Source organism: Acinetobacter suaedae (assembly GCF_008630915.1).
In the GTDB taxonomy this organism is placed as follows: Bacteria; Pseudomonadota; Gammaproteobacteria; order Pseudomonadales; family Moraxellaceae; genus Acinetobacter; species Acinetobacter suaedae.
Genome location: NZ_CP043909.1, coordinates 288358 through 519043, shown reverse-complemented (window position 1 = coordinate 519043; position 230686 = coordinate 288358). Strand labels below are relative to the sequence as shown.

Below are 230686 nucleotides of genomic sequence, written 5' to 3'. Positions count from 1 at the left end.
ATACCCCCATATTCTTCACCAAAGCCTAAGCCCAATAATCCAATCTCAGCAGCTTTCTTATAAAGCTCTCGAGGAAACGTTTCAGCCTCATCCCATTCATTAACAAATGGTGCCATTTCTTTTTGCACGAATCGACGCACATTGTCCGCAAAAGCTTGGTGTTGTTCATTATAGTAGATCGGATTAAGTTGCATTTTCTGCTTCCTGGCTTGAATAGTTCTGAATCGATTAGAGTATTTATAAGCGCTTTACCTTATCAAAAAAGAAAAAACCAAGCAAGCGCTTGGCAAAATGCGCATCAATTTTATCCGTCATGATTTATTAAAAACGTTGATATATTTATTCAAAATAAGAGCCCAATTCTATAAGTAAGTATTTGAGCTCTATTGTTGCAATTATGCTTGATCGTAGTTTTTAGGATTTTGCATGAGTAAAATAGCAAATGGACGAGTAGATCGAAATGCCTCCAAAACAATCACAAAAATTGAAGTAAGAGGAATTGCTAGAATCGCTCCTGCGACTCCCCACAATGAAGACCACAATGACAAGGAGAGCAATACAACAAACGGAGATAAATTAATTTGTTTACCAATCATACGCGGTTCCAAAAAATTACCTACGAACATTTGCGCAACCGTTAACAGGATCGTAACCAGAATAGTTAATTGCAGCGAACCAGTTTGAGCCAATGTCATTAGGACAGGGAAAATTACACCAAATAAAGAACCAACATATGGAATATAGTTAAACAAACCAATAATTAAAGCCCAAAATAATGCATATTCCACACCACAAGCCCAAAGGATGACAAAACAAATCGTTGCTAAAATCAAATTAATAAGTGTCTTAACAACAAGGTATTCACTAATTTTTTTATTGATATCCGCAATCAATAACCGTGTTTGTTCAGTTTTACCATCTGGAAATGCAATCATTAATTTTTTAACGAACTGATCTCGCTCATTCAATAAAAATAAGGCATATACAATGATGACAAAAAACATGCCTGTCAGCGCACTAAATGAAGTAAGCGTCGAAGTAATTAGACTTTGAAGATTAATCTGACTCATCAGCATTTCTCTAAAGATTTGCCAATCAGGACTATTACTCCACCCTAAATATGCATTTACATGCAAAAAAACTTGTTCAATATTCGCCTCATAGATTGGCATCTTTGCCAAAATTTTCTGTCCAGTTGTAATTACTAAACTAATAAGCTGAACCATAACCACGATAAAACTAATTAATACCAATATCCTTCTAAACCACTCTGGCGTAGATTTCAAAACGGGAAACTTCACAAGCCAATGGCTTAATGTGATAAGGATATACATCGCTATCGTCGCAACAAGGATAGGTAATAGAAAACCCTGTCCAACTTTCAACAACCATCCAAAGAGAATTAAAAACAATAAAATATAAACCAATGTCTGTAAGCTAGATTGCCAAGAACCAAGATTATGATTTTGCATATTCACATCACGTTTTATCTTTTCACCCAATAGTTATACCGTAATTTTCCCCAATTTATTTTTTATAGTGCATAAAAAAACACCCCCAGCCATTAGGTTGGGGGTGTTTGAATTTAAAAGCTGGCGATGACTTACTCTCACATGGCAAGTGCCACACTACCATCAGCGCGAAGAGGTTTCACTTCTGAGTTCGGGAAGGGATCAGGTGGTTCACTCTTGCTATTGTCGCCAGCAAACTGTTTTGGCTTTGGGTGGTCTTACTTTTAAACTTATTATTAAGTTCATGCCACTTAGTACCGAAAGAGTTATTAACGGATTAGTAGAACATAAAGCATAGCTTTATGTCTTGCGCTCGGGCAAAGATTATTAATCTTTGCTTATCCTCGCTCATGAGTCTGTATTGTAACTAGTTTTAACACTAAATCAAGTTATGTATTGAATTTATCTTGAATACAACAACTGTTTGGGTGTTGTATAGTCAAGCCTCACGAGCAATTAGTATTGGTCAGCTTCACACGTCACCGTGCTTCCACACCCAACCTATCAACGTCCTAGTCTCGAACGGCTCTTTAGAGGAATAAATTCCTAGGGAAATCTTATCTTGAGGTAGGCTTCCCGCTTAGATGCTTTCAGCGGTTATCCCTTCCGAACATAGCTACCCGGCGATGCGACTGGCGTCACAACCGGTACACCAGAGGTTCGTCCACTCTGGTCCTCTCGTACTAGGAGCAGATCCTCTCAAATTTCCAGCGCCCACGGTAGATAGGGACCGAACTGTCTCACGACGTTCTAAACCCAGCTCGCGTACCTCTTTAAATGGCGAACAGCCATACCCTTGGGACCTGCTTCAGCCCCAGGATGAGATGAGCCGACATCGAGGTGCCAAACACCGCCGTCGATATGAACTCTTGGGCGGTATCAGCCTGTTATCCCCAGAGTACCTTTTATCCGTTGAGCGATGGCCCTTCCATACAGAACCACCGGATCACTAAGACCTACTTTCGTACCTGCTCGACTTGTGGGTCTCGCAGTTAAGCGCGCTTTTGCCTTTATACTCTACGCGTGATTTCCGACCACGCTGAGCGCACCTTCGTACTCCTCCGTTACTCTTTAGGAGGAGACCGCCCCAGTCAAACTACCCACCAGACATGGTCCTCGTCCCGGATTACGGGACAGAGTTAGAACCTCAACATTACCAGGGTGGTATTTCAAGGACGGCTCCATTGGAACTAGCGTTCCAACTTCAAAGCCTCCCACCTATCCTACACAAGTAAGGTCAAAGTTCAATGTCAAGCTGCAGTAAAGGTTCACGGGGTCTTTCCGTCTAGCCGCGGGTACACTGCATCTTCACAGCGATTTCGATTTCACTGAGCCTCTGCTGGAGACAGCGCCGCCATCATTATGCCATTCGTGCAGGTCGGAACTTACCCGACAAGGAATTTCGCTACCTTAGGACCGTTATAGTTACGGCCGCCGTTTACTGGGGCTTCGATCAAGAGCTTCGCTTACGCTAACCCCATCAATTAACCTTCCAGCACCGGGCAGGCATCACACCCTATACGTCCACTTTCGTGTTTGCAGAGTGCTATGTTTTTAATAAACAGTTGCAGCGGCCTGGTTTCTGTGGCTGCCAATAGCTCAGGGAGCAAGTCCCATCACCGTCAGCAGCGTACCTTCTCCCGAAGTTACGGTACCATTTTGCCTAGTTCCTTCAGCAGAGTTCTCTCAAGCGCTTTGGTCTACTCGACCTGACCACCTGTGTCGGTTTCGGGTACGATTCCTGTGTAACTGAAGCTTAGAGACTTTTCCTGGAAGCATGGTATCAGCCACTTCACTGTACAAGTACAGCTTGCTATCAGTTCTCAGCATAGAGTACCCCGGATTTGCCTAAGATACATGCCTACAACCTTCCACCTGGACAACCAACGCCAGGCTGACTTAACCTTCTCCGTCCTCTCATCGCATTACACAGAAGTATTGGAATATTAACCAATTTCCCATCGACTACGCCTCTCGGCCTCGCCTTAGGGGTCGACTCACCCAGCCCCGATTAACGTTGGACTGGAACCCTTGGTCTTTCAGCGAACGGGTTTTTCACCCGTTTTGTCGTTACTCACGTCAGCATTCGCACTTCTGATACCTCCAGCATACTTCTCAATACACCTTCATCGGCTTACAGAACGCTCCCCTACCACTTGACTAAAAGTCAAATCCGCAGCTTCGGCACATAGTTTTAGCCCCGTTACATCTTCCGCGCAGGCCGACTCGACTAGTGAGCTATTACGCTTTCTTTAAAGGGTGGCTGCTTCTAAGCCAACCTCCTAGCTGTCTATGCCTTCCCACATCGTTTCCCACTTAACTATGATTTTGGGGCCTTAGCTGGCGGTCTGGATTGTTTTCCTCTTGACTACGGACGTTAGCACCCGCAGTCTGTCTCCCGGATAGTACTCATCGGTATTCGGAGTTTGCATCGGTTTGGTAAGTCGGGATGACCCCCTAGCCGAAACAGTGCTCTACCCCCAATGGTATTCGTCCGAGGCGCTACCTAAATAGCTTTCGGGGAGAACCAGCTATCACCAGGCTTGATTAGCCTTTCACCCCTATCCACAAGTCATCCCCTGGCTTTTCAACGACAGTGGGTTCGGTCCTCCAGTTAGTGTTACCCAACCTTCAACCTGCTCATGGATAGATCGCCTGGTTTCGGGTCTATACCCAGCAACTATACGCCCTATTAAGACTCGATTTCTCTACGGCTCCCCTATGCGGTTAACCTCGCTACTGAATATAAGTCGCTGACCCATTATACAAAAGGTACGCAGTCACACCACGAAGGTGCTCCCACTGCTTGTATGCATGCGGTTTCAGGATCTATTTCACTCCCCTCACAGGGGTTCTTTTCGCCTTTCCCTCACGGTACTGGTTCACTATCGGTCAGTCAGGAGTATTTAGCCTTGGAGGATGGTCCCCCCATATTCAGACAAGGTTTCACGTGCCTCGCCCTACTCGTCATCATTGTGTGTGCCCTTTCGTGTACGGGAATATCACCCTCTACGTTCGCACTTCCCAGAGCGTTCCACTAGAACACACACAACTTAATGGGCTGATCCCCGTTCGCTCGCCGCTACTAAGGGAATCTCAATTGATTTCTTTTCCTAAGGGTACTGAGATGTTTCACTTCCCCTCGTTCGCTTCAATAACCTATGTATTCAGTTATTGATACCCGCCTTTTAGCGGGTGGGTTCCCCCATTCAGATATCTCCGGATCAAAGGATATTTGCCGCCTCCCCGGAGCTTTTCGCAGGCTATCACGTCTTTCATCGCCTCTGACTGCCAAGGCATCCACCACATGCACTTAATTACTTGACTATACAACCCCAAACAGTCGTTAACACATACAAGTGAGTGTTATCGTTGCAAACTTAATTGCTACTGGTTTGTTGTCTGTGAACTTAATCACCATACAGCTTCAATCTAAATTCATATACCAAAACGCTTGATTCAGTGTTTTTGCTAGTTCTCAATTTCATTCTTTCGAATGAATTGAGTGAACAATTTATTTCAGACTCAATTCTACTAATCTGTTAATGATTAACTACAGCCTCGTCAGCTTGCAGTAAACTGTGATAAATCACAGAAGTTAATAAGCGTTTAACTTACTAAGTTCTGTAATCTTTAGCTCGTACTTCGTAAAGTACGTGGTGGAGACTAGGAGAGTCGAACTCCTGACCTCCTGCGTGCAAAGCAGGCGCTCTACCAACTAAGCTAAGTCCCCAGCTTACAATCATCATGAACGATATATCTTTTTATCTAGCAGCTTGTGATTATTCATCACTTCGTCAGTAGTGGTGGGTCTGACAAGACTTGAACTTGTGACCCCACGCTTATCAAGCGTGTGCTCTAACCAACTGAGCTACAGACCCTCAGATACATCTTCGAAGAACAACTTGTTGTGGATTCTTACCAGTCACCAATCTTTCGTTAAGGAGGTGATCCAGCCGCAGGTTCCCCTACGGCTACCTTGTTACGACTTCACCCCAGTCATCGGCCACACCGTGGTAACCGCCCTCTTTGCAGTTAGGCTAGCTACTTCTGGTGCAACAAACTCCCATGGTGTGACGGGCGGTGTGTACAAGGCCCGGGAACGTATTCACCGCGGCATTCTGATCCGCGATTACTAGCGATTCCGACTTCATGGAGTCGAGTTGCAGACTCCAATCCGGACTACGATCGGCTTTTTGAGATTAGCATCCTATCGCTAGGTAGCAACCCTTTGTACCGACCATTGTAGCACGTGTGTAGCCCTGGCCGTAAGGGCCATGATGACTTGACGTCGTCCCCGCCTTCCTCCAGTTTGTCACTGGCAGTATCCTTAAAGTTCCCATCCGAAATGCTGGCAAGTAAGGAAAAGGGTTGCGCTCGTTGCGGGACTTAACCCAACATCTCACGACACGAGCTGACGACAGCCATGCAGCACCTGTATCTAGATTCCCGAAGGCACCAATCCATCTCTGGAAAGTTTCTAGTATGTCAAGGCCAGGTAAGGTTCTTCGCGTTGCATCGAATTAAACCACATGCTCCACCGCTTGTGCGGGCCCCCGTCAATTCATTTGAGTTTTAGTCTTGCGACCGTACTCCCCAGGCGGTCTACTTATCGCGTTAGCTGCGCCACTAAAGCCTCAAAGGCCCCAACGGCTAGTAGACATCGTTTACGGCATGGACTACCAGGGTATCTAATCCTGTTTGCTCCCCATGCTTTCGTACCTCAGCGTCAGTATTAGGCCAGATGGCTGCCTTCGCCATCGGTATTCCTCCAGATCTCTACGCATTTCACCGCTACACCTGGAATTCTACCATCCTCTCCCATACTCTAGCCATCCAGTATCGAATGCAATTCCCAAGTTAAGCTCGGGGATTTCACATTTGACTTAAATGGCCGCCTACGCACGCTTTACGCCCAGTAAATCCGATTAACGCTCGCACCCTCTGTATTACCGCGGCTGCTGGCACAGAGTTAGCCGGTGCTTATTCTGCGAGTAACGTCCACTTATCCAAGATATTAGCTTGGTAAGCCTCCTCCTCGCTTAAAGTGCTTTACAACCATAAGGCCTTCTTCACACACGCGGCATGGCTGGATCAGGGTTCCCCCCATTGTCCAATATTCCCCACTGCTGCCTCCCGTAGGAGTCTGGGCCGTGTCTCAGTCCCAGTGTGGCGGATCATCCTCTCAGACCCGCTACAGATCGTCGCCTTGGTAGGCCTTTACCCCACCAACTAGCTAATCCGACTTAGGCTCATCTATTAGCGCAAGGTCCGAAGATCCCCTGCTTTCTCCCGTAGGACGTATGCGGTATTAGCATTCCTTTCGGAATGTTGTCCCCCACTAATAGGCAGATTCCTAAGCATTACTCACCCGTCCGCCGCTAGGTCCAGTACCGAAGCACCTTCCCCCGCTCGACTTGCATGTGTTAAGCCTGCCGCCAGCGTTCAATCTGAGCCATGATCAAACTCTTCAGTTAAAATCATTTGCACCTTAGTTAAGACAAGGTGCCAATTCTGGCTCATCAATTACTGACTTAATATTCGCTCAAATAAACTTCGAGAAATTTAAACCAATTAATCAATGAAAATATATTCGATCGATCAACCAGTAAAAATCCACACAAGTTGTTCTTCTATTCTCTTAATGATCTTCTCGATGATTCGTCATCATCAAGCTAGGTCGGCTATATTACTCTAAATTTCTTTAAAGTCAACTGGTAATTTAGATATTTTATCAACTTATCAACCACACCAAGAATCTAACCACTTCAAGCCAAATCCTTGTTTATCAACAAGTTTTTATCCGCATCACCGCCGATGGATGTGCATTCTACAGCATTCACATAACAACACAACCCCTTTTCTTTCTTTTTATTCCTAAGTGAACGTTTTTTGAACGCAACAGTTACTTTTAATGCTTTTTCTTTGTCTTTAAGAGCTATTTTTAAACAATTAAGTAAAGTAGAATATGTTTCTTGCTTCACATTTTTTGGCATTTTTGATTGAAAAGACGGTATATTTTTAGGATAACTCAATATTTATGGCTAATAGGATTGATTTCTATAAGCCCGTTTAGCTATGCCATTTCGAGCCATAGCTTTTATGAATTAACATTATCTATATTAAGCTATACTAAATGGCCCAATACCACACGCCCCACAATTTGCGTTTTAGATAACAATGAAGCAGCATCCCAATTTCAAACAAATATCCGCCAACTTTCATACGATTACCAAGTACAAGCTATAAGTACAAAAGATTTTGTAAAAACAGATTGCCATGTTGTATATTTTTCTACAGCAACACCTCAACAACAACAGAGTCTTATTCAGGCCCATCCTTCTCGTTCGTTGCTTTCTTTAAGTACAAATAACCCTGCATGCGAGATTGGAAGTATTTTTTGTTTATATAGTCGTCAGACCTTTTCTTCCTTCAAAGTGAATTTGGATGCTTTAAGTGCTTCCAAAGTTCATATTGATCCACGTGTTCTACTCTTAGCTAAAAATACGGAGTGATCAACGTGATTTCAAGTTTATATCAGTCAACTTCATTACATGCTCTCTTCCGTAAGTCTCAATTTACAATCTTTGCGATTACTTTTGTTATTTGCTCATTTACTTTTGCTACGATTTCAATGTTCACCATGGAAACTTATGCAAAACAGAATCTTCAATTATTAAGCCAAACGGTTCTGGAAAGAATTCAACCTGCTGTTGTTTTTAAAGATAAAGGAACAATTGATCAAATTCTTTCAGATTACACGACAAGCCATGCGATTCGTAGTATTCATGTATATAACGCTCAGAAACAGCTACTCGCTGAAAGCAGCAAAACTATTGAACACACCTCTTTTTTGCAAGATCTACTCGATAATTGGTTTTTACACGATCCCGTTCAGTTAACCGTTATTCATAATAAAAAACAGGTTGGTGAATTAGTACTCTACGGTAGCTCTGAAAATATTTTGCATTTTCTTAAAACCATTATTATTGGTCTAGCAATTTCAATGTTTTTTATCGTGATTGCACTATTATGGTCAATCAATCTAACTTACCGTCAAATCATGCAAGCGATAAAGCCACTTACTCATATTGCACAGCTAGTGAGTGATCAAAAAGCATATAATTTGCGGTTCCCCAATAATCGTATCCGTGAATTCCAAAATTTAAACACGGTCTTTAATGAACTACTTGAAGAAATCCAGATTTGGCATACTCATCTTCAAAAAGAAAATCATCAATTATCATTTCAAGCCCATCACGATCAGTTGACAGGTCTGCCTAACCGTCATTACTTCTATGAAGAGCTGAACAATATTTTTGAAAATCCTCAGTATAGGCACAATTCTGCATTATTATTTCTAGATAATAACAAGTTTAAAGCGATTAATGATCAATATGGACATTTAGCTGGAGATGCTGTTTTAACTGAAATGGCATCCCGCTTAAAGCAGTCTGTTCGCCATGAAGATTTTATTGCACGTTTAGGTGGGGATGAATTTGCAATCATTCTCCATGCAATTCATCATGCCGATCATCTCGAACCAATTGCAAATGTGATACTTGAGAGTTGCAAAGCACCATTAGATTTTAATGGCCAATCTATTCAGTTCAGTTTTAGCCTAGGAATAGCCTTATCCCAATTTGCTGAAAACCCAGAAGATTTGGTCATGCAAGCAGACCAAGCCATGTATAAAGCTAAAAATTTAAACCCTCATTGGTTTCTTTATAAACCAGAAATTTAGGATATGTTATGCGCGCGCACACACTTAAAATTTCATTTATTGCGTTACTCTGCCTAACATTGGCTGGATGTTTGAGTTTTGGTCCATTGAAATACCGTCAGGTGAAAATGCTAAAACAAGAAGGCTTTGTTTTAACTGACGAAGGTTGGAGTTTAGGTCTCCCTGAACGCTTACTCTTTGATTTTAATAAATCAGATATCAAACAAGAGCATGCAAATGAGATTGCTCGTCTTGCCAAGCAACTCAATAAATATGATTTACAAAAACTCAAAATTGTAGGACATACCGATGATGTCGGCAATCCAGAATACAATCAAAAGCTTTCTGAAGAACGTGCTCAAAGCGTTTCTATGATTTTTCTCAATCAGGGCTTTAAACAGAATAATTTAACAGTCATTGGTCGTGGCTCAAGCCAACCATATCTACCTAATACTTCTGAGGAAAACCGAGCGAGCAATCGTCGTGTAGCCGTGATCATTATCCCTTAATTTCTAGATCACTCTTTCCCCAAAAAGCCAACTCATAGTCAGTTGGCTTTTTATTTTTAGATGAGTTCGATAATATCGATAGTGGGTGGCACTCTAAATCGAAAAGGCACCCCAACCATCCCTGTCCCGACTGTTACAAAGACATCAGCATGCTCATGCGAATAAAAACCTTTTTTATGTCCTAAAATTGAAACCTTTTTCATAATATAGTTGGTTACCCAAGGTAGCTCAATTTGACCGCCATGCGTATGTCCAGACAGCATCAATGGACGCATAGGTAATTCGGGCACCATATCAACAGTATCAGGGTTATGAGATAAAATTAACCAGGGTTTATCTTGGGGCAGATCAGGCAAAAAGCGCATATTGGCTTTACCAGCCCACAGATCACCAATACCAATAAGACGAAATTCGTCAAAATCAACAATTTTACCTTCGATATCTATCACATCGTTTTGCGCCAGTGCTTCACTTAAAAGCCCTTGAATAGGTGGTCCTGGATATTGTTCATCATGATTTCCAGGAACAGAATAAACAGGAGCCTTAATTTTCTTTAGGACCTCAAGTTCATAAATAAGTCGATTTTCTGGTTCATAGGTCCAATCCCCAGCAACGACAACCAAATCAGGTTGCTGCTGATTTAACTTTTTAACAATACTTTTAAGTTGTCGCTCATGCCCTGAGAATAATCCAACATGCAAATCTGCAACCAATGCCACTTTAATGGGACGCACAAATTCCCGTGCAGGATTCAAACGATATTGATGCTGTTTGACATGAACTTGGTGTGGTTCAATGAAACGTGCATAAACTAAAAAGCTACTCAAAAGAAAAACAAAAATAGCTTGATGAATATTGTAATATCCTGACCACCCTGCATATAGGCTAAAAAACCACAAAGGTACAAGTAAATAAGAGAGATAAAAAGCAAGTAAATGTACAAAAGCTTTAAATGGATGAATCGTTTCTGTACGTGATTGATGGACCCACGCCTCAATAAATGCCCAGAGTGCTAAAATCGCAAAAACAAGATAAAAACCAAAAATTATAGGATCTGAATTCGACATTAAAGCCCTCTTTCAATTTACACAGGGACATAGGTTGCATCTTATATTTATCTTTTTCGATGAAATGGTATACTCAACCCATCCTTTAATCAGTAACGATTATGACGCAATTTTCTCATTTAAATGGCAAACATACAAAGATAAGTACAAGTACTTACAATAAAAACATGCTTGCATTTTCTTGTGCAATTGCATTGACCATAAGTGGATGTAGCACTTTACCTCAACATAAAACACCACCAACACCATCAATAAGTGTTGCTGTTGAGCATGCAGAAACATCTCTAGCTCAAGTTATCCAACCTCTGCAAGCTCAACATCCCGAACTCACAGGTTTTCATGTTTTATTTGAACCATTAGAAGCCTTATCTGCACGTCTAAGCCTGATCGATAAGGCCGAAAAGAGCTTAGATCTACAATATTACATCTGGGATAATGACAAAGTTGGCGCACTTGCTTTACATGCACTGATACGTGCAGCAGATCGTGGGGTGAAAGTAAGATTATTAATCGATGATAACAATGCAAAAAAAACTGAAGGGATTTTCTTGGCTTTAGCCCAACACCCCAATATTGAAGTCAAATTATTCAACCCCTATCGTTTTCGTAAATATCGTGCCATCGATATGGTGCTCGACTTAAAACGCATCAATCGACGCATGCATAACAAAAGTTTTATTGCAGATCACCAAGTTGCATTGATTGGTGGACGTAATATGACAAATCAATATTATAACATCAGCGAAAATTTCCAGTTTTCCGATGTCGATGTTATGTTATTTGGTACAGCGGTAAATGATATTGCCGCATCCTTTGATGACTATTGGAATCACGAATATGCCTACGATGTTAGAGACATCGTCAAGCAGCGATCACATCGCCTTAGCTATGCTAGTTTGAAACAACAATTAGATGAACATTATCAACTTGCGACTGTACAGAACTACCTAGATATTACCAATCACTCCCAAACCATCAATGGTTTAATGAATCAACAAATTTCACTCGATTGGGTCAAAGCAGAAGTCGTCAAAGACTCTCCAGATAAAATCAAAGCTAAAGCAAAAAAAGAAGAACACTTAAACTTTCAGCTCATTAACCATCTTGAACAACCTGAGAAAAATATTGATTTAATCTCTGCTTATTTTGTTCCAGAGAAGAAAGGTACCAAGATTTTAACGGATTTGGCTCAGGATGGCATCGAAGTCAGAGTTCTTACCAACTCATTCAAAGCCAATGACGTCGCTGTTGTACATGCATTTTATGGTAAATATCGCCAAGAGTTACTCGAAAATGGAGTGCAACTCTATGAGTTTTTACCTGCAATAGACAAAAGCGACCTAGATAAACGAACTGAAGAACTGGCAAAAAAAGCAAAAGTGAGTCTTAAGGGTTTAAGCCGCTCTAGCCTACATGCCAAACTGATGGCTTTAGATGAAAAACAAGTTTTTATTGGCTCTTTTAATTTTGATCCACGCTCAGCATATTTAAATACTGAAATCGGAGTTCTCCTCAATAGTCCACCGCTTGCTCAAGCAGTACATACCACCATGGATCAAAATCTAACAAAGTTTGCATACAAATTAGTTCTGGATGCAAATAAAAAAATTACGTGGCAGCGTCAAACACCTCAAGGTCCAATCATTTATAGAAAAGAACCTAAAATGAAATGGTGGCAAAGAGCCGGAATAAAAATGATCTCATGGCTTCCTATTGAAGGTTTTATGTAAGATCATCATCCGGCAATACTTTTAGAACTTTGCGGTGCAGCTTCTTCAAACCTTCTCGCATCTGTAAATCTACTTCTTTAGTGAGACTATCAACGGTATGACCTTCAACGGGGATTGCTGGCAAAGTCAATAAATGTGCTGTAACTCTTGGCATTTCTAATACACGTTGTACATGCTCCACAAAAGTCATCGTACCAATAAATGGGGCCACCATATCAAGCTCACCATGTTGATTAACATAGCAAATAACACAAATTTGCACGGGTTTTTGAGCCTCTATCGCAGCACCCAATAAGCGACCATGCACTTTTTTAACCTTGCGACCATCTGTAGTTGTTGCTTCAGGAAAGAATAAAACAGGAATATCTTGTTTTAAAAAGTCTGCAATTTGCTCTCGAATACGCAGTGAATCACCTGACCCTCGTTTTATAAATAAGGTTCCACCGCCTTTAGCTAAACTTCCAAGTATCGGCCACTTTTCAACCTCAGCCTTGGCTAAAAAGAAAATTCTCGCTCCCGAACCAAGTACCGCAACATCTAACCATGAAATATGATTACTCACCCAAAGTGAAGGCTCTCTCGGTATACTGCCATGCACTTGTACATCTAAGTTAAAGACCTCACACAATCTTCGACAAAAATATTGGACATATCGGGTATTAATTGGATTATTTGGATCTTTATACAAACCATGTCGATAGATCAAATAAAAACCTTCACCAACGGTCTCTAAGCCTGCTGCTAATTTTCGACTATATAAACTAAATTTGGAGAGTAAACTTAATGGTGCATTACTTCTTGCTGTTGATACTTCTTGAGTCATAAAATCATTAAAACCATCAGGTCAGTAAATCACTGAACATGTATACATTGAATTAATCAAGTTATATCACGCTCATATCCTCTTATAAAAGTTTGTGTCATAACAAAAACCGAATGTAAGCATAATATTTTTCAATTTTAAATGGTTTTATAGATCAAATATAATTTAAAAATCGAATTTTCAAATTAAAAGGTGAACAGATGAAACCTCAAGCAACAGCATCTACACCTCAAACGGCGATCTCATATGGATATGCCTTGAGAATGTTTATTGGTTGGTCAATCTTATATTTCGGAACATTGGTAGGGTTTATAGAGCTTTTACGCAGCAATATTATATAAATCCCAACAGTCTCTGCCCTTTGCTTTCAGTTTGTTCTAGAATAAGACTTTAAGACCAAGGATTTATAAACAGCGTGGAAAATTTTGAACAGCATCAAAGTGGTGAACGAGCAATTTTGGTCAGTGTTTCCGTTCAGCTTCTTGATGATCTTGATGCTGAAGAATTCCGATTACTCGCTCAATCTGCTGGTGCCAAAGTCTTAGAACATATTTTAGTTCAACGCCATAAGCCAGATCCAAAATTTTTTATTGGCTCAGGTAAAGTTGATGAAATTGCAGAAGCCGTCAAAGAGTTTGAAGCAGAATTGGTGATCTTTGATCATTCATTATCTCCTGCTCAAGAACGCAACTTGGAAAAAATCCTTAAATGTCGAGTCATCGACCGTACTGGCTTGATTTTAGACATTTTTGCTTTACGAGCTCGCACGCATGAAGGTAAATTACAAGTTGAATTGGCTCAACTTAAACATTTATCTACTCGCTTGATTCGTGGTTTTACAGGTAACTTAGAACAGCAAAAAGGTGGGATTGGCCTACGCGGCCCTGGTGAATCACAACTCGAAACAGATCGCCGACTCATTCGGGTCCGAATTACCCAACTCAAAGACAAACTCATTAAAGTACAACAAACCCGTTTACAAGGTCGTGCTGCACGACAAAAAGCGGCTATCCCAACAATCTCTTTAGTCGGTTATACCAATGCAGGAAAATCAACATTATTTAATATTCTAGCAAAAAGTGATGTTTACGCTGCTGACCAACTCTTTGCTACACTTGACCCAACCTTACGTCGTCTTGATTGGGATGGTATCGGTACAGTTGTACTGGCAGACACTGTAGGATTTGTACGTAATCTACAACATGATTTAGTTGAATCTTTTAAAGCAACTTTAGAAGAGACACTAGAAGCGACATTACTATTGCATGTTATCGACAGTAGTAGCCCCAATATGCTTGAACAAATTGAAGCAGTGGAATCTGTTTTAAAAGAAATAGGAGCTGATGCACCTATTTTACATGTCTACAATAAAATCGACCTGAGCGGTGATACTGCTAAAATTATTTATAAAACACCTGAACTTCCAGATCGCGTTTATCTATCTGCACATTCAGGACAAGGATTGGATTTACTCAGTCAAGCAGTACAACAATGTCTGATGGGACAGTTACAACAATTTGATTTAGTCCTCAAACCTGCTTACGGTAAACTACGCACACAACTTTACACTTTGAACGTTATTCAATCTGAACATTATGATGATGAGGGTGACTTACATTTATCTATATGCATCGCCCCTCAAAAGCTAGAACAACTGATTAAACAAGCACGCTTACCATTAGACGAAATTGTTGGAGAAAAGGCATCCTTATTTCATCGAGTTTTAGAAGAGTTTGAATCTAAACAAGAATGAGTCACGCAATCCTTGGCTCCAATTCAAGTGTAATAACAGTATCAATCTTCATCGCTATCAACATGGGTAAGAAAGAACATGAAAGAAATTGATTGGACAGCTTGGTTTTACACAATTCTATTGATTGTTGTATTTCGTGAGGGGGCTGTCGCGATCACAACCTTTTTCAACCATCCCGAACTTGGAAATTTAGTGGGGCTCATTAGCCTACTCACTATCTTATTAATTTGGAGAAGGTTCCGCAAAATTTCTAATCGCCTAATTGATACCAACAATAAAATCATGAAAGAAAGCTCTTTTGCATTTCTACCGATTTGCGCTGGTTCATTAATCATGCTGGTTCATTTAGGTAAAGAAATTCCTGTATTTTTATTTATTCTTACCCTGAGTACTTTATTGCCATTATGGATTTACGCCAAAATGGCGAAACGTTGGTTATAGGAGTTCGTATATGTTTATGGTTATTTACGGATTCGTAATCACCTTGGTTAGTTATTTGATTGCTAAGCCTCTTAATAAGAAAATGCCTCAAATTCCACTAATTGTATTTGCTATGTTTATTGTCATTGGATTACTAGCAATCTTGGGTGTTCCATATGAACAGTATATGGATAATGTGAACGGGGTATTTAATCATTTACTTGGTTATGTCACAGTTGCCCTCGCAATTCCTTTGGCAGCAATGCGTTATGATGATTTACCAATCAAATCCATGATTGGAATTTTAGGCTTTGCCAGCATCAGTGCTGTAGCCCTACCTATGAGCCTTGCCTATTTGCTACATATGTCTGAACCTACAATCATGGCTTTTGCTACACGAGCAGTCACTACTCCAATTGCCTTAAACATTGCAACTTTACTCCATGCACCATTAATGATGGTTACCCTAATCGTGATTTTATCTGGCGTTATTGGAGCAGCTTTTTCACCTTGGATCTTAAAACATATTCACGATGAACGTGCTTCAGGTTTAGCATTGGGGCTTGCCGCCCATGCGATTGGTACAGCACAAGCATGGCAACGAGGTCCAGTTGCAGGACGTTATGCAGCATTTGGGATGGCGGTGAATGGTGTATTTACAGCCATTTGGTTACCTACATTTATTTTATCTCTATCCTAATTTTTGTCACAAATCTCATATTAATATTGAACTAGTTATTACAAATCAACCATAATAGAACACTTGAACATTAAATGGATTTTTGATCATGGGGAAAAAATTAATAAGTGTTTTATTCTTATCAACAATCAGCAGTTTTGCCTCTGCAGTTGATATCACGGGGCTCTGGCAAAGTATTGATGACAAGACGGGGGCGCCAAAAGCGTTAGTTGAAATTCGCCAAGAATCGAATGGCAGCTATACAGGGAAAATCGTTAAGATTACTCCCCGCACAGGTTATACACCAAAAGAAATCTGTGTTGATTGCCCACCACCATATACCAATAAACCAATTCTAGGCTTAGATGTGGTGACAGATTTAAAGTATAGTGAAGGTCTCAACTATACCAATGGTCGAATTTTAGATCCCAATACAGGTAAAATTTACAGCATGCGGGCTAAACTAAGTGCAAATGGCAAACGCTTACATTTACGAGGCTATCTAGGTGTATCAGCATTGGGCCGTAACCAAATCTGGATTCGCGCAGACTAAAATCCGATTAAAATAATCTATTAAAAAGCAAAAAGCCCTATGACATGATAGGGCTTTTTCACTATAACACTTTTAGATTATCTTGCTTGTAACTTTGCATAATCCAAAAGAACATTTGCCGCTTCAGTTACAAAAGCCTCTTCTTCTGGCAAAGGTGGACGTTGATGTGCCTTCATTTTAGCGCGAGCTTCAATTAAAGCATCAATAGAGGCTTGATAACTTTCCCAATTTGCATACGGTTTTTGACCTGATGCTATACGTCTCTGGTTTTCAGCTTCTAAAGTCTGTTTCTCTAAGTCAATCAATTCTGCACGGCGTTGGTTAATATCCAATACGACCTGCTTCTGATCAGAGGTTTTCTGTGCAATAGCCTTTCTCGCCTCTAGATATTTAAACTGCTCATCCAAAGCAACGCGCTCAGCAGAAAATTGAGATAATTTAGCAACATAAGGTTGAACAGAACCCTCACGTTTGAATGGTGCTGTTGGAATCGTATCCCACTTCAACGCATTCTTCGCTTTACGTTCACCAAACTCCTCGTTATAAATATCGACAAGTTTAATATCAGGAATTACACCCTTATTCTGGGTACTTCCACCCGTAATACGATAGAATTTACGCTGTGTTAGCGTGGCTTGCCCATAAGCTAACGAATCCAACTGAACTTGCGCAGTCCCTTTCCCTGTCGTAGTACTACCGATTACGATACCACGCTCATAATCTTGAATTGCAGCAGAGTAAATCTCACTCGCCGATGCTGATGCTAAATTCACAAGAACAGCCAATGGCCCTGCATAAATTTGTGCGCCACCATCGGTATCCTCAAATACATTGACATTACCATTACCATCCCGGATTTGAACCACAGGACCAGATTTGATGACTTGTCCCAGCATTCGTGCAACTTCTTCTAAAGAACCACCTGGATCATTTCGCAAATCAACCAAGATTCCTTCTACCTTTTTCGCTTTCAGTGCCTCTAAAGCTTTAGCCGTATCAACGGAAACAGAGCGATACTCAGCTCCAGCACGGCGTGAACGATAATCAAAATAGAAGGATGGAATTTCGATCACGCCAAAAGTATGCTTCTTCCCATCACGGGTAATCTCTATGGTACGTGAGCGAACGCCTGCATCTTCTTCCTGAATAACATCACGGGTTAAAGTGACATTACGTGCTTGACTCATCGGAGCACCAGGTCCAAGTAAACGTACAACCACTTTGGTTCCTCGCTTACCTCGAATCAAGCCAACGATTTCAGAGCTTGGCCAACCGATGACATCCACCATTTTCTCGCCGTCTTGCGCAACGCCAATAATGCGATCACCTGATTTAACTTGTCCAGACTTACTTGCAGGACCACCCTCGACGATCGTTTCAATCCGAGTGTAATCTTCATTGCCACGCTCTGGGCGAATCGAAACGCCAATCCCTTCTAAGCGTAAAGTCGTTTGGCGATTTAACTCCATTGCATCAATTGGTGGATAATAATTACTATGTGGATCGTAAGTCGCCAACATCGCATTTAAAGTTTTTTCTAAGACATCATCACTTTTTAGACGTGCCATACGCTCTAACTGACGCGTATAACGCTTGGTCAGCGTCTGAACAGGTGTAAGATCTTCAGGTCCTGTAAGGTCTTGTCCATTTGCAAGTGATGGATTTTCTTTTAATGCCTTTTGCTTGGCTAACTCTTCTTCTTTACTAATAGTTAAGTTAATTAACTGAGATACCAGCATTTTACGCCAATGCGCTTGTTGCTCAGCAGTGGTCTGGAAGTAAGGAGCTTTCTCTCGCTTTAGATCCAAGTAAACATCTTTTTGATGTAAATTTTGCGGCTTTTTCAACTCAGCCAACATAAACTCATAAAACTGTTTCAAACGCTCACGATACTGTGCGTGAATTTCAAATGGTCCAGTTAAATTCCCAGCTTTGAGTGAACTACCAAAATTTGAACCATATTTATTCTTATACGCTTCAACTTCACCACTCAAAAAAAGCGAATGATCAGGATCAAGACTATCTAAATACATATCCAAAACACGGTTGGAAGTCGATGCATCTAAGCGCATGTTAAGGTAGTGTTGGCGATCAACCAATGTTGCTAACTGACGTGCAACCAATGCTTGTTCTTGTGTAGGTTTAATCACCGTTGAGACAGCAGATGCTTCTGTTGCCGCAAATGCCTCATTAATTGTATGAGAGAAAAACAAACCACCAGTCGCAATTGCAACTGCACACGCTATCATTTGAAGTTTCATAAAATTTGGGTACTTCCTTGGATATGGCAATTATTACACGCCGATAGAGCAATTAAGAACATATTTCATCCGACACTTTATCAGCCTGCATACTTATCAGGCGCTATAAATAACCTCACAATAAGTATTTATCATCAATATCATGTAGTTTTATCATAATCTGTACTGACAAAATGTAGCAAATCATTGCACAATTTTGCTATCGTTTTTTTCATCATTTTTTTAATCAAAATTCAAACGGAATACATATGATTGGCGCTTTGATGCTAGATATTGCTGGCACAGAACTTACTCAAGAAGATATTGAACTATTACAAGCCCCGCAAGTCGGCGGCATGATTTTATTTGCACGAAATATTGAATCACCTCAACAAGTTCGCGCCCTAACCGATCATATGCGCCAAGTACGCCCTGATATTCTGATTGCCGTAGACCAAGAAGGCGGTCGGGTACAACGCTTGAGACAAGGTTTTACCTTATTACCGGCAATGGGAAGACTCGGTGAACACTATTTGGAAAACCCACAACAAGCGATTGAATTAGCAGAACAATGTGGTTGGCTGATGGCAACCGAAGTTTTAGCTGTTGGTATTGATTTCAGCTTTGCACCTGTTTTAGATCTGAATGATGTCAGTGATGTGATTGGTGATCGTGGTTTCTCTAAAAATATGCAAGATATTGTGCCTCTTGCCGACGCTTTTATGCGCGGAATGAAAAAAGCAGGTATGGCCACCACAGGCAAACACTTCCCCGGACATGGTTCGGTAAAAGCAGATTCGCATGTCGCCGCTGCCATTGATAGCCGTTCATATCAAGAAATTTATGACAAAGATATGCAAAGCTTTATCAAACTCATGCCTCAACTTGATGCTTTGATGCCTGCTCATGTGATCTATGATCAAGTCGATCCAAACCCTGCTGGATTCTCTCCTTTTTGGTTACAAACGATTCTACGTCAAGAGCTTAAATTTGACGGCGTACTGTTCTCTGATGATCTAAGTATGCAAGCTGCATGTGTTGCTGGTGGTGCCGATGCACGTATTCAAGCGGCATTAAGTGCAGGTTGTGATATGGGCTTAGTTTGCAATGATCGTAATGCCGCCTGCACAGCTTTGGATGGAATCCAAGAATTGGCGTTACCGAATCAACAACGATTAGAACGTATGCGCGGTAAAATCCCGAATATCCAGGTGGGTACAACCTTAACTTTAGACGACGAAAACTGGCAAAACGTCAGAAAAGTCATTGAAGAATTTAAGAATTCGTTCTAACTTTACAGAGTCATTGATAAATCTTTATTGCATAAGATTTTCTCAACAATTAGATACTCGGTAAGGTCATCCGCAACCTAAGCAAGTCAAAGCGACTAAAGCTTTGACTTAGTGCAAGACAAGCGAAGTGCGTAGTCTATACTCAAGCATAGCTTTCGCCTTGCGGTGCGACAAAGATTATTAATCTTTGCTATTCGCACCTCAGGTTTTACGGATGACAGATGGTTTTACCTACTTTTCCCGAAAGAAAAGTAGGTCGAGCCGAAGGCTGATAACTAAAATAAGATGAGAACACAGCATGACTCTGCTATGAAAATTACGGCATAAAAAATATCAAAGATAAATTTATGGAAAAATAGAGTCTAGGACAGATGACACAACAACTTTCAAAACACCGCCATATTTCATTTACTGCACACTATACGGGGTATATTTGGTATCAGATGGGGATTTCGCATCCCGCTCTTGCAACCGCAAAAGGTAAGACATTAGCCGCTCTAGTGCATCCAATTGAAAGCTGGGCCGAAAAATATGTCGGCGGCAGCATGCGAACAACCCTCAAGCAACGCCACACCATGCTAGATGCCCATTTAGAGCAACTTATCCACCAACATTCAGACTTACAAGTACTTGAAATTGCTTGCGGCTTATCACCTCGTGGATGGTGGTTTAGGCAACATTATCCAAACATTCATTATCGCGAACTCGATCTCCCCGATATGGCAGCAACAAAGCAAGCAGCATTACAACAGATCGAAGAAAATGTCGAAGAGGTTTTATCGGTAGACTTATTTACAGAGGCATTTGCAGCTGCCTTTGCTGTGTTTGATTCTAAACGCCCGCTAGTGATTATTAGTGAAGGTTTAATTAACTATTTTGATAAGCCATTATTACAACAATTGATCCAATCTATTGCAACTTACGGTGAAGGTTTTACAGCACTTCATTATCTTACCGATCTTTATCCAGAGCCAACGCAAAACAAACTTGCAACAATTATTTGGAACAGCAGCCGCTTGCTTAAATGGATGTCCCGTAGCGCCTTTAGTTTTCATTTTCAAACACCAACAGAAGTTGAACAATTTTTCCATGAAGCTGGTTTTAAACACGTTACGGTCTTACAACCTAAACAATTCTTCGAGCAAAAGCCGCTGAAAAATAAGCAACAGCATTTAGGCGATCTCGTCTGGACCATTCAAGCCAGTAAGTAATAACCCCAATAAAAAAGAGAAGTGGTCATAAATCGCCTACTTCCCTTTCATCTACTAAAAAAATGAAGTTACTGCTGTTTTTGACGTTGAATATAGCGTGTTAAACGATCAGCTATGTCAAAGTTGCCATGTTTAAACAAAATACGTAACCCTTGCGCTGTTGCATCAAAAGTTAAACATTCAATTTTAAATTCGCCTTCTTCATCAACCAAATGCAATGCTAAATCACGCGGATGTTGGCTAACAAAATTAAGCTGCTCTAAATCATCAAGTTTTAAATACACACCAAAGAAAGTGATATCAACAACTTTAACCAAAACTTCAGTATCTAAATGACGATGTGTTAGTTTAGTTTCTGGTTGCAAGACAGGAATACGTTCTTCACCACGACGTTCGATTTGTTTCATTTCCTCACGTGTCATGGTAATAATGCCATCAAGGTCATCGATGGATTCACCTTTCAAGAATGAAGTAAACAAATTCATTGTTTCTTTACGGCGTTGTAATTGTGGCACATGATCTGCGTTAGCAATCAAAGCAAACTGCATATCTTGGCATTGAAGTGCAAAGTCCGCATTTTCATGAGGTAAAGTAAAACTATCGTACTGCCCTGCTGCAACCAATGTTTTACATTGCGGTACAGGTACATCACTTAGACGAAGCAAACGATTGCAATTGATCTCGTAACGTTCACGCTCTGTTGCACTAAACTCAGCCATCTGTCTAAAAAACAAACGCTTTGCCGTCGGTGACATACGTGTTTTGTCCAGTTTGGCATGATTAACCAAATACAAGATAACAGCTTGCCCAAACTCCTCCATGCGATTCTCACGCATAAGATGCAATGACTCTTCGAGTAGCATACGCCAACTTTTACGCGTCTTTTGCATCACCCCCATCAACACCATACGATCAATCAGTTCTGGGCGTTGATGTGCAAATGAGGAAGCAACGACGGATCCCAAAGACATTCCCATCATAGAAACTTTATTAATTCCAACGATGTCGAGCCATTGACCAAGCATTTTGGATAGATCTGGTAACTCTAAAATACCAGCGGATTCCCCCGTATCAACATTACGAATTTGTTGATTTGCGCCCATGGATGGTAAATCGATTAAAATAACAGGACCACTCTCAAAAAGTTGCTCAACACAATATTTATAAGAGTTAAAATTTTGAAATGCGCCCCCGACAATTACAATCGGCGTGTTATAGATCGTTTTAGGATCTGCAATCGCCATATATTCAATTTTCCAACCATCTATCCACGTCGTACGTGCTGGTTGCTTAAAACTGTTTTTATTGTAGATGTCGAAAAAACCAAACCCTGTGTAGGTGTGATTTATATCCGAGTCCATTTGGATAATGGAATTCATGTCCTTCCTCCATCCTTGTTTATTTTTTTGATGCAAGAACCTCATTGTTAGCGATTTATACTTGCAGGTTAACAAATTTATAAAATTTGTATTACATATATCCTATACTTTTTCATTCTATACAAATGCACGTTTTATACGCAATCGTTTCCTTAACCACTTATCTTGTTTAATCCAATAATCTTTTGCAAAATATGTAATCTCAACTTTATATTCAATATCCCTATCGCATTAAAATAAAAAAATTTGCGTCAATTAACATTTTTAATTTTTTTGAATTGTCAGTTCCACCTATTCATTGTTCTGCATTTGACTGTTACTATCATTATCAGTACAGGCAATCCTTAAAATGCTATGCAAGATTCTATTGAAAACTATATGCAACAAGTGGGTATCCAAGCGCGCCAAGCTTCTCGTGTTTTAATGAGTGCATCAACTCATCTTAAAAACCATGCTTTATCTGCGATTTATACAGCGCTGGAAAATAACCAAGCACAAATTCTAGCAGCCAATCAAATTGATATGCAAAATGGTCGTCAAAAACAATTAGACACTGCTTTGCTAGATCGCTTAGAGCTTACGCCCGCACGTTTTAAAGGAATGCTTCAGGGGTTAAAAGATGTCATCGCCCTGATTGACCCTATTGGAGAGATTACCGACCTCGCTTATCGTCCATCAGGTATTCAGTTGGGTAAAATGCGTGTTCCATTGGGTGTCATTGGCATGATCTACGAATCTAGACCCAACGTGACACTAGAGGCAGCTTCTTTGGCTTTAAAGTCTGGTAATGCCATTATTTTACGTGGGGGTTCAGAAGCAATTGAATCAAATAAAGCGATTGCAACCGCGATTCAACATGGCTTGCAAATTTCAGGTTTGCCAGAACATGCCGTACAAGTGATTGATACGCCAGACCGTTCAGCAGTCGGCCATCTGATTACTATGACTGAATATGTTGATGTGATTGTACCACGTGGCGGAAAAAGCCTGATCGAACGCATTAGCCAAGAAGCACGTATTCCTGTCATTAAGCATTTAGATGGTAACTGTCATGTGTTTGTTGAAGCCCAAGCAGATTTGCAAAAAGCACTTCCAATTGCATTAAATGCAAAAACCCATCGCTATGGTGTATGTAATGCAATGGAAACGCTTTTGGTCGATGAGGCAATTGCAGAAGAGTTTTTACCGCATATTGCCGAATTATACGCCGAGAAACAGGTTGAATTACGTGGCTGTCCAGAGACACAACGTATCTTAGGTGTGTCAGTTAAAACCGCCACAGAAGAAGATTGGTATACCGAATATTTAGGGCCGATCCTTGCTGTAAAAGTGGTTACAGGCATGGATGAAGCAATCGAACATATCAACAAATATGGCTCTCATCATACAGATGCCATCATTACGGAAAACTTTAGTCTAGCGCGAGAGTTCTTAGCGCGTGTTGACTCAAGCTCTGTAATGATCAACGCATCAACTCGTTTTGCAGATGGTTTTGAATATGGCCTAGGTGCTGAGATCGGTATTTCTACCGATAAAATTCATGCCCGCGGTCCTGTCGGCCTTGAGGGATTAACCTCTCAGAAATGGATCGTCTTTGGTGATGGTCAAATCCGTCAATAATTAAAACTCATCTAGTTAAACCAAGACACGATAAAGTTCATTCATTTGATCTTTATCGTGTTTTTATATATTTTCATACAAAAAAACAGTGAAAACCAACAGATTAATCAAAAGTATTTCTTATTTACAAACTATACTGAAAAATATTAATTCCGTTGATTTATAAAAAGTTGTATAGGCTAAAGTCTATTTTGCCAATGCAACACCTCATGTTAAAACATTGCGCTTGTTTTTACTGTTCTTCGATGATCGTAAACTCAAAATGCTTATCATAAAATTTAAAATTGGTTAGGTGTGCAAACGTGGCTATATCTGTTTTAGTAATTAATTGTGGTTCTTCATCTATCAAATACGCCCTGATCTCAGAACGTCGTGAAGATCGTATTTATGGTTTGGCAGAGAATTTAGGCGCGGCCGATGCACGGATTAAAGGCATTACCATCGGTGGTGAACCACTCGAACTATCCATTCCCTATGCAGATCACGCCAAAGCCCTTGAAACACTCTTAGCTCGATTAGCAAATTATAATCCTCAAGCGATCGGACATCGAGTGGTACATGGTGGAACCATGACACATGCTGAACGTTTAACACAAGACACCATTGATCGTATTCGTCATGCGGTTCCTCTAGCACCACTACATAATCCAGCCAATTTGATTGGTATTGAAGCCACCTTAGCGCTATTTCCACATTTACCTCAAGTCGCTGTCTTTGATACTGCTTTTCATCAAACTATGCCTGAACGTGCTTATCGTTATGCACTACCACAATTTTTATACTCAGATTATCAAGTTCGCCGTTACGGCTTCCATGGTACGAGTCATGCCTATGTTTCAGAGCGAGCAAGTGAATTAGCCGGTCAAAAAGATCAAGGTGGATGGCTCAGTGCACATCTTGGTAATGGTAGCTCAACGTGTGCAATTTGGAATGGTGAAAGTATTGATACTTCTATGGGGATGACACCGCTAGAAGGTGTCGTTATGGGCACCCGAAGTGGGGATGTTGATCCAAGCCTCCCTTTGTTCTTATCCAATAATCTAGGATGGGATATTCAGAAAATCGACAATATGTTGAATAAAGAAAGCGGCTTACTGGGTTTATCTGGTCTTTCTAATGATATGCGAACCCTAGTTGAAGCCTCAGAAAATGGGCATGAAGGTGCAACTCTCGCAATCGAAGTCTTCTGCTATCGTCTCGCTAAATCTTTATCAGCTTTAAGTTGTGGGCTCCCTAGTTTAGATGGTTTAATTTTTACAGGTGGTATTGGTGAGAACGCTGCCAATATTCGTGAGAAAACCGTAGCCTATCTACCACACTTTGGTTTGCAATTTAGTGTAGAAAAAAATAATAGCTTAGCACGTGGTACCGAAGGTCGGATTGATCATGGTACAGGTCCACAAATCTGGGTCATCCCAACCGATGAAGAAGGAAGGATTGCCAAAGAAACGCGCCAAGTGCTTGGACAACTTAATTAACCAATAAATCGAATTTTAAGGTCATTATGAATACAATTTTACTTATTCCAACTGGTGAAGGTGTAGGTTTAACCTCAGCCTGTCTTGGTATGATTTATGCGCTGGACTGTAAAGGTATTAATGCAGGATTTTTAAAACCCTTCTCTCAAATTGCTGAAGCAACTGTTGATCGCACCACAACCTTATATCACCATTTATTTCAGCATCATGCTGTAGAACCGATGACCTATGACCGATTAACACAGTTGATTGCGCTCGGTGAAACAGATGAATTGCTTGAAGAAGCGGTGGCTTTACATCGCCAAATCGCGGCGCATCATGATGTGATCATTGTTGAAGGGCTTGTTCCAAATGGCCAAGACCATTTTGTGAGTGAAATCAATGCTGCCTTAGCACAAGCTTTAGATGCTCAAGTGGTTTTGGTCAGTACCGCAGACTTGTCAGATCCTCGCAAAACCGCCGAACGAATAGATGCACATCTTAGACAATTTGGTGGCGCTGCTTCAGCACGTACGACTGGCATTCTATTTATGCGAACCAAAGGTTTGCCTGAAAGTACGGCTCAAATCCCTGTCACACTCGATCCAAGCTTACGCTTAGGTGAAAAGATAGATCGTTATGCAGTAGAGTTACAACGCTATAACCGCCATATCGGAACCGAGGCCCTACCTATTATTGGCTTAGTGCCTTTTAGTAATATTTTGAGCGTTCCGCGAAGTTTAGACATTGCCCCGATTGTTAATGGAACGTGGTTACATCAAGGTGAAGCCAAACATCGACGTATATTACATACCAGTTTAATTGCATCTAATATTGAATCTGAACTTCACAAATTTGTACCAGGTGAACTAATTATTGGTGCATCTCAGCGCGCTGATATTTTACTTGCTGCCAGTCTTGCCAGCAGTAATGGAACACCATTGGCAGGATTAGTTCTCACAGAACCGTCCCCACCCGCAGCAAATGTGCTTGAGTTTTGCCAAAGTGCAATCAAACAAGGTTTACCAGTCTTACACACACCTCTCACAACCTTAGAAGCATTGAAGAAACTCAGTCGTTTTGGTAATGAAATTCCAATCGATGATACTGAACGTGCGGAACAAGTTACACGCTTTGTATCAAGCCATATTGACAGTCAATGGCTGGATCAACACACCCAAAACAATTTACACCCGCGCCTATCTCCTTCAGCATTCCGTTATGAGTTAGTCCAAAAATCTATTACTGCTAAAAAATGCATTGTGCTACCTGAAGGTGACGAACCTCGCACCGTACAAGCGGCTGTGATTTGTCAGAATCGTGGTATCGCACAATGTATCTTATTGGCAAAACCCGAATCTGTTGCAGAAGTTGCGAAAGCACGTGGTATTCAACTACCAAGCGATTTAAAAATCATTGATCCTGACACTATCCGTGATCGCTACATCGATCCAATGGTTGAACTACGCAAAGGTAAGTTAGATGCCTTACAAGCCAAAGCACAACTTCAAGATACCGTTGTTCTTGGTACGATGATGTTAGCCTTAGATGAAGTGGATGGCTTAGTTTCTGGTGCGATTCATACGACAGCCAACACAGTCCGCCCAGCCTTCCAATTAATTAAGACTGCGCCTAATTATTCGTTAGTTTCATCTGTGTTCTTTATGCTGTTACCAGATGAAGTCTATGTGTATGGTGATTGTGCAATCAATCCAGATCCGAATGCAGAACAATTGGCCGAGATTGCCATTCAATCTGCTGATTCTGCAAAAGCGTTTGGTCTCGACCCTCGTATTGCGATGATCAGCTATTCAACAGGAACCTCTGGCACAGGTGCGGATGTTGAAAAGGTCGCTGAAGCAACTCAAATCGCCCAACAGCGCCGTCCCGATCTCCTCATTGATGGACCTTTACAATACGATGCGGCTTCAGTAGAAAGTGTCGGTCGCCAAAAGGCACCTGATTCGCAAGTGGCTGGTCGTGCCAATGTATTCATATTCCCTGATTTAAATACGGGTAATACCACTTATAAAGCAGTGCAACGTGCTGCCAATGTGGTGAGTGTCGGCCCAATGCTGCAAGGTTTAAATAAACCAGTTAATGATTTATCTCGTGGTGCTTTGGTCGATGATATCGTGTTTACCATTGCGTTAACGGCGATCCAGGCAGCGCAACAATAAACCTAGCCTAGGAGTAAATAAGCTTGACGCCATACTCCTTTGGAAAAGGTTTTTATTTTGTTCAATTTTCCGCAATTCTGAATAGTATTGCTTCACGTTGTATACATCTAGCTCTTGCATGGTGGGTTCTTTCGATAACCAGTGATGCAAGAGCATTTGTAATCTTTGTTGCGATAGGCACAGCAGCAGACATCTTAGCACGGGGAATATTTGGATCACTCGGTGATACCTATGATAAACAACGACTGATTTCATTATGTTATTGGATGAGTCTAATCTCAGCAATCACCATCGCCTTGTTAGCAACGACACAGACCTATCTAGCAATTTTACTTTTTATTTGCCAAGCTTTAGGTGGTTTAGCCATTGGTATTCGTGAACCACTCCAAAGTAGTATCGTTCCATTTCAAATCAGTAAAGAACAACTTTCCAGTGCTATCCAGTGGCGATCAGCAGCGATGACAATTGTGACCTTTTGCTCACCTATATTAGGAACAGGATTAATTTCGCTCATCGGTGCACATAATACGATTTGGTTTAGCGTCGGGTTGATTCTTTTCTCAATCATTTTATTAAATTCAATAAAAATTTTAAATGTCGGCTCGAAGATAAACTCTAAGCTCAAACGTCCTAAGTGGAGCAGTGGTTTTTCTACCCTAAAACAACTCCCTCCAGAAATTAGTTTAATTAAAATTACTTTTTTTATAAATTTAGGCTTATTTCCTTTTTTCAGTGTCGCTCTACCCACTTACTTTTATCAAAATTATAGTAAGACCCCTCTACTACTTGGTATCGTTGACACATCATTTGCAATCGGCATGTTTCTAGGCGCAACAAAACTCGCAACTCTCGCCAATTCTTTGTTTGGTCGAGCAATAACCACATACTCAGGATATTTAGCGTTAAGTGTAGGTATTTTAATATTTGCGCTCATGAGCCAAGTCTTATCCGTTTTTCACATTGGCTATTTTAGTTTGATGTGTTTTAGCATGTGTGTAGCTGGCTGTGGCTTAATGGTTGCTCTAACCAATACCAGTTTTATGCGTAGCGCAGCAGTACCACATAACTTCCTAAATAGAGTCAGCGCCTCATCCACATTTGGAACAGGTATCGCAAACCCAATAGGTGTTGTTATTACAGGTATTTTTATAAGTAACTTCGGCATAAATATAACTTTGATTTTACTCAGCCTGATTCTTATCATTGCAGCAACGCTATCCTTTATGAGTACAAATCTCCGACAGGTATTATCTTTATCTGATAACGAAATTCACGGTGCTTATTCCCGAATGTATCCAAAAGCATTTTCGAAAGATATTGGTACAACCAAAATATTGAGTTAACGATATTGTATTAAACTAAATCTAAAAAATAATACCTACAAACTAAAACTGGCTTTTGTGATTAAAAATCCATCTATCTCACTAAATCGCTATTTTCAAATAAATCTTGCCAACCACACTGTATGCCCTGCACATTCAGAATCCTCTGCTATCATTTTTATCACTTCAAATCCATGTTGCTTTAATAAAAGGCGATATTCATCTGCCGATAAACTGGCATGGTACAAAGGTTCACCAAACATCTCGCCAATCGCCTCCCCATGTGCAGGCCCACTGGTAAACATTAATACGGCACCCGCCACAGCATGATCTGAAAATAACCCAAACATTTTTCTTTGATCATCATGTGTCAAATGAAAAAAACTGTCCCAAGCTAAAATCCCTTGAAACTTTTGATCTGATTGAAAAGTACGAAAATCTTGCTGTATCCAGTGCTGTTCAGGAAAATTTTGCTGAGCCATTTCAATCATGACATCCGAAGCGTCCACACCCGTTACCTCATGACCATGCTCAATCAAATATGCCGCAATTGGCTTGGCTGAACCACAGCCCAAATCTAGAATTTTGGATGGAACAGGGATTAAAGATAAAAATCGATCCAACCAAACTTTTTCATACAAATAGGTTCCACGACGTTCGGTCCATAAACGTCCATATTTCTTATAGATATCGATAATCTGATTTGCCAAATGCGCCTGCATTTTTCTCTTCCTTAAATATGGCAAGCTCATTCAGAGTTGCTTAGAAGACGTAAATATCGTTTGGATTCTTGGCATTTTGATAAAGAAAATAGCATTTCCACCAAGAATTAAGACCACCCCAATCACAGCGTTAAGCTGCCATTGATAACCTTCCCAAATTGTCGCCACAACTAAAGCCACCAATGGAAATAATAACGTACTATAAGCTGCCTTGGCCGCACCAATCCGTCCAATCAGATAGAAATAGGCAGTAAATCCAATCACTGACCCAAAAAGCGCTAAATACAATAAGGCACTCAACGCACTGAACTGCATACTCGGAAAGAAGTTGTCTTGCTTAATCCCCGAAATCAATGCCATCAAGATCGCACCATATAACATGCCATAAGCATTGGTACTAAAAATATCTAATCCATGTTTTTGATGTCGGGTACTAATCATATTGCCCAGTGAGAAACCATACGTACCCAATACACACAATCCGATCCCAATCAATGTCTGATAGTTCAATGTTGTACCAAAGACATCATGCCAAAATAATGCCAGCATACCCAAAAGTCCCATCAAAGCTGCTGGATAAAAGCGTGATGAAATCTCTTGATCAAAAAAGAATTTAGCATTGATTACATTGAAAATCATGGCCATAGAAAAGATCACTGCTTCCAACCCACTGCTAATATATTGCACAGCATAATAAAAACAGACGAAATTTAAGCCAAAAACACATAGCCCCTGTAATACACAAAACAGATGATCTTTTAATGCAAGTTTCTGTAATTTCTTGGTGAGCGCAATAAAGACAAAGAGAACAATCGCTGAAATAAAGAAACGCCAAAACACTGCAACATTTGCTGAGATTCCACTTTGTTGTTGCAAACTAATCGCAATCCATGTGGTTCCCCAAATCAACACAACCAAAGCATATAACAGCGCATTCATCTCATTTAACCAGATCATTTACATAGCTGCTATTTTGCGATGTTTCAGATCTTTTTCTCTTGCATGTTCTTGCGATGATTATCATCAAATTGCGATTATATTTACATCATCCTTACTAATGACAAACGCAATCAAAAATCGCTACACTAGTCACATATTTAAACCTTTGAGTAGAAGATGAAATATCAGATTCTAGATCAATTACAACAATATAAAGCTGAATTGCTTGACTCAGTAGAACTGGGTTCAGGTATGCAACTCGCGATGTGGCAAAACAATCAAGATCGCGTCAATGTTTGCAGCAATCACCATACACTAAGTATGTACATTCAAGGCGGATATCAAAGCTATCAAAAAACTGCTCAAGGTTGGCATAATGGTGGTGGCCCTGATCATATGTGCTTGATGCCCCAAGATTTTGAATCAACATGGGATCTTCGTGACTCACTCACTTTTGTCCATCTCTATTACACCCAACAACATTTACAACGTGTCGCAGAACAAGTTTGGGATCGTGAACCCAACCAAATTATTTTAAATCCACAGACTTTTGTTGCTGATCCACACATTGCCATGATTTACCGACATTTTTTACTCAATGGTGCATGGCAAAATCGTGAAAATCACTTACAAATGAGTACCGCAACCACACTCTTACTCAACCATTTAATTAAAAATTATAGCCACGCCCAATGGCAAGCACCGGAAGTTAAAGGGGGATTATCACCGTATGTGTTGAAACAATTATTGCAGTGGATTGATCACAATCTCCATCTCAGTTTGACACTCTCTGACTTGGCACAGCAAGCTCAACTGAGTGAGTATCATTTTGCCCATATGTTTAAGCAATCGATGCGTATGCCACCTCACCAATATGTAATGCAACGCCGCTTAGAGCAAGCACATCAAGCATTACAGCAAACCAATCTCAATTTAACCGAAATTTCTGCGCAATATGGTTTTAGTTCTAGCAGTCATTTTAGTAATCGATTTAAAAAATATTTTGGTTATTCTCCCTCTCAAATGCGCATGAAGTAAGTTCATTATTAAGTCTCTTATATTATTTGAATTTAAAAAACCAATAAGGATTAGATCATTGAGAAAGGAGTCAAATCTTTAGACCTTTAGTCAAAAGTCGTTTAAAACTCCCACAATCCGAGCTTTTTGTCATATAATTTAGCCCGCCAGCTAATCGCCCGCTCAAGAGAATTTTGATATGACAACGATCATCAAACAAGATGACTTGATTACATCAATCAAGGATGCCCTCCAGTTTATTTCTTACTATCACCCACAAGACTTCATCCAAGCGATGAGCCGTGCGTATGATCGTGAAGAGAACAAAGCTGCAAAAGATGCTATTGCACAGATCCTCATCAACTCACGTATGTGTGCTGAAGGTCACCGACCAATCTGTCAAGATACAGGGATCGTTAACGTTTTCCTTGAAGTTGGCTTAGACGTTAAATTTGATTTAACCATGAGCTTAGATGATGCAGTGAACGAAGGTGTACGCCAAGGTTACTTAGAAAATTCAAACGTACTTCGTGCTTCAGTTCTTGCTGATCCAGCTTTTGGTCGTAAAAATACCAAAGACAATACCCCTGCGGTCATTCACTACAAACTCGTACCCGGGAATAAAGTCGATATTACCGTTGCAGCAAAAGGTGGCGGTTCAGAAAATAAATCTAAACTTGCGATGCTTAACCCATCTGATTCGATCGTGGATTGGGTACTCAAAACCGTTCCAACGATGGGTGCAGGTTGGTGTCCACCGGGTATGCTCGGTATTGGTATCGGTGGTACTGCTGAAAAAGCCATGATGCTTGCGAAAGAAGCGCTCATGGAAGAAATCAACATGGACGAATTACTTCGTCGCGGTCCACAAAACAAGATGGAAGAACTCCGTATCGAGATCTTCGAAAAAGTAAATGCGTTGGGTATTGGTGCTCAAGGCCTTGGTGGTTTGACGACTGTTCTTGATATTAAAATCAAAGATTACCCATGTCATGCTGCAGGTAAGCCAGTCGGTATGATTCCAAACTGTGCTGCAACTCGTCACGCACACTTCCAGTTAGATGGTACAGGTGTTGCACACATTCAAGCGCCTAAACTTGAAGACTACCCTGCTGTGACTTGGGATTCTTCTCAATCAAAACGTGTAAACCTTGATACCATTACACAAGAAGAAATGGACTCTTGGAAACCGGGAGATACCTTACTTCTTAACGGTACCATTTATACAGGTCGTGATGCAGCACACAAGCGCATGGTCGACATGTTAAATAATGGTGAAGAACTTCCAGTCGACTTAAAAGGTAAATTTATTTACTACGTCGGTCCTGTTGATCCAGTAGGTGATGAAGTGGTTGGTCCTGCTGGCCCTACAACTGCAACACGTATGGACAAATTTACACGTCAAGTCTTAGAAGCAACCGGCTTATTCGGCATGATCGGTAAAGCGGATCGTGGTCCTGCAGCCGTTGAAGCAATCAAAGACAATAAAGCAACTTACTTGATGGCTGTTGGTGGTGCTGCTTATCTCGTTTCGAAAGCTGTACGTGAAGCGGAAGTCGTTGCATTTGCTGACCTAGGTATGGAAGCAATCTACAAATTTGTGGTTGAAGATATGCCTGTGTCCGTTGCCGTTGATGTCAATGGTACTTCTATCCACGCAACTGCTCCAAAAATCTGGCAAGCAAAAATTGGAAAAATTCCAGTGGTTGATGCTGCACAAGCTTAAGCTTCCGTGTATATCAACAAAATATAAGTAATATTCACTTTAAAGGCATTGAGGTTATCCTCAATGCCTTTTTAACTGCTTGAAATTTGATAATACGATGAAACCTCTATTACACTGCTTAAACATTAACAAGGGAGGGCTCTCAATATTATGCTTTATCAAAGATTCTTACTTCTATCCACATTTGCTATTTGTTCTAGCAGCTATGCTCAAAGTGAACCTGACTTACAGCAACAGATCAACAATTTAAAACAACAACTTGCTGCACTCGAAACCAAACTACACCAACAACAAGCCAAAGCATTAGACGAGAAAACAGAGACCACCCACACTGAGGCTAAAAAAAGTAAAGTCGAGGTCGGAGGAGCAGTTCGTGCCAATTTAGGCATCAACTCATACGAAAAAGGCAATAAAGACCGTCATGGCGATTTTGATTTCGATATGATCGCACTGAAGTTTAATGGCAATGTCGATGACATCCTGCTCGGTGCAGAACTACGTTTTTATGACTACATGACGACAGTCAAATATGCGTGGTTAGGTTATGAATTCTTACCGAATTGGGAAGTTAAAGCCGGTATTACCCCTGTCCGCTTTGGTAATCAGCCCTACAACTCTCACAGCTATTATTTCAGCCCTAATTATTATATTGGTCTAGAAGATGACTTTGATCTTGGGATCTTAATTTCACGTCAAATGAAAGATAATTGGCGACTGGATTTAGGCTTCTATAAAAATGATGAATTAGGCGGTGTTGATGGTTATGTTGATGATCGTAGTAAACGCTACTCATACGATGTAGTTGGCGTACGAACTAAAGGTGAGGATATTTATGCTGAGCCCACACAAAAAATTGGTGAATACAATACGCTTTCAGGTCGTTTAGGTTATCAATTTGATATCGGTGGGGCTATCAGTGAAATAGGTACATCGGCCCTTTATGGTGGATTACATGACAACCAAAACCGTGTCGGAAATTACCACGCATGGGCGGTTCATCTCAATAGTAATTATCAGCGCTGGAACTTCCAATTACAGCACAGCCAATATGACTACAATGTCAACAACAATGCAGATCGCATGATTGTAGGTGCGTACGGTTTTTATGATTCTATAGCAGCTCAGGCCAAGTCATTAAGTGCAAATATTGCTTATACATTACCCGTTTCTCTAGGGCCAATTTCGCAACTACAATTTTATAATGATTACGGGATGATTTACGATAAATCTGACAATAGCCGCGATACTATCATGAACACGACAGGTGTTGCGGTTTCTGCGGGTAATTTCTTTAGCTATATCGACTTTGTGAACGCAAAAAATCAACCTTTCATCGGAGGAAGCGTTGCAGGTGATAGTTCTAAAACTGAACAACGTTTTAATATTAACTTAGGTTACTATTTCTAAGCTTTAATTACCTATATGTAGAAAGGCAAAACTAGATTGCGCCTTTCTACATAGATCATCATGGCATATTACCACGTCAAAGGATTCCATAATTTAAATGGCTTCACGAGATGCACTTCTGATTTAGCATCATATTTTTCAGGTTTAAGCTCTTGTGGTTTGGAACGTACTTTCCCCGATTCTTCTTGCGCCACAAAATTATAACTAGACGATTTTAAACGGGTAAATGCGATTTCCTGACGAGCAACTTTATCAGGCGTTGGCATAAATGGACCTGAACGCACACTTCGCTCGACTTTGTTCTCTTCGTCATACTTAATAAAATAGGTCTGCCCTGCGTCCACGCTAAAATCGATGTACTTCGGTTTTTGAAAATGTAATCCAACCAAAGGACGACTCACACTTAAACGATAAGTGCCAGCAGGCAATTCAAGCCAATAATAGTGATTATGCAATAAGCTTGGAATGCGATGCCCATTGATAAACAAATTTGCAGCGGCGATCTCTTGGCGATTCCAACGTGTATCAGGACGATATAAGTAGACCACAGCAGCCTGCTCATTTTGCGGTTTAATCGGACTGAAATGCTGACCTAATTTTTGATTTACCCAACCACCCACTGTGAAACCACCAACATGGTATTGATCAAATAGACCTGGTTCTTTCTCGGTGTCAATAGATGGTAATGTCGCAGTCAGTGTCGTTGTTTTTTCTTCAACTGTCTTATGACTTTGACAGCCAGCCAACACCCCTGCACAACACAATGACAATATTAAATAACGCATGACATCCCTCAAGGCGTTTTCTTGGATTTATTTTTAACTACGCAATACTATGCGGATTTTTCAATTTTTTAAGATTAACACCTCAACGTCTAATTGCAAATAAAAAAAGCATGAAAAGCGAGGCCTTTCATGCTTTTTAGATGAATGATACCAGATCAGGATTACGCTGATTTGGAATCAATCACCTTTAAGTCTTTCTTTTCAACTGTTTCTGTACTGGTCGTTTGAGGTAAACGTTCTGTCTTAAACTTCGGCTTCGCTGTTCCATTGATCACAGCTTCATCAACAATCACTGTTCCGACATCAGTACGGCTCGGTAAATCATACATCGTTTCAAGCAGTACATTTTCCAAGATAGAACGCAGACCACGAGCACCGGTATTGCGCTCTAATGCTTTCTTCGCCACCGCTCGCAAAGCAGATTCCTCGAAGACTAAATCCACATCTTCCATCGTAAACAAGTACTGATACTGACGCGTTAACGCATTTTTCGGCTCTGTCAAAATCTGCATTAATGCTTCTTCATCGAGTTCTTCTAGCGTTGCAATCACAGGCAAACGACCAATGAACTCTGGAATCAAACCAAACTTCACAAGATCTGTCGCTTCCACCTGACGGAATAATTCAGAGACTTTTTTACTGTCATCTTTGTTCTTCACATCAGCAGTGAAACCGATTCCACCTTTTTCTTGTCGCTGTTGGACAATTTTTTCCAAACCAGAAAACGCACCACCACAAATAAATAAGATATTTGCAGTATCAATCTGAATGAATTCTTGCTGAGGATGCTTACGACCACCTTGTGGAGGAATAGAAGCAACCGTACCTTCAATCATTTTTAATAATGCTTGTTGTACGCCCTCCCCAGACACATCACGGGTAATCGATGGATTTTCAGATTTACGCGTAATCTTATCAATCTCATCGATATAAATGATGCCTTTTTGCGCTTTATCAACATCGTAATCAGCTTTCTGTAAAAGCTTTTGTACAATGTTCTCAACATCTTCCCCTACATAGCCTGCTTCAGTTAATGTAGTTGCATCAGCCATTGCAAAAGGAACATCAAGTAAACGCGCAAGAGTTTGTGCAAGTAAAGTTTTACCTGAACCTGTAGGTCCAATCAGCAAAATATTACTTTTCGCAATCTCAATCTCTTTGTGTGTATGACCTGACTGCCCTGCTTTTAAACGCTTGTAGTGGTTGTACACTGCAACAGATAAGGTTTTTTTAGCGATATCTTGTCCAATAACATACTGATCCAAGGCAGCACGTATCTCATGTGGCTTAGGCAAAGGTTTACTCGCCCAATCACCTGCTTCAACTTGTTGACTCGTTTGTACCAAGTCCAAGCAGACATCCACACACTCATTACAAATATATGCGTCCTCACCTGCAATCAGTTTCCCGACTTCAGACTGCGTTTTACCGCAAAATGAACAATGTTTTTGTCCTTGAGGATGTTCGGACATATTTACTCCAATTCTAAATCTTTAAAATTACGGACGCTTACTTAATACTTGATCAACTAAACCATATTCTTTCGCCGCTTGTGCGGTCATGAAATTATCACGATCGGTATCACGGGCAACTGTCTCATAGTCTTGTCCACTATGTTCAGCCATCAAACGATTCAAACGCTCTTTAATAAATAAAATCTCACGCGCATGGATTTCAATATCAGAAGCTTGGCCACGGAAGCCACCTAATGGTTGGTGAATCATGACACGTGCATTTTCAAGACAATAACGCTTGCCTTTTGCACCAGCATTTAACAAGAATGCACCCATAGATGCTGCTTGTCCCATACAATATGTCACAACATCAGGTTTAATAAACTGCATAGTGTCATAAATCGCCATACCTGCAGTGACTGAGCCGCCTGGTGAATTAATATAAAGGTGAATATCCTTTTCTGGATTTTCTGCCTCCAAGAACAGCATCTGCGCAACAATTAAGTTGGCCATGTTATCTTCAACTTCACCCGTTAAGAAAATAACGCGCTCACGTAATAAACGTGAAAAAATATCAAATGAACGTTCACCACGAGATGATTGCTCAACGACAACAGGAACTAAAGCATTTTCAATTGTTGGAACATACATACGTTTATTTATTCCTAAATTATTGTGACTCGGTCTATGCCAACAATATGAGGGATAATCGATGAAATTGCAAAAGGTTCACTCTGAATTATTCGATTATTTCAGCCTAATTTTGGCAATTTTTCGACAAATTAACACATTCATAACAGATACAAAGACAGATAAAAAAAGGCGCTTACGCGCCTTTCTTCAGAACTTTTGAAAGATTAACCACGACGAGCTTGTTGTTCTTTCAACAAGTCTTCATAGCTGATCGCAACATCAGTTACTTTAGCAGCTGCTAGGATGTGATCAACAACTTGATCTTCTAACACAACAGCTTCAATTTGAGCACGTTGTTGTTTGTCATTTTTGAAGTATTCAACAACCTCAGTTGGGTCTTCATAAGAAGAAGCCATATCATCGATATAAGCATCAACACGTGCTTGGTCAACTTCAAGTTTAGCATCAGCCAATACTTTGCTTACCAATACACCAAGCTTAACTGACTTCTCAGCTTGCTCTTTGAACAATTCATCAGGAAGCATGCTGCTATCAAATGCACCTGCACCTTGAGCACCAAACTGCTGAGTGAATTGTTGGATCATTTGTTGACGTTGACGGTCAATTTCTTGAGCAACCATAGAAGCTGGAACTTCGATTTCGTTAGCAGCAACAAGTGCATCAAATGCAGCTTGTTTCACTTGGTTACGAAGACCATTGCGAACTTCACGTTCCATATTCTTACGAACATCAGCTTTTAACTTGTCTAAGCCTTCTTCTTCAGTTAAACCAAAGATTTTCAAGAACTCAGCGTCAATCTCTGGAAGTTTTTGTTTTTCAACAAGCTTTACAGTGATTTTGAATTGAGCTGCTTTACCAGCCAAGTTTTCAGCCTGATAGTCTTCAGGGAAAGTTACATCAATAACTTTCTCTTCGCCTTTTTTCATACCGATGATGCCATCTTCAAAACCTGGAATCATACGACCTGAACCAAGAACAAGTTTAAAGTCTTCAGCAGTACCGCCTTCAAACTTCTCACCATCAACAGTGCCTTCAAAATCGAAAGTCACTTGCATGTCTTTTTTCGCCATGCCTTTAGTTTCAGTCCAAGAAGCACGTTGCTTTTGTAAGTTTTCAATCATGACATCAACATCTTTATCATTGATTTCTGATGACTTACGCTCAACTTCTAAGTCTGCAAAAGCTTTCACTTCTACTTCTGGATAAACTTCAACAGTTGCTTCATAAACTAAAGCATCATCTTTGTTTTCCACTTTCTCAATGTTCGGCATGCCAACAGCATTGATTTTCTCTTGTTGAATTGCTTCGAAAACAGTGTCACGGATGATGTCATTTACAACTTCTTGATAAATGCTTGCACCATATTCACGGCGAACAACATTTAAAGGCACCTTACCTGGACGGAAGCCGTTGATCTTCACAGTTTTGGCAGTGCGTTTTAAGCGAGCTTCAAATTGCTCGTTAACACGGCTCGTCGGTACAGAAACATTTAAACGACGGGCAACGCCCGAAACCGCTTCAGTCGTTACTTGCATGGCTTCCTCGATATTTAGTTAGTAGTAACAATTTTTTAAAGTGCCACATTATATGACAACTTTTCAGATATACAAAATTAGATGATAAAAAAGTCTCTTTATCTTCTTTTTTCTCTTCATTAACACTCATTTAATAAGATTCTTAAATAAAACTTAAACTAATGTTGCTTTTTGTTGTTAATGATAAGTTTTATCATTATCATTACTATGTCTGTATATCACCCACATTCTCGTGATTTTTATTTTTGTTTAGGGATATTTTTAATTATGGCAAGGTTCAATCCTCACCCTCTCTCTGCCGCTCTGCTCGCACTTGCATCAAGTACAGTATATGCCAACAACAATGAGCCAACCATCCATCAGTTATCAACAATTGTGGTCTCTGCAGCAGGTTATGAGCAAGATATTAAAAATGCACCTGCTTCTATTAGTGTCGTAACAAAAGAAGATATCGAAAAGAAAAATGCGACTAGCATTGCAGATCTACTTGCAGATATTCCTGGTATCGATATCCGCGATGGTATTGGTAAAACTTCAGGCTTAAATATTAAAATGCGTGGCTTGGACAATGAATACAGTCTGATTCTGATTGATGGTCGTCGCCAAACTACCTCTACAGACGTGACACCAAATGGTTTTGGCGAATCAGCGAATGGCTTTCTTCCCCCACTGGCTTCTATTGAACGCATTGAAGTAATTCGTGGTCCAATGGCGACACGCTATGGTTCAGAAGCAATGGGCGGTGTAATTAACATTATTACCAAGAAGATTAGCAATGAATGGAATGGCAATGTCACAGTAAGTGGCAATGTGATGGAACATGGAGGTGAAGCCGACTCCTGGAAAACCAGCTTAGTCGTCAATGGTCCTATTATTCAGGATAAACTTGGCGTACAACTACGTGGGTCTTATTTAGATCGCAAAAAGTCAGAACGTATTCCAGGCACGTCTGGTCGTGACCCACGTCCAAGTGAAGCAGATATCTATGATATCGGTGGAAAATTATCATTCAAATTCAATGATCAAAATAGCTTTTGGATAGATGGATTTCACTCAAGTCAAACTTATAAAAATGATGATAGCCGTTTAGGTACACAAGATTGGACGACCATACCGAGAGGCGCAACCGAACTTGGTGCTACAGGCTATAAAGATAAATTAGAGTTTAAACGTGATCAAATTGCTCTAGGTCATGACGGCGACTATAGTTTTGGTCAATGGGCATCCTACCTTAGTCAAACCAAAACTGAAACGATTGGGCGTACGATCCCGCATAATACTTTCCAAGGAAATGCCTCAGCAGGTCAGGATCGTACATTAAAGAATACTGATTTTGTTGCCGACTCGCATGTGGTTTTACCCATTGCTGATCATAAGCTAACTGTTGGCGCTGAATATAAAGAGGCTAAAATTGCAGATGATATAGCTGGCTTTGGCTCTACATTCAAAAAAGACTCTTTCTCTGTCTATGCTGAAGATGAATGGCGCATTCTCGAAAATCTCGGTTTCACTCTTGGTGGACGTTATGAAGATCACTCTGGTTTCGGTGGTCAATTTAGCCCACGTGCTTACCTAGTCTGGAACACAAATGACAACTTGACACTAAAAGGTGGGGTCAGCACAGGTTACAAGGCACCTTCAGCCAAAGATCTTCACAATGGTATTATCAGTATCACTGGACAAGGAACCTCTTTTAATGTGGGGTCCCCAAACTTAAAACCAGAAGAATCAACCAACTATGAGCTTGGGTTTAATTATAATAATGGCAACTTAGACCTTACTACGACAGCGTTCTTTAATAAGATTAAGAACCTGATTACAGATGGGCCAGAATTATTAAATTGTTCTTCTGCAACAAATCCAAATCAACCAGGTTGTGTGAGTTATGGTTCACATATTACCCAAAATAGCTTTAACCAAAAAATCAATGCGGATGAAGCAGAAACCAAAGGTATTGAACTTAGCCTCAAATATAGCATTATTCCAGAATGGGACATTAAAGCTGCATATACCTACATGGAATCAGAAATTACCAAAGGTAAAAACAAAGGTTCATACCTAAGTAACGTACCCAAGAATGCCTTTAATATGACCTCAACTTGGCATATCAATGATGCATTTGATTTATGGTTGCAGCATGAATACAAGTCAGATCGTAAGCGTTACGATACTGAGCAAACTACCGGCGATGCCGCTATTATTTACAATGCAACCAATAACAAACTAAAAGGCTATAATTTATTCAACTTAGGTGCTAGTTACAGCGTTAATGATCAATTACGTTTTAATGGTTCTGTCAACAACTTACTCGACAAAGACTTTAGCAGTAATGGTTCATACATAGATGCTCAGGGTAATCCTGCCTCTTATTATGACTACATGCAAATCAGCTCAAGTATGTCAGGCACCTACCTATCAGGTCGTAACTATTGGTTATCTATATCTTATGATTTCTAATTCAGTCACGTTGTAAAGATTCAGCTTCGGATAAAACCCTTTTGGGGATTTGGATGAGTTCAAAAACTCCAACACCCTCAAAAGGGTTTTAAATTTTAAAAGAAGAATTAAAAATTACCATGGCACTGATGGGAACAGCGAGCATAGATGAGATTAACCAAGATTTTATTTACCGAGATTAGCCAATATCTCGGTAAATATTTTCATTATTTTTCTATTTAGCGCAAAAATAGGAAATTATTTCTTGTTCATACAAATTAAAATGCTTTATAGATTTAGATAGACCTTTGCAGTTGCCTGTATTTTCACCTAGACTGTTTTCTATTACGTGATTAATATAGCAACACAACCTAATAACTGCGTTGAATGGTAGATGATGAAAACAAATTGCGGCTTTATCCATCCGTCTCATAAAAAACATCTCGCTGCTCTCCTGATGCTGCGCCTCGCGCGCATATAACTTTTTTGACCTAAATTTTTAGGTACTCGACACAGATTCTCTTTAAATTATTTCGAATAGACACCATATATAAAGTAGCACGTTGCATTTACGCTGAGTTTGCAACCCCTGCTATGACAAGGAGTTAGCAAAATGTTGGCAGATCCAAGTAAAAAATACCGCCGTATGTACCAACGTGTGGATTTACCAAACCGTCAATGGCCAAATAATGAAATTAACCAAGCGCCAATTTGGATGAGTACCGATCTTCGTGACGGTAACCAAGCGATTTTTGAACCGATGAATATGGAACAAAAATTAAAAATGTTCCATATGTTGGTAAAAATTGGTTTTAAACATATTGAAATTGGCTTTCCATCTGCATCACAAATCGACTTTGACTTTGCTCGCAAATTGATCGAAGGAGATTTGATCCCAGAAGATGTCTACATTGAAGTCTTAGTGCAAGCACGTGATCATTTGATTGAACGTACTTTTGAATCCTTAGTGGGCGCAAAGCGTGCAATCGTGCATATCTATAATTCAAACTCACCAACATTCCGTCAAAAAGTCTTGAATGTCGATGTCAATGGTGCGAAACAACTTGCCATCAATGCAGCCAATAAAGTCAAAGAATATGCAGCACAATATCCTGAAACTGAATGGGTATTTCAATACAGTCCTGAATGTTTCACTGCAACAGAATTAGAAGTTGCCAAGGATGTATGTGATGCAGTCACAGAAATTTGGGAAGCATCGCCAACCAATAAAGTGATTTTGAACTTACCTGCAACTGTCGAAGTGTCAACGCCAAATGTTTATGCCGATCAAATCGAATGGATGCATCGCAACTTGGCACGTCGTGATGGCGTGATCATTTCTGTTCACTGTCATAATGACCGTGGATGTGGTATCGCAGCATCTGAATTGGCGATTATGGCTGGTGCTGACCGCGTTGAAGGCTGTGTATTTGGAAATGGCGAACGTACGGGTAACGTTGACGTTGCAGCAATCGCTTTGAATATGTACACCCAAGGTGTTGCACCGAATTTGGATTTCTCGAACATCAATGAAATCATCGCTACAGTTGAAGAATGTACAGGCTTGCCTGTTCATCCTCGTCATCCATACGCAGGTGATTTAGTCTTTACTGCATTTTCTGGTTCTCACCAAGATGCAATTAAAAAAGGCTTTGAATTCCAGAAAAATGAAGAAATTTGGGATATGCCTTACTTGCCAATCGACCCGAAAGACTTGGGGCGTGACTACGATGCGGTAATTCGTGTGAATAGCCAATCAGGTAAAGGCGGTATTGCATACTTATTAGAATCGAATTACAACGTTGCCTTACCACGTCGTGTTCAGATTGAGTTTAGTCAGATCGTTCAACAACATACTGATGAAAATGGTACAGAAATCAGTGCGCATGAGATTTGGACATTGTTCGAAAAGACTTATGTGGATATCAAAAACCACCATTATCAAACTAAACACTATCAGTTGTCTGATATCAATGGCACACAAATCATTGAATTAGATATTGAAATTGAAGGCGAAATTCAACGTTTACGTGGTGAAGGTAATGGCCCAATCTCTGCAATGTTGAATGCTTTACAGTTGCCAATCGATGTTGTGAACTATGAAGAACGTAGTATTAGTTCTGGTGCAAATGCCAAAGCCCTTGCTTTAATTGAACTCCAAGTGAAAGGCACAGGCAAAAGCGCATTTGGTGCAGGCGTACATGACAACATCGTTACGTCATCAATCGAAGCCATTATTGCATGTACCAACCGATTGATTGAACAAGGTGTGTTAACAACGGATCAAGTGGTTGCCGCTGCAGTTTAACAAAAACAATCGTTTAAAAAGGATACCAGAGTTGGTATCCTTTTTATTATTGATAAAAGATTTATAGGACGAACGATTCCAGTGTCTTTTCCATCGGATTCAGTGGGTTTAGTCACACCACAAAAATTTTCATTTGAAGCACCATTAGAACTTGAGTGTGGGAGGGTATTACCTCGCTTTGATTTAATGGTTGAAACCTATGGAACACTCAACGCAGATCATTCCAATGCCATCTTAATTTGTCATGCCCTATCAGGTCACCATCATGCCGCAGGTTATCATCATGAAGATGATAAAAAAGCAGGTTGGTGGGACAGTTGTATCGGTCCTGGCAAAGCAATTGATACCAATCACTTTTTCGTAGTTGCACTGAATAATATCGGTGGTTGTAGTGGCTCTACAGGACCAATCTCACCCAATCCTGAAAATGAAAATCGTCCCTATGGCCCTGACTTCCCTCTCGTGACTGTACGAGACTGGGTAAAGACCCAAGCCATGCTTTCTGATCGTCTTGGTATTGATGTATGGTACGCTGTCATCGGCGGTTCATTGGGAGGCATGCAAGCTTTGCAATGGTCATTGGATTATCCAGATCGTTTAAAGAAATGTGCGATTATTGCGAGTGCACCAAAGCTTTCTGCTCAAAATATTGCGTTCAATGAAGTCGCACGCCAATCTATTCTGTCCGATCCAGACTTTCATCATGGACGTTATTTAGAGAATGATAGCTATCCAAAACGGGGCTTGATTTTGGCGCGAATGGTTGGTCATATCACTTACCTCTCAGAAGAAGCCATGAAACAAAAATTTGGACGAGATCTAAAATCTGGCAAGTTTATGTATGGTTTTGATGTCGAGTTCCAAGTTGAAAGCTATTTGCGTTACCAAGGTGAACAATTTAGCCGTAATTTTGATGCAAATACTTACTTGATTATGACCAAGGCTTTGGATTATTTTGACCCCTCTCGTGAGTATGAGCATTCATTGACCAAAGCAATGAGTCAACCGAAATGTCAATTTTTGGTAATTTCATTCACCACAGACTGGCGTTTTAGTCCAAGCCGTTCACAGGAATTGGTTGATGCTTTGATTGATAATCATAAACCTGTGAGTTACTTGGAAATTGATGCTGAACAGGGCCATGACTCTTTCTTGTTCCCAATTCCGCTGTATGTAAAATCCTTACGTGCATTTTTAGGTGGAGAACAACAGTTGCAATCGACATCGCAGGAGCTGAACTAATGCGTATAGATCAACGACTCGCCGAAAAATGGATTAATCCAAATTCTAGCGTGCTAGACTTAGGTTGTGGCGATGGCGAATTATTGGCTCATATGAGCAAACAGCACAATATTCGTGCTTATGGCTTAGAAATTGATCAAGAAAAGATTGCAATTGCCATCAGTCGGGGGTTAAATATTATCCAACAGGACTTAAACTTAGGTTTAAGCCGCTTTGCCGATCAATCTTTTGACTCTGTGGTGATGGCACAAGCTTTGCAAGCTGTAGATGCACCTGATGTATTACTTCGTGATATGGTGCGTGTTGGTAAGCAAGCAATTATTACTTTTCCAAATTTTGCATATTGGAAGACGCGTTCTTTTCTTGCATTAAAAGGGAAAATGCCTGTTTCGGAGGCTTTACCTTATATGTGGTATAACACTCCGAATATTCATTTATGTACATTCCGTGACTTTGAAGCCTTATGTGCTGAGAATCGGATTAAAATTATTAATCGACTTGCCGTTAATGGTGACCAACAAGGTAGTTTGCTCAGTAAGCATATGCCGAACCTATTTGGTGAAGTCGCAATTTATCGAGTGAGCGCTCTATGAAAAAGACATTAATCAGCACATTTTTATTTGGTCTGATCAGCATACAAGCGCATGCAGACTATGTTGCTCAACCGCAATCCGTTGCTGCACAAGCAGCACGATATTCAGTGATGAGTATTGGTGAATTGCAAAACGCTGCAAAAGCAGGTCAGGCTGGGGCACAGTTTTATTTAGCAACTCGTTACCAACATGGTAAGGACGTTGCAAAAGATGAGAAACAAGCGTTTGCTTTATTTAAAGCTGCCGCAGACAAAGGTATTTCCGCTGCACAGCTCAATGTTGGTCGTATGTATGCCGATGGCATTGGCACTAAAAAGGATGAAGTGTTAGCGCGCAAGTATTTTGAAAAAGCGGCAAGTAATGGTGATAACCGTGCCAGCTTTAACCTTGCTGTGATGGAAGAACAAAAGAAAAACTATATTGGCGCTTATCAATGGTATGAGCTTTCAACACGTGATGGCATGCTTGATACTAAAGTGATTAGCTTGTCAGAAGGTAAGAAAACCGCTTTGGCTGCAAACTTAACTCAAGAGCAAATCCGTACTGCACGTGACCGTGCGGATAAATGGATTCAAGCACAATAATCTTATTTAGATTTAGCGAAAATATAAAAACCGACTTGTGAGAGTCGGTTTTTTCATTATAGTTATAGCATTCATTCTTATATTAACTGTACTAAATGAGCGATATAGAAAAAGCGATATTCAAAGCAAAACTAGAATTAGAAACAATAACACCAGAAGAAATCCAAAGGTGGGCAATTGAAACACTAGAAAAAAATCCGTCTAATGATTTAGCTTTAGAAATATGCTTTCTCTCAACGCCAGAGCAAGTTGTCAGCTATTTTAAGCAATTATCCCAAACTGAAATTTATACATATCTAACAGAAACTACAATTAAACACTTATTAGTGGACTACATGTTAAAGAAGTTAAATTTAGTGAAAGTTCAAAATGATCTATTTCCATTTCTGCAAAAAATTTTGATTTTTTCCAAATTTTTAAGCATTAGCAATCTTGCCGAAATGCTTAATTTTTACGATCTTAATCTATACTCCTCCTTAGAGGGCTACGCACCTTCTGAGCCAGAGGTTGTATTTCAGGAGCTATTGGCTGATTTAGAAACCTTTTGTTCAGAGACATCAAATCAAGAATCAAGCAATAATTTTTGACTATTCTCTTTATGCAAAACACTCTAAAATTTCACTCAATCAAAGCTGATCTAAAATTCATATGTCTACTCCCTCATGGCTCACCCAAGGCAAGCTTGTACTTGCAAGCAACAACAAAGGTAAAATTGCAGAATTTGAACACCTATTTCAACAGCTCAATCTACCTATCGAGATCATTCCTCAAGGCAAACTGGATATTGAAGATGCCATCGAAGATGGTCTAAGTTTTGTTGAAAATGCGATTATCAAAGCCCGCCATGCATCTAAACTTTCAGGAAAACCAGCGATTGCGGATGACTCAGGTCTATGCGTCCCAATTTTAAGTGGTGCACCTGGGATCTATTCTGCACGATATGCCGGTGAACATGGCAATGATACAGCGAACAATGAAAAGCTTTTGGCTGATCTCATTCCCTTCCGCAAAAATGGCGAAAGCATAGAAGGTATGTTCGTGTGCGTACTTGCACTTGTGACACATGCAGAAGACCCTCTGCCGCAGATTTTCCAAGGCATATGGAAAGGTGAGATTTTAGCAGCTGCGCGTGGTGAAAATGGTTTTGGTTACGATCCACTATTTTGGCTGCCAGAACTTAATCTATCCAGTGCCGAATTAAGCAAAACAGATAAAAATAAAATCAGCCATCGTGGTCAAGCGATGCAACTTTTTAAAGCAAGTCTAAGTTAATATTTATAGAAACCTGAAGCATCTATTCAGGTTTCTCCCCCTTTTGCAAAACCATCTCCCATCCTCATTGTCTTAAAATTGCAATATAAATGTCACATCTTTGTCATGCCAACCTGTTGAGATAGAGCTAAATTTTAAGAGGAATATGATTATGGCAGGTTTATCTATTTGGCACGTGCTCATTTTTGCAATCGTGGTTATTTTACTATTCGGTACATCAAAACTAAAAAATCTGGGTAAAGATGTTGGTGGTGCCGTTAAAGATTTCAAAAAGTCGATGAAAGATGAAGACGAAACCACAGCTTCTTTAAATGAACCACGTACTATCGACGCTCAAGTAAAAAATTCTGAAAGCTCAATAAAAAGCTAAGCGAGCACCATTATGCTGAATTTGGGAATGTCCGAACTCCTAGCGTTCGGCATTATCGCCTTACTTGTATTAGGGCCTGATAAATTACCTGAAGCTGCCCGATTCGTAGGGAAATGGTACGCAAAAATTAAACGTACGGTCAGTAATGTTCAAAATGACATAGACCGCGAATTACGTCTGTCCGAACTACGAGAACAAATGCAGCAAGAAATGCAACGCATCGCAGAACTTGAACAAAAAATGCAGGCGCAGATGACAGCATTTGAACAGCAAAAGGTTTCACTTCAAGAAGATCCCCAAAAAGCTGCCACGCAAAAATGTCAGATTCAGGTGGTCTACCACTATATTTATCAACCATTGTCTATGATTTACCTTCCGAAATTTGCCCTATTGCGTGCATCAGTATCAACTTCATCATTAGAACAAACAACTTCGGTTCCAGAATTAAAGGTAGCAGTATGAATTCACCCTCTAGCTCTCAACTCCCTCAGTCTTCTTTGGGTGAGCAAGAACAAGATGTTAAGCTTGAGGAAATGCCAATCACCAAGCATTTGATGATTCTGCGACAACATTTATTTAAAATCGTCGCTGCCATTCTATTACTTTTTTTCTGTTTATTACCCTTTGCCAATCGTACTTATCAAATACTCTCTGAACCGTTACGAGCTCAGTTGCCTGTAAGTTCATCCATGATTGCAACGGATGTTACGGCAACATTTATGGCACCTTTCAAACTAAATTTCTTCGTGGCATTAATGCTGGTTATGCCTTATATCATTTATCAGATTTGGTCTTTCGCTAAACCTGCCCTATATGAAAAAGAGAAATCTTTAGCTCTCCCGATCTTAGTGAGTAGTATTTGCTTGTTTTATTTGGGTATTGCATTTGCTTATTTTATTGCTTTACCTTCAATTTTACATTTTTTCATTAGTGTCTCACCCGAAACAGTGGCACCAATGACCGATATTAATAGTTATTTGGCTTTCTGCTTAAAACTTTTCTTAGTCTTCGGTCTGACCTTTGAGATTCCAGTCGTTACCTTGTTACTGATCTTAATCGGTGTTGTCAGCACGCAAAGTTTAGTTGAAAAAAGACGATTTATTATCGTGGGATGTTTTTTCATTTCGATGTTTGTTACCCCACCTGACGCTATTTCAATGATTATGCTCGCCGTTCCAATGTGGTTATTGTTTGAACTTGGTCTCTTATTAGGCAAAGTTCTAGAAAAATCAAAAGCAACAGCTTAGACTTAAATGATCCAATTTTAGAACAGGTCTAGCACCTGTTTTTTTGACTAAACGTTTTATTATTTATTGATTTTTAATGTATTTGTCACATAACTGTCAAGGCAGCGTCACAATTAAAAACTAAGTTAAAGGCGGGAAATTTTTTATCGCACATATAAACTTAGGATGATTCCATGACACAGCCAACGCCATATCATGAAGACCAAGAACTGGATAATAACACGTCTACAAATGTTCATTTCCGTGACATTTTAGAACAACATATTAACCGCCGTAGCCTTATCACAAAAACTGCAAGCGGTGCTGTTGCACTCACCTTGGCATCAACGTTAACAGGCTGTAATGACAACGATAATAAATCGAATAACAACAATGGTGGAACTAAGCCTCCTGTTGATTCCAATAAAAAACCTGAAAAATTAGACTTCACAGCAGTTCCAAAAAATTTAGATGATATTGTCACTGTACCAGAAGGTTATGAAGCCAACGTTCTATATGCTTTAGGAGACTCAATTAATCCAACATATGCAGAATGGGATGACAACAATGTTCCATCAGGCCCAAGCTTTCAATTCCGTTCAGGTGACTGCCATGATGGCATGAGCTATTTTGGTCTCAATACTGCAACAGGTCGCTATGATGAACAGCAATCAAATGATGGTTTATTGGTTCTAAACCATGAATATATCAATCCAACGTTCTTGCATCCAAAAGGACCAAGTAAAGTCGATGGTCGTCGCCCAGAAGATGAAGTGATTCGCGAAGTAAATGCTCATGGTGTTTCGATCATTCATGTGAAGAAAGATACCAAAACTCAAAAAGTTGAATTGGTCAAAAACTCTGTTTATAACCGTCGTATCACTGGTTCAACTTTGATGGAGTTTGCAGGCCCTGCAGCAGGTCATGCATTACTTGCCACCAAGTTCTCACCATCGGGTGTACAAACCCGTGGTACACATAACAACTGTGGAAATGGCTACACGCCATGGGGAACTTACCTCACTACTGAAGAAAACTTTATTGGCTATTTTGCGCGAAGTGCGACCGATGATGCAGCACGTCGTCCTGAAGAAATTGTGGCACTGCAACGTTATGGTTTAAAACAAGGCTCTAGTACTCGCTATGGCTGGGAAACAGCAATTGGACAAGTTGAATCACAAGATCTTTATGATCGCTGGAATGCAGATGTAAAAGCAGAGCAAGCAGGGCAAGATTACCGCAATGCGCCAAATACCTTTGGTTGGATGGTTGAAATCGATCCATTTGATAGTCGTCAAGCACCTGTAAAACGTACTGCACTTGGACGTTTCGCTCATGAAGACTGTCGTACTAGTCGTGCCATTGAAGGTGAAAACTTAGCATTCTATATGGGTGATGACTCACGTGGCGAGTATATCTATAAATTTGTATCCGATGCAAAATGGGATCCAAAAGATGTAAATGGCGGTTATCGTGCAGGTGATAAATATATGAATGCAGGCAAACTTTATGTTGCCAAATTCAATGCTGACGGTACTGGTCAATGGGTAGAATTGAGCTACGGTAAAAATGGTCTGACTGACAGCAATCCTGTCTATCCTTTCAAATCACAAGCAGAAGTTGTTACATTTGCACGCTTAGCAGCAGATTCTGTTGGTGCAACAAAAATGGATCGTCCTGAATGGTGTGCAGTCAATCCTGTCAATGGCGAAGTCTATGTCACCCTCACCAATAACTCGAATCGTGGTTCAAGCTATCCAACAGATGCAGCGAACCCTCGAAATTATGAAGATCTGAAAAATAATGAAAAAGTCCAAAAAGGTAATGTGAATGGACACATCATTCGCTTCCGCGAGACTGAAGATAAAACCACAGCTGAAAGCTTCAAATGGGATATCTACTTATTTGGTGCTGAAGCAGCAATGGCATCAAACATTAACCTTTCTGGTCTAACAGATAATAATGACTTCTCATCACCAGATGGCATGTGGTTTGACCCACGCGGTGTATTGTGGATTCAAACTGACGACGGTGCATATACGGATGTTACGAACTGTATGATGCTTGCAGCATTACCAGGCCAAGTCAGCGATGGGAACAAGGCAACAACATCAAACGGAACTGAAACCATCGTTGGCGCAAAAGTGAATGATGAAAACCTGCGTCGCTTCCTCACAGGTCCAAAAGAATGTGAGATCACAGGCGTAACGATGACGCCAGACTATAAAGCGATTTTCATCAATGTACAGCACCCAGGTGAAGACTCAAAAACTTACGACGCCCCAACTAGCCATTGGCCTGCAACGCAAACCAATCCAAATAACACAACATCTCGCCCACGCTCTGCAACAGTGGTGATCACACGTAAAGATGGTGGTGCAATTGTTGGTTAATAACCGCCAAACTTAAAAGCTCACTTAAGCCATGCTATTTTCGAATAGCATGGCTTTTTTATTTCAACAAGTCCACTTTTTGCTCCACAACCTCTCCCTGTTGCTCTCCTTGTTGCGCTTTCTCTGCCCATAGCCATTGTTGCTGACTCATACGTAAAAAGTTAGAACATCGTGTTCCGTAGATTGGACTTTGAATAAATGTCGAGGACAATAAAGCCTCCATCTCGGGATTAATTCCTGTATCAGGGAGCAAATCGGGTATGACTTTACGCTCATCTTCCAAAATATCCCAAACCGCATAGTACAGCGCTGCTTCAGTCATATTCGGCTGTTGTAACATCGGTAAAAACTCTTGAGTAAAGCGTTTACGTAAATGTTTAGTTTTTTCCCAATCTTCAGACATCAAACCATTAGACACAACATAAACACCATTGGCGAGAACTTGAGGTGCTTCACCTTGATTACTCATATAAACAGCTTGTTCACGATCACCTACAAATAAGTTAAAGCCCGCGTATTCTTGTTGTTTTAACTCTAATTGCTGTGCAAAACGAATGGGGGTTAGTTCACTTTCTAAAAAGGTCTGTACCAAATGACCTCTTGAGGTTTGATATTGATTTTTATCTCGACCATTACGAAAGTTAGTTACAATCGCCCAGCGTCCAGATGCAGTTACTCCCATCCATGTCCCACCCGACTGTAAATCCTGTCCAGCAATAATGCTGCTATTTTCCCAAGTATGTAGGCGGATACTCGGGCGATGATAAAACTCATCTCGATTTGAAATTAAGCAAAGTGGCATCTCCTCAAGAACATGCCATGCAAAAGCGACAATACACATTGATTTTGTTCTCACATCTTTACACATTGAATGTACAACATTTTTCATCTCAATCCGTTAAAATCTGTTCAAAACTTAATTTCAAATTCTAAATTGAGGAACAGCAATGCTGACCTATCCAAATATAGACCCAGTTGCACTGAGCTTGGGACCAGTACAAGTGCATTGGTATGGACTTATGTACCTATTGGCATTTTTATGTGCATGGGGCCTTGCCTCTTATCGTGCTAAGCAGCGTGATGGCTGGACAGGAGACATGGTTTCAGATCTCGTTTTTTACGGTGCACTGGGTGTTGTACTTGGTGGTCGTGTGGGGTACGTCCTGTTTTACGAATTTGGAAAATTCTTAGAAAATCCACTATGGCTATTCCAAGTTTGGACAGGCGGCATGAGTTTTCATGGTGGTTTTCTTGGCGTAATGATTGCCATGTTATTTTGGTGCAAAAAATATCAAAAAACATGGTTCCAGACATTGGACTTTATTGCACCTTGCGTACCGACAGGTTTAATGTTTGGTCGTATTGGTAATTTCATTGGTGGTGAACTGTATGGTCGTCAAGTTCAAGACCCGAGTTATCCATTTGGTATGATTTTCCCAACAGACCCTTTGGGGCTGGTACGCCATCCATCACAAATCTATCAAGCATTGTGTGAAGGTTTATTACTCTTCATCATTTTATGGTGGTTTAGCTCAAAACCTCGACCACGTATGGCCGTTTCAGCAGTATTCTTAGTTGGATATGGCGTAGCACGTTTCTTTATGGAATTCTTCCGCCAACCTGATGCAGATCAAGGATTCATCTTATTTGGTTGGATGACCAAAGGACAAATTCTAAGCTTCCCAATGATCATCATTGGTCTTTGGATGATTTGGTATGCTTATCGTAAAAACATCTATGATTGGCAATTGAAAAGATAAAAATAAAAAACGGGAGCATGCGCTCCCATTTTTTTAGTTTAAATGAGCTTTTTAACCAGTTCACCTAAGCGTTTACCTTGGGCTTCACATAGGATCTTTTCCTCTTGGCTTAGACTCTGATCATGGCGTGGTCCACTAACATGGCTTGCACCATAAGGTGTTCCCCCTGTTTTGGTATTCGATAGTGCAGGAATCGAGTTTGGCAGACCTAAAATCATCATGCCATGGTGAAATAGCGGTGGTAACATCGTCAATAATGTACTTTCTTGCCCACCATGCATCGAACCTGATGAAGTAAAGACACATGCTGGTTTATTGTGTAAAGCACCATTCAGCCATAGGCTCGTCGTTTGATCCCAAAAATATTTCATCTCGCTGGCCATATTGCCAAATCGAGTGGGTGAACCCAAAGCTAAACCAGAACAATGAGTCAGATCATCTAGGCTACAATATATATCGCCATCTGTCGGTATACTCGGTTGTGCCTCTGTTACAACAGTTGCAAGATTCGGTACTGTTCGAATCCGAGCATTTACCCCTGCTGACTCGACTCCATCAGCAATTAAATGAGCCATTTGCCGAGTAGAACCATATTTGCTGTAATACAGTACAAGAACGTAAGGTTGCATCACTTTTCAAAATTTTGCTAAGTTAATAACACTATACGACATTTTTACCTTTTTGAGCTGTTGTTGATCTTGTGAACTCTCCAAGATCTTGATTAAAAATAACTAGGATACCTCCATGATCTTAAACCGTTATCTAAAAAAATTGTCTTTTTTAGAGAAAACATGGTTTCAATTTATCTTATTTGTGTTGCGTCGCTTCGAGGCTGACCGTTGCCGAGAACAAGCAGGTTCCTTGACCTATACAACGCTCTTTGCAGTTGTCCCAATGCTGACTGTATTTTTGGTCATTATTTCCTCCATCAAAGCATTAGAACCAGCACGACAACAATTACAGCAATTGATTTATAGTAATTTTTTACCTAAAAGTACCATTGCATTTGATAAAGCCTTAAGTGCCTTTACCGATAAATCGAGCAACCTAACCATTATTGGTATCTTGTTCCTATTTGTCACAACGGTATTAATGCTGTCATCGATTGAGAATGTTTTTAATCGTATTTGGCGTGTCAAAGAAACGCGTACGGGCTTGGTCGGTTTTATGCGTTATTGGACCATTATTTCTTTGGGTCCGATTTTATTAGGGAGCGCATTCGTACTCTCCTCTACAGTTGCCTCAATGAATATCTTAAGCAATAACTTCGCAGGTTATCAGCTAAACGGCGCTTTTCTTTTATGGTTAATTTCATTTTTATTAACCATTATTGGTTTTTTCATTTTGTATTGGACCATACCGAATCGCAATGTTCCCATGTACTCAGCCATGATCGCAGCATGTTTTAGTGCGACAGTGTTTGAGGTCTTAAAACGTTTCTTTGGCTGGATTATGAGCAACTTTACCAGCTATGAAATCGTTTATGGTGCTTTTGCTGCGGTTCCTATTTTTCTGCTTTGGATTTTCTTGTCATGGAATATTATTTTACTCGGTGTGGAAATCAGTTATGCACTTACCGCATTTCATTCAGGTAAGGAACAAAAACGCCATCCAATCATGATGTTATTAGATATTTTAGAGTTATTTTATAAGAAGCAACAAGTTGGAAATAGTGTAAGTGAGCATGAGCTACTTGATATCGTAGGTCGTGGTGAGCTGGGGCGTTTACCCTCATATATTCTGCAATTAGAAGCACAAAATCTGATTAAACGTACAGACAATGATGAGTATGTCTTGGTTCGCAATTTAGCACAGGTTGATTTTTGGAGTTTCTTTACCGCACTCCCATATCCGCTTCCACTACGAGATGATGTTGTCAATGTTCATGCCGATGATGAATGGATGGAAAAAATCGGACCCGCCTTGATTGAAAGCAATGATTATTTAGCGGCTAAACTTTCTATTCCGTTATCCACTATTTTTGAACAGAAGTAGCAAGAAGACCTCGTATTGAGGTCTTTTTTATTTCCTTAACCAACCTTGTAAACTCACCACCACAATCCCTGCTAACACCAGAATTGAACCGAGAATGAAGTTTGGTTCAATTCTCTCATCGAGCAACCATACTCCGAAAATGATCCCAAACAATGGGGTTAAAAAAGAGAATACGCCTAAGCGCGAAGCTAAATAATTTCTAAGCAACCAAAACCAAGCTAGAAAGCTCGCAAAAGACACCACGAGGGTATGGAATGCCAAACTGCCAATCACCAATGGGGTAAAATGAATACTTGCCTGCCCCAAAAACACAGCCAAGCCAAACAATAAAATAAAGCTACCTGCCAATTGATAGAATAAAGTCTGTGTCACCGCAGCTTGTGCCAATGAAGATAAGCGTACGGTAATTGTGGTTGCTGCCCAAGCAATACCAGCAGCCAATGCCAACAAATCGCCCCACAGCATTTGTTGCTCAATCGCAGAAACCGTCCCTGATTGCCCTCGGATAAATGTCACCACTATGCCAATAAAAGCCAGAGCAATACCACTCCATTGCAGCCAGCTTAAACGCTCAGAAGGTAACTTCCAATGCAAACCCAACGCCACAAAAATTGGTGCGGTATATAGCAATACCACTGCATGTGAAGCAGAAGTCCATTGCAATGCTTGCGCCAACAAAAAGAATTCTAAAGAGAATAAAAAGGCAACCAAAGCACCCGCTTGAAGATTTTGGCGATTGAATAATTCAGCGGCTTTATCTAAATACAATAAAGGCAATAACAAAATTGCTGCCAAGCCCGAACGTAGCGCGATTTGCATAAGAGGAGAAATATCAGGAGCTGCCATTTTTAGAATGACTTGTTGTAATCCCCAAATCATGCAGAGTCCGATCATAAGACCAGATGCTCGTGCATCTAATGTTTTACGCTCATCCATTGCCAGCTCCCAATTTTCATAATAGAAAGCCAATATAAACCTGTCAGATTTTCATGATATAGTGAAAATCTGACAATACATGTGTGTTTTCTGACAATTCTCAATCCATGAAAAAAACAGCACAAAGAATTCAGGATTTTCAAAAGATTCCTGCCATCAAAGATATTCCTGCCCCGTTATGGTTAAGAGTTCGAGATGCACCTGCCGCAACAATTTATCCTGAACATGCACATGCTTGGGGAGAATTTATTTACGCTTTTGATGGTGTTTTAGAAGTGAGTATTGAGCAAATCCATTATTTAACACCACCACCTTACGGCATTTGGTTACCGCCACATATGCAGCACAGTGGCATTAATCGAAATGATGTCACTTACAGTTCGCTGTATGTCCATGAATCTTTGTGTCAGCAGATGCCACAACAAGCGGGTATTTTACTGACTGCACCATTGGTTCCAGCGTTGCTTGAGCACATTCGTAAACACCCATTTTCAGAACAAGATCCAGAATATTTACGCTTACTACAAGTATTATTAGATGCACTCACACATGCTGAATTGGTAGGAAGTTATTTACCTACCACACAACATCCTGCCTTATCAAAAATATTAAGCCGCTTACATGCATATCCAGCGGATAATAGTACCCTGCAGCAGCTTGCGGAAATGATAAATATGACCGAAAGAACCTTGGCTCGTTATAGTCAAAAGGAGCTTGGCATGTCGTTACATGAATGGCGACAACGTCTCAAGGTGATGAAAGCGATGTCGATGCTCAATCAAGGGAAAACCATTGAAAATATTGCATTAGATTTGGGTTATGCGAGTTCTTCCGCCTTTATTTATATGTTTAAACGTTGGATGCACTTTACCCCAGATCAATTTCGAAAATTATATCAAGGCAGTTCTCTACAATAAGCCAAACCGTTTTAAATTTTCCTGCTCATAAGGTGCATCTTCAGCTGGATAACGTAAGTCCGCATGTCCTTGCTGTTTGGCCAAGGACCAAATAATGCTTTCTCCAGCAGGTAAAACCGTTGACGATAGCTGATACAGTGGATCGGTATACGCCTTGTCACTATCAATCAACTGCCATCCCTGTTGTTGAAATGCAAGAACCACGTCATCCAAAAAAGCCGCATTAATTGCATTTACATGTAATAACAGTACATGTTTTGGTGAATAACCAATTGTATCTATTGCAAGCTGATCATAATAATCGGCTCGATCTAGCAAATGATAAATGTATGCTTGCTTTAATTTCTCAAGCTGATCACTCTGATGATGCTTTTGATAAGACAAGTATTTTTGGTTATAAAACCAATCACTGGCATCAATACTCACTGCGCCCGACTGATAGTCATGCTGTTTAAGATACCCAACAACCGCATCTCTTTTTTCTTGGGTATTCCCTTCTTTCAAAAAAGGATAACGATATCTTGCAACCCAGCCCTGTAACGGTTGAAATACTTGTTCTGCTCGTCGAATTCCATCAATGTATTGTTGGCTACTGATGCTGTCTTTATTTAAGTTAAGATGAAGCTCACTATGGTTACCAATTTGATGACCTTGTTTCCCCCATTCAGCAACCAACTGTACACCTGCATAATCACCAATCTTGATTACACTCGGGTAAATAATACTTTTGATTCGATGTTGATGAAGTTGCTCTAAAATATGCTGATTAATCGTTAAGGCTTGAACATTTAAATCAGGATTTACCCCATCATCGAAACTCAACGCCAACTGCTTCGCATGAACGAAACTGGTGATCAAAAACAGTGTCAGGTATAGCCCTATTTTCATTCTATTTTTCTCATTTCTTTTCCATAAAAAAACGCTGATACCTAGATACCAGCGCCATATCACTCATTCTTATGCTTTAACAAAGGTATCCCAATCATATTCCCCAGACTGAGTAATTAATTTCATCGTAAGTTGATCATTTGGATTTAAAGCACCTACTCCAGCAGGTGTACCTGTCATAATCACATCACCTGCTTGTAAACTAAATGACAGATTAATTTCGACCAATAGCGCTCCGATATCAAACAACATATCCCGACTAAAACCATGCTGACGCTGTTCGCCATTGATCATTAAAACCAATTCTAATTCTTGTAAATCACCGATTTCATCTGCTTCAACCCAATCTGCCAATATACAAGCACCATCGAACGCTTTTGCTCGCTCCCAAGGCTGTCCTTTGTTTTTCAATTCACTTTGCAAATCACGCAAAGTTAAATCCAAACCTAACGTAATCGCACCAATTGCTTCTAATGCTTTGTTCTTATCAGTTTCTTGCGATAAAGGATGTGCAATTTGCAAACAAATTTCACATTCATAATGACACTCGCCTAAGGCCTGATTCCAAGCGACACCTTGTGCTAACGTAGCAAGGCTACTTGGTGGTTTCATAAATAAAATCGGACGATCTGGGACAGCATTCCCCAACTCTTTCGCGTGCTCAGCATAATTTCTACCCACACAAACAATTTTTGAAGGCTGCGTACTCATGAAAACTCCTTGTTGTTTTGAACCGTTATTTATTTTTACAACTATTTTTTAAAACTATTTTCAAATTTATTTTGATCTGCTTGATTGGTAAAAACACGTTTGGGTACGATCACGACTGTTTGGTTTTTAAGTTCCAACATATAAGTCAATTTGCCAATTACGAAAGATTGAACTTCACTATATTGTGCTTTTTGTTTCTTCCCTGCAGCATATAACTCAAAGTAGTCTTGATATAGGTCAATACCTTGTTCACTTTTCCCAAATTGATAGCGCACAAATTGACGTTTAAACAACAGCGGCAATAACCAAAAGCGCATGATCGCTTGCATGATCAAGAAGAAAACACCGAGTGCCACATAGTAACGACCAACTCCGGTGAAACCCAAATAAATTCCCCAAAGGATAATTGCGATACTAATTGCAGGGGTTAGAAAACGAGTAATCGGTTTTTTGCCAAAAGTGACTAAAGCAAAGCCATCTTGAGATTCTTCCAGATTAAGATAATAACGTGCGGATATGGTTGGACGCTGTTCAGACATATAACACTTCAATTCGGGTGATCATAGACAGGCATAGATATTACACCAGTTTGTCATCATTCAGACTCGTTTTACATAATAGGGCTATTTTCTCAGCAGAAAACAGTTATAAATTGTTGTGATTGGAATCACCAGAAGAAAATCAAAGGAATGTGATGTCTCGTTTTATTACCCTTTTTACAATTTTTTTGTGTTGTTCAACACAGTACAGCTTTGCTCAGATCATTACATGGTCGGATAATATTCCGAGTGCTGTACAACCATTTCAAAATCAGCCAAAAATTCTGGCAAGTTATACGCAAAATGACATTTTTATCTACGGACATCCAGCCGTAAAAACTGCTGTCCCTACCCCCAAAAATAATCCCCAGCCAACCGCAAACTTTACGACAGCTGCGATGATTGTTCCTGTGAATGCACAACAGGTTGAAAAAACACTGACCGACTTTAATCAATATGTTGGTCTTTTCCCTACACTGAAATCTGCGAAAACATTGACCAAATCAGGCAATATCACACAGATGAAGTATCGTGTTTCGATACCAACCCCCATCCCTGTTTTAAACTTTAATGAAAATGTCATCATGCAACACCAATTGGCTGAAAATAGTATTTCAACCTTGGTGATTGATGCCCCTATACCCTATGGTGTCGGTAAATTTGAATGGTTTGCTTTAGATGAAAATCGAACCTTAATCACGCTAACCCAATGGGGTGACCTAAATCAGCCTCAAGGTTTTTTAGTTAAAAAAATTCTAGCTGCGATTCCAGAAGTAAAACTTGGCATTCCCAGCAGCGGTAATGCTTTTATCTTAGAATCATTAAGGAAGCGTTTTAACGCACTCGCACCTATTGCGCTTCCTGCTGGTCAGACACCATCTCCACAACTCACACCTGCTCAACTCGCAAAAATTGCTCAACTAAGTCAAGCGGCTCAACAACCTGTAAGTTTTCTACATTACCCAACCACGATCGCTTATACACATGGTCGGGAGTCAATGCGCTTTACCACAACCTACCAGTTTTACAAGCAATCACCTCAACAACTACAAAAATGGCTTGTACCAGTGACCTATAAAGAGTTATTTCCACGTCAAATTAAAAAAGTAAGCACCACACCTATTCAAAATCAAAGCCAGGATGCAGATATTCAGGTCAATGTTGGCTTAGGAGTAATTAACATTCCTTTCGCCTTTAAATTGCAGTTTAACTACCCACAGACCACCGAAAATAACTTTCATGCCAATGGTGGAGATTTAAGATATATCAAAGGGAAAATGAATATAGATACCAGCCATCAAGGATCTTTATTTAAAATAACCACCGCGATGAAAATTGATGAAAAAGCACCATTTTTATTAAGAGCAATGCGCAGCCTTCCTTATCACGATACTTTACCAGCGGTTGGTGGGAATACCGTGTTTGTACAAAAAATACGGACCAAGCTCTGAAAGTCATAGGCACAAAAAAACCGCATTTAAGCGGTTTCTTTTTTCAAATTGGTGCGCTCAGAGAGATTCGAACTCCCGACCCCTTAGTTCGTAGCCAAGTGCTCTATCCAGCTGAGCTATGAGCGCATATTTGATGTTGGGCATTATACGTATTTTTCCTGACTTGATAAGCTATTTTTCACAATATCCTGATCAACTGGCTATAGATTGCTCTTTCTATAAGCCCCTACCTCTTTTTAAAACACTTTTCACTCTATCGACCCATCATATTTTTAGCCAAACTATATGTATTTTTAATTTAATCTTAATAAAATTATTCTTAATATTATCTTTAATAACTATATTGTACTGTCATCAACACAGCTTAAACATTATTTAATTATCATAAATAGTTTAGGTTGATTCATTAATTATATGTACAAATCCCAATAAATTTTCAATACTGCATTCTACTTTACTGATTTATATAAAATTTATTTGCATTAAAAATATGATACACATAACAATATTGACATTACAAAGTAAACCAATAAATACTATCATATAGATTATGAGACAGGAGTCACATAATTATTAAGGTAAATAAAACAAAACTCCAATAATTATAGGTATATCGACATGTTATTTAAAAATATTCTATCACCCATTACAGGCATTCTGTCTCTTGCAAGCAGCAATAGCCAAGGAACATCATCTTCTGTCAATACAGTATCGACTATAAAACATGTTCATGTCGAAGAAAGTACGACGACAAACAATAGTAATAGTGGTACTCAGACTGATGATGGTTTATTCAATGGAATTGCAGCTGGTAATGGCGATCAAAACTACGGTGTTGGTGTAGGCAATGGTGATGGTTTAAACTTCACTTACCCTTTCACAACGGCTTTTCATTCACTTGGAAATTCTTACTCATGGCTTGGTGAAGCATCACCAGTCAACTCTATTAACACTTCAACAACTTCATCCTCCGTCCATATTCAAGACAATGACACCACAGACAATAGCAATTTAGGCATCTCTGCAGGCAATGGCAGTAATGGTGGCTTCCTAAATGGTGTTGCAGCTGGCAATGGTGAACATAATTACGGAATCGGTAATGGCAATGGTGATGACGTCAATGTCACTACACCCGTCACTGTGCCATTTGAATCTTTAGGCAACTCTTTCGCTGCAATTGGTGGTGGAGATGTCAACTCAATTAACACCACCCCAACCAGCTCCACCACGGTAATTGAAGATAACGATACCATCAACAACAGTAACAGCGGCGTTGGTGCTGCAGGAAACGGTAATGGTGGCGGTCTACTCAATGGCGTGGCTGCAGGTAATGGCGAGCATAATTATGGGATTGGTAATGGTAACGGTGATGATGTAAATGTCACTGTGCCTTGGACAACGCCTGTTCAAGCCGTGGGTAATTCAATCGCTGGGATTGGCGGCGGTGACGTAAATTCAATCAACACTGCACCAACCACTTCATCCACTCATATTCAAGACAATGACACCACCAATAACAATAATAACGGAACTGGTACTGCAGGTAATGGTAATGGCGGTGGCTGGTTAAATGGTATTGGTGCTGGCAACGGTGAACAAAACTATGGGATTGGTAATGGTAACGGTGATGATGCTGATATCACTATGCCTGTCACAGCACCATTTCAAGCTTTGGGTAACTCAGTCGCAGGCATCGGTGGTGGTGACGTAAACTCAGTAAATACTGCACCAACTACAACCTCCAATGTGATCGAAGACAACGATACCATCAACAACAGTAACAATGGTGTCGGAGCTGCTGGTAATGGCAATGCTGGTGGCTTGTTAAATGGCGTGTCTGCTGGAAATGGTGAACACAATTATGGTATCGGTAATGGTAACGGTGATGACGCAAGTATTGTTGCGCCATGGACAACACCATTTCAAGTACTAGGTAATTCATTCGCAGGAATTGGCGGCGGTGAAGTAAACTCGGTCAATACAGCTCCAACCACAACCTCAAATATCGTCCAAGACAATGACACCACCAATAATAGCAATAATGGTATTGGTGCAGATGGCAGTACGGGCAATGGTATTGGTGGCTGGGGCAATGGACCAGCATCAGGTAATGGTGAACAAAACTACGGCATTGGTAACGGAAATGGCGATGATGTTGGTATTACGGTACCAGTCACAACACCATTCAACGTTCTAGGCAACTCATTTGGTGGTACAGGCGGTGGTGGTGTTTCATCGACAAATACAGCACCTACCAACACACTGAACCATGTCCAAGATAACGATACCACCAATAATAGCAATAACGGCACTGGCGTTGATGGTGCAACTGGTAACGGTATTGGTGGACTATTAAATGGTATCAGTGCAGGTAATGGGGACAAAAACTACGGTATTGGTAACGGCAATGGTACTGATGCAGACTGGACCTCACCAATTGTTACACCAGTGAATGTAATGGGGAATAATGTTTCTTGGTTTGGTAATTCAGATCCAGATCAACCAACTAACACCTCGACCAATATTGCATCTACCAACACCACCAATATTGTTGAAGACAATGATACGGTCAACAATAGTAATAGCGGCACAGGTAGTGCAGGCAATGGTCTTGGTGGTTTACTTAACGGTGCAGCATCTGGCAATGGTGAGCAAAATTATGGTATTGGCAATGGTAATGGCGATGACGTAGGTATCGTAATGCCAATCACCACTCCATTAAATGGCCTAGGAAATGATTTCTCATTCTTTGGCAACTCACACAATGCTTCAACCAATGATGCATCGACAACAACCTCAAACTATGTATTTGATAATGACACCACAGACAACAGTAACAGCGGTACAGGTGTAGGTGGTACTTCAGGTAATGGTATCGGTGGCATTCTCAATGGGATTAGTGCGGGTAATGGAGAACATAACTACGGTATTGGGAATGGAAATGGTGACGATGCGAGCGTCGTAGCACCGATCACAATGCCAATCAACGGTCTAGGCAACTCCTTTGCAGTCTTCGGTGATTCGACCAACGACTCCGTTAATAATGGCTCAACCACGACCATTAACTATATTGAAGATAATGACAGCACTGACAATAGTAACAGTGGTACAGGTGTAGGTGGCGCTTCAGGCAATGGTATTGGCGGCTTACTTAATGGTATTGGTGCCGGTAATGGCGAACAAAACTATGGTATCGGCAATGGTAATGGCGACGATGCGAGTGTGGTTATGCCAATTACTAGCCCAGTAAATGCTTTAGGTAACTCCTTCTCAATCTTCGGAAACTCAACCTCCAACTCTGTCAATGACTCATCTACGACAGCAGTCAACCACTTTGAAGATAACGACACAACCAATAATAGCAACAGCGGTACAGGCTTAGTTGGTGATGGCAGTGCTGGCAATGGTATTGGTGGCTGGGGCAACGGTGCAGCCGCAGGTAATGGTGACAAAAACTATGGTATTGGGAATGGGATTGCCAATGACGCAGCTGTAGTCGCACCAATCACAACCCCGATCAGTGCCAACGGTAATGCCTTCTCAATTTTTGGTGATGCAACCTCAAATTCCGTAAATGACTCATCAACCACAACCTCAAACTATTTCCAAGATAACGACACTATCGACAACAGTAACAGCGGCGGTGGTGTTGGTGGTTCATCTGGCAATGGCTTAGGTGGCTTACTCAATGGTATTGGCGCAGGTAATGGTGAACACAACTACGGTATTGGGAATGGGATTGCTGACGACGCTGCTGTCGTTATGCCAATTACAACACCAATCAGTGCCAACGGTAATGCTTTCTCGATCTTTGGCAACGCCACCTCTAACTCCGTTAACGACTCATCAACCACAACCTCAAACTATTTCCAAGACAATGACACCATCAATAACAGCAATAGTGGCGGTAATGGCACTGGTGATGGGTCAGGTAATGGTACTGGTGGCGGCATAGGTAACGGTATTGCTGCCGGTAATGGTGAACACAACTATGGTATCGGTAATGGTATTGCTGATGATGCAAGCATCGTTGCGCCAATTACTGTACCTATTAGTGCTAATGGTAATGCCTTCTCAATTTTTGGGAATGCAACGTCAAACTCAACCAATAACTCCTCAACCACAACCAACAACTATGTTCAAGACAATGATACAACCGACAACAGCAATGGAGGCGGTAACGGAACAGGCGGTGGTTCTGGTGGCGGCTTACTCGGTCTAGGTGGTTTGCTGAATGGCATTGGTGCCGGCAATGGTGAGCATAATTACGGTATCGGTAATGGAAATGGTGACGATGCGAGCATTGTCATGCCAATCGCAATTCCAATTAACCTCTCTGGAAATGCTGTCTCAGTCTTTGGCACTGCAACATCAAACTCAACCAATGACTCTTCAACTACAACCAACAATCATGTCGAAGATAATGACACAACTAATAACAGTAATGGCGCTGGAAACGGCTTCGGTACAGGTGCTGGCCTATTAGGTGGCTTACTCAATGGCATTGGTGCCGGCAATGGTGAACACAATTACGGTATTGGGAATGGTAACGGAGATGATGCAAGTGTCGTTGCACCAATCACAATTCCAATTAACTTCACAGGTAATGCAATTTCAGTATTAGATCTGAATAGTCTCAGTGAAGGAGACATACTTAGCCCAGTTACCAATATCGTCGGTATTATTGCTGGGGATGGTAATGGTGGTACGGGTCTCGTCGGCACAATTACAGGTATTGCTGGTGGCATTATCGGAGATCCTAGTGTAGGTGGAGGCTTACTCAACCCAATCACAAATGTCATTGGTGGTCTTACTGGTATTATTGGTGGTGGTGATGGTGGCAGTCCACTTGACCTGATCACTGGCATTATTGGCGGTATCGGTGGCATTGGCGGCGATGGTAGTCCGCTTGACCTGATCACTGGCATTATTGGTGGTATCGGTGGCATTGGCGGTGATGGTAGTCCACTTGACCTGATCACGGGCATCATTGGTGGTATCGGTGGCATTGGCGGCGATGGTAGCCCTCTTGACCTGATCACTGGCATCATTGGCGGTATCGGTGGTATTGGCGGTGATGGTAGTCCACTTGACCTGATCACTGGCATCATTGGTGGTATCGGTGGCATTGGCGGCGATGCTAGTCCACTTGACCTGATCACTGGCATCATTGGTGGTATCGGTGGCATTGGCGGTGATGGTAGCCCACTTGACCTGATCACTGGCATCATTGGTGGTATCGGTGGCATTGGCGGCGATGGTAGTCCACTTGACCTAATCACTGGCATCATTGGTGGTATCGGTGGTATTGGCGGCGATGGCAGCCCTCTTGACCTGATCACTGGCATCATTGGCGGTATCGGTGGTATTGGCGGTGATGGTAGCCCACTTGACCTGATCACTGGCATCATTGGTGGTATCGGTGGTATTGGCGGCGATGGCAGCCCTCTTGACCTGATCACTGGCATCATTGACGGTATCGGTGGTATTGGCGGTGATGGTAGCCCACTTGACCTGATCACTGGCATCATTGGTGGTATCGGTGGTGGTGATGGCGGTAGCCCTCTGGATATCTTGACAGGTATTATTGGTGGTATCGGTGGCGGTGATCTGGGTAATAATCCAATCACGGGTGTAATTCAAACAGGTATCGATATCCTTCAAGGCGTTGAGAGCCTTAAAACTGATCTCATCAATACTGGTATCAATACCGTGGCTGATGCAATCCTTGGTGTCTTCCCTCAAGGTGAACATCCGATCAGCGATCTAGCAAATCTCGGTACGCTTACCTTTGAAACTTCTCGTGATACTGTCAACGGTACACTTGAAGCAATCTCTGATCTAGCTGGTGCTGACTTTGGCGGTGCGCTTGGCAATGCAACTGGCGTGATTGGTACACTGATCAATAATGGTTCAACTGCCGCAGGTATCATCCAACACATCATCGGTGATGATCTTCTTGGTGGTGGTATCCTTGGAAGCATCGGCGGTGGTATCGGTGGCGGTGATGGCGGCTTATTAAGCCCAATTACTGGCATTATTGGTGGAATAGGTGGTGGTGATGGTGGCGTATTAGCGCCTATCACAGGTATTCTCAGTGGAGATATTGTTGGTAATCTTGCTGGCTTGCTGGCAATCAATGTTGGTGATAATTGTGGTTGCACCAGCTCAAATGGTGGCGTAGACAATATTCTAGACTCTGTTCTTGGTGCTGCGTCGTCATCTCAAATCTTCTCAGCAAGTGGATCAGCAACAAACTTCACAGACAATTTATCTATTCCTAGCTTGAACTTGTCTGAGCAGCTATTCGAAAGCACAAGCTTGTTCTAACCTTTTAAAACCATAAAAAACCGCTGATATGATCAGCGGTTTTTTTATTGTTCTAGAATTAAAACTCTGTTCAAATTAGTAAGTTTTATTAACAAAACCTGAATAAAAGCCAAAAGTAACACAGCCTCCAATCTCAAACAAAATATAAGTAATTAATATATATAAATAAAATAAAACAACTTTTAAATGAAATATTTATTTTCAAACAAATAACAAATTTAATAAATTGGAGCATTCAGCTAGGACATAAACTCAGAAGACTTTGTGAAAAACACCGCAATATTTTGATTTATAAGGCTAAATAAAGATTATTTATTATACAAATTAGCGATCAATCCAATATAGCGAGATATGAAGACCGACAAAAATAAATTCATTTATTAATTAAATACAACAACTTATGAAATATTAAACCATATTTAACAATTAAGTGCTAATTTTCACATAGATTGACAAAATTATTGAAAAGAACAACACTAAATAAGACTAATGCGATACAAATCACAAAATACACGTAATCATTAAATAATTGAGTCAAAACGCACAACTTTAAAAATATAGGTAAAATTATGCTCTTCAAAAGTCTTCTATCACCCATTAAAAGTATTACCTCCAATTTAGTTGAAAGTAATACATCATCCGCGAGCAGTTCTACTCTCGCTCCCCTTTCTCTTTCAACAATTACCAACATTCTTTCTCCAACTACGATCACGAATACCATTACAAATATTACAAGCAGTGATGTCGACAGCAACCCTTTAAATACTGTAACAAGTATTGTTGGCGGTGGTGGATTATTAAGCCCTGTTACAGGCATTATTGGCGGTATCGGTGGCGGTGATGGAGGCTTATTCAGTCCCATCACAGGTATTATTGGTGGTGGCGGTGGCTTATTAAGCCCTATCACTGGCATCATTGGTGGTATCGGTGGCGGCGACCTGGGGAACAATCCTGTTACAGGTGTAATACAGACTGGCATCGATATCCTTCAAGGTGCTGAAAGCCTTAAAACCGACCTCATCAATACTGGTATCAATACCGTGGCTGGTACAATCATCGGCGCCTTCCCTCCAGCCGAACATCCTGTCGGCGATCTGGCAAATCTTGGTACGCTTACCTTTGAAACTTCTCGTGATACCGTCAACGGGACACTTGAAGCAATCTCTGATCTAGCTGGTGCTGACTTTGGCAGCGCGCTTGGCAATGCAACTGGCGTGATTGGCACACTGATCAATAACGGCTCAACTGCTGCAAATATTATCCAGCATGTTATTGGCGAAGACTTTATTGGTGGCGGTATCATTGGTGGTATCGGTGGTATTGGCGGCGATGGTAGTCCACTTGACCTGATCACTGGCATCATCGGCGGTATCGGTGGTATTGGCGGCGATGGCAGCCCTCTTGACCTGATCACTGGCATCATTGGTGGTATCGGTGGTATTGGCGGCGATGGTAGTCCACTTGACCTAATCACTGGCATCATTGGCGGTATCGGTGGTATTGGCGGCGATGGTAGCCCACTTGACCTAATCACTGGCATCATCGGTGGTATTGGCGGCGATGGCAGCCCTCTTGATCTAATCACTGGCATCATTGGCGGTGATCTGGGTAACAATCCTGTTACGGGTGTAATTCAAACAGGTATCGACATCCTTCAAGGCGTTGAGAGCCTTAAAACAGACCTTATCAATACTGGCATCAATACTATTGCTGGTACAATCATTGGTGCCTTCCCTCCAGCCGAACATCCTGTCGGCGATCTGGCAAATCTTGGTACGCTTACTTTCGAAACTTCTCGTGATACTGTCAACGGTACACTTGAAGCAATCTCTGATCTAGCTGGTGCTGACTTTGGCGGCGCGCTTAGCAATGCAACTGGCGTGATTGGTACACTGATCAATAATGGTTCAACTGCCGCAGGTATCATCCAACACATCATCGGTGATGATCTTCTTGGTGGTGGTATCCTTGGAAGCATCGGTGGCATTGGCGGCGATGGTAGCCCACTTGACCTGATCACTGGCATCATTGGTGGTATCGGTGGCATTGGCGGCGATGGCAGCCCTCTTGACCTGATCACTGGCATTATTGGTGGTATCGGTGGCATTGGCGGTGATGGTAGTCCACTTGACCTGATCACTGGCATTATTGGTGGTATCGGTGGCATTGGCGGTGATGGTAGTCCACTTGACCTGATCACTGGCATCATTGGTGGTATCGGCGGTGGTGATGGCGGTAGCCCTCTGGATATCTTGACAGGTATTATTGGTGGTATCGGTGGCGGTGATCTGGGTAATAATCCAATCACGGGTGTAATTCAAACAGGTATCGATATCCTTCAAGGCGTTGAGAGCCTTAAAACTGATCTCATCAATACTGGTATCAATACCGTGGCTGATGCAATCCTTGGTGTCTTCCCTCAAGGTGAACATCCGATCAGCGATCTGGCAAATCTCGGTACGCTTACCTTTGAAACTTCTCGTGATACTGTCAACGGTACACTTGAAGCAATCTCTGATCTAGCTGGTGCTGACTTTGGCGGTGCGCTTGGCAATGCAACTGGCGTGATCGGTACACTGATCAATAATGGTTCAACTGCCGCAGGTATCATCCAACACATCATCGGTGATGATCTTCTTGGTGGTGGTATCCTTGGAAGCATCGGTGGTATTGGCGGTGATGGTAGCCCTCTTGACCTGATCACTGGCATCATTGGTGGTATCGGTGGCATTGGCGGTGATGGTAGCCCTCTTGACCTGATCACTGGCATCATTGGCGGTATCGGTGGCATTGGCGGTGACGGTAGTCCGCTTGATCTGATCACAGGCATCATTGGCGGTATCGGCGGTGGTGATGGCGGTAGCCCTCTGGATATCTTGACAGGTATTATTGGTGGTATCGGTGGCGGTGATCTGGGTAATAATCCAATCACGGGTGTAATTCAAACAGGTATCGATATCCTTCAAGGCGTTGAGAGCCTTAAAACGGATCTCATCAATACTGGTATCAATACCGTGGCTGATGCAATCCTTGGTGTCTTCCCTCAAGGTGAACACCCAATCAGCGATCTAGCAAATCTCGGTACGCTTACCTTTGAAACTTCTCGTGATACTGTCAACGGTACACTTGAAGCAATCTCTGATCTAGCTGGTGCTGACTTTGGCGGTGCGCTTGGCAATGCAACTGGCGTGATTGGCACACTGATCAATAATGGTTCAACTGCTGCTGATATCATCCAACACATCATCGGTGATGATCTTCTTGGTGGTGGTATCCTTGGAAGCATCGGCGGTGGTATCGGTGGCGGTGATGGCGGCTTATTAAGCCCAATCACAGGTATCCTTGGTGGGGACATCCTCGGTAATCTTGGTGGTCTACTTTCAATCAATGTTGGTGATAACTGTGGTTGCACCAGCTCGAATGGTGGCGTAGACAATATTCTAGACTCTGTTCTCGGTGCTGCGTCTTCATCTCAAATCTTCTCAGCAAGTGGATCAACAACAAACTTCACAGACAATTTATCTATTCCTAGCTTGAACTTGTCTGAGCAGCTATTCGAAAGCACAAGCTTGTTCTAACCTTTTAAAACCATATAAAACCGCTGATATGATCAGCGGTTTTTTTATTAAAGAGAACATTTTTGGTATTAACGTCTTCTTTTTCTAATCAGCCTCTATAAATCATTTAAATATTCTATATTAGCATCACTAAATTTAGACTAAAGTCTAATTACCCAGAGCAAGATAATAATATATATGAAACCTCTTATAATTAAACTAAATACCATAAAAAAACTTATAATTAAATTAAATACCTACAACAATTTAAATGCCATAAAATCACCACTGAATAAGTTCACAGGCCACGTCTTGTGTATTAAATCTATTCTTTAGCGAAGGATTGCTTAAATACTTAAACTTAGTACTTAAGTTGAGGTATTTAATTATGAAAATACAGCTTAAGGCTGATGCTCAATTAATTTATATCACTCACAGTTAAGAAATATATTTTATTTCAAGCGCATGGCCTATTTTATATTTCATTTACTCAAATGAAATGATGGTTGCTTATTCATAATTTTAAATTGTTAGGATGACATAAATGAAAGTTAATTTTTTAATTGCCAGTATATTAACGGTTATTACCAGTTCAGCAATTGCTGCCCCAAAATTCTACGGCGAGATTGATGCTAGTCTCGACTATCTACCTGAAAATAATGCATCTAAGTCAGATCGTGATGTGTGGAAAGTTAACAGTAATAGCTCATTTCTCGGTATTAAGGGTGAAGAAAAATTAACAGAACGTCTTAGCGCCATCTATCAAATTGAATGGTCATTTAATGCTGACGGCGATGGTACAGATTGGTCTCAACGTGATCGTTTTATAGGATTAAAAGATCAAAAATTAGGGACTGTAAAAATCGGTAAGAATAATTCTCCATTAAAAAAACTATCAACTGCCGTCGATAGTTTTAATAACTATGTCCGTAACACTGCAGACATTACCAGTATCATGCCTGGTGAAAATCGCATTAATAACTCCGTTGTATATGATTCACCTAAGTTTTCAATTGGAGAACAAGGAAATCTTGAATTTAGCGCATTATTAGCAACAGGCGAAGCACAAGGTATCAAGAGCAATCAAGGCGGCGTAACTGTTGATGGTGGAGGATTAGGCGATGCTTGGTCAACCTCCATCACCTATTCAGACCCAATGTTCTTAACAGCAATTGCTTATGATAAGGCTATTCCAAGTAACCTACTGGGTCGTGGCTTTCTCAATGCCTCAGATACTCATATCGATGTTGATAAAGTTTTTGCTGCAGCCAATACGCTACGATTAACAGCTCGCATCAAACCAATTGAAGCACTTGCATTAAAAGCGTTAATCCAAAAATCTGAAATCGAGGAGGCCAAAGGCAATCCTGCAAATGCAGCCAACATTGATGACTCGATTGGCTGGTTAGTCGGTGCAGAATATCGCATCCCAAACCATGACAAATGGAACCTTAAAGCACAATATAGTCAAAATACAACGAGCTTCAAGAACAATGATGCTGACTATGATGCACAGCAAATTATGGCAGGTGTAGATTATTCTTTTAATAAACAAGTCAAAGCCTATGGATATACAGGCTATGCAACATTCAAACAAGCTGATGCTAAAGACAAACAACCAGTCGTAGGCGCAGGGCTAGAATTTAAATTTTAGACAATTTAACTTTAAATAATATATTAAAAGCCAGAATACACCTTATTCTGGCTTTTTTATACCCAACCTTTCCCCAAACCACACTTATGGTTGATATAACCTAGGTCAAAATTAAAACAAAAGCATATAAACAAAATGAATAGAAATCAGTCAAAATAAATTAGAAAAAATAAATAAAATGATTTTTTATTCACCACACCCGTATACCAAAATAAAACCGCAAATAAAAAATATTTTTAATTTTATATATTTAACACAATACATTTTATAAATAAATCATCAAAGATTTTGTATTTAAAAAATGAATCATCACGTGATATAAGATAATGTTATGCTCTTTCTGTTTAATTTTATGATAAACACGTTTATCTAAAGTGATGAGAATGCAATAGCAAGCACCCAAGATTCCAAAAGAATAATGCTTGGCTTTACGCATCTAGCTTTAACCAAATTCAAGGCAAAGAAGCCTGTATAAATATGCACTATTGTTTTGCATATCAATATAATCGTTTATGGAGAAACATTTAAGATGTTAAGAGGAATTATATTAACCAGCACTTTAGTGACCTTAGGATTCGGTTTAACAGCATGTGGAAAAAATAAAGGCGAAGTTGGAGAACCCAAACGCCCTGAATGTATCGCCCCAGCAAAACCAGGCGGCGGTTTCGACCTCACATGTAAACTGGCACAAAATGCTTTCAAAGAAACCAAACTCTTAAACTCTCCTATGCGTGTAACCTATATGCCTGGTGGTGTAGGCGCTGTTGCATACAATAAAATTGTTGCCAATGATCCAGCCAATGCTAATGCGATTGTTGCCTTCTCTACAGGCTCTCTGCTCAATCTTGCCCAAGGAAAATTTGGTCAATACACGGAAAAAGATGTTCGATGGTTAGCGATTGTCGGTACAGATTATGGCGTAGTTGCTGTCAATGCAGAATCTCCATATAAAAACCTAAATGACCTAGTTGCAGCGCTCAAGAAAAACCCTAAATCAGTTAGTTTTGGCGCTGGCGGTAGTGTTGGAGGTCAGGACTGGATGCAGACAGCTATGCTTGCTAAAGCTGCAGGTGTAAATCCAAAAGAAATGACCTACATTGCCTTAGAAGGTGGTGGTGAAGCAGTGACATCTGTTCTCGGTAATCACATCCAAGTCGTTAGTGCAGGAATTGCTGAAGTCATTCCTCATGTCAAATCAGGAAAATTACGTGCGCTCGCTGTATTTTCACCTGAACGCCTACCAAATGAGTTAGCAGACATTCCGACCGCAAAAGAACAGGGTTACGATATTCAATGGCCAGTTGTGCGTGGTTATTACGTTGGTCCTAAAGTCAGTGATGAAGCTTACCAATGGTGGAAAACTTCATTTGAAAAAATGATGCAAGATCCAAAATTTGAACAATCACGTCAACAATTTGAATTACTCCCTCTCTCCATGACAGGTGAAGAATTAGATCAATTTGTGATCCAACAAACCGATCAATTGAGAGCGTTGTCAAAAGAGTTCGATCTCGTTACAAAATAACCTTTAAAACCAAAAGAGCATTTCAATCTCTGATTTAAAAAAATAACTCAGAATTGAAATGCTCCTGCAATTTTAATGCAAAAGGAATTATTTATGTCCGCAGAAAGGATTTTTTCAGGGACTTTAGGACTTGTCAGCCTAGGTTTACTATACTTAGCTTGGGGTTACGTTGCACCTATTGCATACGACCCATTAGGACCCCGCCCTTACCCTGTACTCCTATTATTACTTTTAATTTCATCTTGTTTATATCTCACCTTTAGACCTCAAAAGCTTGCTGAATTTATAGATCTAGGCTACACCCCTTCGGTCTTGAAAAAAATCGGTTTATTAATGCTGTTCTTGCTGATTTATGCCGTTACGTTTGAATTCTTAGGTTTCCCTATTGCAACAGCCATCATGTTTTTCCTTGTCGGCACCCTCTTCGGAGGAAGTGTAAAAGCATCATTAATCACTGGCATTGTTTTTGGCTGCCTCTTATATGGACTATTTGACTACATATTAGATGTACCGCTGCCATTAGGATTTTTTAGTTAATCAAGGAAGAATTCATGGACGTTTTTGAATATTTGATGTACGGCTTTCAAGTCGCATTAACTCCACAAAACCTATTTATCGCACTCATTGGCGCATTCATCGGTACCATTGTCGGATTATTACCAGGTCTCGGCCCTATTAATGGTGTTGCGTTATTACTTCCCTTTGCTTATGCCTTAGGACTCCCCCCAGAAAGCGCATTGATCTTATTGGCAGCTGTATACCTAGGATGTGAATATGGTGGACGAATTTCCGCCATTTTAATCAATGTCCCTGGAGATGCAGCAGCAATTATGTCCACCATGGATGGCTACCCACTTGCCAAACAAGGTAAAGCTGGAATTGCGCTTTCCCTCTCTGCAATGAGCTCATTTATTGGTAGTTTAATTGCAATTATCGGGATCGTCTTATTCGCACCACTTTTGGCAAAATGGGCCATTGTTTTCGGGCCAGCTGAATATTTCGTATTAATGGTATTCGCTCTCACCTGCTTAAGCGGTCTCGTTGGCGATCAACCAATCAAAACAGCTGTCGCAGCTTTAATTGGCCTACTATTTGCCACCGTTGGTGTTGATGCTGTAACTGGTGTATATCGCTTTACATTTGACTCAGTCAACCTAAGTGATGGTGTTCAGTTCACTACCATCGTAATCGGTTTTTTCAGTATCAGTGAAATCCTGATTATGTTGGAAAAAACAGCGATTGGACAAAAAGCTTTAGGACAAGGTAAGCGTAGTCTTTTCAACCTTAAAGAGTTTTTCTTTACATTAAAAACCACAATTCGTAGTTCACTCCTAGGTTTCATTGTCGGTATTCTACCGGGCGCGGGTGCAACAATTGCCAGTGCAATGTCATATACCAGTGAACGAAAACTCGCCGGAAAAGATGGAAAGTTTGGTGAAGGTGACTTACGAGGTATCGCAGCACCTGAAGCGGCAAATAATGCCTCAGCATGTGGCTCATTTATCCCAATGTTAACCTTAGGTGTCCCCGGTTCCGGTACCACAGCCGTGATGTTAGGTGCTTTAACGCTTTACAATATCACCCCAGGCCCACAGTTATTCACTGAACAACCGACGATTGTTTGGGGACTTATTGCATCATTATTCATTGCTAGTGCATTATTACTAATCATGAATATTTCACTGGTACGCTTCTTTGCCAAGCTTTTGAGCGTTCCAAATTTCATCCTCCTTCCAGCAATCGCTGCAGTCAGCTTCGTTGGTGTGTATGCAATACATAGCACAGTATTCGATTTGGTTCTCATGGTGGGATTAGGAATTTTTGGTTATATTTTACGTAAACTCAACTTCCCACTATCCGCTTTGATTTTAGGCTTTGTATTAGGTGAGCTTATGGAATCAAGCTTACGTCGTGCACTATCTATTTCACAAGGCGAATTATCAATCTTGTTCGATGGCTATATCACCAAAGTATTATGGATTCTAGCGGGTATCATGATCGTACTCCCTCTGATCCGCTGGTTACGTAATCGTCACAGAGCAATTTAAAAAATATTGACCGATAGTAGAAAACCTATCGGTCATTTAACTTTTATTTATGCGATTCTATTTATGCAGTTGTATCTAAAGTATGCTCTGAGTCTAAGCCTTGCATTTTTAGGTGCACTCCTTGCACAGTGGCTACACTTGCCTATTCCATGGCTGCTTGGGCCATTATTTATTACCGCTCTCCTTAAAATCAATCATGCCCCAATCGAATGCCATAGTTCTGCACGGAGTATTGGACTATCCATTATCGGACTTACACTCGGTTTATATTTCACACCAGAGATGATTCATCTCATCGCTTCGCATTGGCTTGTGTTATTGATTGGTCTACTCTTTGCTCTATTACTCGGCACAATAGGCGCCTTTATATTACACCGCTGGGCAAAAGTTGACTTTAAAACCGCATGGTTTGCTTCTGCTATTGGCGGTGCAAATGAAATGTCTCACCTCGCAGAACATCATCACGCTCGCGTTGATCAAGTTGCCTCTGCACATACATTACGTGTATTAATGGTCGTAGTGATTGTCCCTTTCTTTTATCAATTTATGGGATGGCATGGTTTTGATACAGATCACATCGCAAGAAATATGGAAGTCAATTGGCTTGGTTTTTCCACCTTAGTGCTGATCGCTTATATCGCCAGTCGCACCTTTGCTCACTTGAAACTCCCAAACCCATGGACCTTTGGTGCCTTATTGGTTGCCATCTTCTTTACTGCACAAAATATTCATCTATCCGCAATTCCAACCCCAATCCTCCATCTAGGACAAGTCTTACTCGGCTGGTCATTGGGCAACAAATTTAAGCCCGGTTTTTTCAAAACAGCACCGCATTACCTCAGTATTGTCGCGCTTTACAATCTCGGCGCATTATTCTTAACAGGGCTATTAGCTTACGCACTGATGCTTTGGAGCAACATTCCAATTGCAACTCTTGGCTTAGGACTTGCACCTGGTGGTGTTGCAGAAATGACCATTACTGCAAACGTCCTCCAACTCGGCGTTCCAATCGTAACTGCATTTCATGTGGTTCGTATGGTTGGCGTTTTAGGGACAGTTGGATACTTATATCTCTTCTTCGATAAAATCCTTCAGAAGAAATTGAACCAATGATCATTTTTTATATTTCTTAAAATATTCAATTTAAAGAACTACTCTAGCCAACCCAAGCTCGACAAAAAATACGATATTCGGATACGTCATCCACAACTGTTCGAGACAGGACTTCATTAATAAATATTGTTTCTGCGACTCATTAGGTCAACGTGTAATGAGCAGTGATAGCTGCGCAAGATAGTTACCATTGCTCCTCATGCCGAAACAACAGTAAGTCCAACTGAGAGCTTACCCTAAAATTGAATAAAAACTCGGTAAGATTCCGTCAAGGTAATCATTTTTCAATATGTTAAAGAAATATTTGAATCAAACTTCGGTGAGTTAAAAATAATTTCTCAAAAAATCCAGACACAAAAAAACCGCAATTAAGCGGTTTATTTCATTAAGTTGGTGCGCTCAGAGAGATTCGAACTCCCGACCCCTTAGTTCGTAGCCAAGTGCTCTATCCAGCTGAGCTATGAGCGCATTACTTAGGTTTCCAACTAAAAGTTGGTATGTGTTACTTTCAATCTTTACTTGGTGCGCTCAGAGAGATTCGAACTCCCGACCCCTTAGTTCGTAGCCAAGTGCTCTATCCAGCTGAGCTATGAGCGCTTTAAGTAAAGTGGCGGTGAGAGAGGGATTCGAACCCTCGATACAGTTGCCCGTATGCATCCTTAGCAGGGATGTGGTTTCAGCCACTCACCCATCTCACCGTAACACGAGCGCAATAATACAAACTAAAAGCTCTTTATACAAGTGAAGAACCTTATTTTTTCTGTTTTTTTAAATCAATCAAATATTTTTTAAACAATTTTCGCATTTTTTCGGCTTTTTTAGCTCCGTGCTTGTTAATATAGGTATCTCTTTTTTACAGATCCAAGTCATAAACAGAATCTTGCAATCTTTGACGTGCAGTCTAAGTTTGAATGTCTTATGCTAAAGTGATCTGCCAGATGTGAAATGAAACGATATGACTACAAATTGGGTTGACCCCGAAGCAAAAGCAGAAGCTGAACGTTACGATAATCCTATTCCGAGCCGAACTCTTATTCTCACTACATTAGAACAATTAAAAACTGCGCAATCCCACGCAGAACTTGTAGATCATTTTAATATCCCTGATCAAAAAAGTATTGATGCCTTAAATCACCGTCTAAGTGCAATGGTTCGCGATGGTCAACTGATGAAGGATGGTTTTAAATACCAACCCGCTACAGATGCACCAAGCTACGAAGCAACGGTTTATATCAACAGTAAAGGTCTAGGGACTGCAAATATCGCGGGACAAGATGATGTACTCTTACCTGAACGTGAATTGCGCCTTGTTTTTAATGGTGACCGCGTTAAAGTCCGTCAGACTTCAGTTGATCGCAAAGGCAAAGCTTGGGGCTTTATTACCGAAGTGGTACAGCGTCGTGTGAAACAAATTATTGGTAAAGTTGCTGAACATCAAGGTGAATACTTTATTCAACCAAGTAATCCAAATCAGCATCAACCAATTACCTTAGAAAAAGAGTTGATTGAACATGCCAATGCCAAAGTGGGTGATATGTTGCGTGTTGCGATTGATGATTATCCAACTCGTGAGGAACTTGCAACTGGTCATGTGGTTCAATCCATGGCAGACAAAGCAGATACAGAGATTATCATTCCACAAACCATCTTAGAGTTTGGTTTGCCTTATGAGTTTCCAGAAGCAGTTATTAAAGAAGCGGAAAGTTTTAAAGAACCTTCTGAACAAGATATAAAAGGTCGTGTCGATTTACGGGATCTACCACTCGTCACCATTGATGGTGAAGATGCCCGTGACTTTGATGATGCCGTGTATGCGGAGAAGCGACCAGGAGGCGGTTACCGTGTTGTGGTGGCAATCGCAGATGTAAGCCATTATGTTCGTTTAGATTCGCCGTTAAACGAAGAAGCAGAAGATCGTGGCACATCGGTTTATTTCCCGCACTTCGTCCTGCCAATGTTGCCAGAAGCCTTGTCGAATGGATTGTGTTCTCTAAATCCGCATGTAGACCGTTTATGTATGGTTTGTGATTTAAAACTATCACGTGCGGGCAAAGTGACAGGTTATGAGTTCTATCCTGCGGTGATGCATTCCAAAGCACGTTTGACCTACACCCAAGTTGGTCAATATTTTGAAGGTGCAACAGATGCGATCCCTGAAGACAAGACCATTCATAAATCACTAAACACACTATTCCAACTCTATCAAACACTTAAAGGCCTACGAGCTGAACGTCATGCAATGGAATTTGAAACCATTGAAACCTACATGACTTTTGACGAGTTAGGTGGAATCAAGGAAATCTTGCCACGCACACGTAACGATGCACATAAACTCATTGAAGAATGTATGTTATTGGCTAACGTTGCGGCTGCAGAGTATTGCTTAGAACATGATATTCCGATGTTGTATCGTGTACATGAAGCACCAGAGTTTTCTCGTATTCAAAAAGTTCGTGATTTTGTGAAATTGCTTGGTTTACCGTTCCCTGAGCAACCAACACAAGCGGATTACCAAGCTGTCATTGAAGCAACGAAAGACCGTCTAGATGCGCCAAGTGTCCATGCCGTTTTGTTACGCTCAATGATGCAAGCCTATTATGGTGCGAAGAACTCAGGACATTACGGTCTTGCTTACGAGGCATATACGCACTTCACTTCGCCAATTCGTCGTTATCCAGACTTATTATTACACCGTGCCATCAAGGCTTATCTTGATAAAAAAGTTTATCCACTATCAGGTGCTGCGCTTGATGATGCAGGCGAGCATTTCTCACAAACCGAACGCCGTGCTGACGAAGCTTCGCGTAGTGTAACGACTTGGTTAAAATGTCACTACATGCAGCAACATCTAGGCGATGAGTTCGTGGGTGTGATCAGTGCCGTGACTGAATTTGGTCTATTTGTTACCCTGAAAGATCTGTATGTCGATGGCATGATTCATGTGAGCCAACTAGGTGAAGACTTTTTCCTCTATGATCAGGCGAGCCAAAGTTTAATCGGACAGAATCGTGGACAATCGTTTAGCCTTGGAGACGAAGTCAAGATTCAAGTAGCAGGTGTGAATCTTGAAGAACGTAAAATCGACTTCCAATTGGTACAACAACTCACCCATTTAGGTCGTGTCATCCGCCAAAAAGCACCACGTACCACCACATCGAATCGCGCCCAGACCACTGAAGAGGTATTCAGCAAGCCAACCACGGTGGCGAAAGTGAGTGAGGATGGTGAAAAACCCGTGCGTAAGAAAAAGGATAAGAGCAAACCAAGTTCTTATACCAAAAAACCAAGTAAAAAAACTTCTGCTAAGCCTGAAAGTAAAGAAAAGGCAAAAAAGAAAGTGAAAAAGAAAAAGTCGAATGCGAAAGCAAAGGCTGAGTAATTAATAAAAGATAAGGGAGCTTCGGCTCTCTTATTTTTTTTCGATTTAAAGAATGTGCTCGCTATCTATATCAATAAACAAAATTGAATTAACAACAAAACAACCATCTAATAAATCATGAATCAACCTTGATTTCCGTGCTTGCAAGCCTTACATCTATAGCTATGTTTAAAGATGATATGGCAAAAATACAATGACACTACAGCAAGCAACTCTTCCAGTTCCACAGTTTGATCAGATTGAACTTGCCGACTTAAAACAACAGATTGAAAGCACCATTCAAAACGGTCAAACTTTCTTAAATCAACTCAATGAAGTTCCTCAAAGCACTGAAGCCCAACTTGCAACGCTGACTGAAGTCGACCAACTTGAAAATAACATGAGTGAATCATGGGGCATCTTGTCACACTTGAATGCCGTAATGAACAATGCCGAAACACGTGAAGTCTATCAATCACTGTTACCTAGCTTGAGTGAATACTACACTCAGCTTGGACAACATACGGCGTTGTATCAAACCTATCAACACATTCATGACAGCACAGTATTTCAAACACTGAGCGAAGCACAGCAAAGTGCAATTAAACTCGCTTTACGCGATTTTAAACTTTCAGGGGTTGCACTCGAAGGTGAAGCCAAAAAACGTTATGCAGAAATTTCTGCACGTTTATCTCAACTGTCCTCAGACTTTTCGAACCATGTACTCGATGCAACCCAAGCTTACTTCAAACCATTAACAGAAGCACAACTCAAAGGTTTACCACACAGCAATGTTGAATTACTCAAACAATATGGGCAACAACGTGAGCTTGAACAAGCAGTGGCGACACTGGACTTCCCTGCCTATTTTGCGATCATGACTTATGCTGATGATCGTGAATTAAGAGAAGAACTATATAAAGCCTACGTGACTCGTGCATCAGAACAGTCTGACAAGACCGAGTTTGATAACACACCTGTAATGGAAGAGATACTGACCTTACGTCAGGAAATGGCACAACTGCTTGGCTTTAACAATTTTGCGGAGTATTCACTGGCCAGCAAAATGGCGCCTAACGTCGAAACCGTCGATAAATTCCTAGTAGATTTGGCAGAGCATGCGCGCACTCCAGCACTAGCTGAAATTGCAGAACTCAAGACCATTGCACAACAAGATGGCATCGAGGAGCTCAAACCGTGGGATGCGACCTATTACTCTGAAAAGTTAAAACAACAACAATTCAATTTATCTCAAGAAGCGCTTAAACCGTATTTCCCTGCACCAAAAGTGGTGAATGGTTTATTCCAAATCGTACAACGTCTCTATGGCATTCAGATCATTGAACGTAAAGCCCCAGTTTGGCAAAACGATGTACGTTATTTTGAAATTGAAGATCAAGGTCAAGTGGTCGGAGGTTTCTACTTCGATTTATATGCCCGCAATGGCAAACGTGGTGGCGCATGGATGAGCGGCTTCCGTTCCCGCGTACAAACCACAAATGGTCTGCAAAAACCAATTTGCTATATGGTGTGTAACTTTACACCACCGATTGGCGATCAGCCTGCCCTACTGACGCATGATGAAGTGATTACACTATTCCATGAATTTGGTCATGGCTTACATCACATGCTCACCGAAGTAGATAATATCTCGGTTGCAGGCACACACGGCGTTGCATGGGATGCAGTCGAGTTACCAAGCCAGTTCATGGAGTTTTGGGCGTGGGACAATGAAAGCTTAGACGTACTCAGTGAACATATTGAAACCAAGCAAACCTTGCCGCAAGAACTCTTGTCGGCTTTATTAAACGCACGTTTCTTCCAATCAGGTATGCAAACACTGCGTCAGATCGAATTTGCTCTGTTTGATTTAACGATTCACCGTCAAACACCTGCCTTAAACAGCCAGCAAATTCAGGCAACTTTAGATGAAATTCGCAATAAATTTTCTGTTGCTCCAACCGTTCCTTACAATCGTTTTCAGCATAGTTTCAGCCATATCTTCGCAGGTGGCTACGCAGCAGGGTATTACTCCTACAAATGGGCTGAAGTTTTAGCCAGTGATGCCTTTGATCGCTTCGAAAATGAAGGTATTTTTAATACTGAAACTGGAAAGGAATTTAGGCAGTTTATTCTAGCAGTTGGCGGAAAAGATACAGCGCTTGATGCATTTCGCAATTTCAGAAAAAGAGAACCAAAAATAGATGCATTATTACGTCATCAAGGTTGGACGAAGACAGATAAAACCGCTTAAACTAAGTCATTATTGTTCATAGGGTGGTATTAACTGACATGAAAAGACAATTCATCGCGGGTGCAAAATGCCCTAAATGTGGAGCGTTAGATCGTGTAGTTAAGATCACTACTGTGGATGACGAGTGGATTGAATGTATCGAATGTGCTTATAGCGAAAAACGTCCGACCCATGTGGAAGAGTCGCAATCCGCTGAGCCAGATGAAATTGGGGTGATACAGTTCAAACCTCGTCATTTTGACTAGAAGGTTAAAAAAATGACGTCAACAGTTCAAACTGCCAATTCCAAATTATTATGGATGATTATTGGCGGTATTAGCATCATTGTGCTTATACTTTTCAGCGTGCAATGGCTTTTATCCAATCAACCAATAATTGCTGAAAGAGTCGTTACTCAAGTAGAGACGACTTCTACTTCCTCAGTACATAAGGAAACGTACAGTTCAACTAATATCGATACTGTACCTAATGAAGATCAAACGGCACCTATTCTCTTAATCGAGGAATCTATACTTCAAACAGCGGTACCACAGAATGAAAGTTTAGCAAAAGAAGAAATTGCTAAATTGGATGATATCCAGCTCCAACTCCAAGATCAGAAACAAGAACTGCAAGCCCAACATAATGATGCTGACAGCTTAATAAAACTCAAAGAAGAACAAATCAAGTTATTAGAAGCCCAACTGCTTCAAGCTCAATCATCATAAAATAGATTTTTCATCGGCTCGTTTTGCTAGAATGTGGAACTCCCTTCTAGCATTTTTATTTTATGCCTATCGTCGGCCAGCGTCACCCTATTGTCCTTGCAATTGCATGCCTAACATTTTCGGCATTTTTATTCTCACTCATGGGAATATGCATTCGATACGCATCGCATAGTGTCGATAATTATACGATTGTTTTTTTCAGAAACTGGGTCGGCTTGATACTCTTTTTACCTTTTATTTTTAGACAAGGTATTGATTTCGTTAAAACAGATAAAATTTGGATGCATACTTGGCGAAGTGTCATTGGATTGGCAGCAATGTACGGTTTTTTCTATGCCATTGCCCATCTTGAATTATCCAATGCAATGGTTTTTACCTACTCCTCCCCAATTTTTATTCCTTTTATTGCATGGCTATTTCTCAAAGAACGTATCAGCATGTTAATGCTTTGTGCAGCTGCACTTGGTTTCATTGGGGTATTCTTCGTTGCAAAGCCTGATCAAGGACTCCTGAATTTAATGTCAGTAGTAGGAATTGTATCTAGTTTATGTGCAGCCATGGCATTTGTGACTGTACGTGCACTCACTCAAACCGAACCACCTGAGCGTATCGTATTTTATTTTTGTTTAATCGGTGCATTCCTCTCTGGTATTCCAATGCTCTGGGTTTGGAGACCCTATAAATTGGAGGAGTTATTCTTTCTGATTGCAGCAGGCTTACTCGCAAATGTTAGTCAACTATTTATGTCACATGCATATCGTCTAGCACCTGCAGGTCAGATCGCACCAATCAACTATGTTGCAATTATTTTTGCGGGAATTTGGGGCTTTTTACTTTGGAACGAATTACCCGACGTACATAGTCTTATTGGTTTTGGATTTATTTTGCTTGCGATCTTTTTATGTAGTCCATTTATGCAAAAAACGAAATAATGTGCTCATAAAACCATTACATTTTGATCAAAAGTCAAACTTACCAATTCTTAGAGTTTAACGACACGCAATAAAAAAGCACCCGAAGGTGCTTTTTTATTGACTGCTTATTGGTACCAACCAAATAACTTAAAGTAATAAGGGACATACGCAACAATCAGGATCGCAGGAACCATGACCAACAATGGCAATATCCAACGCTCGAAACGATAATAGAAGGATAGATGCTTCACTTCTTGATCCGCTGCTCGCACCTCATCATCACCAATTGCTTGTCGTGCTAATAGGTGATTCAAGGCAACCGGCGGTGTGACATAACCTAACTCAAAACCAATCAATGCAATCATCCAGAAGTGAACCGGATCAATGCCGTATTGATATGCCACAGGTGCCACAGTTGCAGAAATCAAAATTACCGCACCGAATGGATCCATGATCATTCCTACGAGAACCATGAACACAACCACTAAACTGATCACAATAAACATACTACTGATGTCACGCGGGAAAGCTTCCATCACCTCAATATGCTCTAAGAAGCCACCGACACTCACTGACAATGCCATGAGAATGACAAGTGCACCAATATGCCCTACTGTTTCAGTTGTTGATAAATGTAAGGCTTTTCCAAATGGAACCTTACGCTCTGGGTTACGAGGATCATCTGCTGGATTTACTTTAGGTGTTGGTTGTGAACCATCTGGCGGTGCAGTATACGTATTTAAAGTACTATCCCAATGCCCTACTGGAGCAAGTGGTGCTGGTTCTTTACGCAACTTATCAAATAACACCATCAGCAAGAGAATCACAGGCATCATAACTGGCGCAGTAAATTCATTTAGGTCTGTAGATAAGGCATGCTTATAGAACAACCAGATCAAAATGAAAATTACAATATATGGCGCTACAGGAACAAATGCTCGCAATGATTTCGGTAAAGCAATCTTTGGTGGCGCAATACGGAATTTCTGCTCAGCAAAGAATAGTGAAATAATTAAGAACAAGGTTGAAGTCAATAAGAAGACATACATACCATGTGTATAAAGTAAATCAGTTGTCACTTCTTTATTTAAAGATGCCACGACAACGATTAATAAACATGGACGTAATACCACACCAAGCGAACCCGAAAGTGCCGTTGCAGCTAATGCGAATTGACGACGACCACCAGCATTCCAGACTTCTTTATAGATAATCGCACCAGCAGCGATGACGAAAATACCAGATGCGCCGGTATATGCTGTCGGTAATGCAGCTGCAATCAAGATCAACCAAGTTAAAGTTTCTGGCGCTAAGTTCCACGGACGTAGAATATTTAAGAATAAATCAACGATACGTGTTTGCTTAAGCAACATACCAGCCCAAATAAACAGAGCCAGATTTAAGAAGATATTTGAGAATTCAACTAACTGCCCAAGATAGATCCCTTGCCCCATTGGATAATCCATGAAGAAAGTAAATGCTACCCCAGTAATAATGGCCATATAAGCATAAAGTGGAATACTCAAGAAGGCTAGACCAACATTACCACCTTCACGCGTAGGCGGTGGTGATTTAATTAGATGGAATAAGCTAATTAAAGTCAGTACTCCAAATAGAAGCATCCACAACCAATAAATCACATTCATGCCGGAAGCAAAAGGCACGCCTGAATTGAGCACTGAATTATATTGGCTAATCACCGAATAGGTCAGCAATCCATTACCGAGTACCATTGCCGTATTATAAATACGGAAATCAATTCTGGTTGCTGGGCTACGTAAACCAATGTGATGTGATTTAATCGTTGCACTAATTGCAGCAAAGACCACCATAATCACTAACAATAATGCGCGGTTTTCAGAACCGAACTTAAAGATTCCAAAAAAAGAGGTCTCAATTGTACGATAGGTACGGACACTCGGATTTGCTTCGATATGTGTCATCGCTTTATCATAGAATTGATATTTTTCTTCACATTGCTGTTGTGCAGCAAGTAATGAAGAACGTACATCAGCTTCAGATGCCACACCAAACATACTTGCAAATTCATCCGCAGCATTGATCTTCATTTGCTCTTGAACTTGTGCATCGATATTCGGGTTACGATCACAGGTTGGCTTGCTAGGTTCGGCCCGCAGAAACGAATATTGCATTCCTGTATTTGGATCACCATACAGGCGCTCACCCATACGCAATAACTGCCCATGAATCATCTCACCTGTACCAATCACAAGCGTTGCCAAAAGTAAAATGAGAACAACAAAAGCTGATATCCATTCTGTCCAGATATAACTCAGCAGACCTAATCCAGACTTTTTCTCTTGATCATTTTGCATGTCTATTCCAATTTATTGTTATCAACATCCATCCAAAGATGTTGAATCATGCGATGTCTATGGTTGATAGATAAATGAATTTACCCTCTTAACACCAATCCCTTTTAAACCGCCTAAATTTGCAGCAATCTTTTAGAAAAAAAAATGGCTGCAATTATTTTTTTATGGATTTTTTTATCAATGCGTTTGTTCTTTATCTTTCCTGCCTATAAGTAAATAACCAGAACCACACAGTACACCTCCTATTGCGCCGATCAAATGCGCTTCAGTTAATACAGGACTACCAATTAATTGAGCTGTACCTGATTGTCCAAATGTATTTTCCCAAATGAGTTTACTGGCGATTAGAACCAATACCAAAATTGCAAATTTTCGTTCCTTTGGATACTGTAAATAGACAATGCTGACTGCCGTATATAAACCATGCAAAACACCAGACAAGCCAGCATAGGCATCAATATAAGGCAGATAGTAATAAAAAATCAGACTAATAAATGGTGGTAGAAGTAATAAAAGAGAAACTAAATGCCAATTACGCACATGTGGGAAAATGAAAGGTAAACATGAAAAAGCTAACATATTCAATAAAAAATGCATCCAGCCAACATGTACCCAATGTGCAGTCCACAAACGCCAAAACTCAGCGAGTAGACTAGATTTCCAATAAATGAAATGATCCGCAAAAACTTGCAGACAAGCTGCCACTGACACACAGACAGCGATCAAAATGACTTTCCGTATCCATATTTGATCTTTCATTTATGTACCCCTCTGGAAAAAACAGACCTTTTACGATTTACAAATCATAAATAATTTGCATAATCAAATCTGTAAAAGGTCGTTTAATTCAGGTTACTTAGCATTATTACGTCTACGTGGAGATACTTACTCACCACCATCAAACAGATCATCTAACTCAGATGAACTTTCTTTAGTATCATCCCAGAATGAAGACAAACCTTCATCGCTTGCTCTCACACCTGTATTCTCAGTCCAGTAACGATCAGCAATGCCTTTAACCATTAAACCAGCCATTTGATCAATCAATCTAAATTGTGGATTTGCTGGTTTATCCTCACCCGTTGCAGCTGCATAAGAACGCAATGCATCTCGCATTTTTGCATCATCACCGCTCGCTTGAGCTGCAACCGCATACAATGCATGAGCTAAACGAACACCCTTCTTCTCACCAATTTGCATGGATTGCTTCATCGTTGCATAAGGTTCCGGTTTGCCATCGCCAGCACCTGGCAATAAAGTCCAGATCACTGCACGGGTTGCCATCGGAGCGCCCCAATACTTTTCATTGTCTAAACATGCCATACCACGTTCGACGATACCTGCAATATCTTTTGGTACATGAACTGCGCCACCAGAATTAATATCGTTCGTCATGGCTTGTAAACCACTCACCATTCCAAGTAGGTAAACCGTTTGATCTAAATCATTACGCATCGTTGGGCATGATTCGCCTAATTTGTATTTATATTTACTTTCCCAACGATTTGCGAATAACTGATAACCTGCATATTGACGCTCTGCCGCCAGTGCTGCCCAACGCTTTTGCTCAATACGGGCATCCTGTGCTTCAGAAACTTGACCTGACTTTGCAGCACGTAAATAACGTAACTCAGCTTCTAATGCTTTATTTTCTGCACACATACCCGCAGCAGAATACATAAGCACAGCCATACGAGTTGGATCTGCGCCCATATCTTTAGTGGACATAATTGCCGGTGTTAAAGCATTACCTGTATTACACACCATTTCTGCATCATCCATTGCAAGAATTGGTGGTACGATATGTCGTTCGCCAAATCCTAGAGCAACATTTGCTCCGGTTTTAATAACATAAGAACATCCAGTTAACATTGATGTCGTGAATAATGCGACCGCCACACCTTGTCCAATTTTTTGGAATTTAGACATGCTTCCTGTCCTCTAATTGATTTGTTTTTCCTTTTAAATGTACCTTATCAGATGCCATACCCGAGTTAAAGAGTAATTGCTCTAATTTTGACACACTTATTTTGACATACTTCACAGATCAATGAATTGACAGATATTTGGGAATACAGAAATTTCAGGCAAAAAAAAGTAGCATTGCGACGGTTCAGCACATGCTACTTATTAACTGGTAAAATCGTGAAACTCTTTATATTTTAGTTTTGTTGAAAATAATCCTTGAGTAACGTCCCAGCTCTTCCTACAACAATCGCCATAACGATTGCAATTACTAGAAACATCCACATTGAAATCTCCATAGAGACCTCCTACACTTCATGTATCTACTTTTGATAGATACTAGATTGATGTTCATCATCAGTATTCATGGGAGAATGATATATTGATGACACTTTCAATCTCTTTCTCTTGTTCACTTCAACCATAGATCGACGTGATTCAAGAAGTTCCCTGAGTAAAGTTCCTGCTCTTCCTACTACAATTGCAAAAACGATTGCAATCACCAGAAACGACCATGTTGGAATTTCCATCATTTTGGACCTCCACCACACTTTACGTTGGTGTTTGTACTTTAACGAAAATAAATCAGACTTGATCGCCAGATTGTCTGACAATCATTATTTTCACGTTTTTTTAGAGTATTTAATCTAACAATTTTAAACACACCAGAACAAAATAAAGATAATTATTTGATTTATAATAATTTATAAATAATATACACTTATACAATTGTCTAACAATTATACAAGTTTTACCCATTTTTTTAGTTTTTTCCACTGTAAAATCGACAATTGATCCCACCAAATCACACAAGGTCTACATTGTGATTCATAAAAACAGATCACGATATAGCACTGATGATCGATCATTTTTCGAATTTTTCTTTGCTGAACCTCCTCCAATTCATCACTAAAACTAAAGGAGCAAAACTGATCATCTAAATATTCAAAATGTTTAAGCTGAGGTTGTTTGAGTAACTGAAACCAAGCAATTAACATCGAAAGCAAACTAATAAGCCATAGAAACCAAGGAAGTAAACTATACAACAAACCAGTAAGTGAAATAAAAACAAATAGTTGAAACGCAAATGCAAAACGACTGCGTTTCAACACAAAAACACGACTAACCGTGGACATACTGTTTTAATTTTAAAATAAATGCCTTTAACTCTGCACGAGGTGGATCACCCACCTCCATAAACCAATCTAATAAATCTGGGTCTTCTTGCTCTACCAACTCTGCAAATAATGCTTTCTCAGCCGCGTCAGCGGTGAGATAACAGTTTTTCACATAAGGATCAAAATACACATCAATTTCTTTCAAACCACGACGCGCACGATAAATCACTTTACGTTCTTCTAGTGTCAATTCTTCAGACATTCTTTGTTCCACTATGCAACAATTTATCCCATAGTGTACCCGATCAACACTGAAGTTCGCAGTGATTTTTATGAAGTGACCAAATACATCAATTAAATTGAGCATTGATCACATTGTCCAATATTTTCGATTTCTTGTATGGTGATGATGAGTCTGTAACTTCAACAATTTAGGGAAAAAATAACAAATGCAATCAGGTGCAATTCGTCCAATTCCAAATATGTTAGCACGAAAATTATTTACTTCAGACCATGAAGCATTTCGTGAGACTGTGCGCAAATTCTACGAAAAAGAAGTTGTTCCAAATATTGAGAAATATGAAAAACAACAACATGTTGACCGTGATCTATGGAATAAAGCTGGTGAGTTAGGTTTACTTTGCACCACCATGCCAGAAGAATACGGGGGGTCTGGTGTCGACCGACTATACAGTATGATTCTGATTGAAGAACAAGCTTATGCAATGGATTCTAGTACTGGATTTTCGTTGCATTCAGATATTGTTGCCAATTATATCAACAACTTCGGTAACGATGAGCAAAAGCAAAAATGGTTACCAAAAATGGCGACGGGCGAAACCGTCACTGCCATCGCTATGACTGAACCTGGCACAGGTTCAGATCTACAAGCTGTACGCACAACAGCTGTACTTGATGGCGATGAATATGTCATCAATGGTTCTAAAATCTTTATTACCAATGGCTATCTTTGTGATATGGCGATTGTGGTATGTAAAACTGGCAACACAGAAAAAGGATCTGCCAATTTATCATTAATTATTGTTGAAGCAGACCGTGCTGGTTTTAGCAAAGGCAAACCTTTAAATAAAATTGGAATGAAAGGTCAAGATACCTGTGAACTGTTCTTCGATAATGTACGCGTACCGAAAGAAAACCTTCTAGGTATGGAAGGCATGGGCTTTATGATGCTAATGAAAGAGCTCGCATGGGAACGTATGCTCGTTGCAATCATTTGCCAAGCAGGTGCTGAAGCAGCATTTGCTCACACCGTACAATACACCAAAGACCGTAAAGCGTTTGGTAAGCCGATTGGAACATTCCAAAATACACGATTTAAATTGGCCGAATTACGCACAGAAATCGATTTTTGCCGTACGTATTTAGATCGTTGTATGGAGTTGCAGCTTGAAGAAAGTTTAGGTGTAGATGCAGCAGCAGCGGCTAAATATAAAATTTCAGATATGTTCTCAAAGGTTGTAGATGAGTGCTTACAATTACATGGGGGCTATGGCTATATGCTTGAATACCCAATTGCACGCGCCTATATCGACAATCGTGCAAACCGCATTTATGCAGGGACCAATGAAATTATGAAAGAATTAATTTCACGTACTCTTTAATTGTTAGATTTTAAAAACAAGGGATAGCGCTTTATGCTCTATCCCTTTTATTTACTTTGACTGCGGCGATTCCGATGATTGAGATGGTGGATTCATCCGAACCATCAACTGCTTAACTTTCGGATGATCAATATGCTGCTGCATCGTTTCATTTAATGCAGTACGCGCATGTTGTGTCGTGAAATGTGCAACCTCACTTCCAACTTCACTAGCTTTGTTTGCCCATACTTTGCCTTCAGGAGATTGATAAAAAGTTAACGCAGCTTGTAACTCTTTTTGATTAAAAGTCTCGACATAACGTTGCACGATAAACTGTTTACGTTGCTCACTATTCAAATTCTTAGTCAAATCTACATAAAAACTTTCTGGTAGATCTTTGGGTAAACGCATCCGAATCTGCTCTAGGATCATTTTATCCGTACTCCGCAAGCCTTGCTCAGTACCATCAATAGAAACCAATTGTTGAGCTAATTTTTCTTTTTGCTTCAGATCATCCGCAAACGCCGTATTACTAAAGACTAATATCCCCAAAAACCATAATTTTTTCATTGAATTGTCCTAAATATATAAATTTTATAATCAACACGTTTACGCGATATTTTAACAACAATCATTATTTAAAACAAAAGAACCCTGTGTGTACACAGGGTTCTTACTTAGTTCAAATATAAGTTAAGAAACTAATTTAGGTTTACGATCTACTTGTTCATCACGCTTACGGAATTGCAAGACACCATCGTTAAATTTTGCATCTTTCAGTTCTTTACGATCCGCAAGATAGTTGTTAGAAATCTTCCATGGTGCTTTTTTACCTTGTTTCGGCATAATATCCGCTGCACGCGCAATATAACCTGAAGATAATTTACCCATGATCGTATCTTGTTCAAACTGATCAGGTTCAGCATGTGCAATTACTTCATCAAAGCCGTTCTTGTCCATATGATTAAGCAAACGACAAATATAGTCAGCAGCAATATCAACTTTCAATGTCCAAGAGGCATTGATATAACCAATAATCATTGCCATATTCGGTACATCACTCACCATCACACCTTGGTACAACATATGATGTGAAGTATTCATCGGTTTACCATCAATAGAGCCTTTTACACCACCTAAGATTTGAATTTCCAAGCCAGTCGCTGAAATTACAATATCGGCTTCCAAATGTTTTCCAGATTTTAACTGGATACCATTTGCTGTGAACTTTTCAATCTGATCTGTTTCAATACTTGCTTGACCTTGGCGCAATGCTTTAAATAAATCGCCATCAGGCACAACACATAAACGTTGATCCCATGGATTATAGCTTGGCGTAAAGTGTTTCATATCCACTTTACCTTTTAGCTGCAACTCAATGCCTTTTAATAATAGACGACGCACAGTTTTTGGATGCTTTTGGGCTAAGGCGTAGATCGCACGCTGCATCCCAATGTTACGAGCACGAGTAAATTTATATGCTGTTTCTTCTGACATAAATCTACGTGTTTTTTCATAAATGAAGTCAATTGAAGGAACTGTTGCAATATAAGTAGGAGAACGCTGCAACATAGTCACATGCCCTGCACCACCTTTTACCATTGAAGGAACAAGGGTAATCGCAGTCGCACCACTACCAATAATTACAACTTTCTTACCTGTGTAATCTAGATTTTCAGGCCAGTGTTGTGGGTGGATAAATTGCCCTTTAAATTTATCTTGCTCTGGGAATTGTGGTGCATAACCTTGATCATAGTTATAGTAACCCGTACAGCCCATTACAAAATTTGCTGACCAAGTTTGTTTCTTCTTGTTGCTATCTTCAATTTCAACAAGCCACTTTTTCTTAGCAGAATCATAATTTGCAGAAAGAACGCGATGACCAAAATGGATTTTTTCTTTTAACTTAAACTCATCAATAACTTCAGAAAGATAGCCTTTAATTTCTGGACCACTTGCAAGGACTTTTTCTTTCGCCCAAGGTTTAAAGTTAAAACCAAATGTTGACATATCTGAGTCAGAACGAATACCAGGATAACGGAACAAATCCCAAGTTCCACCAAAGCTGTCACGACGCTCTAAAATTTCAAATTGGCGTTGTGGACAGTTTTTAGAGAGATGCACAGCCAACCCTATTCCTGAGATACCTGCACCAATAATTAATACATCAACTTGCTTTTCCATTTTTTTTATACCCTGTATAAACCATGTCTTTATTAAAGCACAAATTTGACAATACACAATGTCAAGTTTAGTCATTCATCGGTTTTTTTATATCAGTTCGGGACATTTTGAGAAAAAACGAGACTAAACAATCTTGAGATTTTTGCTTGGATTTCCGAGATAAGTCGATTTAGTACCATAAGAAAATTATGAGCAACTTGGTGATTATTAAAATTCGATATTGCCCAGCATCCACAAAGAATAATGCTTAAGCAAATCAAACCAGAATGAGAAAATTTACTTAATGCGCTCTAAAATAGTTTTAGATGAACGATTATTTAGTGATAAATCTTTTATCAACTTTAAAAATACTGTGATTTAGAGCTTTGAAACGTACCCTAGAACAAAAAAAGCTTCATCAGAAGCTCATCAGTATATCCCTTATCATTTTTCAAAGCTTTCAACTCTACCCCATAAGTCTGAAAACCATTTTTTTGATAAAGATGAATCGCTGACTGATTATCATCAGCGACACTCAGTAAAATTTGTTCTACTTGCTCTTTACTGTAAGCAATAACAGTATGAAGCAACTCTGTTGCGATACCCAGCCCTTGAAATTCAGGTTCAATAAATACACTGGATAGAGAAGCTTTATGAGACAGCTTCATTCCGCTCTCTCGTGTTAAAGTCGCTAAACCTATAATTTTATCTTTATGATAAACTCCAAAGACTGTTGAACTTGATAAGCAACTTTCAAAAAAACTGTATGGTTTTATAACTTCTGTCTCATAAGTTGAACCAAACATTTGTGGGGCTTTTGCTAAAGCTGAAAGTCTAATCATTCTAAAATCATTCAGTTCATCTACACTTAGGATTCTAATCGTAATATCTAACATATTTATCTATTTGAATTTTTAATAATGTCATAACCTAATTTAGCATATTAACCATTTACCCAAATTTAAGTTAGAAAGAAAATTATTAACAATAAGCAATAAAAAAGGCCGGTTATTACACCGACCTTTTTTGGAACAACTGAGCTGTTCTTGTATAGAAGTATTATTTTACTTCACGATCTACAAGTTCAACGTAAGCCATCGGTGCAGCATCACCTGCACGGAAGCCCGCTTTAAGAACACGTAGATAACCGCCGTTACGTTCTTTGTAACGAGGGCCAAGAACGGTAAATAATTTACCAACAGTTGCTGCAGAACGAGTACGAGCAAACGCTAAACGACGGTTTGCTACTGTATCGTTTTTTGCCAAAGTGATTAAAGGCTCAGCAACACGACGAAGTTCTTTCGCCTTAGGCAAAGTTGTTTTAATTAACTCATGCTCAACTAAAGCATTTGTTAAGTTTTGGAACAACGCCTTACGGTGGCTGCTTGTACGGCCTAATTTCACACCACTATTACGATGACGCATGGTGATAGTCCTACTTAATTAACGGCTACGATAGGCAAAACGGTCATCCATACGGAGACTAGCTGGTGGCCAGTTCTCTAAACGCATGCCGAGTTGTAAACCTTTCGATGCCAAAACATCTTTGATCTCAGTTAACGATTTTTTACCTAAGTTAGGAGTTTTTAACAACTCAACTTCAGTACGTTGAACAAGATCACCAATGTAGTAAATATTTTCTGCCTTCAAACAGTTAGCAGAACGAACAGTTAGCTCGAGATCATCTACTGGACGAAGCAAAATTGGGTCAACTTCTTCGCGAGGTTCTTGAGCAACTGGAGTTTGATCTTTCTGAAGATCAACAAAAATTGCAATTTGTTGTTGCAAGATTGTTGCCGCTTTGCGGATAGCCTCTTCAGGATCAACAGTTCCATTCGTTTCAAGATCGATCACTAGCTTATCAAGATCGGTACGTTGTTCTACACGCGCATTTTCAACGGTATAGGAAACACGTTTAATCGGGCTATAAGAAGCATCTAACTGTAAACGACCCACAGGGCGAGTTTCACCTTCTGGGAAACGAGAGTCAGACGTTTCATAACCACGACCTTGAGCAACTTTAAGGCGCATTTTCAATGAACCACTAGCACTCAAAGTACCAATTAAATGATCAGGGTTAACCACTTCAACATTATGAGGTAAACGAAGGTCAGCTGCTGTTACGTCACCTGCACCTTGTTTCTCTAATGTTAAATATGCTTCATTTTGATCGAACAGCTTAATAGACAATCCTTTTAGGTTCAGCAAGAGCTCGACGATGTCCTGCTGCAAGCCTTCTAAAGTACTGTACTCGTGCTCGACGCCTTCTATCTCAACTTCAACCACAGCAGCGCCAGGCAAAGAAGACAATAGAATGCGACGTAAAGCATTACCTAGAGTATGACCAAAGCCACGCTCTAAAGGTTCCAGAATCACTTTTGCCGAGGTCCCGCTCACCGCTTCGACCTTGATCGCTTGCGGAGTTAGAAACTCGTTTGCAGTACGCGTCATTTATTGCTACCTCAAGGATTATTTAGAATACAATTCTACAATCAAGCTTTCGTTGATTTCAGCAGGTAAATCAGAACGATCAGGTGCAGCTTTGAACGTACCTTCTAGCTTAGAATGGTCAACTTCCATCCAAGCAGGGATACCACGTTGCGCAGCCAACTCAATCGCGTTTTTAATACGCAATTGTTGTTTAGCGCCTTCGTGAACCGCAATTACATCGCCCGCTTTTACTTGAATAGACGCAATGTTGACACGACGACCATTTAAAGTAATAGAACGGTGAGAAACTAACTGACGAGCTTCTGAACGTGTAGAACCAAAACCCATGCGATAAACTACGTTATCAAGACGGCTTTCAAGCAATTTCAACAAGTTTTCACCTGTTGCGCCTTTCACACGAGCTGCTTCTTTATAGTAGTTACTAAATTGACGTTCTAACACACCGTACATACGACGGACTTTTTGTTTTTCACGTAATTGTAGTGAATACTCAGATTGCTTACCACCACGAGCCTGACCATGTTGACCAGGTGCTTTATTGTGTTTTTTGGTTTTTACATCAAACGGTTTAACGCCTGATTTAAGTTGCAGGTCTGTCCCTTCGCGACGAGAGAGTTTGCATTTTGGACCAATATAACGAGCCATGAATGTTTCTCCTTACACGCGACGTTTTTTAGGTGGACGGCAACCGTTGTGAGGAATTGGAGTCACATCGGTAATGCTGTTAATCTTATAACCCACTGCGCCTAATGCACGAACCGCAGACTCACGACCTGGACCAGGACCTTTTACAAGGACGTCTAGGTTTTTCAAACCGTAATCTAAAGCTGCTTTACCAGCAACTTCAGCAGCTACCTGAGCAGCGAACGGAGTTGATTTACGTGAACCACGGAAGCCTTGTCCACCTGAGGTGGCCCAAGCCAATGCATTACCTTGACGATCGGTAATCGTAACAATGGTGTTATTAAAAGACGCGTGAATGTGTGCAACACCTTCAGAGACGGTACGAGAGACCTTCTTGCGTGTGCGAGTATCTTTAGCCATCTTTTAGCTTCCAGAAATCTTACTTTTTAATCGGTTTGCGCGGACCTTTACGGGTACGTGCGTTAGTTTTGGTGCGTTGTCCGCGAACAGGCAAGCTGCGACGATGACGAAGACCGCGGTAGCAGCCTAAATCCATTAAACGTTTAATGTTCATGGAAATTTCGCGACGTAAGTCACCTTCGGTCGGAACCTTAGCAACTTCTGCACGAATCGCATCAAGCTGAGCATCATCTAATTCACGAATTTTTGTAGTTCCAGCAATACCTACAGCAGCTAAGATATTCTTAGCAGTGTGGCGACCGATACCAAAAATATACGTGAGAGAGATAACAGCGTGCTTGTTATCCGGAATGTTTACACCGGCAATACGAGCCATTCAATTTTCTCCAAAAAGGCAGTCAAGATAATCAACCGCCCCACAAAAATCTTGAGGGGCGGATAATAACCTAATTAGCCTACTGAAATCAACAGGTCTTAATTAAATTAACCTTGACGCTGCTTATGACGAGGTTCTGCGCTACAAATCACGCGAATAACCCCATTACGACGGATAACTTTACAGCTACCACAAATTTTCTTTACAGAAGCTTGTACTTTCATGATGAAAACCTCTAAGTGCGCTTATCCCTGCGGATGAGCAGTCGTTTTTCTCATTAACGTTTGATTATCATATTGATGTGAGGTCAAGTGCGCTTGAAGTTGCGCCATAAAGTCCATCACAACTACCACTACAATCAGTAATGATGTTCCACCCAAATGGAATGGAATACCAAATGAACTTTGCAGTACCATAGGCATTAAACACACGACAGTAATGTAGATAGCACCAATAAATGTCAAACGATTGAGAATATGATCTAAATAACGAGCCGTTTGCTCACCTGGGCGGATACCAGGCACATATGCTCCGCTACGTTTCAAATTCTCTGAAACTTCTTTCGGGCTAAAAACAAGCGCCGTATAGAAATAACAGAAGAAAATAATTAACGCACCAAAAAGCATTAAATATAACGGCTGTCCAGGCGATAACACCAATGCCAGATCTTGCAGGCTACGCTTAACAAATCCTGCATTTGGATCAGCACTTCCCAACCATTGTCCCAAGCTCGCTGGAAATAATAACAATGAGCTAGCAAAAATTGCAGGGATAACACCAGCCATATTAATTTTTAATGGCAAATGCGTTTGCTGTGCAGTAAACACACGACGACCTTGTTGTTTTTGAGCATAATTCACTGGAATACGACGTTGTGCTTTTTCAATAAACACAATCGCTGCTAAAACAGCCAACGATAATAAACCGAATACTGCCAAGCCAATTAAGCTACCTTGACCATTTTGCACAGACGTAAACGACTGAATTACAAGATTAGGCAAGCCAGCTACAATACCAGCAAAAATAATCATTGAGATACCATTACCAACACCACGTTCGGTAATCTGTTCTCCCAACCACATCAAAAACATCGTTCCTGCAACAAGCGAAGTTACTGCTGGAACATAAAATGCTAAGCCTGATGTCAGCGTAATACCCTGACTAATCAGACCAGCACACATCCCTATCCCCTGCACAAGTGCAAGAAACAGAGTGCCGTAACGCGTATATTGATTTAATTTACGTTTACCTTGCTCGCCTTCTTTTTTCAAAGCCTCCAGCGAAGGAACTACTGTCGACATTAACTGCACAATAATTGATGCAGAGATGTACGGCATAATCCCTAATGCTAGAATTGACATGCGCTCTAATGCACCGCCAGAAAACATATTAAATAAGCCTAAGAAGGTACCTTCATTAGCCTTAAAAAAGCTTGCTAGCGCTACATTATCAATGCCTGGCAACGGAATATGCGCTCCTAGTCGAAAGACCAACAACGCGCCAATTAAAAACATCAATCGGCGAATGATTTCACGGTATTTCACATGAAATGGTTGACCTTTCATCATGTTCACATGACCAGAAGAACTAGGAGTCATAGACACTCGAGATTACTCCTCGACTTTACCGCCAGCAGCTTCAACAGCAGCTTTAGCGCCTTTAGTCAACGCAACACCTTGAACAGTGAACGCGCGAGTGATTTCACCTGAAAGCACGATGCGAGCACGAACTTGGTCACGACGAACAACATTCGCAGCTTTTAAAGTTTCAAGTGAAACGATATCACCTTCAACTTTGTTCAACTCAGACAAACGTACTTCAGCAGTTTTCAAAGCAAGTTGGCTAGTGAAGCCGAATTTTGGTAAACGACGATAAATCGCTGTTTGACCGCCTTCAAAGCCCGGACGAGTACCACCACTTTTACGTGAATTTTGACCTTTGATACCGCGACCGCCAGTCTTACCAACGCCAGAACCGATACCACGGCCTACGCGACGGTTTTCACGCTTAGCACCTTCAGCAGGTGCAAGCTCATTTAAACGCAGAGTCATGGCATTATTCCTCTACACTAACCATATAGTAAACTTTGTTGATCATACCACGGTTAGAAGGCGTATCTTGCACTTCTACAGTATGACCAATACGACGCAGACCTAAACCTTGTAAGCAAAGCTTGTGATTTTTCAAGCGATGTGAAGAAGACTTAGTCTGGGTAACTTTAATCGTTTTCATGATTGATTACCCTTGAATTTCTTCTACTGATTTACCACGTTTCGCAGCGACTTTCTCAGGAGAAGTCATATCACGCAAACCTTTAAAAGTTGCGTTTACTACGTTAGCAGCATTCGTAGAACCATAACATTTAGCAAGTACGTTATGTACACCTGCAGCTTCAAGAACAGCACGCATCGCGCCACCAGCAATTACGCCAGTACCTTCTGAAGCAGGTTGCATGTATACACGGCTTGCGCCATGACGAGCATTCACAGGGTGTTGTAAAGTAGTCCCCGCGAGGTCTACAGTGATCATGTTACGACGAGCAGCTTCAAGTGCTTTAGAAATAGCAGCTGGAACTTCACGTGCTTTACCACGACCAAAACCTACACGACCATTACCATCGCCCACAACAGTTAATGCTGTGAAAGAGAAGATACGACCACCCTTTACTACCTTGGCTACACGATCAACGGCAACCAGCTTTTCAACGAGACCTTCGTTTTGTTCAACTTTCGCCATGATTAGAACTCCAAGCCGCCTTCACGAGCAGCATCAGCCAAGGCTTTGATACGACCATGATATTTAAAACCAGAACGGTCAAATGCAACTTTAGTAACGCCAGCTGCTTTAGCACGTTCTGCGATCAAAGCACCAACTTTCGTAGCTGCTTCAACATTACCAGTAGCACCACTACGTAAAGATGCATCTAAAGTTGAAGCTTGCGCTAAAACTTTGCCACCATCCGCTGAAATAACTTGCGCATAGATGTGACGCGGAGTGCGGTTTACACACAAACGAGTCGCACCCAATGCACGAATGTGCAAGCGTGTGCTTTTCGCACGACGCAAACGGGTTTGTTTCTTTTCGTTCATAAGAACCTCGCGCCTTATTTCTTCTTAGCTTCTTTACGAAGAATAACTTCATCCGAATAACGAACACCTTTACCTTTATATGGTTCAGGAGCACGGTATGCACGGATTTCCGCTGCCACTTGACCTAACAACTGCTTGTTTGCTGATTTCAAAACGATTTCAGTTGCAGTTGGAGTTTCCGCCGTTACACCTTCAGGTAAAGCGTAGTCAATTGGGTGTGAATAACCAAGGTTAAGGTTTACAACAGCACCCTTAACCGCAGCTTTATAACCAACACCAACAAGCTGTAACTTACGTTCGAAGCCTTCGCTAACACCTTTTACAAGGTTATTCAATACAGCGCGAGCAGTACCAGCTTGCATCCAAGCGTCTTTCGACTCTTTAGCTGGAGCAAGTTGAAGTTTACCTTCTTCCTGTTTTAGCTCGACCAGCGCATGCAGGTTGAAAGACAATGTACCTTTGCTGCCTTTCACTTCGACCTGCCGGCCGTTCTGAGTAACTGTTACACCATTAGGTACAGTTACTGGGGCTTTAGCCACACGAGACATGAGGAATCACCTATTAAGAAACAAAAGCAATAACTTCACCACCAACGCCCGCAGCACGTGCAGCGCGATCAGTCATGATGCCTTTGCTTGTAGAAACAATTGCAATACCTAAACCTTGCTTAACGCTAGGAAGTTTATCTTTACCACGGTATTGACGTAGACCTGGACGGCTTACACGCTTAACCGTTTCGATAACTGGTTTGCCTTCGAAATATTTTAACGTAATTGTCAAAGTAGATTTGATCTCTTCTTGAGCCACTTCTACATTTGAAATATAACCTTCTTGTTGAAGTACATTTGCAATCGCAACTTTCAACTTAGAAGACGGCATAGAAACAGTTTGTTTCTTTGCCATTTGTGCGTTACGAACACGTGTTAACATGTCGGCAACGGTATCTTGCATACTCATTTAGTCGCTCCTTACCAGCTTGCCTTAACAACGCCCGGCACATCACCTTGCATTACTGTGTCACGTAATTTGTTACGGCTTAAACCGAACTTACGGAAGTAACCATGAGGACGACCAGTTAAACCACAGCGGTTACGAAGACGCACTGGAGATGCATTACGTGGCAATGCTTGTAACTTTAACATCGCTTCGAAACGTTCTTCGTCACTTGCATTTACATTTGCAATAACAGCTTTTAATTCAGCACGTTTTGCAGCGTATTTTGCAACTGTCTTTTCGCGTTTCAATTCGCGATTAATCATACCTTTCTTAGCCATATCGACCTCTTATTTGAACGGGAAGCCGAATGCACGCATAAGCGCACGGCCTTCGTCATCGCTACGAGCAGTAGTCGTAATCGTGATGTCTAAACCACGGATACGATCAATTTTGTCAAAATCGATTTCAGGGAAAACGATCTGCTCTTTTAAGCCCATTGAGTAGTTACCACGACCATCAAATGATTTCGCAGAGAAACCACGGAAGTCACGGATACGAGGAATCGCGATAGAGATCAAACGGTCCAAGAATTCGTACATTTGGTCGCCACGTAAAGTAACTTTACAACCAATTGGCCAACCATCACGGATTTTGAAACCAGCGATTGATTTACGCGCAAGCGTCACAACTGGTTTTTGACCAGCAATGAGTTGCATATCAGCTACAGCACCATCTAATAATTTCTTATCAGTTGCAGCTGCGCCTACACCCATGTTTAGAGTGATTTTTGTGATGCGAGGAATTTCCATCACATTCTTAATGCCAAGTTCTTCTTTTAACTTCGCTTTAAGTTCGTCATTGTAACGTGCTTTAAGTCTGGCCATTGCCTTTTCAACCTATTACTTCGCTGCCGCCACTGATTCACCATTTGACTTATAAACACGAGTTTTCGTGCCATCAATCACTTGGTAACCAACACGGTCAGCCTTTTGGGTTGTAGCATTAAAAATTGCCACGTTTGAGATATGAAGCGTCGCCTCTTGAGTAACAATACCGCCTTCAGCGCCAGTTACACGGTTCGGCTTTTGATGCTTCTTCACCAAGTTAAGACCTTCGACCTTAACTCGATCTTCAGAAACAGACAAAACAACACCTTGTTTGCCTTTTTCTTTACCTGCGATCACAATTACTTGATCGCCTTTTTTAATCTTAGCCATGATTGCCTCTTATAGAACTTCAGGAGCCAATGAAATGATTTTCATGAACTGTTCAGTACGAAGTTCACGAGTCACTGGTCCGAAGATACGAGTAGCAATCGGAGCTTTGTTGTTATTCAAAATAACAGCTGCGTTATCGTCGAAACGAATCACTGAACCATCTGGACGACGGATGCCGAATTTTGTACGAACAACTACAGCATTCATCACGTCACCTTTTTTAACACGTGCGCGTGGGATTGCTTCTTTTACAGTAACTTTAATAATGTCGCCAACAGAAGCATAACGACGATGTGAACCACCTAGTACTTTAATACATTGTACGCGGCGTGCACCACTGTTGTCTGCTACGTCGAGCATACTTTCGGTTTGAATCATTGCCCTACTCCAAAACCGAGCATCACCGGTCACAATTTCGAAAGGCTCAAAGAGTACTCGAAATTGTCCGATGATGCAACAAGAACGTCTAATTACTCAGCAGCAGCTTCAACTACTTCCACTAAAGTCCAAGCTTTAGTTTTAGAAATTGGGCGGCTTTCTTTGATGGTTACTAAGTCGCCAGTTTTAGCAACATTGTTCTCATCATGAGCGTGTAATTTAGTTGAACGGCGGATTGATTTGCCATACAACGGGTGTTGAACGCGGCGTTCAATAAGTACAACAATAGACTTGTCCATTTTGTCACTTACAACTTTGCCGGTTAACGTGCGGACTACTTTTTCACTCATTGTCCGTTCCCCTGTTTTTCGGTAAGGAGTGTCTTGATACGAGCAATTGTCTTACGAGCAATTTGCACTTCATGCGATTTGCCTAATTGACCAGTTGCTTTCGCCATACGAAGACGGAATTGGTTAAGCTGTTGCTCATCAAGCAAAGCTTTCAACTCTTCTACCGATTTTTCACGTAGATCTTTAGTTTTCATTACATTACCGTCCGAGTCACGATAGTGGTTTTAAACGGAAGTTTAGCAGCAGCTAAAGCAAATGCTTCACGCGCTAACTCATCGTTAACACCTTCAATTTCGTACAGGATCTTACCTGGTTGGATCTGACAAACCCAATATTCCACGCTACCTTTACCTTTACCCATACGAACTTCTAATGGTTTTTCGGTAATTGGCTTGTCCGGGAATACGCGGATGAAGATTTTACCACCACGCTTAATACGACGGCTGATGGTACGACGGCAAGCTTCAATCTGACGAGCAGTCATACGACCACGTTCAGTTGCTTTAATTGCAATCGAACCAAATGATACTGTACTACCACGATGCGCTAGACCAGTGTTACGGCCTTTGTGCACTTTACGGAATTTGGTACGTTTAGGTTGCAACATGGATTATTCTCCCTTGTCAGCAGCACGGTCACCGCGACGACCACGACGCTCTTGACCTTCACCACGTCCACGACCACGTTTAGCTGGACGCTCTTCAGCAGGAGCAGGGTTCATGACTTGTTTCATGCCACCTAAGATCTCACCACGGAAAATCCAAACTTTAACACCGATCGTACCGTAAGTTGTTTCTGCACGCATAGTTGCATAGTCGATGTCAGCACGAAGCGTATGCAAAGGTACACGACCTTCACGATACCATTCTGTACGAGCAATCTCTGCACCACCTAAACGGCCAGAAACTTCAACTTTGATACCTTTCGCACCAGCACGCATTGTGTTTTGCACCGCACGCTTCATAGCACGACGGAACATTACACGCTTTTCTAATTGAGAAGCGATTGCTTCAGCAACTAAACGCGCATCTAAGTCTGGGCGATCGATTTCGTTGATGCTAACTTGCGCTGGAACACCCATAATATTGGTGAGTTCGCGCTGTAATTTTTCAATGTCTTCGCCTTTCTTACCGATTACGATACCTGGACGAGCAGTGCTAATAGTTACTTTAGCAGCGCCTGTAGGACGTTCGATAAGAATATTGCTTACCATCGCGTTCTTAAGTTTTTTAGTTAAAAACTCACGAACTTGAAGATCTTTAAGCAAGTATTCAGCGTATTGTTTCGGATTCGCATACCAGTTAGCGTTATGGCGTTTCACAACACCCAGGCGGATACCGATTGGATGAACCTTCTGACCCATATCAAACCCCTACCTTAACGGTGATGTGACAAGTACGCTTAGTAATACGATCTGCACGGCCTTTAGCACGTGGCATGATACGTTTAAGGCTCATGCCTTCATCAACGTAAATCGTAGTTACTTTAAGATCGTCAACATCTAAGCTGTTATTGTGCTCAGCATTCGCAATTGCAGATTCAAGCGCTTTTTTAACAAGCACAGCTGCTTTTTTGTTGCTGAAGTTTAAAATGTCTAGCGCGCGTGCAACCGATTTACCACGAATCAAATCAGCAACTAAACGTGCCTTCTGTGCCGAGATAGCGGCACCGCGTAATTTAGCAGTTACTTCCATCATAGCACCTATTAACGTTTAGACTTCTTATCAACACCGTGACCACGATAGGTACGAGTTGGCGCGAATTCACCTAGTTTATGACCAACCATGTGTTCAGTAACAATTACTGGAACGTGGTTACGACCATTGTGAACAGAAATTGTTAAACCAACAAAGTCTGGAAGGATCATTGAACGACGAGACCAAGTCTTGATCGGCTTACGGTTGTTTGCTGCAATAGCCGCTTCAACCTTAGCGAACAAGTGCGCGTCGACGAATGGACCTTTTTTTAATGAACGAGGCATTAGTCAGATTCCTTTACTTGACGCGACGGTCGCGAATAATCATCTTAGTCGTACGCTTATTGGTACGTGTCTTGTACCCTTTAGCTTTTTGACCCCATGGACTTACAGGTTGAATACCTTTACTACGTCCTTCACCACCACCGTGTGGATGGTCAACTGGGTTCATCGCCATACCACGAACAGTAGGACGAACACCACGCCAGCGCGAAGCACCAGCTTTACCCAATGAACGAAGGTTGCTTTCTTGGTTAGAAACTTCACCAATTACAGCACGACATTCAACATGGACTTTACGCATTTCACCAGAACGTAAACGAACGATAGCGTAAGAACCATCACGACCCAACAATTGAACTGAAGTACCAGCTGAACGTGCTAATTGAGCACCTTTACCGATTTTAAGTTCAAGGTTATGAAGTGTAGAACCGATAGGCATGTTACGAAGTGGTAAGCAGTTACCTGGACGAATTGGAGCATCGTTACCAGATTGAACTTTATCACCTGCACGCAAACCTTTAGGCGCAATAATATAACGACGCTCACCATCAGCATATTTCAATAAAGCAATATGAGCTGTACGGTTAGGATCGTATTCAATACGCTCTACAGTCGCTGGAATACCATCTTTATTACGTTTAAAGTCAACAATACGATAGTGTTGTTTATGACCACCACCTACATGACGTGTAGTGATGTGACCATTGTTATTACGACCACCAGTACGTTTTTTAGCTTCAACCAACGGTGCATAAGGCGCGCCTTTGTGAAGATGGTTATGAACCACTTTCTCTACAAAGCGACGTCCTGGAGACGTTGGCTTACATTTTTGAATTGGCATAATTTTCGTCCTTATTCCGCTGCGTTTTCAGCGGTATCGCCCAAGTCAGCCATTTCTACATCTTGGCCAGCTTTCAGGGTGACGTATGCTTTTTTCACATCAGAACGGCGTCCTAATGTTTTACCAAAGCGTTTTGTTTTACCTTTAGTGATTGTTGTATTTACTTTAACAACTTCAACACCAAAGAGTTGCTCAACTGCTTTTTTGATTTCAAGTTTGTTTGCATTTAATGCAACTTTGAACACTTGAACACCAGCAGTATCACCTAAAACTTGTGCTTTTTCTGAGAATACTGGTCCTAATAGGACTTGATAGATACGTTCGTTGTTCATCCGAGTTCTACCTCAATTTTCTTAGCAGCAGCTACAGACATTACAACTTTATCAAATGCGATCAAGCTAACAGGATCAATAGCAGTAGCATCAACCACATCAACATGTGGAAGGTTGCGTGCTGCAAGATACAAGTTCTCATCTACAGCATCTGTAATGATCAATGCACGAGTTGCATTCAAGTCGTTAAGTTTTGCAAGCAATTCTTTAGTTTTTGGAGCTGCAACAGCAAACTCTTCAACTAATACAAGGCGTTCTTGGCGAACAAGTTCAGCTAAGATACATTGCATTGCACCGCGATACATCTTACGGTTTACTTTTTGAGACCAATCTTGTGGGCGAGCAGCAAAAGTTTTACCACCACCAACCCAGATAGGGCTACGAATAGAACCCGCACGAGCGCGACCAGTACCTTTTTGACGGAATGGCTTTTTACCACCGCCAGAAACATCTGCACGTGATTTGTGAGCACGAGTACCTTGACGACCACCAGCTAAGTAAGCTGTAACAACTTGGTGTACAAGAGCTTCGTTAAATTCACGTCCGAAAGCAACTTCAGACAATTCAACAGCAGAGCCGGAAACAGTTTTTAAATTCACAGTATTTCCCCTCAGGCCTTGATGGTAGGACGCACGATAACGTCACCGCCAGTTGAACCAGGAATAGCACCCTTAACAACTAGAACAGAACGTTCAGCGTCAATAGATACAATCTCAAGACCTTGAACTGTTACGCGTTCATCACCTAAGTGACCAGCCATTTTCTTGCCTTTGAACACGCGACCAGGTGTTTGGTTTTGACCTGTAGAACCTAATACACGGTGAGATACAGAGTTACCATGAGTAGCATCTTGCGTACGGAAGTTCCAACGCTTAACACCACCTTGGAAGCCCTTACCTTTTGATTGACCAGTTACGTCAACAATTTGACCAACTGTGAACAAATCAACACCGATAGAACCACCAACTTCACGACCTTCAAGCTCAGCTTCAGTTACGCGGAACTCTTTAACTAAACGACCAGCAGCAACACCAGCCTTAGCAAAGTGACCTTTCTGAGCGTTAGTTACGCGTGATTCACGACGTTCACCAGTCGTTACTTGGATTGCTTGATAACCATCAGTTTCAAGTGTTTTGATTTGCGTAATGCGGTTTGGATCGACTTCGATAACTGTAACAGGTACAGATACACCAGCATCTGTAAAGATGCGAGTCATACCACATTTGCGACCGACTAAACCAATAGCCATGTGCATAAACCTCTAAAAAAGCGGCCTAATTAACTTAGAGTTAATTAACCGAAAGCCTTAACCCAAAGCGATCTGAACATCAACACCAGCAGCAAGATCTAACTTCATCAATGCATCAACAGTTTTATCTGTTGGTTGAACGATATCGATCAAACGTTTATAAGTGCGGATTTCGTACTGATCACGAGCGTCTTTATTGACGTGTGGTGAAGTAAGAACGTTGAAGCGCTCGATGCGAGTAGGCATCGGGATTGGACCACACACTTGTGCGCCAGTACGCTTAGCGGTTTCTACGATCTCTTGAGCAGATTGATCAATCAAACGATGATCAAAAGACTTCAAACGGATACGAATTCTCTGGTTAGACATACCAGTAAACTCCAAGCCAAATATATAAAGAATCACCCATGACGCACCTCACCTTTTGGCAAGTGTCAAGGGCAGTGAAAATCACTATGGTCGTGATCGATGCCACGACTGTCATGCGTCGACTACTTTCTTCGTAGTGAACGCCCTCTTTTTGAGGGTCGCCCATTATAGCGATTGTTTAACTCTTATGCAATTCCTGTTTTTTATTTTTTATCCGTTTATTTATTTTAAGCACCTACAACATACTCTATTGCTCGATTTAGCAACTGATTACCTTGTTCAAACCTACTTTTTAGCGTCCTTTTTAGCTCAGATATAGGTTGAACATACTCACCATCAAAAATTGCCATTTCCTCTTCATTCTCAATTAACAACTCCAATGCTTGTGGCGTCATTTCTGGATGAAACTGAAAACCAAGCACATTACGCCCAATTTGATACATTTGGTTTCGACAAACTTTATTTTCCGCTAAATGCACTGCTCCCTTGGGGATTTCAAAAGTTTCACTATGCCACTGCAAAATATTGATCCGTTCAGGAAATTGAAAGCATGTTTCTGGAATATGCGAAGCACGACCAACATCCATCCACCCTAACTCTTGATGAGGATTTCGGCTTACGGCAGCACCTAAAGCATTTGCAATCAGCTGCCCCCCCAAACATAAACCAATAGCAGGCTTTCCAGCTGCCAAATAGCGACGCAACCAACGCTTCTCCAACCTCAACCAAGGGTAATTGGCTTCATCATTCACACTCATGGTTCCGCCCATGATAATGAGCAAATCCACCTCATCTACACGTGGTAATGCTTCTAATTCAAGAGGCAAATCCACAGGCAAAGCAAAGAACTCTGTTGCTGTAATTTTTGCTTTATGTGCCTTTAGAAATTCATAACAACTTCCAAAACCCTCACCGGCGATGTGCTGAAAATAATGCACTCTTAAATGCGACTTCATGCGCTAAAACCTATTATCGTTAGAATGATAATAATTCTTAGCAAAAATAACGCCAGTTTTAATTCAAAGCATGATGCCCGTACCTATTCTGTACAAAAGCCTCAAATCACTAGCAGATAGATCACTTTTATCTTAACCTAGAGCATCATATTGTTTTGATTTTGCCCCATGACTACACATAAAAATAGACAAACTCTTCTCATTCATGCACCACGCCAAGCCCCTCAATACATCGAAACTATACAACCTCCCCTATTTCGTGCATCCACGATTATTTTCAAATCCACAGCGCACCTTTTTGATCGTCACTGGACCGATGCCTATGACTATAGTTATGGCACACATGGCACACCAACAACATTCACCTTAGCCGATAATATTGCTCAAATTGAAGGTGGTCGATATTGCTTACTTGCACCCAGCGGCCTATCTGCGATTAATCTCGTGAATAGTGCAGTATTAAGCAAAGACGATGAAGTCTGGGTCGCCGATAATATTTATGGCCCCAATTTAGAACATTTAAAAAATCTACAAGAGCGCTACGGCATCACCGTTAGAATTTATAATCCTATTGATGCTGGTAGTTTTCAGCCAACCGAGAAAGCTAAATTGATTTGGCTAGAAGCAGCAGGCTCTGTCACCTTGGAGTTCCCAGATCTAAAGAATCTTGTGAAAAAAGCCCAACAAGCCAACGTACTGACTGCACTGGATAATACTTGGGGCGCAGGTCTTGCATTTAATGCTTTTGATTTTTCAGACGAACACCTTTCGGTGGATATCACAGTTCACGCCTTAACCAAATATCCAAGTGGCGGTGGTGACATATTAATGGGTTCAGTTGTGACACGTGATCAAGCTTTACACCACAAATTGTTCCGTATACATGCTATCCAAGGAATTTCCATTTCAGGAGACGATACTGCTCAAATCCAACGCAGCTTGGCACACATGTCCTTAAGGTACGACCAACAAACTCAAAATGCCCTGACCGTACTCACATGGTTAAAGCAACAACCTCAATTCGCCCAAGTACTCCATCCAAGCCTTCCAGACTCTGCTGGCCATGTATTTTGGAAAGAAATTTGCACTACAGACAAAAGTGCAGGTCTTGTCAGCGTCATCTTTAAGCCTGAATATGATCTCGCTGCGATTCGGAAATTTTGCGACCACTTACAACTATTCAAACTCGGATTTAGCTGGGGCGGCCCTGTAAGTTTAGTCATGCTATACGACTTAAAAACAATGCGCTCACTCAAGAATACACATTTACAACAAGGATTATTGGTTCGCTTCTGTATTGGACTAGAACATGCTCAAGATTTAATCCAAGATATTCAAAATGCATTAAAACAACTGGAATGAAATCAAGAATAGGTGAAGAATGAATACACCCATCGTTATTGCTAAAAAAACCACAGATACCACACAAGATATTGTTCTACATTCTAAATTTGCCAACCGACATGGTTTGATTGCAGGCGCAACTGGAACGGGTAAAACAGTCACCCTAAAAGTACTGGCAGAAAGTTTTTCTCGCCTTGGTGTGCCTGTATTTCTTGCTGATGCTAAAGGTGATGTCTCGAGTCTTGCCCAAGCCGGTTCGAGCAATCCTAAATTTGAAGAACGCCTTAGCCTACTCAAAATCGACGACATCCCATTTGCAGCATCACCAGTCATTTTTTGGGATTTATTTGCTCAGCAAGGACACCCCATTCGCACCACCATCTCTGAGATTGGTCCCTTATTATTAGCTCAAATGCTCAACCTTAATGATACACAAGAAGGCGTGCTTTCAGCAGTTTTCCGGATTGCAGATGATCAAGGTTTATTATTAATTGACTTTAAAGATTTAAAATCAATGTTGAGCTATGTGAGTGAAAATGCGTCGGCACTCAAAGCTGAATATGGCAATCTCTCCCCTGCGAGCCTCGGTGCTATTCAACGCAACTTATTAGCGCTTGGTGATCAAGGCGGCGAACAATTCTTTGGTGAACCAAGTCTAAACATTTTGGACTTTATTCAGACCGATACGAACGGTCACGGCTATATCAACATTTTAGCTGCTGATAAGCTCATGAACACACCGAAGCTATATGCTACTTTTTTACTTTGGATGTTATCTGAGTTGTTTGAACAACTCCCAGAAGTTGGAGATGTAGACAAGCCCAAACTGGTTTTCTTCTTTGATGAAGCACATTTACTCTTTGATAATGCCAGCCCAGCTTTGCAACAAAAAATTGAACAAGTGGTGCGTTTAATTCGCTCAAAAGGTGTCGGAATTTATTTTATTACTCAAAATCCACTCGATTTACCAGAGAGTGTACTTGGGCAATTGGGTAACCGCGTTCAACACGCTTTACGTGCATTCACACCAAAAGATCAAAAAGCAGTCAAAACAGCAGCAGATACATTCCGTGCCAATCCAGAGTTTAAAGTTGATCAGGCCATTACCGAGCTTGCTGTGGGTGAAGCACTCATCAGCTGCCTCGACGAACAAGGAACACCACAAATTGTTGAACGCGGCTGGGTGATGCCACCTTATTCCTCCTTTAGCCCAATTACACCGGAAGAACGCCAAGTTATCATTGCACAGAGTATTGTTGCAGGAATTTATGATCAAGCCGTTGATCGAGACAGCGCTTATGAAATGCTACAAAAGAAAGTCTTGCAACTATCTCAACAAAAAGAAGCCGATGCCTTAGCAAAACAACAGGAAAAAGAACAGGATGCTTTAGCTAAACAACAAGCCAAAGAACAAGAGCGTTTTGCACGAGAGCAACAGAGAGCAGCTGAAAAAGCACAACGCGATCGAGAAAAGCTCACACAGGATATTGTTGGCACTTTCGCAAAAAGTGCCGCACGTAGTTTAGGCGGCAGCACTGGTCAAAAGATTGTCAGAGGTTTACTCGGATCTTTATTTGGAAAATAAGAGTCATACATCTTTATGAATTAAGGGATAATAAATTATCCCTTAATTTTTTTATGGTTTTTATCATAAGATGTATTGCAAATGCATTTTATAAGATGTATTTTAAATATATCTTATAAAATGATAGCCAAGAGAGATCAAACATGACTCCGCAGCAAATTGAACTTGTAAAAGCAACCGTCCCTGTTCTTCGCGAAAATGGTGTCGCACTCACTGGTTATTTTTATAACCGCATGTTAGGAAACAATCCTGACCTAAAAGAAACTTTTAACATGGGGCACCAACGTAGTGGTGCTCAGGCTCAAGCACTAGCAGGTGCCGTTCTCGCTTATGCAGAAAATATTGAAGATCCATCAGTATTGCTGCCAGTAGTTGAATTGATTGCGCATAAACATGTCAGCCTCAATATTCAAGCACCTGATTACAGCATTGTGGGCGAAAACCTGCTGCACTCAATCAGTGAGGTCTTGAGTATCTCTATGGATGATCCACTCATTGATGCATGGGCTGCGGCATACGGACAATTGGCTGATTTATTTATCAGCACCGAAAAAGCGATTTATGATCAACACCAGCAAACAAAGGGTAGCTGGCTAGGTTGGCGTAATTTTAAAATCGCTAAAAAAGTAATTGAAAGCGATGAAATTACGTCGTTCTATTTAGCTCCTGTCGATGGTAGTGATTTACCCAAATATGAAGCAGGTCAATACATCTCTGTGCGGGTATTTGTACCTGAGTTAGGGATAAGACAACCACGTCAATATACGCTATCAACCTCACCTCAAGCTGACTATTTAAGAATTTCAGTCAAACGTGAAGATGAAAAAGAAAATTTAGCTGCGGGTTGGGTTTCCAATACCCTACACAGCTTAGCCGAGGGCTCACAAATCGAGGTATCAGCACCTACAGGCAACTTCTATCTGATTGATCATACAAAACGTAATGTATTTATTAGTGGGGGTGTCGGCTTAACTCCAATGATTGCGATGTTAAATCAACTTGTTACCTTAGATATGCCACAGCCTGTGAGCTTTATTCACGCATGTCGTAGTAGCCAAGTACATGCTATGAAAAAACATATTCATGATCTTAAAGATAAGTATCCCCGTCTTAGTACGTTTACAGCTTATGAATTTCCACATGACGGCGATATATTAGGTATTGATTATGATATTGCCGGGCGTTTAGACCTCAGCAATGTAGATGCGGCTTTATTACCTGTTAATGCAGATTATTACTTATGTGGCCCAATGCCATTTATGGCTGAACAACATAAAGCTTTAATCGCACGCGGTGTTCCTGCCCAGAATATTCACAGTGAAGCTTTTGGTACGGGTGGAGTCAAACTCAGCTAATCGACGCTGCATTTTGTATGGGGCTAGTCTATGATAGACTAGCCCTTTGTATTTAAAGCAATAGATTGAGTGAAGTCCAATGCAACTCAATAAATTTACTGATTATGCGCTTAGAATTTTGATGTACGTTGCTCGCCCAAGTGATGTACCTTATACAATCGCAGATATTGCAAAAGACTTGCATGTTTCCCAAAATCATTTGGTTAAAGTGGTTCATTTCATGGGAAAACAACAGTGGCTCGTCACGATTCGTGGGAAAGGAGGCGGTCTTCGCCTCAATCCTGAAGCAAAGAGCCTCAGGCTAGGTGATATCGTACGCACGTTACAAGGCCATCAGCAAATCGTTGAATGCAATACCCCACCCTGTGTTTTACGCTCACATTGTGGACTCAAAGGAATTTTAGACCAGGCGCTAGAAAGTTTTTATCAAAGCCTAAATCAATATACGCTTGGCGAGGTCATACAGCACGGTATTCTTCCATCTTCGAAGCATTCAAATATTGAGTTTCTAGAGCTCATTCAAAAAGCATAACCATCACATTCGCACGATTGACTGACATCCTTTATAATAGCTTTGCTATTTCAATTCAAAAGTAAGCTTCTATGCGTCAGCGTCAACAATCAAAAGACACCAAAGCCAAACTCGCACCTAAACAAAAAATCAGTTATGAAAAAAAGGCTGATCCTGCATTGACTGAATATGCAGTACAGTCTTTGAATTGGTTACGCCAAGCTGAGTTTTTAATGAGTGCGCCAAAACTGGCTTTATGCGTAGAAGATACGGGGTATGAAATTGCATTCGCAGGACGCTCAAACGCAGGTAAATCTAGCGCAATCAACGCCCTCACCAATAAAAAGCAATTAGCACGTGCCTCGAAAAAGCCGGGTCGCACACAAATGATCAACTTTTTTAGTTTAGGCAATCCAGACCAACGCCTTGTTGATTTACCGGGTTATGGTTATGCAGCCGTGCCAGAGTCAATGAAAATCGTATGGCAAAAAGAACTCGAAAACTATCTGATCCATCGTAAAAGCCTGCAAGGCTTAGTCTTATTAATGGATATTCGCCATCCTTTACAGCACTTTGATTTGATGATGCTGGAATGGGCTCATTCTCGTCATTTATTTGTTCACATTCTTTTAACTAAAGCAGATAAACTGAATCGTGGCCCAGCCAATAAAACACTATTGGAAGTCAAACAGCAATTGAAAAAAATGAAATTAGACTTTTCAATTCAACTATTTTCTTCACTGAATCGGATTGGCTTAGAAGAGCTCGCTAGTGTTATGGCGGGACGTCTGAATTATACCCTCGATCAACCCTCAGAGTTTGACCTTGATCAGATCCCTGAAGCTTCAGAAACAGATGTAGAAGAGTAAATCTCGCATTTTATGCAACTTGATGCATAAAATAATTTTTAATTGTCCTGTATTGCTAAACACAAACACTAGGGAGTTTTCATATACTGCTTAGTGTTGGTTCATTGCACTATCGATTAGGACTAAACGATGAAATTACTATCATTTGTGAAGAACAAAGTTCTTGGTTCTTCGATTGACTATAAAATTCTCCCTCGAAAAGTAAAATTTGATTGGGAAAAAACACCAGTAGACTGGATTCCAAACCAGCCTTTTGCAAGTTATTTTATTAATGAAATTAATAATATATTACCTGCTGGTGAATTTTGGTTTTGCCGCTTGTACAACAAAGTACTCCCGCAAATTACCGATGAAAAATTAAAGCAAGATGTTCAAGCTTTTATTCGTCAAGAAGCCATGCACGCTGTGGCACACACTTCTGCAAACAAGGAATATCTAAGCCAGCGCAATATTGATATTCAACGTAATTTAAACATTATGGACTTCCTTTTCACCAAAGCGCTTGCAGACAAGCCTTTTGATAAAGAAGTACCACAATTTCTAGAGCATCAATGGGATTTATTCCGTCTAGGTGTTATTGCAACAGTTGAACATATGACCTGTGTACTGGGTAAATATGCACTTTACAATAAACGTTGGGAAGAATTAGGCGCAGACCCTGAGATGATCGATCTCATCAAATGGCATGGCTCTGAAGAGATCGAACACCGTACTGTTGCATTTGATCTTTATCGCCATTTAGGCGGTGGCTATATTGCTCGTTATTATCTCAGTGTTGCGGTGATTATCGGCGTACTGGGTTTATGGGTAGATGGCGCAGCGCATATCATGAGCCAAGATCCTCGCTTTGCGGATAAAAAACCAAGTTTATTTAAACCTTGGATCTGGATTGAATGGTATAAACAAGGTCGTAAAGATGACCAAATCCTCCCAAATCCAATTTGGCTCGTTGCGCAACAAATTGATTACCTCATGCCGTGGTATGATCCTGTCAAAGAAGGAAATACCCAAGATGCGGTCAACTATTTAAACAGCTCACCTGCTGCGAAACGCGCTTTACAACAAGCAGCTTAAAACAAATTATTGTTTCCTTATACAAAAACCCCTCATCCTAGGATGAGGGGTTTTTCACAATCAGCAAATATAATTAGAAACGATAGCGAACACCAGCTTCAAACGAACGTTCAGGACCTACGTAGATACCTTGGCGTAAGCTCGCAATATAGCGCTTATCTTCTAAATTCTTTACTGCACCATAGAACTCAACTTGATCATTGAGTGTATAGCGAGAGGTAAAATCAACAGTCGTATAACCATTGATTTTACCCGTAAAGAAACCTGACGTGTTTTCTGTAATTGGCTTAGTATTCAAATCATCAGTAAATTGAGAGCCCGTGTAATTTGCACTCAGCTGAGTACGCAAACCAGCATAAGTATAACCAAAACCAAGATTTGCAACCCATTCTGGTGTGTATGGTACACGATCACCATCTTTTGATTTAAGCGTGCCATTTTTATTAAAACGGTCACCCTTAAATTCAGCATCGGCAACCCAAGTTACATTAGCAAACATATCAAAACCGTTTTCTAACTCAACACTAATCGCACCCTCAAGACCTTGGTTAAAAGTCTTACCACCATTAGTTGTTTGGAAATCAGAGTTACTGTTCGCAGGGATGATTTGATTGTCAAAATCCATTCGGAAAGCAGTCAACTCATATTTAAAGATATCTTGCTGTCCTCTTAAACCGAACTCCCAACTAACCGCAGTTTCCGCGTCCAGTTTTTGATCTTTCATACCACTGAGGGAATCGCCATTCAAAGCAGGAGAAAATGCTTTGTATACACTACCATAGAGCTGTACTGCTGGAACTAATTGGAAAGTAAATCCCAGACCAGGCATCACTTCAGTATTTGAAGTTTTGACCGATTCACTCTTTTGTTTATCTTCTCGTTGTTGTTCATAGCGTTCAACACGAAGTCCTGGTGTGACTGATAATTGATCCGTTATATCCAAACGATTCTGAGCATATAATGCAACACTTTTTGCTGAATCTTTAGTGTCTTTAGCAATCGTGCCTGTACGTGGTGTTGCACGCTTTGCATTGATGGTTACATCATCCATCTTCTCATTCATCAAGCGTAGACCAACTTCAGCCTCACTTGGAATATTGAATAAAGTATGCTTTGCAACTAAACGGGTTTCAGCACCAATACGTTCAAATGTACGGTTATTACCATTCACACTGTCCGTATAGATCCAACGACCAGCTGCTTGCGAAGCTGCTCCATTAATGCCATAACGCCAGTAATCACGATTCATTTCACTCCAATACACTAGAGTCTGAAGTTCTGTATCCGCATTGATATTCCAACGGTGGTTAATATCGAATGAATTACGTTCTGTCAAATACCAGTCATCTGGTGCTGGGTTGTTCTTTTTCTTGGCGTGATATTCACCCAAGAACTGTCCACGATATGAAATATTGGCATCATTCTCATAATGGGTAAATTTAACACCTAACCATTGGTTATCACCAATCGCCGTGCCTGCTTTGATCACAGCGTCTTTCATTTCATAGCCTTTGTCCATGAAACCATCGCTTTTCGCCCAACTTAAAATTGCGCCAAAATTGCTGTCTTTATTTGGAGAACTACCACCGAGTTCAACTGTGGTTTTATAGGTTTCCCAAGATCCAATCGATACATCAACTAAAGCACCATCTTGAGGTTGCTTAGTACGATAGTTAATCACACCACCGATATTCGATGGTCCATAACGCAATGCCGAAGAACCTTTTAGCACCTCAATACTATCCATACGTTGTACACGTGGATTGTAATAACGACCATTTCCGACAAATAAGCCCGGTGCAACAGGCACCCCATCTTCTAAAATTAAGGTTTTGTAATCAGCTGAGCTAATACCGCGCATACCAATGTTTGCAACAACAGCAGATTCTTCCTCAGGTTTCACATATACGCCCGAAACACGCTTTAAAATATCTTCTGTCGATGTTGGAACAAACTGTTGAATCTGTTCTTGATCCACAATCACAGCAGCACCAGGAATTTTTGAGACAGCATCATCTTGTGAACCAATCACCTGAATAGTGGGTAACACCACCGTTTTGCGTTCTTGCTCAGTTTCAGCATGCAACATAGGTGCAAAGCCACCAAACAATAAGCCACTCATCACGATTGGATTTTTTAGAAAAGAACGGTTTTTCATAGCTTCCCCCGAAGCAGCAAAATATGGATTATCTCTTCCAACCTTTTACTTCAATCAACGGCTAAAAAAGACACCAAACGAAAACGGACAAATGATAGTGCAAACAAGAATGATTATCCATAAAATATTGAGAATTTCGAAATAAATTGCTTTATTTTCATAACTTTAATTTTAATAAATCTTGTTTTATCATTATATAATTCATGCAATTTATTATTTTAAATCTAATACTTATATCTTTTTAACTCTAGTTTTTTAATTAACCTTTCAACAATTATTTAGCAATATCATGATCAATATGATGTATAAAATTTAAATAAAAAAGCAAAAATGATCAGGAAAATCATCTTTGCTTAATCTTATTATGAGGAAGACTCGGAGGCATGTTTGTCCACAACAACACTAATCATCATATCCCCTTGAACATTGACTACAGTCCGTACTGTATCTAATAAACGATCAATCGGTAATAAAATAGCAATTGCTTCTGCAGGTAACCCAACAGATTGAAGCACCATAATCATGGTAACCATACCCGCACTTGGAATTCCAGGTGCCCCTAAAGATGCAATGATTGCCACTAAACACACAATAATTTGTTGTGTAATGGATAACTCCAATCCCATTAAATTTGCAATAAATAAAGCTGCAGCTGCCTCATAGAGTGCAGTTCCATCCATGTTTAACTGTGTCCCTAATGGGATCACGAAGCCTGCAGTTTGTGGTCGGACACCTAGATTTTCTTGCGCGCATTTTAGACTTAATGGCATCGTCGCCGAACTAGAACTCGTGGCAAAAGCAGTTACTAAAGCCGTTCTGGCCCCACGAAAGAATGTGATCGGATCCATGCGTCCAAAAATCCATAGCAAAAGTGGTAATACCACAAGACCATGAAAAATCGTCGTCCCAGTCACCACCGCAGCAAACTCAGCTAAACGACTCAAGACCGAAAGATCCTCTGTCACAATCAGCTTCGCCAACAAAGCAAAAATACCAATCGGAGCAAGTTTCATCACCCATCCAACCAGCATCATCATTATTTCAAAAAATTGCTGAAAACTATTCCTGACCAGCGTGAAACGCTCCCCTCCTTGTACCAAAGCCACACCTAAAAACAATGCAAATACCACGACAGCCAATACATTACCGTCACTAAATGCTTTGAATGGATTGATTAAGGTATTTTGGACAAAATTGGTTAAGAAACTCGAGGGTGTCAAAGTATCAGGACTTTGATGACTTTGCATATCGGCCTGAAATAGCTGAATATCCACTCCTTTTCCCACATCAAAAAGATGAGCACAGCCGATACCTAAAATAAGTGCTAGTGTGGTCGTCGTAATGGAACATAATGCTGTGATCTTCCAAACACGACCAAATTGTCCGCCTGCTTGGAGATTAGATACGCCCACTACAATTGAACTAAAAATCAGTGGAATCAATAGCATTTTCAAAAGACCAATGAAAATGCTACTTAAAATTCCTAAGCCATAAAGACTATGCTCTACAAATGCTGTTTCAGGAAAAGTATTTAACAGAAAGCCAAACACAACCCCTAAAATGGCGGCAACTAAGATCTGTGTATTTAAATTCATTATCGATGTGAAGACATTTTTAATTTATCCATACTATCTCATGCTCACACATAACAATCGAGCAATTTTTTGTCACTTTCATATCCTAAAAAAGCCATCATAATGATGGCTTTAATCTGATTTAGACGTTATTGCGTTTCAATTTCTCTGAGCCGAATCAAACCTTCTTGGACAGTGCTACAAACCAACTGACCATTTTGCCACATGCGACCAAAATTAAGTCCACGTGAACTTGCACTTACGGTTGCTTCCATTTCGTAGAGCATCCACTCATCTGCACGCAAAGGGCGATGAAAATAAATCGTGTGATCAATACTTGCACACTGAAGGTTTGGAGAAATCCAAGACAAACCATGCGGACGCAATGCTGTCGTCATCAATGTAAAATCAGAATAAAACGCGACAATTGCCTGATGTAACGATATCTCATCTATATTTTTTGCAATATCACCATGTGTACGAATGTAGTGTGCATAATATGGCGCTTCAGGCTGCGGCTGAAAAGGATTGACAGGCTGAACTGGGCGAATCTCAACATGACGTTCGCGCATGAAACTTGCTCGCACATTCTCTGGCACAAAGTTGAGCATACTTTCTTTTAATTCATTTTCAGATTTTAAGTTTTCTGGTGCAGGATATTCTGGCTCTTTATGTTGATAATTCAATCCATCCTCTGGATTGGCAAAAGATACCATCGCAGAAAAGATAATACGTCCATGTTGAATTGCTCGTACTTGACGACTCGCAAAACTTTTTCCATCTCGAAGTGGGTCCACTTCATAAATAATGGGTGCATTTACATCTCCTCCATAAAGGAAATATGCGTGCAACGAATGCGCTGGGCGATCTGTAGTATACGATGCTGCTCTTAACGCTTGCCCTAAAACTTGCCCACCAAATACACGTTTGCCTACCAAGTTACGGCTATTGCCACGAAAGATATTGGCTTCCAATCTTTCTAGCGTTAAAAGCTCAACGAGTTCTTGTGTTAACGCATTCATGTAATCACCTTTTTAACAACAATTAGGGAGAAATCATTCAAGCAAAAGTAACGTCCCAATTTGCCTAAAGACCTTCACAAGCGAAGAGTAGCCATATTAATCGAGATTAGTCGATTAATACAGTTTACGCTCGATATAAAATGTTTTACTCAGCATAACTTTATATTTATAACCGCTAAAAATACGATTTTTAACGATAAAAACTACCAAATACGCTATATTTTGTCAGAAAACAACATATCGTTTTATGTAAGAATATCGCAGAATGTCGTGTTCATGTTTGTATCTATTGAGCTCGGCCTTGCGCTGCTTAGATTGCAGTGCTATGCATTTGCTTAGGGTTATCATTTAGGAGTTTGTAATGTCCAAGACTGGATTTGGTCAAATGTATCGCCAACTTTCGAGTAAGTTACTTGACCTTGTGGTAACACCACATATTCTTGGTGAAGTTCCTGTAGAGTCCACCACAGAACCGAGCTCAGCTGATACTAAAAAAGTTGTGTGCTATGTTTTACAAAACTATTCTCATAGTAATGCTCTGGTGGTCGATGGTGAAACCCGTCGCCTTCAACTCAAACCAGCCTTAGATCCATTAAGTTTTGGTGACTATCAAGAAAAAAATTCAGTACTTTTTTTACATCAAAATGATAATATTTTCTTTAACACACAAACCTTTCCACCCCGTCTTTTACAACTCATTGAAGCACTCGAAAAAAATACTGACGTAGATGTACAATTAGTTCCTGTGACTGTACTTTGGGGACGCGCACCCGACAAAGAAGATTCTTGGTTTAAACTTCTATTTTCAGATACTTGGGCAACACCAAGCACAGTAAAACAATTGGTAAATATTGGCTTACATGGTCGCCAATCTTATCTAGAATTCCACGAGCCACAATCACTACGAGAATTAGTCGAATACGCTAAAACGAATCATCCTAATATTTCGCCTGCAACATATATTGCAAGCTCTTTGGATACCTATCTAGATCAGCAACGCGAAGTGGTACTCGGTCCCGATTTATCCGATCGCCGTAACGTGATGCAGTCAGTCATTAAAGCACCTGATGTACAAGATGCGATTCGCCGTGAAAGTATTCAACATAAAATCAGTATGCTCGAAGCTGAGCGACGTGCGATTGGTTATGTCAATGAAATTGTGTCGGACTATTCTGCCTCAGCAGTACGCTTCGCCGATATGGCATTAACACGTTTATGGACACAGCTTTATGATGGCGTTGAAGTTCATAACTTTAGTACCGTACGTGAACTCGCCAAAGATTATGAAATTATTTACACCCCATGTCATCGCAGCCATATTGACTATTTATTATTATCTTACGTGATTTTCAAACGTGGCCTGATGATTCCTTACATTGCAGCGGGTGATAACCTCAATCTACCGTTTGTCGGTCAATTATTACGTGGTGGTGGTGCTTTCTTTATCCGTCGCTCTTTCCGCGGCAATGCACTATACACTTCTGTGTTTAAAGAATATTTATACAGCATTTTATCTCGAAACACCCCAATCGAGTACTTTATTGAAGGTGGGCGTTCACGTACAGGCCGCTTATTGCCACCAAAAACAGGAATGTTGGCAATGACTGTACACGGACATTTACGTGGTCGTGCCAAACCAATTGCCTTTGTTCCAACCTATATCGGTTATGAACGTTTAATGGAAGGCTCAACCTATGTTGGTGAAATGCAAGGTAAGCCTAAAGAAGCTGAATCCATTTTTGGTATTCTCAAGTCATTGCGAAAAATTGAACGTATCTTTGGTAAGGTACATGTGAACTTCGGTGAACCTGTATTCTTAGATGATGTATTAAAACAGCATAATGCAGACCAGATCCAAATTGAAAAGAACGATGCGCCAGCACCAATTGAAATTTCTCGTGTTGTTTCTGATTCAGCCAACCGTATCTTAGAAAACATCAACCGAGCAGTGGTCATCAATCCAGTTTCGCTTTTATCTTTGATTTTATTAGCAACACCAAAACATACTTTAGATGAAGAGATTTGTGCAAAACAACTTGATATCTATCGAGATCTAGCAACGAAACAACCGTATGACCAACGAACACAGGTCACATCATTATCAGGCAAAGAAATCATTGAATATGGCTTAAAACTTAAACTGATCAAACGCGTTCAACATGTTTTAGGCGATATTATTGCTATTGAAGACAATCAAGCGGTATTGCTAACGTATTTCCGTAATAATATTTTACATGCTTTTGTCTTGCCTTCATTAGTTGCATCGTTAGTTGAGCATAACGGTAAAATTCATAAAACAGATCTAAGCAATGTCATTCGTACCTTATATCCATTCCTAAAAGCTGAATTGTTTATGAAATGGCAATCATCTGAGTTACAACAACAGATCGATGCCTATATTGATGCCCTATCCGAAATTGGCTTAATTTTCCAAGATCATGACAGCAATCTATTCAGCCCGACACCAAATAGTGAAGAACATCAGAAGCTTCTGACCTTGGCAATGCCAGTAAAACAAAGTTTGGAGCGTTATTACATGACGCTGGCACTCATTACTCAACGTGGTTCTGGCAATATCTCGACCAAACAAGTTGAAGAATTAAGTCATTTATTGGGTCAACGACTCTCTGTACTTTATGAGTTCAACTCACCTGAATTCTTCGATAAATCATTGTTCCAAAGTTTTATCAAAGTCTTAACTCAACAAAACTATATTCGTAATAATGAACAAGGTTTTATTGAATATGATGATAACTTTAGCGAAATGGCAGCCGGTGCTCAGCTTGTACTAGATGAAACAACCTTACAAATGCTGCAACATATCACCACATTTAGCGATGAAGAACTTGCTGCAGCTTTAGAAGCGATGGCATCACAACAAGCAAAACGACGCTTAAAACGAAAAAAAGCATAAAAGCATTAAAAAAACGGCAACTAAAAGTTGCCGTTTTTATTCATCATTATTTTCTACAAGCTATATATTTTGGATCATCTAGGCATCGTAATCTTCTAATAAGTTCCACCAAATAAGCATCATAATATCCTGATGCAACATAACGATTGCGAATTCTAGAAACTAACGCATCATATCCCTGCTTTTCGTAACTTGAGATATCCGCCCAATAATAAGCAGGCAGGTGATTTTCCCATTGCATCGCTTGAGCAGCTAACACATGGCTATTTTTTACAAACCATGAGCGAATAGAATGACCAAATCCTGCTGGATACGCTTGTGGTCGAATCACAATATTGACCGCAAAATATGCGATAGGAAAATTGACGACCTGTGTCGCTTCTCCAAATTCTTGTTTCAAGTTATACGGTAGAATGCCATAAGCAGGTGCAGCCAAAATATCGACTTTCTTTTGCTTAAATAAATCAATCGCATTTGAGAAATCCACATAAGTGGGTTTTGCTCCTACACTTTGTGCCAATGCTAATTGCGGCGGATTATCTACTAAAATTCCAATACTTTTATTTCTAAGCTGCGAAACTTTATGTATTTTTTGAGTATTCATAATCATATAGACTGTGCCTATAGGAATCATCCCAACAGCCTCATACTCAGTATCACGCATACGTTTTTCAACGTTTACATTCGTCAACAGCTGTAAAAATACACGTGCGGTACGATTATTCGGAATTAGGCCAATTGCTCCCGTACTGCCCATAAATCGATTATATCGATACGTGCTAAAATTTGAGGCAACCAAGCCTGAACATTCTTTTTGATCAAATGCTTTTATCGCTTCTTGTTCATTTTTAAATGTTTTAAATTTCAATTGCACTTTGCTTTGCATCGCATGTAAACGTACATCTTGTAAACGACGGCTAATATCACCTTGAGTACTCAAAGGGTCAAATACACACCATGTCTGTTCGCTAGCCCAGCTCATTGTTGTCATTAAACTAAGTAACATCGAACAAATTATTTTTTTCATCATTGACCTTCAATGCCTCTCTGCAAACATTGTGCACAATACAGGCAGTTCCTTTACGGAAGCTATTGGTATTTAGAATCAAAAACATACCAAACACTGTAGAGTCGAAAACACCACTCTCTAAATGTTGTTTTAGTTTAGTCTAATTTTTCAGCGTTCGCATGTGCCGATAATGCTGCTGCGTAGTCATTAAAGCAAATCAGATGATCAAATTTAAAACTTGTTTGCATTAATCTCGTCGCATAAATTCGCTTACCCGTTTGTTGTTCAGTCAAGAGCTGAAGAAGAGGTAAATGCAACTGCTGTTGAAACCATTGCAAAATTTCATGCATTGGTAATGGCTGATTATTAGACACAATATAACTAGTCTCAACTTCGGGCAAGTCTACCAATAAAGCTAGAAATCTAGCCAAGTCATCAATATGAATACGATTACTAAAATGTACAGTTGGATAGTTAAACGTCTGCTCAGCTAAACGCTTTAGTCGTTCAATCGAGATGCCATAAATTCCAGTTGGCCTGACAATAATACTTTGATGTGGATAATAAGACTGCCAGAGTAACTCCATCTTACGTAATAAGTGCCCTTGCTCATCGACTGGTTGTATTTCAGATTCATCATCAATACGCTCCCCTGCATTCTGACCATAGACACGTGTTGAAGATACAATCACGATACGTTTTACAGGATGCGAGGCCAGCGCTTGTACAATCGGTCGAATGCTATCCACATAAGTATGTTGATATGCTTCTATACCACTTTGAGACGGAGCTAAAATCACATAAACCACATCAATTGGTGCCAGGACAGTCAAATCCAAACAATGAATATCTTGAGTATAATGCGTCGCGTAACAATCTGTTTTCGGCGTGCGACTAATTGTGCTAATGTGGTGACCACGCTCAAATAAGTGTTTAGCAACACGCTGAGATGTTTTACCATAACCAATAAATAAAATATGCATATATATCCTTGATCAAGAATGACTTCAGTCCAGCAGTTACAAGGCGTTGGTGCAGCCGCAGCGACCTTATTAGAAAAGCTTCATATTTTTAGCACGGATGATTTGTTGTTTCATCTGCCACGTGATTATGAAGATCGTAGCACTATTATTCCGATGAATCAGCTTATGGTCGGGCGAAGTTACTTGCTAGAAGGCGAAGTGCGTTCCGTCGATTTCCCTCCTGGAAAAAAGAAATCCCTTGCTGCATTACTACAAGATGATTTTGGCAAAGTCACTTTGCGTTTTTATCATATCTATAAAGGCTTAACTGATCGTATTCAGGTGGGAAATCGATTACGCATATTTGGTGAAGTTAGAGTAGGTGCACGAGGGCTTGAACTTTATCATCCCGAGATACAAGTGATTCTACAGCACACGCCTTTGCCTAAAACACAACTGACAGCGATCTATCCGAGCACTGAAGGGCTCACGCAACCCAAATTACGAGAATATGTACGGCAGGCTTTAGCTCACCATAGTGATGATTTAGCAGAGCTACTGCCACGCAAATACAGCAATGGTTATGAATTAAAACAAGCACTGCACTATATCCATGAGCCACCAATTGATGCCAATATGGTTCAACTCAATCAAGGTTCTCATCCTGCACAACAACGTTTGATTTTTGAAGAGTTGGTTGCGCATCAGATTAGCCTATTAACTCGTCGCGCCTATATCCGTCAGATTGCTGCTCCCCAATTTACCAGCAGTAAAGTTTTAGCCAAACAGCTCTTAGAAGCGTTGCCGTTTCAGATGACCAATGCCCAAAAGCGCGTATCCAAAGAAATCTTGCAAGATCTAAAACAACAGCAACCCATGTTGCGGTTGGTTCAAGGTGATGTTGGTGCAGGTAAAACACTTGTCGCAGCCATCGCTGCGTGTCATGCACTTGAAGCAGAGTGGCAAGTCGCACTCATGGCACCGACTGAAATTTTAGCAGAACAGCATTATTTGAATTTTAAACGCTGGTTTGAACCATTGGGTATCGATGTCGCATGGTTGTCTGGTAAACAAAAAGGCAAAGCTCGCACCCAAGCAGAACAGCACATTAGAGAAGGCCATTCACAACTGATCGTCGGGACACATGCTTTATTCCAAGACAATGTTGCATTTTCTAAGCTTGGTTTGGTGATTATTGATGAACAACATCGTTTTGGTGTTGACCAACGCCTTGCCTTACGCAATAAAGGTGCGGATCAATTTACACCACACCAACTCGTCATGACTGCGACCCCCATTCCCCGCACCTTAGCTATGAGTGCATACGGTGATTTAGATACCTCAGTGATTGATGAACTCCCACCAGGACGTACACCCATTCAAACCGTAACCATTCCGCTCGATCGTCGTGAAGAAGTACTACAGCGAATTGCCCAAAATTGTCGTGAAGGTAAACAAGCCTATTGGGTCTGTACCTTAGTTGAACAATCTGAAACACTTGATGCTCAAGCTGCGGAAGCCACCTATCAAGAAATTAAAGAACGTTTCCCTGATCTAAATGTCGGACTTGTACATGGCAAAATGAAAGCCGATGAGAAACAAGCTGTTATGCAAGCCTTTAAAGATAATCAATCACAACTGTTGATTGCCACCACAGTCATTGAAGTAGGTGTGGATGTTCCTAATGCTTCAATTATGGTGATTGAAAATGCAGAACGTTTAGGCCTTTCCCAATTACATCAACTTCGAGGACGTGTGGGACGAGGCGCGACTGCGAGTTTCTGTGCGCTGCTTTATAAAACACCATTATCGCAAAATGGTCAGGAACGACTCTCCATCTTACGAGAAAGTAATGATGGCTTCGTGATTGCAGAAAAAGATCTAGAAATTCGTGGACCAGGTGAGTTGCTTGGAACTAAACAAACTGGAGATATGGGTTTCCGTGTGGCACGTCTAGAACGAGATGATCATTTACTGACACAAGCACATTATGTTGCAGAACAAATTCTGAAAGACTATCCGCAACATGCAGAAGGTCTATTAAAACGTTGGTTACCTGAAGCACCAAGATATGCCTATGTTTAAGTTACTCAGCAACCAAGCCTTGCGATTCCTTGACCATTTCACTGCATGTGATTTATGTGAAATAGGAGCCAAACAATACTTTGGCGTATGCAAAAATTGTTGGGATGATATGCCTTGGCTGAAACAAACAATTGAACGCAATCAACAACAGGTCTTTGTTGCCTGCCATTATCAATATCCCATCAATCGCATTATTCAACAATTTAAATATGAGCAGAAGCTACATCACCAGCGATTACTCAGTGGCATATTACAACAAGTTAGACTTCCTAAAGTTCAAGCCATTGTTCCTATGCCAATTTCAACCGATCGTTTAGTCGAACGAGGCTTTAATCAATCTTTATTATTGGCTCAAGGCTTAGCACAAACGTTCAATATTCCAGTTTGGCAACCTGTTCGACGTTTAGCTCAACATTCCCAGAAAGGCTTATCACGCCTAGAACGCTTGGATAACATTGAACATCAGTTTATTGCCCATCCACCCAATAAAATCCGTTATCGAAAAGTGTTAATTGTTGATGATGTCATTACCACTGGCAGCTCGATTGATGCATTATCTCAAAGCTTACGTCAATTGGGCTGCCAACAGATCTATGCTGTTTGTCTTGCTGCTGGTGGGGTTAAGGACTCACCCCTGTCATCTGTTGCTTAAGCATCCACGGAATCACCACCTCTTTGGTTAAAGGGGCGAGTAAAGTAACTTGATCATTTAGATCGACCCATTTCATTTCTGCAATTTCAGCTGCGATCTTTGGCTTCTGTTTTAATTCAACCATATAAAGATAACTAACCAATCGATGATCAGGCTCATTGGCAGCAGCCGTCTCAAACTTTCCAACAAATTGCTGAATCTCACACTCACAACCAATCTCTTCCAAGATTTCACGTTGAATCGTAATTTCAGGTGCCTCATTGATTTCCAATTTACCACCGACCTGCATAAATGAGTGCGTATTCTGTTTTCGCACCACTAAAAGTTGATTTTGTTGATTTACGATGACCGCCGCTGCAACCGTTATAATTTTCAATGAAACATCCTCATGCTTGAATTTCATCAACCGACATCCATTTAGGCACCGCAGGTTGATAGGTTGAAAATGCTGTTAGAATTTCATTAATATCATTTGCCACAATCAATTGATCAACAAAACGTGACTGACTAAATCCACGTGCCACCGAACCTTGAATCATTTTAATTAAATCATCGTAAAAACCATCAACATTTAAAAATGCACAAGGCTTTTGATGAATTCCAAGTTGATTCCAAGTCCACTGTTCAAAGATTTCTTCTAATGTTCCCGCACCACCAGGTAATGCAATAAATGCATCTGCTTGCTCAGACATCTGAGTTTTACGCTCATGCATATTATTAACCACATAGAGTTCAGTTAACCCCTTATGTGCAAGCTCCCGATCAACCAATGCATTTGGAATAATACCAACCACACGTCCTCCAGCCTTTAATGCGCTATCAGCAACGACACCCATTAAACCAGAACGACCACCACCGTAAATCAGCGTTTTACCTTGCTCTGCAATCGCCTGCCCAGTTGCTTGTGCCATATGTTGATATATCGGATCATTTCCAAGAGAAGAGCCACAGAAAACACATATTGAATTCATACAATTAAAACCGTTTTATGCAATTGTCATGCTGTTAAAGTAAGCTAAGAAACAAGATTTTTAAGAAAATAACGATTAGGCAAGTGTTTTTCATTGCATCCTTGTCTAAAATACACGCTGACTTTCTGCATAGTGCAAAAAGTCCTAATATTCACTGCGCGAGGAAAAAAGACATGCTTGAAGCCTTTTATGCCACAGAGCGCGGTAGTCTAGAAGATGCAACCATCAATGGTGGTTTTGATCTCTACCCTGAATTGGTCTGGATCGATCTAATTGCGCCATCCCAAGAAGAGCAGCAATGGGTACTCGATGCCTATGAAAGAAACTTACCTACCCTCAAGTCACTAGAAGATATTTCCTCATCGGCACGATTTTACCGTGATGATGATGGAATTTTGCATATCAGTACTTATTTTTTAACAAAGAATAAAAACTTTCAATCTGACCGAGAACAAGAAGATTTAGAAAACACATTGGCTGCGACAGTACATACCGTTGCATTCTTGCTTGAAAAAAATCGGCTTATTACTTTACGTGGTGAAAAATTAGTTGCATTTCGTGCCTTTCGTGCTCGCGCTCGACGTAATGATTATGAGATGGATTACAAAGATCCCGTTTGGATCTTATTAGGTTTACTAGAAGCAAAACTGGATGAGCTTTCAGATATTCTTGAGGATACCCATCGGTACCTTGAAGAATACTCTGCTGAAGTTCTCAATGATCATCATCGCGAACAGATCTTAGATCTTGATGACATGATCACACGTTTAGCGCATCAAGAAGATATGCTAGGAAAAGCACAACTCTGTCTGACTGACTTACGCCGAGTATTGACCTTCCTATCACGTCCGCGTGCGTTAGGAAGTCACATATATGATGCTGATATTCGAGAAATGAGTGAAGATGTACGCTCTTTACTTGAGCATAATGCTTTCTTATTCCAGAAACTAAAATTCTTACTTGATATTACGACTGGTTTTGCCAACACAGAAATGAATGAAACTTTTAAACGTTTCTCTATCCTGCCGAGTATGTTAGCTCCTCCAATGTTGATTGCTAGTATCTATGGTATGAATACTGATGTATTACCTTTTGCTCAAGGCAATACCAGCTTTTGGATTGTCATTACTTTAGTAATTACCTTTTTGATCGGGCCAACACTTTATTTCCGATGGAAAAAATGGATTTAGCATGAGAGGTCGCACTCTCTTTCCGAGTCTACTGATATATGGATCAATTTTATTAATTCCTACATCTTTTGCATGCGCACCACATTCTCCTGAAGACGTGTTTATTTCACGTCTTCAATCAGTTCAAAAAACTTCATCTAAAGATTACTATCATTTAACACTGAATCATCCTCAGTTTATCTTCCGAGGTCTTGGTGCATGGATAAAGTATTCGAAAGCAAAACAATGGCAGAGCCACTTCTATCCAAACTTTAAAAAAGACGATTTAGTTATTGGCTTAGCCTACGTTCAAGATAGTGCAAAATCACAAACATATAGCATCACGTCCTTAGCACGATTGCATTGTCGAAATGATATTCTCTCTATCAGCCAACCAATCATACCGTTTACCGCATGGGATCGACAAAATCGAAATTGCCAATACACGACATCTACAGGATTATTAGGTGGTTTTTTAGAACACGATCAAAGTTATTATCTTAAAAAGCTAAACAAAAAATATCCAACTTGCCAATCTCTTTTGTCAGCCTTTCCAAAATCATAGTTGCAAAGAAAAAGAGAGCTTTATCAAAAGCTCTCTTTTCATACTTCTCTTTCAGATCAATTTCAGATCATCTTGCAAATGACTCGCTTGGATGATTTTCAACATTTTCTCAGAAACGTTTTTGAAATGCAGCCCTTTACGCTCTGGTGTTTGGCGCAACCATTGCACCAAAACTGCCAATGATAAAGTATTACCATTTTCAAGCTGCGCAAGATCAACAACCAAAGGAAAATTCTGATGTTGCTGAATATGCTTTAAACCAGTCTGATAAACCTGCTCTGCATTCTCAAAATTAATCGTTTTCGAAACGATCAATTGCTGATCAATATACTGAATCACCCGTCACCTACTTATTTTTTAGATACCGCAGCATCTGCATCTGGTTTAAAGGTTGCGATTGCTTTGTTAATGTCACCACCATTACGCTGAACAGTCGCAGCGAACTGGTTACGGAATTGTAAACCTAAGTCAATACCCGCCACATTCACATTACGGATACGCCATTGGTCACCTTTATCAACCAATTGGAATGACACAGGGATCTTCTCACCATTGTTAAGAAAATCTAAGGTCACTACAGGGTTTTTCGAGTTTGTCGCTCGGTATGGACGCATGGTGTAACTTTGATTGGTATATTTTGCAAAAGCACTACCATAGTTTTCAATGATCACTTCACGGAAGTTCTTTTCAAACTGTGCACGTTGAGCTGCGGTCGTATGCTGATTATTCGCATAAGTACCCAATACGATGCGGGTAAACGCTTGAGAGTCTACATATGGGTCAAGATTTTGGCGAATAATCGTTCTAACCAATTCAGGATTGTTTTGTAACTTTGCATGATCAGCTTTTAAACGTGTTACCAAACCATCAGCCACACGCTTTACAAAGTCTGGTGGTGTTTCTGTTGGTGCTGCAAATGCTGCACTTGCAAGCATTGTTGATAATACACTTGCGGTTAAAGTCTGTTTCAATAATGTGTTCACTTTAAACTCCTAAATACGATTACTCAGCAAAAGATGGTTCAGCATCTGCTTGTGATGCTGAAGTTTCAGCATCAGATGCAACTTTGCCAGCACCGCCACCAGTAATAAACTTACTGATTAAATCTTCTAGATCCATTGTGCCCTGGGTATTTGAAATTACATCACCACGCTTTAAGTAGTTCACACCACCACCTGGGATAACTTTCAAGTATTTCTCACCCAATAAGCCATTGGTCGCTACCATTATATAAGCATCTTCATCAATACTGGTGATGGAGGTCATGTTACTGATAAGTTGCTGTTCCATTGCTTTTTGTTGCGCAGCATCAGCTTGCTCATAGTCAGCACTATAACGTAACTCTTCTAGGGCATTGTTTTGAACTTCTTTGAGTTGCTCTGGATTAAAACTAGTCAGTTTTCCATCTAGATCAAACTTAACAGTCGCCAAACGTGTCACTGGATCAAGCGTAATCGAGTCAACACGACCAATCGTGACACCACTCATCGTGACCTTAGCACGTGTCTTTAACCCATTAATATTGTCAAATTGAGCTGTCATGCTATAACTGTCACGCAAATTAGTACCAACTAAACCACTGACCTTCATTGCAAGAAAAAATAGAGCAATACCGAAGATAATGACAAAAATACCTACGGCCAGCTCACTAGTACGTGATTTCATTAAATCCCTCCGAACATGACCGCAGTCAACACGAAATCAAAACCTAATACACAAAGCGAAGAATATACGACCGTTCTCGTCATCGAAGTCGCAATACCTTCTGGGGTTGGGTCACAGGCATAACCCTGATAGACCGCTACCCATGTACAAATCAGAGCAAAGACAATACTTTTAATGATGCCGTTGACCACATCATGTCCAAATTGAACACTACTTTGCATCCCACCCCAGAATGAACCCTCATCCACGCCGAGGAAATCAACACCCACCAACTTACCACCAACGATACCGATCGCAGCAAAAATCACTGTTAGCATCGGTAAACTCACAATACCTGCCCATAATCGTGGAGATACGATTTGTTTCAGTGGATCGACTCCGATCATTTCCATACTTGCAAGCTGTTCACTTTGCTTCATGGAACCAATTTCAGCAGTTAATGCAGACCCAGCTCGTCCTGCAAATAATAAAGCTGCAACTACTGGTGCCAGTTCACGTAACAACGTCAAAGACACCATAGTGCCTAGCATGGCTTCACTACCCACATTGACCAAAATTGAGTAGCCTTGTAAACCCAATACCAGACCAATAAATAAACCCGATACGGAGATGATCAATAAAGACATCACCCCGACACGGTACATTTGATAAATAAAACGCTGAAAACCACCTTTTGATGGCATCGAAAATAAAATTTGTAGGAGCATCAGTGATGCAGCACCAATCCCCTTTATTCGCTCAATAACGAGTCTACCTAGCCAGGCAATCGTATTCATGGACGAACCTCGTTATCTAAATATGCTTGATGCGTAAATTGATATTCAACAGGCCCTTCTATTGAACCTGTTAGAAACTGACGAACAAATGGTGAAGCATGATTTTTTAGTTGTTCAGGTGAGCCCTCACCCTGAATTTTTCCTTCTGCAACAACATAAATATAGTCAGCAATTGACAATGTTTCCGCAACGTCATGCGAAACAATAATTGTAGTTAAATCAAGTGCTTCTCGCAAAGATCGAATTAGGCGCGTCAAGACACCCATGACAATCGGATCTTGCCCGGCAAAAGGTTCATCATACATAATAAGGTCTGGATCTAGTGCAATTGCACGTGCCAAAGCCACTCGACGATTCATCCCGCCTGAAAGCTCAGAAGGCATTAATTTCTCAGCACCACGTAACCCAACAGATTCAAGCTTTAAACCCACCAGTTCAGCAATGAGATGCTCTGGTAGCTTGGTATGTGCGCGAATCGGGAAAGCAACATTTTCATACACAGACATATCTGTGAATAAAGCACCACTCTGGAATAACATCCCCATACGCGCACGAGCTGCAAAAAGCTCATGACGTGACATCGTCGCAATATTTTGACCATCCAGCAGCACTTCGCCTTGGTCTGGGACTAATTGTCCACCAATCAAACGAAGCAAAGTGGTCTTACCTGTACCAGAAGGTCCCATAATTGCAGTAATTTGACCACGTCGAATTTTAAGACTGATATCGTCATAGATGACGCGTTCTCCTCGATTAAAGCTTAAGTTTCTAACTTCAATTAAGGCTTCAGCATCGAGAGGAGATTTGTTATTCATAATGGCATTCATTCCTGCACTTTTTATGCACGCATACTATACACTGAAAGATTAAATGGTTGTTTTTATTTTGATAAGTGATGTATCAAGATTATTTAATTTATGTAGCCAGGCTTTAGATCAACTGATTCAGATGTATGAGGAATATTCACCTTATACGAATTGGTATTATTTTGATCAAAAACAGCATAAGCAAAAAATAAACCGTTGCATAACATCAAGATGACGAATAAGCACGGCAATCCTTCATTGCGAATGAAAGACCAAATTTGGTGATTTAGGCCGTTAGTTTGATTAATCTTATTCATTTCTTTTATAAAATTTGAATTAGTACTCGTTTTTACAATTTTACCTGACTAATCACAAATAAAAAAGCCAGTTCTTCAACTGGCTTTTTCTTTTCATCGGTTTTTATCGATTAAAAATCGTTCTTACGACGACGGTCGCCACCGAAATGTTCTTCACGTGTGCCACGTACTGGACGCTCATCGTTACCAAACTTACGCTTTGGACGATCATCACCACCGAAGCTGCGTTTTGGACGGTCATCACCGAAACTACGCTTTGGACGATCACCGAAACCGCCTTCACGTTGTGGACGATCACCAAAATCGCGTTTTGGACGGTCGCCGAAGCTACCTTCACGACGTGGTTTGTAATCTACACGGTTACCACGGTTGTCATCATTTGAGTCAAAACGCGGTTTATCGTTGAAGCCACCTTCACGACGTGGACGATCAGAATTGAACTCGCGACGTGGACGGTCTTCACCACCAAAACTACGTTTCGGACGATCATCAAAACCACCTTCACGACGTGGGCGATCTGAATTAAATTCGCGACGTGGACGGTCTTCAAAACCGCCTTCACGGCGTGGACGATCTGAATTGAACTCGCGACGTGGACGGTCAGAGTTGAATTCACGACGTGGACGATCTTCGCCACCAAAAGATGGACGCTCACCACGTGGCTTGTCATCGAAGCTACGACGTGGACGATCATCACCGCCTTCACGACGTTTGAAGTTACCTTCACCTTCAAAGCGACGACCACCACCAAAACCACCGCGACCACGGCCGCCACCATCACGACCACCGCGACCGCGACCGCCACCATCACGACCTGAACGTGCAGGAGGTGGAGATGGCTCTAAACCTTCAATTTCAGATACACTTAAACGTGCATCTAAATAATCTTCTAAAGCGCGAATTTTGCCACGCTCACGATAAGTCGCAAGTGTAATCGCTTGACCTGTACGACCTGCACGACCAGTACGGCCAATACGGTGTACATAGTCTTCATTTTTCATCGGTAAACCGAAGTTGATCACGTGAGAAATCGTTGGTACATCTAAACCACGCGCTGCAACATCAGTAGCAACTAAGATTTTTGCACGACCTTCACGAATGCTACGTAAACGACGGTTACGAACCGTTTGTGGCATTGCACCATGTAATGCAACCACTGAGTGACCAGCTTCTGCTAACTCTTCTGCAAGCATGTCTGTATCTTCTTGAGTGCTAGCAAAAACGACTGCTTGATCTAAGTTTTCGTCAGATAACCAGTGAGTCAAAAGTTTTTTCTTATGCTCAAAACCGTCAGTCCAATGAAGGGTTTGAGTAATATCAGTGTTAGTTGTATGACCTGTTTCAATTGCAATACGCTCAGGATCATTCATCATACGTTCTGCAAGACGGATAATACGATCCGCAAATGTAGCAGAGAACATTAATGTTTGATTACGGTTTGCAGCTAAATCACTAATTGCCTCTAAGTCTTCAGAGAAACCAAGATCCAACATACGATCAGCTTCATCAACGATTAAAGCGTCAACTTTATCGAGCTTTAATTGGCGACGATTGACTAAATCAAGTAAACGACCAGGAGTCGCAACAACCACTTGTGCACCCTTAAGTTGTTGAATTTGCTTACCAAAAGGCATACCACCCATAATTGCAGCAATACGAACACCTTTCATGTGGCGTACAAATGCAATCGCATCTTGGCTTACTTGTTGAGCTAATTCACGTGTAGGGCATAAAACTAAAATGCTTGGCTGAGTCACTGCTTTCATGCGCTCTTTAAATGGCACAAAAGTTTCCTGACCCGCTAAAGCGTTTAATGTAGGGAGTAAAAATGCTGCTGTTTTACCAGAACCAGTCTGGCTTGAAACTAATAAATCTTTTCCATCTAAAGCAGCTGGAATCGCTTGTTCTTGCACAGGAGTTGGACTAGTAAAACCTAAACCTTCGAGGGCTTGTTGTAAGGTTTCGTGCAAAGAAAATTCAGCAAAAGTTTTGCTCATAGAGAGTTTCACCCTGATGGGTGCTCCATTTTAATAAATACAAAAAATAGACATCGGCAACAAGCGGCAAAGCGACTCAAGCTGAAAATAGATGAAATTCAGCGGCAATCCGAATAACGACGATGTGGACTAAACGCACGCTTGATTACTGCCTCAACCTGAAGAATCGCTAAGCGATTTGGGCGCAAGATGTGGTCCTCTCTATGGACAGCGTGCGCTAATATGAATAGAACTGAATGTTCAGGTAATGAACTGGAATTTAAGTGCGTGGGCGGATTATAGCAGAATAATTTTAAAAGTCACCTTTTTTAATAGGTTTTTCTATTGGATCACTTTTTATTTTTACATATAAATTGCAACTTAAGAAAAAACAAGGCTTTTTGGCTACTTGAGTAAATATCCTACCGATATCTAAAGATTCATCATTTAATATATCTATAAGTGTTTTTACTAAACAATCTATAATCATTTTTTAAGAACTAGCATATCGACACACCAATAATAGGAACCAAAAGCAGACTCACCTGCTCTATTATCTTGAGTCATTAAATATTGAATATTTGCTAGTGTAAAAGCATTTCCAAAAAATATCTTACCATTCACAGTTAACCCAAAATCTATATTTTGCTCTTCAACTTTATCCACCTATACCTCATGGTGTGTCTCTAAATAAAATCGCTCATCCTTATAAATTACCAACCCAAAATGAAAAAGCCCTCAAATATTGAGGGCTTTTTGGAAATCTAAAAATTATTTTGCAGCTTCGCCCCAAGCTGGAACAACAGTCTGCATCAATGGTTTTAACATCTTAAGTGAACACGCCAACACTTGGCCATTATCAAATGAATCATTACCACCACGAGCATCAACCACAACGCCACCCGCTTCTTTGACAATTAACTCGCCCGCAGCGATATCCCACGGTTTTAAACCCAATTCAAAGAAACCATCAAAACGACCCGCAGCAACATATGCTAAATCTAAAGCAGCTGAGCCACCACGACGGATTTGCGCGCCAGATTTAGTCACTGCCAATAATGAAGCAAAATGTTGCTCTGCATAAGAAACAATTTCACCATTACGTTTTGCACGGTACGGATGCCCTACTGCAAGAAAAGTATTTTCAAGACTTTCTTTGACATTGGCACGAATACGACGTTGGTTCATCACCGCACCGCGACCGCGACTCGCAGAAAACAACTCATCACGCACTGGATCGTAGATCACACCGTGTTGAGTTACACCTTTGTGTTGTACAGCAATAGAAATACAGAAATGAGGAAAACCATTGATAAAGTTTTGTGTACCATCTAAAGGATCAATCACCCAACACCAATCTGCATCGTGACCTTTACCTTCTTGCATACCAAACTCTTCACCAAGAAAGCTGTGGTTTTTATAACTTTTGCGAAGGGTATCAATTGTAAGTTGCTCCAAGTAACGATCTACACGCGTTACTGGACCATCAATGCCTTTTTCTTCAACTTGTAAATCGAGTTTATGACGATTTTGATGTGCCTTTAAAAGCTCTTGACCAACTGTTTGAGCCGCACGCGCAGCCATAACCACCATAGGTTCCATTGAACACCCACTACAAATTTGAAGATTTTGACAAAGAATAATGCATAAAAGCGCGTATATTCTAGCAAATATAAGCGCTTTTAGGGGAAAAATGTTGCGAAAAATTATTTCCGCTTTTACATAAACTTATAAACTAGAACCAAGCTTGCTCAATAGCGAGCAAAATCCCTTTGGCATCCAAACCACAATCTGCAAGCATTTGTTGATGTGTTGCTTGATGTAAGAACTCATCTGGAAGCCCCAGATTTAAAATTGGTTTTACAATCTTCGCTTGTGCCAAAAACTCATTCACGGCACTGCCTGCACCCGCCATCACTGCATGCTCTTCCACTGTTACAAAGAGTTGCGTACGTGATGCCAAATCTCGCAGTAATTGCTCATCCAATGGCTTCACAAATCGCATGTTCACCACACGCACCCCAACACCATGTTGATTGGCAAATTGCTCAGCTGCCTCAACTGAAGTGGCAACGCGACTACCAAAAGCGAGAATGCTAATCTGCTGATCTGCATTTGAATTAAACTCAGCGACTATCTCAGCCTTACCAATCTCTAAAGCAGTCATTTGTTGTTGTATTTCTACGCCTAAACCAACACCACGCGGATATCTTACTGCTGTTGGTCCATTAAAATGATAAGCAGTATGTAGCATTTGACGGCATTCATTTTCATCTTTTGGTGCCATGATGACCATATTTGGGACAGTCCGCATAAAGGCATAATCATAAGCCCCAGCATGCGTTGGACCATCTTCACCGACTAAACCTGCACGATCAATCCCAAAAGTGACATCCAAATTTTGCAATGCGACATCATGGATCAATTGATCATAACCACGCTGCAAGAAAGTTGAATAAATTGCAACCACAGGTTTTAGACCTTCACATGCCATACCTGCAGCTAACGTCACTGCATGTTGTTCGGCAATCGCAACATCAAAAAAACGTTCAGGATAATGTTGGGCGAACTTAACCATACCCGACCCCTCACACATCGCAGGGGTAATTGCCAATAAGCGTTGATCTTGAGCTGCTTCATCACACAACCATTGTCCAAACACATCAGAATATTTTGGTGGTGCTTTCTTAACGGTTGTAGAGGTTACTGGTGCAATTTTAGTAATCGCATGATAAGTAATTGGATCGGCCTCAGCTGGCGCAAAACCTTTACCTTTTTTAGTATAAACGTGAACTAAACGTGGACCTTTACGTTTTTTCAACGCCTGAAAAACTTGCGTCAGTTGTTCAACATCATGACCATCGAATGGGCCAAAATAGTCAAAGCCAATCGCTTTAAATAAATTATCAGCAGCATCTGTTGCAGATTGATGCAAACGTGAATTATAAGTCCATTTTGGATGGGGCTGAACATAGGCCTCGCCATGTTCATTAACATTAACAAGATGTCCAGTTTCCCAAATCGCGGCTAAATGTTTGGCAAATCCACCTGTGCTACACGAAATAGACATATCATTGTCATTTAATACGACAATTAAATCAGCATTGTGAGCAACAGCATCATTCATGGCTTCAAATGCCATCCCAGCTGTCATTGCTCCATCACCAACGATCGCCACAACTTCACACGGATCTTTCTGATAACGACGTGCAAGAGACATCCCCAGACCCGCTGAAATTGCAGTAGATGAGTGCCCTACACCAAAAGTATCAAACTCAGACTCATCACGCGCAGGGAACGCTGCTAAGCCATTCTTACTACGGATCGTTGTGATACGCTCACGACGTCCTGTTAACACCTTGTGTGGATAAGCTTGATGACCTACATCCCAAACTAAGCGATCTTGTGGTGTATTAAAACAATAATGTAATGCTACCGTTAGTTCGATAACACCTAGATTTGCGCCAAAGTGCCCACCACTTTGTCCTGCCGCATACAAAATATATTGACGCAACTCATCCGCCACTTGTGCGAGTTGGCTTTGCTCGAGCTGACGTAATTGTTGTGGATGTTCAATTCCATCTAACAATGGCGTAACAGGGCGTTGAGTTGGAATTTCGGTATACAACATAATGTGGCAAAGCCTTTTTAAGCCTGGCAAATCCGAAGCTGGGTTAAATGAGGGCAATCATACAATTAAATACGATCTACCTTCAATCAGCCACATGTGCGAATGATGCAGCGCTGAACATTCTTTTACCAATCATCAATAACTGGCTTGGTGATTATCCTGAATTATGTCACTGTTAATCAACCATTATTGTGTTCTTTGTATGAAAAAGAAAAACTCGATATAAAAAATCAGAAATTCCAATTCACTCAATCTTCACACATTAGGCTATACTTTGACTGTTTTAATCATAATAGTGAGCTCTCTGTGCCAATTGAATTTATTGCTACATCAAAGCTACCAACTGCTTTTGGTGACTTCAATATTTCCGTGTTCCAAGACCCAGAAACAGGCGAAGAGCATGTGGCGCTTTCTAAAGGTTTAGAAGCTGCTCCAAATCAACCAGTACTGGTACGTATTCATTCTGAATGCTTGACAGGTGATGCTTTTGCTTCATTAAAATGTGATTGTGGGCCTCAGCTACAAGCCACACAACGCCTAATTAATGAAGCTGGACAAGGTGTGATTTTATATCTACGCCAAGAAGGTCGTGGGATTGGCTTGACCAATAAAATTCGTGCCTACGCTTTGCAAGATCAAGGTCATGATACCGTTGATGCAAACTTATTGTTAAACCTGCCTGCGGATGCGCGTCGTTACGATATGTGCAGCATCATGCTCGATCATCTGCAAGTGAAAGAAGTAAAATTGCTGACGAATAACCCACTCAAGCTAAAAGCACTCACTGATCTTGGAATTAATGTGGTCGAGCGCGTTCCGCTCACTGTAGGTCGTAATCCGTTCAATGAACATTATTTAAAAACCAAACGTGAGCGCATGGATCATCTTTATAAAAAAGATGACTTCTAAGTTTAAAGTCATACCGCTCATTCAATAAGAGTATCCATAAAAGTGAAATTATTAAGCATTTTCTTAGTAACAGGTCTCCTGTTACTAAGTGGTTGTACTAAAGCGAATGAGCATAACGATAACTCATCAAATAGAGTGATCGAGCAGCTACACCAATTTCAGAAACAAGATCATTTTGCTAGTAATGGTTATCTATATTCAGGCGTAGAAGATAAGAAACTAAAAGAATTATTAAATCAAAAAGTAGCCCAAACTGCTGAATCTTATATTCATCTCTATCAACATTCTAAACACCCCAGCAAAGAACAACGACTTAAGATTCTCTCTGATGGTATCCATCAAATTAATCCTGATACTTTAGATACAGAAGATAGAGAACAAGTTGCTACGACTTTTGAACATTTTTTGGATATAACAGGTTTAGAGAGTTCAGAAGGTATTCTAAATACTTGGATGTATGGTGAAGAAATCAACAAATTGATCGAACAAAATAATCTTTCTCCCTAAACATAACCAGCAAGCACTAAACACTTATTTGATAGCGAATTGATCTAAAAAGTAAATATTAAAACCAAATCCCTTACTTTCTTTATGGATTTATGTTTTGATGTAACTAATTCCCAGATCACCTCAAGAGGATCATCATGCAGCATCCAACTTCAGCTGATATTCAACGTGTTCGCGAGTTTTTACTCGATCTTCAAGCACGAATTTGTACAGGACTAGAGCAACAGGAACGTGCAGGCGGCGGAACCGCTGAGTTTATCATTGATGATTGGCAACGAACCGAGGGTGGCGGTGGTCGCTCACGGGTTGTGCAAAATGGTGAAGTAATTGAAAAAGGTGGAGTGATGTTCTCCCACATCAATATCAGCAAACTCCCCGCTTCGGCCACTGAACGTCATCCACAAATTGCAGGTGCAAAAGCACAAGCGTTGGGTGTATCACTTGTGATTCATCCTAAAAACCCGAATATTCCAACCTCTCATGCCAATGTACGCCTATTCGTCGCTGAGCCTGAAGGCCAAGCTCCAGTATGGTGGTTTGGTGGTGGTTTTGACTTAACCCCATTTTATCCAGATGATGAGGATGTTCAGAACTGGCATCAAACTGCCTATGACCTATGTCAGCCTTTTGGCGAAAATGTCTATGCTGAACATAAACAATGGTGTGATGATTATTTCTATTTAAAGCATCGTGATGAACAGCGTGGCGTTGGTGGTTTATTCTTTGATGATTTGAATCAGTGGGATTTCGAAACTTGTTTCAAATATATACAGGCCGTAGGAAATGGTTATTTAGAGGCAATCCTACCGATTTTTGAAAAACATCGTGAACAACCTTATACCGAAGCACAGCGTGAGTTCCAACTGTATCGCCGTGGTCGTTATGTTGAATATAATTTAGTTTATGACCGTGGTACTTTATTCGGCCTACAAACAGGTGGACGGATTGAATCCATTCTCGTAAGCTTACCAAATCTGGCTGGCTGGTCTTATCGCCCAGAGTGGGAAGCTGACTCACCTGAGAAACGTCTCACCGATTATTATTTAAAACCAAGAGATTGGTTAGGTTTAAATAAGTAAATTAAATTACTCATCCCTAACATAAAGCTCAGGGATGAGTTTTTTGAACACCTTAAAATAAAAAAATGGCTGTATTTTGAATTGGTCGGTGAATTAAATCCGATCTAAAATTTTGCATCAGCTCACGGCTTAAAGGCTGTGGTGCATACTTTAGTGTGAGCAATAATTGTAAAAATTGTCCATGCGTAAATACAGCTAGATTCTTATCTAGATATTGCTGTGCCAAATAGCTTAATTTTTCATGGAAAAGCTGCACCCGATTATATAAATCAGCAAAAGATTCAGCATCATCAGCATCACAATAATTAAAGTCCATCCTATCCCAATAAGCTCTTACCCACGCTTTTCGATCATCTAAATTGGTATTTGCACACTTGCGTTCAGAAAGATAGCTAAACTCATGAATGCTCTCATCTATCTCTGCAGTGATTCTGTATTTTTGTAAGATTGGTTCTGCTGTCTGGTAAGTTCTTCGATATTTAGAAATAATGACATGCTGAATCGAAGGCAAAACAGAACATAGTTGTTCAGCCTGTCTCCTCCCATGCTCACTTAAAGCAATCGATGCATGTGACTCGCTCCGTATATTAATATTAGCGGCACTTTCCGCATGTCGAATTAAAAATATAGCCATACTACTAGGAATTTAGCTGATTGAACCATGTATTTAAACACGTTATGACTACTTGATCATGGAATTACAAATCTTGAGACATAAATCGATATTGCAGCATCTCCTTCAACTTTATAAACTTCAACTACTCTCACTCTAATCAATATCTATGACCAAACAATTTGCTGTAATTGGAAATCCAATCGAACAATCTCGCTCACCTGAATTACATCATGCGTTTGCAGCAAAAACAGGCGTTGATTTGAATTATAAAAAACTCCTTGCTCCGCTAGATGGCTTCGAATCTGCAGTCAAAGCGTTCTTTAATCAAAATGGTGTGGGCATGAACGTTACGGTACCATTTAAAGAGCAAGCTTTTGCACTGTGCGATCAACTAACTGAACGTGCCAAGATTGCCAAAGCTGTGAATACGCTTTGGATGCAGGATGGCAAACTTCATGGCGATAACACGGATGGACAAGGCTTGGTTGCAGCGATTCAAGCATTAGACTGGAACCTTGAGAATAGCCGTATTCTCATTTTGGGGGCTGGTGGTGCAACCCGTGGTGTGATTTACCCACTCGTTCAAGCCGGAGCAAAACAAGTCGTTATCGCCAACCGAACTCTAACACGTGCAGAACAATTGGTTGAAGATTTGAGAGATGCGGTACCAAATGCAGTGCTTTATGCTGTCAGCCTAGAACAACTCACTGGCGAATTTGATATCGTGATTAACGCAACATCGGCAAGCTTAACAGGCGATGCGTTACAACTACCCAAAAGCCTTGTGTTCCATCATGCCTATGAAATGGCCTATGGCAAGCCTTCAAGTTTCTTAGATCAAGCCCAAGCCCGCCAAATTCCTTCTAGTGATGGTTTTGGTATGCTGGTTGGTCAAGCGATAGAATCCTTTTATATTTGGAATGGGGTAAAACCTGAGCTAAGAGACTTTTTAGGCCGTAATGACTAATTTTCTTGGTTAAATGAATTTTAGCGTCAAATAAACAGCATTACAGCCAGCTATCTTCGATAGCGGCTGTAGACTTAAAATTTCATACGAAGAATAACAAACCTTTATCACTGTCTTATTCTAAAAACAGAGCATAGACTTTCTCATAACTACGTGAATTAACACGATCCAGCATTTCCACAGTAAAAGCACGCAGTTGCATTGCATTGATTTCTTGATTTTTCATGTCATCAGTTGCAATGATCCCTAATGCTTTAACATACATTAAATAATGCGTATCAGCGCTATTACGCCCTTGTCCAAAGGATTTTCCTAAGCGATGTGTCTCTGCCATCAAATATAGACGGCTAAAAATACTTGCATCAGGTACGCCCTGTTGACGCATTTTCTTAAATTGTTGTTGCAGTTGATAATCCTGATAAGCCATCAAAAACTGACCATCAACATAACGGTTCACATAGTCATCATTATATGGATTCTTTTTCAGTGCCTCTGCATCAAACTGCTTCGGTTGGCTCTTCAAGACTTGATGTTTCAATGCAGATTCTATTGCTAAACCATCGGCAGCCTTTTTTAACTCCTCCATATCTACTTCTTTATTTCGCTCTTTGCCCTCAAGCACATAAGCATAGCGATATAACAATGCATAGCTTTGACGATAATCTAAACCTTGTGTTAACCATGCATTTGCCAAGCGTTGATAGCGATCACGCTTATACCAATTTTGGCTGCTCGATGATTTTCCACTTAAAATTCCCGACAAATTCAACATACTGTTTTCATTAGATGCTTCAGCCAAAGTTACCGCATGACGCAACTGAGTACGATCAACTTTAGCCACACCGTAGTCTGAGAAATTCATCACAAGATGCGAACTCAAATTCGAAATCCCGAGTTTTTCAAAACCTTTTAAGCGTGTCTCTATCATCAAACGAAGCGGACGTCCTTGCTCATCCAAAAGTAAATCCGTGATATAAGGCATTTTAGCCATACCACCACTCTGTAATTCTTGCCCCATGGCTTGAATTAATTTTTGATAAGCATCAGGTTGTTGTCTCACAATATCACGCAACTGCTGCGCTGACACAAACTGATCAGTTTGATACGACTCAAAGAGACTTAGTCCCTGTGCCATCGTTTTAATACTTGGTTCTAACGATTTCACAGATCCAGTTGTGTTCTTTTTGTTTTTTAATACTTTATTAGGATTTTTTTCATAATAATAAGCATCAATTGCCGCATTTAAGCGACGCATTGCCGCTTTACTTTGTTCTTCTACATCTTTTTGCGATGACTCACCCTCCATTTTCATTATTTTTTTAATATTACGCTTATCATTCAACAAATTTTTCGGTGAAAAATCCAATAAACCATATACCGACTCTTGTTTAGAAAAACTCTTTTTTAAATAGCGCTGATTAACGTAAAAATATAATAACTGTTGCGCTATGAATTCATCATAATAACTTTGCGATTGAATACGTGTGACACCACCTTGTTTCCGATCATCCTCACTAAGCGCAATACGCTTATAGTCTTCATTATCCGTCAAAGCAGCATTGACCAACACTAAGTCTTTTAGAAACTGCAGTGCTGGTTGGAGATCAGCATCACGGGATCTTAAAAATTCTTTAAAATCAAAAAATACATAACGATTATCATAGTGCACATCTGTCAACAACGGCGACAACGCAGAAACATCGGCATATAAACGTGCTTGCTTAAGATCGATCGCCAAAGGAACTTTAATATGTGCCTCAAGATTGTTGGTTTGGTAACCTAACGTAGGTGTCATGCTCATTTGACCACGCTTTAAATCAACCACCCCATCTATCGTATAGTAATAACGTTGCAATAATGCTGTCACCAATTGACCAACTTGCTGATCTCTTTTGGCTTTATTCGGGTTGGAACGGTAATCGTGTTTCTCTAAGCCCTCTTGCATCCATTGTCGCTGTTCAGGTTTTAATTGCTTTTGCTCCGTTAAAAGTTGTTGTAATAATTTTTCAGGTTGAGTGAGAGGCACCTTGGCTTTTTGAGTAGAAGAAGGTGCCATACCCACATCAAAACTCATCTTGGCTGAAAATGCATAAGGTTGTTTGCTTGTTAAAGTTTCATAGGCTTGATAAACCTGTTGATTTAAAGGCAGAGATTGAGCCTGTTGCACTGGCTGATGCGCACACCCTATAAGTCCTAGCAACGCCATTGACAGCGTTAAAGATTGTTTTTTCATGACACCCCCGAAGGACATTTTTAATACTTATGTGATACTTTAACATTAAGTGCCATGATATATAACAAAAAGAACTGAGCTACCCGAAAGCAGCTCAGTTCTTTGTATAACATAAATATCCTATTTCGGACTCAGCATCTTTTGATAAACATCTTTAAAGATTTCATAATCAATAAATGCTTCATGTTCAACCTTTAAGTTTTGAATTGTTTTCAGAGTCAACTTGTTATGACGTGCTGCCACATAAACTTGTCCTAAAATATTTGCAGTTTGCTCTAGCAAGATTTTCTCCTCACTTGAGGCACCATTCTCACGTTCAAATTGAATTTGATATTGTTTAGCAAATAACTGCTGCGGCTGTTTATATTGTGCTTGCAACTTTTTCCATGCCTGGCGATCTTGGTCACTACGCATCGCATAACTCACAATACGATACACAGCTTCCCCCAAAGGATGATTGAACTGTTCATCGTCTTCTAAATGATGTTTCTTCTGCAATGCTTCTATCGTTTTGAGTGCTGCACCCTTTGGATTATAGACTTCTTCACTTGAGTACCAATACGCATAGACACTTGCTATTTCTTGCAACTCTTGAGTTGAATAACGCTGTACAATCTGTGGCGAGCTTTCTGTTAATTTAGTAATAAATATGGCTTTATACGTTTGCTCATAAGAACGAGTTGCATCATAACGTTGTGCAGCAATCTCTTTCAGTTGATCATCTAAAGACAAGGTATAAGGTTGAGCTTCGCGCTCTACAATCCCCGACTGTCCCATTTTTTCAGAAAAACGTTCAATCGTTTGCTCTAACATCGACCCCTTACTCACTTCTGACCATGTTCTCGCACGCTTTAATTGCGCCCGGTCAATTGGTGTGCCTTTCCCATAATTCAAAACTTGCATATCCGCTTTAATGTTCACACGTGATCGCAATTCTGGAGAGGTGTAATTTAGATCATAGTCATAATTAATCGCGCGTCCTTTTTCATCCAAACTAATATCCATGATCAATGGATTGCGTTTATCCTTCGCAGGTAAAGCTTGATTAATTTCAGTTTGGTGTTTCATCCATAGTGTTTTGAATGCATGATCATCAATAAACTGCGCTTGGTTATAGACAGAAAATAATTCTTCTAAAGCACTTAATTTTGCAATATAGGAAACTAAATCAGAGGTGTTGGGCTGTGTTGGATGAAACACATCAATGCCATGCATACTTTGGCAATACTGAGCATCACCATAGATGATTTTTGGATTTGATAATAAAGAACCACACTGCTCACGACTTAAGCCATTTTCATCAGTAGCTTCCACATCATCGTCCCTAGCAACAGTTTGAGGTGCATCGGCCGCTGCCATTATTGCTTCGAGATTTACTTCACTGGTTGCATCACTGCTATTATATTTACTTTCCCTCGCTGTAGCGTTGTTTGCTTCCGCTGCGGCCATTGCTTCTAAAGCAGCAACAGACACTTCATCGGATACAGAACCATAGGTATCCTCCTCCCCCTCAACACCAAAGTGTTGATTGACTAATTGATACAATTGCTGACTTACCACACTCGCATCATTCGAGGAAGCTTTAGTATTTTTAGAAGATCCTGTTCTACTCTTACTTTGCGCATCAACTTCATCTGCAATCAATTTTTCTAGGCTCTGTTCATTAATATTTAAAATGCCTTGCATTAAATATTTTTCATTGACCTTACCATATAAAGTTGACTGTAAGATCGCCTCTTCAATAGTGGTTTTTAAACGAATTTTTTCAACGACACCCGCGGTGCGCTCTGCAGATGACACAGGTAAAGTATGGATATTTTGCGAGTCAGCTAAACGATAAAATACACCACTTGATGCTTTGAGATACTCAACAAACTTCTTATAATCGACTTGTTTAATCAAGCTTTGATACTTAGAAAAATCAAAATAAGCTAAATTATTCTGATTTTCTTTATTCACCAAATACGGCATCAAACCAAAGTAATTGACATAGAACTTATGCTCATTCAAATCCAATACCATGGGTACTTTAGCTTGTACCAATAACGTCGGTTTTTCATATCTTGCGGTTAAATTAAACGAGCCTATTTTTTGACGATAATGCACGGAACCATCGTATTCAAACTGCATATCATTCAAGATCGTCGCCATTCCATGAATGACCTTATCCACTTTGGCTTGACCATAGGAACTATTGTCTTGTGCCATTGCATCATATAACGCTTGTTTTTGCTGTTGATTCAGTTTGACTTTCTGCTCTCGTAAGTACTGATCGACTTTTTGCTTCACCCCAGCATCTAAGGTTGTTTTAGTTTTTGAATTGCTTGATTGATCACGATCCTGCTCAACATTGATATTAAACTTTCCACGATAATCATAACTTGGATATTCATACATTGCATTGATGCTATTAATCGCTTTTTGCTCCAACCCCATCTGAGCAGTATTGGTTTTAATGACATGCTGTGAACAAGCTGACAGACTTAACCCCAATAAGCATAAAGTTAAATATTTTAAACGCATAGTTTTACCAATCACCCTTATATCATTATATTTTCAATAAAAAAACGACCTATTCCTATTGTAGACTTACGTTTAAAAATCAAATAAAAAAAGGACTAGCTCACGAATCAAAGCCTTACAAAATTCGCTTTTCTGACATTTTTTTCTACTGGGCTTATCAATGTATTTTGATTACCATTGTGAATAATCTAAATTATCGAAACAGATAATCCAAAATGATTCAAATACAGGATTAAGATTATGCCAGCATATAAAGCCCCGCTCCGTGATGTTCGTTTCTTGATGAACGAAATGTTAGATTATCCAGCACATTACCAAACTTTGACAAGTGGTCAAAATGCGGATGCTGAAACTGTAGATATGATTTTGGAAGGTGCAGCAGATTATTGCGAAAATGTGCTTTCTCCACTTAACCAATCTGGTGATGAAGAAGGCTGCACATTCAACAATGGTGAAGTCACGACGCCTAAAGGTTTTAAAGAAGCATATGACCAATTTGTTATGGGCGGCTGGCAAGGTCTTTCTTATCCTGAAGAATTTGGTGGCCAAGGCTTACCAATGTCTTTGAACCTCATTAAATCTGAAATGATGGGTACTGCCAACTGGTCATTCACCATGTATCCAGGTTTAAGTACAGGTTGTATGAATACCATCATGCAATTTGGTACAGATGAACAAAAAAACACCTATATGCCTAAACTTGTTGAAGGTACTTGGTCTGGCACAATGTGCTTAACCGAGCCTCAATGTGGTACTGACTTAGGTCAAGTAAAAACTAAAGCAGAACCTGCTGCTGACGGCACTTATAAAATCTCTGGTACTAAAATCTTCATCTCTGCAGGTGAGCATGATTTAACTGAGAACATCATCCATATCGTACTTGCTCGTCTTCCAGACGCACCAGCTGGTACACGTGGTATTTCTTTATTCATCGTACCTAAATTCATCCCGACTGCTGATGGCGGTGTAGGTGAACGCAATACGGTTTCTTGTGGTTCGATCGAACACAAGATGGGGATCAAAGCATCTGCAACTGCCGTATTAAACTTTGATAATGCAACAGGTTACTTGATTGGCGAAATCAACAAAGGTTTACATGCAATGTTTACCTTTATGAATACTGCTCGTATCGGTACTGCTGTTCAAGGTATCGCACACGCTGAATTATCTTTCCAAGGTGCTTTACCTTATGCAAAAGACCGTATGTCAATGCGTGCTCTTTCGGGTAAGAAAGAACCTGAGCGCGTAGGTGATGCGATTATTCACCATGCAGATGTACGTCGTATGCTATTAACTCAAAAAGCAATTGCTGAAGGTGGTCGCTCAATGATCTACCATGCTGCAAAACTTGCAGACAAAATGTCTGATGCTTTAGCAAATGGCGATCAAGCTAAATTTGAAGAATATGATGACAAGCTTGGCTTCTATACACCAATTCTTAAAGGTTTCTTAACTGAACTTGGTTTAGAAGCAGCAAACCATGGTATGCAAGTTTACGGTGGTCATGGTTATATCCGTGAATGGGGTATGGAACAAATCGCACGCGATGCTCGTATCTCAACGTTGTATGAAGGTACAACGGGTATCCAAGCACTAGACCTCATCGGCCGTAAAGTACTTTTGAGCTCTAAAGGTAAAGTCGTTCGTGACTACACTGCTGAAATCTTAAAGTTCTGTGCAACGCATGCACGTAATAAATACTTACGTCGTTTTGCATGGGACTTAACTAAGCTATGTGCACAGTGGAATACCTTAACTGTTCGTATCATGCTTGCTGCACGTAAAGACCGTGACATCGTGTCTTCTGCTTCAGTAGATTTCTTGATGTTCTCTGGTTATGTGATGATGGCTTACTTCTGGGCTCAACAAGCAGTAATTGCTTCTGAGAAATTAGAAGCTGGCAATGGTATCGAAACGCCTGAGTTCTATAAAGCAAAAATTAAAGTTGCAGACTTCTACTTTGACCGTTTATTACCACGCGCTCAAGGTCATGCTGAATCAATGGTTACACCGTCACGCACCTTGACATCTCTTGCACCAGAACATTTCAGTTTCGATTACTAATCGAAACTGTAAAAAAAGAGCGCTTTAAGCGCTCTTTTTTATGTCTAATCGACTTTTTTAAAGACATAGGCTTTTTTAGGAAATGGGTATTCTTTAAAGAATGCTTGATTCTCACCATTATTCCCATGCCACAATTTATCTAAATCTAGAACCAAATCCTGATTCCGATCAATCTGATAATACAAATTAATATTTGCAGCGTCGCAACGCACCATTATTTCATTCTGCTCTTCATGTGCATACCATTGCACTTGATTACACATCTGCTCTATTTTAGCGACATTACGTGAAGGATCCATACCAAGGCGACCAAAACTAGTATTCGTCCAATAAACTGAACCATCCTCAAGCAGATTGAGAATATACTCAGCTTCATTTTCTTGATTCACACAACCGGCAAAAGGATCAGAACATGGGATACGAGCGTGATAGCGCCCGACATAAGCTAAACTTGCTTCCGAAGGTTGAGTCAAATTGCGTGCCCGACTCCCCGAATAAGGTAACGATGCTTGTCCCGCTATCTTAGTTAAAGACACACCCTCATCCGCCGCCGATGGTTGCTCATCTACAACTTTCATATCTTGATTCGGTTGTATTGGAGTTTGTTGAGTCGGTTCAGGATGGTGATTATCACAAGCACTCAAACCTAGAACCAATAAAACTCCTACACTAAAATGCGGGAAGGACAACCTAAACTGCATATCCACAAATCTCTAACATCAACATGATTATCGTGTAATCAGCCTACATACTTGGAATATGTTAGCGTGTATCAACCACATTAATATACGAACTCTTTGAATCAATTCGTATCCATGCAAAACGATAAAACCTTAGCATGAGGTAAAACGACATGCATTAAGTCGGTGCATTTTAGGCGATACTGTCTTTTTTTCCAGCAAGAAATTACACATCGTAACTAATTTCTCGCCTATTTAAACTTTAAATTATTTGAACTGCCCCTATCTCATAATTATCGGTAAACAACAAGTTAAAAACTTATTTTTCACTGACCTTTCATTTAGTTAAGGAGAGAAGTTCAATGACCAATCCTGGTTTATATCGCTCAAACCAAAAAAGCATGATCGCAGGTGTAATGGGCGGTATTGCTGAACGATTTGGTTGGAATGCAAATTTACTACGTCTAATTTTTGTTGTGATCTCGATTATGAGTGCAGCATTTCCAGGTATTTTGGTCTACCTCATTTTATGGCTGGTTATTCCAAAAAAGCAGGATACACACGCCACACATATTCAAGGTTATCAACAACCTGTAAAAACGATTTATGATGAGAAAAATATGAACCACTAATCCCTCTTATCCATTTTGGTCGCTACGGTTGAGTTTACCCCTAATACAACCGTAGCTTTTTTTTGCTCATCAGTTTATTGACTTAATCGTTGTTGCAAAGCAGCAATCATGTCCGCACGACTAATCATCCCGACTAAACACTGTTGTTCAATCACAGGAATATAATTAAATGATTTCTCAACAAAATAAGGTACCAAATCCTGAATGGGTTGCATTGGATCTACCGTTACTACACGTCGACTCATAATTTGTTTGACGTAATGCTGCCAAGAGTTTCGTGGATCCGTGGCATTTTTAAACCACTCGACTACTTCATATAAAGCGAGTGTCCCAACCAAGTGATTCTGATTATTTACAACTGGCAAACTCATCAAATTCACTGCCTTAAATTTATCTAAGGCTTGATGAATATCATCATCCTCATGCAGTTTAATCACATCTTTACTCATAATGTCCTGACAGACAAAATCAAGATGCAATCGCCCTTGTGCACGCTCTTGCGCATCCAAAATAATTTTTTCTAAATCATACTGACTAATATCCAGTAACTCAGTGTGCTGCTCTAGTGCATATTCGATATCTTTTGGTTGGATCGAAACCTTTTGTGTTGGTGTTGGATCCTTAGAACGCACATTGATATGTGCAGTTATTGGGTAATGACGTCCAATCAAACGATTAAACAAAACCGCAAACAGCAACAATATGATTGTATTCAGCAATACAGGATAAAGAATGAAATAAAAACCTAGACGATGAACCGCATCACCACCTAATACAGCTGTAATTGCTACTGCCCCACTCGGCGGATGCAAGGAATCAGTCGTCATCATCACAAAAATTGCTAACCCCACCGCAACACTAAAGGCGGTTGTTAAATCTGGCAATAATTCGACACATACCACTCCGATAAAAGCTGCCAAAGTATTGCCAATAACAACATTCCAAGGCTGAGCTAAAGGGCTATTTGGTAAAGCAAATAATAGAACGGATGATGCTCCCATAGGTGCGATATACCATGCATTCATACCATCTAAAACATACCAGCTTAATAAAGATGAAATCGCTAAACCGCACAAAGCCCCTACCGCCGAAAGCAAACGTTCTTTTACGGGAAGGACTTTATAATTCGGTTTAAGAACGTTTAGCCAGTCTGATTGGGTCAAGCTCACAATGCACCTTAATAGAATTATGTCGTCATCATCAATCGAGCAATTATATGCTTAATCACCATGAAGGTATATTTAACTTACACCTTAAAACATACACACGTTCATCAAAAAGCGCCTAATATCCCAACATTTAAGCAATTATTAGACTAAAGTCTAACCCTGCAAAAAATATAATTTATTATTTAAAAACAATAAAATACAACCATACATAGTTTTATAAGTGAAATAAATATTCCCTATTTTTTTATCAAAAAACTAAATATCCATAAGTCGCCAAATACAATAAAATTCAACCGTACAAAAACTGGACAGCATAAACTTTGAAATGATTTATCAAAGTCAGGACGATGCTTAAAAACATAAGGGATTGATTTAAAATATTTAAATTTAAAATCTGGATTAGTACTTTGCTCATTTCACTTTTAAGTGATCAACTTTCTTTAATCCAATCCCTAAGTTACCAGCAAAAAATTAATCTCAGCATCTATGACATGAGTTGGATGAATCAGACAGCTCAATGAAAATTTTTACATGGATGATCGAAGTTAGTATTTACGATATATTGCGAGCAATACCGTTATTCTGTCATATGTAACTTCATGACAAATAACAACACAAATAAGGATATTGTATGAATGTTCCTCACTTAGAAACACCAACCAATGCGATGCCGAAAGGCGTGCTACGCGGTTGGGTGATTATTGCGATTGCAGCCTTGCTGTCATTCGGTTTATATGAAATTCTCCCTTATGAGCAAAATGCCAACAAAGGTTTAAGTTTATTATTCTTTATTGGTGTTTTATGGCTCACAGAAGCAATCCACATCACCATTACAGCACTTATGGTTCCTGTGCTCGCTGTACTCATCGGAATGCCAAGTGTAGGCAGCAATGATGAAGTCAGTCCGATCACAACCACTAAAGCTCTGAGCACTTTCGCTGACCCAATTATTTTCCTATTTTTCGGGGGTTTTGCTCTAGCAACAGCATTACATGTGCAAAAGCTTGACCGAAAGATTGCAATGTGGGTGATCGCCTTATCACGTGGACATTTGGGCTTAGCGGTCTTGGCGATCTGTATTGTGACTGCCTTTTTGTCAATGTGGATTTCGAATACAGCAACCGCAGCGATGATGCTCCCTCTTGCATTAGGCTTATTAACACATTTAGATATTGCTAAAGAACGTAAAACCTTTGTTTTTATTTTGCTGGGGATCGCTTATTCAGCCAACATTGGCGGTTTAGGAACATTGGTTGGTTCACCACCAAACGCAATTGCGGCAAAAGCTTTAGGCTATGATTTCGCGGACTGGATGAAAATCGGCTTACCGCTGATGTTATTAATTTTCCCTGCCATGCTCATCAGTCTATATTTCATTTTACGTCCTAAATTAAATCACCGAATTGAGTTTAAAGCTGAATCGATTCCTTGGAATCGCGACCGTCTACTGACCATGATTTTATTTATTGTCACTGCAATCGGTTGGATTTTTGGCAAAAGCGTAAGTGAGAAATTCGGAATCAGCCAACCAGATACATGGGTCGCCCTGAGCGCTGCGTGTATGGTGGTGATTTTAGGTATTGCCACATGGAAAGATATTTCAGATAACACTGATTGGGGCGTATTGATGCTCTTCGGCGGTGGTTTAACTTTAAGTGCGGTTTTAAAAGATTCAGGCTCTTCATTGGTGCTGGGCCAAACACTAGCCAATGCTTTCGGCGATGCCTCTCCATTCGTTGTGATTGTTGTGGTCGCAGCCTTTATTATTTTCTTAACCGAGTTGACCAGTAATACTGCATCTGCAGCTTTATTGGTTCCTGTATTTGCTGCAATTGCTGCGCAAATGGGGTTACCAAAAGAAATTCTTGTGATTGTGATTGGTATCGGTGCGTCATGTGCCTTTATGCTTCCTGTTGCAACGCCACCAAATGCGATTGTATTTGGTACTGGGCATATTCAACAAAGTGAAATGATGAAAGTCGGCTTTATGTTGAATGTATTGTGTGTGGCGGTCGTGTCGATCTTTATCTACCTCTTCTTCCTCTAATTTTAAGGCCTACAGCTCTATCGATTTGTAGAAGTCCTGACCTAAAAAACAGCCCACTTTGGGCTGTTTTTTTTATACGCAAATATCAGTTAATTTTTTACTACCCCTAACCAAGTAAAGGTGTTTGGTACATCATTCAATTGAATGGTTTGCTTGATTTTTAAGTTTTTCAAATCAAGTTCAATAATGGTTTTTGCTTCAGTGTTATTGATAAATAGCGTATCCGAAGCGGCATTGACCACTAAACGGCTTTTAGCAAGCTCACCACCAATTACATTTTGAATCGCTTGGATCTGACCAAGACGTTGCCAAGTTTGTGTATCAATGACATGTACAGCTCCCATACTATCTAAAATCGCGAGATAGCGCCCTGTCGCATCAAAACTTTGCTGTAAACGTCGAACAGCCGTTGTCCCATCTAATTCTTTCGCACCTACTGACCAATTTAAGCTCATTGCATTTAATTTTTCAGGATCAACAATAAATAAATCATGTGTACCTGATGCAAAAGCAGCAAACTGATTAATTTTTTCATGCCCTGCAATGGTAGAAATTCGTTGGTCAATAAAAACCTTTTTATCTACAAATGCATCTTTCTTCTGTTCGACGACCAAAACACCATCTTCACAGCCAAATGCAGCATATTTAGCAATCGAGGCTGCTCCATGTAAACGATTACATGGATTGGTTAAAGTCTGCTCTTCATGGAAGTGATCACCATGAATATGATAGCTTTTGACTATGCTTAATGTGCTTGCATCTGTTGGCAGATAAGTACTTAACACATACTCACCACGTGGTTCAGCAACACCATGATGTCTTTTTGGCAGCTGTTGAGTGGCTATAATTTTCTGAGTGATCATGCCGTCATTGAACACATCAAACTTAGACACCTCTGTATCGCTACCATCATAGAACAACGCCGCCATACCATTGAAACTACGATAATGTGCAGGCGTTGCACCACTCAATTGGAACGTTAAGATATTAGGTGTATTGATTTTGAGTTGGTTGCTTTGCGTAAAGACACCACCATCAGCAAATTGCACCACCCCATTATTACGGCTCAACATCACTGCATAACGTAATTGAGGGCTGCTATACATCGCTGAAGGCATGTAATTTAATGCTTTGGTATCAATCACTTTCTGATCTTTAAGGTCATAGACCGATAACGAAGGACGTTCTGTATCCGCATTGGCAATGGCTAGACGACCTTCATGACTTTGAGCTGGCTGTTCTGGCTTTTGTGTATTTGATGATGAGCTAGATGAGTTACTACTCCCCCCACATGCTGACAACAACACACTGCTGAATAAAACACTTAGTAGATAAGTTTGTTTTAACCTATTCATGCTTATTTTTCCTGTTGGACTGATTTGTATTAATTTTGAAACGTTATAACATAACATTTACTTAAAATTAATACTTCCTTTTATTTTTTCAGTCTTCACAAAGCCTATTCGTCAAAATCAAACTCTAAGGAGCTGTATTATTTAATAAAATCCTTTAGATAATTTTTTCATTGAGATAGCGCCAATAACGTTTTGGTAAATACTGCACATGCAATTTCACATTCTGACGCTCTTTAATATTAATACTATTAAAATAATCTTTCCAAAGCTGATCATATAATTCTTCGTGTTCATCTAATTCTAATTGAAAATTTTGACTGGCACCATTTCCAATATTACAGTCTATCTGATGGGCTTCTAAAGAGACTTCATGGATCTCGCACAAATCATAGTACAGACCATATTTGCGTTGTTCATCATAAATCAACCAACGTTGATCTTGATAACGACGTTTAAAATGCGGTTGAATCAAAGGCAATACATTAAAATCTGGGCGAACCAAACTTAAAAACAATCCATCTGTGGTTTTCTTAAAACGCACAAAAGCTTCCATGCGATGCTTTTCGCGTCCCACCTTTTTGGTCCATTGCGAAATTGCTAAAACACTGGGATGCGAATAATTTTTCTCAACTGAATGTTGATGTCGAAAGACATAGATACAGTAATTAAATAAATGCTGATAGGCATCCAAGGATTCTGATAAATAGGCAAAATAAAATTGTCTCAAAGATGAATGCGATAATTTCCGCTGTAAGGCTGACCAAACACGTTGCGCATGATTTGGAATTTCAACCACCGTCGCGAATAAACCATGCTGTGCGCCTTGGTTTAAACAGAGTTGCACGTGGAATTCTTTAAATTGGAACGCACGAAATACACAGTTAAGCAAACCCACCATTGATCCATCAAAGTAGTAATAAACCACCGTATCACTGAGCATGATTAGAATCCTAAACTCAGCTGTGGTGACAGTTGTTTCACGTATTTAGATGAACCCTGCATTAATATCTGTTGACGAATGTCAGTCGTAGAAAGTTCCTTTTGAAACCGTGGACTGTCTTCACAACGAATAAAAAACTTGGCACGTGAATACGCCACACCGAGTTGTTTCAGTAAATCAGTATGTATCTTGCCAAAACGACGCGCTTGTACGATTTTCTTGGCTGATTTCACTCCGATACCGGGTACACGAAGGATCATGCGATAGTCAGCACGATTTAAATCCACTGGAAACTGTTCTGGATGACGTAATGCCCAACTCAGTTTTGGGTCTACATCCAAATCTAAATGTGGATGCTTTTCATTGACGATTTCATTGACTTCAAAACCATAAAAACGCATCAACCAATCACTTTGATACAGTCGATTTTCCCTTAATAATGGCGGTGCAGAACCGACTGCTGGTAAATAGTTATTTTCTGTATTAATTGGAATATAGCCTGAGAAATAGACACGTTTGAGTTTAAATTCTTTGTAATGTCGATCTGCCATTACCAACACATCTTGATCTGTTTCCTGATGTGCGCCGACCACCATCTGTGTGGTCTGCCCTGCGGGTACATATTTCGGCACATGCTTAATAATTTGACGTTCATCTTTGAGTTGAATCAGTCGATCTCGAACCAAACCTAAATCTTTTTGCACTTCTTGATGTGATTTTTCAGGGGCAAACGCTTTTAATCCGATCTCAGTTGGCATTTCTAAATTAATGCTCATACGGTCAGCATAAAGCCCTGCTTCATGAATCAGTTCAGGCGATGCACCTGGAATGGTTTTGAGGTGAATATAGCCATTAAAATTTTCTTCTAGACGTAGTTTTTTCACCACTTGAAGCATCCGCTCCATCGTATGGTCTGCGGATTTAAAAATGCCTGAGCTAAGGAATAATCCCTCTATATAATTACGACGATAAAAATTAATGGTCAGATCAACCACTTCTTGTACGGTAAATGCAGCACGTTTGACGTCATTAGAACGGCGTGACACACAATAAGCACAATCAAAAATACAGACATTACTGAACAGGATTTTCAGTAATGAAACACAACGACCATCTTCAGTATAGCTATGGCAAATCCCTGACCGACTGGCATCACCTAGGCCCTTGTCTTTATTTTTACGGTCACTACCACTGGAAGAACAGGACACATCATATTTGGCAGCGTCCGCAAGAATTTGCAATTTTTCACGAATGCGATCAGACATTTCAAACGACCTGATGAGAACAGAGAATATCGTTTAAAAATTAGCATTTTCATATTGTGAAATTAAGAGCATGGGAGATGCAATGCGTCACATGGTGACGTATAGTTGATTAGTTAAATATTAGCCACAACCAATTTTCCTAACCCTTTCACTTAGATAAAACAATGATCCTGAGTTTTTATAAATTACTTACCCAACGGCTTGATGTCAGTAAAGATCAAATTTGGCGTAGTTTGATTCAAACCCCTCTGTATGCTGGTATTCCAATTTTTTTTATATTGTCCGTTTTTTTCGCACCTAACGATTACCTCACTATAGAAATATTGAACGTATTCTATGAAATGTTTCTTGCCACACTTTTTATTGCATTGATCTACTTCATCTTAGTTTTCCTTCCAACCTATTTAGTTCAAGTTTTATTGAAAAAATATAACGTCCTCAATTTCTTTTCAATTATTGCGTATGCAGTCTTATTTACCGCGATTGTCCCTAGCCTAATTATGATTTTAAATACTGCTCAGATTAATATTATCCCATTCGGTTTTTTTCTTATTTTCTGTTTCTTCTCACTCACATTTGCCCTGACCAACTGGGTTTTATTACTTAGAATAACAAATAAATCTAAAACCTGTTCAAAGCTTAAATTCCCTAACTAGCCTTTGCCACTCACCATCAAAATCCTTATACTTAACCACAATTTTTGTTTGATTCCAGTGGATGCACCATGAGTCGTGCTATATCGCATATTGATACATTTCAGGGCTTAATTCTTGCCCTACAAAACTATTGGGCGGAGCAAGGCTGCGTCGTATTACAACCATATGATATGGAAATGGGTGCAGGTACATTCCACACTGCAACTTTCTTACGCGCATTAGGTCCAGAAACTTGGAACGCGGCTTATGTTCAACCTTCACGCCGTCCGAAAGATGGTCGTTATGGTGAGAACCCAAACCGCTTACAACACTATTATCAGTTCCAAGTGGTACTTAAGCCAAACCCAGACAATATCCAACAGCTGTATCTTGATTCGTTAAAAGCGATCGGCATCGATACCCTAACGCACGATATTCGCTTCGTAGAAGACAACTGGGAATCTCCAACTCTTGGTGCTTGGGGCTTAGGTTGGGAAGTTTGGCTCAATGGTATGGAAGTGACTCAATTCACTTACTTCCAGCAAGTCGGTGGTGTTGAATGCTACCCTGTTACTGGTGAAATCACATACGGTTTAGAACGTCTTGCGATGTACCTTCAAGGTGTAGACTCAGTTTACGATCTTGTTTGGACCAAAGGTCAGTTCGGCACAGTGACTTATGGTGATGTATTCCATCAAAATGAAGTGGAACAATCGACCTATAACTTTGAATATGCGCCAGTCGATAAATTATTTGAATTATTCGATTTCTATGAAGCTGAAGCAGCTCGTTTAATGGAGGCTGAACTTCCACTTCCTGCTTATGAGCAAGTGATTAAAGCATCGCATAGCTTTAACTTATTAGATGCGCGTGGTGCGATTTCTGTAACTGAGCGTCAACGTTATATTTTACGTGTTCGTACCTTAGCGCGTTCAATCGCTCAAAGTTATGTGGCTGCGCGTGCGAAACTCGGTTTCCCAATGGCAGAACCACATTTACGTGATGAAGTATTAGCGCAGTTAAAAGCACAAGTTGAGTTCGATGCAGCCCAAGCTGAAAAAGCGAAGGAGAATAAATAATGACAAAGCATACTGTTTTATTCGAACTTGGCTGTGAAGAACTTCCACCAAAAAGCTTAAAAACTTTGCGTGACGCTTTAGAAAGAGAAGTAAAAGAAGGATTAGAAACAGCTGGTTTAATTAACACCCAGATTGATCTAGTTTTAGATGACAGATCATGTATAGAGAGTTATGCAGCACCACGTCGCTTAGCATTAAAAATTACTAATGTTGCAGCAGCTCAAGCAGATACACAAAAACGTTTTGACGGCCCTGCTGTACAAGCGGCATATGATGCAGAAGGTAAACCAACTAAAGCACTTGAAGGCTTTATGCGTGGTCAAGGCATCACGGTTGATCAGCTTTCGACGTTCCAAGCAGGCAAAGTTGAAAAAGTTTGCTTTTTGAAAGATGTGAAAGGTCAAAGCCTTGATGCTTTACTGCCACAAATTTTACAAACTGCATTAGACAACTTACCAATCGCAAAACGTATGCGTTCAGCTGCAAGTCGTACTGAATTCGTACGTCCAGTAAAATGGGTCGTATTGCTGAAAGATGATCAAGTGGTTGAAGCAACCATTCAAGATCATAAAGCAGGTAATGTGACTTATGGTCACCGTTTCCATGCACCTGAAGCAGTGACTTTAGCGCATGCAAATGACTACCTTGCTGCTTTAGAAAAAGCTTATGTGGTTGCGAACTTTGAAAAGCGTCAAGCAACGATTCAAGATCAAGTGAAAAAGTTAGCTGATGAAGTCAACGCAACTGCGATTGTCCCAGCAGACTTACTTGATGAAGTCACCAGCTTGGTTGAATGGCCAGTTGCATTACGTGCGACTTTTGAAGAACGTTATTTAGCTGTTCCTCAAGAAGCATTGATTACCACGATGCAGGACAACCAAAAGTATTTCTGTTTGATCAATGCAGAAGGTAAATTACAGCCTTACTTCATTACTATTTCAAATATTGAGTCAAAAGATCCGATTCAAATTATTGAAGGGAATGAAAAAGTTGTACGCCCTCGTTTGTCGGATGCAGAATTCTTCTTCCTACAAGATCAAAAGCAACCGCTTGCATCTCGTAAAGAAAAACTCGCAAATATGGTATTCCAAGCACAGTTAGGTACGCTTTGGAACAAATCAGAACGTATTGCTAAATTAGCCGTTGCGTTGTCACCAATTACAGGTGCAAATGCAGCCGATGCTGAAAAAGCAGCTTTACTGGCTAAATGTGATTTGACCTCTGAACTTGTAGGTGAATTCCCTGAACTTCAAGGGATTGCAGGCACGTATTATGCTCGCCTTGAAGGTGAGAATCATGAAGTTGCTGAAGCTTTAGGTGAACAGTATTTACCTAAGTTTGCGGGTGACGTATTACCACAAACCAAGACAGGTACAACCATTGCCCTTGCAGATCGTTTAGATACGCTTGTTGGTATTTTTGGTATTGGTCAAGCACCAACAGGTTCTAAAGATCCATTTGCATTACGTCGTTCTGCAATCGGTATCTTACGTTTGATCATTGAAAATGAACTCAATGTGACGATTGAAGAACTGGTGAACTTTGCGCTTCAAGGTTATGGTGATGTAGTTAAAGATCATGACAAGACGCGTGCGGATGCCGTTGCGTTCCTTGAAGGTCGTTACCGTGCTAAGTATGAAGACCAAGGCGTAGCGGTTGATGTGATTCAAGCTGTTCAAGCACTTGCTCCAAAATCTCCTCTTGATTTTGATAAGCGTGTGACTGCGGTCAATCATTTCCGTACTTTGCCAGAAGCGGCTGCATTGGCTGCGGCAAACAAACGTGTTGCTAATATTCTTGCCAAAGAAGCAACGCCTGAAGGAAGCGTCGTTGAAGCGAATCTCGTTGAAGCTGCTGAAAAAGCACTTTATGCAGAACTTCAAGCATTGACACCAGTGGTTCAGCCTTTACTTGCTGCACGTAACTATACAGAAGCGTTGTCTAAACTTGCTGCTCTTCGCGCGCCAATTGATGCTTTCTTTGAAGGCGTAATGGTTATGGCAGATGATGCAGAGTTAAAAGCGAACCGCTTACGTTTACTCGCTCAATTACGTGATTTATTCACAGCAATTGCAGATGTGAGTGTTTTGCAGGGTTAAGCCTTTAGGACACTTGATCTTTTAAATAAACCCCACTATATATTTTTTATAGTGGGGTTTATTTTATCAGGTAATCATCAGCCAAATTTTAATATAAATTTCCATTATGTGATTCATCTGAATATATTACTGATACTTAACGTTGGAAATCAGATGTTCCTCGACTTAAACGATTTGCTAGGTGGCTGGGCATTGTCCTTGTTGAAGTGCCAGTAGCCTCTGCTTTAACCAACCCACGGCTTGATGATTTGCCCATTCCAAGGAAGGAAAGCGTAGCCAGAAGAAGCATCTTGCAACGCACCTTGAACTTCCATCAGCGTGTTGATTTCATCAAGTGCCATTTCTAGATCATCAATGGTTACCTCAAACCGAGCATCGCACAGACTGATGCTTTGTTCATGTTCAGTTCCTTCAGCGATCTCTTGGGCCTCTTTGATAACGTGAGGCTCCCGAACCAGAACTATTTGAAATTTCGAAGAGCCGGAACGTTCCACCATCAAAGAGTTTCCGTTCTGATGAACTTGCAGGTTGTACGCTCTCAGTTCTTGTTCTGCTCGCTCGAGGGTACAGCTGTCACTACGAAAGAGGATAAGGCACGATCCTTTCATTGGATACTCCAAAGAAGCCTAACTATTCTTATGAAGCAGAAATGACAAATAAGATTCCAAATCCTGCCTCATGAGATACCTATTATGATTAAAAATAAAACGTGAAAATATTGATTTTACTGAATTAAAACTATCATGGGGAAAACAGGACGTCAACGATCATAATTTCTTAATTTGGTGAGGTAGCGAATACAAACATATGTGCTATCAAACTAAACAGACATAATTTTTACGCTCTGTATCAATTTCACATCAGCTACATTCTTTTCTTGAACTTGGCGATAAGATATAAAATCTCGATTACGTATCGCTGAAAGGATAAAAGATGATGAAAAAAGTACCTGCACTGTGTTTAGCGACTGCACTGATCGCATCGTCTTCTCTCTGGGCAGCCGAAACAAATACAACTACAGCGAATGCACATACTGCAACGGCTGAAAGAACTTTACCTTATGGTGACAACCCAAGCCTTGGTCGAGTATTGCTATATAAAACAGGTAAAGGCATGCAAAACCTAGGTGAATCCATCCAAGGTGCATCTGAAAACACCTCACAAAAAATGAGTGAGAGATGGAAAAACACCAAAGAATATACCGCTGAACAATCTGAAATCGTTCAGGAACAAACACAAAAAGCCAAACAGTACACTGCAAAAAAATGGCAAGACACCAAAGATGCGGTGGTTGGTACCAATGATGGAAATGTTCCTATTGAGCGTGCTGAACTCAGCCAACCGTCATCGAATTAAAAATAAAATACCTCTAATCAAAAGTTAGAGGTATTTATTAATGGCAGATATTTAAGCTGTTTCAGTTTCCAGCTTAACCTGATGATCAATTAGATATTCATTTAATTTAAAACGGCTGAGTTGTTGGCGCATCTTAAACGTTGTCCACGGCCAGACCGTACTATTGCGCCCGTTCTGATCAATGAAATAACTCTGACAACCACCCTTGTTCCAAACCGTGGTTTGTAAAGCCTCTTGTACGCGTTGATTAAACTCAGCGATACGCACAGGATCAGGTTCTATGGTTTTGATATTATTTTTAATCGCTTGTTTCAACGCATCTATAATATAAGTGAGCTGCGCTTCAATAATGATAAAAGCCGAAGAACTCACCGCAATATTCGGTCCAAACATCAAGAAACCATTCGGGCAATCTGCCACCATCGTTCCCATATAACCTTCTGGACTGCCCTGCCATACACCAGACATGCTTTGTCCATAACGGTTATAGACACGCTGAGCTATTGGCGGTTCAGCCACCTCAAAACCCGTCCCAAGAATGATCACATCAGCCTCAAAGCTTGAACCATCACTGGCAATTAACTGCTTGCCTTTGACTTCGCTCAACGCACCTGCGACAACATCGACATTTTCTTGTGCTAGGGCTGGATACCATTCATTAGATTGCAAAATGCGTTTACAGCCGATCACATAGTTTGGTGTGACTTTGGCGCGTAACTCAGGGTCTTTGATGCCCTGTTTAATATGAAATTCAGCAATACGCTGTACTTGCCGCATTGCAGCATTGCTTTGTAATCCACCATTTAAGGTTTCAAAGATGCCATAGACTGAACTACGCATCACCGACTGAGAGACAGGGATATATTTAAATAAAGTTTGAATGGCACTTGGCAGTGGCATATCTGACTTTGGTAATACCCAATGCGGTGTACGTTGAAATACTGTGAGATGTTTTACCAACGGCTGGATCTGCGGCACAAACTGAATTGCAGATGCGCCTGTACCGATTACTGCAACACGTTTATCTGTTAAATCCACATCATGTCGCCAACGAGATGAATGGAAAATTTCACCTTCAAAATCTTTGAGACCTTTTACATTCGGAATCACAGGTTCATGCATTGGTCCACATGCCATGATCGCAAATTGTGAATGTATTTCGCCTTGATTGGTTTTGATGATCCAGCACTGTTTAGCATCCGACCACGTTGCGGCTAAGGCTTCATGATTGAAATGAACATGCGGTAAAACTTGATATTTCTGCGCAGTGTTCTGTAAATATTGTTTGATTTCCGCTTGCCCTGCAAACACCCGACTCCATGTAGGATTCGGTTCAAAAGAATATGAATACAATGCCGATGGTACGTCACAGGCACATCCCGGATAGGTATTTTCACGCCATACACCACCGAGTTCATTGGCTTTTTCGAGCAAGATAAAATCATGAATCCCCGCTTGTTTGAGTTTAATCGCAGCCCCTAAACCCGCAAAACCACCACCGATTACAATCACTCGATAAAATGGCACAGTCGTTGACTTGGTATTCATGACTCGTTTTTCCTTTTTTATTCCGCCCACAACATCGCACAAAGGTTTTAAAGGGTCATTATCCTGATTGACCTTTTTAATGGTCATTTTTGATACAATTTACTAATCATATTTTTATTTTGTAGAAAGAATCCATTATAAATTGACATGGTCATTTCAAAAACTGAGTTGAACTGAACTCACTTGACCGACACACTGGAACTCTTGATATTTATAGCACTGGAATTTTGCACATGAATGTAACGCCATTAAAAGCACTTTTATTTTCAATAACAACAAGCCTTGGTTTTACTGCCTGTTCTTCTGCTCCGATCCAAACAACAACTGCTGTGCAAGTTTTAGAACAAGTTCAAAATATCGAAGCAACACCTTCTACTGAGAACAATATGGCAAAGCTCATCCAACAACCTAAAAATTGCTTTATTGAATTCACCGGTAATTTCGAGGGAGGACAGGCTGTGGAACATTGGATTTTTAATCGTCAAGGTTTAATTTCAGCAAGTACAAATACAACACAGTATTCAAATAATGTGACCTCGCCTACTCAAACTGCAGCCATATTTAATATTCAAGACCCAGCCATTCAAGCAAATTTTAAGAAGTTGCAAAGTAATTTTAGTGCTGACAATTTGGCAAAATGCCATTAATGATAAAAAACTCGTTGCATATTAAGATTATGCAACGAGTCATGGCACTTCTAAACGTACTATAGATCAACTTAAACTATAAAAAATTAATCTTAATTGGATGATAAGCCGTTGCTTGCAGCCAATACATCAATACGTGGGAAGACCAAACCAGTTCTCGTATCGGTAACTGGCTTCCCAGTAACTTTCAAACGGTGAATCGTTTGATCAATGCTCTCTGTTGGAGTCACACTATTGGCACGCAATAATGCAATTGCTCCTGCTACATGGGGTGCAGCTTGAGATGTTCCCCCTTGTGTCTCACCACCTGCGGTAATCAATGCACCTGGTGCGAGTAAAGTGACCAGTGAACCACCATTACTAAAACAAGTGACTTTGTCTGCAGCTGTGGTTCTATCTGTACAATTACTCCATGCCATAGTTCCCTGATTACTATCGTACACAGCTCCTACACGCACCGCACCTGCCACACATGCTGGTGAAGATATTCCATCTGCAAACCCATCATTACCAGACGCGACAACAGGAGCAACTCCGACTGCTCGTGCATTGGCAAATGCAGTTGCGTAACTACTGTTTTGGCATTCAGATGTATATTTCACACCCGATACACCCAAGCTCATATTAATCGCTTTAATATTATAAGCTTGGGCATTATTTACCGCCCAATTAATGCCTGCGAGAATATCACTATCATAGGCAGTGCTGACCCATTGTCCTTGGGATCGGACTTTCCTAAATGCATCAATACCAATGATTTTAGTTTTAGTTGCGACTTTAGCGACAATCGCTGCAACATTACTGCCATGACCATCATCATCCAAACTGCCATCATCAGGTGCAGTATCAAAGGAATGCACGACACGACAGGTTGAAGCTGGTGTATTTACTGCCGTACAACCAAAGTCCGAGTGCTTATAATTCACACCAGTATCAATCACCACGACACTTGAACCCTCCCCAGTAAAGCCATTATCAGCAGCCTGAGGTTGGTTAATTAGCGGTAAACTTTGCATCGTGGTCGGTGTATTTTTCCGATTCGGATATACCCCTTTAACCGAAGGATCATTTAAAACCTGAGCCAATGTCTTTCGATCTTGAATTCGATAGAGACCCAAAGGTAATCCATTGAATTCGCGTAAAGTTTGGAAGCCAGAGGCTTTTGCATACTTTGCTTTAAACTGTGTTTTTCCCTCAGCAATATGATTCCGCTTTTCTGCACTTGGTGAAATATGAGGGAAATTTGTCTCATACTCGATGAGTAAATCATTCGACTCATTATTCACCAAAGCATTAAGATCAATCTTGCCTTTTGCAACTTTAGCTAAAGCGGTCGAATCCAACTGTTGCTTTAATTGTGTTGCGCTTAGATCTGCTGCAGCATGAGTACTGTATAAAATACATAAACTTAGCAATAATAAAGTTTTATTTTTCAATTTCTATCTCCATTGTTCTTGGATAAAGAACATGTATCTCTCATGATCTTGGGTAAAGATCATGCGATGATTAAAGCGTTTTAATTTGATTTGCTGGATCTGTTTCTGGATCTATCGGTTGAATCGCTGGATCACTTTTGGTGTTATAAAATTGATCTTTCTCATCCGATGTCTCAGATTGATTCAATAAAGTTGTTGTTTTAATCTCTGTTTGCCTGTTCTCCTGTTGGTTTAATGGCTCGGAAGGAACTTCCAAATACTCATCTTTGATCTGATGGATATACAGATCATTGGATGAAGTAAGTGGATCGGATGGTTGGAAATAAAGCACGATTGCACCTAATCCAACCAATACAAGTAAAAACGCCGCAATCATTTTCATTTATATTCTCCTGTGTTTCTTTTACTGCTTATCTCAAGGTTTTGTTTTAATCATCTAATAACCAATAATTATTAACATTAATATTCACATTAATTTTCATGTTTTACAAACATTCAAATTCGTAAAATCAGTCTCGTCATAATGCACGGTTTCTAGATGGTAATTACCTCAAGGTAAAATAGTTTGAGAGATAAAAGGTTTTTATTAAAATCAATGAAAACCAAAAATAAATTTTTCACATTTTTATACCAAGCAATAAAAATGCCACTTTTCAGTTAAATTATTTTTTTCTAAATCGAGAGATAGCGACCACACTTTTTTTGTTTTTCCAACAAGACTGTCTCTTATTTCCACCATTATTATGACATCAAACAAATCAACTTTAAGCTATAATTTTCACATATATAGCCTCAAATCTTTTCTCCACAATTTATCACTAGAGTGTGTTTGCGCTGTAACGTGCTTGTAAAGTTTTGCTGAAATCCATAGCTTTCTTGCTTTTGCTCGCTATGATGCAATTGCGTTTATGAAGTGCCTTGGGCACATCACTGAAGGAAACCGCAATGAAAAAAATGATCAAAACAGCTATCGTGACAACTAGTATTCTTGCTTCTGCATCAGTTTTTGCACAAAACGTTGGCGCAAATGCAAGTGGCTCAGCACAAGTCTCTGTACAATCAAATGGCTTAATTAAAGGTGTTACGGGCGCAGTTAAAAATACTGCACAAGGCGTAGGTCAGACAGCACATCATGTTGGTCATGCCGCTGTAAACACTGGGGTAGATGTAACTCAAAAAACCGTGGGCACTGCTGCAAATGTTGGTTCATCTGTTGTACATACCACTGGTGCTGCCGTTAAAAATGGAACTCACTACGCGGTAGATAAAGCAGCTGATGGTCGAGCTTTAGCCGCTGAAAAGACTGCGGATGTTAAAGATCGTATCGAGGCGAGAAAATCAGCACATGAAAATCATGCCGCTGATGGCAAAGCAATATCTGCACAAAAAACAGCTGAAGTAAAAGCACGTATTGATGCGAAGCAAACAGCTCAAGCAGAAGCTCAAAATAATGCAGCTGAAAAGAAAGTAAAACTCCTTGACCGCATCAAAGGCAAAAAAGCAAATGCAAATGCTGAAGCCGGTGCAAATGTTGGTGTGAAAGTATTAGGTGTAAATGCAAATGTAAACACCAATGCAAAAGTGGGCGCAAACTAAGCTCAAACATTCAACGTAAAAAAAGCCTTTTGATCGTTCAAAAGGCTTTTTTTACGCTTCTGATTTCTCACTCAAATCAAGAATAATTTGGTCTGTTCATCTACGTTATTTTCAATAAAATGGCTTAAACCGTTTGTATCACAAGACAAAGTTAACTGCTTATAGCTCACACTGCAAAATTCAGCATATTGCTTGAAAATCAATGGCGATTGATCCAAAGGTAATGGCTCACCCAACGCGATGAGTTTATGGATACCACGATCATTCATCGTCAATAAATAATGATCACCATTCAACTCTAAATCCACTAAGGCGTTGCTTCTACCATTTAAAGGGAGCAAATATTGCGACTGTGCAGCAATCACATCTGCGCTATAACTTTCAAGTTTTAAACTCACCAAATTAAAAACCAAGAACTCATGCTGAGCAGTGCTTACTTTTGGACGCTGTGCCCCATTTTGCTGCACAAAATGCGGTAATGCTCCTAATTTCACTAAGTTCTGCTCAGTGCCCTGTTTCATTCGGAACAATTGCTGCACGAGTTTTTGTTTCATCACCGCATCGAAATAACGTTCATCTAACTGTAGATCGTTATCTTCTAAAATTTTTAATAACGCCTGATGATGTCGAGGCAGTAAAGCATCAAGTACATGACGATAATAGAACTTACTCTGCTTCTTCACTTGACGAACCCGCTGATAGAAGTAGGTAATATCAAATGGCTTTTCAACAAAATCATTCAGTAATTCAGAACTCGCCAAAACAGAAAGTGCTTCATGTCCTGTAAAGGGTAAATGAATCACATGCATTTGCGGTAATAATGGTTTAATTTTTAAGAAATGCTCTTTGTCTTCAGCAAAATATGGATCATAGACAATGATATATTCACGAGATGAATCAACTTCATCCGGTTGAATTTCCATATGTTGATGAATTGATACATCAAAAAACTCTGCATAACGGCGGTCTTGCACCACTTCAGGATCAATGGTGTATTGTGGTACAAAAGCCACAATTTTTTGCATATTCAATAAATTTGAATACTTAATGGCAGCATAGCCACCCATCGAGCCACCATAGCCGACTCGCTCTTTAAACTGTGCTAAAAATGGTTGAATCTGTTGCTGCATGTTGAGCATGCTGCTTTTGGGAAACCATGTCTTTTGCTTCGGCATAATGCCGATCACATTGTATTGGTATTTTATTAATGATTTTTCAGCATTGATGGACATGCCTTTAGCGCGACTAATCAAATCGCCAAACGAAACCACTAAAGTATCACTTGAACCTTTTAAAAAAATAACGCGAATATGATCATCTTCAAATATTATTTGTTTATCCATGCTCACACTAAAAAAAGATCCTTGATGGGAATCAACAAATACTTACTTTGCCAATCCAAAATTGCGGAGTATCTTATTTTATAGAGATCGGGCAGATTAAAAAGCGCAAAAAATGACACAATCCTTGCATCCAGCGGCACAAAAGGGCTTTAGTTTAGGGGCTGAACTCTACCAACAGGTTCGCCCCAATTATCCACAAGAAATAGGGGTTTGGCTGCAAGATCGACTCCAGATAGATGAAAATTCCACTGTTATCGACCTAGGTTCTGGGACTGGCAAATTCTTACCTTACCTCTTACAAACCCAAGCAAAAATTGTTGCAATCGAGCCTGTAACCGAAATGTTACAGCAGTTACAACAAGCACATCCTATGGTAATTTCACTACAAGCGTTTAGTGATCAACTCCCTTTGGATGATGAGTCCATTGATGCCATTGTTTGCGCACAATCATTTCATTGGTTTGCTAATCTAAAAACCTTGAAAGAGATGCATCGTGTGTTAACACCTTCAGGACATTTAGGCCTAGTCTGGAATCAACGCGATATTGACGTCGATTGGGTGAAAGCCCTAGCAAATGAGATTGCACCATTCGAAGGTGATTCGCCTCGTTACCATACTGGACAATGGAAACAGGTATTTGAACATCAAGGACTGTTCAAATTCAATGGACTACAAAACTTCCAGCTCTATCATCATGGTACTGTAGAGCAAGTGGTGAGTAAGCGCTTACTTTCGACCAGTTTTATTGCTGCCATGCCCCAACACGAGCAACAACGATTAAAGGCAAAATTTGAAAAAATTGTATTTGATTTTACGGGATTAAATCCGCAAGATCAGATTGACTTTCCTTATCGTACTTTTGCTTATCATTTTCAGAAAATATCAACTTGAGTGGAACTATGTCTAAAATTAAAAAAACGCTGGCGATCACATTTACATTAACTGCAGCGCTCATGCTCAGTGCATGTAACAAAGAACAACAACCCTCACGATCAAATGATCGAACGAGTGATTCTGTCAAAGATGCAATTGGTCAACTCAATCCAGTGCCAATCAAGCAATTTCCTGATACTGCAAATGACGCTGCGGATATTGCCATTCTAGAAGATTACGATCAACGCTTCACGGACATGACGGACAGTATGGAAATTGAAGTAGCGGAAATGCGTGAGAAAGGGACACTCACGCCTGAGTTTGAACAGCAACGCCAAAAGGATAATGTAAAATCTGCGCTGACCATGCTCAAGGAACTAGATCTTAAAACAGAACAAGGACGTTATATCCAAGGTCTACTCTATAGTTATTGGGAACATCAAGCCAAAGTTTTGGATCAACCGAATACTCAAGCAGATTCTGCTCAGCAAGTAGACCAACTTAATCAGTATTTGCATGCTCAAAGCCAATTACACCACTGGAAAAACAAGCAAACACCTGAAGACTAATTGAAAGTTTATACATTTATCTCATAAAAAAGCCCCTCATCTTAAACTCAGGGGCTTTTTTCCATTTAAAGCTATCTTTTTAAATTTTCTGTCTTTCGATCCATTCAATCGAACTCACGCGAAATAACTCACACGCCCCATCACCTACACCACCAGGAGTTAGAGAAGATGTCCAAACTAGATCCTTATCACGCACTTCAACCAACTCACCTTTTAGATTGACCAAATCCCCACGCTTGACCTGTTTGATTTGTTTTGCAATCTCAGGATTTGCTGGAATGATGTGCATATTTGATACCATTTTAATGGCTTGATCAGGTGGCACAGGCAAAGTTTTCATGTTCCAATTGAGATAACGATCATACTGACGAACAGAGATAGTTCGAGCAATTTCTGGATCGGTAAATAAATCCAGACTCACGGCGTAATCAATCGGTGAAAATTTTGCTTGTTCATCATCATGATAGACTTTAGAACCAAGAATTCGAAAGTTCCCATCAAAAGGTTGAAGCACAGAAATTGATTGGTACTTCACGACTGGCGCTAAGCCGTTGGCAATATTATATTCAACGCCATTACTTGATGCGTGTGTTTGTCCAAGTGCTGCAACCATGCATAAACTCATCCATAGACGCTTTTTCATGGCTCAATCATCCTCAAAATATCACTAAAAACTTAAAAAACTAACTCTCTTCATAGTATGCTTGGATGGTGAAAAAAAGTGCGTTTTTTAGTAACAATCAAACTCACTTTGGTCATATTTTTGTGCTGTTATTTATGTGTTGCTTTATTTAATCAAGGGATGGATCTGTATGATTTATCAATTTTATCAACGCCGTATCTTTCCTCATTTACTCAATCAAGTCATGCAAACAGCCAGTTTGATGGATCGACGTCGTGAACTATTACTGCCGATTGAAGGCGATGTACTAGAAATCGGCTTTGGTACGGGACTGAATATTCCATTTTATGGCAATATCGACACGCTATATGCATTAGAACCAAATCCTGATATCTACCAACTTGCGGTGGAACGTGTTCAACATGCGCCATTCTATGTCAAACATATTCAAGCCAGCGCAGAAAAGCTGCCTTTTGCTGATGCGTCTTTGGATCATGTTGTTTCAACATGGACATTGTGTAGTATTCCTCAACTCGACCAAGCACTTGCAGAAGTTTTCCGTGTGCTAAAACCAACGGGAACATTCCACTTGTTAGAACATGTCAAACATCCAGATTCTGCTAAAATCCAATCTCTACAAACGATATTAACACCTATTCAAAAGCGCATTGGCGATGGCTGCCATCTCAACCGAGATATAGAACATCATCTATTGCAAACAAAGTTTCAATTTGCAGAAAAAGAATATTTTGACGCTGAAGGTATCCCGCTTATCGCTCAAAAAATGTTATTGGCAAGAGTACAGAAATCAAAAATTGTTTAGTCTTCAAAATCAATTCTAAGCGTTTCAAAACGCACCCGCCCTTCTTGTACTGCTTGAGCAATGGCTTGCTGCCCTTTACTCAAGCGTGCACCGCCACTTTTGATATCCAATAAAATCACTTCAATATCTTCGGCTTCACCATCTCCATCACGAAAGTCGGTATAACCATCAAAAATGACATAATCCACTGGGTCACCCAAAAACTTAGCATCGCTGGGTAAATAACGAAACTCAGGAAGGATGGGTGCAAACTGCTCTGCCATTTTTCCTTTGAGTACTGCACGACTGGTATTCACACTGCGTTTCTGGGCATCTAATAATGCTTGTTTATGCTCTAACTCTAATTCAGCAATATATTTTTCATATTCAGCTTGGATCCGCCCATTACGGCTATGAGATAAAATAATTGTGGTTAAAACCACACCTATACATGCACCTATCAGCATTGCAAACCAAACTGACATAAAAACGTCCTTATCCTTCAACGTTGCTATTTAACTGCAACATTAAACTTTTGTCATGTGTCATACACTCTTGTGAAAAAGATGCTAAGGTATAGCTGAATATATAAAGACCTGTTAAATAAATCTAAGTTTATGAAGACAATATTAATCGCAAATCAAAAAGGTGGCTGTGGTAAGACCATGACTGCAATCACCCTTGCTACAGCATTATCACAAAAAGGATATAAGGTTGCTTTAGCAGATGCTGACAACCAAAAATCTTCATTACAATGGTTAAAACAGAGGCCTGAAACCGTCGCCCAAATTCAAAGCCTAGACTGGCGACATGAAAAATCAATCGGTGATGCGCCTAAGAATCTAGATTACTTGATTATTGATGCGCCTGGGGCACTCTCAGGTGAACATGCCGAGCAATTGGTCAGTGAAGCGCATGCGATTGTTACACCAATACAACCCTCGTTCTTTGATATTGATAGTACTCGTCGCTTTCTCAAGCATTTACAAGAGATTAAACGCATTCGCAAAGGTAAAGTACAAATTTTACTGATTGCCAATCGCGTCAAACCGAACAGTGCGAGTTCGAAAGATATTCAAAACTTTTTTACCAAAATTGAGCATCCTCCGGTGGCATGGATTTCTGAGCGAAGTGCTTATGGAACACTTGCAATGCAAGGTTTGAGTATCTTCGATAAACCGCAAAAGAATTTTGTAATGATACAAAGCCAATGGCAGCCTGTTTTAAATCAGTTGGTTGATGATCCAAGTGAATGGTTCTAGGCTTTGCAAAAAAACGTAATCTTTTGATATCAAATCTTAAAAGATGAAAAGGAAAATATCGCTGCTCTGATTTTTCAGTTAATATGGATTCATTCAACTTCAAGCACTAGAGAAAATTATGGTGCAACAATACGCTCCCATCTTACAACGCGTTTTGCTGTTTGGACTGTTCTTTGTCCTCATGTTTTTGGGATTTAATATTCTCAAATATTTTATTGTTCCCGTACTTTGGGCAGCGATTATTGCCTATATGACGTGGCCTGTTTATCTATGGGTACAGCGTCGCTTTTTTGGGGAAAATCGTCCAACTTTGAATGCGACGATCATGATCAGTTTGGTCATCCTAGTCATCGGAATCCCTTTTATTTTTGCGATTTTCTTACTGCAACTCGAGGGTCGAAATCTCTACCTCAACTTACAAAAACAATTATTTTCAGGTCACATTCAAGTCCCTGACTTTATTCGAAACCTGCCGGTTATTGGTGAAGACATTAGTCATACCATTAACGAACTCAGCGGTGACCCGAATAGCATCACCCGCAGTATTGCAGAATGGATTCAAAGCCATTTAAGTTATGGTCGCTTTGTCCTGAGTGAAATTAGTCGTAATTTGGTCAAACTGACCTTTGCCTTGATGACGCTATTCTTTTTCTATCGGGATGGACAAACCATTTTGGCACAAGTCAGTCGTGCTCTAGAAATGGTAATTGGACCGCGTGTTCATCATTACTTGCAAACCATCTCTGAAACCACCCGTGCTGTGGTATACGGGATTGGCTTAACTGCGGTTGCACAAGCACTTTTGGCTGGTCTAAGTTATTTTGTCGCTGGTGTACCTAATCCAATGTTATTGACGATTGTCACCTTCATATTGGCCTTAATTCCATTTGGAACTCCTGTTTCATATCTTGGGGTTGGGCTATGGCTATTTTCACAAGGACAAACGGTAGAAGCGATTGGTGTTGTCACATGGGGTGTACTCATTGTGAGTAGCGCAGACAATGTGATCCGCCCACTCGTGATCTCTGGTGCAACACAGATTCCATTCTTGTTAATTATGTTTGGTGTCTTAGGCGGCATTGCAAGCTTTGGTCTTGTTGGTTTATTTATTGGTCCTGTCATCTTGGCGGTATTACTGGCAATTTGGCGAGAATGGTTACATGAAAATGTAGAACAAAAGCCTGTAGCGCAACTTGAAGCCCCACCCGATCCTAAATAAATAAATCGTTGTGGATATCTAAAAAGATATCCACATTTTACTGATATATTCACTAGACTTCTTTCCAAAGCATTAACGCACTCTTTGTGTTTCCTTATAAAAAATCAAAGGTGTTTATGAAGAAGTCTAGTTATTATCCATTGCTTCTATTTAAAATCATAACTGTGCATGGATTTTGCTTATTATTACTTGAACAATCAACATAATCTTGATGAAAAAATGACATATCTTATTGATCAAACAATACCTCGATCAGGAAAATTTGTTTGTATGATAAAACCCAGATCAATTGAAGAAAAATAATCATGAATAGTCTGTATCTGCTCTTTAATCGTTTTGGATCAAATTCAATTCTGCGGTATTGCTTACAAATTTTTATTGTTTTAGTCGGCACAACACTACTACTACACGCATTCGGTCTGGGTGAATTTATTGTTCCGGTCACACTAGGTGCAATTGCAGCAGCCCTGACAGATTTTGATGACCGACTCAGTATTCGGCTACGAAACTTGTTTTACGTCTGCGTACTGTTCTTTACGGTCAGTACAATTTTAGCGTTTCTCGCACCTTATAAATTCTGGTTTATCGTTTATTTGAGTTTATCTAGTGCAGCTTTTGTACTCATGGGTGCATTGGGTCAACGCTACGCTACAATTTCTTTTGGCACAATCTTACTTTCCATTTACACCATGTTTGGTTTGGGTGATTACCCACATTGGTATCAGCAACCCAGTTATTTTGTCTGTGGAGCGCTGTGGTATGGTTTCACCTCTATCCTGTTCTTTATCATTCACCCCACATTACCGCTACAAGAAAAGATTTCGGCTACGTTTAAAGAAATGGGGGAACTGTTACAGAGCAAAGCTAAGCTGTTTGATCCTGACAATGTCGATAATGTTGAAACGCTTTTGTTTGAACTCTCACAGAAAAATGCGCAGGTGGTGAATAGTCTGAATCAAGCCAAACAGTCTTTACTTTCTCGACTCAAGTCCTCGCGTATTAATAACAGTAATATCTATTGGTTAAATTTGTATTATTTTGCCCAAGATATTCACGAGCAAGTCACCTCAAATTATTTGCATTATGAAAAAATTCATCAGAACTTTAGTCGCAGTGATTTAATTTTTCGTATTCAAAAAAATATGTTTCTACAAGCAACAGCCTGCAAAAAACTGAGTCAGGCATTGTTACATAAAACCACTTATCAAAACAGTCCACTCGCCGATGCTGCCCTTGCCCAACTCGAAGCATCAATGCGAGATTGGATTGCTCAACATCCACATAATCTAGAAGTTAAAAACTTAGAACTCATTTTGAATAACTTAAAAAGTATCCACGAACAATTCGCACAACTACAATTAAAACAAAACATCGAAACAGGATCACCTCAGCATCAACACGCACATCTCAATTTACTAGATGAAGATATCCAGGGATTTCAGGACTTTTTCTTAAAAATTAAACAGCATCTCAGTCCACAGTCTGCTTTATTTCGTCATGCTGTCCGTTTAGCAATCGTCTTTGCGGTGGGTTATGTAATTTCTTTGCTACCGTTTGCGAAAAATGGTTATTGGATTTTATTGACCAGTTTATTTGTTTGCCAGATTACCTATTTCGCAACCAAAAGTCGGTTAAAGCTTAGAACCATCGGCACGTTATTGGGTGTGCTGTTGGGCATACCCATACTGTATTTTGTTCCCAGTATTGAGGGGCAACTCATCATTACAGTGATTAGCGGTGTGTATTTTTTCTATTTACGCCAAAAAAAATACGCGCTTGCTACAGTGATGGCAACATTGATGGTTTTATTGATTTTTAATCTAAAGGGTGCCGGTTTTAGTATCGTTTTACCAAGGATTATTGATACGCTGATTGGCTGTGCTATAGCATGGTTAGCAGTGAACTTGATTTGGCCAGATTGGAACTTTCGCAATATTCCAGAAAACATCCGAAAAAGTAGCCAAGCAACGTTGGATTACTTAGATGCTGTCATCCAGCAATATCATCAAGGACGTTCCAATGATCTTGAATATCGAAAAGCGCGTCGTGCGGCCCATAATGCACAGATCGAGTTGTCTAATATGATTTCGAGCCTCAGTACCGAACCACAGCCCAATCAAGAACTGATCCATTATGCATTTCGCTACTTGGTCTATAGTCACAGTCAGTTGAGCTACGTTTCGGCACTCGGTCATCAACGTACTCAGATTCAAGATCAACATATTTTGGCATTGCTTGATCAAAGTGCTGAATTACTCAAACACACCTTGATCCAACAACAACCGATTCCGCATCAGCAAATCGAAGACATGCTAGTCAAAATCCAATACTTAAATTCACAAGGTCAGGTCTCCGAGCAAAAACAATTATTGTTAAAACAAATTAGTCTGTTACTCGAAACCCTTACTGAACTGGTGATGTTGAAAAACAAACTTCCTGAACTGGAAACTCGGTAATCAACCCACACCGTATCAATTCTAATTTATCCCTTGTTGCTGACGGGCTTGCATCACTTGTTTCAAGACCCGTCTCGGCTGAGCAAACCATACCGCGATCAAAGTCACACTTGCGAGTGCAAAAGCCCAAATATGGAAATGCGTATAAAGTACACGTACCAGTTCAATAATGACAAAGAAACTCATCATCATAATCATCGATACTGCTGCTGCAACTGTTCCTTTAGACACTTCTGAAGACATCAAGGCAAAACGATACATCACAGAGAAACTAATCCCCTCGCCAAAGCTGATCAAGGTCATACCAATTAATAAACAAGGCACTAAATACAGCGGCCAAATTACACCCAAGATCAGAAATAATGTACCGAGAAACATAATCGGCAAACCCACCAAGATGGTTTTACCTAATGCAAAGCGATCCATAACTTTGATCAAGACAATGTTGCCTGCAATCAAACCGAAGAAAATTGGAAATTGCGCCAAGCCATATTGCAAACTACTGAGTTTCAATTCATCGACTAAAATCACAGGAGATAATGCAATCCATAACATCAATGGCATCGCAACCAAAGGTAACGCTAAACTTGTACCGAGGAAACGATGATTACTAAATACCTTTTTGAAATCATCAAAGATATAAATAAATGGCTGCTTAGCTCTGCTTTCTTGTGCAGATGGCATAAATTTCTTTAAACCAAACCAACTCAAGAAAGAAACAGATGCAATTGCAACAAAGCCCCAATGCCATGAAATATGTTCAATTAAGAAAGCACCCAGCACAGGACCTAATAATGGTGCAAGCAGAGAAATATTGGCCATCAGCGCCATGACCTTAATCGCATCTCGCTCTTCAAATGTTTCTTGAATAGCCGCATAACCAACTGCGGAAATTACAGTTAGACCAATCCCTTGCAAGAAACGCAATGCTAAGAATTGTTCAATGTTATGGGTCAATAAAATCAACAAACAACATACCGTAAAGAAAGCCACACCCGCTAACAGAACTTTTTTACGTCCAAGTCGATCTGAAAGGGGGCCAAGCAACCATGCAACACTGGCGCCACCCAATAAATAAAATGACATGGATGAGGGAGCCCACGTCGCGCTCACACCAAATTCCTGGGTAATGGACAACATCGCGGGTTGAATCAAGTCATTGCCAATATAAACGGCAAACTCAAATAGCACCAAAGCCAAAGGAAACATGAGGGTGATACGGTTTAACCTCATGCTTTGATTATTCGTCATCATGATCTATTCACAAAAATAACCAATTCGGGTACGTCCCATTTCCGCAATAAAGGAAAAAGGATCACCACCACAATATTATGGTTTTGAATTAAATTTTGATTTCATGCTGTGAGAAAGCACGTGATAAATGCGAAAACACCGTATTCACAAGGTGTATATAAGAAAAAATATATTTTCGTGAGATTGATAAAATATTTTATCGTTAGGAAAAATTTCCATGCGCAACTTTAGCACTTTTTAAAAAACACCGCAATTTAGGCGCATGTTTTAATATGTGAATAACCCAAAAGTTATCCACAATATAGTCTATCTTTCAGTCAGTTTTAAATAAGTTCATCGTTAAGGACATAATTCAAACTGGAAGCTAGCTGTGTTCTCCCCTCTTGCACATTGATAGCTTTGTTTCTTATTGACGATTTTCCATACCGTTTGATCACGTTTCAATTGATATTCGGTACGAACGGCAATCACAGAATCATCCAGTTGTGATTGTTCAACGATAATCTGTGCGTCATTTGGGTTTTCAGCTCGATTAAATTGCTGATCTATTTTTAAATTACTGTCCTCATCAAATAAATCAGGCTGATCTAATAATACTGCATGCATCGCTGTACTCGGTTCAGCTTCAACTTGCTGTGAAGAGGATTGCACAGGTTGATTACATGCCGTCAAAAACAATCCTGCCCCTAAGATCATACAAAGTTTATGCATTTTTCATTTTCCTTCTGGACGTATCTATTTATGTTACTCCTCAGAAATAAATCGCCTAGTCATAATATGTATATAAGCTGCAAATCTATGAGGTATTCACGCGAAAAGCGATTTAACTCGAAGTTGAAATCTATCATTCAACTCACAATCGTTGATTTATAGTCAATAGTATTTTGCTTATTTATGCATTTTTGCTCATGAATGGCTTCTCTAGAATACACCCAAGTTTTAGGCAGCTATTTATGAGTTTAATTTTATGAGTAATATTTTAATTATTAATGGTGCTAAACAATTCGCTCACTCAAATGGTGAATTGAATGACACTTTAACGGATTTTGCTGAATCGCATTTAAAAGCTTTAGGTCATACCGTACAAGTAACGCGTAGCGACAGTGATTACGACATCCAAGCCGAAATTGATAAATATCTATGGGCAGATGTAGTGATCTATCAGATGCCAGGTTGGTGGATGGGTGCACCATGGACCATGAAGAAATACATTGATGATGTGTTTACCATTGGACATGGTTCACTATATGCCAGTGATGGACGTAGCCGTTCTGATGCCTCTAAAAAGTATGGTTCAGGTGGCTTGATCCAAGGTAAAAAGTATATGTTATCACTCACATGGAATGCACCAATGGAAGCATTTACTGATCCTGAGCAATTCTTTCACGGCGTGGGTGTAGATGGTGTGTATTTACCTTTCCATAAAGCCAATCAATTCTTGGGTATGGAATCATTACCTACATTTATCGTGAATGATGTAATCAAAATGCCAGATGTCCCAAGCTACATCGAAGCTTATAAAGCCCATTTAGATCAGCTTTTTGCGAGAGCCCATTAAGAGAGAAATGCTATGTTGACAATTATTGCAGAAATTCAGACACATGCAGGCGCAGAGCACCGCCAAGCCGTATTAGATGCATTCCAAAAAATCATTCCAACAGTATTAGCTGAAGAAGGTTGTCATGGTTATGCACCATTGATTGATCATCTACCAGCGATTGCTATGCAAACGCAAGATGAAAATAGCATTGTGATGTTAGAGCAATGGGAAAGTACCGCTCATCTTGAGGCACATATGCAAACGGCACATATGCTAAAGCATTTTGAAGCGACCAAAGCGCATGTGGCTGATGTGAAAGTGCGTATTTTAGAAGCTAGTTTTTAAAAACCTCTAATCACTTGATGGTCTTAGAGGAAAAAGGAAAGAATAGTTTTCTTTTCAGTGTCTTACCGTGATGCTTCCTATATAACCTATAGGCTTACGTTACTTTTTTAAAAAAGTAACCAAAAACCTCGTCACCCACAAAACCTATTCACTACTGGGATATATTTACTTATTTTGCAAAAACAATATATTACCAATAGCACGCAGGTTGTGGATGACATTTAGCACAAGCAGATTCATGTATAAATTCAGAGAAAATGCCTTTTATCTCCTCCTATTAAATAGCAAAAGACATTTTTTACTGATAATAATACTGCTTCAAATGGCGACTATACTCCGTTAAATAACGTTCTAAGCCCTCTCGACGATCAGCTTTTTGCATTTCTTTAGCGGCTAATTGCTCAATTTTGGTTTCCAATAAATTCAGAATAGCAGCTTGTTCCGCTTCAGGAAGTTGGGCTTTTTCTTTCTGCTGTTTTTTAATTTCTAAATAATCCTCTGCCCAATGACGTAATGGATCCTTTGAATCAACTTGCGCAAATAAATCGGTAATCAATAATTCAGGCATCACTTCTTGGATTGCTAACTCTGCCGACATCAAACCACGAATCGAATAAAATACTTTCTTATAAGTAAAATTATCCGCAGTTTGCATCACTTTCATCCCACCTTTCGCCAGCGATAAGTAGTGGTGATACAACGCGCTATAATCGATTCGCTCTAGCAATCCATCTCGAAAGGTTTGCCATTCTGGAAAAGCATTAAAATATACAATATGTGCTCTGACCCATTCCAAAACCGTTGGGTTACTTTTTGCCAGTAATCCAAACATTTTATCGAGATCATAAGAAACGAAATCAAAATCCCCATCCATGATTTCAATTAGATCACGGTACTTTTTATAGTCAAAATATTGATCTTTACTCGGCAAATGAAAACCACGTACATCATAGTCGCTGTCAGGGCTAGCCATACCCCATAAACGACTACCACTTTCGATATAAAATAATGGTATGTCTTGGCGCTGTTGAAATAGTTTTTCGATTTCTTGGTGGATGTTCATTTGTATTACTTCATGATTTAAAAATTAAGACTTGTGAGAGACAATAATATTTTTACTGTTCTAATTCATTTGATTTTAAAAAGATAACCATTTGATAAAATCACTGTCTATTCAATATAACAAATAGGATCATGCATGCAACTGACTTATGCAGGACAGGTTTTCTTGGTGGTGGTTGCGATCTTGTGTGTCTGGTCTTTTCTGCTGACAAAGTTTTGGCTAAAACGTTTAGCCAAAAATCGTGACAGCAGTAAGTTTGAATTTGCTTATTTATTTGTTGTTGTGTTCAGTATCAGCTCCCTATTTTTCCCTTTTACCTATTGGGTTTCACAAGCTGTATATGGCTTAGCAACCAAACCGAGCTATGATGCAACCATCGTGAGCTATACCTCTGAATGGGTCGATATCGAACGCACAGATTCTAACGAGCGTAAATATAAAACCAGAACCTTAATGCATACAGCGCAAGTTCAATTCAAAGATGATCAAAACAGAACATTAGTCTTGGATAATTCAGTCCGTTCAGGTGATGTGCCCGTGGTCGGAGATCATATTCAAGTTGTTTATGAGGCAGGTGATCAGTCTGCACAAGAAAAGAGTTGGCGCACAGGTCTGCTGTTTGCCGCTACCCTATTTATGCTGTTTATTATGGGCTATATCTTGGTCATGATTATTGCCTATGCTTTAAATCGGAATATGGATCCTTACAAAGCCTTGGCTAACTTCTTAATTTTTAGAATTACCCTTCCACTCGGCGCAATGGCGATGTTTGGGATGCTATCTTATTCGATTTTTGCTTATTTCTTTTTAGGCAATCCACAGAAAATACCTATCTGGGCTGCTGCGATTTGTGGCTTCTTTGCACTTTGTCTTTTACCATTGATTTATCATATTTTGACAGGTTGGAAAGCGTATAAGGAAAAATAGAATACTTCCAATAAAAAGCTTAGATTAATAATGGTCGGTTTATTTAATCATTATATCTTTTTGTATCTAAAAAGAATTTATAATTTTCATAATAATAGTCAGCTATCCGTTCAAAAGTTTGTAAACTACTTTGGCTATTAAATTTTGCTGTTTGTCCCATAGGAGACCAAATAGCATTATTATTTTCACTTTCCATATAACAAGATAACAGACCTAAATTTTCATCTAAGGAATGGGCTTTTAATCGCCCAAAACTCCTTTGAATAAGATCAGCAGGCATCATATCTTTCTTTTCATTTCCTAATAACTCAATTGCACCACTATCCGCATCGATAACTTTAGCCATTAATATCTCACGCCAAGCATCCTCGGGACTAGTATCTGAAACTATTAGGTGCACAACAGCAACATAAGGAAATCCAGCATTTAATAATCCAGAAGCCTGAGAGAAACCAAATTCGTTAGGTGATTTTTTTTGGTTTGAAAATTTTGCTCTTAGAATTTTTAATTCAATTGCTAATGTCTTTGAAACGACTAAACGACCATCTTCATATGGAATTATTAATAGATCAATATCTCCCGGAAAACTAAGATTAGATAAAATATCTTGCGACTTAGCAAAAGGTCTTATAAGCACTCCACTATTTGGTCCCATTTGATAGAAATATTCTCCGATCAAATGACGATAAACTTCTCCAAATAGTTGCCTGTTAGATATAAGCATTAATCCTAAAGCTATTTCATCTTTTCTATTCACTAATTTTTGATCTATATAAAAAATAACGTCACCATCTTTCTTATGCTCAGGTTTCACTTTTAATGGCAGCACATAATTTTGTAATTTATTATTCATTTCTAATTCTCAAAATAAAAAAGCGCATCTTACGATACGCTTTTAGCAGAAATTCTTTTATCTAATCAAGCATTAAAGATCAAATAATTTGCCTGGATTCATAATTCCTTTCGGGTCAAATGCCAGCTTCAATGCTTTCATATATTCAATTTCTTCAGGCGAACGAGAATACTCCAAATATGGCTTCTTGGTCATGCCCACACCATGCTCGGCAGAAATCGAACCATCATATTTTTTCACAGTCTCAAACACGTATTTATTCACCACCTGACACTTCGCAAAGAACTCATCTTTAGTTAAGTTTTCAGGTTTCAAAATATTTAAGTGTAAGTTACCGTCACCAATATGACCGAACCAGCAAATCTCAAAATCTGGATAGTTATCAGCAACAATTGCATCAATTTCTTTGATAAATGCAGGTACATGCGTAATCAGCACTGAAATATCATTCTTATATGGAATAAACGGTGCAATAGACTCAGAAATATCTTCACGTAAACGCCATAAGCTTTGCGCTTGATCAAGGCTTTGGCTCATCACACCATCAATCACCCAACCCTGTTCCATGCAATACTCAAAAATCTGCATGGCTTTGTCCATGATCGGCTCATACGGCGCTTCAAATTCGAGTAACACATAAAATGGGGCTTGCGTTTCAAACGGGCGCTGAACATGGCCGCGATCCAAAACTTTCTGCATTGCCACTTCACCAAAAAACTCAAACGCAGTTAAATCGATTTCTTTTTGGAAAGCATGTAATACTGGCATCACTGCATCAAAATCAGGTGTACCCAAAACCATCACTTGTAAGTTCTGTGGTTGACGCTCAAGTTTAATTTCAGCTTCTGTAACTAAACCAAGTGTACCTTCACCGCCGATAAATAAATGCTGTAAGGCATAACCAGTCGCATTTTTAATCATACCTTTGTTTAGGCGTAAAATATCGCCTTTACCTGTAACAACTGTTAAGCCAAGCACCCAATTACGTGTCATACCGTATTTGATGACTTTGATGCCACCAGCATTGGTTCCGATATTACCACCGATCTGGCTTGAACCCGCTGATGCAAAATCCACTGGATAGTACATGCCTTGTTCTTCGGCATAATTCTGTAGTTGCTCAGTCACCACACCCGCTTGGACGCGTACCATACGATCTGCTGGGAAGAACTCCAAGATTTGGTTCATCTTGTCAAAATTAATTACGATCTCGCCATTGCTTGCCACTGCACCAGCCGAAAGCCCTGTACGACCACCTGATGGTGTAATCGCGACATTAAATTGATTGGCAAGTTTAACAACAGACTGAACTTGCTCAGTGCTTGATGGAAAAACGATGACTGATGGGTTCGGATCAAAATGTTTAGTATGATCTCGTCCCCAATTTTCCAAGCTATCGGCATCGGTTTTTATACGGTTTTCACCCACAATTGCCGTTAATTGGGTCAATAACTCAGGGGTTAAAGCGACTGAAGCATTCATCGTTTATAGGCCTAGCAAGAAGTAAATATAGGGCATTTGAATCACAACATTATTTTTCTAATCTCTAGAAAAATGAAGGTGATGACATATCTCAAATATAGCAACACTACAGAACAGCTCAAACCCGTTTATATTCAGGTGAGCGCATTAGGTCTATCCATTTTACATCGAAGCGCGCATTGGATAAAGCATTGCATCAAGATACTGCCTCGTACTAGGATAAACCTGAAAGCTAGTCAACATTTCCATGAAAAATGATCAGTATTTCGATGCCCCAATTTGCAATCAAATCGCCCTCATTTTGATCAAACATGTTATGATACGGCGATTTAAATCCGACCTGATATAGCGTAGAGCCGTTATGAGCCAACATCTATCACTCCCTAAAGATAAAATCCGTTTTCTATTGTTAGAGGGCGTTCATCAAAACGCTATCGATACTTTAAACGCTGCGGGTTATACCAATATCGATTACCACAAGACTGCACTTGAAGGCGATGCATTAAAAGCAGCGATTAAAGATGCTCACTTTATTGGTATTCGTTCGCGCACTCAATTGACTGAAGAGATCTTTGAAGCAGCGAATAAATTGATTGCGGTAGGTTGTTTCTGTATCGGTACAAACCAAGTCGATTTAAAAGCAGCGATGTCGCGTGGTATCCCTGTTTTCAACGCACCATATTCAAATACACGTTCAGTTGCTGAACTCGTTCTAGCTGAAACTATTTTATTACTTCGCCGTGTTCCTGAAAAATCAAAAGTTACACATGCTGGCGGTTGGGATAAATCAGCTGTTGGTTCGTATGAAACTCGTGGCAAAACTTTAGGTATTGTCGGTTACGGTTCAATTGGTTCACAGCTTTCTGTTTTAGCTGAAAGCTTGGGTATGAAAGTTATCTATTTTGATGCTGTGACTAAATTACCTTTAGGTAATGCTCGTCAAGTTGGTTCTATGGATGAACTTTTAGCAACTGCTGACGTAGTTTCATTACACGTTCCAGATGTACCATCTACACGTAACTTCTTCAAGAAAGAACAGTTTGCAAAAATGAAACAAGGTTCGATCTTCTTAAATGCAGCACGTGGTACATGTGTTGTTATTGAAGATCTAGCAGATGCGATTAAATCAGGCCACCTTGCAGGTGCAGCGGTTGACGTATTCCCGAAAGAGCCTAAAGCAAATGGTGAAGAGTTTGTTTCACCACTACGTGGTTTAGACAACGTGATATTGACTCCACACGTTGGTGGTTCAACCATGGAAGCGCAAGCGAACATTGGTTTAGAAGTAGCTGAGAAATTTGTTGCTTATTCAGACAAAGGTATGACGCTTTCTGCGGTGAACTTCCCTGAAATCGCATTACCGCTTTCTGATGGTCAACACCGTTTACTTCACATCCACAAAAACGTTCCTGGTGTATTGTCTAAGATCAATACATTATTCGCTGAACAAGGCATCAATATCTCTGGTCAGTCATTAATGACTAAAGGCGATATCGGTTACTTAGTAATGGATGTTGATGCTTCTGCATCTCAAGAAGCTTTGGATACGCTACACAATGTAGAAGGTACAATTCGCGTACGTGTATTGTTCTAAGTCCATTGACTACAAAAAATCACAGCCAATGCTGTGATTTTTTTTGCTCAACAATTAAGGACAGTTTGGAATAACGACACCACTGTTATCTTTGGCTTGATCATTACCCCAACGTGATAACATATATGCTGAAACCCATTGATTGGTCGGTCCAACATCTAAATCTGTTTTTAACCACCAGTGGTTCCACTGTGTACCTGTCGAGTTCTGAACCTTTGGTCCCCAAACCTTACAATACACATAATGGGTACCTTTATATAACGTTCCAGTAATCGTACCACCTGGACTAGAACGTCCATTGGCGTCGCCCCATGTATCTACCCAATATTTATTACTACTTGGTGGTGGTGGTGGCGAAGTATTTGGACAGTTCGAACTGGTTCTCATCAATGGTGTATTCGGTACCATGTACAACCATTCTCCTTGCAAGACAGGATTCACAATATGCTGGTTGCCTGCATCATTTAAACCTGGTGCGTATAATTGTTCATAATGTAAATGTGGAATGCCTGGTGAACCGACATCCCCCATATAACCCACCACATCACCTTGTTTGACCTGCGTCCCAACAGGAACATGACTACTCATATGCATATAGGTAGTAAACCAACCATTGCCATGTCTGATCTCAATACCACCTGGGTAGAAGGATTGATGGACTAACCCATCAGCCGAAGCCGTAATTGGACTGCCTGTAAACATGCCAACGCGATACATATCAATTTTTTTATCATCGGGGCTATGTCCTTGATAGGTTTTTAACTCAATTTGAGCACCACAAGGAAAGGGCAACTTAAATGCAGGTCGATTAGGCAATGGATCAGCAGCCGCAGCGTGTATCGAAACCGCCATAACTGTGATTGTTGCAAACATTTTAAACAATAACTTTGTTTGAGCATGCAGAGCTTGTTCTTTAAATTGTATTTCAGTCATCGTCTTATCCTTTTTATCCATTTTTTATTTCTTATCAGGATGCCATTCCTTGGAATGGCATCAATATTGATTCTAAATCTTGTTATTTTAATTAAGGACAGTTTGGAATAACGACACCACTGTTATCTTTGGCTTCATCATTACCCCAACGCGATAACATATATGCTGAAACCCACTGATTGGTAGGTCCAACATCTAAATCTGTTTTTAACCACCAGTGGTTCCACTGTGTACCTGTCGAGTTCTGAACCTTTGGTCCCCAAACCTTACAATACACATAATGGGTACCTTTATATAACGTTCCAGTAATCGTACCACCCGGACTAGAACGTCCATTGGCATCCGCCCACGTGTCTACCCAATATTTATTGCCACTTGGTGGCGGTGGTGGAGGTGTTGTACCACCACAACCATTATCACTGGTGAGAACTCTTTGCCCATAACTTCCAGGATAAGGGGCAAGCGAGTTTCCATTAATCACAATACTTTGTGCTGTACTATTTAGACGTTGTTCATAATGTAAATGTGGTCCTGTACTCTGCCCTGTACTTCCAACAGTACCAATTTGTTGACCTTGACCAATTGAAGCCCCCACACTGACATGAATGGCATTTAAATGAAAATAATGAGTTGACCAACCATTTCCATGATTGATCACCACCATATTACCTGCACCACCATTCCAACCGATCGAGCTTACCGATACAGTTCCACCAGCAGAAGCAAGCACAGCTGCTCCTGATGTTGCACCATTATCCCAGCGCACAAAATCTAAAGCATTGTAGTTGTGACCTGGGTAAGTGCTATAACTCCAAGTTTGACCACAGGAAAAAGGGGCTTTAAAAGCAGGTGCGGCATATACTGAGAAAGGAATGAATGTCATGATACCGATGGCAAAAACTCGGTTTAGTTTTAACATCTTATTATCTCCATAATTATTATTTCATTTATTTAAGCATTGTCATTTTTACTACTTCTTTGGGGTCTATAACGCCCCCAAATTTTATAGCAGAGATACAGAAAGCTTTGTTTAGTAATCTGACGAGCAGCATCGATACTCGAGACTATTCACACGAATTTGAGAGATTAAACACATCATCAAAATTGGAGTTCTGATCCAATGAATCCGAATAAATATCAGAATTATTTCTAAAGTAGAGTCCTGAAAATCTGAGCGATAAAATGATATAAACAAATAATTATTAAAAAGAACCTTAACGTTTATTTAACAATTGGGATAATCATGGTGACAACTTCAAGATCAATAAAATTGTGCTCGTTTCACAACCGATCTTGAGATAAAATTAAATTATTATGTGAAAATTACACCAACACAATTGATGATTAAATGTCCAATCCATCTCTAAAGTCGCCACTTTCTGCTATAGCTCTACTAATGCTAGCGATGATCTGTGTCCAAGGTAGTGGTTCTTTAGCAAAAATTTTATTTCAAAGTTTCCCTGTTTTGACTGTTTCTGCGATGCGCTTGTGTTTTGGTGCAATCATTTTGGCGGTAATTTTCAAAGTTTGGACTATTAACTTTCGTGCAGTCCGCTGGAAAGCGATCTTAAGCTATGGGATTGCTTTGGCTGGAATGAATGGACTGTTCTACTTATCGCTAGAGCGACTTCCACTCGGGATTGCCGTTGCTTTTGAATTTATTGGGCCCTTAAGCGTCGCGCTCTATCATGCACGCCAAAAGTATGACTTTATTTGGGTTGGTTGTGCCATTTTAGGCTTGATTCTCTTATTTCCATTGCAACAGGCTCAGCATAGTCTTGATCTCGTTGGTGTATTTTTTGCCATCAGTGCAGGTGCATGTTGGGCACTCTATATTATTGCAGGACAAAAACCTTCAGGTATTTCTGGCAATCATACCGTATGTCTTGGAATGAGCATCGGCATGTTGTGTTTACTACCATTTGCTGTATTTTCTGGTGCAATTGATCGTGTTTTTGAGCTACCAAATCTGTATTATTTTATTGGGCTTGCCATTCTCGCCAGTGCCTTGCCATTCTCCCTAGAAATGATTGCTTTGCGCAATCTGACTCCATTGAGTTTTGGTACATTAATGAGCTTGGAACCAGCAGTTGCAGCACTTTCAGGATTTATATTTTTAGGTGAAAAATTATTGTGGAATCAATGGCTCGCCTTAACCACCATTATCATCGCCTCCATCGGTTGTACTTTTACCATGCAACGCGCTCGACAACAAAAAGAGGCTAAATGAAAAATCTCCAATTAGTTGCTGTGCTTTACATGGTGTTGTCCATGGTGGCTTATCAAATCAGCGCGTCATTTGCTAAACAGCTGATCACAACACTTGATCCCCTCACTGTGACGATTTTAAGGCTGAGCTTTGCAACGATCATCGTGGCAATCATGTTTCGGTCTTGGACTATCATTTCCAAGCTCAAACACCTGAAATGGCGAGATTTGCTTCTTTATACAGCATCCTTAGGCTGTATGAATATTCTGTTTTACACGTCTTTGGGGAAACTCCCTCAAGGGATTGCGGTGGGTTTAGAATTTATTGGACCACTTGGATTAGCATTACTTTCAATCAAACAACGCAGTGATTATCTTTGGGTTGCATTTGCAATTTTAGGCATTGCCTTAATGGTCCCATGGCATGATGCCAACCAACATAATTTCTCTTATTTCGGCGCAGCTTGTGCCGTAGGTGCTGGGATTTTTTGGGCTTTATATATTTACTTCGGACATCGGGTCGCGCAACAAAATATAGGAATGCATGCATTAACGATTGCCATCGCATTATCGGCCTTGACCTTATTGCCATTTGGTTTATGGAATAATGCGCCTGTTCTTCTGGATACCCAATATTGGGGTAAAGCTCTCGTAATTGCGATCCTTGCGACGGCGATTCCGTATGCACTCGATCTAATGGCATTAAAACGTTTGAGTAACCTGAGTTACGGGACATTGACCAGTCTAGCGCCTGCTTTAGCGGCATTGGCGGGATTGGTCATTCTCCATGAGCAAATCAGCCTGATTCAGTGGGTTGCCTTGTTTTGTATTATGATCGCATCTATTGGTGTGACCTTACGTGGAGAGAAATCACCTACCCCGTAAGATCACTAAAATTTTATTTAAACCTCAAACAACTTCGGTTTTATATTTTTGATACTCCGTAAGATATTGTTTACCTAATTTTTCTTTTTCAGCATCCTCCAAGATTTTTCCAGCTTGCTGGAAAAATTTATGTTCTTCTTCTTTTAAATGATGATGTACCTTTTCACTTAATTGTTTTGCAGTTGCCAACCAGCTTGGACTACTCATATCTGTTTCTTCAAGTGTCTCGACTAATTCATCCATTTCATGATGTTCAGCCAAGGCATGACGCGTAATATCCAAACCTCCATCATCAAACATCAGTGGAATATATAAATAACGATCTTCTGCAACTGAATGCGCATAGAGTTCATTCTTCAATAAATCAAAAAGCTCTTTTCGTTCTTCACTTTGCCCACTAGTTTCAATTAATTTTTTTGCAAGTGAACGTTGTTTGTCATGACTTTCTCGTAGTGCTTCAAATATATTCATTCTTCACCTCTAAAATTGACTCACAACCACAATACGAGACATATCTCGATATTGTGGAACTTGGCTAGAATTTCATCTTAGAAAGTGTGCGTTTTTTAGACAGCATCATTTAAGTATGTTTTTGTTGTCAAACTTTATCTTTTGAATCAAACCGCAACAATAATCTGATATCCCAAACGGCAAATTAAGATACTGACCAAAATCAAAAATAAGATGCGAATAAAACCACTACCATATTTTAATGCCAAGCGAACACCCAATAATGAACCAGCAATGTTAGCAACCGCCATCATTAAGCCTAAAGTAAACAGCACATGACCTGTGGGCACAAAAAAGCTGAGTGCAGCGAGATTGGTCATAAAATTGCCAATCTTCGACAAGGCTGAAGCATGTAAAAAATCAACTTGTAGAAAGCGAATAAAAAAGAAAATAAAGAAGCTACCCGTCCCTGGGCCAAAGATACCGTCATAGAAACCAATTGCTAAGCTTCCGATCGCAGCGAACATAAGCAGCTTCGGTGTAATCCGCTGATCGACATGCACTTGCCCAAATTGCTTTTTCATCAAAGTATAGACTGCAATCACAATCAACATGATCAAAACAAAGGGTCTTAGAATATGTGTCGGAATCATTGAGACACATGCCGCTCCTGCAAACGAGCTGACAAATGCAAAAATTGCTATCACCAACAATAGTGGCCATTTCAATTTTACTCGTCGTGCAAATGAAAATGCTGCTGAGGCAGTGCCGCAAATCGAAGCGAGTTTATTGGTTCCAAAAATCGTGGCTGGTGCGGTTTGAGGTAGTGCACCCATCAATGCAGGAATTTGAATCAATCCACCACCACCAACGGCAGCATCGATCGTCCCCGCACAAAAAGCAAAGAAGACTAAGCTGAGAATGAGTTCCCATTCCATGGAGAAAGACCTTATAAGTTGAGTAAGCGTTTTGGTACAAGACGTTTTTTATCAGTAATTTCAGCTAAACCTAAACAACGCTCTCCATCAAAAACTAACACCTCAGCTACAGCCTCATGATCAATATTGCTTTCTTGACCATTACCAAAATATTTTTCACGTCCTTCTGGTAATTGAACACGTGGAAAATGTTCTACAGGTGCATACACAGGAAGCAATAATGCATCGCGTTGTTCTTGTGACAAGCTTTCTAAATACTCAAGGGTATAGTCTGGATTAATCTCAAAATGGCCCGTTTGAATCCGATGCAAATATGTCAAATGACCACCACAACCCAAAGCTTCACCTATCTCCTCTCCAAGTACACGGATATAAGTCCCTTTTGAACAGGTCACATCTAAAGTTAAACTATCTTCGGTAAAACTCACCAAAGTTAGATCATAAATCGTGACAGGACGCGCTGCTCGTTCAATCTCAATGCCCTGACGTGCCAACTCATATAAAGGGCGGCCTTCTCTTTTCAATGCAGAATACATCGGAGGGACTTGCTGAATATCACCACGAAATTGAGCTAAAACCTGTTCTATACTTTCACGAGTCAAAAGCGGAACAGTTCGTTGCTGAAGAACTTCGCCTTCGATATCTCCAGTCGTTGTGGTTTGTCCAAGCTTTACCGTCGTTTGATAACGTTTGGTTGAATCCAATAAATAATGAGAAAATTTGGTTGCTTCCCCTAAACAAATGGGTAATAAACCCGTTGCTAATGGATCTAAAGCACCTGTATGCCCTGCTTTTTGTGCATTGAAAAGTCGACGTACTTTTTGCAATGCCCCATTTGAACTCATCCCTATCGGCTTATTTAAAAGAAACACGCCACTCAAATGACGATAAGCACTTTTTTTCATAAATAAAAAGTCGAAATACAAAGATACATTTTATCAAAACTATTCATCAATTTTTAAAAAATAACTGTTCAAAAAAAAAGCGCTTATGATAGACTCTCTTTCGCTTTCGAAAACAAAAGAAAAATGGATGCGATTTTATGAATAAGAAAGGAAACAAAACGATCATCTACTCAGGACTCATACTCAGTTCCATTTTATGTATCGTCTTTATTTATTGGCTCTATCCGAAGACCGAGAACTATTCAGGAAATATAACATCGTCTTCTAAAAACCAATCTAGTCAACACGTTCAGCAACTTAATTCACACAATAATTTAGCTCAAACATTACATGGATTTCAAAGCTCAAGCCAGACAGACACAGAAACCAATTGTCAGTTGCAATTTAATGCCTCAAAAAAATTGATCATAAATGAACAAACCCGAAACTGTTTCGAATATTTCCTATCACAATATGGAGAAAGAAATATCACAGAAATTCGCAAGAATTTTCAACTTTATTTAGAACATCATTTTCAATCAGCACAACAACAGCAAATCTTAGCACTTTGGTCTCGTTATTTAGATTACCGCGAAGCACTGAGCCAACTACAAATACATGAAACAGCGAAGGAAAACTATCGCTATTTCCAAGCAGCTTTTCACACCATACAAGATCTAAAACAACGCTTCTTTTCTACCACAGAAATAGAGGGGTTATTCGGCACAGAAGATGAATATCAACAATACACTCTAGATCGTATGCAAATTTTAGAGAATAACTCGCTAGATACGTCAACTAAAGCCAAATTACTCCAAGAGCGTTTTGAACAACTTCCTCAGGACTGGCAAGAAAATATTAAAGATTTATCTAGATTAGAAGATTTGCGTGCATTAACAGCACAAATTAAAGCCCGCAATGGTTCACCACAAGAATTACGTGATATGCGTCTTCATTTAGTTGGCGAAGCAGCAACACAACGCCTAGAACAACTTGATCAACAAAGATCAGTATGGAAGCAACAAGTACAATCCTATTTAGAAGAACGTAAAACCATCATCGATAGCAATATGAGTGCGTCTGCCAAAACTCAAGCAATTCAACGGCTCAAACAACAACAATTCAAATCCACACAAGAACAACAACGTCTACAAACATTTGAAACGATCTATGATCAAGGAGGGACACTACCATTTAGTTATTAAAAAACAAACACAAGACATTGAAAGATCATCAAAGGACAACGATGCAATGTCGGATTCAAATAAATCATTAAAGACCCAATTTAGGAATTTTAAAAGAGAATAAAATGCAAAATTTAATTCGTTATCTTGCTTTAACTGCAATGACCATTGGTATCTCAACAAGCTATGCTTCAAATGCGACCCAAGTCAAAAGCAGTTTTGTTATTTCAGACTACGCAAAAACCAAATATCCCATTGTTTTTGTTCATGGTGTCGCAGGCTTTTCTCGTGTAGGTAGTGACCCGATGGGTGTCGATTATTGGCATCAGATCTTACCCAATATTGCAAGAAATGGCGGCAATGTTTGGGCCGCTCGCTTATCTCCATTTAACTCAAATGAAGTTCGCGGTGAGCAACTCTTACAGCAAACTGAAGAGATTTTAGCGATTACAGGCCAATCCAAAGTGAATTTTATCGCTCATAGCCAAGGCGGACCAACTTCCCGCTATGTTGCAGCGATGCTTCCTGAAAAAGTAGCGTCTATAACCAGTGTGAGTGGCACTCATAAAGGCTCACCTGTTGCTAGTCTTTTAATGAAAAGTACGGGAACCATGTTTGGTGATGCGAGTATTGCCTTGACTAATTTCTTCTCAGCGGCAACTGTTTGGGCCCAAGGACTTGATCCCCAAAGCTACCCTCATGATGCTGAGGCGGCTGGACAGAGTATTTCTGTTGAAGGTTCAGAAAAGTTCAATGCTCAATATCCAATGGGCGTTCCAACGACTGCTTGTGGAGAAGGTACCTATCAAGAACAAGGAATTTATATGTATTCCTTTTCTGGCGTTCAAGCGGCTACCAACGCACTTGACCCACTCGACCCTATATTCATTGGTGGCAGCCTGATTGTTGATCCTAAAGGAGATAACGATGGCATGGTCAGCCGTTGCAGTGCGAAATTTGGTCGCACTATACGTGATGATCTCCCATGGAACCACGCGGATGAAGTGAACCATGTAATGGGGCTAAAAGCACTATTTGCACCTGATCCAGTTGATATCTACCGTCAACATGCAAATCGCCTTAAGTTGCAAGGCTTATAAACTCAGCATAAAAAAATGCGCCTCACGGCGCATTTTTTTATGCTTTACAACAAAGTTAAAATTAACCTTGTTTACGAGCTGGTAACTTTTCACGAATACGTGCAGCTTTACCAGACAACTCGCGTAGGTAGTAAAGTTTAGCACGACGAACGTCACCACGACGTTTCACTTCGATTTTAGCAACGATTGGAGAGTGAGTTTGGAAAACACGCTCAACACCAACACCGCTAGAAATTTTACGAACTGTGAAAGCTGAGTTTAAACCACGATTTTTCTTCGCGATTACAACACCTTCAAATGCTTGAAGACGCTCACGATCACCCTCTTTTACTTTAACCTGAACAACAACTGTGTCACCAGGAGCAAAAGCAGGGATATCAGTTTTTAACTGTGCATTTTCAACAGCTTGAACTAAAGGATGTTTACCACTCATTGTGGAATCTCCAATATGTGCGGGAGAGAAGAGGTCTCTTAACACCGCTGAGGATAGAGGCTAAAGCGCATATCTCTCGTTTAACTTTCCCTTTAAAACAGAATGCTTTAAAGAGCCTATTTATACTTAAATAACTTTAAGTATCTAAACTTTTCAGCCATTTTTTTTGCTGTTTGGTCAGCTCAACTTTTTCCACCAATTCTGGTCGACGATCTAAAGTTCGCTGATAACGCTGCAAAAAACGCCATTTCTCAATATTGGCATGATGTCCTGATTTTAGTACTTCAGGGACATCCAAACCCTCGAAATGGTCTGGCTTTGTATATTGTGGACAATCCAATAAACCATCCACAAAAGAATCTTGTATCGCAGATTGTTCATCAGACATAACATTCGGCAAACGACGAATAATACTGTCCAACAACACCATCGCAGGTAATTCACCGCCCGATAAAACGTAATCACCAATTGACCATTCTTGATCAACATAATGCTGGATTAAACGCTCATCAACCCCTTCATAACGACCACACAGTACGATCAACCCATCATAATCAACGAATTGTTGTACTGCTTGCTCATTTAAGGTTTTGCCTTGTGGCGACATATATACCACAGGAGCATGAACACAGCCTGCTTGCGTTGCAAGTTGTTTAGCATGGGTAATTGCTTTCGCGAGTGGCTCAGCCATCATCACCATACCAGGACCACCACCGAAAGGACGTTCATCCACTCGTTTGTAGTTGCCCTCTGCAAAATCTCGAGGATTAATACAAGTGACTTGTACAATCTCTTTTTTTACTGCTCGACCGCTAATCCCATATGCTGTAATCGCAGCAAACATTTCAGGAAATAATGTGATGACTGCAAAAAACACCGCAGACTCCTCTATTTTCCTGCTGCGCTCTAACTCTAACCAGAATTAGTAATCTACGCCCCAATTGACGTAAATGCGACCAGCTTCAAGATCAACACGTTGTACTACATCTTTATGCCAAGGAATCATTCGCTCTTCGGCATCAACACTGTCTGGTGTCGCTTTGACCACCATGACATCATTAGCACCCGTTTCGAAAAGCTCAAAAATTTGACCGAGATTAACTTCCTGTTCATCATCGCCTAGACCTAACACGGTTAGACCTTTTAAATCAGACCAGTAATACTCATCAACATCTGCTTTTGGCAGCTGTGATTTGGCAATCCAGATAGTGGCACCAACTAAGTTTTCCGCGCCAGTGCGATCAACCACACCTTTGAGCGAAACAACCAGTCCTTTACCATGTGGTTTCCAACGCTTTACATCGACTGTCTGCCAACCTGCCTTAGTCTCAATGTACCAAGGAAGGTAGTCAAACATATTGCTCATCGGTTCAGTATTTGAATAAACCCAGAGCCACCCATTCAATCCATAAGCTGAACGTAACTGTCCAATCTGAATACGATCTTCTGGAACATTCTGTGTTGGTGTCATGGGTTACCTACTACTATTACGCAGTAGCAGCAGCTTTTTTAGCTTGAGCAGCTAAAGAAGCAACACGTTCAGAAGGTTGAGCACCTTGTGAAATCCAATGAGCAAAACGATCAGCGTCTAAACGAACTTTTTCCGCTTTACCTTGTGCAGTTGGGTTAAAGAAACCAATACGTTCGATGAAACGGCCATCACGCGCATTGCGGCTATCAGTAACAACGATTTGATAGAATGGACGTTTTTTTGCACCACCGCGCGCTAAACGAATAACAACCATGAGAACAACCTTATAGTTTTTACGGATTATCCCTGCGTCGACCATCGACAGCATTTCAAACCCCTTTAATAGAGGGCGATATTCTACGTTAAATTTAAACTGAATGAAAGATCAAATATCAAGTTATCCGCAGCTTTGAATTTAAATCGCTGAAATCTAAATTTATTACCAATCTTCTGACTCTAAACCACAACTTTGATTGGTAATATTCGCCGTTGTTTTAGTCTTACATTTTAAACCTGTGCTGGTCATAAGTAAGGAATAATTACGTGGATTCTGGCTTTCAGCTTTAAGTGACCAAGTCTGCGAATCAACCGTTAAAATCAAAGTAAATTTTTGCTTACCACTCGATGCATTTAACGGTAGAAGCAGCGTTGTCTTGGTTGCATTATTCACATCTGCATAAGGTCCCTCATTGAGCACAGGATCTCTTAATATAAAGCCCTCATAACTAAAGTTACGCGTTCGGTGCTGTTCTAATAATGCAGCAATTTTATGCATCTCTTGTTGAGCTGTAGATAAGTCAGCTTTACGGATATAAATATCATAACTCGGGATGGCGATCACCGCTAAAATAGCAATGATCGCCACTGTCACCATCAGCTCAATCAAGGTAAATCCAGATCGCCTATTATTCATTACTTTCATACCATTTTAATGGCACGATTTGACGGCGCATGGTATTGATTGGCATCCCATTGCCTCCTACGATGCTATCTTTTGCATTTGGATTCAGAATTTGGCGTGTTGCTTCGTTTTTCTTATCCACACCTGTACCAACTCCAGCCATAACATCTACAATTCCGCGTCCTGCACCAAAGCTCATATCTGTAACATTAAGCTCACAAACACCAAAAGGTAAACAGTAACGTTGAACGGTGGTGATACCTTGGGCTTGCACTCGACAGCTATCTGATATGCCATTTGGATTATAAACACTAGCATATAAGCTTTTATTCATAACCACCATTTCGCCTAAGACCTTACTCGCAGTGGTATTGGTTATGGTTGTTTCATTACCATTTGGATCTAGCTGCTTACCAATAACTGTCTCAGCAGAAATATACCAACCATTTTGTACGCGTTTATTTCCTGAATTCTGCAAATCTGAAAGCGTCAACGCAGCACCATTTAACTGAGAGACATCCATTTTATGTAAATCATTTAATGTAAATTTTGCTGTCAGGGTTTGATGTTCAAATTTAAAGTTTGGACGAATGACTTCACGATCAAAAAGATTATAAATGGTACTCGATGAGGTTCTATCACTAAAAGGAAGACTCCGATTTCCTGAAGCAATACTAATCACTGCACGAGGTTGTTCATGACCATATACACTAAAGTTTGGTGCTTCATAAAAGCGTTCATTTGGATTGCTGAAAATCAGTCGAGCAAATCCGTTATTCGAACTAACACCTAGATTTGCATCAAAATCAATGCGCCAAACTTGACCGCCCAGATCCCCAAAATAAAGATGATCTGTCAAACCATCGCCATTGCGATCGGCTGTATTAATTCGACTAACCACACTATATTTCATTGCATCGATCTTTAAACTACTCGCTGTATTGGCACTGGCCCACCATAAAAGCTCACCATTTTCGGCATCAAACATATAAACACCCGCACCTTTTTCATCAGTTTGATGCGAATAGCTTAGATTTTCATAACGAGCGTCATACCCACCTCCAACAATCATGACGCGTTTCAATTGACCTTTCCAATACACTTGCGTAATTGTTGGTTTAGACCAACTTTGTCCCATTTGGCTCAATGCAATTTGTGTGTTTGTATCATTGATAATCTGATCTTGATTGATAATACGTTGATGGTCTGGGTCGATATGAAATTTTAAGACTGGTTCATTCAACTTAGCCAAATCAAGTGCATAATAGCTACGCCCTCCCATGCGTAAACCGCCATAGGCAACTTGTTTACCTTTTATGACTTTACCGGCATTATCTTTTAACGTTGTACCACTTGCATTCCTTGCTTCACCTACCGTTGCTACAACTCGACTACTACTGCTACCACTACTTACACGTTGCATTCCATAGACATATTCACTATATAAAGTCCAAGCACCATCAATACCGTACGCCATATTGGCTTTAACACCTGTTTTCTCTTTTAAGAAAGCGTTACGTTGTTGACGGTTTTCCAACATTTCATTTGGCACAAATGCAAAAGTTTCTTCACCTGTTTTTGCATCGACCACATGCAATAAGCCTTGGGTCGTACCAAACAACATATAGTCTTTACGCTCATCTATCGTACTATCCGCATTAAAAGTAGCTTCTTGCGTTAGCTTGATCGGCGTTGAATGTAGATTCATACCAACCTGCCAATTGGTACGATTGGCTTCAGTTAAATCCCCTGCTGTAGCACCTTTATCTAATTTATATCCCAAGAGACTCATCAAGTAATAATCTTCATCGTTTGCATTGTCTCTTTTATTCGGCGCCAAAGAACAACGACTGCTATTTGAAGTATCCAGATAACGATTATCTATCGTTTTAAGTTGATGGGTAGCAACAAATCGAATTTTTCCATCCTCGTCATTTTCACAATCACGGTTAATCAGTAAAGTTCGACCCGTAAGATTAGCGGATGTTCTTAAACTCTCAAGTTTGGCAAGTAAACCACCTTTATTCCAATCCCTTACATCATAAGGAGATGCACTTACGCTCCATGCATCTTTCAGCTTGTATACGGAATTGTCATCTTGAGCATAGTACTTTTTAAAGTTGCCTAACCAACTGGCTTTTTCTGTTGGTTCGAACATACTTTTATACACATCATTGGTCATACGATATGGAGTAAGTGGATCTGCTGGGAGCGTTTGTAATCCAATTGGATCAGACTCCACTTCAATCAAATTTTGGTTAAAGTCGAGAATGCCTTCAGCAATACTTTGAGCACTGGATAATTGATACCATCCGCCACCACCATGAACCCCCCAACGCGCTAAATTTGCAACATTTTTATTATGAGTATCTTGGTCCAAAGGGACAGGCAGTACGTTATCGAGTATTTTATTGAGTTTATCAATCAAGTTTCCTAAACCCAGTAATGACAGTACAGGATCTAATACCTTTACAAGTGCTGCTACTGGCTGTAAAAGGCTCGATAACACCGAATTAGGGGCTTGTACTGTATCGAAATCTAACTCGGATTTGGCACTTGGAATATGTGAGAACTCACGTCCAATACCACCTACACCTGTTTTTATTTTATAATTGTCCCCTTTTAATATTCCTGCATAATTCGCAATACAGTTCCACGTTTCTTTATTGGAGTTCGAACCAGCATACCACCCTGTTGGTACAGCTCCACAACTAAATGCTGTGTTACTATTTTTATTAATGGAGCGACTCATGATTCTTTGAACTGGCTCTGTCGCTGTAGAAGATTCACGTACACTTGATGCTCCCAGCAGCCCATCTAGCAAGTTTGGGTCCAAATCAGGAATACTTCCCGTTAAAACATATATTCCCTTGGCACTACATTGTGAATTTTGTGCTGGCGAACGATAGACATCACCATTTTTACTTGCATCAATCGAAACAGGAAAACCACTATAAGAGGAAATGTTGTTCACCAAATTCGTATCATACTGATAGAAGATAACCTCAGCTCCTCCCAATAATCCTCCTAGAAGCCGATCTAAAAGTCCTTGGTCTGACACCCAGTCATATTCTTTATTTTTATACCAAGAATCACCCGAATCTTTCCATTTAGTACATTTACCATCTATCCATTGATTATCACATTGATAATAGGTGGTTCTTGTTAATAAGCCACCTTTCTTGATTTTTCCTACCTCTTTTGACTTCACTAAAGTCCCTTTGGTTGTGTTACCAAGTAGATATGCCCCCGTTTCTGCATAAGCTGTGGCTGTTGGTGTACTTAAGCCAGCAAGAGTTTTTAAGTTGTCGATTAATTGTGGAATCGTACCCAATACATCCAATAGTAAACCAACAGGGTTAAGCTTTAGTAAATGATCAACAAGCCTACTCACATCCGTTAAAAGATGACTCACTGGATCAACACTATCCACTCCATTAATTGCATCTTTAATCCTTTGACGCTGTACATCATCCAAAGGCCTTGCCTCGACAGCAATCATTCCAGCAAGTTCATTTTTCCCTGTACCAGAAATTGCGTTTGCAGGGAATACGGATAGTCCGACTGAAACTCCATCAGGCAATTTACCAATCCCTTTTTCGTCATTGCCGTCTATAACATCACGCACAGCCTGCTTTACTCGTGCTAATCTGTTGAAACAACGATAACCTTTAATAATTTCAACTGTACCCCCTTTTTGCATATCTATCGGTTCACAACTGTCTTTTATATATTGCGCCGAACCCTGAAGTCCGAGTAAATCAACACCTCCAATATTGTTTACAGTCTCTAAAATATTCACAACCAATTCAGAGGGAATATCACAATAGGCCTGATCAACAGACGTGGTGGTCGTGTCTAATTTGATTAGATCCAATATATCGGCCTTCACCGCAACACCAGCAGATCCAAGTAAGCCTTTCACTCCACCGAGCAAACCACCTTGTAAACAAAGTGGGTAATCGCGCTGTAAATCCGCAATAGGACCCGTTCCCATACTTTGGGAAACATCAACCATCAGCATAATCACGTTGCTATTGTTTGGATTTTGATAAATCTCAATATCACTTGCGGAAGCAATAGAGGAGAATATTAAAAAGCTTGATAGCACAGTACAACTGAGCAATAACCCTTTTGCTTTATCTTGTTGTTTGCGCTCGCGTTTTGTTAATCTTCTCATTTTATTATTATTCATGACCCTGGCTCCCCTATGAACCTGATGGTTCAAAATCAGATAAGAAGCGATATTCCGCTACTTGCATATTATATAAAGGATTTTCTTCATTTTTTTTCAAACAATTAGCGACTAGATTATCGCCATCATGATCAATACTCTTAGTTAGGCAACCTTGCTTTGGATCATTACTTCCGATGAACAAAGTTTTATTAGGATCCGAAAGCAAGCCTTTCATCACTGAAATCACATAAACACGCAAACGGATATTATTTTCAGTTTTTGCACCTAAACTTTCAGTACCACGTGCTAAATCTGCAAATGGTACGGTGACTTGCTCTACCTCACGTTTAATGTATACCTGTGTCACAACAGCAGAACGACCTCCAGATACTGAATCTTTGTTACAAGCTCCACTACCCGTTGCCATATCCACAAAAGAGGTGCTGTTTAAACGATAGCTTGCATTACTCAATTGAAAAGGTTCGTCGCCCTCAAAACACATCACCAATTCCGCATCTCTATTACTTTCATTCTTAAAAAAACCCACTATCCCATTCGCTGCAGCGATATGCTGCTGAAAAGCAGGGTTTTGGAAAGCCATTAATGCTGCATCAGAATTTTGCAACAATAATGTTTGCATTTGATTATTGCTCACCAACTTTAAGGAACTCACGCTTTGGCGAATTGCAAGCGTTCCAATGATCGTGATCAGTAAAACGATCATCAGTACAATAATGAGTGTTGAACCTTTTTGATTATTAATCATGTTCAAGCCCCTCCTGTACAAGATGATTTACTGCTATCACATCCTTCAGTTACCCACCCCATCGCATTCCGGAGTGAAATCGTTTGATCTACAACCTGACGTAATCGAGTATCTTGATATGCAGGTGTCAATGTAACCTGTGTACCAAGTACCTGAAATGGCTCTTTATTCCGATCTTTTATAATAGATTGATGACCTGCAGAATCTGCAGATTGGACCAAAACGCCTATTTGAATCGCATGTACATGTGGGCGTACAGCTTGAACAACACCATCAATGTTTTTGGTTTTAGCGCTCAAAGCCATGTAGTTTTTGATATCGGTATAAGCAAGCGAACTACTGGTACTTTCAAGCTCACCATCGATATAACCAAGACGAACTTGGAAAAAGTCCACATTTGGTAAAATGACCTGACTCGTTGTCCAGTTCAATAAAAGAGGTTTTGTTTCAGTAGCAGCATCTAATTGAGCTTGTGTATATTGCGCAGCTTGGCAACGCAAAGACTGGCGTAAGTCTGTTGATGTTGAACCAACGAAATAACGCTGAACGACATACACATCTTTTGCTAAACTATTTCCAGAACAGTCAAAGCCATCTTGTGGAGATCGATAACGAATCAATAACTGATCATTTGCAAGTCCTGTAACATTGGCATTTCCAAAACTCGTTAACTTGTTATCAGAAAAGCATGCCGTACAATTTAAATTAATTTTTGACCCAACATTATTTGAAGTTAGAATGATTCCTGAATAAGCAATTTGATCATTTACCGCTGGCATCGGCGAACTTAGATTTGCCTTACGAATGTCATCAACAATAAAGTTTAGTCCAAAACTTGCACTATCCTGAATATGTGCCATCGCCTTTTGTAACTTATAACTGGTTAGTCCCGTAATAAACAATTGTGTTGCCGCAGCGACAATAATTAAACCCAAAGCTAATGAAACCATGAGCTCAATCAAAGTAAATCCTGAGGTCCGATGAAACCGAGCAACGCCCGGTCGGGTCGCAAGACAAGAAGCTATGCTTCGAGTACCAGGGTTTCGAGCACAAGACGAAGAACTTTGCTTAATGTGATTTGTGAGGCTTTTTTTCATTTTAATAAGCCTCCAAAAACAAACAATGAGATCCTTTTACGTACACACCATCTTTAATGCACGCTTCTACCCCTTGACTCCCAGATAAAGAGGTTTCTTCCCATGCCACATAAATACACTGCCGCGTTGCGCCTGTGGGACAATTGCTAACAGATAAATTCATTCCATTATTCTTTGCTTGCACTGCAGCATTATTTAAATCTTGTTCTGCGATATTTGCTGCATTACCAACGGTAGCGATCACTTCGGATGTTGGTACAGAAACAGCACCGACACTATAATTTCCATCTCTTACTGCCTGAGGATTTGCTCTCATTCGCTCTGCTAGATCACGAGCAATTGTTAAAGCTAAAACCTGTTTACTAGCTTCCAAGCTCGCATCAACGGCCCTTAACTGCAGAGCAGCAAAACCCAATACAGCTACTGCCAATAAAATCAAAGCAACAAGTACTTCAACCAGCCCCACACCTTTTTGATAATTATATTTCATGTGCAAGCCCCTTCATTTATTCTTGTATCTCCTGTAAGCCCAACAGCTACACAATAAGACAGCCCTTTACGGAGCAAAATAAAATTTGTAGCAGTTGTAATACTTCCATTATTTCTAAAAATAAGATGGGTTTCAGAACGACTATCAACGGTAACTCCCGTTTCTAGTTGTGCAATAAATACTCTATTTTTATTTAAATCAGTAATTCCTAATGCTGTTAAACAACTCTCTTCAGATAATGAGCTTAAACACATGCCTGTTGTGTTACGTAACATAGCAGCTTGAGCTCTCGCCTCAGATATCTTCATTGCAACTTCTCGAGCAGATGACTCTAATTTCTGTTTTGAATACATATTGGCAAATGAAGGAGCTGCCATCACCGCAATAATGGCAATAATTGCAATCGTTACAATCAATTCAAATAACGTAAACCCTGAGATCCGATATAATCCAGTACTGCTTGATCGGGCTGTAAGACAAAGAGTTGGGCTTGGGGTTCTAAAATGAAATTTTGTATTAAGAGGTGTAACCCCACAGAAAGGCTGAGCGCTATGCTTTAAGCTATTCAATGATGCAAGATGAAACGCTGTACATTGAATACGAGGATGAGCAAAGCAAAATTTTGCCCTGATAGACACTATCTCGCAAGAAGGCGAGGTGTTAAATTCAGAATCGCATGCTGGTTGCATACAGCCCTCCCATATGCACAATTTTTATAATTTTGAATAATGTTTCTAATGTCTATTCATCAATTTCCTACCAAAACAGACGGAAATCTATTTTTTATGGATGAAAGGTAGATATTGTCAGATAATTGAAGAATTATTTATATAAAGTCATTTTTCAAGGATAAAAAAGATAAATAAATCACACTTAAACAATATTCGTTGAAAAACATAAACAAATAAAAAAGCAAACATCGGAGGACATTTGCTTTTTAGCTTGGATAAAAAACATCAAAAAACTTTAACGACCATCCCAATTGGAGGTTGCTGATGGGACACAAGCCCCTCCTGTTGTTTTATTACCTTTATCCCAACAACGTTCACCCCGATGATTTAACACAATGTCCCCATCACCAAGCTGCCCACCTGTTGGTGTTGCTGTAAGTGTCCAAGTTCCAGCAGTTACATTAGACAAAGCTAAGTTATATAAAACGCCTCCTCCAGACTGAGGCAAAGTTCCATTATGGCCAAGATCCGCTAAATCAATAGCCGTACCATTGGGCTTCAAAAAAGTAAAATTCGCAATCTTGTAACGCTGCAAACGATTTGCTAGCTCCATCATATCTGCCTGAGCATCTGTGCGTTTCGTCTTCCGTACATGTTCTTGATAAGATGGATAAGCAATAGCAGCCAAGATGCCAACGATTGCAACAACAATCATCAACTCAATAAGTGTAAAGCCTCGTACTGTTCTTACCATTCTTCTCGCCCTGTTCCACATGTCGCATTATCTACATTAGTCGCAGTAATATTCGCTTTGGTTTTATTCTTACAGCGTACTCCAGAACTGGTCATCAAAAAACTGAAGTTATCAACATTTGTTGTTTCTGATGTTTTCCAAATACCCTGCATCACCCAACTTTGTCCTGATGCAGTACTATCTGTTAACGATTTACTGACATCTGCTCCATCACTTACAGTAATCGTATATTGAACCGCTGAACCTGTTGCACCAACAGGCAAAACAACCGTACTCGGGAACCCCAAATAGTTGAAGTTTCTTGTTTTACTTCTCTCTAATTCAGTTGATATACGCTGCATTTCCTGTTGAGCCTGTGCAGCAATCGCACGTCGAACATATTCTTGATAGCTCGGTATCGCAATTGCCGCAAAAATTGCAACAATAACCACAACGATCATCAACTCAACCAAAGTAAATCCATGTACAGATGTTAATCGACTATTTTGCATTACGCTCCCCTATCTCGAACGTTCATACCAACGTTGTGGCTCTAAGCAAATTCGACTACTACCTGTAGAAATCACACCACCTACTGTTGTAGCACCACGATTCCCTGTTGATAGACAGTAATTCTTATTATTTGTTCCATCCCCTGGCTCTCCTCCACCGCTACCCGGTGATGAACATGTTGGATCTGCTGGATCACAGTCTTTTTTATCATCAACAATCGTTGAATACTGAATACCGGCACCCAATGAACAACCATCTCCTGTACTGCAAGCAACGCCTGAATCAGTTACTAGATTTTTATTACATTGACCATACGGCAAGCAGAATTGATTCAAGAAACTTTCACCTTTAACCCCTGCTCCACAGTCTCCAGAAAGCCCTGGTTTACTACCATCAAAAGTAGAGACAAATAAACGGTTATTTAAGGCAATTGGTGTCGAAAATACTTTTGCACTCTGCAATTTGTTTGACTTAAATTGGAAATACCACCCCTGCTTAGCAGTCGAAGACATTGGATATGGTGCAACCAATGTCGTGTCATCATTACGATTTACTTGAGTAATTTCCCCTAGATTAGACTTAGTCAAGGTTGGAGTTAAGAATGTATATCCTGATTGATATAAGTTCCGTGCAGTTACATCTCGATCATAAATATTATAGACAGCATCGTAATCATAGCCAGATGTACCAACTGTATAATCTTTTAATGGTAAGCTACGATTTCCACTTCCGATTGAAACTACCGCAAAGGTTTGACCTGCATAGTCATAAACGGAGAATGATGGCATTTCATAAAAACGTGGGCTTTTTTCTGCCACATTCAGATTTAGTAAACGTCTAGGTGACTTAGCGAAATCTTTGGTGGATGCTGCATTATTATCTAAATCTATACGGAATAATTGCCCTCCTAAATCCCCAAAATACAAGTGATCAGTTAAACCATCACCATTACGGTCCTCTGTACGAATTTCACTGACAACACTATATTTCAAATCACTTGCTGCAGTTTTTACAACATTTGTGGAAGCAGCTGTGCTATTTGCACCAGCCCACCAAAGCAGCTTGCCATTATCAGCATCGAACATATAGACACCACCACCCTTTTTATTGGTTTGGTTATATGTGTCACTTTCATAACCACCGGTGTTGGCATTACCATCTACACCACCTGCATCATACCCTCCGCCAACAAACATGACACGTTTACGCTGCTTATTCCATTTGACCCAAGTAATCGCTGGTTTAGACCAACTTTGCCCCATGTCTCCCAATTCATTATAGGTAGTTACGGAACCATCACGGCTATAAACTTTCTTATCGTCAGGAGAAATATGGAAAAGAAGCTCAGGGGCATTCATATTCTGCAAATCTAGAGCATAGTAACTACGCCCTCCCATACGCAGACCGCCATAAGCCATTTGTTTACCTTTCTGATTCGTACCTTTACCTGAACCAACAGTTAAATTACCTGAACCATCAATCACATATTCTGTATATGTAGCCCAAGGACCATCAATACCATAATATAAATTCGATAAACCTCCAGAAGTCGTATCATATTTTTGGAAGGCTTCCTTTTGCCTTTCGATCATTTCATTCGGCACAAATGCAAATTTTTCTTGCCCTGTCTCAGCATCGACAACATGTAATAATCCCTGAGTTGTTCCAAACAAAACATAATCTTCACGATTTTCTGTTTTTAACTCACCATCCTTATAGACAATTTTACCTTTATTAGTAACCAATAAAGGAGAAGAATGCATGACTGCACCTACTTGACGTAATTCTGATGTAGTTGCGGTAATTTCAGGGTTAGTTGGATTTACATTATAGCCAAGTAGCTGCATCAAATAGCCACGATTGACATCATTTTTATAAGTTGTATCCGTTAGATCAGTACTATTCACCCGGCGTAAACTGGTTCCGGTAATGAAAGTTGCTGCTGTGCCTGTACCACTCGCGATACGATTAGTTAATAGTTTCCGATTATCAACCGTTGTGTCAGCATTCTTTTTCAACTTCAATTGAGACCAAGCACCACCTTTTAAGGCAAATTTAGTACTTCCAAGCATATCTTCATCACCATCCTTGATCGCTGGATTAGTACTCACTGCTGGAGACCATAAATCATAGTTGTCTACTATGCGGCCTTGACTATCAACAATATTATTCCCAGCCTTATCCTTTAATACGCCAACAACAACATTGTATTTTTTTAGGTTTCCTGCCCAAAGTTGATAAGTCTTATCTGGCGTAGGTTGAAACTGTGGGAAATAAGCTTGTTTTTGTAAAACAGCTGGATTCAACCGATCTTTAGGTACTGTCGGTGAACCTGTTGTTACCGCTGGAATCACACCACCCAATCCATTAATAAAATTATTAACACTATCTACTACATCTTGTGAGCTACTCCCTGAGTACCACCCACCTTCGCCTTTAATTCCCCATTCAGCAGCAGCCTTAGTTGCAGAGTTGATCGTACCCAATGCATTTAGATTCTCTTCCTGAGTTTTGCTAGGATCATATGAAGGAATATCATTAAATTCCCCACCAAACCCAACCACTGCAGTTCTAATCTTTAGACCTGTTGGATTATCATTTAAAAGTCTCTGACTAAACGCCAAAGAACAACTGGTTGCCACGGTATTATTCGTTGAGTCTCCAGCTTGTTCAGTACATGTAAAACTTGCACCATTTAATGCATTTCGCATTGCTTTCGCTTGGTTATGCTGACTTGAAGGTGCACCATCTGTTAAGACATAAATCCCCTGACCACTACATTTTTTAACATCATCAGATTGCTCCAAAGATGCTGGCTTTTGATATCGGGTACCATCAGCTGTTTTGATCCCCAATCCTGCTGAATAATTAAAACCATGTGGGTAATCATTACTTCTTGCAATATTTCCTCTTAAATAATAACAAGTACCTGTAATGTTACTGGTCAAGCTAGAACCTGAAGTATTATTTGCCAACTTAACCGTACAAGAGCCGGTTGTATACTGAGAAAGATCTAAAGGTAAATAGTCAAAAGTACGTGCAGAAGTATTTGGATGACTAGTACTCGGCCAAAAGGTACAATTCCCAGAATTATCCCATTCATTGCACTGAGTATAATGTGTCGTACCATTACTACTATATCTAAAATAAACAGGCGCACCTAAAGAGAAATTCGTTAACTCATTAGAATTAAACGTTCTTGTTCCCATAAAATATGCTGCTGCTTCAGCATAAGCATTCCCTGTCGGTGTCCCCCCACGGGCATATAACTTCGTAGCAATGATCTCTAATAATATTTGTCGATGGGTCTTACTTACCCCATTGACGTTTACTACAGCATCCAAACGTCTTGCAGGTGCTAAAATATAACCATTGCGTCCAATCCCGTTAAACGAATATGCAGATAATCCAATGATTTTATCATTTGCAATTCGTTCTATACCTTTTGAGACATTCCCATATAGCAGATCGAACATTCCATCTTTTAGACGAGTAATTCGATCATAGAACTTTCCTGTTTCTGTTTTATAGTAATAAACTTCTGGCGAACTTCCTTCAGAAGTAAAACCAGATAATGAAGGTGTTGTCGTTCGTTCAACGGTACAATCAGACTTGTAATATGATCCCGTATCACCACAATTATAATATTTATAAGTACTTGTTGAACTTCCTGTGCGTTTAAATGCATATCTTCGTACGCTAGAAGCTGTACAATAATACCTTGTATACGTAGGCGAACCATTTGTAGATAACTCACTACCTGAACCACTCACAGAACCAGTTGGAATGTCGCAAGCACTAGCACTTCCAACTAATTGAGGGGCCCCCATACTCCCCGAAATATCGAATAGCATCATTAAGCTTACATCACCAGACTTTGCTTCTTGATAAATATCAATATCACTTGCTTGAACAACACTGGTAATGACTAGACCTGAGCTCAACGCTGCAATCGTTGTTGCGAGTAATGTCTGACGATAAAGCCTGGATTGCTTTCTTTTTTGCATATTATTTTTCATCTGTATTTACTCCCACTCAAGAGAAATTCTGGGTAATCGTGTACTCACTTACCTGTGTGGTAAATGGCACATTCAAGCTTGCTAGACATTCCGTGACTGTTTTGAGCGGATTATCTTTATCTGCTGTCCCTGCAGGAATAGTTGGCACCACTGTATCTTCTGGAATAGAAAGTTCACTCATACGTTGTTGCAAACAAACATTAATAAAATTCCGATCCACACTACTTAGGCTAGGCATCAAGGACACAGCAAAAATTTTTACGCGTTTCGCTTCCTCTATTTGAGCTTCTTTTGGATCAATACCTCTTTGTCGATCATAGAAGGGGTCTTGTTCTATAGCCGTAGGAAACTTGACAGCAACCTGTGTCATCACAGCTTTTCGCCCACTGGTAAACCAATTTCCTGAGACATTTGTACGAGCATCACAATAACCATCAGTTCCTAAGGCATCGGATGTTGGTTGATTTTTACCTGATTCCCACTGCATCACACTGATTTTATTGATATCAAAGAAATCACTTTGATCACCCCGAAAGCAAAAAACCAACTCTTTATCTTTATCACTTTCATTATTGATATAGCCAAACATGCCACTCCCACTGAAGCTTTGGGCTAGATTCTCAGCATGCTCAATATTGAAAAATGCGGCATCCGAGTTTTGCATGACTAACTGCGAGACCTGACTATTTGTAGCGATATTAAGCCCAACGATACTCTGCCGAATCGCAATCGTTCCAATAATCGTAATAGCGACTAAAAATATAAGCACAACGATCAGCGTCGCACCGGACTGATTCTGTTTCATCGACCACGCTCCCCAAAAACATTACGCAAAGCAATGGTTTGCGATACAACTTGTCTAACATATTTAGTATTCGAACTTTCTGGCACTTTCACTTGGACGGTTTGGTCGAGCACAATAAACTCCTGATCATTTTTTATCATACTTTCCGAGCCAACTGATTGTGCAGAACGCACTAACATGCCCAATTGAACAGAGACAATCCGCGGACGAGGTGCTGGAAGATTTAAATAATCATTAATGGAAATATAACGGCGCCCAGCAATATCATCACTTTGCACATTCAATAGCACTCTAAAATGATCAACGCGCTTCATAATAATTTCGCCAGCATCCCCATAATTCGTAATTCTTGTTGGGGAACCATCTACTGGGTAATAACCCGCATCACATGCCAGAGCTAAGGCTTGGTTGGGCTCATTCGCTTGTCTATTATTGTCTTCTCTTAAAAAATAGCGCTGTACAACCACTTGCCGACCAAAAGGTGTTGTAGGATTTGCAGCATCTTGTTCCAATCGGAATCTTAAGTTGTTTCCCTCACAATCAAACCCACCAACAAGAAAGTCGACAGAACCATCACGTGTTTGTGTGTACTGCGGGACATATTGGATCACCAACTGATCACTTTTAGCCTCTTCACCATCAATCGTGACATTAGACACACCAGTCCACATTGGTGCTGTGCCAGCAATCATTCCAAAACTACGTGAAAGTAAATTCACATTTGCAGTCGTGCCTGTAATTGATCTATTAAGGTTACTTAAGGGTGTCGCTGGTGTCGTGGTTTCATCTAATGTTGCATTAATGGAGGAAGTCAAGACGATTCCCGCAGCAGCAGTTTCATCATTGATAATGGCTTTCGAATTATTAAGATTAGTTAATCGGATATCTTGGGTAATGTAATTTAGACCAAAATTCGCATTATCCTGTATATCGGATACCCCTTGTTGCATGGATAAACTTCTTTGGCCTGTCAAAAACAATAAAATCGCAGCCGCAGTAATAATCAAACCTAACGCTAGCGATAGCATGAGTTCGACTAATGTAAATCCTGAGCTAGCATTGATAAATCTTCGATTCACTGGCTCATGTACTGAAAGAGCATTTTGTATAGAGTACTTATTATTGTTCATATTAATAAGTCTCCATAATCACACAAGTGGAGGTTGGGTTATAAGCATTACCATTGGTACAATCCCCCGTACCAGTCCCATCTGTAGCACTTGAGTCACCCCACGCCACATAAATACAACTTCTATTATTCGTATTTTGGCAATCCATAATATTCATTGTCATACCCAATGAAATGGCCCGACCAACGACTTGGGATACATCAAAATCAGCTAGATCACTATCTGAGCAAGCTGTTGTCACACAGTCTGTTTGATATGTTCTTTGCTTTGAAGGTGTTTGAATTTCATCTTGATAAACAGAAAAAGCATTACGATTTACGCGGATTCTCTCTGCCAAATCCCGTGCAATTGAAATTGCCTGTACACGAGATGTACTTTCAGCACTCGCCTCTAATGCTCGATACTGTAATGCCACAAAACCTAGCACACCAATCGCTAGAATCATTAATGCAACCAATATTTCAACGAGACCGACGCCACGTTGATGATCTAACATACTCATTAACATGTCCCCGTCTGTGTCTGTTGAACTGTTCCCATCTTAGAAATACTGACTTTTTTAGATTTACTTCCCCCAGCCTTTTCACAGATCTCAAATATATCCATATTTGCATCGACCACACGCTGACATGCAGGAGGAGTGCTGTTATCTGTAATACAAACCCCACCATTTAAATTAAATAAAAGTGCTGTGGGTGATGTTGATTTCAAAACACTCTTTGATTCTGGTTGCCAGTTCAATTGTGTAGCCGTATTAACATTTGGAATGCCGATCGAATCGGACTTAAGTTCTACTTTTATTGCTCTACGTTCAAGAACTGCTTTTGCTCGCGCCTCATTAAAAGTAGAGACTAGAGTCTGAGTACTTTTATTCAAGCCTTGTGTCAGCACCATATTATTAAATGCGGGAGCAGCCATCGTCGCAACAATTGCCAAAACGGCAATCGTCACCATCAACTCAATTAAGGTAAATCCCCAAATTTTCCCCATTACTTTGTACCAATATTTTTTTAAATTTATGGAACTATATTAGATTTTATTTTTACACAACCAATACAAAACTGATAAGAATCAAAAAAAAACGGATGGAGTGTAATCCATCCGTTTCTAGTTCACATTTTTCTAGGAAAATTAGGCTTGTATCACCTGTATACGTAACTCTTTAGGCAAGCTAAATGTGATATTTTCTTCAGTACCTTGTAACTCTTGCGGCGGTGTTGCACCCCAATCTTGTAACCGTTGAATCACTTGCTTAATTAAAATTTCTGGTGCTGATGCACCCGCGGTTACCCCTATTTTACTATCTTCTTTAAACCATTTTTGCTCAAGCTGATCTGCATTATCTACTAAATAAGCTGATTTCCCCATACGCTCAGCAAGTTCACGCAATCGATTTGAATTAGATGAGTTTGGAGAGCCTACCACTAATACCACATCACACTGCTCCGCTAAATCACGTACTGCATCTTGACGATTCTGTGTTGCATAGCAAATATCATCTTTGCGTGGTCCTTGAATAAGTGGAAATTTACGTCGTAATGCATCAATCACTTTTGCTGTATCGTCGATTGAGAGCGTAGTTTGAGTGACAAAAGCAACTTTATCTGGGTGTTTTACCACTAAATCATCAACATCTTGTTCATCTTCAACCAAATAAATCGCACCACCACGAGACTTATCATATTGTCCCATCGTACCCTCAACTTCAGGGTGACCTTCATGGCCGATTAAAATTGCTTCCGTTCCCTCACGCGCATATTTAGTCACTTCAATATGAACTTTTGTCACCAAAGGACAGGTGGCATCAAATACCTTTAAACCACGGCGCTCCGCTTCTTGTTGTACAGCCTTTGATACGCCATGTGCACTAAAAATCACAATAGAATCATCAGGAACCTGATCCAGTTCATCGACAAAAACAGCACCTCGTTGACGCAAGTCATCTACTACAAACTTATTATGTACAACTTCATGTCGCACATAAATAGGCGGATTAAAACACTCGAGTGCACGATTGACGATTGCTATAGCACGGTCAACACCAGCACAAAAACCTCGCGGATTGGCCAACACGATTTCCATAACATCCTCTCTCATCATCTGAATATTTCAATCAAACTATTTCGTTTAACGGCTTGCTACACTACAATAGCCAAGATATTTTATCATATCAGGAAAAATATCATGTCGGGTCTATTGTTTGTCGTTTCTGCTGCCTCAGGAACAGGCAAAACATCTTTGGTAAAAGCCCTACTCGATCGCGTCAGCAACCTTCATGTTTCAGTATCGCATACGACTCGCAATCAACGCCCAGGTGAACTAGACGGCGTTCATTATCATTTTACCAATAAAGAATCCTTCTTGTCTCAAGTTGAGGAAGGTGGTTTTATCGAGTATGCGGAAGTCTTTGGTAACTATTACGGCACATCGCAGGCCAAAGTAAAAGAGCAACTTCAACAAGGTCATGATGTTTTACTTGAAATCGATTGGCAAGGTGCTGAACAGGTTCGCCGACTATTTCCAGAATCAAAACAAATTTTTATTCTACCTCCAACACAGTACGATCTAAGACAACGTCTTTCAAATCGTGGTACCGACTCAGTTGAAGTAATTGAACATCGTCTGAGTTGCGCTGTTGAAGATATGCGTCATTTTGCAAGCTTTGATTATGTAATTATCAATGATGACTTCAATAAAGCTGTACATGACTTAGAAGCGATTATTACCGCAAACCGCTTAGAAACATTGCAACAAAGTAGTCGACATCAGCAATTAATTGAAAACCTGATTACACTCAATCGCGAATGACTTGAGTCTTAAGCAAAAGCCTTTTATACTATTTAGTCTTTTCAGATGTATTGTTCAAACGAGACAACTTATGGCACGTGTAACCGTTGAAGATTGTTTAGACCATGTCGATAACCGCTTTGAGTTAGTACTGGTAGCGAGTAAACGTGCACGTCAAATAGCACGTCAAGGCATGGAACCTACTGTAGAATGGGACAATGACAAACCAACAGTCGTTGCTTTACGCGAAATCGCGGTTGGTCATGTTACCAAAGAAATTTTAAAACAACGTGATCAAGATTATCAAACCTCAAATCTTGATATGGTGTTATCTACAAATTCATTAAATTTAGAAGGTTTTTCGTTCTAAGCCGAATTTGCTATACATCGAAGCCCATTGTGAAGACACTGGGCTTTTTTGTTTGTTGATCTTATCGCATCTTTCTTGTCATATTGGAAAAATCAATATACTTCATTGAAAAAATTTACGAGTTTTTATAATGAACAAATTGACAAGTTTAGCAATATGCTTTTCATTAGAAGATAAGCAAAGTATTAACAAAGACTCTCCATACTGAATCCAAGTTATTAAAGGTGTTTTCTATGCCAGGCGAAGAGGTCAGCCAAGCCAAGCAACAGTTAAAAGTAATTATTGATGCCTATCTTAAAGATAGCGACGTCCAACGTGTGCTTGCTGCCTGTGATTTTGCCGATTTAGCGCATAGTGGTATTACCCGTAAAAGTGGTGAGCCGTATGTATTACACCCAATTGCTGTCAGTTGTATTTTGGCACATATGCGTCTTGATGCAGACACACTTATGGCAGCACTGTTACACGATGTCATCGAAGATACCGATTTCAGTAAAGATGAAATTGGTGAAAAATTTGGACTGATCGTTGCAGAGCTTGTTGATGGCGTAACCAAACTTAGTCATTCTAGTGACAAAGAATATAATAAAGCCGCTTCTTTTCGTAAAATTCTGCAAGCCACCTTACAAGATCCTCGTGTCATTATTATTAAACTTGCTGATCGTTATCATAATATGACGACATTGGGTGCTCTCCGCCCTGATAAACGCGCCAGAATCGCACAAGAAACCTTTGATATTTTTGTACCAATGGCCAGATTAGTTGGTATGAATGAAATGGCAGATAACTTAGAGCATCTATGTTATCAAAATCTCGATTTAGATATGTTCAATGATGTACAAACAGCCCTTTTGGAAACCAAGCCAAAACGCTGTGAATACCAAGCAATTTGGGAACAAAAATTATCAGGCCTCCTAGAAGATCATCAAATCAAAGGTCGAATAAAAAAGAAAAATAACAATATTGAATTACTACGTCACTTTGTAAAAAATGAAATTGATCTAAACGAACTCAGTCACAGCCATGCTTTTGAAATTATTTTGCAAAGCATTGCCGATTGCGACCGGCTTGTTACTGCATTAAAAGATAATTTCCAAGTTTTACAATACAAAGATTATATTCGCCGCCCTTTACCTGGCGGTAATCAATCTTTAATGATCAAATTAAAAGGGGAAAAAACAACACTTTCTCTTACCATTCAAACAGAGCTTATGCGTAAAGCCGCACGCTTTGGGGTTGTCCTCGGTGAAAACGCACCTCAAGCATGTCGATCTGCAATCCAAGCCTCTATGCAAAATCTGAATACATTAATTGATAGTGACTGTGCGAAAACAACTTTTAGCGATTTATTGGACTATTTGCACCAAGAAAAAATTTGGGTATATACACCACATGGACAGTTGCATGAGCTCCCTCAAGGTGCAACCGTGGTTGATTTTGCCTATTCAGCTAGTTTATTTCTTGGCAACCATGCGGTAGGTGCCAAAGTTGACGGAGAAATTCGCCCACTCTCAACACCACTAAATAGCGGTCAGGTCGTGGAAATCATTACCGATGTACTCGCCACACCTAATCCAGACTGGCTCAGCTTTATCAATACTCAAAAAGCGCGTCGGGCTTTACAAAATATTCTAAGAGAACAAGATCTTGATGAACAACGCCTTGTTGGGCAACAAGCATTGAATAGAGCATTAAAACTCTTCCACCGCTCAATTAACGATCTCTCACAAGAAGACTGGATTAATGTATTAGAGTGGCGACACCTTACCGATAAAGACACATTATTTGAACAAATTGCTGTAGGTGATCTTTTACCTCAATTAGTTGCAAACCACCTCTTTGCCCAAGATCATCACCCACACACTCATGAAAGCTCTGATCGTTTAATCGTTGGCACTGAGGGGGTTGATGTCAAATATGCGCATTGCTGCAATCCAGTTTTGGGAGATCCAATTCAGGGACATTTATCCCGTCGTGGCTTAATCGTGCACCGTGCTCGTTGTCGTAATCTATTGCATGAGCAACACTTACATCCCGAAAATATCATGCCTTTACATTGGCAATCAGAAGAAATCGAAGATGTTCGCTTTAGTGCCTATCTTTGCATTCATATGGCAATGAATGATGAGCAAATTTCTGACTTGATTTATCAATGTCGCAAGGCAAAAACAGGGGTTGAAATGGTACATTCACAAGACCAAAAGACCTATGTGAATATTGTTGTAAATAATCGAAAACAATTAGCTCAAATCATTCGTGATTTACGTATGCATCTTGGTTTCCCAAGAATTGAACGTTTGAATATGCCTATTGCACAGCCAGAACTGGCAAAAATAGGTTAAAACCAACCGCAACGACTACGCAGTATTCAATTGTTCCCACGCTACGCTTTTGTGTTAAAGTCGCTGTGCTTAAGATAGGAAAATGACATAGGAGAGCTTAATGTCACGTCAAGTTATTCATACTGAACACGCTCCTGCAGCGATTGGAACATATTCTCAAGCAATTCTTGTTGGCAATACGCTCTATCTTTCAGGTCAAATTGGCTTAGACCCATATAGTATGGAACTTGTAGACGGTATAGAGGCTCAAATTCGCCGCGTTTTTGATAACCTTAAAGCAGTATGTACCGCAGCGGGTGGTAGCTTAGCTGACATCGCCAAACTTAATATTTTCCTCACGGATTTATCACACTTTCAACTTGTTAATCAAATCATGGGCGAATACTTTGCTCAACCTTACCCAGCTCGCGCTGCACTCGGTGTCGCTAGCCTCCCGAAAGGTGCATTGGTTGAAATGGATGGAATTGTGATTATTCCATAATATTTTATGGATATTTATCAAAAAGATAATTAAAATCAATAGATGCTGCCAATGAGGTGGCATTTTTTTATCCAAATTCCCAATAACCAAGACAAACTGTTTAGAATGAAATTCATTGACAAACGATAACAATTATCAATAATATCAATTATCGCATTTGTATTTGTGGATACAACTCCCATGTATGTTTGTTTATGTCGCGGAATCACTGATCAGGATATTAAAGATGCTGTTGCAAACGGCACTGAAAGTTATCGTGAAATCCGTGAACAACTCGGCTTAGGCACTTGCTGTGGACGTTGCGCTCCAGAAGCCAAAGCTATTATCAGTGAAGAACTTGCAGAAATTGCTGCACGGATTTCTGTGGCTGCATAATTTTGAATTAGATCCTTCGTGTTTACGACTCCACCGCTTTTTGTAGAACTTTAACCACTCTTCATCCAAGCGGTTTTTTTATGACAAATCATATTCCTATAATAAATTTAATCCTGCAAACATTGAGGCACGATACTCATTCATCATGATTGTGATTTTCATTTGCCGTTCTATAAATTACTCGCCAGATTCTTATTTGTTGATTAAGATAATATAAATTGCCGAAAAGGCATTTTGTTGGTGTTTATGGAGCAAGTGCAATGAAAGGCAATCGTGAAGTGATTAATCAGCTGAATCAGGTGCTTTATCACCATCTGACTGCAATCAATCAATATTTTTTACATTCTCGTATGTTTAATGATTGGGGTATTGAGCAACTTGGTAGTGCTGAATACAAAGAATCGATTCGCCAAATGAAGCACGCAGATAAAATTATTGAACGTGTTTTATTTTTAGAAGGTCTACCTAACCTACAACATCTCGGAAAACTATACATCGGACAACATACTGAAGAAGTGTTGAATTGTGATATTCGCAAAGTCAAAGAAAATATCGCAACACTCAAGCAAGCGGTTGAATTGTCTGAGGCTGAACAAGATTACGTGACCCGTGATCTAGTCCAAGAAATCCTAGAGAAAGAAGAAGAATATTGGGATTGGCTCGATACACAGCTCGATCTAATCGAAAATGTAGGCATTGAAAACTATATCCAAAGTCAAATTTAATGTTAAAAAAAACCCTTTCAAGTTATCACTTGAAAGGGCTTTTTTATTAACTTTAGCTTTTAGGCTGACCCACCACCTGCTCAAAAGTAAATTGTTTCCGATATAAACGATTCCACACCGTAATATATTCTTTCGCCTCAGTTTCTTTACCGTTATAAGCCAATAATTGCGCATATTTCTTAAGATTATACGGTGTTGCACGATTTTTCACGATCTTAGCTAGTTGTTGTAACTCAGCATCAGACATTTTTGTATTCGGTGATAATGCAATCCAATTTAAACGCCACTTAAATTGCGTCAACAAGAAAAGCTCCGAACTCCCTAGAATACTGACTGTTGGCTGCTTACTCGCAAACACCAAACGACTATTCTCTTGGTAAAGCTTATAATCTCGCCAAATGAGAAGCATGACCACAATTGCAATCACCCATACACAACGCACAATATTCTTATGAACTTCAATTCCTTTTAAATTCGGCGTTTGTGACTGAACTAACCCAAGTAAGAAGCCCATAGGTAATAAGAAATAGGCATAGCGCTGAGGAAACTCTAACATGGCATGAATCAGGATCGCTGCAACCATGAGCATCGCTACAATCGAAACGGTTTCTTTGCTGTGTAGATTCAACCAAAATAGCCACAATCCCACATACCCGATAATTAACAACCCGAGTGGAATACCATTCCACACTAATACATCTAAAAGAATATTATGTGAGCTGTTAAACCAAACTTGTACTGTATTGAATTCCAGGCTTTCCACAACCGCAATACTGGTTTGATTCCAGCCATAGCCCCACCACGGCTGTTCTGCAATCGCATGAACAATCTGCATCCACATACCTAAACGTTCGTGCCCACGGCTAGCTCGATCAACAATAGAAGCCGTTTGTGTCACCGCCGAACTTAGCTGCTCAGTACTGATCCACTGTGTCAACCATGGCAATAGATAACTAGAAAGCAAGACAAATACGGCGCTCCATAGAACAAGTTTAGGGAAGTTTAATCTTGGGCTATGACGGTATTGTTTATAAGTCCAGTAAACAAAAGTAAAAATTAATACTATCCAAGAGGTTCTTGACTGCCCCAAACTAATTGCAAATAAGATCAGTAAGCTGGATGGGATCAACAACCATAATGCTGCTTTTTGTTTTTCATACAGGTAAAGCGCGCCAAATAGCCCGACAATCAAGAAGGTTGCCATATTATTCGGCTGTCCAAAATTGGCAAAGGGACGACTCCCTCTCAATTGATTGATAAAGCTAAAATGCGATTCCAACTTTAACCATTGCAGAATTGCCATCAAACTCGTTAGCACTGCTGTTGCTAAAACGAGATAACTAAATCCTTGCATCAATTGTTCACGGCGGTTTGGTTGCTGTAGCGATAAGTTAAAACCCAGCACGACCATCAACCAAAACGTAAATAAATAGAACACACTTAATAATGCGATACTTAAATCACCAATTAAACCGAAACCCCACTGAATGAGTGGAATCGACATCATCGGCAGCATCCACAGTTGTGCTTTTGGTATTTTTATATTTTGGTTGAATGCTAAAGTAAAAAGTGAAATTGCAGCTGCAAATCCAGCGAGATCACTGGAAAATGTCACCCATGGATAGGTATGGAATGGCGAGAGCCATGCAAAGCCAAGCAAAATGCTGGCGAGAATAAAACATAAAGCTTGCATAAGATGTAGAAAAATAAGGCTTCGCTGTAGTATATAACGAAGCCTTTTGTTGATCACAATTTGGTGTCAAAAACTACAATTTAATACGATGAATTTATCACACTTATAAATAATACTTTACCTTTTATCAATAAAACTGATAGGCATTATTTACATGCATTTGGTCTAAATTTTGTGTTTAAAGTGCCTGGTGTACAAGTCCACGTTGCAGCACCATCTGTAGTTTCAAAAAAAATAGTTTGCCCATTTGCAACACCTGTTGTCATAGTCATAGTGATTTGGCCTACAGGATAAACCCCTGTAACAGTATCACTCATCTCAGAATATTTACCTACTAAAGTAACATTTACCTCACTACTATTAGGCACAACATTTACTCCAACAAACTTAGTTGGCCAAGCAGCATGGTTCCAACCATAATCTCCTAAGATAGATTTCATTCCCGAACCCAAAATAAGAGCTTCTGAAACCTGTGCCCTAGTAATATAATCTCTATATGCAGGCACAGCTATAGCGGCTAAAATTCCAATAATGAGAATAACGATCATTAACTCAATTAATGTAAAACCTTTCATTGTAGCGTCCATGTTGTTTTCCCACTTTATTTAATGTGATTACTCAACAAGAATCGTGCCAAATAAATATTGCATTAAAATCAATAAATTAGATTACAATCAGTTATATTAAAGATAAAAAAAGACAATTATTGTCACAACCTCACACTTCTATTATTTACCAAGGTCTTAAATCAACAATTGCAATAGGTTTAGCATTTGTCCCAATTAATGCAGCCATGTCTATTTCAATACCTTTGACAGGTAAGAAACCAATTATGTTTTCATGTGAATATACTTTAAAAACTTCCTTAACATTTTCATTTTTATTATATTTATATAAATCATTAAGCGGAATAAGCTTAGACTCAATCTGCTCTTCCCTATTCTCAAATGGCTGGTAGGTTTCAGGACGACTTGCCAAGCTATTTCCAAACATTTCATCTTGTTTTTGTTGAAAAGCAATTTTAGGGTCAGAAGAATAGACGGCACTAACCCAACGCGGTTGTGAAAAAATATATGGCTTATATACTTTATCAATTTTCAAATTAGATTCATATTTTAAATCTATCTCTCTAACCAGCTCAATATCATCTACAACAAATACTTGAAAAACAGGCCTTCCTTGTACAACTGTATGCAATCCATAAAAGTAAGCTGCTAACTGGATCACCACAACAAGAAATAAATCAATTTTTAATTCTTTCTTCTTCGGGTTAAAAACGGTAAAAGTTAATAATGGTCCAAGAATTAAATCAATGACAAGAATAATCCAAAAGACTGTGCCAACACCCATGGCTTTATCCAATGGTGCTGGATACCACAGATGAAATACCAAGAATAAAGCAATCAACAATAAAAATAATGAAAATAAAATATGTACAGCCATGGCAGATAGGCGCTGTTTCCAATTCATATGCAATATTCTCCTTACATGGCGATTTAACAATAAAAAAGACCTCGAAAGGTCTTTTTGTAAATATGCATTTAAATATTAAGGTTTACATGCATTTGGTAAGTATTTTGCATCAATTGTAGTGCCAGTTGCAGCTGCTGCCATTGTATCAGTTTTTGTATTACCACATGCCCAAGAACTTCCGCCATCAGCGGTTGTAAATTGTAAAAGATTACTACCCGCAGTTGAAGCTTTACCAGTTGTCATTTCAATTTCAAGCACGCCATCTGGATAAGTACCAATATCAGCCCCTGTAGTTGATATAACTTGAGAATATTTACCAACTAAAGTTGCATTCAACTCACCAGCAACAGGTGTTGCAGTTGGGCCAACCAAATCTGGCCATTCATTTTTATCCGCACCATATTCTGCCAATGGAGCTTTTAAACCACCACCTAGCGTTACAGCTTCAGACACTTGCGAACGAGTAATATAATCTTGATACGCAGGAATCGCAATCGCCGCCAAAATACCAATAATCGCGACTACGATCATTAATTCAATAAGAGTAAAACCCTTTTGCATTGTGTTCATAACATTCTCCAATGTATAAATTTTTATAAGCTTTATTCAGCTACTTGTATTCAGCATGTTTTATGCCAGCTCCTAGCTTAGCCAATTTTAACTCAAAAAAACAGTGACTTAAAACATTATTGGCACTGATCACAATTAATGCAATTCAGACACTTTATGAAAAAATATGACAATTAACGTCATGTTTATCTCATTCTCTACGCTAAAAGTTCCTCCCATTTTTGATGATTTTCGAATTGTTTTAAAATTGAGCGAAATAAGTCACATAAAAAAAATTGTAACCAACACAACCATTCATCGTTAAAATTTGTCTTTTCATCATGCAAATGTATATCTATAAGATCAATTCAAAATAATCGGCTCATTCGGCAACTCATTGGTTTGCTCAGGAATCGGTTGATCATAATATTGCCCTAGCACTTGACCAATTTTTTCAATGCCCACCAACACGCCCTGCTGATATTGTTTGTTTTTTAATTTTTCGATGATCAAGGTACAAATTTGCTCCCAAGTTTCCACATCCGTTGCATTTTTTAAACCTCGATCAATCACAATTTCAACTTTTCGCTCGCATAAATTTAAATACAACAACACACCACTATTCAGTTCTGTATCCCAGACCCCAAGTTCAGCAAAAAGCTGCTGAGCACGCAGACGTGTATCTTGATAATAAGCCTGGGAACACGGTATGTGCCCTTCAATAACAACTTGGATCTCTCCAACATGCCCCTGCTCGGCTTGATGTACACCTTTGGCAATCTCAACACGGTCCTGTTGATTAAAATAACGATGTGTCGCAGAAATATATAAAAAGTGTTTAAACCAACGTTTTAAACTGGGTGTGACACGCTCATCCAACTTCGGTTGAGTAATAATCTGTGTTGTGTCTGTTTTCGTTACCATGAGCCTGAAGCACCTCCTCCACCAAAACTACCGCCACCGCCACGGTAGCCTCCACCACCAAAACCGCCACCTCCGCCGCCGCCACGTCCGCCACCAGAGAGAAAAGCCTGAAAAATGAGTTGTGCTAAGGAAGTAATCAATAAAAAGAATACACCGATGCCCAAAATTAAACTCATCACAACACCAGCGCCATTGACCAATCCTGCAACAGCAGCAGCTACACCAGCAGTTGATGCACTCAGACGCTTTCCAACCACAAATGATCCAATCACACCAGCAACCAGAATAAACAGCGCCATCGACATGGTGTTCTCTTTGGCTTGTTGTTGCTGTAATGCTCGTTCATGGCGTTTTTTTAGTTCTTGTGCAGATTGTTGTGCAATTTCAGGATCAAGATTCACAATACGGGTAATTTCATCCAATCCAGCAGAGATACCTTGTGCGTACTGCCCTTGTTTAAATGCAGGGGTGATTTGATTGCGAATAATTCGACTCAATACCACATCAGGCAACACGCCTTCTAAACCATAACCCGTGAGGATTTGAATGTTCCGATCATTAATCGCAATGGCGATGAGCAAGCCATTGTCTCGTTTCGCTGATCCAAGCTGCCATTGCTCCCCTGCTCTCAATGCAAAATCAAAAATCGCCTCTTGCCCTGTAGTTGGCACAATAATCACACCAATCTGAGCCTTACCTTGTTGGTATAGATTCAGAATCTTTTGATCTAATTGCTGTATTTCAGTAGCAGTCAGAACCTTCGCCTGATCAATCACAGGTTGGTTGAGTGTTGGCAGCCCTCGAATGGACTCTCCATCAACCATATCGTTGGCAACTTCGATAGATGTTTGAGTATTTTGATTGCTAGTGGTCGAGGTCGAAGGTTGGGCTTTTTGTTGCTCTTGAATAATTTTGCCTGCAATCAACACATCGCTTTGATCTGTTGCAGTTGCTTGCTCTGCCCATACCTTATGCTGAAAACAGATTGCGCTCAAAAGAAGCATACAAACGACGACCAATCGCTGTTTGTATGTTTGCTTCAATGTTTTCAGCATAAAATTACTCCCAAATATTCAAAGTTAATTAAATGAAACCGTAGGAGCTTGTTGAGCAGATTGTTCCGCCTTGAAGTTTTCTTTGGTTTTCATGCCAATCACTTTAGCAGTCATGACTTGTGGGAATTGGCGTGAATAAGCATTGTAATCTTGAACACTGGTAATATATCGATTACGAGCGACTGCAATACGGTTTTCCGTACCTTCAAGTTGCGCTTGTAAATCTCGGAAATTTTCATTGGCTTTAAGATCAGGATAATTCTCTGAAACTGCAATCAGGCGAGATAGTGCGCCAGTCAATTGACTTTGTGCTTGCTGGTAACGCTCAAATAACACAGGATCTTCCAGGACTTCTTTATCCACTTTTAAGCCTGCAACGTTAGAGCGTGCCTGTGTGACTTCGGTCAATACTTGCTCTTCATGTTTGGCATAGCCTTTCACGACATTCACTAAGTTAGGTACAAGATCAGCCCGTCGTTGGTACTGGTTTTGCACTTCTGACCATGCAGCCGTCACTGCCTCATCTTTAACTTGCAATGTGTTATAGCCACAACCCGTGAATAGCAATGTACTTGCCAAAATTGTTGCAAGCGCAGTTTGTTTCATCAGTTTCATACCTATTTATCCTCAAGTTTTTCTTTATATTTTTAACGATAATTTATTGTAATGTGATTTTCTAAGCGCTGTGTAAAGTTTATTAAATTTGATAGTTCAATATTTAAATAAAAAAGGCATCACTTCCATGTTTGAAGTAATGCCCCACTAAACAAAATTTTTGTCGACTTAGATTAACTATAAATTTTGGATGCTGTTTCTTCTTGAAATGAAATCATGCCATATTCATCAGCCATACGTGCTTTCCAATAATTGACTAACTTCGTATAGTCATGTTTGGCAGGGTGGAAATCCGCTTGATAATACGATAAGTATTCAGGAATCAGTTGAATTAACATTTTTACAAGTAAATAAGTACCAAATAAATTACCGCCGACTTTAGGCAAACTTTTCCATTTATCCTGCCAAATTAAACGCGTCGTTCCATAAAAAACCAAACTCGCAAATCCTGTGGTGACGCTACGCATCAACAAACGGCGAATACGATCATCTCCATACACTTCTTGGTAAACATCAAAGGCCACGGAACGATGCTCAATTTCTTCAATCGCGTGCCAGACCCAGAGTTTCATTGCGTCATCGTCCAAGGTACTCAGAATCTCTGGATGTCTGAGGATATATCCCCCTAACATCGCAGTAAAATGTTCAAAAGCACAGGTTAAAGCCAATTGTAATTTCGGATGTATATTACGAAGTGCATCATCTCGCTTTGCTAGCCACGCTTGGAAACGATCTAAATTATAGTCATCGCGTCGCCATGCATCATTGAATTCAGTGTGTGCCTTGGAGTGCATCGCTTCTTGACCAATAAAAGCAGCAATCTGTGCTTGTAATTGAGGATCTTTGACTTTATCTCGCACATTGCGAACACTATTGACAAAGTATTGCTCCCCAATCGGAAATGTAGAAGAAAGTGCCGTTAGCAGATGAGACATCAGTGGAGAATTTGCAAAATAATGCCGCTTAATTTTTTGTGGATTAAATTGCAAACGTCGCACCGTAATTCCTAAGGCTTTAGGGCGATTTAAATAGCTTTTTTCTTGATTTACATTTGCAAGTGCCATGTTGAATGCCTGCACAATTTCTATACTGAGTTTGAGTATTGCGCCGGAAAAACACCATGGACAGGGCAAAAAAGCTTATAAAATTTGCTAAAACTACCAAACAGACCAGATGAAAGAACAAAGCCTGCGAAATGCAGGCTTTGTTTAGATCTGATTTTAAAGCTAAAAAGTTAGACACCGAGATAATCTAAAATACCTTCAGCAGCTTGACGGCCTTCCCAGATTGCGGTTACGACAAGATCTGAACCACGTACCATGTCCCCACCAGCAAAAATCTTTGGGTTAGAGGTTTGGAATTTAAATTCTTGTTGTTCAGCAGCGACCACACGACCAGAACCATCAAGACTAACTTTTACATCCGCAAACCAATCAGCTGGACTTGGGCGGAAACCAAATGCAAGCAAGACTGCATCAGCTGGCAAAACTTCTTCAGAGCCTGGAATAGGTTCAGGACTACGGCGACCACGACTATCAGGCTCACCCAATTGGGTTGTTACTACTTTAACGCCAGTTACTTTCCCATTCTCGCCAACAATTTCAATTGGTTGACGATTAAATAGGAATTTCACACCCTCTTCATAGGCATTTTTCACTTCACGCGCAGAACCCGGCATGTTACTTTCATCACGACGATAAGCACAAGTGACTTCTTGTGCGCCTTGACGCAACGAAGTACGGTTACAGTCCATTGCGGTATCACCACCACCAAGGACAATCACTTTTTTACCATCAACACTGATATATTCGCTTGGATCTTTTTCCCAACCTTGGCAACGATTTACGTTTGCAATCAAGAAATCCAATGCGTCATAAACACCATCAAGATCTTCACCCGGGAAGCCACCTTTCATGTAGGTATAAGTCCCCATACCCATGAACACTGCATCGTATTCAGCAAGTAGTTGCTCGATTGTAACGTCCACACCGATTTCAGTATTCAAACGGAATTCGATGCCCATCCCCGTGAAGATTTCACGACGACGCTTCATCACATCTTTTTCCATTTTAAATTCAGGAATACCAAATGTGAGCAAACCACCAATCTCAGGGCGTTTATCAAATACCACTGGTTTAACACCACCGCGCGCAAGAATGTCTGCACAACCTAAACCCGCTGGTCCAGCACCGATGATGGCAACTTTTTTATTGGTCCATTTTACGCCAGACATATCTGGACGCCAGCCTAAAGCAAAGGCAGTGTCATTGATATATTTTTCAGCATTACCAATCGTTACTGCACCAAAACCATCATTTAAGGTACAAGCACCTTCACACAAACGGTCTTGTGGACAAACACGACCACATACTTCTGGCAAGGTATTGGTTTGGTGGCACAGCTCGGCTGCTTGGAAAATTTGACCTTCTGCAATCAGCTTTAACCAGTTAGGAATGTAATTATGTACAGGACATTTCCATTCACAATACGGGTTACCACAACCTAAACAACGATGCGTCTGATTCGCAGCCACTTCCGCAGTAAAAGGTTTATAAATTTCCACAAATTCTGCTTTGCGGACAGTAATATCTTTTTTCTCTGGATCTTGGCGTGGTACGTCCAGAAATTGAAAGTCATTATTGAGGCGTTCTGCCATGTCTCTCTCCGTGGGTAGGCGCAGCGGTTTTTTCACCTCTGCACCTGCCTATGTCTTTGCAGTCGTGGAATTATTGTGGATCAGCTTGGGTTGTTTTCAAAAGCGTTTGCAAATTAGCAGCTTTTGGTTTTACAAGCCAGAACTTACGACTATAGAAGTCGAATTCATTACGGATTTTGTAAGCCCAAGCACTGCCTGTTTCTTGGATATGCTCATCAAGAATACGTAATAGATATTCTTTATGATCTTCCATCGCTTCTGTCGAGATACGGTTGAGGTCAATTAACTCATGGTTGTAGTAGTCAACAAAGTCATTGTCGAGGTCAAGCACATAAGCAAAACCACCCGTCATACCTGCACCGAAGTTGTGACCAACCTTACCTAATACAGTCACCACACCACCCGTCATATATTCACAACAGTGGTCTCCTGCACCTTCAATTACTGCAAATGCACCTGAGTTACGAACGGCAAAACGCTCACCTGCGGTACCCGCTGCAAACAACTTACCGCCTGTTGCACCATATAAACAAGTGTTACCAATAATTGCAGTATTTTGTGTTTGGAATGGTGAACCTTTTGGTGGGAAGATCGACACACGACCACCCGCCATGCCTTTACCGACATAGTCGTTAGCATCACCTTCAAGTTTGATATGTAAGCCACCTGCATTCCACACACCAAGTGATTGGCCAGCGGTACCAACTAAATTCATCACAACAGGGCTGTTTTCCATAC

Annotated in this window: 213 protein-coding genes, 6 tRNA genes, 3 rRNA genes and 1 pseudogene (2 of these 223 running past the window's edge); 88 read left to right on the top strand and 135 right to left on the bottom strand. The window is 40.2% G+C overall.

Going from position 1 to position 230686, the window contains the following annotated elements:
- The 8 genes from F2A31_RS02485 to F2A31_RS02450 all read right to left on the bottom strand — a co-directional run.
- Window positions 1-194, bottom strand: partial view of an acyl-CoA dehydrogenase family protein gene (locus F2A31_RS02485; protein WP_150025019.1) — the start only. The gene continues 970 nt to the left of window position 1, outside the view; the window shows 194 of its 1164 coding nt (coding positions 1-194); it begins with the start codon at window positions 192-194; its stop codon lies off the left edge, out of view.
- Window positions 195-395: 201 nt separating this feature from the next.
- Window positions 396-1472: an AI-2E family transporter gene (locus tag F2A31_RS02480; protein WP_150025018.1), complete on the bottom strand. Its 1077-nt coding sequence runs from the start codon at window positions 1470-1472 to the stop codon at window positions 396-398.
- 118 nt (window positions 1473-1590) lie between these two features.
- Window positions 1591-1705, bottom strand: a 5S ribosomal RNA gene (gene rrf / locus F2A31_RS02475).
- Window positions 1706-1946: 241 nt separating this feature from the next.
- Window positions 1947-4838, bottom strand: a 23S ribosomal RNA gene (locus F2A31_RS02470).
- Between the two features lie 330 nt (window positions 4839-5168).
- Window positions 5169-5244 (bottom strand) — tRNA-Ala (locus F2A31_RS02465).
- A 71-nt stretch (window positions 5245-5315) separates the two neighbouring features.
- Window positions 5316-5392 (bottom strand) — tRNA-Ile (locus F2A31_RS02460).
- A gap of 59 nt (window positions 5393-5451) precedes the next feature.
- Window positions 5452-6988, bottom strand: a 16S ribosomal RNA gene (locus tag F2A31_RS02455).
- The 16S, 23S and 5S rRNA genes sit together here with 2 tRNA genes alongside, the layout of an rRNA operon.
- Window positions 6989-7279: 291 nt before the next feature.
- The gene (locus F2A31_RS02450) at window positions 7280-7507 is read right to left on the bottom strand and encodes a hypothetical protein (protein WP_215899267.1); all 228 of its coding nucleotides are present in this window, start codon (window positions 7505-7507) and stop codon (window positions 7280-7282) included.
- Window positions 7508-7564: 57 nt separating this feature from the next.
- Here F2A31_RS02450 and F2A31_RS02445 point away from each other — a divergent pair, with 57 nt between their 5' ends.
- From F2A31_RS02445 to F2A31_RS02435, 3 genes are read left to right on the top strand one after another with little or no spacing between them, the layout of a single operon-like run.
- Window positions 7565-8026, top strand: a complete 462-nt coding sequence (locus F2A31_RS02445; RefSeq protein ID WP_150025016.1) for a YfiR family protein — start codon at window positions 7565-7567, stop codon at window positions 8024-8026.
- 5 nt (window positions 8027-8031) lie between these two features.
- A complete protein-coding gene (locus F2A31_RS02440; protein ID WP_150025015.1) occupies window positions 8032-9255 on the top strand; it encodes a diguanylate cyclase domain-containing protein in 1224 nt (407 codons plus the stop codon).
- Window positions 9256-9263: 8 nt separating this feature from the next.
- Window positions 9264-9743 carry an OmpA family protein gene (locus F2A31_RS02435; protein WP_150025014.1) on the top strand — a complete coding sequence of 160 codons (480 nt, stop codon included), beginning with the start codon at window positions 9264-9266 and terminating at the stop codon, window positions 9741-9743.
- A 56-nt stretch (window positions 9744-9799) separates the two neighbouring features.
- On the opposite strand, the gene F2A31_RS02430 is transcribed toward F2A31_RS02435, so the two are convergent.
- On the bottom strand, window positions 9800-10810 hold the full coding sequence (locus F2A31_RS02430) for a metallophosphoesterase (protein WP_150025013.1): 1011 nt from the start codon (window positions 10808-10810) through the stop codon (window positions 9800-9802).
- Window positions 10811-10977: 167 nt separating this feature from the next.
- Here F2A31_RS02430 and F2A31_RS02425 point away from each other — a divergent pair, with 167 nt between their 5' ends.
- A complete protein-coding gene (locus F2A31_RS02425; protein WP_407643274.1) occupies window positions 10978-12540 on the top strand; it encodes a phospholipase D family protein in 1563 nt (520 codons plus the stop codon).
- On the opposite strand, the gene F2A31_RS02420 is transcribed toward F2A31_RS02425, so the two are convergent.
- The gene (locus F2A31_RS02420; protein WP_150025011.1) at window positions 12533-13363 is read right to left on the bottom strand and encodes a lysophospholipid acyltransferase family protein; all 831 of its coding nucleotides are present in this window, start codon (window positions 13361-13363) and stop codon (window positions 12533-12535) included. The genes F2A31_RS02425 and F2A31_RS02420 overlap by 8 nt on opposite strands.
- Before the next feature lie 415 nt (window positions 13364-13778).
- On the opposite strand from F2A31_RS02420, the gene hflX reads away from it, so the two are divergent.
- From hflX to F2A31_RS02400, 4 genes are all read left to right on the top strand, one after another.
- A complete protein-coding gene (hflX, locus tag F2A31_RS02415; protein ID WP_150025010.1) occupies window positions 13779-15116 on the top strand; it encodes a ribosome rescue GTPase HflX in 1338 nt (445 codons plus the stop codon).
- Between the two features lie 78 nt (window positions 15117-15194).
- On the top strand, window positions 15195-15557 hold the full coding sequence (locus F2A31_RS02410) for a hypothetical protein (RefSeq protein ID WP_150025009.1): 363 nt from the start codon (window positions 15195-15197) through the stop codon (window positions 15555-15557).
- Between the two features lie 10 nt (window positions 15558-15567).
- Window positions 15568-16236: an LrgB family protein gene (locus F2A31_RS02405; RefSeq protein ID WP_150025008.1), complete on the top strand. Its 669-nt coding sequence runs from the start codon at window positions 15568-15570 to the stop codon at window positions 16234-16236.
- An 88-nt stretch (window positions 16237-16324) separates the two neighbouring features.
- Window positions 16325-16768, top strand: a complete 444-nt coding sequence (locus tag F2A31_RS02400) for a DUF2147 domain-containing protein (protein WP_150025007.1) — start codon at window positions 16325-16327, stop codon at window positions 16766-16768.
- A gap of 77 nt (window positions 16769-16845) precedes the next feature.
- Here the strand turns inward: F2A31_RS02400 and F2A31_RS02395 are convergent, their stop codons facing one another.
- Entirely contained in the window at window positions 16846-19029 is a 2184-nt protein-coding gene (locus tag F2A31_RS02395; RefSeq protein WP_150025006.1) for a carboxy terminal-processing peptidase, read from the bottom strand.
- Window positions 19030-19277: 248 nt separating this feature from the next.
- On the opposite strand from F2A31_RS02395, the gene nagZ reads away from it, so the two are divergent.
- Both nagZ and F2A31_RS02385 read left to right on the top strand, forming a co-directional pair.
- Window positions 19278-20300, top strand: a complete 1023-nt coding sequence (gene nagZ / locus F2A31_RS02390; RefSeq protein ID WP_150025005.1) for a beta-N-acetylhexosaminidase — start codon at window positions 19278-19280, stop codon at window positions 20298-20300.
- Between the two features lie 371 nt (window positions 20301-20671).
- Complete coding sequence (locus F2A31_RS02385) at window positions 20672-21511, top strand: class I SAM-dependent methyltransferase (protein WP_150025004.1); 840 nt, start codon at window positions 20672-20674, stop codon at window positions 21509-21511.
- A 68-nt stretch (window positions 21512-21579) separates the two neighbouring features.
- Here F2A31_RS02385 and F2A31_RS02380 read toward each other — a convergent pair whose 3' ends face one another.
- Window positions 21580-22890, bottom strand: coding sequence for an alpha/beta fold hydrolase (locus F2A31_RS02380; RefSeq protein ID WP_150025003.1), 1311 nt, complete (start codon window positions 22888-22890; stop codon window positions 21580-21582).
- 354 nt (window positions 22891-23244) lie between these two features.
- On the opposite strand from F2A31_RS02380, the gene F2A31_RS02375 reads away from it, so the two are divergent.
- The 4 genes from F2A31_RS02375 (at window position 23245) to F2A31_RS02360 (ending at window position 29490) form a co-directional block, all read left to right on the top strand.
- A complete protein-coding gene (locus tag F2A31_RS02375; protein WP_150025002.1) occupies window positions 23245-24510 on the top strand; it encodes a glutamate-5-semialdehyde dehydrogenase in 1266 nt (421 codons plus the stop codon).
- 302 nt (window positions 24511-24812) lie between these two features.
- Window positions 24813-25988 (top strand): acetate/propionate family kinase, encoded by a 1176-nt coding sequence (locus F2A31_RS02370; protein ID WP_150025001.1) that lies wholly within the window; start codon window positions 24813-24815, stop codon window positions 25986-25988.
- A 26-nt stretch (window positions 25989-26014) separates the two neighbouring features.
- Entirely contained in the window at window positions 26015-28147 is a 2133-nt protein-coding gene (gene pta, locus F2A31_RS02365) for a phosphate acetyltransferase (protein ID WP_134251476.1), read from the top strand.
- 23 nt (window positions 28148-28170) lie between these two features.
- Entirely contained in the window at window positions 28171-29490 is a 1320-nt protein-coding gene (locus tag F2A31_RS02360; RefSeq protein ID WP_150025000.1) for an MFS transporter, read from the top strand.
- A 95-nt stretch (window positions 29491-29585) separates the two neighbouring features.
- Here the strand turns inward: F2A31_RS02360 and F2A31_RS02355 are convergent, their stop codons facing one another.
- Window positions 29586-30191, bottom strand: a complete 606-nt coding sequence (locus F2A31_RS02355; RefSeq protein ID WP_150024999.1) for a class I SAM-dependent methyltransferase — start codon at window positions 30189-30191, stop codon at window positions 29586-29588.
- 30 nt (window positions 30192-30221) lie between these two features.
- On the bottom strand, window positions 30222-31130 hold the full coding sequence (locus F2A31_RS02350) for a DMT family transporter (protein ID WP_150027631.1): 909 nt from the start codon (window positions 31128-31130) through the stop codon (window positions 30222-30224).
- A gap of 177 nt (window positions 31131-31307) precedes the next feature.
- Between F2A31_RS02350 and F2A31_RS02345 the strand changes: the two genes are divergently transcribed.
- The 3 genes from F2A31_RS02345 (at window position 31308) to F2A31_RS02335 (ending at window position 35280) form a co-directional block, all read left to right on the top strand.
- Window positions 31308-32168: a helix-turn-helix transcriptional regulator gene (locus tag F2A31_RS02345; RefSeq protein WP_008941239.1), complete on the top strand. Its 861-nt coding sequence runs from the start codon at window positions 31308-31310 to the stop codon at window positions 32166-32168.
- 178 nt (window positions 32169-32346) lie between these two features.
- On the top strand, window positions 32347-33873 hold the full coding sequence (locus tag F2A31_RS02340; protein WP_004640921.1) for a fumarate hydratase: 1527 nt from the start codon (window positions 32347-32349) through the stop codon (window positions 33871-33873).
- Window positions 33874-34023: 150 nt separating this feature from the next.
- Window positions 34024-35280: a carbohydrate porin gene (locus tag F2A31_RS02335; RefSeq protein WP_150024998.1), complete on the top strand. Its 1257-nt coding sequence runs from the start codon at window positions 34024-34026 to the stop codon at window positions 35278-35280.
- A 68-nt stretch (window positions 35281-35348) separates the two neighbouring features.
- Here the strand turns inward: F2A31_RS02335 and F2A31_RS02330 are convergent, their stop codons facing one another.
- The 4 genes from F2A31_RS02330 to tig all read right to left on the bottom strand — a co-directional run bounded on the left by F2A31_RS02330 (window position 35349) and on the right by tig (window position 39708).
- On the bottom strand, window positions 35349-36065 hold the full coding sequence (locus F2A31_RS02330; RefSeq protein WP_150024997.1) for a DUF2846 domain-containing protein: 717 nt from the start codon (window positions 36063-36065) through the stop codon (window positions 35349-35351).
- A 161-nt stretch (window positions 36066-36226) separates the two neighbouring features.
- Window positions 36227-37537, bottom strand: coding sequence for an ATP-dependent Clp protease ATP-binding subunit ClpX (clpX, locus tag F2A31_RS02325; RefSeq protein WP_150024996.1), 1311 nt, complete (start codon window positions 37535-37537; stop codon window positions 36227-36229).
- A 27-nt stretch (window positions 37538-37564) separates the two neighbouring features.
- Window positions 37565-38170, bottom strand: a complete 606-nt coding sequence (gene clpP / locus F2A31_RS02320) for an ATP-dependent Clp endopeptidase proteolytic subunit ClpP (RefSeq protein WP_004640929.1) — start codon at window positions 38168-38170, stop codon at window positions 37565-37567.
- A gap of 206 nt (window positions 38171-38376) precedes the next feature.
- Entirely contained in the window at window positions 38377-39708 is a 1332-nt protein-coding gene (gene tig / locus F2A31_RS02315) for a trigger factor (RefSeq protein ID WP_150024995.1), read from the bottom strand.
- Between the two features lie 267 nt (window positions 39709-39975).
- On the opposite strand from tig, the gene F2A31_RS02310 reads away from it, so the two are divergent.
- The 11 genes from F2A31_RS02310 (at window position 39976) to F2A31_RS02255 (ending at window position 52132) form a co-directional block, all read left to right on the top strand.
- Window positions 39976-42165 (top strand): TonB-dependent receptor domain-containing protein, encoded by a 2190-nt coding sequence (locus F2A31_RS02310; RefSeq protein ID WP_150024994.1) that lies wholly within the window; start codon window positions 39976-39978, stop codon window positions 42163-42165.
- Between the two features lie 592 nt (window positions 42166-42757).
- Window positions 42758-44452 carry a 2-isopropylmalate synthase gene (gene leuA, locus F2A31_RS02300; RefSeq protein WP_150024993.1) on the top strand — a complete coding sequence of 565 codons (1695 nt, stop codon included), beginning with the start codon at window positions 42758-42760 and terminating at the stop codon, window positions 44450-44452.
- An 81-nt stretch (window positions 44453-44533) separates the two neighbouring features.
- Entirely contained in the window at window positions 44534-45694 is a 1161-nt protein-coding gene (gene metX / locus F2A31_RS02295; protein ID WP_005086773.1) for a homoserine O-succinyltransferase MetX, read from the top strand.
- Window positions 45694-46287 (top strand): methionine biosynthesis protein MetW, encoded by a 594-nt coding sequence (gene metW / locus F2A31_RS02290; RefSeq protein ID WP_005086774.1) that lies wholly within the window; start codon window positions 45694-45696, stop codon window positions 46285-46287. The genes metX and metW overlap by 1 nt, the downstream gene beginning before the upstream one ends.
- On the top strand, window positions 46284-46871 hold the full coding sequence (locus tag F2A31_RS02285; protein ID WP_005086775.1) for a tetratricopeptide repeat protein: 588 nt from the start codon (window positions 46284-46286) through the stop codon (window positions 46869-46871). The genes metW and F2A31_RS02285 overlap by 4 nt, the downstream gene beginning before the upstream one ends.
- Before the next feature lie 95 nt (window positions 46872-46966).
- On the top strand, window positions 46967-47458 hold the full coding sequence (locus F2A31_RS02280; protein WP_134251468.1) for a hypothetical protein: 492 nt from the start codon (window positions 46967-46969) through the stop codon (window positions 47456-47458).
- Between the two features lie 61 nt (window positions 47459-47519).
- A complete protein-coding gene (gene rdgB, locus F2A31_RS02275; RefSeq protein WP_150024992.1) occupies window positions 47520-48143 on the top strand; it encodes an RdgB/HAM1 family non-canonical purine NTP pyrophosphatase in 624 nt (207 codons plus the stop codon).
- 151 nt (window positions 48144-48294) lie between these two features.
- Window positions 48295-48513: a Sec-independent protein translocase subunit TatA gene (tatA, locus tag F2A31_RS02270; protein ID WP_005086778.1), complete on the top strand. Its 219-nt coding sequence runs from the start codon at window positions 48295-48297 to the stop codon at window positions 48511-48513.
- 12 nt (window positions 48514-48525) lie between these two features.
- Window positions 48526-48975, top strand: coding sequence for a Sec-independent protein translocase protein TatB (gene tatB, locus F2A31_RS02265; protein ID WP_150024991.1), 450 nt, complete (start codon window positions 48526-48528; stop codon window positions 48973-48975).
- 71 nt (window positions 48976-49046) lie between these two features.
- Window positions 49047-49760, top strand: a complete 714-nt coding sequence (tatC, locus tag F2A31_RS02260; protein ID WP_373868184.1) for a twin-arginine translocase subunit TatC — start codon at window positions 49047-49049, stop codon at window positions 49758-49760.
- A 173-nt stretch (window positions 49761-49933) separates the two neighbouring features.
- Window positions 49934-52132, top strand: coding sequence for a PhoX family protein (locus tag F2A31_RS02255; RefSeq protein ID WP_150024989.1), 2199 nt, complete (start codon window positions 49934-49936; stop codon window positions 52130-52132).
- Window positions 52133-52190: 58 nt separating this feature from the next.
- Here F2A31_RS02255 and F2A31_RS02250 read toward each other — a convergent pair whose 3' ends face one another.
- Window positions 52191-52973: an NRDE family protein gene (locus F2A31_RS02250; RefSeq protein ID WP_150027629.1), complete on the bottom strand. Its 783-nt coding sequence runs from the start codon at window positions 52971-52973 to the stop codon at window positions 52191-52193.
- Window positions 52974-53079: 106 nt separating this feature from the next.
- On the opposite strand from F2A31_RS02250, the gene lgt reads away from it, so the two are divergent.
- Window positions 53080-53892, top strand: coding sequence for a prolipoprotein diacylglyceryl transferase (lgt, locus tag F2A31_RS02245; RefSeq protein WP_150024988.1), 813 nt, complete (start codon window positions 53080-53082; stop codon window positions 53890-53892).
- 38 nt (window positions 53893-53930) lie between these two features.
- On the opposite strand, the gene wrbA is transcribed toward lgt, so the two are convergent.
- The gene (gene wrbA / locus F2A31_RS02240) at window positions 53931-54521 is read right to left on the bottom strand and encodes an NAD(P)H:quinone oxidoreductase (protein WP_150024987.1); all 591 of its coding nucleotides are present in this window, start codon (window positions 54519-54521) and stop codon (window positions 53931-53933) included.
- Window positions 54522-54636: 115 nt separating this feature from the next.
- Between wrbA and F2A31_RS02235 the strand changes: the two genes are divergently transcribed.
- The gene (locus F2A31_RS02235; protein WP_150024986.1) at window positions 54637-55887 is read left to right on the top strand and encodes a YihY family inner membrane protein; all 1251 of its coding nucleotides are present in this window, start codon (window positions 54637-54639) and stop codon (window positions 55885-55887) included.
- Window positions 55888-55914: 27 nt separating this feature from the next.
- Here the strand turns inward: F2A31_RS02235 and F2A31_RS02230 are convergent, their stop codons facing one another.
- The gene (locus F2A31_RS02230; protein WP_150024985.1) at window positions 55915-56823 is read right to left on the bottom strand and encodes a DMT family transporter; all 909 of its coding nucleotides are present in this window, start codon (window positions 56821-56823) and stop codon (window positions 55915-55917) included.
- 107 nt (window positions 56824-56930) lie between these two features.
- Between F2A31_RS02230 and F2A31_RS02225 the strand changes: the two genes are divergently transcribed.
- Window positions 56931-57740 (top strand): AraC family transcriptional regulator, encoded by an 810-nt coding sequence (locus F2A31_RS02225; RefSeq protein ID WP_150024984.1) that lies wholly within the window; start codon window positions 56931-56933, stop codon window positions 57738-57740.
- Here the strand turns inward: F2A31_RS02225 and F2A31_RS02220 are convergent.
- The 3 genes from F2A31_RS02220 to F2A31_RS02210 form a co-directional block, all read right to left on the bottom strand.
- Window positions 57732-58628: a polysaccharide deacetylase family protein gene (locus tag F2A31_RS02220; RefSeq protein ID WP_150024983.1), complete on the bottom strand. Its 897-nt coding sequence runs from the start codon at window positions 58626-58628 to the stop codon at window positions 57732-57734. The two genes, F2A31_RS02225 and F2A31_RS02220, sit on opposite strands and share 9 nt — an antisense overlap.
- A gap of 69 nt (window positions 58629-58697) precedes the next feature.
- The gene (locus F2A31_RS02215; protein ID WP_267285521.1) at window positions 58698-59372 is read right to left on the bottom strand and encodes a fumarylacetoacetate hydrolase family protein; all 675 of its coding nucleotides are present in this window, start codon (window positions 59370-59372) and stop codon (window positions 58698-58700) included.
- Window positions 59373-59380: 8 nt separating this feature from the next.
- The gene (locus F2A31_RS02210; RefSeq protein ID WP_150024981.1) at window positions 59381-59878 is read right to left on the bottom strand and encodes a YcxB family protein; all 498 of its coding nucleotides are present in this window, start codon (window positions 59876-59878) and stop codon (window positions 59381-59383) included.
- A gap of 155 nt (window positions 59879-60033) precedes the next feature.
- Between F2A31_RS02210 and F2A31_RS02205 the strand changes: the two genes are divergently transcribed.
- Complete coding sequence (locus F2A31_RS02205) at window positions 60034-61329, top strand: SRPBCC family protein (RefSeq protein WP_150024980.1); 1296 nt, start codon at window positions 60034-60036, stop codon at window positions 61327-61329.
- A gap of 49 nt (window positions 61330-61378) precedes the next feature.
- Here F2A31_RS02205 and F2A31_RS02200 read toward each other — a convergent pair.
- Window positions 61379-61455: transfer RNA gene (locus F2A31_RS02200), tRNA-Arg, on the bottom strand.
- A gap of 492 nt (window positions 61456-61947) precedes the next feature.
- Here F2A31_RS02200 and F2A31_RS02195 point away from each other — a divergent pair.
- The 7 genes from F2A31_RS02195 (at window position 61948) to F2A31_RS02160 (ending at window position 77556) form a co-directional block, all read left to right on the top strand.
- Window positions 61948-67659: a beta strand repeat-containing protein gene (locus F2A31_RS02195; protein WP_150024979.1), complete on the top strand. Its 5712-nt coding sequence runs from the start codon at window positions 61948-61950 to the stop codon at window positions 67657-67659.
- A gap of 569 nt (window positions 67660-68228) precedes the next feature.
- Window positions 68229-71237: a hypothetical protein gene (locus tag F2A31_RS02185; protein WP_228715643.1), complete on the top strand. Its 3009-nt coding sequence runs from the start codon at window positions 68229-68231 to the stop codon at window positions 71235-71237.
- Window positions 71238-71760: 523 nt separating this feature from the next.
- Entirely contained in the window at window positions 71761-72870 is a 1110-nt protein-coding gene (locus tag F2A31_RS02180) for a porin (protein ID WP_150024978.1), read from the top strand.
- 529 nt (window positions 72871-73399) lie between these two features.
- Window positions 73400-74395: a tripartite tricarboxylate transporter substrate binding protein gene (locus tag F2A31_RS02175; protein ID WP_150024977.1), complete on the top strand. Its 996-nt coding sequence runs from the start codon at window positions 73400-73402 to the stop codon at window positions 74393-74395.
- A 93-nt stretch (window positions 74396-74488) separates the two neighbouring features.
- Complete coding sequence (locus F2A31_RS02170; RefSeq protein WP_150024976.1) at window positions 74489-74932, top strand: tripartite tricarboxylate transporter TctB family protein; 444 nt, start codon at window positions 74489-74491, stop codon at window positions 74930-74932.
- A 14-nt stretch (window positions 74933-74946) separates the two neighbouring features.
- Window positions 74947-76443, top strand: a complete 1497-nt coding sequence (locus tag F2A31_RS02165) for a tripartite tricarboxylate transporter permease (protein ID WP_150024975.1) — start codon at window positions 74947-74949, stop codon at window positions 76441-76443.
- 63 nt (window positions 76444-76506) lie between these two features.
- Window positions 76507-77556 carry an AbrB family transcriptional regulator gene (locus F2A31_RS02160; RefSeq protein ID WP_150024974.1) on the top strand — a complete coding sequence of 350 codons (1050 nt, stop codon included), beginning with the start codon at window positions 76507-76509 and terminating at the stop codon, window positions 77554-77556.
- Window positions 77557-77947: 391 nt separating this feature from the next.
- Here F2A31_RS02160 and F2A31_RS02155 read toward each other — a convergent pair.
- The 3 genes from F2A31_RS02155 to F2A31_RS02145 all read right to left on the bottom strand — a co-directional run bounded on the left by F2A31_RS02155 (window position 77948) and on the right by F2A31_RS02145 (window position 78254).
- Window positions 77948-78024 (bottom strand) — tRNA-Arg (locus F2A31_RS02155).
- A 52-nt stretch (window positions 78025-78076) separates the two neighbouring features.
- Window positions 78077-78153: transfer RNA gene (locus F2A31_RS02150), tRNA-Arg, on the bottom strand.
- A gap of 11 nt (window positions 78154-78164) precedes the next feature.
- A tRNA-Ser gene (locus F2A31_RS02145) sits at window positions 78165-78254 on the bottom strand.
- 257 nt (window positions 78255-78511) lie between these two features.
- Between F2A31_RS02145 and rnr the strand changes: the two genes are divergently transcribed.
- The 5 genes from rnr to F2A31_RS02120 all read left to right on the top strand — a co-directional run bounded on the left by rnr (window position 78512) and on the right by F2A31_RS02120 (window position 84807).
- Window positions 78512-80935: a ribonuclease R gene (gene rnr / locus F2A31_RS02140; protein ID WP_150024973.1), complete on the top strand. Its 2424-nt coding sequence runs from the start codon at window positions 78512-78514 to the stop codon at window positions 80933-80935.
- Window positions 80936-81128: 193 nt separating this feature from the next.
- A complete protein-coding gene (locus F2A31_RS02135; protein WP_150024972.1) occupies window positions 81129-83168 on the top strand; it encodes a M3 family metallopeptidase in 2040 nt (679 codons plus the stop codon).
- Window positions 83169-83206: 38 nt separating this feature from the next.
- Window positions 83207-83413 carry a YheV family putative metal-binding protein gene (locus F2A31_RS02130; RefSeq protein ID WP_150024971.1) on the top strand — a complete coding sequence of 69 codons (207 nt, stop codon included), beginning with the start codon at window positions 83207-83209 and terminating at the stop codon, window positions 83411-83413.
- Between the two features lie 12 nt (window positions 83414-83425).
- Window positions 83426-83875 carry a hypothetical protein gene (locus tag F2A31_RS02125; RefSeq protein WP_150024970.1) on the top strand — a complete coding sequence of 150 codons (450 nt, stop codon included), beginning with the start codon at window positions 83426-83428 and terminating at the stop codon, window positions 83873-83875.
- 62 nt (window positions 83876-83937) lie between these two features.
- Complete coding sequence (locus F2A31_RS02120; protein ID WP_150024969.1) at window positions 83938-84807, top strand: DMT family transporter; 870 nt, start codon at window positions 83938-83940, stop codon at window positions 84805-84807.
- 107 nt (window positions 84808-84914) lie between these two features.
- On the opposite strand, the gene F2A31_RS02115 is transcribed toward F2A31_RS02120, so the two are convergent.
- The 6 genes from F2A31_RS02115 to F2A31_RS02090 form a co-directional block, all read right to left on the bottom strand.
- Entirely contained in the window at window positions 84915-87125 is a 2211-nt protein-coding gene (locus F2A31_RS02115) for a TRAP transporter large permease subunit (protein WP_150024968.1), read from the bottom strand.
- Window positions 87126-87302: 177 nt separating this feature from the next.
- Window positions 87303-87884, bottom strand: a complete 582-nt coding sequence (rrtA, locus tag F2A31_RS02110) for a rhombosortase (RefSeq protein ID WP_150024967.1) — start codon at window positions 87882-87884, stop codon at window positions 87303-87305.
- 126 nt (window positions 87885-88010) lie between these two features.
- Window positions 88011-89054 carry a hypothetical protein gene (locus tag F2A31_RS02105; RefSeq protein ID WP_150024966.1) on the bottom strand — a complete coding sequence of 348 codons (1044 nt, stop codon included), beginning with the start codon at window positions 89052-89054 and terminating at the stop codon, window positions 88011-88013.
- Between the two features lie 359 nt (window positions 89055-89413).
- Window positions 89414-89620 (bottom strand): hypothetical protein, encoded by a 207-nt coding sequence (locus F2A31_RS02100; RefSeq protein ID WP_171490620.1) that lies wholly within the window; start codon window positions 89618-89620, stop codon window positions 89414-89416.
- A 210-nt stretch (window positions 89621-89830) separates the two neighbouring features.
- The gene (locus F2A31_RS02095; protein ID WP_150024964.1) at window positions 89831-90226 is read right to left on the bottom strand and encodes a hypothetical protein; all 396 of its coding nucleotides are present in this window, start codon (window positions 90224-90226) and stop codon (window positions 89831-89833) included.
- Window positions 90213-90470 carry an FAD assembly factor SdhE gene (locus F2A31_RS02090; protein ID WP_150024963.1) on the bottom strand — a complete coding sequence of 86 codons (258 nt, stop codon included), beginning with the start codon at window positions 90468-90470 and terminating at the stop codon, window positions 90213-90215. Before F2A31_RS02090 ends, F2A31_RS02095 begins: the two co-directional genes overlap by 14 nt.
- A 187-nt stretch (window positions 90471-90657) precedes the next feature.
- Here F2A31_RS02090 and F2A31_RS02085 point away from each other — a divergent pair, with 187 nt between their 5' ends.
- Window positions 90658-91830: an acyl-CoA dehydrogenase family protein gene (locus F2A31_RS02085; protein WP_150024962.1), complete on the top strand. Its 1173-nt coding sequence runs from the start codon at window positions 90658-90660 to the stop codon at window positions 91828-91830.
- Window positions 91831-91881: 51 nt separating this feature from the next.
- Here the strand turns inward: F2A31_RS02085 and F2A31_RS02080 are convergent, their stop codons facing one another.
- From F2A31_RS02080 to F2A31_RS01925, 32 genes and pseudogenes are all read right to left on the bottom strand, one after another.
- On the bottom strand, window positions 91882-92379 hold the full coding sequence (locus F2A31_RS02080; protein WP_150024961.1) for a DUF2059 domain-containing protein: 498 nt from the start codon (window positions 92377-92379) through the stop codon (window positions 91882-91884).
- A 123-nt stretch (window positions 92380-92502) separates the two neighbouring features.
- On the bottom strand, window positions 92503-93993 hold the full coding sequence (locus F2A31_RS02075) for a flavin-containing monooxygenase (protein ID WP_150024960.1): 1491 nt from the start codon (window positions 93991-93993) through the stop codon (window positions 92503-92505).
- Between the two features lie 377 nt (window positions 93994-94370).
- Window positions 94371-94868 carry a GNAT family N-acetyltransferase gene (locus tag F2A31_RS02070; protein ID WP_150024959.1) on the bottom strand — a complete coding sequence of 166 codons (498 nt, stop codon included), beginning with the start codon at window positions 94866-94868 and terminating at the stop codon, window positions 94371-94373.
- A gap of 163 nt (window positions 94869-95031) precedes the next feature.
- Window positions 95032-95397, bottom strand: a complete 366-nt coding sequence (gene rplQ / locus F2A31_RS02065) for a 50S ribosomal protein L17 (RefSeq protein WP_004641032.1) — start codon at window positions 95395-95397, stop codon at window positions 95032-95034.
- 18 nt (window positions 95398-95415) lie between these two features.
- The gene (locus tag F2A31_RS02060) at window positions 95416-96423 is read right to left on the bottom strand and encodes a DNA-directed RNA polymerase subunit alpha (RefSeq protein ID WP_004641033.1); all 1008 of its coding nucleotides are present in this window, start codon (window positions 96421-96423) and stop codon (window positions 95416-95418) included.
- 18 nt (window positions 96424-96441) lie between these two features.
- A complete protein-coding gene (gene rpsD / locus F2A31_RS02055) occupies window positions 96442-97068 on the bottom strand; it encodes a 30S ribosomal protein S4 (RefSeq protein ID WP_004641035.1) in 627 nt (208 codons plus the stop codon).
- Between the two features lie 12 nt (window positions 97069-97080).
- Complete coding sequence (gene rpsK, locus F2A31_RS02050) at window positions 97081-97467, bottom strand: 30S ribosomal protein S11 (RefSeq protein WP_004641037.1); 387 nt, start codon at window positions 97465-97467, stop codon at window positions 97081-97083.
- A gap of 19 nt (window positions 97468-97486) precedes the next feature.
- Entirely contained in the window at window positions 97487-97843 is a 357-nt protein-coding gene (rpsM, locus tag F2A31_RS02045; protein WP_004641038.1) for a 30S ribosomal protein S13, read from the bottom strand.
- Window positions 97844-97950: 107 nt separating this feature from the next.
- Window positions 97951-98067 carry a 50S ribosomal protein L36 gene (rpmJ, locus tag F2A31_RS02040; RefSeq protein ID WP_000867907.1) on the bottom strand — a complete coding sequence of 39 codons (117 nt, stop codon included), beginning with the start codon at window positions 98065-98067 and terminating at the stop codon, window positions 97951-97953.
- A gap of 21 nt (window positions 98068-98088) precedes the next feature.
- Complete coding sequence (gene secY, locus F2A31_RS02035) at window positions 98089-99408, bottom strand: preprotein translocase subunit SecY (protein WP_171490619.1); 1320 nt, start codon at window positions 99406-99408, stop codon at window positions 98089-98091.
- Between the two features lie 45 nt (window positions 99409-99453).
- A complete protein-coding gene (rplO, locus tag F2A31_RS02030) occupies window positions 99454-99894 on the bottom strand; it encodes a 50S ribosomal protein L15 (RefSeq protein WP_150024958.1) in 441 nt (146 codons plus the stop codon).
- A gap of 4 nt (window positions 99895-99898) precedes the next feature.
- Window positions 99899-100075: a 50S ribosomal protein L30 gene (gene rpmD, locus F2A31_RS02025; RefSeq protein WP_000849088.1), complete on the bottom strand. Its 177-nt coding sequence runs from the start codon at window positions 100073-100075 to the stop codon at window positions 99899-99901.
- 6 nt (window positions 100076-100081) lie between these two features.
- On the bottom strand, window positions 100082-100579 hold the full coding sequence (rpsE, locus tag F2A31_RS02020; protein ID WP_001141025.1) for a 30S ribosomal protein S5: 498 nt from the start codon (window positions 100577-100579) through the stop codon (window positions 100082-100084).
- Between the two features lie 2 nt (window positions 100580-100581).
- On the bottom strand, window positions 100582-100932 hold the full coding sequence (gene rplR / locus F2A31_RS02015; RefSeq protein ID WP_150024957.1) for a 50S ribosomal protein L18: 351 nt from the start codon (window positions 100930-100932) through the stop codon (window positions 100582-100584).
- A gap of 14 nt (window positions 100933-100946) precedes the next feature.
- Entirely contained in the window at window positions 100947-101480 is a 534-nt protein-coding gene (gene rplF / locus F2A31_RS02010; RefSeq protein WP_150024956.1) for a 50S ribosomal protein L6, read from the bottom strand.
- A 13-nt stretch (window positions 101481-101493) separates the two neighbouring features.
- Window positions 101494-101889 (bottom strand): 30S ribosomal protein S8, encoded by a 396-nt coding sequence (gene rpsH, locus F2A31_RS02005; protein WP_004672989.1) that lies wholly within the window; start codon window positions 101887-101889, stop codon window positions 101494-101496.
- 11 nt (window positions 101890-101900) lie between these two features.
- On the bottom strand, window positions 101901-102206 hold the full coding sequence (rpsN, locus tag F2A31_RS02000; RefSeq protein WP_004877616.1) for a 30S ribosomal protein S14: 306 nt from the start codon (window positions 102204-102206) through the stop codon (window positions 101901-101903).
- A gap of 9 nt (window positions 102207-102215) precedes the next feature.
- Complete coding sequence (gene rplE / locus F2A31_RS01995) at window positions 102216-102752, bottom strand: 50S ribosomal protein L5 (protein ID WP_150024955.1); 537 nt, start codon at window positions 102750-102752, stop codon at window positions 102216-102218.
- Between the two features lie 15 nt (window positions 102753-102767).
- A complete protein-coding gene (gene rplX / locus F2A31_RS01990) occupies window positions 102768-103085 on the bottom strand; it encodes a 50S ribosomal protein L24 (protein ID WP_004909354.1) in 318 nt (105 codons plus the stop codon).
- Window positions 103086-103094: 9 nt separating this feature from the next.
- Window positions 103095-103463, bottom strand: a complete 369-nt coding sequence (gene rplN / locus F2A31_RS01985) for a 50S ribosomal protein L14 (RefSeq protein WP_004657680.1) — start codon at window positions 103461-103463, stop codon at window positions 103095-103097.
- 92 nt (window positions 103464-103555) lie between these two features.
- The gene (rpsQ, locus tag F2A31_RS01980; protein WP_150024954.1) at window positions 103556-103813 is read right to left on the bottom strand and encodes a 30S ribosomal protein S17; all 258 of its coding nucleotides are present in this window, start codon (window positions 103811-103813) and stop codon (window positions 103556-103558) included.
- Complete coding sequence (gene rpmC / locus F2A31_RS01975; protein WP_000849927.1) at window positions 103810-104007, bottom strand: 50S ribosomal protein L29; 198 nt, start codon at window positions 104005-104007, stop codon at window positions 103810-103812. The genes rpsQ and rpmC overlap by 4 nt, the downstream gene beginning before the upstream one ends.
- Window positions 104007-104420 (bottom strand): 50S ribosomal protein L16, encoded by a 414-nt coding sequence (gene rplP, locus F2A31_RS01970; RefSeq protein WP_004641059.1) that lies wholly within the window; start codon window positions 104418-104420, stop codon window positions 104007-104009. Before rplP ends, rpmC begins: the two co-directional genes overlap by 1 nt.
- A pseudogene (gene rpsC / locus F2A31_RS01965) lies at window positions 104360-105176 on the bottom strand (30S ribosomal protein S3). The gene rplP and the pseudogene rpsC overlap by 61 nt, the downstream one beginning before the upstream one ends.
- 1 nt (window position 105177) lies before the next feature.
- On the bottom strand, window positions 105178-105507 hold the full coding sequence (gene rplV, locus F2A31_RS01960; RefSeq protein WP_005086837.1) for a 50S ribosomal protein L22: 330 nt from the start codon (window positions 105505-105507) through the stop codon (window positions 105178-105180).
- 11 nt (window positions 105508-105518) lie between these two features.
- A complete protein-coding gene (gene rpsS / locus F2A31_RS01955; protein ID WP_004641066.1) occupies window positions 105519-105794 on the bottom strand; it encodes a 30S ribosomal protein S19 in 276 nt (91 codons plus the stop codon).
- Window positions 105795-105807: 13 nt separating this feature from the next.
- Window positions 105808-106632 (bottom strand): 50S ribosomal protein L2, encoded by an 825-nt coding sequence (gene rplB / locus F2A31_RS01950; protein ID WP_150024952.1) that lies wholly within the window; start codon window positions 106630-106632, stop codon window positions 105808-105810.
- 11 nt (window positions 106633-106643) lie between these two features.
- A complete protein-coding gene (rplW, locus tag F2A31_RS01945) occupies window positions 106644-106964 on the bottom strand; it encodes a 50S ribosomal protein L23 (RefSeq protein ID WP_038346096.1) in 321 nt (106 codons plus the stop codon).
- Window positions 106961-107563, bottom strand: a complete 603-nt coding sequence (gene rplD, locus F2A31_RS01940; protein WP_150024951.1) for a 50S ribosomal protein L4 — start codon at window positions 107561-107563, stop codon at window positions 106961-106963. Before rplD ends, rplW begins: the two co-directional genes overlap by 4 nt.
- An 11-nt stretch (window positions 107564-107574) precedes the next feature.
- Window positions 107575-108213: a 50S ribosomal protein L3 gene (gene rplC, locus F2A31_RS01935; protein ID WP_150024950.1), complete on the bottom strand. Its 639-nt coding sequence runs from the start codon at window positions 108211-108213 to the stop codon at window positions 107575-107577.
- A gap of 57 nt (window positions 108214-108270) precedes the next feature.
- Window positions 108271-108582, bottom strand: coding sequence for a 30S ribosomal protein S10 (gene rpsJ, locus F2A31_RS01930; RefSeq protein ID WP_000070912.1), 312 nt, complete (start codon window positions 108580-108582; stop codon window positions 108271-108273).
- Window positions 108583-108809: 227 nt separating this feature from the next.
- Window positions 108810-109538, bottom strand: a complete 729-nt coding sequence (locus tag F2A31_RS01925; RefSeq protein WP_150024949.1) for a type 1 glutamine amidotransferase — start codon at window positions 109536-109538, stop codon at window positions 108810-108812.
- Between the two features lie 168 nt (window positions 109539-109706).
- Between F2A31_RS01925 and F2A31_RS01920 the strand changes: the two genes are divergently transcribed.
- From F2A31_RS01920 to F2A31_RS01895, 6 genes are all read left to right on the top strand, one after another.
- Window positions 109707-110900 carry a PLP-dependent transferase gene (locus F2A31_RS01920; RefSeq protein WP_150024948.1) on the top strand — a complete coding sequence of 398 codons (1194 nt, stop codon included), beginning with the start codon at window positions 109707-109709 and terminating at the stop codon, window positions 110898-110900.
- Between the two features lie 19 nt (window positions 110901-110919).
- Window positions 110920-112467: a helicase HerA-like domain-containing protein gene (locus F2A31_RS01915; RefSeq protein WP_150024947.1), complete on the top strand. Its 1548-nt coding sequence runs from the start codon at window positions 110920-110922 to the stop codon at window positions 112465-112467.
- A 143-nt stretch (window positions 112468-112610) separates the two neighbouring features.
- Window positions 112611-113822 carry an NO-inducible flavohemoprotein gene (hmpA, locus tag F2A31_RS01910; protein WP_150024946.1) on the top strand — a complete coding sequence of 404 codons (1212 nt, stop codon included), beginning with the start codon at window positions 112611-112613 and terminating at the stop codon, window positions 113820-113822.
- Between the two features lie 79 nt (window positions 113823-113901).
- Window positions 113902-114354: an RrF2 family transcriptional regulator gene (locus tag F2A31_RS01905; RefSeq protein ID WP_150024945.1), complete on the top strand. Its 453-nt coding sequence runs from the start codon at window positions 113902-113904 to the stop codon at window positions 114352-114354.
- 71 nt (window positions 114355-114425) lie between these two features.
- Window positions 114426-115202, top strand: a complete 777-nt coding sequence (gene yihA / locus F2A31_RS01900) for a ribosome biogenesis GTP-binding protein YihA/YsxC (protein ID WP_150024944.1) — start codon at window positions 114426-114428, stop codon at window positions 115200-115202.
- 129 nt (window positions 115203-115331) lie between these two features.
- Complete coding sequence (locus F2A31_RS01895; RefSeq protein ID WP_150024943.1) at window positions 115332-116276, top strand: metal-dependent hydrolase; 945 nt, start codon at window positions 115332-115334, stop codon at window positions 116274-116276.
- Window positions 116277-116349: 73 nt separating this feature from the next.
- Here F2A31_RS01895 and F2A31_RS01890 read toward each other — a convergent pair whose 3' ends face one another.
- The 3 genes from F2A31_RS01890 to F2A31_RS01880 form a co-directional block, all read right to left on the bottom strand.
- Window positions 116350-118434, bottom strand: coding sequence for a TonB-dependent receptor family protein (locus F2A31_RS01890; protein WP_150024942.1), 2085 nt, complete (start codon window positions 118432-118434; stop codon window positions 116350-116352).
- A 362-nt stretch (window positions 118435-118796) separates the two neighbouring features.
- On the bottom strand, window positions 118797-120029 hold the full coding sequence (locus F2A31_RS01885) for a dicarboxylate/amino acid:cation symporter (RefSeq protein WP_150024941.1): 1233 nt from the start codon (window positions 120027-120029) through the stop codon (window positions 118797-118799).
- Between the two features lie 128 nt (window positions 120030-120157).
- On the bottom strand, window positions 120158-121030 hold the full coding sequence (locus tag F2A31_RS01880) for an acyl-CoA thioesterase (RefSeq protein ID WP_150024940.1): 873 nt from the start codon (window positions 121028-121030) through the stop codon (window positions 120158-120160).
- 361 nt (window positions 121031-121391) lie between these two features.
- Between F2A31_RS01880 and plsB the strand changes: the two genes are divergently transcribed.
- The gene (gene plsB, locus F2A31_RS01875; RefSeq protein ID WP_150024939.1) at window positions 121392-123944 is read left to right on the top strand and encodes a glycerol-3-phosphate 1-O-acyltransferase PlsB; all 2553 of its coding nucleotides are present in this window, start codon (window positions 121392-121394) and stop codon (window positions 123942-123944) included.
- Between the two features lie 46 nt (window positions 123945-123990).
- Here the strand turns inward: plsB and F2A31_RS01870 are convergent, their stop codons facing one another.
- Window positions 123991-124971: a putative solute-binding protein gene (locus F2A31_RS01870; RefSeq protein WP_150024938.1), complete on the bottom strand. Its 981-nt coding sequence runs from the start codon at window positions 124969-124971 to the stop codon at window positions 123991-123993.
- A gap of 137 nt (window positions 124972-125108) precedes the next feature.
- A complete protein-coding gene (locus F2A31_RS01865) occupies window positions 125109-125936 on the bottom strand; it encodes an NAD-dependent epimerase/dehydratase family protein (RefSeq protein ID WP_150024937.1) in 828 nt (275 codons plus the stop codon).
- An 18-nt stretch (window positions 125937-125954) separates the two neighbouring features.
- Between F2A31_RS01865 and recG the strand changes: the two genes are divergently transcribed.
- Window positions 125955-128000, top strand: coding sequence for an ATP-dependent DNA helicase RecG (recG, locus tag F2A31_RS01860; RefSeq protein WP_150024936.1), 2046 nt, complete (start codon window positions 125955-125957; stop codon window positions 127998-128000).
- The gene (locus tag F2A31_RS01855; RefSeq protein ID WP_150027621.1) at window positions 127993-128652 is read left to right on the top strand and encodes a ComF family protein; all 660 of its coding nucleotides are present in this window, start codon (window positions 127993-127995) and stop codon (window positions 128650-128652) included. The genes recG and F2A31_RS01855 overlap by 8 nt, the downstream gene beginning before the upstream one ends.
- Here the strand turns inward: F2A31_RS01855 and F2A31_RS01850 are convergent.
- The gene (locus tag F2A31_RS01850) at window positions 128621-129028 is read right to left on the bottom strand and encodes an NUDIX hydrolase (RefSeq protein ID WP_215899264.1); all 408 of its coding nucleotides are present in this window, start codon (window positions 129026-129028) and stop codon (window positions 128621-128623) included. The genes F2A31_RS01855 and F2A31_RS01850 overlap by 32 nt on opposite strands.
- 10 nt (window positions 129029-129038) lie before the next feature.
- On the bottom strand, window positions 129039-129623 hold the full coding sequence (locus F2A31_RS01845) for an LOG family protein (RefSeq protein ID WP_150024934.1): 585 nt from the start codon (window positions 129621-129623) through the stop codon (window positions 129039-129041).
- A 173-nt stretch (window positions 129624-129796) separates the two neighbouring features.
- Between F2A31_RS01845 and F2A31_RS01840 the strand changes: the two genes are divergently transcribed.
- Window positions 129797-130813, top strand: a complete 1017-nt coding sequence (locus F2A31_RS01840) for a CorA family divalent cation transporter (protein WP_150024933.1) — start codon at window positions 129797-129799, stop codon at window positions 130811-130813.
- 1 nt (window position 130814) lies between these two features.
- Window positions 130815-131357 (top strand): hypothetical protein, encoded by a 543-nt coding sequence (locus tag F2A31_RS01835; RefSeq protein ID WP_150024932.1) that lies wholly within the window; start codon window positions 130815-130817, stop codon window positions 131355-131357.
- 51 nt (window positions 131358-131408) lie between these two features.
- Here the strand turns inward: F2A31_RS01835 and F2A31_RS01830 are convergent, their stop codons facing one another.
- The 9 genes from F2A31_RS01830 to dxs all read right to left on the bottom strand — a co-directional run bounded on the left by F2A31_RS01830 (window position 131409) and on the right by dxs (window position 140528).
- Window positions 131409-131696 carry an STAS domain-containing protein gene (locus F2A31_RS01830; protein WP_008941206.1) on the bottom strand — a complete coding sequence of 96 codons (288 nt, stop codon included), beginning with the start codon at window positions 131694-131696 and terminating at the stop codon, window positions 131409-131411.
- A gap of 11 nt (window positions 131697-131707) precedes the next feature.
- Window positions 131708-132340, bottom strand: coding sequence for an MlaC/ttg2D family ABC transporter substrate-binding protein (locus F2A31_RS01825; RefSeq protein WP_150024931.1), 633 nt, complete (start codon window positions 132338-132340; stop codon window positions 131708-131710).
- A gap of 19 nt (window positions 132341-132359) precedes the next feature.
- Window positions 132360-133022: an outer membrane lipid asymmetry maintenance protein MlaD gene (mlaD, locus tag F2A31_RS01820; protein ID WP_150024930.1), complete on the bottom strand. Its 663-nt coding sequence runs from the start codon at window positions 133020-133022 to the stop codon at window positions 132360-132362.
- Window positions 133022-133798 carry a lipid asymmetry maintenance ABC transporter permease subunit MlaE gene (gene mlaE, locus F2A31_RS01815; RefSeq protein ID WP_004641120.1) on the bottom strand — a complete coding sequence of 259 codons (777 nt, stop codon included), beginning with the start codon at window positions 133796-133798 and terminating at the stop codon, window positions 133022-133024. The genes mlaD and mlaE overlap by 1 nt, the downstream gene beginning before the upstream one ends.
- Complete coding sequence (locus F2A31_RS01810; protein ID WP_150024929.1) at window positions 133795-134613, bottom strand: ABC transporter ATP-binding protein; 819 nt, start codon at window positions 134611-134613, stop codon at window positions 133795-133797. Before F2A31_RS01810 ends, mlaE begins: the two co-directional genes overlap by 4 nt.
- Before the next feature lie 418 nt (window positions 134614-135031).
- Entirely contained in the window at window positions 135032-136918 is a 1887-nt protein-coding gene (locus F2A31_RS01800; RefSeq protein ID WP_150024927.1) for a DEAD/DEAH box helicase, read from the bottom strand.
- A 465-nt stretch (window positions 136919-137383) separates the two neighbouring features.
- The gene (locus F2A31_RS15870) at window positions 137384-137563 is read right to left on the bottom strand and encodes a hypothetical protein (protein WP_228715642.1); all 180 of its coding nucleotides are present in this window, start codon (window positions 137561-137563) and stop codon (window positions 137384-137386) included.
- A gap of 105 nt (window positions 137564-137668) precedes the next feature.
- Complete coding sequence (locus F2A31_RS01790; RefSeq protein ID WP_150024926.1) at window positions 137669-138499, bottom strand: inositol monophosphatase family protein; 831 nt, start codon at window positions 138497-138499, stop codon at window positions 137669-137671.
- A 133-nt stretch (window positions 138500-138632) separates the two neighbouring features.
- Window positions 138633-140528: a 1-deoxy-D-xylulose-5-phosphate synthase gene (gene dxs / locus F2A31_RS01785; protein WP_150024925.1), complete on the bottom strand. Its 1896-nt coding sequence runs from the start codon at window positions 140526-140528 to the stop codon at window positions 138633-138635.
- A 306-nt stretch (window positions 140529-140834) separates the two neighbouring features.
- Between dxs and ribA the strand changes: the two genes are divergently transcribed.
- The 3 genes from ribA (at window position 140835) to hemF (ending at window position 143023) form a co-directional block, all read left to right on the top strand.
- Window positions 140835-141437: a GTP cyclohydrolase II gene (ribA, locus tag F2A31_RS01780; protein WP_109441532.1), complete on the top strand. Its 603-nt coding sequence runs from the start codon at window positions 140835-140837 to the stop codon at window positions 141435-141437.
- A 42-nt stretch (window positions 141438-141479) separates the two neighbouring features.
- On the top strand, window positions 141480-141944 hold the full coding sequence (locus tag F2A31_RS01775) for a DUF4844 domain-containing protein (protein WP_150024924.1): 465 nt from the start codon (window positions 141480-141482) through the stop codon (window positions 141942-141944).
- Between the two features lie 137 nt (window positions 141945-142081).
- Window positions 142082-143023: an oxygen-dependent coproporphyrinogen oxidase gene (gene hemF / locus F2A31_RS01770; RefSeq protein WP_150024923.1), complete on the top strand. Its 942-nt coding sequence runs from the start codon at window positions 142082-142084 to the stop codon at window positions 143021-143023.
- Between the two features lie 52 nt (window positions 143024-143075).
- On the opposite strand, the gene F2A31_RS01765 is transcribed toward hemF, so the two are convergent.
- Window positions 143076-143657: a histidine phosphatase family protein gene (locus tag F2A31_RS01765; RefSeq protein ID WP_150024922.1), complete on the bottom strand. Its 582-nt coding sequence runs from the start codon at window positions 143655-143657 to the stop codon at window positions 143076-143078.
- A gap of 148 nt (window positions 143658-143805) precedes the next feature.
- Here F2A31_RS01765 and aroE point away from each other — a divergent pair, with 148 nt between their 5' ends.
- A complete protein-coding gene (gene aroE, locus F2A31_RS01760; protein ID WP_150024921.1) occupies window positions 143806-144606 on the top strand; it encodes a shikimate dehydrogenase in 801 nt (266 codons plus the stop codon).
- A gap of 115 nt (window positions 144607-144721) precedes the next feature.
- Here aroE and F2A31_RS01755 read toward each other — a convergent pair whose 3' ends face one another.
- Together F2A31_RS01755 and F2A31_RS01750 are read right to left on the bottom strand one after the other, a co-directional pair.
- Window positions 144722-146839, bottom strand: a complete 2118-nt coding sequence (locus F2A31_RS01755; protein WP_150024920.1) for a hypothetical protein — start codon at window positions 146837-146839, stop codon at window positions 144722-144724.
- Window positions 146840-146959: 120 nt separating this feature from the next.
- Complete coding sequence (locus F2A31_RS01750; RefSeq protein WP_150024919.1) at window positions 146960-149362, bottom strand: hypothetical protein; 2403 nt, start codon at window positions 149360-149362, stop codon at window positions 146960-146962.
- Between the two features lie 240 nt (window positions 149363-149602).
- Between F2A31_RS01750 and F2A31_RS01745 the strand changes: the two genes are divergently transcribed.
- Complete coding sequence (locus F2A31_RS01745; RefSeq protein WP_150024918.1) at window positions 149603-151426, top strand: acyl-CoA dehydrogenase C-terminal domain-containing protein; 1824 nt, start codon at window positions 149603-149605, stop codon at window positions 151424-151426.
- A gap of 44 nt (window positions 151427-151470) precedes the next feature.
- Here F2A31_RS01745 and F2A31_RS01740 read toward each other — a convergent pair whose 3' ends face one another.
- The gene (locus tag F2A31_RS01740; RefSeq protein ID WP_150024917.1) at window positions 151471-152127 is read right to left on the bottom strand and encodes a hypothetical protein; all 657 of its coding nucleotides are present in this window, start codon (window positions 152125-152127) and stop codon (window positions 151471-151473) included.
- Between the two features lie 341 nt (window positions 152128-152468).
- Between F2A31_RS01740 and F2A31_RS01735 the strand changes: the two genes are divergently transcribed.
- Window positions 152469-152738 carry a PspC domain-containing protein gene (locus tag F2A31_RS01735; RefSeq protein ID WP_150024916.1) on the top strand — a complete coding sequence of 90 codons (270 nt, stop codon included), beginning with the start codon at window positions 152469-152471 and terminating at the stop codon, window positions 152736-152738.
- Window positions 152739-152812: 74 nt separating this feature from the next.
- Here the strand turns inward: F2A31_RS01735 and F2A31_RS01730 are convergent, their stop codons facing one another.
- The gene (locus F2A31_RS01730) at window positions 152813-153907 is read right to left on the bottom strand and encodes an HPP family protein (RefSeq protein ID WP_150024915.1); all 1095 of its coding nucleotides are present in this window, start codon (window positions 153905-153907) and stop codon (window positions 152813-152815) included.
- A 631-nt stretch (window positions 153908-154538) separates the two neighbouring features.
- Between F2A31_RS01730 and F2A31_RS01725 the strand changes: the two genes are divergently transcribed.
- A complete protein-coding gene (locus F2A31_RS01725) occupies window positions 154539-155954 on the top strand; it encodes an SLC13 family permease (RefSeq protein WP_150024914.1) in 1416 nt (471 codons plus the stop codon).
- Between the two features lie 89 nt (window positions 155955-156043).
- Here the strand turns inward: F2A31_RS01725 and F2A31_RS01720 are convergent, their stop codons facing one another.
- From F2A31_RS01720 to F2A31_RS01710, 3 genes are all read right to left on the bottom strand, one after another.
- Window positions 156044-157309, bottom strand: a complete 1266-nt coding sequence (locus tag F2A31_RS01720) for a YncE family protein (protein WP_150024913.1) — start codon at window positions 157307-157309, stop codon at window positions 156044-156046.
- A 154-nt stretch (window positions 157310-157463) separates the two neighbouring features.
- A complete protein-coding gene (locus F2A31_RS01715; protein ID WP_150024912.1) occupies window positions 157464-158249 on the bottom strand; it encodes a TIGR03915 family putative DNA repair protein in 786 nt (261 codons plus the stop codon).
- Window positions 158250-158251: 2 nt separating this feature from the next.
- Window positions 158252-159514: a putative DNA modification/repair radical SAM protein gene (locus F2A31_RS01710; RefSeq protein WP_150024911.1), complete on the bottom strand. Its 1263-nt coding sequence runs from the start codon at window positions 159512-159514 to the stop codon at window positions 158252-158254.
- Between the two features lie 724 nt (window positions 159515-160238).
- Between F2A31_RS01710 and glyQ the strand changes: the two genes are divergently transcribed.
- Window positions 160239-161228, top strand: coding sequence for a glycine--tRNA ligase subunit alpha (gene glyQ, locus F2A31_RS01700; RefSeq protein WP_150024909.1), 990 nt, complete (start codon window positions 160239-160241; stop codon window positions 161226-161228).
- On the top strand, window positions 161228-163327 hold the full coding sequence (glyS, locus tag F2A31_RS01695; RefSeq protein WP_150024908.1) for a glycine--tRNA ligase subunit beta: 2100 nt from the start codon (window positions 161228-161230) through the stop codon (window positions 163325-163327). The genes glyQ and glyS overlap by 1 nt, the downstream gene beginning before the upstream one ends.
- A gap of 224 nt (window positions 163328-163551) precedes the next feature.
- Here the strand turns inward: glyS and F2A31_RS01690 are convergent, their stop codons facing one another.
- On the bottom strand, window positions 163552-163824 hold the full coding sequence (locus F2A31_RS01690; RefSeq protein ID WP_228127383.1) for a hypothetical protein: 273 nt from the start codon (window positions 163822-163824) through the stop codon (window positions 163552-163554).
- 439 nt (window positions 163825-164263) lie between these two features.
- On the opposite strand from F2A31_RS01690, the gene F2A31_RS01685 reads away from it, so the two are divergent.
- On the top strand, window positions 164264-164683 hold the full coding sequence (locus F2A31_RS01685; RefSeq protein WP_150027618.1) for a hypothetical protein: 420 nt from the start codon (window positions 164264-164266) through the stop codon (window positions 164681-164683).
- A gap of 51 nt (window positions 164684-164734) precedes the next feature.
- Here the strand turns inward: F2A31_RS01685 and F2A31_RS01680 are convergent, their stop codons facing one another.
- Complete coding sequence (locus F2A31_RS01680; protein ID WP_150024907.1) at window positions 164735-166231, bottom strand: flavin-containing monooxygenase; 1497 nt, start codon at window positions 166229-166231, stop codon at window positions 164735-164737.
- Window positions 166232-166464: 233 nt separating this feature from the next.
- Here F2A31_RS01680 and F2A31_RS01675 point away from each other — a divergent pair, with 233 nt between their 5' ends.
- Window positions 166465-166878: a hypothetical protein gene (locus F2A31_RS01675; RefSeq protein ID WP_150024906.1), complete on the top strand. Its 414-nt coding sequence runs from the start codon at window positions 166465-166467 to the stop codon at window positions 166876-166878.
- Window positions 166879-166970: 92 nt separating this feature from the next.
- Here F2A31_RS01675 and F2A31_RS01670 read toward each other — a convergent pair whose 3' ends face one another.
- Window positions 166971-168314, bottom strand: a complete 1344-nt coding sequence (locus F2A31_RS01670) for a S8 family peptidase (protein WP_150024905.1) — start codon at window positions 168312-168314, stop codon at window positions 166971-166973.
- 70 nt (window positions 168315-168384) lie between these two features.
- Window positions 168385-168696, bottom strand: coding sequence for a hypothetical protein (locus F2A31_RS01665; protein WP_150024904.1), 312 nt, complete (start codon window positions 168694-168696; stop codon window positions 168385-168387).
- A 563-nt stretch (window positions 168697-169259) separates the two neighbouring features.
- Here F2A31_RS01665 and F2A31_RS01660 point away from each other — a divergent pair.
- Window positions 169260-169910 carry a hypothetical protein gene (locus tag F2A31_RS01660; RefSeq protein WP_150024903.1) on the top strand — a complete coding sequence of 217 codons (651 nt, stop codon included), beginning with the start codon at window positions 169260-169262 and terminating at the stop codon, window positions 169908-169910.
- A gap of 71 nt (window positions 169911-169981) precedes the next feature.
- On the opposite strand, the gene F2A31_RS01655 is transcribed toward F2A31_RS01660, so the two are convergent.
- Window positions 169982-171253, bottom strand: a complete 1272-nt coding sequence (locus tag F2A31_RS01655) for a hypothetical protein (RefSeq protein ID WP_150024902.1) — start codon at window positions 171251-171253, stop codon at window positions 169982-169984.
- A gap of 112 nt (window positions 171254-171365) precedes the next feature.
- On the opposite strand from F2A31_RS01655, the gene F2A31_RS01650 reads away from it, so the two are divergent.
- Window positions 171366-172145 (top strand): class I SAM-dependent methyltransferase, encoded by a 780-nt coding sequence (locus F2A31_RS01650; RefSeq protein WP_150024901.1) that lies wholly within the window; start codon window positions 171366-171368, stop codon window positions 172143-172145.
- Between the two features lie 8 nt (window positions 172146-172153).
- Window positions 172154-172696, top strand: a complete 543-nt coding sequence (locus F2A31_RS01645) for a hypothetical protein (protein WP_150024900.1) — start codon at window positions 172154-172156, stop codon at window positions 172694-172696.
- Between the two features lie 79 nt (window positions 172697-172775).
- On the opposite strand, the gene F2A31_RS01640 is transcribed toward F2A31_RS01645, so the two are convergent.
- Window positions 172776-173339, bottom strand: coding sequence for a hypothetical protein (locus F2A31_RS01640; protein ID WP_004641202.1), 564 nt, complete (start codon window positions 173337-173339; stop codon window positions 172776-172778).
- A gap of 169 nt (window positions 173340-173508) precedes the next feature.
- Between F2A31_RS01640 and F2A31_RS01635 the strand changes: the two genes are divergently transcribed.
- Window positions 173509-174141 carry a class I SAM-dependent methyltransferase gene (locus tag F2A31_RS01635; protein ID WP_150024899.1) on the top strand — a complete coding sequence of 211 codons (633 nt, stop codon included), beginning with the start codon at window positions 173509-173511 and terminating at the stop codon, window positions 174139-174141.
- Here F2A31_RS01635 and F2A31_RS01630 read toward each other — a convergent pair.
- Window positions 174138-174605, bottom strand: a complete 468-nt coding sequence (locus tag F2A31_RS01630; RefSeq protein WP_150024898.1) for a Holliday junction resolvase-like protein — start codon at window positions 174603-174605, stop codon at window positions 174138-174140. The genes F2A31_RS01635 and F2A31_RS01630 overlap by 4 nt on opposite strands.
- Window positions 174606-174737: 132 nt before the next feature.
- Here F2A31_RS01630 and F2A31_RS01625 point away from each other — a divergent pair, with 132 nt between their 5' ends.
- The 3 genes from F2A31_RS01625 (at window position 174738) to yccS (ending at window position 179057) form a co-directional block, all read left to right on the top strand.
- Complete coding sequence (locus F2A31_RS01625) at window positions 174738-175382, top strand: ParA family protein (protein ID WP_150024897.1); 645 nt, start codon at window positions 174738-174740, stop codon at window positions 175380-175382.
- Window positions 175383-175503: 121 nt separating this feature from the next.
- Window positions 175504-176601: an AI-2E family transporter gene (locus F2A31_RS01620; protein WP_171490617.1), complete on the top strand. Its 1098-nt coding sequence runs from the start codon at window positions 175504-175506 to the stop codon at window positions 176599-176601.
- A 305-nt stretch (window positions 176602-176906) separates the two neighbouring features.
- Window positions 176907-179057, top strand: a complete 2151-nt coding sequence (yccS, locus tag F2A31_RS01615) for a YccS family putative transporter (protein ID WP_150024895.1) — start codon at window positions 176907-176909, stop codon at window positions 179055-179057.
- Between the two features lie 21 nt (window positions 179058-179078).
- On the opposite strand, the gene craA is transcribed toward yccS, so the two are convergent.
- Both craA and F2A31_RS01605 read right to left on the bottom strand, forming a co-directional pair.
- Window positions 179079-180311, bottom strand: a complete 1233-nt coding sequence (craA, locus tag F2A31_RS01610) for a chloramphenicol efflux MFS transporter CraA (RefSeq protein WP_456049284.1) — start codon at window positions 180309-180311, stop codon at window positions 179079-179081.
- Between the two features lie 339 nt (window positions 180312-180650).
- Complete coding sequence (locus F2A31_RS01605) at window positions 180651-181022, bottom strand: hypothetical protein (protein ID WP_150024894.1); 372 nt, start codon at window positions 181020-181022, stop codon at window positions 180651-180653.
- A gap of 256 nt (window positions 181023-181278) precedes the next feature.
- Between F2A31_RS01605 and F2A31_RS01600 the strand changes: the two genes are divergently transcribed.
- A complete protein-coding gene (locus F2A31_RS01600; protein ID WP_150024893.1) occupies window positions 181279-181869 on the top strand; it encodes an NAD(P)H-dependent oxidoreductase in 591 nt (196 codons plus the stop codon).
- Window positions 181870-181881: 12 nt separating this feature from the next.
- A complete protein-coding gene (locus tag F2A31_RS01595; protein WP_150024892.1) occupies window positions 181882-182196 on the top strand; it encodes a putative quinol monooxygenase in 315 nt (104 codons plus the stop codon).
- Window positions 182197-182494: 298 nt separating this feature from the next.
- Here F2A31_RS01595 and F2A31_RS01590 read toward each other — a convergent pair whose 3' ends face one another.
- Entirely contained in the window at window positions 182495-183259 is a 765-nt protein-coding gene (locus F2A31_RS01590; RefSeq protein WP_150024891.1) for a nucleotidyltransferase domain-containing protein, read from the bottom strand.
- A 135-nt stretch (window positions 183260-183394) separates the two neighbouring features.
- Between F2A31_RS01590 and F2A31_RS01585 the strand changes: the two genes are divergently transcribed.
- Window positions 183395-184186 (top strand): hypothetical protein, encoded by a 792-nt coding sequence (locus tag F2A31_RS01585; protein ID WP_004641221.1) that lies wholly within the window; start codon window positions 183395-183397, stop codon window positions 184184-184186.
- Window positions 184187-184229: 43 nt separating this feature from the next.
- Here the strand turns inward: F2A31_RS01585 and F2A31_RS15865 are convergent, their stop codons facing one another.
- Window positions 184230-185039 carry a hypothetical protein gene (locus tag F2A31_RS15865; protein WP_228715641.1) on the bottom strand — a complete coding sequence of 270 codons (810 nt, stop codon included), beginning with the start codon at window positions 185037-185039 and terminating at the stop codon, window positions 184230-184232.
- Window positions 185040-185111: 72 nt separating this feature from the next.
- Window positions 185112-186521, bottom strand: a complete 1410-nt coding sequence (locus F2A31_RS01570) for an FAD-binding oxidoreductase (protein ID WP_150024890.1) — start codon at window positions 186519-186521, stop codon at window positions 185112-185114.
- 361 nt (window positions 186522-186882) lie between these two features.
- On the opposite strand from F2A31_RS01570, the gene serA reads away from it, so the two are divergent.
- Window positions 186883-188115, top strand: coding sequence for a phosphoglycerate dehydrogenase (gene serA / locus F2A31_RS01565; RefSeq protein ID WP_150024889.1), 1233 nt, complete (start codon window positions 186883-186885; stop codon window positions 188113-188115).
- 54 nt (window positions 188116-188169) lie between these two features.
- On the opposite strand, the gene F2A31_RS01560 is transcribed toward serA, so the two are convergent.
- Window positions 188170-189048: a M23 family metallopeptidase gene (locus tag F2A31_RS01560; protein ID WP_228715640.1), complete on the bottom strand. Its 879-nt coding sequence runs from the start codon at window positions 189046-189048 to the stop codon at window positions 188170-188172.
- Between the two features lie 91 nt (window positions 189049-189139).
- On the bottom strand, window positions 189140-189967 hold the full coding sequence (locus tag F2A31_RS01555; protein WP_150024888.1) for a M23 family metallopeptidase: 828 nt from the start codon (window positions 189965-189967) through the stop codon (window positions 189140-189142).
- A gap of 429 nt (window positions 189968-190396) precedes the next feature.
- On the opposite strand from F2A31_RS01555, the gene F2A31_RS01550 reads away from it, so the two are divergent.
- Together F2A31_RS01550 and F2A31_RS01545 are read left to right on the top strand one after the other, a co-directional pair.
- Entirely contained in the window at window positions 190397-191278 is an 882-nt protein-coding gene (locus F2A31_RS01550) for an EamA family transporter (protein ID WP_150024887.1), read from the top strand.
- Complete coding sequence (locus F2A31_RS01545; protein ID WP_150024886.1) at window positions 191275-192141, top strand: EamA family transporter; 867 nt, start codon at window positions 191275-191277, stop codon at window positions 192139-192141. The genes F2A31_RS01550 and F2A31_RS01545 overlap by 4 nt, the downstream gene beginning before the upstream one ends.
- Window positions 192142-192165: 24 nt before the next feature.
- Here F2A31_RS01545 and F2A31_RS01540 read toward each other — a convergent pair whose 3' ends face one another.
- From F2A31_RS01540 to truB, 3 genes are all read right to left on the bottom strand, one after another.
- Window positions 192166-192612 carry a hemerythrin domain-containing protein gene (locus F2A31_RS01540; protein ID WP_150024885.1) on the bottom strand — a complete coding sequence of 149 codons (447 nt, stop codon included), beginning with the start codon at window positions 192610-192612 and terminating at the stop codon, window positions 192166-192168.
- A 146-nt stretch (window positions 192613-192758) separates the two neighbouring features.
- Window positions 192759-193529, bottom strand: a complete 771-nt coding sequence (locus F2A31_RS01535; protein WP_150024884.1) for a sulfite exporter TauE/SafE family protein — start codon at window positions 193527-193529, stop codon at window positions 192759-192761.
- 11 nt (window positions 193530-193540) lie between these two features.
- Window positions 193541-194434, bottom strand: a complete 894-nt coding sequence (truB, locus tag F2A31_RS01530) for a tRNA pseudouridine(55) synthase TruB (protein ID WP_150024883.1) — start codon at window positions 194432-194434, stop codon at window positions 193541-193543.
- 137 nt (window positions 194435-194571) lie between these two features.
- Here truB and F2A31_RS01525 point away from each other — a divergent pair, with 137 nt between their 5' ends.
- Window positions 194572-195618, top strand: coding sequence for a lipase secretion chaperone (locus tag F2A31_RS01525; protein ID WP_150024882.1), 1047 nt, complete (start codon window positions 194572-194574; stop codon window positions 195616-195618).
- A gap of 104 nt (window positions 195619-195722) precedes the next feature.
- On the top strand, window positions 195723-196697 hold the full coding sequence (locus F2A31_RS01520; RefSeq protein WP_150024881.1) for a lipase family alpha/beta hydrolase: 975 nt from the start codon (window positions 195723-195725) through the stop codon (window positions 196695-196697).
- 61 nt (window positions 196698-196758) lie between these two features.
- Here F2A31_RS01520 and rplS read toward each other — a convergent pair whose 3' ends face one another.
- The 18 genes from rplS to ispH all read right to left on the bottom strand — a co-directional run bounded on the left by rplS (window position 196759) and on the right by ispH (window position 215985).
- Window positions 196759-197130 (bottom strand): 50S ribosomal protein L19, encoded by a 372-nt coding sequence (rplS, locus tag F2A31_RS01515; RefSeq protein WP_004641247.1) that lies wholly within the window; start codon window positions 197128-197130, stop codon window positions 196759-196761.
- Window positions 197131-197266: 136 nt separating this feature from the next.
- A complete protein-coding gene (gene trmD / locus F2A31_RS01510) occupies window positions 197267-198007 on the bottom strand; it encodes a tRNA (guanosine(37)-N1)-methyltransferase TrmD (RefSeq protein ID WP_150024880.1) in 741 nt (246 codons plus the stop codon).
- 45 nt (window positions 198008-198052) lie between these two features.
- Window positions 198053-198601, bottom strand: coding sequence for a ribosome maturation factor RimM (gene rimM / locus F2A31_RS01505; RefSeq protein WP_150024879.1), 549 nt, complete (start codon window positions 198599-198601; stop codon window positions 198053-198055).
- A gap of 16 nt (window positions 198602-198617) precedes the next feature.
- Window positions 198618-198875, bottom strand: a complete 258-nt coding sequence (gene rpsP / locus F2A31_RS01500; protein ID WP_004641253.1) for a 30S ribosomal protein S16 — start codon at window positions 198873-198875, stop codon at window positions 198618-198620.
- Window positions 198876-199040: 165 nt separating this feature from the next.
- Window positions 199041-199523, bottom strand: coding sequence for a type IV pilin protein (locus F2A31_RS01495; protein WP_150024878.1), 483 nt, complete (start codon window positions 199521-199523; stop codon window positions 199041-199043).
- Window positions 199507-203697 (bottom strand): PilC/PilY family type IV pilus protein, encoded by a 4191-nt coding sequence (locus F2A31_RS01490; RefSeq protein ID WP_150024877.1) that lies wholly within the window; start codon window positions 203695-203697, stop codon window positions 199507-199509. Before F2A31_RS01490 ends, F2A31_RS01495 begins: the two co-directional genes overlap by 17 nt.
- A gap of 13 nt (window positions 203698-203710) precedes the next feature.
- On the bottom strand, window positions 203711-204445 hold the full coding sequence (locus F2A31_RS01485; RefSeq protein ID WP_150024876.1) for a pilus assembly PilX family protein: 735 nt from the start codon (window positions 204443-204445) through the stop codon (window positions 203711-203713).
- A 2-nt stretch (window positions 204446-204447) separates the two neighbouring features.
- A complete protein-coding gene (locus tag F2A31_RS01480) occupies window positions 204448-205542 on the bottom strand; it encodes a PilW family protein (protein ID WP_228715639.1) in 1095 nt (364 codons plus the stop codon).
- A 1-nt stretch (window position 205543) separates the two neighbouring features.
- The gene (pilV, locus tag F2A31_RS01475; RefSeq protein WP_150024875.1) at window positions 205544-206032 is read right to left on the bottom strand and encodes a type IV pilus modification protein PilV; all 489 of its coding nucleotides are present in this window, start codon (window positions 206030-206032) and stop codon (window positions 205544-205546) included.
- Window positions 206029-206721 carry a pilus assembly FimT family protein gene (locus tag F2A31_RS01470; RefSeq protein ID WP_228715638.1) on the bottom strand — a complete coding sequence of 231 codons (693 nt, stop codon included), beginning with the start codon at window positions 206719-206721 and terminating at the stop codon, window positions 206029-206031. Before F2A31_RS01470 ends, pilV (F2A31_RS01475) begins: the two co-directional genes overlap by 4 nt.
- Before the next feature lie 277 nt (window positions 206722-206998).
- Window positions 206999-207457 (bottom strand): type IV pilin protein, encoded by a 459-nt coding sequence (locus tag F2A31_RS01465; RefSeq protein ID WP_150024874.1) that lies wholly within the window; start codon window positions 207455-207457, stop codon window positions 206999-207001.
- Window positions 207451-207948 (bottom strand): type IV pilin protein, encoded by a 498-nt coding sequence (locus F2A31_RS01460; RefSeq protein ID WP_150024873.1) that lies wholly within the window; start codon window positions 207946-207948, stop codon window positions 207451-207453. Before F2A31_RS01460 ends, F2A31_RS01465 begins: the two co-directional genes overlap by 7 nt.
- Window positions 207949-207957: 9 nt before the next feature.
- The gene (locus tag F2A31_RS01455) at window positions 207958-211968 is read right to left on the bottom strand and encodes a pilus assembly protein (protein ID WP_150024872.1); all 4011 of its coding nucleotides are present in this window, start codon (window positions 211966-211968) and stop codon (window positions 207958-207960) included.
- 16 nt (window positions 211969-211984) lie between these two features.
- Entirely contained in the window at window positions 211985-212773 is a 789-nt protein-coding gene (locus tag F2A31_RS01450) for a pilus assembly protein PilX (protein ID WP_150024871.1), read from the bottom strand.
- Window positions 212770-213903: a PilW family protein gene (locus tag F2A31_RS01445; RefSeq protein ID WP_150024870.1), complete on the bottom strand. Its 1134-nt coding sequence runs from the start codon at window positions 213901-213903 to the stop codon at window positions 212770-212772. The genes F2A31_RS01450 and F2A31_RS01445 overlap by 4 nt, the downstream gene beginning before the upstream one ends.
- Before the next feature lies 1 nt (window position 213904).
- Window positions 213905-214405, bottom strand: coding sequence for a type IV pilus modification protein PilV (gene pilV / locus F2A31_RS01440; RefSeq protein ID WP_171490546.1), 501 nt, complete (start codon window positions 214403-214405; stop codon window positions 213905-213907).
- Entirely contained in the window at window positions 214405-214893 is a 489-nt protein-coding gene (locus F2A31_RS01435) for a pilus assembly FimT family protein (protein ID WP_150024868.1), read from the bottom strand. Before F2A31_RS01435 ends, pilV (F2A31_RS01440) begins: the two co-directional genes overlap by 1 nt.
- Before the next feature lie 141 nt (window positions 214894-215034).
- On the bottom strand, window positions 215035-215985 hold the full coding sequence (ispH, locus tag F2A31_RS01430) for a 4-hydroxy-3-methylbut-2-enyl diphosphate reductase (protein ID WP_150024867.1): 951 nt from the start codon (window positions 215983-215985) through the stop codon (window positions 215035-215037).
- 102 nt (window positions 215986-216087) lie between these two features.
- On the opposite strand from ispH, the gene gmk reads away from it, so the two are divergent.
- The 6 genes from gmk to bfr all read left to right on the top strand — a co-directional run bounded on the left by gmk (window position 216088) and on the right by bfr (window position 220983).
- Window positions 216088-216711: a guanylate kinase gene (gmk, locus tag F2A31_RS01425; protein WP_004641280.1), complete on the top strand. Its 624-nt coding sequence runs from the start codon at window positions 216088-216090 to the stop codon at window positions 216709-216711.
- Between the two features lie 70 nt (window positions 216712-216781).
- Complete coding sequence (rpoZ, locus tag F2A31_RS01420; RefSeq protein ID WP_004641282.1) at window positions 216782-217060, top strand: DNA-directed RNA polymerase subunit omega; 279 nt, start codon at window positions 216782-216784, stop codon at window positions 217058-217060.
- 233 nt (window positions 217061-217293) lie between these two features.
- The gene (locus tag F2A31_RS01415) at window positions 217294-219402 is read left to right on the top strand and encodes a RelA/SpoT family protein (RefSeq protein ID WP_150024866.1); all 2109 of its coding nucleotides are present in this window, start codon (window positions 217294-217296) and stop codon (window positions 219400-219402) included.
- A 100-nt stretch (window positions 219403-219502) separates the two neighbouring features.
- A complete protein-coding gene (locus tag F2A31_RS01410; RefSeq protein WP_004641286.1) occupies window positions 219503-219883 on the top strand; it encodes a RidA family protein in 381 nt (126 codons plus the stop codon).
- A gap of 180 nt (window positions 219884-220063) precedes the next feature.
- Complete coding sequence (locus tag F2A31_RS01405) at window positions 220064-220258, top strand: bacterioferritin-associated ferredoxin (RefSeq protein WP_004641287.1); 195 nt, start codon at window positions 220064-220066, stop codon at window positions 220256-220258.
- Window positions 220259-220518: 260 nt separating this feature from the next.
- Window positions 220519-220983, top strand: a complete 465-nt coding sequence (gene bfr, locus F2A31_RS01400; RefSeq protein ID WP_005087000.1) for a heteropolymeric bacterioferritin subunit Bfr — start codon at window positions 220519-220521, stop codon at window positions 220981-220983.
- Window positions 220984-221035: 52 nt separating this feature from the next.
- Here the strand turns inward: bfr and F2A31_RS01395 are convergent, their stop codons facing one another.
- From F2A31_RS01395 to gltB, 10 genes are all read right to left on the bottom strand, one after another.
- Window positions 221036-222676: a PglL family O-oligosaccharyltransferase gene (locus tag F2A31_RS01395; protein ID WP_150024865.1), complete on the bottom strand. Its 1641-nt coding sequence runs from the start codon at window positions 222674-222676 to the stop codon at window positions 221036-221038.
- A 146-nt stretch (window positions 222677-222822) separates the two neighbouring features.
- Entirely contained in the window at window positions 222823-223263 is a 441-nt protein-coding gene (locus F2A31_RS01390) for a pilin (protein WP_150024864.1), read from the bottom strand.
- 145 nt (window positions 223264-223408) lie between these two features.
- Entirely contained in the window at window positions 223409-224146 is a 738-nt protein-coding gene (gene tfpZ / locus F2A31_RS01385; RefSeq protein ID WP_150024863.1) for a TfpX/TfpZ family type IV pilin accessory protein, read from the bottom strand.
- 78 nt (window positions 224147-224224) lie between these two features.
- Window positions 224225-224710 (bottom strand): pilin, encoded by a 486-nt coding sequence (locus F2A31_RS01380; RefSeq protein ID WP_407643273.1) that lies wholly within the window; start codon window positions 224708-224710, stop codon window positions 224225-224227.
- Between the two features lie 351 nt (window positions 224711-225061).
- Window positions 225062-225622, bottom strand: coding sequence for a TPM domain-containing protein (locus F2A31_RS01375; RefSeq protein ID WP_150024861.1), 561 nt, complete (start codon window positions 225620-225622; stop codon window positions 225062-225064).
- Window positions 225616-226677: a TPM domain-containing protein gene (locus tag F2A31_RS01370; protein ID WP_150024860.1), complete on the bottom strand. Its 1062-nt coding sequence runs from the start codon at window positions 226675-226677 to the stop codon at window positions 225616-225618. Before F2A31_RS01370 ends, F2A31_RS01375 begins: the two co-directional genes overlap by 7 nt.
- A 24-nt stretch (window positions 226678-226701) precedes the next feature.
- Window positions 226702-227292, bottom strand: a complete 591-nt coding sequence (locus F2A31_RS01365) for a LemA family protein (protein ID WP_004641306.1) — start codon at window positions 227290-227292, stop codon at window positions 226702-226704.
- Window positions 227293-227465: 173 nt separating this feature from the next.
- Window positions 227466-228356 (bottom strand): metal-dependent hydrolase, encoded by an 891-nt coding sequence (locus tag F2A31_RS01360; protein ID WP_017395603.1) that lies wholly within the window; start codon window positions 228354-228356, stop codon window positions 227466-227468.
- Between the two features lie 170 nt (window positions 228357-228526).
- A complete protein-coding gene (locus F2A31_RS01355; protein ID WP_150024859.1) occupies window positions 228527-229948 on the bottom strand; it encodes a glutamate synthase subunit beta in 1422 nt (473 codons plus the stop codon).
- 70 nt (window positions 229949-230018) lie between these two features.
- Window positions 230019-230686, bottom strand: partial view of a glutamate synthase large subunit gene (gene gltB / locus F2A31_RS01350; RefSeq protein ID WP_171490545.1) — the 3' portion only. Its footprint extends 3811 nt past the window's final position; 668 of the gene's 4479 nt are visible here — the last part of the coding sequence; its start codon lies off the right edge, out of view — the gene reads right to left on this strand; it ends in the stop codon at window positions 230019-230021.

What these genes read in the sequence shown, in the direction of transcription:
- F2A31_RS15865 (WP_228715641.1), bottom strand. Translation starts at nt 185,039, where the DNA reads ATGAATAATAAATTACAAAATTATGTGCTGCCATTAAAAGTGAAACCT.
- bfr (WP_005087000.1), top strand. Translation starts at nt 220,519, where the DNA reads ATGAAAGGCAATCGTGAAGTGATTAATCAGCTGAATCAGGTGCTTTAT.
- F2A31_RS02355 (WP_150024999.1), bottom strand. Translation starts at nt 30,191, where the DNA reads ATGCAGGCGCATTTGGCAAATCAGATTATCGATATCTATAAGAAATAT.
- F2A31_RS01535 (WP_150024884.1), bottom strand. Translation starts at nt 193,529, where the DNA reads ATGGAATGGGAACTCATTCTCAGCTTAGTCTTCTTTGCTTTTTGTGCG.
- mlaE (WP_004641120.1), bottom strand. Translation starts at nt 133,798, where the DNA reads ATGAATACGATTGCCTGGCTAGGTAGACTCGTTATTGAGCGAATAAAG.
- F2A31_RS02205 (WP_150024980.1), top strand. Translation starts at nt 60,034, where the DNA reads ATGTCTCGTTTTATTACCCTTTTTACAATTTTTTTGTGTTGTTCAACA.
- F2A31_RS02330 (WP_150024997.1), bottom strand. Translation starts at nt 36,065, where the DNA reads ATGCGTTATTTAATATTGTCATTGTGTTGTGCAGGGGTGTTGGCTGGC.
- F2A31_RS01880 (WP_150024940.1), bottom strand. Translation starts at nt 121,030, where the DNA reads ATGAATGCGTTAACACAAGAACTCGTTGAGCTTTTAACGCTAGAAAGA.
- F2A31_RS01370 (WP_150024860.1), bottom strand. Translation starts at nt 226,677, where the DNA reads ATGCTGAAAACATTGAAGCAAACATACAAACAGCGATTGGTCGTCGTT.
- rplO (WP_150024958.1), bottom strand. Translation starts at nt 99,894, where the DNA reads ATGACTCTGCGTTTAAATGAGCTTGCACCTGCTGAAGGTGCTAAGCGT.
- F2A31_RS01625 (WP_150024897.1), top strand. Translation starts at nt 174,738, where the DNA reads ATGAAGACAATATTAATCGCAAATCAAAAAGGTGGCTGTGGTAAGACC.
- F2A31_RS01650 (WP_150024901.1), top strand. Translation starts at nt 171,366, where the DNA reads ATGACACAATCCTTGCATCCAGCGGCACAAAAGGGCTTTAGTTTAGGG.
- F2A31_RS02310 (WP_150024994.1), top strand. Translation starts at nt 39,976, where the DNA reads ATGGCAAGGTTCAATCCTCACCCTCTCTCTGCCGCTCTGCTCGCACTT.
- F2A31_RS01380 (WP_407643273.1), bottom strand. Translation starts at nt 224,710, where the DNA reads ATGCAAAAGGGTTTTACTCTTATTGAATTAATGATCGTAGTCGCGATT.
- rplC (WP_150024950.1), bottom strand. Translation starts at nt 108,213, where the DNA reads ATGGCTATTGGTTTAGTCGGTCGCAAATGTGGTATGACTCGCATCTTT.
- F2A31_RS01840 (WP_150024933.1), top strand. Translation starts at nt 129,797, where the DNA reads ATGCTTGAAGCCTTTTATGCCACAGAGCGCGGTAGTCTAGAAGATGCA.
- F2A31_RS02120 (WP_150024969.1), top strand. Translation starts at nt 83,938, where the DNA reads ATGCCTATCGTCGGCCAGCGTCACCCTATTGTCCTTGCAATTGCATGC.
- F2A31_RS01355 (WP_150024859.1), bottom strand. Translation starts at nt 229,948, where the DNA reads ATGGCAGAACGCCTCAATAATGACTTTCAATTTCTGGACGTACCACGC.
- F2A31_RS02250 (WP_150027629.1), bottom strand. Translation starts at nt 52,973, where the DNA reads ATGTGTATTGTCGCTTTTGCATGGCATGTTCTTGAGGAGATGCCACTT.
- nagZ (WP_150025005.1), top strand. Translation starts at nt 19,278, where the DNA reads ATGATTGGCGCTTTGATGCTAGATATTGCTGGCACAGAACTTACTCAA.
- F2A31_RS02195 (WP_150024979.1), top strand. Translation starts at nt 61,948, where the DNA reads ATGTTATTTAAAAATATTCTATCACCCATTACAGGCATTCTGTCTCTT.
- rpsE (WP_001141025.1), bottom strand. Translation starts at nt 100,579, where the DNA reads ATGGCGAAAGTTGAACAAAACGAAGGTCTCGTTGAAAAGCTGGTTGCC.
- craA (WP_456049284.1), bottom strand. Translation starts at nt 180,311, where the DNA reads ATGATGACGAATAATCAAAGCATGAGGTTAAACCGTATCACCCTCATG.
- F2A31_RS01480 (WP_228715639.1), bottom strand. Translation starts at nt 205,542, where the DNA reads ATGAAAAAAAGCCTCACAAATCACATTAAGCAAAGTTCTTCGTCTTGT.
- F2A31_RS01750 (WP_150024919.1), bottom strand. Translation starts at nt 149,362, where the DNA reads ATGCGTTTAAAATATTTAACTTTATGCTTATTGGGGTTAAGTCTGTCA.
- rdgB (WP_150024992.1), top strand. Translation starts at nt 47,520, where the DNA reads ATGTCTACTCCCTCATGGCTCACCCAAGGCAAGCTTGTACTTGCAAGC.
- F2A31_RS01590 (WP_150024891.1), bottom strand. Translation starts at nt 183,259, where the DNA reads ATGAACATCCACCAAGAAATCGAAAAACTATTTCAACAGCGCCAAGAC.
- F2A31_RS01835 (WP_150024932.1), top strand. Translation starts at nt 130,815, where the DNA reads ATGAGAGGTCGCACTCTCTTTCCGAGTCTACTGATATATGGATCAATT.
- rpsM (WP_004641038.1), bottom strand. Translation starts at nt 97,843, where the DNA reads ATGGCTCGTATTGCCGGTGTAAACATTCCGGATAACAAGCACGCTGTT.
- F2A31_RS01605 (WP_150024894.1), bottom strand. Translation starts at nt 181,022, where the DNA reads ATGCATAAACTTTGTATGATCTTAGGGGCAGGATTGTTTTTGACGGCA.
- tfpZ (WP_150024863.1), bottom strand. Translation starts at nt 224,146, where the DNA reads ATGAATTGGAAACAGCGCCTATCTGCCATGGCTGTACATATTTTATTT.
- F2A31_RS02285 (WP_005086775.1), top strand. Translation starts at nt 46,284, where the DNA reads ATGAAAAAGACATTAATCAGCACATTTTTATTTGGTCTGATCAGCATA.
- F2A31_RS02380 (WP_150025003.1), bottom strand. Translation starts at nt 22,890, where the DNA reads ATGAATTCCATTATCCAAATGGACTCGGATATAAATCACACCTACACA.
- F2A31_RS02130 (WP_150024971.1), top strand. Translation starts at nt 83,207, where the DNA reads ATGAAAAGACAATTCATCGCGGGTGCAAAATGCCCTAAATGTGGAGCG.
- pta (WP_134251476.1), top strand. Translation starts at nt 26,015, where the DNA reads ATGAATACAATTTTACTTATTCCAACTGGTGAAGGTGTAGGTTTAACC.
- F2A31_RS01905 (WP_150024945.1), top strand. Translation starts at nt 113,902, where the DNA reads ATGCAACTCAATAAATTTACTGATTATGCGCTTAGAATTTTGATGTAC.
- F2A31_RS01405 (WP_004641287.1), top strand. Translation starts at nt 220,064, where the DNA reads ATGTATGTTTGTTTATGTCGCGGAATCACTGATCAGGATATTAAAGAT.
- rpmJ (WP_000867907.1), bottom strand. Translation starts at nt 98,067, where the DNA reads ATGAAAGTACAAGCTTCTGTAAAGAAAATTTGTGGTAGCTGTAAAGTT.
- F2A31_RS01560 (WP_228715640.1), bottom strand. Translation starts at nt 189,048, where the DNA reads ATGACTGAAATACAATTTAAAGAACAAGCTCTGCATGCTCAAACAAAG.
- F2A31_RS02105 (WP_150024966.1), bottom strand. Translation starts at nt 89,054, where the DNA reads ATGTCTAAATTCCAAAAAATTGGACAAGGTGTGGCGGTCGCATTATTC.
- plsB (WP_150024939.1), top strand. Translation starts at nt 121,392, where the DNA reads ATGTCCAAGACTGGATTTGGTCAAATGTATCGCCAACTTTCGAGTAAG.
- pilV (WP_171490546.1), bottom strand. Translation starts at nt 214,405, where the DNA reads ATGAGTATGTTAGATCATCAACGTGGCGTCGGTCTCGTTGAAATATTG.
- rimM (WP_150024879.1), bottom strand. Translation starts at nt 198,601, where the DNA reads ATGACACCAACACAGAATGTTCCAGAAGATCGTATTCAGATTGGACAG.
- F2A31_RS02255 (WP_150024989.1), top strand. Translation starts at nt 49,934, where the DNA reads ATGACACAGCCAACGCCATATCATGAAGACCAAGAACTGGATAATAAC.
- F2A31_RS01640 (WP_004641202.1), bottom strand. Translation starts at nt 173,339, where the DNA reads ATGAAAAAGCGTCTATGGATGAGTTTATGCATGGTTGCAGCACTTGGA.
- gmk (WP_004641280.1), top strand. Translation starts at nt 216,088, where the DNA reads ATGTCGGGTCTATTGTTTGTCGTTTCTGCTGCCTCAGGAACAGGCAAA.
- rplB (WP_150024952.1), bottom strand. Translation starts at nt 106,632, where the DNA reads ATGCCAATTCAAAAATGTAAGCCAACGTCTCCAGGACGTCGCTTTGTA.
- F2A31_RS01740 (WP_150024917.1), bottom strand. Translation starts at nt 152,127, where the DNA reads ATGCAGTTTAGGTTGTCCTTCCCGCATTTTAGTGTAGGAGTTTTATTG.
- F2A31_RS02395 (WP_150025006.1), bottom strand. Translation starts at nt 19,029, where the DNA reads ATGAAACTTCAAATGATAGCGTGTGCAGTTGCAATTGCGACTGGTGGT.
- F2A31_RS01715 (WP_150024912.1), bottom strand. Translation starts at nt 158,249, where the DNA reads ATGCTCAGTGATACGGTGGTTTATTACTACTTTGATGGATCAATGGTG.
- F2A31_RS01635 (WP_150024899.1), top strand. Translation starts at nt 173,509, where the DNA reads ATGATTTATCAATTTTATCAACGCCGTATCTTTCCTCATTTACTCAAT.
- F2A31_RS01865 (WP_150024937.1), bottom strand. Translation starts at nt 125,936, where the DNA reads ATGCATATTTTATTTATTGGTTATGGTAAAACATCTCAGCGTGTTGCT.
- F2A31_RS02345 (WP_008941239.1), top strand. Translation starts at nt 31,308, where the DNA reads ATGAAATATCAGATTCTAGATCAATTACAACAATATAAAGCTGAATTG.
- F2A31_RS01570 (WP_150024890.1), bottom strand. Translation starts at nt 186,521, where the DNA reads ATGAATGCTTCAGTCGCTTTAACCCCTGAGTTATTGACCCAATTAACG.
- rplF (WP_150024956.1), bottom strand. Translation starts at nt 101,480, where the DNA reads ATGTCTCGTGTGGCTAAAGCCCCAGTAACTGTACCTAATGGTGTAACA.
- leuA (WP_150024993.1), top strand. Translation starts at nt 42,758, where the DNA reads ATGTTGGCAGATCCAAGTAAAAAATACCGCCGTATGTACCAACGTGTG.
- yihA (WP_150024944.1), top strand. Translation starts at nt 114,426, where the DNA reads ATGCGTCAGCGTCAACAATCAAAAGACACCAAAGCCAAACTCGCACCT.
- F2A31_RS01415 (WP_150024866.1), top strand. Translation starts at nt 217,294, where the DNA reads ATGCCAGGCGAAGAGGTCAGCCAAGCCAAGCAACAGTTAAAAGTAATT.
- rpmC (WP_000849927.1), bottom strand. Translation starts at nt 104,007, where the DNA reads ATGAAAACTAAAGATCTACGTGAAAAATCGGTAGAAGAGTTGAAAGCT.
- rpsJ (WP_000070912.1), bottom strand. Translation starts at nt 108,582, where the DNA reads ATGTCTAACCAGAGAATTCGTATCCGTTTGAAGTCTTTTGATCATCGT.
- F2A31_RS02375 (WP_150025002.1), top strand. Translation starts at nt 23,245, where the DNA reads ATGCAAGATTCTATTGAAAACTATATGCAACAAGTGGGTATCCAAGCG.
- mlaD (WP_150024930.1), bottom strand. Translation starts at nt 133,022, where the DNA reads ATGAAATCACGTACTAGTGAGCTGGCCGTAGGTATTTTTGTCATTATC.
- F2A31_RS01410 (WP_004641286.1), top strand. Translation starts at nt 219,503, where the DNA reads ATGTCACGTCAAGTTATTCATACTGAACACGCTCCTGCAGCGATTGGA.
- F2A31_RS01745 (WP_150024918.1), top strand. Translation starts at nt 149,603, where the DNA reads ATGCCAGCATATAAAGCCCCGCTCCGTGATGTTCGTTTCTTGATGAAC.
- F2A31_RS02450 (WP_215899267.1), bottom strand. Translation starts at nt 7,507, where the DNA reads ATGCCAAAAAATGTGAAGCAAGAAACATATTCTACTTTACTTAATTGT.
- rpsH (WP_004672989.1), bottom strand. Translation starts at nt 101,889, where the DNA reads ATGAGTATGCAAGATACCGTTGCCGACATGTTAACACGTGTTCGTAAC.
- F2A31_RS01885 (WP_150024941.1), bottom strand. Translation starts at nt 120,029, where the DNA reads ATGAATTTAAATACACAGATCTTAGTTGCCGCCATTTTAGGGGTTGTG.
- F2A31_RS01725 (WP_150024914.1), top strand. Translation starts at nt 154,539, where the DNA reads ATGAATGTTCCTCACTTAGAAACACCAACCAATGCGATGCCGAAAGGC.
- aroE (WP_150024921.1), top strand. Translation starts at nt 143,806, where the DNA reads ATGACCAAACAATTTGCTGTAATTGGAAATCCAATCGAACAATCTCGC.
- F2A31_RS01790 (WP_150024926.1), bottom strand. Translation starts at nt 138,499, where the DNA reads ATGGAACCTATGGTGGTTATGGCTGCGCGTGCGGCTCAAACAGTTGGT.
- F2A31_RS01540 (WP_150024885.1), bottom strand. Translation starts at nt 192,612, where the DNA reads ATGAATATATTTGAAGCACTACGAGAAAGTCATGACAAACAACGTTCA.
- rnr (WP_150024973.1), top strand. Translation starts at nt 78,512, where the DNA reads ATGACTACAAATTGGGTTGACCCCGAAGCAAAAGCAGAAGCTGAACGT.
- F2A31_RS01685 (WP_150027618.1), top strand. Translation starts at nt 164,264, where the DNA reads ATGAAAAAAGTACCTGCACTGTGTTTAGCGACTGCACTGATCGCATCG.
- F2A31_RS02230 (WP_150024985.1), bottom strand. Translation starts at nt 56,823, where the DNA reads ATGGATGAGCGTAAAACATTAGATGCACGAGCATCTGGTCTTATGATC.
- tig (WP_150024995.1), bottom strand. Translation starts at nt 39,708, where the DNA reads ATGCAAGTAACGACTGAAGCGGTTTCGGGCGTTGCCCGTCGTTTAAAT.
- glyS (WP_150024908.1), top strand. Translation starts at nt 161,228, where the DNA reads ATGACAAAGCATACTGTTTTATTCGAACTTGGCTGTGAAGAACTTCCA.
- F2A31_RS02225 (WP_150024984.1), top strand. Translation starts at nt 56,931, where the DNA reads ATGAAAAAAACAGCACAAAGAATTCAGGATTTTCAAAAGATTCCTGCC.
- F2A31_RS02385 (WP_150025004.1), top strand. Translation starts at nt 20,672, where the DNA reads ATGACACAACAACTTTCAAAACACCGCCATATTTCATTTACTGCACAC.
- F2A31_RS01460 (WP_150024873.1), bottom strand. Translation starts at nt 207,948, where the DNA reads ATGCAAAATAGTCGATTAACATCTGTACATGGATTTACTTTGGTTGAG.
- rplS (WP_004641247.1), bottom strand. Translation starts at nt 197,130, where the DNA reads ATGAGTGGTAAACATCCTTTAGTTCAAGCTGTTGAAAATGCACAGTTA.
- F2A31_RS02220 (WP_150024983.1), bottom strand. Translation starts at nt 58,628, where the DNA reads ATGAAAATAGGGCTATACCTGACACTGTTTTTGATCACCAGTTTCGTT.
- rplW (WP_038346096.1), bottom strand. Translation starts at nt 106,964, where the DNA reads ATGAACAACGAACGTATCTATCAAGTCCTATTAGGACCAGTATTCTCA.
- F2A31_RS02115 (WP_150024968.1), bottom strand. Translation starts at nt 87,125, where the DNA reads ATGCAAAATGATCAAGAGAAAAAGTCTGGATTAGGTCTGCTGAGTTAT.
- F2A31_RS01810 (WP_150024929.1), bottom strand. Translation starts at nt 134,613, where the DNA reads ATGAATAACAAATCTCCTCTCGATGCTGAAGCCTTAATTGAAGTTAGA.
- yccS (WP_150024895.1), top strand. Translation starts at nt 176,907, where the DNA reads ATGAATAGTCTGTATCTGCTCTTTAATCGTTTTGGATCAAATTCAATT.
- F2A31_RS01435 (WP_150024868.1), bottom strand. Translation starts at nt 214,893, where the DNA reads ATGGGGAAAATTTGGGGATTTACCTTAATTGAGTTGATGGTGACGATT.
- F2A31_RS01630 (WP_150024898.1), bottom strand. Translation starts at nt 174,605, where the DNA reads ATGTCAGTTTGGTTTGCAATGCTGATAGGTGCATGTATAGGTGTGGTT.
- F2A31_RS01765 (WP_150024922.1), bottom strand. Translation starts at nt 143,657, where the DNA reads ATGGCTATATTTTTAATTCGACATGCGGAAAGTGCCGCTAATATTAAT.
- F2A31_RS01465 (WP_150024874.1), bottom strand. Translation starts at nt 207,457, where the DNA reads ATGGTAAGAACAGTACGAGGCTTTACACTTATTGAGTTGATGATTGTT.
- F2A31_RS02280 (WP_134251468.1), top strand. Translation starts at nt 46,967, where the DNA reads ATGAGCGATATAGAAAAAGCGATATTCAAAGCAAAACTAGAATTAGAA.
- tatC (WP_373868184.1), top strand. Translation starts at nt 49,047, where the DNA reads ATGCCAATCACCAAGCATTTGATGATTCTGCGACAACATTTATTTAAA.
- F2A31_RS01365 (WP_004641306.1), bottom strand. Translation starts at nt 227,292, where the DNA reads ATGAAACTGATGAAACAAACTGCGCTTGCAACAATTTTGGCAAGTACA.
- F2A31_RS01755 (WP_150024920.1), bottom strand. Translation starts at nt 146,839, where the DNA reads ATGAAAAAACAATCTTTAACGCTGTCAATGGCGTTGCTAGGACTTATA.
- F2A31_RS01455 (WP_150024872.1), bottom strand. Translation starts at nt 211,968, where the DNA reads ATGAAAAATAATATGCAAAAAAGAAAGCAATCCAGGCTTTATCGTCAG.
- F2A31_RS01495 (WP_150024878.1), bottom strand. Translation starts at nt 199,523, where the DNA reads ATGAAAGTAATGAATAATAGGCGATCTGGATTTACCTTGATTGAGCTG.
- F2A31_RS01735 (WP_150024916.1), top strand. Translation starts at nt 152,469, where the DNA reads ATGACCAATCCTGGTTTATATCGCTCAAACCAAAAAAGCATGATCGCA.
- F2A31_RS01690 (WP_228127383.1), bottom strand. Translation starts at nt 163,824, where the DNA reads ATGGTGGAACGTTCCGGCTCTTCGAAATTTCAAATAGTTCTGGTTCGG.
- F2A31_RS01890 (WP_150024942.1), bottom strand. Translation starts at nt 118,434, where the DNA reads ATGAAAAACCGTTCTTTTCTAAAAAATCCAATCGTGATGAGTGGCTTA.
- F2A31_RS02080 (WP_150024961.1), bottom strand. Translation starts at nt 92,379, where the DNA reads ATGAAAAAATTATGGTTTTTGGGGATATTAGTCTTTAGTAATACGGCG.
- F2A31_RS02340 (WP_004640921.1), top strand. Translation starts at nt 32,347, where the DNA reads ATGACAACGATCATCAAACAAGATGACTTGATTACATCAATCAAGGAT.
- F2A31_RS01600 (WP_150024893.1), top strand. Translation starts at nt 181,279, where the DNA reads ATGAGTAATATTTTAATTATTAATGGTGCTAAACAATTCGCTCACTCA.
- hmpA (WP_150024946.1), top strand. Translation starts at nt 112,611, where the DNA reads ATGACTCCGCAGCAAATTGAACTTGTAAAAGCAACCGTCCCTGTTCTT.
- F2A31_RS01645 (WP_150024900.1), top strand. Translation starts at nt 172,154, where the DNA reads ATGTCTAAAATTAAAAAAACGCTGGCGATCACATTTACATTAACTGCA.
- F2A31_RS01450 (WP_150024871.1), bottom strand. Translation starts at nt 212,773, where the DNA reads ATGAAACAGAATCAGTCCGGTGCGACGCTGATCGTTGTGCTTATATTT.
- F2A31_RS01915 (WP_150024947.1), top strand. Translation starts at nt 110,920, where the DNA reads ATGAATACACCCATCGTTATTGCTAAAAAAACCACAGATACCACACAA.
- F2A31_RS01845 (WP_150024934.1), bottom strand. Translation starts at nt 129,623, where the DNA reads ATGAATTCAATATGTGTTTTCTGTGGCTCTTCTCTTGGAAATGATCCG.
- lgt (WP_150024988.1), top strand. Translation starts at nt 53,080, where the DNA reads ATGCTGACCTATCCAAATATAGACCCAGTTGCACTGAGCTTGGGACCA.
- F2A31_RS01680 (WP_150024907.1), bottom strand. Translation starts at nt 166,231, where the DNA reads ATGAATACCAAGTCAACGACTGTGCCATTTTATCGAGTGATTGTAATC.
- F2A31_RS02075 (WP_150024960.1), bottom strand. Translation starts at nt 93,993, where the DNA reads ATGGAAAAGCAAGTTGATGTATTAATTATTGGTGCAGGTATCTCAGGA.
- glyQ (WP_150024909.1), top strand. Translation starts at nt 160,239, where the DNA reads ATGAGTCGTGCTATATCGCATATTGATACATTTCAGGGCTTAATTCTT.
- F2A31_RS01490 (WP_150024877.1), bottom strand. Translation starts at nt 203,697, where the DNA reads ATGAATAATAATAAAATGAGAAGATTAACAAAACGCGAGCGCAAACAA.
- rplP (WP_004641059.1), bottom strand. Translation starts at nt 104,420, where the DNA reads ATGTTGCAACCTAAACGTACCAAATTCCGTAAAGTGCACAAAGGCCGT.
- F2A31_RS01445 (WP_150024870.1), bottom strand. Translation starts at nt 213,903, where the DNA reads ATGAACAATAATAAGTACTCTATACAAAATGCTCTTTCAGTACATGAG.
- F2A31_RS02480 (WP_150025018.1), bottom strand. Translation starts at nt 1,472, where the DNA reads ATGCAAAATCATAATCTTGGTTCTTGGCAATCTAGCTTACAGACATTG.
- F2A31_RS01665 (WP_150024904.1), bottom strand. Translation starts at nt 168,696, where the DNA reads ATGAAAATGATTGCGGCGTTTTTACTTGTATTGGTTGGATTAGGTGCA.
- F2A31_RS01485 (WP_150024876.1), bottom strand. Translation starts at nt 204,445, where the DNA reads ATGATTAATAATCAAAAAGGTTCAACACTCATTATTGTACTGATGATC.
- F2A31_RS01585 (WP_004641221.1), top strand. Translation starts at nt 183,395, where the DNA reads ATGCAACTGACTTATGCAGGACAGGTTTTCTTGGTGGTGGTTGCGATC.
- rplX (WP_004909354.1), bottom strand. Translation starts at nt 103,085, where the DNA reads ATGGCTAAGATTAAAAAAGGCGATCAAGTAATTGTGATCGCAGGTAAA.
- rpsS (WP_004641066.1), bottom strand. Translation starts at nt 105,794, where the DNA reads ATGCCTCGTTCATTAAAAAAAGGTCCATTCGTCGACGCGCACTTGTTC.
- rpsK (WP_004641037.1), bottom strand. Translation starts at nt 97,467, where the DNA reads ATGGCTAAAGATACTCGCACACGCAAGAAGGTCTCTCGTACCGTCTCT.
- rplR (WP_150024957.1), bottom strand. Translation starts at nt 100,932, where the DNA reads ATGAACGAAAAGAAACAAACCCGTTTGCGTCGTGCGAAAAGCACACGC.
- F2A31_RS01675 (WP_150024906.1), top strand. Translation starts at nt 166,465, where the DNA reads ATGAATGTAACGCCATTAAAAGCACTTTTATTTTCAATAACAACAAGC.
- F2A31_RS01470 (WP_228715638.1), bottom strand. Translation starts at nt 206,721, where the DNA reads ATGCAACCAGCATGCGATTCTGAATTTAACACCTCGCCTTCTTGCGAG.
- F2A31_RS02095 (WP_150024964.1), bottom strand. Translation starts at nt 90,226, where the DNA reads ATGTCCACGGTTAGTCGTGTTTTTGTGTTGAAACGCAGTCGTTTTGCA.
- rpsP (WP_004641253.1), bottom strand. Translation starts at nt 198,875, where the DNA reads ATGGTTGTTATTCGTTTAGCGCGCGGTGGTGCAAAAAAACGTCCATTC.
- F2A31_RS02070 (WP_150024959.1), bottom strand. Translation starts at nt 94,868, where the DNA reads ATGTTAGATATTACGATTAGAATCCTAAGTGTAGATGAACTGAATGAT.
- clpX (WP_150024996.1), bottom strand. Translation starts at nt 37,537, where the DNA reads ATGTCCGAACATCCTCAAGGACAAAAACATTGTTCATTTTGCGGTAAA.
- ispH (WP_150024867.1), bottom strand. Translation starts at nt 215,985, where the DNA reads ATGGAAATCGTGTTGGCCAATCCGCGAGGTTTTTGTGCTGGTGTTGAC.
- F2A31_RS02235 (WP_150024986.1), top strand. Translation starts at nt 54,637, where the DNA reads ATGATCTTAAACCGTTATCTAAAAAAATTGTCTTTTTTAGAGAAAACA.
- F2A31_RS01800 (WP_150024927.1), bottom strand. Translation starts at nt 136,918, where the DNA reads ATGAGCAAAACTTTTGCTGAATTTTCTTTGCACGAAACCTTACAACAA.
- F2A31_RS02100 (WP_171490620.1), bottom strand. Translation starts at nt 89,620, where the DNA reads ATGGAAATTCCAACATGGTCGTTTCTGGTGATTGCAATCGTTTTTGCA.
- rplV (WP_005086837.1), bottom strand. Translation starts at nt 105,507, where the DNA reads ATGGAAGTAACTGCTAAATTACGCGGTGCCGCTATCTCGGCACAGAAG.
- secY (WP_171490619.1), bottom strand. Translation starts at nt 99,408, where the DNA reads ATGAAAGGTCAACCATTTCATGTGAAATACCGTGAAATCATTCGCCGA.
- F2A31_RS01550 (WP_150024887.1), top strand. Translation starts at nt 190,397, where the DNA reads ATGTCCAATCCATCTCTAAAGTCGCCACTTTCTGCTATAGCTCTACTA.
- F2A31_RS02090 (WP_150024963.1), bottom strand. Translation starts at nt 90,470, where the DNA reads ATGTCTGAAGAATTGACACTAGAAGAACGTAAAGTGATTTATCGTGCG.
- rplN (WP_004657680.1), bottom strand. Translation starts at nt 103,463, where the DNA reads ATGATTCAAACCGAAAGTATGCTCGACGTAGCAGACAACAGTGGTGCA.
- F2A31_RS02210 (WP_150024981.1), bottom strand. Translation starts at nt 59,878, where the DNA reads ATGTCTGAACAGCGTCCAACCATATCCGCACGTTATTATCTTAATCTG.
- F2A31_RS01870 (WP_150024938.1), bottom strand. Translation starts at nt 124,971, where the DNA reads ATGAAAAAAATAATTTGTTCGATGTTACTTAGTTTAATGACAACAATG.
- F2A31_RS01895 (WP_150024943.1), top strand. Translation starts at nt 115,332, where the DNA reads ATGAAATTACTATCATTTGTGAAGAACAAAGTTCTTGGTTCTTCGATT.
- F2A31_RS01395 (WP_150024865.1), bottom strand. Translation starts at nt 222,676, where the DNA reads ATGCAAGCTTTATGTTTTATTCTCGCCAGCATTTTGCTTGGCTTTGCA.
- F2A31_RS02185 (WP_228715643.1), top strand. Translation starts at nt 68,229, where the DNA reads ATGCTCTTCAAAAGTCTTCTATCACCCATTAAAAGTATTACCTCCAAT.
- F2A31_RS01360 (WP_017395603.1), bottom strand. Translation starts at nt 228,356, where the DNA reads ATGGCACTTGCAAATGTAAATCAAGAAAAAAGCTATTTAAATCGCCCT.
- F2A31_RS01925 (WP_150024949.1), bottom strand. Translation starts at nt 109,538, where the DNA reads ATGAAGTCGCATTTAAGAGTGCATTATTTTCAGCACATCGCCGGTGAG.
- F2A31_RS02410 (WP_150025009.1), top strand. Translation starts at nt 15,195, where the DNA reads ATGAAAGAAATTGATTGGACAGCTTGGTTTTACACAATTCTATTGATT.
- F2A31_RS02425 (WP_407643274.1), top strand. Translation starts at nt 10,978, where the DNA reads ATGCTTGCATTTTCTTGTGCAATTGCATTGACCATAAGTGGATGTAGC.
- rplQ (WP_004641032.1), bottom strand. Translation starts at nt 95,397, where the DNA reads ATGCGTCATCGTAATAGTGGTGTGAAATTAGGCCGTACAAGCAGCCAC.
- rplE (WP_150024955.1), bottom strand. Translation starts at nt 102,752, where the DNA reads ATGGCCAGACTTAAAGCACGTTACAATGACGAACTTAAAGCGAAGTTA.
- tatA (WP_005086778.1), top strand. Translation starts at nt 48,295, where the DNA reads ATGGCAGGTTTATCTATTTGGCACGTGCTCATTTTTGCAATCGTGGTT.
- F2A31_RS02165 (WP_150024975.1), top strand. Translation starts at nt 74,947, where the DNA reads ATGGACGTTTTTGAATATTTGATGTACGGCTTTCAAGTCGCATTAACT.
- F2A31_RS01855 (WP_150027621.1), top strand. Translation starts at nt 127,993, where the DNA reads ATGTTTAAGTTACTCAGCAACCAAGCCTTGCGATTCCTTGACCATTTC.
- F2A31_RS02420 (WP_150025011.1), bottom strand. Translation starts at nt 13,363, where the DNA reads ATGACTCAAGAAGTATCAACAGCAAGAAGTAATGCACCATTAAGTTTA.
- F2A31_RS01660 (WP_150024903.1), top strand. Translation starts at nt 169,260, where the DNA reads ATGAAAAAAATGATCAAAACAGCTATCGTGACAACTAGTATTCTTGCT.
- F2A31_RS02180 (WP_150024978.1), top strand. Translation starts at nt 71,761, where the DNA reads ATGAAAGTTAATTTTTTAATTGCCAGTATATTAACGGTTATTACCAGT.
- F2A31_RS02170 (WP_150024976.1), top strand. Translation starts at nt 74,489, where the DNA reads ATGTCCGCAGAAAGGATTTTTTCAGGGACTTTAGGACTTGTCAGCCTA.
- F2A31_RS02430 (WP_150025013.1), bottom strand. Translation starts at nt 10,810, where the DNA reads ATGTCGAATTCAGATCCTATAATTTTTGGTTTTTATCTTGTTTTTGCG.
- F2A31_RS02405 (WP_150025008.1), top strand. Translation starts at nt 15,568, where the DNA reads ATGTTTATGGTTATTTACGGATTCGTAATCACCTTGGTTAGTTATTTG.
- F2A31_RS02435 (WP_150025014.1), top strand. Translation starts at nt 9,264, where the DNA reads ATGCGCGCGCACACACTTAAAATTTCATTTATTGCGTTACTCTGCCTA.
- F2A31_RS01525 (WP_150024882.1), top strand. Translation starts at nt 194,572, where the DNA reads ATGAATAAGAAAGGAAACAAAACGATCATCTACTCAGGACTCATACTC.
- F2A31_RS01545 (WP_150024886.1), top strand. Translation starts at nt 191,275, where the DNA reads ATGAAAAATCTCCAATTAGTTGCTGTGCTTTACATGGTGTTGTCCATG.
- serA (WP_150024889.1), top strand. Translation starts at nt 186,883, where the DNA reads ATGAGCCAACATCTATCACTCCCTAAAGATAAAATCCGTTTTCTATTG.
- rpoZ (WP_004641282.1), top strand. Translation starts at nt 216,782, where the DNA reads ATGGCACGTGTAACCGTTGAAGATTGTTTAGACCATGTCGATAACCGC.
- F2A31_RS02400 (WP_150025007.1), top strand. Translation starts at nt 16,325, where the DNA reads ATGGGGAAAAAATTAATAAGTGTTTTATTCTTATCAACAATCAGCAGT.
- F2A31_RS02175 (WP_150024977.1), top strand. Translation starts at nt 73,400, where the DNA reads ATGTTAAGAGGAATTATATTAACCAGCACTTTAGTGACCTTAGGATTC.
- F2A31_RS02135 (WP_150024972.1), top strand. Translation starts at nt 81,129, where the DNA reads ATGACACTACAGCAAGCAACTCTTCCAGTTCCACAGTTTGATCAGATT.
- F2A31_RS01375 (WP_150024861.1), bottom strand. Translation starts at nt 225,622, where the DNA reads ATGGTAACGAAAACAGACACAACACAGATTATTACTCAACCGAAGTTG.
- tatB (WP_150024991.1), top strand. Translation starts at nt 48,526, where the DNA reads ATGCTGAATTTGGGAATGTCCGAACTCCTAGCGTTCGGCATTATCGCC.
- F2A31_RS01520 (WP_150024881.1), top strand. Translation starts at nt 195,723, where the DNA reads ATGCAAAATTTAATTCGTTATCTTGCTTTAACTGCAATGACCATTGGT.
- pilV (WP_150024875.1), bottom strand. Translation starts at nt 206,032, where the DNA reads ATGAAATATAATTATCAAAAAGGTGTGGGGCTGGTTGAAGTACTTGTT.
- F2A31_RS01595 (WP_150024892.1), top strand. Translation starts at nt 181,882, where the DNA reads ATGTTGACAATTATTGCAGAAATTCAGACACATGCAGGCGCAGAGCAC.
- F2A31_RS02350 (WP_150027631.1), bottom strand. Translation starts at nt 31,130, where the DNA reads ATGAATGCGCTGTTATATGCTTTGGTTGTGTTGATTTGGGGAACCACA.
- rpsQ (WP_150024954.1), bottom strand. Translation starts at nt 103,813, where the DNA reads ATGAGTGAAAAAGTAGTCCGCACGTTAACCGGCAAAGTTGTAAGTGAC.
- wrbA (WP_150024987.1), bottom strand. Translation starts at nt 54,521, where the DNA reads ATGCAACCTTACGTTCTTGTACTGTATTACAGCAAATATGGTTCTACT.
- F2A31_RS01655 (WP_150024902.1), bottom strand. Translation starts at nt 171,253, where the DNA reads ATGGATAAACAAATAATATTTGAAGATGATCATATTCGCGTTATTTTT.
- truB (WP_150024883.1), bottom strand. Translation starts at nt 194,434, where the DNA reads ATGAAAAAAAGTGCTTATCGTCATTTGAGTGGCGTGTTTCTTTTAAAT.
- F2A31_RS01920 (WP_150024948.1), top strand. Translation starts at nt 109,707, where the DNA reads ATGACTACACATAAAAATAGACAAACTCTTCTCATTCATGCACCACGC.
- F2A31_RS01710 (WP_150024911.1), bottom strand. Translation starts at nt 159,514, where the DNA reads ATGTCTGATCGCATTCGTGAAAAATTGCAAATTCTTGCGGACGCTGCC.
- F2A31_RS02060 (WP_004641033.1), bottom strand. Translation starts at nt 96,423, where the DNA reads ATGACGCGTACTGCAAACGAGTTTCTAACTCCGCAAGCGATCAAGGTC.
- rpsD (WP_004641035.1), bottom strand. Translation starts at nt 97,068, where the DNA reads ATGGCTCGTTATATTGGTCCAAAATGCAAACTCTCTCGTCGCGAAGGG.
- dxs (WP_150024925.1), bottom strand. Translation starts at nt 140,528, where the DNA reads ATGTTGTATACCGAAATTCCAACTCAACGCCCTGTTACGCCATTGTTA.
- recG (WP_150024936.1), top strand. Translation starts at nt 125,955, where the DNA reads ATGACTTCAGTCCAGCAGTTACAAGGCGTTGGTGCAGCCGCAGCGACC.
- rpmD (WP_000849088.1), bottom strand. Translation starts at nt 100,075, where the DNA reads ATGAAAACGATTAAAGTTACCCAGACTAAGTCTTCTTCACATCGCTTG.
- F2A31_RS02160 (WP_150024974.1), top strand. Translation starts at nt 76,507, where the DNA reads ATGCAGTTGTATCTAAAGTATGCTCTGAGTCTAAGCCTTGCATTTTTA.
- F2A31_RS01390 (WP_150024864.1), bottom strand. Translation starts at nt 223,263, where the DNA reads ATGGACGCTACAATGAAAGGTTTTACATTAATTGAGTTAATGATCGTT.
- hemF (WP_150024923.1), top strand. Translation starts at nt 142,082, where the DNA reads ATGCAGCATCCAACTTCAGCTGATATTCAACGTGTTCGCGAGTTTTTA.
- metW (WP_005086774.1), top strand. Translation starts at nt 45,694, where the DNA reads ATGCGTATAGATCAACGACTCGCCGAAAAATGGATTAATCCAAATTCT.
- rpsN (WP_004877616.1), bottom strand. Translation starts at nt 102,206, where the DNA reads ATGGCTAAGAAAGGTATGATTAATCGCGAATTGAAACGCGAAAAGACA.
- rrtA (WP_150024967.1), bottom strand. Translation starts at nt 87,884, where the DNA reads ATGAAAGATCAAATATGGATACGGAAAGTCATTTTGATCGCTGTCTGT.
- F2A31_RS02335 (WP_150024998.1), top strand. Translation starts at nt 34,024, where the DNA reads ATGCTTTATCAAAGATTCTTACTTCTATCCACATTTGCTATTTGTTCT.
- F2A31_RS02125 (WP_150024970.1), top strand. Translation starts at nt 83,426, where the DNA reads ATGACGTCAACAGTTCAAACTGCCAATTCCAAATTATTATGGATGATT.
- F2A31_RS01720 (WP_150024913.1), bottom strand. Translation starts at nt 157,309, where the DNA reads ATGAATAGGTTAAAACAAACTTATCTACTAAGTGTTTTATTCAGCAGT.
- clpP (WP_004640929.1), bottom strand. Translation starts at nt 38,170, where the DNA reads ATGTATGTTCCAACAATTGAAAATGCTTTAGTTCCTGTTGTCGTTGAG.
- F2A31_RS02085 (WP_150024962.1), top strand. Translation starts at nt 90,658, where the DNA reads ATGCAATCAGGTGCAATTCGTCCAATTCCAAATATGTTAGCACGAAAA.
- F2A31_RS01555 (WP_150024888.1), bottom strand. Translation starts at nt 189,967, where the DNA reads ATGTTAAAACTAAACCGAGTTTTTGCCATCGGTATCATGACATTCATT.